Genomic DNA, 167,108 nt, shown 5'->3' with positions numbered 1-167,108 from the left:
CCCAACCCTCCCCACCGCAAGCGGGGGGAGGGCTAGCGCCCCGCCTGCAACCGAAGCCCCCGACGACGACACCTTCCCCACGCGCCCCGATCTCGTCATCGTCGACGGCGGCAAGGGGCAGTTTGAAGCCGCGCGCAAGATCATGGCCGAGCTCGGCGGCGGCGACATCCCGCTCGTCGCCATCGCCAAGGGCGAGGACCGCAACGCCATGCGCGAGACCTTTCACATGGTCGGGCGCGAGCCCTTCAAGCTGCAGCCGCGCGATCCGGCGCTGTATTTCATCCAGCGCCTGCGCGACGAGGCCCATCGCTTTGCCATCGGCACGCATCGGGCGCGGCGCAAGAAGGACACGATGACCAACCCGCTCGACGAGATCCCCGGCATCGGGCCGTCACGCAAGCGGGCGCTGCTTTTGCACTTCGGCACGGTCAAGGCGATCAAGCGCGCCAAGCTCGACGACCTCATGCGGACGCCCGGAGTCAACGCCGCCACAGCCAAGGCAGTGCATGATTATTTTCACGATGGCTGACGATGAATGGCAAAGTCGCCGCATTGCGTGTTGACGCTGTCACGAGCCCGCTGCTTTGGTGATCATCGTGACGATTCTTCCAGATGCCATCAGGCGGCGCGGGCCCTGGTCCCTGCCCAACCTGCTCACCTACGGCCGGATCCTGGCGATCCCGGCCCTTGTCGGGCTATTGTACTGGCCCAAGGATGACTGGGTCCGCTGGATTGCGCTGGCGATCTATGTGCTGGCGGCCGTCACGGATTTCTTCGACGGTTGGATCGCGCGGGCTTGGAGCCAGCAATCGGCGATTGGCCGTATGCTCGATCCGATCGCCGACAAGCTGCTCGTCTGCGCGCTGCTGCTCATGCTGGTCGCCGACGGCACCATCCATGGCTGGTCGCTCTGGGCGGCCATCGTCATCCTCTGCCGCGAGATCCTGGTCTCGGGGCTGCGCGAGTTCCTGGCCGAGCTCAAGGTCAGCGTGCCCGTTAGCCGCATCGCGAAATGGAAGACGACGGCGCAGCTTCTGGCGCTGGGCTTCCTCGTCGCGGGGCCGGCCGGCGACAAGGTGCTGCCGCACAACACGCAGATCGGCATCGTCATGCTGTGGATCGCGGCCGGGCTGACCATCTATACCGGTTGGGATTATTTCAACGCCGGCATCCGCCACATGGTCGAAGAGGATCTTCGCGAACCATGACACAGGCTCTCGCGACATCGGCTCCGGCTGCTCAGGCCCGCAGCGTCAGGCTGGTCTATTTCGCCTGGGTGCGGGAGCGCGTCGGCATGGCGGACGAACAGGTCGAGCTGCCCGAAGGCATTGAGACCGTGCTCGATCTCGTGCGCTGGCTGAAGACCCGTGACGAGGGTTATGCGGCCGCCTTCGAAAACGAGACGCTGGTCCGCGCCGCGATCAACCAGACCCATGTCAAACCGGGCGCCAGTATTGCGGGCGCCCGCGAGATCGCCTTCTTCCCGCCGATGACGGGCGGCTGAGCCCTCCATGATCGTCGCCAAAAAGTGCGTGTCATCCCGGGCGACCGGAGGGAGACCCGGGATCCATTCCGGAACCTCTCCGAGATGGGCTCAGGAATGGATCCCGGATCTCCGCTTTGCTCCGTCCGGGATGACGGCGCGATGGGAGCAAACACGTTGACCCCCGTCATCCGCATCCAGCGCGAGGATTTCGATCTCGCCGCCGAGATCGCCGCGATCTCGGCTGGCCGCCGCGACATCGGCGCCGTCGTCAGCTTCACCGGGCTCTGCCGCGACGAGGGCGCAACGCTGGCGGCGCTGGAACTGGAACACTACCCCGGCATGGCCGAGGCCGAGATCGCACGCGTCGCCGCGCAAGCCGCCGCGCGCTGGCCGCTGATGGGCCTGCTCGCCATCCACCGCTACGGGCTGGTGAAGCCGGGCGACCAGATCGTGCTGGTGATCGCAACCTCCGCCCATCGCCGCGCCGCCTTCGAGGCCGCCGATTTCATGATGGACTACCTCAAGACCCGCGCTCCCTTTTGGAAGCGCGAGCACCTCGCCGACGGCACGGTCGGCGGCTGGGTCGAGGCGAAGCAGGAGGACGACGATGCGGCCGCGCGTTGGACTTGAACGCGCGCTGCTTGCTTGCGCGCTGACGCTGGCCTCCGTGACCGCCGCCCAAGCCCAGATCGGTCCGATCAAGACTTTCCGAGATTGGATCGCGGGCTGCGACAACACGAAATCCTGCACCGCGCTGTCGCTGCCCGGCAGGACCGAGGACGAGATCGCCTTCCTGCGCCTCGACCGTCCGGCCGGCCCCGATGGCGCCCCGACCCTGGCGCTGAAGCTGCGGGCCCAGAAGCTGAAACCGAGCTTCACCATCGCGCTGGCGTTGGATGGCGCGCCCTTCCCCGCAGCCGGGCGGCCGCTTCAGGCGACCAGCATCGACGGCGAGGTCGCGGAGATCGCGATCCCGCTCGCGGAGGCTGAGGCGCTGATCGCGGCCGCACGCAAGGCGACGATTTTGACGGCCGGGATCGAATCGGGGAGCTTCAAGGTTTCCCTCGCCGGCTCGGTCGCGGCGATGCTCTGGATCGACGAGCAGCAGGGCCGGCTGAACACGCCGACCGCCCTGATCCGCAAGGGCGCGACCGGCACCGCGCCGGCTGCCCCGGTCCTGCCCGTGATCGCCAGCAAACCGGCCTCTGGCAAGGCCCTCCCCAAGGCAGAGGCCTCGGCGCTGATCAAGGCCATGCGGGCCGAGATCAAACGGCGCGCGCCCGACAGCTGCGAGGACATGCCCGACAGCTTCGCCGACACCGACGAAGCCTGGGCACTGGACAACACGCTCCGCCTTGTCGCCATCGCCTGCTCGCGTGGCGCCTACAATGTCTCGAGCCAGTTCTGGCTGGTCGATGGGCGCGACGTCGCCAAGGCGAGACCGGCTGCCTTCGAGGGTGCTGGGAGCAAGCCGACCAACGAGCTGGTCAATGCCGATTTCGATTCCCGGACGGGCCGCGTCAGCTTCTACGCCAAGGCAAGGGGCCTCGGCGATTGCGGCAGTTCGGGCTCCTATGGCTGGGACGGCAAGCGCTTCGCCATCCTCCAGCTGAGCGAGATGAGCGAGTGCCGCCTTCTCCCCGGCGACGACTGGATCACGCTGTTTCGCAGCGCTGATAAATAGCGTCTGGCGTGACGATCGATCCCGGGCGACCCTTCGGGCGCCCGGGATGGCGGTGCGTTGCTACTTAACGGCCGCGCCGGCCAAAGGCGCTCACGCCGCCTTCGACTTTGGCCGAACCGCGTCAGAGTAATCCTCCATGATCACCTTGCCCATATTGCCGGTGATGAAGGAATACGGACCGATCTCGGAGACCAGAGTCACCTCGGCGGCCGAGCCGGTGATGAAGCACTCGTTGAAGCCTTCCAGCTCCTCCGGGCGGATGCGGCGCTCGATCACCTCGAAGCCGCGCTTCTTGCACTGCTCGATCACCGACTGGCGCGTCAGCCCGTTGAGGAAGCGGTCGGCCAGGGGGGTGTGGATCACGCCGTCCTTGATGAAGAAGATGTTGGCGCCGGTGCATTCGGCGACATTGCCTTCCCAGTCGAGCATCATCGCATCGGCATAGCCGGCGCGCTCCGCCTTGTGCTTCGACAGCGAGCAGATCATGTAAAGCCCCGCCGCCTTGGCATGAACCGGCGCGCAGGCCGGGTCGGGCCGGCGATAGGCGGCGACGTCGAGGCGCACGCCCTTCAGCTTCTGCGCCATGTCGAACATGCTCGGCCACTCCCAGACCGCGATCGCGGTATGGATCGTGTTGTTGATGCCCGACACCGCCATCATTTCCGAGCCGCGCCAGGCGACCGGGCGGATATAGGCGTCCTTCAGCCCGTTCTCCTTCAGGCAGAGCGCCTTGGCGGCATCGAGCTCGGCGACCGACCACGGAATCGTGAAATCCATGATCTCGGCGGAGGCGTGGAAGCGCTTGGAGTGCTCGGTGCCCTTGTAGATCACGCCGTCATAGGAGCGCTCGCCCTCGAACACGCAGGAGCCGTAATGCAGCCCATGGGTCAGTACGTGGATCTTCGCGTCCTTCCACGGCACGAGCTTGCCGTCGAACCAGATGACGCCGTCGCGCTGGTCGAAAGGAATGACTGACATGGGCGGTGCTCCTCTTGCACGTCCGGCCTGGTGGATCCGTTGGAGCCCCCGCGACCGTCACCATGGCGGGAGGGGCAAAAGGCCAGAATTATACTGCGCTGCAACATCGTCTCGCGACATATTCCGTCGTCCAGCGCGCTTGACCGGTAATCTTCCGTCTGAGATATGTCAACATCACTGACGTAAATTTCAGGACGGATGCGATGCCCCAGACGCAGCCCCGACCCGACGCCGCGAGCGGGCCCGCCTTGTCGGGTGAGGTCGTATCCGGAAGCGTGCCCTACGACCTGATCGAGCTTCTGTTCTTCGCCTACCGCGATTTCGTCGGCGGTCCGGATCTGATCCTGGCCGAGTACGGCTTCGGCCGCGCTCACCACCGCGTCCTGCATTTCGTCCTGAGACGGCCGGGCCTGACCATCGCCGAACTGCTCGACATTCTCAAGATCACCAAGCAGAGCCTGAACCGCGTGCTCAAGGAGCTGGTCGAGACCGGCTTCGTCGAGCAGCGCACCGGAGTCCAGGACAAGCGCCAGCGTCATCTGCACGCCACGGGATCGGGGCAGGATCTGGCGCTGCGCCTCGTCCAGCTTCAGGCGAAGCGGATCAACGAGGCGCTGGGACACCTCGCGCCGGAAGCGGCGCAAACGGTCGCGCTCTACCTGGCAGGGTTGATCGATCCCGCCGAACGCCACAAGGTGCTGGGCTTCCTCGCCGCGCCGCGGTGAGGCGCGAGCCCGGGACGACAGACGTCACGACGACGGACGTCACGGCTTAGGAACATAAGGCGCAAGATCAATGGCCGCACTGCCGGCGCGCAAACCGCTCCCAGACGAGGCGCCCCACATCCTCGTGGTCGATGACGATCGCCGCCTGCGCGACCTCCTGGCGCGCTTTCTCGGCGACAACGGCTATCGCGTCACCACGGCCGCCAATGCGGCGGAGGCGGACCAGCGTCTCGCCCGCCTCGTCTTCGACGCCATGGTCCTCGACATCATGATGCCCGGCGAGAACGGCTTCGACTTCGCCCGCCGCCTGCGCATCGGGTCCACCGTGCCGATCCTGATGCTGACGGCCCGCGCCGACGGCAAGGACCGGATCAACGGCCTCGAGATCGGCGTCGACGATTACCTCAGCAAGCCCTTCGAGCCGCGCGAACTGCTGCTCCGGCTCGGCAACATCCTGAAGCGGACCATCGTCGTCGATACGGCGCAGTCCGGCCCCCGGCCCGATTTCGTCCGCTTCGGGCCGTTCCTCTACGGGCTCTCGCGCGGTGAATTGCGCAAGGGCGAGGAGCCGATCCGCCTGACCGAGCGCGAGCGCGAGATCCTCACCGCGCTCGCCGAGCGCGCCGGCGAGGTCGTCCCGCGCGAGGAACTGGCGGCGCAAGGCACCGCCGCCAATGACCGCACCGTCGACGTGCAGATGAACCGCCTGCGCCGCAAGATCGAACGCGACCCTGCCGATCCGCTCTATCTCCAGACCGTTCGCGGCGTCGGCTACCGCCTCGTGACGGACCGGACGTGACGCAGGTCCAGCCCGGCAGGCGTGGCACGGGCCCGGCCATCGCCTCCGCGATGGGACGCCTGGGCGCGGCCGTCGCCCGCTCGCGATTGCGCCTCAACAATCGCCTGAAACCCCTGCTCAAATGGGCGGGCCGCCCGCTGCACGTCATCGCCCGCTACATGCCCAAGGGCCTGTATCCACGCGCGCTGGTCATCGTCATCGCGCCGGTGGTTCTGCTGCAATCCGTCATCGCCTATGTCTTCATGGAGCGGCACTGGCAGACCGTGACGCAGCGGCTGTCCTCGGCGGTCTCGGCCGACATCGCCATGATGATCGACGTCTATGAGAGCTATCCGCAGGATGCCGATGCCAGCATTCTCGCCCGCATCGCCGCCGACCGCCTCGGCATGGATGTCGACATCATCCCCAATTCCGACCTGCCGCCGCCGGGGCCGCGGCCGTTCTTCTCGCTGCTCGACAGCGCGCTCTCGACTGAACTCGCCAGCCAAGTCGCCCGCCCCTTCTGGCTCGACACCGTCGGCCGCTCCAGCCTGATCGAGATCCGGATCAAGCTGGGCAGCAACGTCATGCGCATCCTGACGCGGCGCAACTCGGCTTACGCTAGCAACAGCCACATCTTCCTGCTCTGGATGCTCGGCACCTCGCTCATCCTCCTGACCATCGCGGTTCTGTTCCTGCGCAACCAGATCCGGCCGATCCTCAAGCTCGCAGACGCTGCCGAGGCCTTCGGCAAGGGCCGCGACGCCGAATTCCGGCCGCGCGGCGCCCGCGAGGTCCGCCGCGCCGGCAACGCCTTCATCGAGATGAAGCGCCGCGTCGAGCGCGCCGTCGGCGAGCGCACGACCATGCTCAACGGCGTCAGCCACGATCTGCGCACCATCCTGACCCGCTTCAAGCTCTCGCTGGCCCTGCTGGAGCGCTCGTCGGAGATCGAGGCGCTCGAAAAGGACGTCGACGAGATGGCCCGCATGCTGGAGGACTATCTCGCCTTCGCCCGCGGCGATGCCGGCGAGGCGGCCGTCGAGACAGACATCCGCGCCCTGATGGAAGAGCTGAAGTCGGATGCCGAGCGTCAGGGCCACCAGACCGAGCTGACCGTGGTCGGCGATCCCTTGGTCGTGGTCAGGCCCGACGCCTTCCGCCGCCTGATGACGAACCTGGTCTCCAACGCCGCCCGCTACGGCGACCGCATCGCCATCCGCGCCACCCATGACGCGCGCTACCTTATCGTGATGATCGACGATGACGGCCCCGGCATCCCCGCCGACCAGCGCGAGGACGTCTTCCGCCCCTTCTTCCGCCTCGACGAGGCGCGCAACGTCGATTCCGGCGGCACGGGCTTAGGGCTCGCCATCGCTCGCGACATCGCCCGTGCCCATGGGGGGGACATCATCCTGGCAGACTCTCCGCTGGGCGGGTTGCGGGCGACAATACGGCTGCCGGTCTGAGGCAGGGCCTGACTCACGCCGGCTTGTGGAACTGCCACGCCCCATTCGGATTGATCTGGCGCTCGGGCGTCGGAAGCCCGAGAATATTTCGCAGATTGCCTTGCGGATACTCTGTGCGGAACAAGCCGCGCCGCTGCAATTCAGGGATCACCAGATCGACGAAGGTGTTCAAGGATCGCGGCAGGACCGGCATGCTCACATTGAAGCCGTCCGCCGCCTTGCTGCGATACCAGTCCTCCATCTGATCGACGACCTGGTCCACGGTGCCCTTGAAGGTGACGTGCCCGGCGGATGGCACGATGAGCTTGTACATCTGCCGGATCGTCAGATTTTGCTGCGTGGCGATCTGATCGATCGACTTGCGGTAGCTCATCATGCCGACCACCTCCTCCGACAGGTCCGGAAGCGGACCGTCGATCGGGAAGCCAGACAGATCCATGCGGCAGAATTTCGAGAGCGACGCCACGCCGACATTCGACGGGATCAGCTCCTGGAGTTCCGCGTAAAGTTCATCTGCTTCCGCCTCGCTGGTCCCGGTGTAGACAGAGATGCCCGGCATGATCCGGACGTGATCGGGATTTCGGCCGTGGCGCACCACGCGCGCCTTCTGATCCTGATAGAAGGCCTGCGCCTCGGCTTTCGTGAGCGCCACCGAGAAGATCACTTCGGCGTGCCTTGCCGCCAGCTCGCGTCCGGCCTCCGATTGCCCTGCGGAGGCCAGCACCGGATAGCCCTGCGGCAGCCGCGCGACATTGAGCGGCCCCTGAACCGTGTAGTGCTTCCCGACATGGTTGAGGCGCTGCACCTTGGCGGGGTCGAGGAAACGCCCGCTCGCCTTGTCCTCGATGAACGCGTCTTCTGCCCAGCTATCCCACAAGCCCTTGCAGATCGTGACGAATTCATCGGCGCGCTCGTAGCGCTCGTCCTTGGGGACGTGCTCGGTATGGCCGAAATTCAGGGCGTCGCCCTCGTAGTTTCCGGTGACGACGTTCCAGCAGGCCCGTCCGTTGCTCAGATGATCCAGCGAACCGAATCGACGCGCCAGGAGATAGGGCTGATCGAAGGTTGTGACGGCGGTGCAGAACAGACCGATATGCGTGGTGTGCTGCGCGAGCACGGCGAGGATCATCAGGGGATCATAGGTCGAGGGCCTGTCGGTGTTCGTGTTGGCGACGAACATGATGGGATCGTCCATCGCGCGGACCGCATTGCCGTCGGCAAGGAACAGCATGTCGAACTTGCCGCGCTCCGCGAGCTTTGCCATCTCGATGAAGACATCGAGGCGCATGTTCGTAAGCGGCCAGGAATCAGGGTGTCGCCATCCCGCCAGGTGGGCGCCGATCGGAAACACGCCCGTCATCAGGTTCATCATGGATCAGGCTCCTGCCGAGCGACCGTTGGGACGGCTCGATCACGCTGCTCGCAAGATGCGCGCCTGCAGCGTCGGCCACATCGGCCGCGAAGACAGGCCTGCCACGACCTTGGGGAATGGCCGGTCAAAACACGCGCCATCTCTATCCGCAGATCGCTGCGGCTGCGGCGTGATGGCAACGGACGCCGGCCGCGATGGACAGCTGAGGACACCAGGACTAGCGTCGCTCCCAACCACAAGAAACGACAGGGGAAGCGTCATTGAAGACCTTGATCCTGGCCTTGCTTATGTCCGTCCCCCTCACAGCGTTCGCCGCGTCGGCGCGCTCGGAGGAGGTCGTTGATCTCGGCGGCGGCTTTTTCGGCGGCGGCAGGGCCCTTCTGAACAAGCCCGTCGGGAAGGCTCGTGCTGGGCTCGTGCTGCTGACGGGCGGCGATGGCAATATCGGCATCGGCGCCGACGGCAGCGTGGCGCGCAGCGGCAACTGGATCGTTCGAACGCGCGCCGCCTATCTGAGCAGCGGCATCGCCAGCATCACGCTCGACGCCGGTGCCGACCCGGCCAAGGCCGTTGAGCTGATGCGCGGCCTTGCGCCACGCGTCGTCGTCGTGGCCATGAGCCGGGGGGCGCTGAAGGTCTCGGGCACGCTGGGCCAGCGTCCGGATGGCATCGTCTTCGTGTCGGCGATGCTCGACGCGGCCTCGCCGTCACTCGGCGACCCCTCGCAATTGCCGCCGATGCTGATCATCCAGCACCGCCAGGACAGTTGTCGCTTCACCTTGCCGGAGTCGGTGCAGGCATTCGCGCAGAGAGCCGGCAGCCGCGCCCGGCTGCTCTGGATCGATGGGGGGTCGTCAACGGGCGATCCCTGCCAGGCCCGCGCCTATCACGGCTTCATTGGCCGCGAGAGCACCGTCGTCCAGGCGATCACCGGCTTCGCCGGGTCGCTGCGCTGATCAGAACAACCGCCCGCCCCTGGGCACCTCGAAGCCCGGGCCGATCAGCACGACCTCGCCGTCGGCATCGGGCACTCCGAGCGTCAGCACCTCGGACATGAACTTGCCGATCTGGCGCGGCGGGAAGTTCACCACCGCCAGAACCTGACGGCCCGGCAACTGCTCGGGGGTGTAGTGCTTGGTGATCTGCGCCGAGGATTTCTTCAGGCCGATCTCGCCGCCAAAGTCGATGACCAGCTTGATCGCGGGCTTGCGGGCTTGCGGATAGGGCGTGGCCTCGACGATGGTGCCGACACGAATGTCGACCTTCAGGAAATCGTCGAAGCCGATCGTGGCGGCGGGCAGGGTCGTCTCGGACGAGGCGCTCAAAACTCTTCCCAACCCTTGTCATGGGCGCTCGGATCGGCCTTGCGGACCGGCGCCGCTCCGGCTGCACGCGCCATCGGCTGGGCTGGGCGCGGCGCGGCCGGGCGAGGAGCCGGCGCGACGGCGGCCTGCATCGTGCGCGCCATCGCCTTCAGCCCGGCGATGTCGCCGCCGAGCTGGAAGCGGGCCACGAGCGCAGACAGCCGGTCGGCTTCCTGCGACAGCGAATGCGCGGCAGCCGTCGACTGCTCGGCCATCGCCGCGTTCTGCTGCGTCGACTGGTCCATTTCGCCGACGGCGGTATTGACCTCCTGAAGCCCAGACGCCTGCTCCTGCGCGGCGCCCGCGATCTCGGCGACGAGCGAGGTCGCCCGCGTGATCTCCTCCGCCATGCGCTGCAGTGCGCTGCCGGTCTGGCCGACCAGCGTGACACCCTTCCCAACCTCGACATTGGAGGCCGTGATCAGTTCCTTGATCTCCTTGGCCGCCGAGGCCGAGCGCTGAGCCAGCGCCCGCACCTCGGAGGCGACGACCGCGAAGCCCTTGCCCGCATCGCCGGCGCGGGCCGCCTCGACGCTGGCGTTGAGCGCCAGCAGATTGGTCTGGAAGGCGATCTCGTCGATCACGCCCACAATTTGCGAGATCTCATCGGCCGACTTCTCGATCCCGCCCATGGCGAGAACGGCGTCGCGAACGATGGTGGTCGACTGCTCCGCCTCCAGCTTGACCTGCGTCGTCGCCTGGTTGGCGAGCCGAGCACTTTCAGCCGTCTGGCGCACCGTCGCCGTCAGTTCGTCGAGCGCGGTCGCCGTTTCCTCGACGGAAGCCGCCTGCTGCTCGGTTCGCCCGGCGAGATCGTCGGCCGCCTGGCTGATCTCGATCGAACCGGCCTTCATGCTCTCGGTGTTTGTCGCGATCAGCCGCATCGTCTCCTGCAGCTTGGCGATCGCCGCATTGAAATCATCCCGCAGCTTGGCGTAGTCGGAGCCGAAGCTGTCCGTGATGCGGTATGTCAGGTCACCCTCGGCGAGATGCTCGAGTCCCCTGCCCAGCGCCGCGACGACACTCTCCTGCATCCGGGAAATCTCGGCCCGCTCGTCCTCGCTGCGACGGCGCTGCCCGTCGGCGGCGTCGCGATGAGCGGCGGCCTCCTGCTCGGCCCGCGCCTTGTCGGCCTGCATCGCATCTTTCGCGAGCGCGGCCTCCCGGAAGACCACAAGCGCCCGCGCCATCGAGCCGATCTCGTCCGGCCGGTCCTGATGCGCGATCACGGTCCGCAGATTGCCGGCGGCGAGCGCGCTCATGGTTCCCGACAGCGACGTCAGCATCGCGGAGGCGCGGCGGCTCAGGACAATGACGAGGCCGAGCATGAGCAGGCCAAGCGGCACCAGCACCTTGGCCACGTCACCCATCAGCCCGAGGAATTTCGCATCGACGTCGTGGACGTGCAGGCCCGTTCCGACAGCCCAGTTCCAATCGGCGATGCCGCTGACATAGGCGATCTTGCGCGTGGGCTCCTTGTCGCCGGGCTTCACCCAGAGAAAGTCGAGATAGCCTCCCTTGCCGCCCGCTTTCGCGATCGACAGCAGTTCCTGCACGATGGGCTTGCCGGTCGGGTCCTTGAGACCCAGCAGGTTCTTGCCGATCATGTCCGCCCGGGGATGGGTGACGCTGACGCCATCGAAGGTGTAGACGAAGAAGTAATTGCCGTCGTCGAAGCGCGCCCCGGCCAAAGCGTCGATGGCGAGCTTCTGCGCCTCGGGCACCGCGATCTCGCCCCTCCTGGCCTTGTCACGATAGAATTCGACGGTGGTGCGGGCGATGTCGGTGGCGTTCTGCACCTCCTGCCGCTTGAGCTCGACCATCTCGTTGCGAGCCTCGGTGAGCGTGTAGCCCACACTGCCGACCGCGATCACGACGGCGAGACCTGCGATCAGCGCGAAGGATCGGCTGATCGATATGGTGGCAAGCTTCTTCGTCCAGGACATGCGCGACCCCTGCGGGATGGAGATTCCGCAAATTCACGCAGAAACGCTAAGACTCGCTTAACGATGTCGGAGTTCGGCCATGGCTCGAGCGGCTCGGGCCTCAGATCGCCGGCGCGAAATCCTCGTTCTCGCCGCTGCGCCCGACTACGTCGCTGCGCTCGCGCCGGCGGACATTCGGACGCTTGCCCGAGCAAAGCGCCCGCGCCAGCCCCCGCAACGGCGCGGTCAGCCGATGCACGTCCTCGACACGGGCCATGATTGCGCCGGCCCTCTTCAGCTCCCGGTCGAGCCGCGCCATCGTCCGCGACAATTCCGGCTCGTCGTCGTCCAGCCAGACCTCGGAGACGCGCGCCATCAGCAGGACGGCACCCTGCACCCGCAGGTTTCCCAGCGCATCCTCGGTCGGGATGCCGGCGGAGGCCAGCATGTAGCGCCAGGAATTGACGGCACCGCGATTGAGCGCCGCCATCGTCAGCGGGTCGCGCCGGATCACAGGCGCGATCCTGCGCAGGCCCGGCTTGTAGGGCGCCAGCGCATCGAGTCGGCGCATCACGAGGTCGAACAGCCGTTCGCGCACAGGCTCGCCGGCCAGATCGTCCGACAGCTCGGCAAGCACCGCATCATCGACGATGCGCGTCAGCCCGCCCAGCATCGCAAGCTTGGACGGAAACAGGCCACGCAACTTGCCCAGCGGCAGGTCAGCCTCGGTGGCGATGTCGCCGAGTTCGATCTCGTCCCAGCGGCGGGTCGCCGCGAGCCGCATCAGAGCCTCGACCACCTGTTTGCGCGGATCGGTCTGTGGGGCGGCGGCGCCTGATTCGGGAGTGGCGGCTTCAGGGGAAAGCGGGTTGCGGGCCATGGGATGTCTCCTTTGCGACGCAGTCGCGAAGAAGCTATGCCTCGATCGCGGCCGGCGAAAGGCCCTTCAGCCCGAAAGCTCGCCGGCGCGACGTTTGGCGGCAGCCACCGTCTTGATGATCAGCGGCTTCAGCGCATCCTCGGCCATCAGCACCTCGAGCCCTGCAGCGGTCGTTCCGGCCGGCGAGGTCACGTTCTGGCGCAAGGTGGCCGGCGAAAGCGGCGACTGGTAGAGCATCTCGCCGGCGCCCTCGATCGTCGCCCGCGCCAGCCGCTCGGCGATGTCGTCGGGCAGGCCCGCAGCCTTGCCTGCCGCAGCCAGACACTCGACCAGGTAGAAGACATAGGCTGGCCCTGAGCCGGACACGCCCGTCACGGCATCGATCAGGCTTTCGCTCTCCAACCATTCGACCTTGCCGATGCTGCCGAGCAGCGCATCGGCCATGGCGCGCTGCGCACCCGTCACGCCCGGCCCCGCCGCTGCCGCGGTGGCGCCGCGCTGCACCGAGGCCGGCAGGTTCGGCATGGCGCGGATGATCGCGGTCGCATTGGGCAGGCGCGCCGACAGATCACGGAGGGTCTTGCCGGCCAGGATCGAGATCAGCAGCGTATTCGGGGTGATGAAGGCCTGGACGGCGGGAGCGGCGGTGTCGAGCGTCTGCGGCTTGGTCGCCAGCACCAGCACCTCGACGGGACCGAGGGAACGCGAATCGGGATTGATCGCCATGCCCTTCTCGGCAGCCAGCGCCACAATCTCGTCGGAAGGCTTCGGGTCGATCAGGCTGATGCCGGCCGGATTCATGCCGATGCGCAGCCAGCCCTCCAGCATGGCGCCACCCATCTTGCCGGCACCGAGGAGCACGAGCGATTGCGGCAGGGGGCTGGACATGGGCGGTCTCTCGATGAACGGGCGGGACGTCATTCTCGGGCTGGCCCCGAGACTCTCATGACCCGAACGTCACTTGCCCGAGATGGCCGGGTCAAGCCCGACCTTGACGGTGACGAGGCTCACGCCTCGCCGACCGTCTCCAGCATGGCGCCCTCCAGACCTTCCTTGGCCGTCTTTCCAGCCCAAACGACGAATTGGAAGGCCTGGAAATAGCGCTCGCAGGCATCGATCGCCGCCTTGATCAGCGCGGCGGCCTGTTCGTCGGTCGGCTCTGCCCCGCCCGACAGCAGCAGGGCATGGCGGTACATCACCACGTTCTCGGAGCTCCACAGGTCGAAATGCCCGAGCCAGAGCTGCTCGTTCACGAGGCTGACCAGTTGCAGCACTTCCCCGCGGCGCCGGTCGGGCACCTTGAGGTCGAAAGCGCAGGCGATATGGATCGCCTCCACCTCCGCCAGCCAGGTGATGGCAACGTGATAGTCGGACCAGCCGCCGGTGACGGCGACCGACAATTCGTCGTCGCTGTCGCGGTCGAAGGTCCAGCTGTTGAGGGCGGCGAGTCGTTCGATCAGGTCGAGAGGGTTGGAAGGCCGCTCAAGCTCGGCGTCCAGGTCGAGATCCATCATGCCCTTGGGTCCAACTGCCGGGCGCCGCAGGACGCGGTCCGGCGCGTTCGAGAATGGGAACACGGCGACGGGAAAGCTGACGGGAACGCAACCCAACAGGTGCCGCACCGGCTGCAAAACCGGGCGCCACGCTCCGCCGATTCCCCCTAAGGGGTTGGACCGACGAATCAATTTCTCCACCGACGTTAGCGCAGGGGTTGTGACACTCCCAACACGAAGTGACGCTCGACGGATTCGGGGACGGGCTCAATCCCTGCGGGGACCTGTCCACAGCACATGGCTGTGGATGCGCGGTCGGGAGAGGAATGCAAAGGCATGCGGTGAGCGCAGCACGCCCACCAGCTGGTTCAGGCCTCGGGCTTGGCCGCCTCCAGCGCGGCAAGCCGTGCCGCGAGCTTGTCGTTCTCCTCGCGCGCCAGCAGCGCCATCTCGCGCACGGCCTCGAATTCCTCGCGCGTGACCACGTCGAGGTCGCGCAGAAGGCGCTCGATCTGGCTCTTCACGACGGTCTCGACCTCGCGGCGCACGCCCTGCGCCGCGCCAGCGGCATCGGTGGCAAGACGGGCGATGTCGTCGAGGATACGGCTGCTGGTCGTGACCATGGAACTCTCCGGGGCGGGCCTCCCGAGCCCGCATGGCGGGATATATGGGCCAGCACGATGCAACCCGCAATCGCGGCGCAAGGAAACCGCCCAAGGAAGCCGGTCCGACGGCGCGCAACCGGCACGATCTGGACCTTCCGATCCGTTACGCCTAGAAAGAGCGCGCAGGGACTACAAAAACACTCCAACCCGTACGCTCAAAGACAAGCGGGAGGCGTCATGATCGATCGTTTGAACGGCCTCGTCCTGGGGTCGGCCGTCGCGCTTGCGCTCGCCGGCTGCCAGGAGACCACGACCGCGGCGCGCCCGCGTGTCGATGCGCCGGGCGTGCCCGTGTCCGTGCAGAGCATTTCAGGTGCCCCCGATGCGGTGACGACGCGCTTTGCCGGCCTGCTCGGCGAGGCCGCGGCCGAGCGGCGCATGGAGATCGTCCCCGGCGACAAGCCCGCCCGCTTCCGGGTCCGCGGCTATCTGACCGCCCAGCCGACCGAGGACGGCCAGACTTCGCTCGCCTTCGTCTGGGACGTCTATGACGAGACCAAGAAACGCGCCCAGCGCGTCCAGGGCGAGAGCCTCGGCCGGCGCGGCGGCACCTCCGACCCGTGGTCGGGCGTGGACCAGACCATCGTCGCCAAGGCGGCGGCCGAATCGATGGATGCGATCGCGAGCTTCCTGGTGACGACCCCGGCCGTCGAGACGGTCCTGCCGTCAGACAAGACCAGGACGGCGGGCAAGACGGCAGCCGACAGCGCCAAGGATGCCAGAACGGCCGCCAAGACGGCCTCGGTGCCGGGAGGCAGGAAGCTCTGAGCGAATGTGCAGCGCCGCGCAGATGCCGCTGCATCTGACGGCTGACATGCATTGTGCCGGGCGCGCGCGTTTTGCACGCGCCTTTCGCAGTGCAGCGGTCGACTCGCCGTCACACGGCTGTTAAGAGCCCTGCGAACCGAGCCGGCTTCGCGCAGGCCCGCCCAGCCCTGCTTCAACGGTGCGCCACGGCATGCCTTCTTCGTTTAAAGTCGTCGCCGGCAATTCCAACCGGCCGCTTGCGGAAGCGATCTGTGCCCATCTCGGCATTCCGCTTGCCAAGGCCTCGGTGCGTCGCTTCGCCGACATGGAGGTCTTCGTCGAGATCCAGGAGAACGTGCGCGGCCAGGATGTCTTCATCATCCAGTCCACCTCCTTCCCGACCAACGACCATTTGATGGAGCTCCTGATCATCACGGATGCGTTGCGCCGCTCCTCGGCGCGCCGCATCACGGCGGTGATCCCCTATTTCGGCTATGCAAGGCAGGACCGGCGCGCCTCGGGCCGCACGCCGATCTCGGCCAAGCTCGTCGCCAACCTGATCACCCATGCCGGCGTCGACCGTGTCCTGACGCTCGATCTCCACGCCGGCCAGATCCAGGGCTTCTTCGACATCCCCACCGACAACCTGTTCGGCGCGCCGCTGATGGCGCGCGATATCCGGGAACGGCTCGACTACAAGAACGCCATGGTCGTCTCGCCCGATGTCGGCGGCGTGGTGCGCGCGCGTGCGCTCGCCAAGCGCATCGACGCCCCGCTCGCCATCGTCGACAAGCGCCGCGACCGGCCCGGCGAATCCGAGGTGATGAACATCATCGGCTCGGTCGAGGGACGCTCCTGCATCCTGCTCGACGACATTGTCGATTCCGGCGGCACGCTGGTCAACGCGGCCGAGGCGCTGCTCGCCCAGGGCGCCCACGAGGTCTACGCCTACATCACCCATGGCGTGCTCTCGGGCGGCGCCGTCGCGCGCATCGCCAACTCCAAGCTGAAGGAATTGGTGATCACCGACTCGATCATGCCGACCGAGGCGGTGAAGGTGGCGCGCAACATCCGGGTCATCTCGATCGCCCAGCTCATGGGCGAGGCGATCGAGCGCACGGCGCAGGAAACCAGCGTCTCCAGCCTGTTCGACTGACGGCCGGGCTGCGCGCCATGACCTCGACATCATGACCTCCCGCGCCCTCGTCCTCTTCTCCGGCGGCCAGGATTCGACGGTCGCGCTGGCTTGGGCGCTCGCGCGCTTCGAGCAGGTCGAGACGATCGGCTTCGACTATGGCCAGCGCCATCGCGTCGAATTGGAGTGCCGAAAAGTCATCCGCGACAGGCTGCCGGCGCTGTCGCCGCTCTACGCGCAAAGACTCGGCCCCGACCACCTGATCGATCTGGCGGCGCTCGGCGCGATCTCGGAGACCGCCCTCACCCGCGACAGCGAGATCGCCTTCGCGGAAACCGGCCTGCCGACGACCTTCGTGCCCGGGCGAAACCTGATCTTCCTGACCTTCGCCGCCGCGCTGGCCTATCGCCGCGATGCCAGGCACATCGTGCTGGGCGTCTGCGAGACCGACTATTCCGGCTATCCCGACTGCCGCGACGACACGATCAAGGCGATGCAGGTTGCGCTGGGCCTGGGCCTCGATCGTCGCCTCGTGCTCCACACGCCACTGATGTGGCGCGACAAGGCCCAGACCTTCGCGCTGGCGACGGCGCTGGGCGGCCAGGCGCTGCTCGATCTGGTGGTCGAGGACAGCCATAGCTGCTATCTCGGCGATCGCTCGACGCGCCACGCCTGGGGCTATGGCTGCGGCCACTGCCCGGCTTGCGATCTGCGTGGCCGGGGTTACGCCGCCTACCTGACATCTCCCGACGACAGCGGACCATCCCATGACTGAGCACCCCATCGCTCTCGCCCGTCAGCGCCGGACCGAGGGCCTCGTCGCGCTCGTTCTGTTCGCCCTGACGATTCCCGCCGCGAACTGGCTGATCGGCAATGCCGGCACGCTCTGCGTGCCCAATGGCCCCTGCCTCGTGCCAGTCTGGCCCGGCATCAAGGCGCCGAGCGGCGTGCTGATGATCGGGCTGGCGCTGGTGCTGCGCGACATCGTTCAGCGCAGGCTGGGTGCGGTCGCTGGGCTCGGCGCGATCGCCGTTGGCGCAGCGATCTCGGGCTTCCTCGCGCCGTCGGCGATCGTCGTCGCATCGGTTGCCGCCTTCCTGCTCTCCGAGCTGGCGGATTTCGCCGTCTACACCCCGCTGCAGAAGCGCCGCTTCGTCACCGCCGTCGTCGCGTCCAGCCTGGTCGGACTGGTCATCGACAGCATCGTCTTTCTGCAGCTCGCCTTCGGCAGCCTCGATTTCCTGAGCGGCCAGATCATCGGCAAGGCCTGGATGGTGCTGTTGGCGCTGCCGCTGATGCATCTCCTGCGCCGCCGCGACGAACGGCTCGGGCTGGCAGCGGCCTGAGACCGGCACGCAAACCTGCCACCCTGCCCGGGCGCAACGCCGTCGTTACGCTCGCGTTCAGGACATGGCGTGAACGCAATTCACGATAGGGTTGCACCCACATTCCTCCCCCGCAGCGCCGCTTGCGAACAATTTGAACCAAATCCGAAACTGCGATTTCACGCTCCGCTGACATAGGTTGCCGCACGGTCAACCGGGGTACCCAAATGCGTGAAATCGGCTCAGCCGAAGGCCTGCAAGCCCTTCAGAACGAGATTCTGGAGGCGGTCGCACGCGGCGAGTCTCTCCGCACGATCATGGAGCGCCTGTGCCTGCGGGCGGAGGCGATCACGCAGGGCGTGATCTGTTCGGTCGTCACCGTCGATGACGAGAACAGGCTCGTGGCGCTGGCCGCCCCCAGCCTCCCAGAGAGCTACGCGGCAGCCGTGACGGGTATCGCCACCGGCCCTCGCGTCGGCTCCTGCGGCACGGCGATCCATCGCGGCGAGCCCGTCTGCGTCACCGACATCGCGACCGATCCGCTCTGGCAGGGGTTCGAGTCTCTGGTCCTGCCGCTTGGACTGCGCGCCTGCTGGTCGAGCCCGATCAAGGCCCGGGACGGGCGCGTGGTCGGCAGCTTCGCCTTCTACTACGACCGAAAGCGTGGTCCCGACGAGCTCGAACGCCAGATCGTCGCGACCTGCGTCCATCTCTGCGCCATCGCGATCGAGCACGAGGAGGTGCGCTCCCGCAACCACCGTCTTGCGTACTACGACACGCTGACGGGCCTTCCCAACCGCGTCCATTTCAACGACGCGATCACGCGCATGAGCGCCGTGCCGCCATTCGATTTCGGCCTGATGCTGATCGATATCGACCATCTCAAGGCGATCAACGACACCATGGGGCATGGCGCCGGAGACGCCCTGATCGCCACCGTCGGTGCCAGGCTCCAGGCCGTGATCGGCGACGGAATGGCCTGCCGGATCGGCGGAGACGAGTTTGCTGTCCTGCTGCCGGACTGCACGCAGGCGGCGCAGATGCGCTCCGTCGCCTGCGCCATCTTGGCGGCCATGTCGGCCGCGCTCGATCATGACGGCCACGGCATCATTCCCAGCGTCACCATTGGTGCGGCGCTTGCGGGAGAGGATGGCGAGGACGCGGTGACGCTCCGCCAGAACGCCGATTTCGCGCTGTATCACGCCAAGGAGACGCGACGCGGCGGTTATGTCCGCTTCAAGGACGGCCTTCGCACCTCGATGACGCGCCGTCTCCAGGTCAGGCGCGACGTCGACCAGGCGCTCACCGACGGACGCATCGCCGCCCACTACCAGCCCATCATCCGCATCGATACCGACGAAATCGTCGGCCTCGAGGCGCTGTGCCGCATGCGCATGCCGGATGGGCGCATCGCCTCGGCCGGCGAGTTCCAGGAGGCCATGCTCGATCCGAAGGTCGCCCACCGCATCTCCGGGCAGATGCTGGCTGCGATCGCGGCCGACATGGCCGCGTGGCGGCGTGCCGGCATCAACTTCCAGCATGTCGGCCTGAACGTCACTTCGGCCGACTTCCAGAAGGGTGATCTGGTCCAGCGCGTCGTCAAGGCGCTCGAGCGCGTGCAGGTGCCGCCTGCGCACCTGGTCATCGAGATCACCGAGCAGGTCTTCATGGGCGGACGCAAGGACAGCGTCGCCCGGACGATCGAGTCCCTGCGCCAGCATGGCATCCCGGTGGCGCTGGACGATTTCGGCACCGGTTTCGCCTCGCTGACCCATCTGCTGGATTTCCCGGTCGACATCATCAAGATCGACCGCTCCTTCATCGCGGCGGCCCAGAGCAGCGCGAAGAGCAGCGTCATCGTCGAGGCCATGGTCGGCATCGCCAACCGGCTCGGCATGAAGATCATCGCCGAGGGCATCGAAACGCAAGCACAGGCGGAGTGGCTGCAAGCCATGGGCTGCCGGCTCGGCCAGGGCTTTCTCTACGCGCAGGCCATGCCGGCGGGCATCGTCGCGGAGCTGCTGCAGCGCTTCGGCCAGAAGCCCGACGGGCCCCCCCGCGCGCTGGCAGGCCTCGTCGCCACGGCCGCGTAGGCGCCAGATGCCCTCCCGGACTTGAGATCGCCACGTATTTCGCTTATGAGCCTGCCAGCGCCCGACTGACACCCTTGGAGGCACGGGCGCTGAACCGCAAAGAGGCCGCCTTGAGGCGGCCTTGTCATTTCAAGCAAGGACTAAAACCATGACCGCCGTGAAGCAAATCGAGGCTTCGGCGCGCGCACAGGTCGGCAAGGGGGCCGCCCGTGCAGTTCGTCGTCAAGGCCTGACACCCGCCGTGATCTACGGGGGCGGCGCCGCTCCCGAGGCGATCGCGCTCGACGCCAACAAGACCCGCCTGATGATCTATGGCGGCCATTTCCTGACCACGCTGTTCGAAATCAGCGTCGACGGCAAGAAGCAGCGGGTCATTCCGCGCGACTACCAGCTCGACCCGGTCAAGGATTTCCCGATCCATGTCGATTTCCTGCGCGTCGCCGCCGGCCAGACCGTGACGGTCGAGATTCCCGTCCATGTCGTCGGCCAGGATGCCTCGCCGGGCGTCAAGAACGGCGGCGCGGTGCAGATCGTCGAGCATGCGCTTGAGATCACCGTCGAGCCCGAGTTCATCCCTGAATTCTTCGAGGTCTCGGTTGCGGGCCTGGAGATCGGCGATGCGCTCGAAGCCAGCGCGATCAAGCTGCCCAAGGGCGCCAAGCTGACGGTCGGCTCCGACGCCACGATCGTCACCATCGTCCCGCCGATGGCCGAGGAGGCCGAGGAGGCCACGGCCGAGGCGGCTGCCCCCGCCGCCGAGGCCAAGCCGAAGGCTTGATGGCCCCGACAGGGACTATGCAAGAATGCGAACGGCCGGGGTTTCCCGGCCGTTTTGCTATCTAGCGGAATACAATCATCATGCTGATCTTCGCAGGCCTGGGAAACCCGGGCTCCCGCTATGCCGGGAACCGCCACAATATCGGCTTCATGGCGCTCGACGAGATCGCGCGGCGCCATCGCGCCTCGCCCTGGCGCGCACGTTTCCAGGCGCAGGCAAGCGAGGCGACGATCGGCAGCGAAAAGATCGTCCTGCTCAAGCCGCAGACCTACATGAACGAATCCGGCCGCTCGATCAGCGAGGCCGCCCGCTTCTTCAAGGTCGAGCCCGCCGACGTCATCGTCTTCCATGACGAACTCGACCTCGCCCCGGCCAAGCTCCGGATCAAGCTCGGTGGCGGCAATGCCGGGCATAACGGCCTGCGCTCGACGACCGCCGCGATCGGCAACGAGTATCGCCGGGTCCGGATGGGCATCGGCCATCCCGGCCTGAAGGAACTCGTCCACGCCTATGTGCTGAACGATTTCGGCAAGGCCGAACTGCCTTGGGTCGAGGATCTCTGCACCGCCTGCACCGACAACGCCGAGCTTCTGGCCAGGCACGACGACGCCGGCTTCCAGAACAAGGTTCACCTGTTCATGGAGGCGCGCGGCCACGGCGCGGTGAAACGACTGGGCGAGAAGGCGGCCGACTGAGGCCAGGGGCCTCGATCAGTAGGGCAGCTGCGCACTCGACTTTGCGATGGTGACTCGGTTCGCGCTGAAGCTGCCATCGGCCTGCTTGGTGGCGGTCATCGCGACCTGCGCGCCTGCGACCAGCTCGGAAGGCTGGGCGGGCGCCGCCATGATGATGTTGGCGTCGGGCGTGATCGCCACCTTCTGCTCGCCGCCGGGATAGGTGAGCACGACATTGGCGCCATCGACGCGCGAGACGGTCTCCGAGACGGTGGCGTTCGTCATCGTCGAATCCGGCAGCACGCCCCAGGGACGGTGCCCCTCGCCCGTGCCACGCATCGCCTCGGGGAAGATAAAGACCTGCACCGCCAGCAGCGATCCATCCGGCTGGGGCCGCGCGCCGACGCCGATAAAGCCGCCCTTCTTGATGTCGGCCGTCGTCGCCTTGACGACCCCGCCGACCGCATAGCCCGACGCCAGCGAGACCTTCGCCGAGGCGCCGTCGACCGTCTTGATCATAAGCGTGTCGCCCTCGGCCTTCTCGACCTCGCCGCGGATGCGCGTGGTGGGGGACTGGGCGGAGGCGGAGACAGTCAGTCCCAGGATGATGCAGGCGGTGGCGAGAGAACGCATGGGCAGATTTCCATTGCTGGGAGAATGTCGCGGGGCAATTCGTGCGCCCCGGCTTTGAACCCTGCCACGCACGTTCGCGTGAGAGCGTTCCCAAGAGCGCCCCGTTGCCGGCAGTCATTGGCTCGGCTTGACACGGAAACACGGAAACACGATATGGGCCTGTATGGAGCATGCGATGAAGAACATCACCATCACCCTGCCCGATGATCTTTACAGCCGGATGCGGGTCGAGGCGGCGCGCGAAGGCAAGAGCATGTCGAAATTCATGGCGGAGTTGGCGGAAAGCCGGGTCGGCCGCGCCTTGACGCAGAGGGCAGCGCTGGATGCTTTCCTCGCCGGCCCCGATCTTCCCGGGATCACGAGCGAACGAGCCAGTCGCGAGGACATCTATGCCGACCGCCTGCTTCATCGACACGAACGTGATGCTGTATCTGAACGACTCCCGCGAACCGCAGAAGCAGGCGATCGCGCGGCATTGGATCAGCGCGCTCGCCGAGCGTGATCTGATCGTCATCAGCCCACAGGTCATGAACGAGTTTGCCCACAACGTCCTGCGCAAGTTCCCCGCGGTGACGCGGGACGAACTGGCGCGCTTTCTGCTCGCGATGACGCCGTGGTGCAAGGCCGCCATGACCGCGCAGACGTCGCTCGACGCATTGTCGCTCCATGCGCGCTACCGCTTCTCGTTCTTCGATTCGACGATGATTGCCGCCGCCCTCGCACATGGCTGCGACATCTTTCTGTCTGAAGACCTTGCGTCCGGGCAGCAGATTGGCGATCTGACGATCATCAATCCTTTCTCGACGGCTATCGACGCCGTGCTCACCATCTGACACTTCGAAAGACCACCATGGGTTTCAAATGCGGTATCGTCGGCTTGCCGAATGTCGGCAAGTCGACCCTCTTCAACGCGCTGACGCAGACGGCGGCGGCCCAGGCGGCGAATTATCCGTTCTGCACCATCGAGCCCAATGTCGGCGACGTCGCGGTGCCCGATCCGCGGCTGGAGAAGCTCGCCGCCATCGCCGGTTCCAAGGAGACCATCCCGACGCGGCTGACCTTCGTCGACATCGCCGGCCTGGTGCGCGGCGCCTCGAAAGGCGAAGGCTTGGGCAACCAGTTCCTCGCCAATATCCGTGAGTGCGACGCCATCGCCCATGTCGTGCGCTGCTTCGAGGATGGCGACATCACCCATGTCGAGGGCAAGGTCGCGCCGATCAACGACATCGAGATCATCGAGACCGAGCTGATGCTGGCCGATCTCGAAAGCCTCGAGAAGCGCGTCGTTCCGCTCGAGAAGAAGGCCAAGACCGGCGACAAGGATGCCAAGGAACTGGCCGATCTGATGAACCGCTGCCTGGTCCTGCTGCGCGACGGCAAGCCGGCCCGTCTCGTCCAGGTCGCCGCCGACGAGCGCAAGATGTTCGAGACGCTCGGCCTGCTCTCCTCCAAGCCCGTGCTCTATGTCTGCAATGTCGAGGAAGCCGCCGCCGACAAGGGCAACGCCTTCTCGGAGGCCGTGAAGGTACGCGCGGCCGAGGAGAACGCCGTCGCGGTCGTCGTCTCCGCCAAGATCGAGAGCGAGATCGCGGTTTTGCCCGCCGCCGACCAGAAGGACTATCTCGAGGCCGTCGGCCTGGAAGAGCCCGGCCTGAACCGCGTCATCCGCGCCGGCTACACCTTGCTCGACCTTGTCACCTATTTCACGGTCGGCCCCAAGGAAGCCCGCGCCTGGACGATCGAGAAGGGCACCAAGGGCCCCGCCGCCGCCGGCGTCATTCATAGCGACTTCGAGAAGGGCTATATTCGCGCCGAGACGATCGCCTTCGACGACTACATCGCCAACAAGGGCGAGTCGGGCGCTCGCGAAGCCGGCAAGTTCCGGCTGGAAGGCAAGGAATACGTCGTCGCCGACGGCGACGTGCTGCATTTCCGCTTCGCCAACTGAGCCGAGACGTCAAATCGAGCAGAGACGCCAACTGAGCAGGGCCCGCGACGCGATGCTGTATTTCGAGGATTTCATCGTCGGCGAGACGGTCGACACCGGCAGCATCGCGGTCTCGGAAGGAGACATCGTCGCCTTCGCCTCGCGCTTCGACGCGCAGGACTTCCATGTCGATCCGGAAGCGGCGAAGACGAGCTTCGTCGGGACACTGATCGCCTCGGGCTGGCACAGCTGCTCGCTGCTGATGCGGCTGATGGCGGAAAGCTTCCTGCTGAACTCGGCCGGAATGGGCGCGCCTGGCATCGAGGAGGTCAAATGGCTGCGCCCGGTGCAGCCCGACGACGTGCTTCATGGCCGTCGCACCGTGACCGAGATCAAGCCCTCGCGCTCGCGCCCGGACATGGGCCTCGTCCGCTTCCGGCTGGAACTCCTCAACCAGCGCGACGAACCGGTGCTGGAGCAGGCGAACTGGATCATGTTCGGCCGCCGCGGGTCGGACGCCGCCCAGGCCCCGGGCGACTGGCTTGCCTATCCGCCGCGCTACATACCGCCGGCCCTCCCCTCCCCGATCGAGCCGCCGCAGGCACCGACCGAGGCCGCCCGCTTTTTCGAGGACATCGCGATCGGCCAGAGCTTCGAGCTCGGCAGCTGCGTCTTCACGGCGCAGGAAATCGTCGCCTTCGCCCGCGCCTTCGATCCCCAGCCTTTCCACATGGACGAGGAGGCGGCCCGCGCCTCCTCCTTCGGCCAGCTCGCGGCCTCCGGCTGGCACACGGCCTCGGTCTGGATGGCGACCATGGTCACGCATCGCCGGCGCCAGCTAGCCGCCTTCGGGGCGGGGCATGCGCCGCGGCTCGGCCCCTCGCCCGGCTTCCGCAACCTGAAATGGTCGAGGCCGGTCTTTGCCGGCGACCGGATTACCTATCGCTCGACGGTGACCGACAAGCGCACCAGCGCCTCGCGCCCGCAATGGGGCCTGTTCTTCCACCACAACACCGGCGTCAACCAGGACGGCAACGAGGTCTTCAGCTTCGACGGCTGCGTCTTCGTCGAGCGCAAGCCCGGCTGAGACCCGGGTCGCCTGGGCCGGCCGCCTTGCTTTTCCTGCCGGTGGCCCGCGCGGTCGCGATGCTTCTGGAATCGGAATCCAGCCTGTAGGCAGGACAGCTCAAAGCTGCGGGAACGGCGGCCGGAGAACAGCCGACAGGGAGGAGTTCGAGCCGTGCCGACCGGACGCGTCTTCACCACGGGCCAGATGGCCGCCAGCGCCCGCAAGCGCCTGCCGCGCGCGATCTTCGACTTCGTCGACGGCGGCGCTGGCTCCGAGGCCGCTGTGCGGCGCAATCGCGAGCGCTTCGAACGGATCGCAATGATGCCGCAGGCGCTGCGCGACTGTTCCGCGGCGCAATCCGGGGTGACGATCTTCGGCCGCCGCTATGCAGCCCCCTTCGGCGTCGCCCCGATGGGTTTCGCCGACCTGATCCGGCCCGGCACCGATCGCGCCCTCGCCAGGGCGGCCAAGGCCCGCAACATTCCCTATTGCCTCTCCACGGCCGCGACGACCTCGATCGAGACCATCGCGGAGATTGCGCAAGAGAATCTCTGGTTCCAGCTCTATCCGGGATCGGATGAGACCATCGCCGCCGGCCTGATGCGGCGCGCGCTCGCTGCCGGCGTCACCACCCTCGTCGTCACCATCGACATCCCCGTTCCCGGCAAGCGCCCGCGCGATCTCGTCAACGGCCTCTCGATCCCGCTCAAGCCTTCGCTCAAGACCATCCTCGACGTCGCGGCCCATCCGCGCTGGCTGTGGCGGGCGGCGCTGGGCGAACGTCCGGGCATGGCGAATTTTGTTGACGTCAGGGGCGCGATGAGCGGCCTCGCCCATGCCGAATTCGTCTCGCGCCAGCTGTCCTGCCCCGGGCTCGACTGGCGGCGGATCGAGGTCATCCGAGAGGCCTGGCCGCATCATCTGGTCATCAAGGGCATCCTCAACCCGCAGGACGCGGTGAGGGCGGAGCGCCTCGGCGCCGACGGCATCGTCGTCTCCAACCATGGCGGGCGCCAGCTCGATTCCGCTCCCGCCTCGATCGAGGTCCTGCCGGCGATCCGGGAGGCCTGCGGCGATCGGCTGAAGCTCATCCTCGACAGCGGCGTCCGCAGCGGCGACGACATCGCCCGCAGCCTGGCTTCTGGGGCGGACTTCGTGCTGCTGGGGCGTCCGTTCCTGTTTGCGGTTGCCGCACTTGGGCTGGAACGCGGCCCGGCCGGCATCATCGACATTCTTCAGGCCGAGTTCCTGAACACGCTGATCCATCTCGGTTGCGCCGAAGCCGCCGAACTCAGCAGCGAGCATCTCTGGCCCAGGCAGGGAGCCAACCGATGAAGATCGCGATCATGGGGGCCGGCGCCGTCGGCTGCTATTACGGCGCCATGTTGGCTCGCGCCGGCCATGCGGTCACGCTGATCACCCGGCCCCAGCACGTTCGGGCGATCGAAGAGCGCGGGCTCGTCTTCGAAACGCGCGCCTTCACGGAAACCCTGTCGGCCGAGGCCACCACGGAGGCTGCGGGCATGACAGCGGCAGACGCCGTGCTGTTCTGCGTCAAATCCGGCGATACCGAGCAGGCCGGCCGGGAGATGGCTCCATATCTCGATGCCGAGGCTGCGGTCCTTTGCCTGCAGAACGGCGTCGACAATGCCGAGCGCCTGCAGGCGGTGCTGGGCCGTCCGGTTCTGCCGACTGCCGTCTATGTCGCCTCGGAAATGGCGGGTCCCGGCCATGTCCGGCATCACGGCCGAGGCGAACTCGTCATCGGGCCAGGCCCATCCAGCGCGACGATCGCCGACGCTTTCAGGCAAGCCGGCATCAAGACGGAGATCTCCGACAACGTCGTCGGCGCTCTCTGGACCAAGCTCATCGTGAACTGTGCCTACAACGCGCTTTCGGCCATCCCCCAGCTCCCTTATGGCCGGATGATCGCGGTCGACGGCGTCCGGGCCTGCATGGCCGACATCGTCGCCGAATGTCTCGCGGTCGCCCGCGGCAGTGGCATCCGTGTCGACGACGATGTTCTCGACGTCGTTATGGGGCTGGCTGCCGGGATGCCCGACCAGTCGTCGTCGACGGCCCAGGACCTCGCACGCGGCAAGACGACCGAGATCGACCATCTCAACGGCTATGTCATGCGCACCGGCGCGGCGCTCGGGATCGCGACGCCAGCCAACCGGCTGCTGACCGCCATCGTTAAGCTGATGGAGGAAAGCGCCCGCACCTGAGGGCAGCGACATGGAGCGATCGCCACGCGGGCATGCGGCAGCGGCGATTGCAGCACGTCAAACCGCCATGCCATGCTGCCTGCGCCGGCAGCGCAAACAACAAGAACAGAGCCGGCAGGAAACGAACCCGGAGACCAAAGTTCCCATGAAGCGCAGATCATTTCTCAGGGGCGCCGGCGTCGGCGCCGCCGCCGGCATCGCCTCGCCCGCGATCGCCCAAAGCCAGCCGACCGTTACCTGGCGCCTGGCCTCGAGCTATCCGAAGTCGCTGGATACGCTCTACGGCTCCTGCACCTATCTGTCGGAGGCCGTCTCGGCGATCACGGACGGCAAGTTCAAGATCCAGGTCTTCGCCACCGGCGAGATCGTGCCCGCCCTGCAGGTTGCCGACGCCGTCACCAACGGCACCGTCGAAATGGGCCATTCCGGTTCGTATTTCTACATCGGCAAGGACACCGCCTTCGCCTTCGGCACGGTCATCCCCTGGGGGCCCAACAGCCGCCAGATGCAGGCCTGGCTCTTCCATGCCGGTGGGCTCGAGCTGCTCAACGAGTTCTACGCCAAGTTCAACATCTACAACCTGCCGGCCGGCAACACCGGCGCCCAGATGGGCGGCTGGTTCCGCAAGGAGATCAAGTCCGTCGCCGATCTCCAGGGCCTGAAGATGCGGATCGGCGGGCTCGGCGGCAATGTCCTGCAGAAGATGGGCGTGGTGCCGCAACAGCTCGGCGCCGGCGACATCTATCCGGCGCTGGAGCGCGGCGTCCTCGACGCGGTCGAATTCGTCGGCCCCTATGACGACGAGAAGCTCGGCTTCGCCAAGGTCGCGCCCTACTACTATTACCCCGGCTTCTGGGACGGCTGCGCCGAACTCAGCTTCTTCATCAATCTGGAGAAGTGGAACAGCCTGCCCCCGACCTACCAGAAGGTGCTGAAGCACTGCGCCATGGCCGCCGGCCACGACATGCAGGCGAAATACGACGCCCTGAACCCGCCGGCCCTGAAGCGGCTGATCGCGGGCGGCGCCCAGTTGCGCCCGCTGCCGAACGACATCCTCAGGCAGAGCTACAAGCACACCAAGGATCTCTACGCCGAGATGTCGGCCGCCAACCCGGCCTTCAAGAAGATCTACGACCACCTCTGGGCCTTCCAGCAGGACAGCACGCGCTACTGGCAGATCTCGGACCTCTCCTTCGACCTGATGTCGGCCACCGCGATTCAGCAGCGCTGGCAGGACGGCTGACGGCGTCTGCACCACGGTTCTCGGGGCGCCACTGACGGCGCCCTGGCTTCGATTGTTCCGCCGACCAGCCCATGATCGCAAAGCCCATGGTCGCCACGGAGTCACGCATCTGCTTGCTCCAACCATGCGCGTGCGTCGCACCGCATGGGTGGGAGACCTCCATCGTCTCGCAACCCATGCGTGACGCGGCGGCGTTTTCAGCAATTCTCGACAGGTGAAGCAGGCAGTTCGCCTCGCACGCGGCCGGGGAGGGCGCGACCAGAGTCGCATGAGGCCGAGACGCCAAAGGCGAACCAGCAGAAGTTAGATATTGTAGATTTTATCCAATTGACAGGCGCGCCGTTTGTCTGGCTCTGTCAGGCCGACCGCGAGAGCGTGTCGAACGGGAAACCTGCATGACCGCGCCGTTGTCCATGCGCTCCAAACTGCCGCAGTTTCGTCAGACGATGACCGGCGCCGCGGTGGTCGAGCTGCGCCGCCGTATCCTTTCGGGCGCGGTCGTGGCCGGCGAAGCGCTGCGGCAGGATGCTCTGGCGAAGGAGTTCGGCATCAGCCGCATCCCCATCCGCGAGGCCTTCCACCAGCTCGCCGCGGAAGGGCTGGTCACGCTCCACGCGCATCGCGGCGCCGTGGTGACCGCGTTGTCGGCGCTCGACATCGCCGAACTCTTCGACCTGCGCGCCATGCTGGAGCCTGACCTGATCCGCCGCGCCGTGCCGCGATTGACCGGGAGCGACTTCGCTCGCGCCGAGGCCCTGCTTGCCGACTATGCGGCGGCGATCGCGGGGAGGGATCTCGAGGCCTATGGCGAACTCAACCGTGAATACCATCTCTCGCTCTACCGGGCCTCGGGCCGCAGCCAGACGCTCGAACTGGTGCGGGTTCTGCTGGCCAACACCGACCGCTACACCCGCGTCCAGCTCGCCATGTCCGACGGCGCGACGACGCGCGCCAAGCGCGAGCACGCCGCCCTGCTGGAGCTCTGCCGTGCGGGCGATGCCGAGGGCGCGGCCAAGCTGACGCTCGATCACGTCATGGCGGTGCGCCACGACCTGCTGCAACTCCTGCACGCCGACGAGGCCAAGCTGGCCGAGCCACACGCACCCGCCGCCTGAAGCGCATCTGTTTGACATCCCACGGCTCTCGAGACTGACCAACCAGGACAAGCGACCATGACGATCGGAGTAGGCGGATCGAGCTTCGAGGCGGAACTCGCCAGGCTGAAGCCGATGACGGACGGCATCGAGCCGATCGCGGTCTCGGAGTTCAAGCAGCGCATCGCCAAGGCGCAGAAGCTTCTGCGCGAACAGAGCCTTCAGGCGCTCTATCTGGATACCTCGACGAGCCTGGCCTATTTCACCGGCATCCAGATCGGCCTGACCGAGCGGCTGCATGGCGCGGTCATCCCCGTCGAGGGCGAGATCGCCTATCTCAGCCCGGCTTTCGAGGAGCCCAAGACGCGCGAATACATGAAGTTCGGTGACGACGTCCGCTGCTGGGAGGAGCATGAAGATCCGACCGAGCTGGTGATCGAGACCATCCGCAGCATGGGCTACGAGAGCGGCCAGGTCGCGCTCGATCCACAGACACCGTTCTACATCGTCGACGGCCTGCGCAAGGCCGGCAACCGCTTCTCCTTCACCCAAGGCAACGCGATCACCGCAGCCTGCCGGCAACTCAAGTCCGCGGCGGAGATCGCGCTGATCCAGCGCGCCATGGACATCACCATGGAGGTTCACCGCGCCGCCGCCCGGACCCTGCAGGTCGGCGTCACCACCGCGCAGGTCAAGCACTTCCTCGACCAGGCCCATCGCAAGCTCGGCATGAGCTGGACCAGCGGCGCCGCCCAGTTCGGCGAGGCGACCGCCTATCCCCATGGCGTGCCCCATGAGCAGACGCTGGCCGATGGCGACATGGTGCTGATCGACATGGGCACCAAGGTCGGCGGCTACCGCTCCGACATCACCCGCACCTATGTCTTCGGCGAGCCGAGCGAGCGCCAGCGCGAGATCTGGAACCTCGAGAAGACGGCCCAGCTCGCCGGCTTCGAGGCCGCCAGCCTCGGCGCCCCTTGCGAGAACGTCGACTTCGGTGCGCGCGGCGTCATCGAGGCGGCCGGCTTCGGCCCCGGCTACAAGGTGCCCGGCCTGCCTCATCGCACCGGCCACGGGCTCGGCCTCGACGTCCACGAGGAGGCCTTCATGGTCAAGGGCAACAAGACCCCGCTCCAGCCCGGCATGTGCTTCTCGATCGAGCCGATGATCTGCATCTACGGCGAGTTCGGCGTGCGCCTCGAGGACATCGCCTACATGACGCAGGACGGCGCGCGCTGGTTCACCCAGCCCGCCCACACCGTCGACGACCCCTTCGCCTACGAAGCCTGAACGACAACCCCGCCACCCGATACCGTCAGAACACAACCCAAAGGAAGAAGCAGATGGCTTCGAACATCTTCTCCGGGACGATCCCGGCCCTTATGACGCCCTGCAGGGCCGACCTCACGCCCGATTTCGATGCCCTCGTGCGCAAGGGCCAGGAACTGATCGCCGCCGGCATGTCCGCGGTGGTCTATTGCGGCTCGATGGGCGACTGGCCGCTGCTGACCGACGAGCAGCGCATGGAGGGCACCGCCCGGCTCACGAAGGCGGGCATCCCCGTCATCGTCGGCACCGGCGCGCAGAACACGCAGCGCGCGGCGGCCTTGGCCAAGCATGCGGCAGAGGTCGGCGCCAAGGGGCTGATGGTCATCCCGCGCGTGCTGTCGCGCGGCCCCTCAGCCTCGGCACAGGCCGCGCATTTCGGCGCGATCCTGCAAGCCGCCAACGGCCTGCCGGCGGTGATCTACAACAGCCCCTATTACGGCTTCGAGACCCGTGCCGAGCTGTTCTTCAAGCTGCGCGAGAGCTATCCGAACCTGATCGGCTTCAAGGAGTTCGGCGGCGCCAAGAGCCTGACCTATGCGGCCGAGAACATCACCGGCCAGTCGGATGACATCACCCTGATGGTCGGCGTCGATACTCAGGTCTTCCACGGCTTCGTCAATTGCGGCGCCTCCGGCGCCATCACCGGCATCGGCAACGTCCTGCCCAAGCCCGTCCTGCATCTGGTCGCACTCTGCGAGCAGGCTGCCAAGGGGGATGTCGCGGCGCGCGCCAAGGCACTCGAACTCGACAGCGCACTCGCCGTCTTGTCGAGCTTCGACGAGGGGCCGGACCTCGTGCTGTTCTACAAATACCTGATGGTTCTCGAAGGAAGCCCGGAATACGAGCTGCACTTCAACGCCTCCGACAGCCTCAGCACCGGCCAGAAGCACTTCGCCCGGACCCAGCTCGCGCTGTTCAAGCGCTGGTACGCGGACTGGGCCGAGGGCTGACACACCAGAGCCAGGCTACCCAGCACCGCAAGCTGTCGGTGAGATCACGCCGTGAGGCGGCTCACCGGCAACCGGCAGGCTTCGATGCGGTCGCGTCCGTTGCGCTTGGCCGCATAGAGCGCTTCGTCTGCGCAGGCATACAGTGCTGCCCCATCGACCGGCCCCGCGCCGGAACAGAGCCCGACCGAGATCGTGGCGGCATCCAGATGGGGATGAAGGCCTCGCCACGGCGCACCGGCCAAAGCCGCGCGGATCGCCAGCGCCGTCCGGCGGGCATCGTCCGGCGATGCCCCGCCGAGCACGACGCCAAACTCCTCGCCACCGATGCGCGCGACCAGCCGTCCGGGCCCGCCCGCCTGCTCCGCCACGGTCAGCCCGATCAGCTTCAGGCAGGCATCGCCGACGAGGTGGCCGAAGCGGTCGTTGATCGCCTTGAAATGATCGACATCGATCGCCAGCAGCGACAGCGGGCGGCCCTTGCGGCCCTCTGTCGCCAGGAACTCCATGAAGGCGCGCCGGTTGGCAAGCCCCGTCAGACCATCGGTATCTGCGAGCTTCGCCAATTCGGCATTGGCTCGCCGCAGCGCCGCCTGCGCCTCGATAAGCTCGATGTGCTGGCGCTTGGCCATCGTGATGTCGGCATGGGTGAAGAATCCGATGCCGCCTGCGCCGTGGCGGGCGATCACCCTGAGCCAGCGCTGGCCCGGCAACTCGATCTCGAAAGGCGCACCATCATAGCGCAGGCCATTGCGGATCGCGGCGCGCCAGGCGCCCGCGGGAGAAGCGTCGCGCCAGCACCAGGCGATGATCTCGTCCAGCGAGCGGCCGACCACGGGATGGTCGCGCGGCAGATCGTAGAGCTGTTCGAACGCCTCGTTCGCCGCGATGATGCGATCCGACGCGTCGAGGATGGTGGCGCCGTCGGGAATGAAGCGCAGCGCATCGATGGCCGGCGGGGCGGGAGCGGCGCTCTCGCTGGCCTGGCTCGGGGCGTCGAGACATTGCCACAGGCGCGCGCGGCCGCCCTCGGGTGCACGCAGCGAGGAGGCGCGAAGCCGGCGGCCGTTATGGATGAATTCGAATGGCTGCGTCTGGTTGACGTGGCGGGCGACGCCCTCGGCGACGTAGCGCTCGATCTCCGGCATCTCCTCCGGAGACAGGCGACCGCGATAGAACCGGACCAGATTGTCCGCATAAGGCTCGCCAGCGTAGATCGCTCCGCCATCCTCGGGAAAGAACTGCAGGAAGGTGTCGTTCCAGCTCACCGCCTCGAGACGCGCATCATACTCGCAGGCGGCGATGCCGAGCATGTCCAGCGAGTCGAGCAGATACCGCGTGAGGATCATGCCACTTGGATGACGCATAGGCATTAACAAGCCGTAAGATGCGTCGCCCCCCCCGGGGCGCCGGGTTCAACCGACCTTGCCGTAGCCCGCGAACTTGGCGCTGACCCGCGCCATCTCCGCCTCGTCGAGAATGACGGGTTCAAGCCCGGTCGCGAGAATGTCGAGATACTGGCCGGCGAGGTTCTCGACCTCCGCCACGATCTGATGCGCGCCGGCCAGAGAGGCTCCGAGCGCGATCACGCCGTGATTGGCGAGCAGCACCGCTTTGCGGCCCTCCAGTGCCCTGACCGCGTTCTCAGCCAGTTCCGGCGTGCCGAAGGTCGCATACTCGGCGCAGCGCACATCGGCGCCACCGCACAGCGCGATCATGTAGTGGAAGGCGGGGATGCCGCGTCGCGTCGCGGACAGGGCGGTGGCACGCGGCGAATGGGTGTGGACGATCGCCTGCGCTTCAGGCCGCGCCTTGTAGATCGCCAGATGGAACGGCCATTCGGACGAAGGTTTGCGCGCGCCTGACAGCACCGCGCCGTCGAGGGACAATTCGATCAGATCCTCCGGTGTCGTCTGCGCATAGGGCAGGCCCGACGGCGTGATCAGGAAGCCGGCTTCCGTCCGCGCCGAGACATTGCCCGATTTCGAGGGGCAGAAACCCGCCTTGTCGATCGCCTGCGCGACCGCGACGATCTCCGCCGCAAGCTCCATCATGCTCATGCCGCAGCTCCCCTCGCCTGTTCCGGAAACAGCCGGGCGAGCCCCTCGGCGCTGGCCGGCGCCACGCCACGCTCGGTGATCAGCCCGGTGACGAGCCGAGCCGGCGTGACGTCGAAGGCGGGATTGGCCGCAGGGCTGCCCGGCGCGACCACGCGGAACGAATGCACCTCGCCATCCTCGCCGAGCCCTGCCAGATGCGTGACCTCGCGCGCCGCGCGCTCCTCGATCGGGATCTGGCGCAGGCCATCCGACATCGACCAGTCGATCGTCGTGGACGGCAGCGCGACATAGAAGGGCACACCATTGTCATGCGCCGCGAGCGCCTTGAGATAGGTGCCGATCTTGTTGGCGACATCGCCCGTCGCCGTCGTCCGGTCCGTGCCGACGATCACCATGTCCACTTCGCCATGCTGCATCAGATGCCCGCCGGCATTGTCGGCGATGACAGTATGCGGCACGCCATGCGCCCCGAGTTCATAGGCCGTCAGCGCCGCGCCCTGGTTGCGCGGCCTGGTCTCGTCGACCCAGACATGGACGGGGATGCCGGCATCATGCGCGAGATAGATCGGCGCCAGCGCCGTGCCCCAATCGACCGTGGCGAGCCAGCCGGCATTGCAATGGGTCAGGATGTTGATGGTCTTGCCCGCCGGCCGCTCCGCAGCGATGGCACGGATCAGCCCAAGCCCATGCTCGCCGATGGCACGGCACAGCGCGACGTCCTCGTCGCAGATCAGCGCCGCATCGGAATAAGCCATCTCGGCGCGCCGGCCAGGCTCGAGCGGCGTCAGGACGCGTCGCATCCGCCCGAGCGCCCAGTGCAGGTTGACCGCCGTTGGTCGCGTCGCGCCGAGCAGGGATAGGGCCGCCTCCAGAGCCGCATCGGAGGCATCCGCGCGCATCGCCAGCGCCAGGCCATAGGCGGCCGTCGCGCCGATCAGCGGCGCGCCGCGCACGACCATGCTGCGGATCGCCTCTGCCGCCGCCTCGCTCGATGACAGCGTCACGGTCTCGAAGCGGAAGGGCAGCCGCGTCTGGTCGATGACGCAGACCCGCCAGCCATCCTGCGCCAGCCAGATCGTCCGATAGGCCTGCCCGTGGATCTTCATGGCGCGCCCTCTTCAATGCCCGCCGAAGGAGACCAGCGTGCGCACCGGAACGCCCAGCCGCCGGATCTTGTCGGCACCGCCCAGATCCGGAAGGTCGACGATGAAGCAGGCCGCGACGACCTCCGCGCCGAGCCGCGACAGAAGATTGACCGCCCCCTCCGCCGTGCCGCCCGTCGCGATCAGATCATCGACCAGCAGGACACGCTCGCCCGGCGCAACCGCATCCTTGTGGACCTCGATCTCGTCGGTGCCGTATTCGAGCGTATAGGTCGCGCTGACCGTCTCATGCGGCAGCTTGCCCTTCTTGCGCACCGGCACGAAACCGGCCGAGAGCTGATGCGCCACGGCTCCGCCCAGGATGAAGCCGCGCGCCTCGATGCCGGCGATCTTGTCGATCTTCAAGCCCGCGAAGGGCTGAACGAGCTCGTCCACGGCGCGGCGGAAGGCGCGCGCATCGCCGAGAAGCGTGGTGATGTCGCGGAAGATGATGCCGGGCTTGGGATAGTCCGGAATCGCGCGGATGGTGTCGGCCAGATTCATGGATGTCGCTTCATCGGGTCAGGCCGCCTTCAGGATGCGCCCTGCCACCGCGTCGAGCTTCGCCAGAACGGCGGCATCGCGGACATCGGGCGCGGTGATGATGGCATTGTCGAGCGCATGGTGGGAGCCCACCGGGCAGGCAATGCGCTGCGCCGGGAAGTCGACGGCGAGCCGGGCCACCAGCCGTTTGGCCTTGTCAGCGTTCTCATGCAGCACCTTGACGACGGCCGCGACGTCGACCGGGCCGTGCTCCTCGTGCCAGCAGTCGTAATCCGTCACCATCGCGACGGTCGCATAGGTGATCTCGGCCTCGCGGGCGAGCTTGGCCTCGGGCATCGCCGTCATGCCGATCAGGTCGTAGCCGAGGGTCTTGTAGGTCATCGATTCCGCATAGGTCGAGAACTGCGGCCCTTCCATCGTCACCAGCGTGCCGCCCTGTACGAAGGGCAGCGCCTCGGCGGTGGCGGCGTCGGCGATCCTGGCCCGCAGTGCCGGGCCGACCGGATGGGCGAGCGAGACATGCGCGACGCAGCCCTTGCCGAAGAACGAGCTCGCACGTCCGCTGGTCCGGTCGACGAACTGATCCACCAGCACGAACAGGCCGGGATAGAGTTCGGCCTTGTAGGAGCCGCAGGCCGACAGCGAAACCAGGTCGGTGACGCCCGCCCGCTTCATCACGTCGATATTGGCGCGGTAGTTGATCTCGGAGGGCGGGATCGCATGACCCCGGCCATGGCGCGGCAGGAAGACGATCTTCGTGCCGCCGATGCGGCCGATCCGCAGCACGTCGGACGGCTCGCCCCAGGGGCTCTCGATGCGCTCCTCGCGCAGATCGGTCAGCCCCGGCAGGTCATAGATGCCCGACCCGCCGATGATTCCGAGAACGGCTTCGCTCATGCGTGATTCTCCGGCCAAAGCAACGACGGGAACAGGGTTGTGTGACGGTCTTATCAAATGATCGCAGCAGCAAGCGCAACCGCCCGCTTGAAACGAAGAGAGCCCCGTCTCCGGGGCTCTCTGCTGATATCCTATGCGATCAGTGGTGCAGAGGCGAGCCGTCCGGCATGCGCGCCCAGACCTTCTTCTTCGTGTAATAAAGCAGCAGGGAGAAGATGAACAGGAACAGCATGACCTGCAGGCCGATGCGCTTGCGCTGCTCGAGATGCGGCTCGGCCGTCCACATCAGATAGGCCGTCACGTCCTTGGCGTACTGCGCCACGGTCTCGGGCACCTGCGGCTGGCCATCGGGTCCCTTCGGGAACTCGACCTGTCCGTCGTTCAGCGGCTTGGGCATCGCGATCAGATGGCCCGGCATATAGGTGTTGTAGTACTGGCCGGGCAGCAGCGTGATGCCCTCGGGCGCCGGGTCCTTGTACCCCGTCAGCAGCGCCGCGATGTAGTCCGGCCCCTGCTCCTGGTACTGCGTGAAGATGTCGAAGATGAAGCGCGGGAAGCCGCGCTCATAGGTGCGCGCCTTGGCGATCACCGAGAGGTCGAGCGGATAGGCGCCGCCATTGGCCGCGCGGGCGGCCTGCTCGTTCGCGAACGGCGACGGGAACGGATCGGCCGCCCGGCCCGGCCGCTCGAACATCTCGCCCGTATCGTTGGGGCCGTCCTTGACCTGGAAGGTCGCGGCCAGCGCCGTGACCTGGCTCGCCGAGAACTCGGGCCCGCCTGGCTGCGCCAGGTTGCGGAATTTCATCAGCGAAGCCGCGTGGCAGCTCGCGCAGACTTCCTTGTAGATCTTGTAGCCGCGCTGCAGCTGAGCCCGGTCGAAATGGCCGAAGGGCCCGGAGAAGGACCAGCTCAGCGCCGGCGGCTCGACGCGCCCCTCGGCTGCGTTGGCGGCAGGACCGGCGAGGGCGAGACCGAGGCCGAGGCTGAGCCCGGTCAGGGCGAGGCGGAACGAAAGCGTGCTCATGTTTCGTCTCAGCCCTTGGCGTTGGGTTCGGCGGCAGCGGCCGTGGCGATGCGCGCGCCGGAGCCGCCCTTGAGCGGGCCCAGCACGGAATCGGCGATCGAGTTCGGCAGAGCCTTCGGACGCTCGAACAGGCCGATCACGAACAGCGCGACGAAGAAACCGAAATACAGAACCGTGAAGATCTGCGAGGCGGTGACGTAGCCACCCTCGGCCGGCATCGCGCCGAGATAGCCAAGCCCGATGCACACAACCACGAAAGCCCAGAAGAACTGACGCGCGATCGGACGGTAGCTCATCGACTTGACCTTGGAGCTGTCGATCCAGGGCAGGAAGGCGAGCACCACGATCGCGGCGCCCATGGCGATGACACCGCCGAGCTTGTCGGGAATGGCGCGCAGGATCGCGTAGAACGGCAGGAAATACCATTCGGGGACGATGTGCGAGGGCGTCACGGCCGGGTTGGCCGGGATGTAGTTGTCCGCATGCCCCATGAAGTTGGGCTGGTAGAACACGAAGTAGGAGAACACGAAGGTGAACACGACCATCGCGAACAGGTCCTTGACGGTCGCGTAAGGCGTGAACGGCAACGTGTCCTTCTCGACGTTCTTCACCTCGACACCGGTCGGGTTGTTCTGACCGACATGGTGCAGCGCCCAGACATGGAGGATGACCACGCCGAAGATCATGAATGGCAGCAGGTAGTGCAGCGAGAAGAAACGGTTCAGCGTTGGGTTGTCGACCGAGAAGCCGCCCCAGAGGAAGGTCACGATCGTCTCGCCCACCACCGGCAGGGCCGAGAACAGGTTGGTGATGACGGTCGCGCCCCAGAACGACATCTGACCCCAGGGCAGGACGTAGCCCATGAAGGCGGTCGCCATCATCAGCAGGAAGATCACGACGCCGAGGATCCAGAGCACTTCGCGGGGCGCCTTGTATGAGCCGTAATAGAGGCCGCGGAAGATGTGGACATAGACGGCGACGAAGAACATCGAGGCGCCGTTGGAGTGCAGGTAGCGCAGCAGCCAGCCATAGTTCACGTCGCGCATGATGTGCTCGACGGAGTTGAACGCCATCGTCGCATGCGGGGTGTAGTGCATCACGAGGATGATGCCGGTGACGATCTGCGCCACCAGCATGAACATCAGGATGCCGCCGAAGGTCCAGAAATAGTTGAGATTGCGCGGGACCGGATAGGACACCGCCGAATCATGCATAAGGCGGACGATCGGCAGGCGCGCATCGAGCCAGCGCTCGAAGCCGGACTTCGGGACGTAGGAGCTATGACCACTCATGCGGAATGCCTCGGGGCTGTCTCATCCAGGCTGAAAAGCGTCGAGCGCATCGCTCAGCCGATCCTGATCTTGGCGTCGGCGTTGAACGCGTAGGGCGGCACCGGCAGATTGAGCGGTGCGGGACCCTTGCGGATTCGGCCGGAGGAATCGTAGTGCGAACCGTGGCAAGGGCAGAACCAGCCGTCAAAGTCGCCCTTCGGGTCGCCCGGCGCATTGCCGAGCGGCACGCAGCCGAGATGGGTGCAGTTGCCATAGACGACGAGGAACTGATCGTGGCCGGCCTTGACGCGCTGCGCGTCGGTCTGCGGATCCTTCAGGGTCGCGACATCGACCGCGCGCGCCTCTTCGATCTCCTTCTTGGTGCGATGCCGCACGAAGATCAGCTTGCCGCGCCAGAACAGCTTGATCGCCTGGCCCTCGGCGATGGGCGTCAGATCGAGGTCGATCGGCGCGCCTGCGGCCACCGTCTGCGCGTCGGGCGCAAGCTGGCTGACCAGCGGCACGACGACGGCGCCGAGTCCCACGACACCGGCAGCTCCGGTCGCCAGCATCAGGAAATCGCGGCGGGTGGTTTCGGTCGATTTCGTATCGGTCGCGTGCGCCACGATCCAACCCTCTAAAACGTCAGTCGAGTCTTGGAACAACTCGAAATTACAGCCCTGCGCCCCTCTTAGGGGGGCGCGGTCACGGCCGCAATGCGGCGGCGCGTCACTGTCGCGCTCTTTGGCATGCAGTTTGGACGAAGTCTACTGTTGCGCGGGCTTGGCGACGCACGGCACGCGCAGTCCGCCGGCCGCGCTCAGGCGGAAAGCTTTTCCAAGTCCGCCGCCGCCAGGAAGCCGCCCGACTGGCGCGACCACAGGCGGGCATAGAGACCGCCGCGCGCCACCAGCTCCGAATGGCTTCCGATATCGACGATCCTGCCCTTGTCGAGCACGATCAGCCGGTCGAGAGCGGCGATGGTCGACAGCCGATGCGCGATCGCGATCACGGTCTTGCCCTGCATCAGCGCGGTCAATTGCTCCTGGATCGCGGCCTCGACCTCCGAATCGAGCGCCGACGTCGCCTCGTCGAGGATCAGGATCGGTGCGTCCTTCAAGAGCACGCGGGCGATCGCGATGCGCTGGCGCTGGCCGCCCGACAATTTCACGCCCCGCTCGCCCACGCGCGAATCGAAACCCTGGCGGCCATCCTGGTCGCTGAGCGAGACCACGAAGTCATGCGCCGAGGCCTGCCGCGCGGCTTGCGCGATCTCGGCCTCCGTCGAGCCGATCCGGCCATAGGCGATGTTGTCGCCAATCGAGCGGTGCAGCAGCGAATTGTCCTGCGTCACCATGCCGATCTGGGCGCGAAGCGAGTCCTGCGTGACATGGGCGATGTCCTGCCCGTCGATCAGGATGCGCCCGCCCTCCAGCGGATAGAGCCGCAACAAGAGGTTCACCAGCGTCGACTTGCCGGCGCCCGACGGCCCCACGAGCCCGATCTTCTCGCCGGGCGCGATATCGAGATCGAGACCCTCGAACAGCCCGCCGCTCTTGCCGTAGTTGAAGCGGACCTTGTCGAAGCGGATGCCGCCCTGCGCGACGACGAGCGGAACGGCATCCGCCGCATCGGTCAGGTCATGCGGCCTGGCGATCGTTTCCATGCTTTCCTGCACGGCGCCGAGATTCTCGAAGACGCCGCGCACGAGATGGATCAACCAGCTCGACATCTGCACCAGCCGCAGCACCAGCCCGATCGAGGCCGCGACCGCGCCCGGCGTCATCTCGCCTTGGCTCCAGAGCCACAGGCAAAGCCAGGCCGTGGCCACGACCAGCAGGCTGTTCATCGTCTGCAGGATGACGCTGACGCCCGTGATCAGCCGCGACAGGTGCAGGAAGGAGGCATTCCAGCGCGTCAGCGAATCGCGCACGGCCGATCGCTCGGCGTCCGCGCGGGCGAAGAGCTTGACGGTGAGGATGTTGGTGTAGGCATCGACGATGCGCCCTGTCGTCGAGGAGCGTCCGAGCGAATTCGCCTCCGAGCGCTTCTTGGCGCGCGGCACGAAATAGATCAGCAGCGCGACATAGGCCGACAGCCAGATCAGCACCGGCAGCGCCAGCCACAGCGAGGTCGAGCCGAAGAAGCCGATCGCGACGGAGGCAAAGATCAGCGCATACCAGAGATCGTCGATGACCTCGATCGTCGCGCCCCGGATCGACTGGCCGGCCTGGAGAACACGCGAGGAGAGCCGGCCGGCGAAGTCGTTCTGGAAATAACCGAGCGCGTGGCCGAGCGTATAGACATGGTTGCGCCAGCGGATCTGGTTGGTGATCTGCGGCACCACGACCTGATCGACGATCGCATGATTGGCGAAATAGACCAGCGGCCGGAACACGACGAGCAGGAACGCAGCCCCCAGTAACATCGCGCCATGGTCGCGGAAGATCGTCGCGGGAGACTGGGTCGAGAGCAGGTCGACGAACCAGCCGACCATCAGATACATCGCCGCCTCGATGCCGCTGAAGCCGAGGCCCGTGAGCATGATCAGGGCCATCCAGCCCTTCACGCCCTTGATATGGTGCCACATGAACGGCCAGACGCCGCGCGGCGGGGTCTCGCGCTCGTCGAAGGGCGCGAAGACGTCGATTCGGCTCTCGAGCCAGCGGAACAGGGCGGTGAACATGTCCGCCCTCCCTTGGACCGGCATGGCGACGAAAACGTGGCCTGATATGGGGCGCTTCGCCCGCGAAGGCCAGCGTCCCCAGCGCATGGCTGGCTCAGGCCAGCGTCCTTGACGCATGTCGGGCCGTCACCCCATGACAGCATCATGCTGCGTCTCGCGCTCTACCAGCCCGACATACCCCAGAACGCCGGCACCATGATCCGCATGGCGGCCTGCCTCGGTATCGCCGTCGATATCGTCGAGCCCGCCGCCTTCGACGTCTCCGACCGGCACTTCCGCCGCTCCGGCATGGACTATCTCGACCGCGCCAGCGTGACGCGCCACGTTTCCTTCACCGCCTTCGAGGCGTGGCGACGTGCCGAGCGCCGGCGGCTGATCCTGGTCGAGACGGATGGAACGACCGCCCATGTCGATTTCCCCTTCGCGGCCGACGACATCCTGATGGTCGGGCGCGAGTCGGCGGGCGTTTTGCCCAATGTCTACGAGGCCGCCGACGCCGTAGTGAACATCCCGATGCGAGCCGGTTTGCGCTCGCTCAATGTCGCGCTCGCCGCGGCGATCGTAATGGGGGAGGCCTTGAGACAGACCGGCGGCTTTGCCGATCGAGACAATGGCTGCCCTGCCGTGGAGAATGCGAATGATCGAATACGAAGCTGAAACGCTGGCGGAATCGATGTCCCTGGCCGAGGCCCTGAAGCCTCGCGCCCAGGCCTGGTTCGAGACGCTGCGGGACCGCATCTGCGACGCCTTCGAGGCGATCGAGGACGAGGCGACCGGCCCCTTCCCGCCTGAGGCCGATGCTGCCGGGCGCTTCGAGCGCACGCCCTGGCAGCGCACGAACCATGACGGCGCGCCCGGAGGCGGCGGCGTCATGTCGATCATGCGCGGCCGTGTCTTCGAGAAGGTCGGCGTCCATGTCTCGACTGTTCACGGCACCTTCCAGCCCGAATTCGCCGGCCAGATTCCCGGCGCAGCCGAGGATCCGCGCTTCCACGCGACCGGCATCTCCCTGATCGGTCATCCCTGGAATCCGAATGCGCCGACCGTGCATATGAACACCCGGCTCGTGATCACCACCAAGCCCTGGTTCGGCGGCGGCGCCGACCTGACGCCGGTGCTCGACGACCGGCGCACCCAGAACGATCCCGACGCGATCACCTTCCATGCCGCCATGCGCGAGCCCTGCGAGGCCTGCGCCCCGATCGCGGATTACGACCGCTTCAAGACCTGGTGCGACGAGTATTTCTTCCTGAAGCACCGCGACGAGCCGCGCGGCATCGGAGGCATCTTTTACGATTATCTCTGGTCGGGCGACGTGGAGGGTGACTTCGCCTTCACCCAGGCTGTCGGCGAGGCCTTCCTGAAGGCTTATCCGCCGATCCTGCGCGCCAATATGGGAACACCCTGGAACGAGGCGCAGCGCCACGAGCAGCAGATTCGCCGTGGCCGCTATGTCGAGTTCAACCTGCTCTACGACCGTGGCACGATCTTCGGGCTGAAGACCGGCGGCAACGTCGATTCGATCCTGTCCTCGATGCCTCCGACGGTGCGCTGGCCGTAAACGGTCAGCGCGCGGCCAGCAGCGCCACCAAGGCGCGCTCGACGAAAGCGGCCTGCGTGGCCGCCTCGGCCGGCGCGCCGGCGTCGATCCAGTCCCGCCGGGCCGTCGCCAGCACGCGCCCGACCAGCGGTCCTGCCTCCGCGCCGAGCGCCAGGGCATCCCTGCCGCTAGGCCGGAACGGCGGCGTGCGCCCAAGTTCGGCGATCATCGCCTGAGCCTGATGCTGTGCCGTCTCATCGGCGCCAGCCGTCAGCAGCACGAGCCCTGCAGCCACCGAGTCGTTGCCGAGGCGGTGGGCAAGGTGGCGCAGAGACGCGATATCAGGAGCCGAAGCTCGCCCCGACAACGCCTCCAGCGCCCCCGCGATACGGTCGATACGGTCGAACTCCTCGTTCGAGAGGCGCAAGCCGTCCCTCAGTCGCAACGCATCCTCGCGCACCCTGACGGCGAGCGCCGCCAGCCGGAACGCCGGGTACACCGGCCCAGCCTCGCGGTCGCAGGCGACGGCTGCGAAGCGCGACAGATGCGGCACGCCGCCGATGATCGGCATCAACAGCCCGGCAGCTGCCATCGTATCGACGACCTCGGCCGCGCCGGGCGCGACCAGCAGCTTCATGAGTTCGGCGCGGACCCGCTCGCGCGACAGCCCGGCAAGCCCCGCCCGCCCCATAATGCAGGCGGCGAGACCGTCCGGGTCGGGCGGGCCTGCGCCATAGCGGGCATGGAAGCGGAAGAAGCGCAGGATGCGCAGATAATCCTCGCAGATGCGGCTGCCGGCATCGCCGATGAAGCGGATGCGCCGGCCCGCCAGGTCGGCAAGTCCGCCGCAATGGTCGTGCACCCTGCCCGCGCCATCCAGCGAGAGCGCGTTGACCGTGAAGTCGCGCCGCAGGGCGTCGGCGACGAAATCGCGCCCGAACAGCACCTTGGCACGGCGCCCATCGGTCTCGACATCCTGCCGAAGCGTCGTGACCTCGAAGCCGACGCCGTCGCGGACCAGCGTCACGGTGCCGTGCTCGATCCCGGTCGGCACCGCCTTGAAACCCGCTCTCTCGCCGCGCCGGATCGTCTCCTGCGGCAAGCCGGTGGTAGCCAGATCGATATCTCCGACGCCCTCCCCCAGCAGCAGGTCGCGAACCGCCCCGCCGACGACGCGGGTCTCTTCACCCTGCCCGTTCAGAGCCGTGAGCACCGCTGCCAACGCCGGCCGGGCCAGGAAGGCGGCGATGGCCTGCGCGGGCGGCAACGTCATTTGAAGCGGCCGGGCACCAGCGTCCCGTTCTCCATATGCGGAGGCTCATAGGCGCCGCTGCTGCGCGGCGCCGTCCAGCCGCCATAGGCCACGAGCGCGATCGCCAGCGTCAGCCCGACGACCGCCAGCCAGAAGACATGCCGGCTCCAGTGCTCGACATCGAGCGGATTGCGGCGATTCACGATGAGATAGCCCGCGAAAACGCAGAAGGGCAGGACGAAGAGAAGAACCTCCTCGATGACAGAGCGCAGCATGGGCGTGGTCGTCCAGTCGGTTCAGCCGGCAAGCCGCTCGTAGAGATTGCGGATCATGCCGGCGGTTGCGCCCCAGATATAGCGATCCCCGAACGGCATCGCATAGTAGGTGCGGTAAAGACCCTGCCATTCCCGGCCCTCGCGCCGGTGGTTGGCCGGATCGAGCAGGAAGGACAGAGGCGTCTCGAAGGCCTCGTCGACCTCGTCGGCATTGATGGTCAGCGAGAACGGCGGCTCGACCAGCGCCACGACGGGCACGATTCGGTACCCCGTTCCGGTGAGGTAGGCGTCGAGGAAGCCGAGCGTGCGGATGCGTTCGCGCGACAGCCCGATCTCCTCTTCCGTCTCGCGCAGCGCTGTCACCACAGGTGAGCCGTCGACGGCATCGACCCGCCCGCCCGGAAACGCCACCTGCGAGGAATGACGTCGCAGCGCTGCCGCGCGCTGTGTCAACAGCACGGTCGGTCCCTCTGCCCGCGGCACGATCCCGATCAGCACGGCGGCGGGGACCGCGGCCTTCTCGTCAGGCAGGGGCACCGGATGGGGCTGCATGTCGTGATCGCCGCGCGGTCGCGCGATCAGGTCACCAATGGAGGGCGGCTCGGGCCGCAAACGCTGCTTCGCCAGCACGGCGAATTCCTCCGCCGTCAGCTTCAAGGGCCGCATCACGCTCTTTCCGTCTCGCCTTCGATATCGCTCGCAGGCACGGCCGGATAGAAAGCGCCGGCGGCCGCAACCCCGAACATGGCGACGCCATCGACATCGCGCACCTCGCCCAACGCCAGCAGATCGTATGTCAGCGCCCGCGTCACCCGCGCCCAGAGCCCGCGCCGAACATGGACATAGGGCTTGAGCCCGTCACCCGCTTCACGCTCGAAACGAATCGCGTGCGCCGGCCCTACCGCGACGAGATCGTCCACCTGCGTCCGAAACGCGATGGAGCGTTCGTTGCCGTCTCCCTCGACCGCCATCTCGACAGCCTGGAAGGGGGCATCCTCGACCACGATCCCGAGTTTTTCCACCGGGGTCACGAGAACGTAATCGTCGCCGTCCCGGCGCAGAACGGAGGAGAAAAGTTTCACCAGGGCCGGCCGGCCGATCGGCGTCCCCATGTAGAACCAGGTTCCGTCGGAGGCGATCCGCATGTCGATATGCCCGCAGAAATCGGGGTTCCAGCGCTCCACAGGCGGCAGACCGCGCCCTTGCCCCCCCTGCAGCGCAGCGACCATCCGTTCCATGGCATTGCCGGAAGAGCTCATCGAAAAACCCGGATTGGCCGCATGCGGCATATTGGTTGCATCTTAGCCTCTGCCTTGAACTCCACATAATCGTGAAGCCGAGTTCTGTGCACCGCGACATGCGGCCCCTTGAGCCGGCATGGCGCCCCGTCCACACTCAACGGTTCAGACCGTTGCAAGGTTGCGAGACGTCCAAAGGCCAGGCGAAAAGAGGCGAGGAGCGTTCAGCGAAAGTTCGAGGACGCGCCGCGCGAAGACGAAGATGCGACCCAGAGGGTGAAGGAGATCGACATGATGGCGCAAGTCCGGGCAGCGGAGGCCAACCCGCCGATCAGCCTCGATACCGGGATCGTCGAGGCTGCGGAAGCGGCGCTGGGCGCGATCAGTGCGGCGCGCACCGAGATCGGCCAGGTCATCTTCGGCCAGCAGAAGGTGGTCGATCTCTCGCTCATCACCCTGCTGGCGGGTGGCCATGGCCTGCTCGTCGGCGTGCCGGGCCTCGCCAAGACCAAGCTCGTCGAGGCCATGGGCACGGTCCTTGGCCTCAACGCCCGCCGCGTCCAGTTCACGCCGGACCTGATGCCCTCCGACATCCTCGGCTCCGAGGTTCTCGACGAGAGCACCGACGGCAAGCGCCATTTCCGCTTCATCAAGGGCCCGGTCTTCGCCCAGTTGCTGATGGCCGACGAGATCAACCGCGCATCGCCCCGCACCCAGTCGGCGCTGCTGCAGGCGATGCAGGAACACCATGTCACGGTCGGCGGCGAGCGTTACGACCTGCCTGCGCCCTTCCATGTGCTGGCGACCCAGAACCCGATCGAGCAGGAGGGAACCTACCCCCTGCCCGAGGCCCAGCTCGACCGCTTCCTGCTCGAGATCGACGTCGCCTACCCCGACCGCGAGGCCGAGCGGCGCATCCTGATGGAGACCACCGGCGCCTCCGAGCACAAGCCCGTCCAGGCGATGACGGCCGAGACGTTGATGTCGACGCAACGGCTGGTGCGCCGCCTGCCGGTCGGTGAGAACGTCGTCGATGCGATCCTCGACCTGGTCCGCTCCGCCCGCCCCGGCGAGGGCAGCGACGGCGCCATCACCGACAAGCTCGCCTGGGGGCCAGGCCCCCGCGCCAGCCAGTCGCTGACGCTGGCCTGCCGCGCCCGCGCGCTGGTCGAAGGCCGTCTCGCGCCCTCCGTCGACGATGTCGTGGCGCTGGCCATCCCCGTGCTGAAGCATCGCGTCGCGCTGACCTTTGCCGCCCGCGCCGATGGCGAGACCGTCGAGGGCATCATCGGCAAGCTCGTCGAGCGGCTAGGGTAGGAGGAGCCAGGCTGATGCTGCGCACGCGCGTTCTCGGGGCTTCCGATCGGCAGCCGGTCAAGCCGGTCGTCACCGCCTCGCTCGATCTCGCGGCGCGCCTGCCCCGGCTGATCCTCGAAGCCCGCCGCGTTTCGGCCAGCGTCCACGGCATCCATGGCCGCAGGCGTGCCGGCCCCGGCGAGACCTTCTGGCAGTACCGCCCGCTCGTCACCGGCGAATCCTCCTCGCGCATCGACTGGCGCCGCTCGGCCCGCGATGGCCATCTCTTCGTCCGCGAACGCGAATGGGAGGCCTCGCACGCGATCTGGCTCTGGATCGACCGCTCGGCCTCGATGGGCTTTTCCTCCTCGCTCGCCCTGGCATCGAAGGTCGATCGCGCCCTGATCGCGGGTTTCGCGCTGGCCGAGACACTGGTCGATGGCGGCGAGCGCGTCGGCCATCTCGGCCTGACCCGGGCGCTGGCCTCGCGCCGCATCGTCGAGACGCTGGCGCAGGCGATTCTGGCCGACGCCAAGGGCGCCGATACCGACCTGCCGCCAAACGGCCCTCTGCCACGCCTCGCCGATGCGATCATCATCACCGATGGCCTCTCGCCGGCGGCATCGCTGGCCAAGCGCATCGCCACGATGGCCTCGTCGGGCGCACGCGGCCATGTCCTGCTGATTGCCGATCCGATCGAGGAAACCTTCCCCTTCACCGGCCAGGCCGAGCTCTTCGACCTCGAGGACGGCCTGTCGCTGCGCGTCGGTGATGCCGGCTCCTGGGGCGTCGAATATCGCCAGCGGCTGGAGGCCCATCGCGACGCGATTCGCGAGGCCTGCCGCAAGGCCGGCTGGACCCTGACGCTCCACCGCACCGACAGGCCCGCCAGCGAAGGCGTTCTGCGCATCGCAAGCCTGGTCGCCGCCGCGCGGGGGGCAGGGCGATGAGGATGAAGCCTTCGCATGGAAACAGGTTCTGTCATTCCGGGGCTTCGCGCAGCGAAGAACCCGGAACCCACGACCGGGTGAGACGAAGCCATGATATCGTTGTCAGGTTGAGCGCAGTCGTGGGTTCCGGGTCCGTCCCTACGGGCCGTCCCGGAATGACAGAGGAAGCTTGCCGATGCTGAGCTCGCTCCCCCTGGCCTTCTCCGCACCGCTCGCTCTCGCGGCGCTGGCTCTGCTGCCGGCGCTCTGGCTGATCTTGCGGGTGACGCCGCCGCGCCCGCGGCGGATTGATTTTCCGCCGCTGAAGATCATGGCCGACCTCGTCGCCAAGCGCGAAATGCCGGCGCACACGCCGTGGTGGCTGCTGGCGCTGCGTATGATCATCGCCGCGCTCGCGATCCTGGCCGTCGCAGGCCCGGTCTGGAACCCGGCGCGCGAGGCGGGACCGCTGCGCGGGCCGATGCTGCTGCTCGTCGACAACGGCTTCGGCGCGGCGACCGATTGGCCCGAGCGCCTGCTGGTCGCGGAATCGCGCGTCGCCGCCGCTGCCCGCGAGGGCCGGCCCGTCGCCATCCTTGGCCTAGCCGAGAACCCCGCCGAGATCACGCTGTCGGAGCCCCGCGCTGCGCTCGACCGCCTGCGTGCCTTCGCGCTCCAGCCCCATGCGCCCGACCGCGCCGCCCATCTGCCCCGCATCGAGGCTTTCCTGCGGACGGCGCCCGATGCCGAAATCGTCTGGGTCGCCGACGGGCTGTCCGTCACGGACGACACAGCCTTCCTCGCCAGGCTGAAGCAGGAGGCCGATGCCGGCCGCCTCTCGATCCATGCCGGCCCGATCGACCAGCTTGCGCTGACCGCGCCCGAGAACCTCGCCGGCGCGCTCGCCGTCAAGGTGCTGCGCCCGACGCCGGCGGCCGCCGCCAGCGGCCAGGTCCGCGCGCTCGACCTCAAGGGCCTGCCGCTCGGCGACGCCCCCTTCGTCTTCAACGGCTCCGAACTCCAGACCACGGCGCGGCTGACCCTGCCGATCGAGGTTCGCAATTCCGTATCGCGGCTGGAGGTGGTGGGCGAGCGCAGCGCGGCGGCCGTCGCCCTGCTCGACGACCGCGCCAAGCGCCGCCGCGTCGGCATCGTCTCGGGCGCGACCACCGACACCGCCCAACCGCTGCTCTCGCCGACCTATTACGTCTCGCGCGCGCTCCAGCCCTTCGCCGAGATCCGCGAGCCACGCCCGGGCTCGACCGACCCCGTCGGCGAATTGCTGGCGCAGAACCTCTCGGTGCTGGTGCTGGCCGATATCGGCGCGCTCGACGGTGACACCGTCGGCAAGATCAACGCCTTCATCCAGCGTGGCGGCGTGCTGCTGCGCTTTGCCGGCGCGCGCCTTGCCGCGGCATCGGACGACCTGACGCCGGTGCGCCTGCGCCGAGGCGGCCGCACGCTCGGTGGCGGCCTGTCCTGGGAGACGCCGCGCAAGCTCGCCCCCTTCACCCGCGAGAGCCCCTTCTTCGGCACAGCCATCAACGACGACGTGCGCGTCTCCCGCCAGATCCTGGCCGAGCCCGAGGCCGATCTGTCGCGCAAGACCTGGGCGGCGCTGGAGGACGGCACGCCCGTCGTCACCGGCGAGCGCCGCGGCGACGGCATGATCGCGATGATGCATGTCACCGCCGACACCACCTGGTCGAACCTGCCGCTCTCGGGGCTGTTCGTCGAGATGCTCCGGAAGATCGTCGGCCTCGCCGGCACTGGCCCTGCCGAACCTCAGGGAGAGGATGCCCGCGTGGAAACCCTGTCGCCGACCCGCGTCCTCGACGGCAGCGGCAGTTTCCGCAGCCCCCCCGCCACCGCACAGCCCGTCGCGCGCAGCTTCGCCGGCCGCGCCACGCTGGCCCATCCGCCCGGCATCTACGGTCCCGCCGACGGCTCACTCGCCGTGAATGCACTCAACCCCACCGACACCCTGCGCGCGATCGACCTCGCTTCGCTCGGCGTCGCCGTGCTGCCGGTCGACAAGCCCGTCGCGCTCGACATCCGCCCGCAACTGCTGGTGCTGGCGCTGCTGCTGCTGGTCGCCGATACGCTGGCGACGCTGTGGCTCGGGGGCAGGCTCTCCATCGCGCGTCAGGCGCGCCGCGCCGCTCCGGCCGCGATCCTGCTCGCCTTGGCGCTGGGCGGCACGACTCTCGTCCCCGAGACGGCACGCGCGCAGGCGGTCCCCCCGGCTCCGGCGGCGCCCGCCGCCCCCGACCAGCGCCCTCCGATTCCGCGCGAGCTCTTTGCCGCCGGCGCCGTGACCCGGCTGGCCTATGTCGTGACCGGCGACAGGGCGGTCGACGAAATGTCGAAGGCGGGCTTGGCCGGTCTCAACGTCGTGCTCGGCGCCCGCACGGCGCTGGAGCCGGGCGAGGCCGTCGGCGTCAACGCCGACCGCGACGAGCTCGCCTTCTTCCCGGTGCTGTACTGGCCGATCGTCGCCGGCCGGCCGATCCCCACGGCCGAGACCCTGCGCAAGCTGGAAGCCTATATGAAGGGCGGCGGGCTCGTGATCTTCGACACCCGCGACGCGATGAGCGCCCGGCCCGGAGGCGGCACCACGCCCGAGGGCGAACAGTTGCGCCGCATGCTTCAGACGCTGGACATTCCCGAGCTGGAGCCGCTGCCGCGTGATCACGTCCTGACCAAGACCTTCTACATCCTCGACGGTTTCGCCGGCCGCTACGATACCGGAACGACCTGGGTCGAGATCCTTCCCCCCGCCGGTGCCGATGGCCGTCGCCCGGCCCGCGCCGGCGACAATGTCTCGCCGATCGTCATCACCTCGAACGACCTGGCCTCGGCCTGGGCCGTGAACCGACGCGGCGAGCCGCTGGTGCCGCTCTCGGGCTCCGATCCGCGTCAGCGCGAAATGGCGCTGCGGGCCGGCGTCAACCTCGTGATGTACGCGCTCACCGGCAACTACAAGGCCGACCAGGTCCACGTCCCCGCCCTGCTGGAAAGGCTGGGGCAGTGAACGCCGTGCAAGGGCGCGACCTGTCCCCTTCCCCCCGCTTGCGGTGGGGAAGGGCTAGGGATGGGGGGGCGAAAAGCCTGAGCGCTGTCCTTTGTCGGCGGCCCCGAGCGGCACTGCCCCCCACCCCAGCCCTCCCCACCGCAAGCGGGGGGAGGGAGTGGCGTCGTGCCTGCCGTGTCCTAACGCGGCTGATGGAGCGCAACGGGCCGAGCTGGAACAGGAACCCGATCTGATGTGGAGCCTTTCCTTCGCGCCGCTCGTCCCGCTGCCGCTGCTGATCGGCCTTGCCGTTCTGGCGGCGCTGGCGGCCGGCGCATGCGTCGTGCTCGCCGGCCGCAGCGCCATCCTGCGCGCGCTTGCGCTGACCGTGCTGACCGTGACGCTGGCCGATCCCTCGCTGGTCTTCGAGGACCGCGAGCCGGTCAAGGACGTCGTCTCCGTCGTCGTCGACCGCTCGGGCTCGAACCGCCTGGCCGACCGCGCTGCGCAGACGCAGGCCGCCCAAACCGAGGTCGAGCGCCAGTTGCGCGGCCTGACCAATGTCGAATCACGCATCGTCGAGGTCCGTGACGCGCAGGGCTCCGGCGACGGTACACGCCTGTTCGAGGCGCTGGCGGCAAGCCTCGCCGATGTCCCCTCCGAGCGCGTCGCCGGCGCCATCGTCATCAGCGACGGCCTCGCCCATGACGCCCCGCCGACGGCCGAGGCACTGGGCCTGCGCGCGCCGCTGCATGTCCTGACCACGGGCCGCAATGCCGAGATCGACCGCCGCATCGTGCTGGTCGATTCACCGCGCTTCGGCATCGTCGGCAAGGACCAGACCGTGCGCCTGCGCGTGCTGGAGAAGGGCGGGCCCGGCCGCGCCGGGCTGACCATCCGTCGCGACGGCGAGATCATCGCGCGCCGCGAGGTCACGGTCGGCCAGACCGTCTCGGTGCCGGTGCGGATCGACCGCGGCGGCCCCAATGTCATCGAGATCGAGGCCGCCCCGCTCGACAACGAACTGACGCTCGCCAACAACCGCGCGGTGATTACAATTGAAGGGGTTAGAGACAAGCTCCGCGTGCTGCTGGTCTCGGGCGAGCCGCATCCGGGCGAGCGCACCTGGCGCAACCTGCTCAAGGCCGACGCCAATATCGACCTCGTACATTTCACCATCCTGCGCCCGCCGGAGAAGCAGGACGGCACGCCGATCAATGAGCTCTCCCTGATCGCCTTCCCGACGCGCGAGCTGTTCCAGGTCAAGATCAAGGAATTCGACCTGATCATCTTCGACCGCTACGCCAACCAGTCGATCCTGCCGCTGGTCTATTTCGACAACATCGTCCGCTATGTCCGCGAAGGCGGCGCGCTGCTGATCGCGGCAGGTCCCGAATATGCCGGCGCGCAATCGCTCTCGCGCACGCCGCTCAGCCAGATCCTGCCGGCGACACCCGACGGCTCGGTGATCGACGAGGCCTATCGCGCCCGCGTCAGCGAACCCGGTAAGCGCCACCCGGTGACCCGCGACCTGCCCGGCTCCGAGGTCGAGCCGCCGCGCTGGGGCGAATGGCTGCGCATGGTCGGCGCCCGCGCCCGCACCGGCTCGCCTGTCATGACCGGCCCCGGCGACCGCCCCCTGCTGATGCTCGCCCGCGAGCAGAAGGGCCGCGTCGCGCTCTTCCTTACCGACCATGCCTGGCTCTGGGCGCGCGGTTTCCGCGATGGCGGCCCCCATCTCGACCTGCTGCGCCGTCTGGGCCACTGGCTGATGAAGGAGCCCGATCTCGAGGAGGAAGCGCTGCGCGCCGTCGCGCGCGGCGGCGTCATCGAGGTCGAGCGCCAGACGCTGGGCGACAACCCCGCCCCCGTCATCGTCACCGGGCCGGACGGCCAGTCCCGCTCCGTGCCGCTCGAACCCGGCCGCCCCGGCCTGTTCACCGCGCGCATCGCCAGCAGCGAATTCGGCCTGCACCGCATCTCCGGCGACAACCTCACCGCCTTCGCCAGCCTTGGCCCTGAGAATCCGCGCGAGTTGATGGAGGTCGTCAGCAACCCGGCGGCCCTCCAGGCGCTGGCCGAGGCGACGGGCGGCTCCTCGCGCCGCATCGGTCAGGAGAGCGGCTCGGCCGTCACGGTGCCACGCATTGTGCCCGTGCGCTCCGGCAGCCAGTTCGCCGGCGCGGACTGGATCGGCCTGCGCATCAGCGATTCCGGCATCGTGCGCGGCGTACAGGTCTCGCCGCTCTTCATCGGCCTGCTCGGCCTGGCGCTGCTCTTCGGCGCGCTCGTCGCCGGCTGGATCGGCGAAAGCGGCCGGCGCTTCAACCGGCGCCCGGACGCAGCCGCCTGACACTGTCATTCCGGGGCGCTGCAAAGCAGCGAACCCGGAACCCACGACCGGGCGAGCGTGTTTGGAGAGGCCGGCGAAGGTATCGTCCAGTCGTGGGTTCCGGGTTCTTCGCGTCGCGAAGCCCCGGAATGACAGGGCTCGTCACCTGATCGCGGTGACAGCCCCGCGCCGCTGCACCAGAACGCCCTCCACCAGTTCCAGCGCGAGAAACCGCGCCGGATCGGCCGGCCCCGGCAGCAGAAGCTGGCCGGGCGGGATCACCTTGAAGCCGAAGCGGGCGTAATAGGGCGCGTCCCCCACCAGCAGGATGAGGTCGTGCCCGGCCTCGCGCGCCGCCGCGATCGAGCGGTTCATCAGGGCGGCCCCGATGCCGCGCCCCTCGAAAGCGGGATCGACCGTCAGCGGCCCCAGCATCAGCGCGGTGTGCCCACCGGCATTGACCGGCGTCACCCGAATCGAGCCGACCAGAAAGGTCCCGACATGCGCCGCGAAAGTCAGCGCCGGATCGGGCGGTACGCCCTCGCGCAGACGGAACGCGGTGCGGGCGAAGCGCCCCGGCCCGAAGGCGCGCTCATGTAACCGCTCGATCGCGGCCGCATCGACGGGAAGCTCATGGCGAATTGTCAAAGGCAAGGAGGTCATGACGGCGGCAAACCTGCGGGCGGGCAGAACAAGGCTGGACGATGTGAACGCAGGGTCCGCGCAAGGCGCAGGCCTGCCGGAAGCGCGTTCAGCGCGCCGGTCGTCGCAGCAGTGAAATGCCGTGCCCGTTGGTCATGATCGCGGCGATGTAGCAGAGCGATGGGCCATCGTCCATCGCCGCTTGGAACTCACCAGTCCGTGCCGGACATGGCACCTTCGGCGATCTCCGCCAGCCTACGCCGCGTCGCTGGCGTCAGCCCTTGCGGCAGCGCATCGAGCGGAAAGAAGCGCGCTTCCGCGATCTCCATGTCGGCCTTCTTGACCGCGTCGACGACGAAATCCCTGACGACATAGAGCACGACATGATCGCGGCGCGAGATCTTGCGGTTGAAATAGATGCCGAAGAGTTGCGCCGGAGCCGTCAACCGGATGCAGCCCTCCTCGCGCAACTCCTTCGCCAGCGCCTCGCCCACCGTCTCTCCGGTCTCGACGCCACCGCCCGGCAGTTGCCAGCCGGGCGTATAGGTGTGGCGGATCAGGAAGACCTCGCCGGCCTCGTTCAGCACGGCGGCGCGCACCCCCAGCGTCATGCCGCGCGCGAAGCGGAAATAGCTGTGCAGGACCCTGACCTGCAGCCGCTGGAGCCGCGTCAACCCCGCCTCGGGTTCTCTGCCGCCTTTGTCGCCTGTGCTGCCCGCCATGACGGCACCTCCCGATGGTTACTGATTTGTCTATGCAAATGACGCATGTCGGACACCCGTTCCGGGTTCCGCTACGTCACAAACGCGCCGCAAAGCAGGCAGATATCACCGCCTCATCGCTGGGGATTTCCGTCATGCTGCTCTCTTTCATCATCGCTCGCCTGCGGGCCAAGCCTGCCTTCGACTGGCAGCCTGCCCTGACTCTGACCGATTCGCGCGTCGTCTCCGAACTGACCGGCGCGGCCAACTGATCGACCGTCGCGCGCAGGCATCGGGTTCGATGCATCTGCGCGCTTGACGGCCGGTGGTCGCGAGGGCAAGCGCTGAGGCTGTGTTCAAGCTCGCGCACCTGTCCGACCCGCATCTCGGCCCGCTCGTGGGCTTCTCGCTGCATCAGCTGCTCGGCAAGCGCGCGACGGGCTACGTCAACTGGCGCCGCAAGCGCCGGCACGCCCATGACATGGACATCCTGGCGCTGATCGTCGCCGATATCCAGGCGCAGCACCCAGATCATATCGCCTGCACCGGCGATGTCGCCCATATCGGGCTGCCCAACGAGTTCAAGACGGCCGTCGCCTTCCTCGACACGCTCGGCCCGCGCGAGGCGGTCTCCTTCGTGCCAGGCAATCACGACGCCTATGCCCGCTCCTCGCTGAAGGCGCTCGCGAGCCATCTCGGCCCCTGGGTCGCCAGCGACGACGGCAGCATCGGCTATCCCTGGTATCGCAGGCAGGGCAATGTCGCGCTGATCGGCCTCAACAGCGGTATCCCGACCATGCCGCTGATGGCAACCGGGCGCATCGGTTCACGCCAGATGGCCGCCACGGAAGCATTGCTCGATCGCGCCCGCGACGAGGGCCTGATCCGCGTCGTCCTGATCCACCATCCGCCTTATGTCGGCGGCGCCCGGCGCTCGCGCGAACTGGTCGATGCTGCGGCTTTCGAAGCGATGCTGGCGCGCAAGGGCGCCGACCTCGTGCTGCACGGGCACAATCACAAATTCTCGCTGGCCTGGCGGCCGGGCTTCGGCCGCGACGTGCCGATCGTCGGCGTGCCCTCCTGCTCGATCGGCCCACTCGGCCATGGCGAGATGGCGACCTGGCACCTGTTCCGGATCGAGGGCGACGCGACATCGCCTCACATCACGCTGGAGCAGCGCGGCTTCGAGCTCGACGGCACGGTGATGAGGCGCCAGGAGATCACACTGCACACCAAGCCAGTGTGATCGCCTACGGCGTCATTCTCGGGCGGCGCAAAGCGCCGACCCGGGAATCTCAGGACGCGAAGATACTGGTTTCCGAGATGCTCGGGTCTGCGCTGCGCTTCGCCCGAGCATGACGAGGAATCCTCAGATGCAGCGGCCGCCATCCACGGCCAGATCTGTCCGTGAGCACCGGAAGCGCAGAACGCTGCGTCAGACGGCCGCGCTGGCGGATTGGCAGGCGCTCTCAGATGCAGCGGCCGCCATCCACCGCCAGAACCGTCCCCGTCACCATTTCCGCCTCGTCCGAGCACAGGAACAGCGCCGCATTGGCCATGTCCTGCGGCGTCGAGAGCCGGCCCCACGGAATCGAGGCGCGGAACTGGGCGCGCTTCTCGGGTGTGTCCTCGCCCATGAAGGTCGCCAGCAGCGGCGTCTCTCCCGCGACCGGCGCGATCGCATTAACCCGGATGTGGTCCGGCGCCAGCTCCACCGCCATCGACTTCGAAAGCAGGTTCACCGCGCCCTTCGAGGCATTGTACCAGGTGAGGCCGGGACGCGGGCGCACGCCCGCGGTCGAGCCGATGTTCAGGATCACGCCGCCGCCATGCTCGCGAAAATGCGGCACCGTCGCGAGCGCCATCAGATAGATCGACTTGACGTTCACCGCGAAGACACGGTCGAACAGCTCTTCGGGAACCTCGGTCATCGGCATGTTGCGATGGGTCGTGCCGGCATTGTTGACGACGATGTCGAGCCGCCCGAAGGCAGCCAGCACCTGCGCGACGGCCTCATTGACGCTATCGGCCTTGGCGACATCGCAGGTCAAGGCGATGGTCCCGCCGCCGATCGCCTGGGCTGCCTCCTTCGCCTTGTCGCCATTGAGGTCGAGCACCGCGACGCGGGCGCCTTCCCTGACGAAGGTCTCTGCGATTCCGAACCCGAACCCCTGCGCCGCGCCGGTGACCAGCGCCGTCTTGCCCTTCAGTCTCATCGTGTTTCCTCGATAGCGTTTTGGTTGCCTTGGCCGTCATGCTCGGGCTTGACCCGAGAATCTCTGCCCTGAGATGCTCGGGTCAAGCCCGAGCATGACGGCGGAGCCTCAAGCCCCGATCTCTTCCTGCAGCATCTCCAGCGCAAGCCAGCGCTCTTCCGCCTGGCCGATCTCGCGCGTCACCTCTTCCAGCCGCGCGGTCGCCTTGGCGAAGAGCTTCGGGTCGCGGGTGTAGAGATCGCCTGCCATGGCGGTGGTCAGCTTGGCGGCCTCGGCCTGCAGCACTTCGATGCGCTTGGGCAGCGTCTCCAGCGCGTGCTTCTCGTTGAACGAGAGCTTGCGTTTGTTGACGACGACCGGTGCGGCCGGAGCCGCGACCTCAGCCGCCGAGCCCTTGCCCGAGACGACCCGGGCCTTCGCCCCGACGCCGCGTCCGCGCTGCGCCACCATGTCGGTGTAGCCGCCGGCGAACTCGGTCCAGACGCCGTCGCCATCCGAAATCAGCGTCGCCGAGACGACGCGATCGATGAAGTCGCGGTCATGGCTGACCAGCAGGACGGTGCCCTTGTAGTCGGCCAGCAGTTCCTGCAGCAGGTCGAGCGTCTCGAGGTCGAGGTCGTTGGTCGGCTCGTCCAACACCAGCAGGTTGGAGGGCTTCGCCAGCGCACGCGCCAGCATCAGCCGGCCGCGCTCGCCGCCCGACAGCGCGCCGACCGGCGTGCGCCGCTGGAGCGGCTGGAACAGGAAGTCCTTCATATAGGCGATGACATGGCGCGGCGTGTCGCCGACCATGACCTGGTCCGAGCCGCCGCCGGTCAGCACATCGCCGAGCGGCGTCGCCGGATCGAGGCTTTCGCGGCGCTGGTCGAGCGTCACCATGTTCAGGGAGACGCCGAGCTTCACCGTGCCGGAATCGGGCGCGAGCTGCCCGGTCAGCAGGTTGATCAGCGTCGTCTTGCCGGCGCCGTTGGGGCCGACGATGCCGATGCGGTCGCCCCGCGCGACGCGCAGCGACAGATCCTTGACCACGACGTTGCTGCCATAGGCCTTGGCGACGTTGACCGCCTCGATCACCAGCTTGCCCGAGGTCTGCGCCTCGCTGGCCTCGAGCTTGACGTTGCCGACGGCGAAGCGCGCCGTGCGGCGCTGCTCGCGCAGGCCATGCAGTTCGCCCAGCCGCCGCTGGTTGCGGGTGCGCCGCGCGCTGACGCCATAGCGCAGCCAGTCCTCCTCGCGCGCGATCTTGCGGTCGAGCTTGTGGCGGTCGAGCTCTTCCTGCGCGAGAACCTCGTCGCGCCAGGCTTCGAACTCGCCAAAACCCCGGTCCATGCGCCGGGTCAGGCCGCGATCGAGCCAGATCGTGGCACGCGACAGATTGGTCAGGAAGCGACGGTCATGGCTGATGAGCACCATGGCCGAGCGCAGCGATTTCAGCTCCTGCTCCAGCCATTCGATCACCGGCAGGTCGAGATGGTTGGTCGGCTCGTCGAGCAGCAGGATGTCGGGCTCGGGCGCGAGCACGCGCGCCAGCGCGGCGCGGCGCGATTCGCCGCCCGACATGGTGGCGGGGTCTTCCTCGCCGGTCAGGCCGAGCTCGTCGATCAGGTACTGCGCGCGATAGGCGTCGTCGCCAGGTCCGAGCCCCGCTTCGACATAGGCGAGCGAGGTCTTGTAACCGGTGAAGTCCGGCTCCTGCGGCAGATAGCGCACGGTGCAGCCCGGCTGGACGAAGCGCTCGGCGCTGTCGGCCTCGACGAGGCCCGCCACGATCTTCAACAGCGTCGACTTGCCCGAGCCGTTGCGGCCGACGAGGCAGACGCGCTCGCCGGCGGACACGGCGATTTCCGCCGCCTCCAGCAAGGGCTGGCCGCCGAAGGTGAGCGCGACGTCGCGCAGATGGAGCAAGGGGGCCATGATGTGTCCGTGAGGGGGAGCAGGCGGGATAGCCCGGCAGGGCCGCCATGTCACGTCCGCAGGCGATGGCGCGTCGCTTGCCTGCACCGCTCCAGCCCGTATCGTGATGTCACGCACTGCCGAGTGAACGACCCATGCCTCGCCCACGTCCCATCGGAATCGGTCACAATGGCGGCCCGCCGCTCACGGAGCGCAAGCGCCGGTCCATGAGCGGCAGCGGCACGATCGGCCGGATTTTCGACTGGCGCCTCGCTCATCGCAAGGCTTGGAAGAAGCCGCGCGACATTGCGCTGAGCCGCCAGGAGAAGGCGGAGGCGCTGGGCCTGACCTATGAGGAATATTCCCTCGAGATCATGGAGCGCGGCTATCATCCCCAGGCCGAGCATGCCGAGGCGATCAAGGCGAAACGCGCCGAGCGTCGTAAGGCCGGCGGCGTGGTCGGCCAATCGCTCAAGGGCAAGCGCCTGACATAGGCGCAAAGCCTCAGCGATCGAGCCGCCGCCGCACCCAGGGGGCCGCGGGCCCCCCGAACGGGGGGGGGGCCGCGGGCGCGGCGCCCCCCGCCCCTGCCAGCGCCACGACGATGAACAGCACCGGCTCAAGCAGGCCGGCCCGCATGAAGACCTCGCGCAGCCCCCTGATCACGAAGGGGTGGACGAGATAAAGCGCATAGGATGCATCGCCCACCTGCGCCAGCGCGCGCATCGTCGGAGACGGCGTGCCCTGGTCGAGGCCCGAGACGGCGGCCAGCACCAGCAGCGTCGCCGCAGAACCATGGATGATGACATCACGCCACGGCCCGACCGGCAGCGGCAGGTGTCTGCCCAACAGCAGGATCGCCACGCCGCCGGCCGCCATGCCCCAGCGCAGCGGCGAGGCGAGCTGCAATCCCCCCCGTTTCAGCAGCGCCAGCGCCATGCCGGCCGCGAATTCCAGCACGATCGGCTGGCCCCAGAAGCTGAAGGGCAAGGGCAGCGGACCGGCTAGAACCTCGCCGCCCACCACAACCACAAGCGCGAGCGTCACGGCCGGAACGACCAGGCCACGCGGCAGCACGAGGGCAGCCGCGAACAGGACGTAGAACAGCATCTCGTAGTTCAGCGTCCAGCCCAGCGAATAAACCGGCTGGACGAGCCCCTGCGTCGAGAGCGCCGGCCAGAACAGGTAGGAGGCCGCGATCTGGCCGATGCCCGGCGCGCCTGAGTTGAGCACAGCGGGAACAGCCACCCCGATCAGCAGGAACAGCGTCGTCGCGGCCCAGTAGAGCGGCACGATCCGCGCGATCCGACGCTGCAGGAACAGCCGCGACGCGCCCGGCCGCCCGAAAAGCGCGCCCGAGGCATGGACCATGATGAAGCCCGAGACGACGAAGAAGATGTCGACGCCCGCCATCCAAGGCAGGATGTCGCTGCGGGCAAAGCTCGCGCCTCCTCGCAGCGCGAGCACAGCCGCGTCGGGCTGGACATGGTGCACCGCGACCATGAAGGCCGCGAGCGCGCGCAACACCTGGATGGGAAGAATGGCGGACAAGGGAGCTGGCAAACGCTCGGTCAAAGCCCGCCGGCCGGCGCGCCGGCCTCAGCCAAACCACAACCGGGCGGGATCGTCGAGGCCGAAGCGCGCAGGCGCAGCTGCAATCGCGGCCATCCCCTGCTCTGCACCGTCATGAGCGGTGACGACATGAAGCGCGAAACGCGCCGCGAGATCCTCCATCGGCGGCTTGCCGCAGAAAACCGCGTGAATCGTCGGCTTGTCGGCCAGCGGCAGCAGCCGCGGCACGATGCCGCCGGACACGTAAACGCCGCCCGTCGCCTTGAACGCCAGCGCGAGATCGCCGGCCACCCGGGCCAGCAAGCGCCAGAAACAGACAACCGCCATCAGCGCGGCGGGATCGCCGTCGAGCGCCAGCGTCGTCACGTCGGCGGCGCTGACATCGGCCTCCAGCATGCCGGCTTCGCTGGCGACCGCGCGGTGGAATCGCACCAGCCCGTTGCCGCTCAACAGGTCCTCAACCGTGACGCGGGCGTGCCCGCCCTTGAGCGCAGGCCAGATCTTCTCCTCGGCGGGGTCCTCCGGCCCAATGCCGATATGACCGCATTCTGTCGGCACCAGCACGCCGCGCGAACCCCGCGTGACCAGCGCCGCGGCACCGAAGCCGGTGCCTGGCCCGAGCGCGAGCCGCACGCCGCCGGGCTCCGGCGCACCCGTGACCAGCGTCGCCAGGTCGGCTTCGCCCAGCACCGCAAGCGAGGCCGCCTGCGCCTCGAAATCATTGACGAGCAGCCCCTGCTCCAGCCCGAGAGCCCGCCCGATCTGCGGCCCGTCGAAATGCCAGTTGGCATTGGTGAGCTGTGCGCTGCGGCCTTCCAGCGGACCCGCGACGGCAAGGACCGCCGAGCGCGGCCGCTGCGTCAGCGTCGTCAGCACCGACTCCAGCGCCGCCTCCGGGGTCGGGTGGCTGCCGGTGCCGATCCGTGCCAGCGGCCGATGCGGCGCGCCGGCATCCTCGACCAGCGACAAACGGCAATTCGTGCCGCCGATATCGGCGACCAGGACCGGATAGGAGAAGTCCGTCATCACGCAAGGTCCAGCGGATCGGACTTGCCTTCGGGCTTGCGATACTCCGAAAACCAGCCGAGCCCTTCAAGCGTGCCCGCCTTCGGCCGGTACTCGCAGCCGACGAAGCCGTCATAGCCGAGCTCGTCGAGCAGGGCGAACAGGCTCGGATAATCGGGACCGGCGCTGTCGGGCTCATGACGGCCATTGGCGCTGGCGATCTGGACATGGCCCACCAGCGGGTACAGCGCCCGCAGCTTGCCGGCGACGTCGCCATGGATCAGCTCGCAGTGATACATGTCGAACTGAAGCCTGACATTGTCCCGCCCGGCCTCGCGGACATAATCGGCCGCCCGGTCGAAATCATTGAGGAAATAGCCCGGCATGTCCCGGCCGTTGATCGGCTCCAGCAGCAGATCGATGCCATGAGGCGCCAGCGCATCGGCCGCGTAGGCGAGAGAGGCGCGGTAGGTTGCCTGCGCTTTTTCGTCTTCGGGATCGGCGAGGCCTGCCATCATATGCAGGCGCTTCACGCCGGTCTCATGGGCATAGCGCAACGCCGTCTCGACGCCCGCCTTGAACTCGTCCTCGCGCCCGGCCAGCGCAGCGATGCCCCGCTCGCCATTGGCGAAATCGCCCGGCGGCAGGTTGAATAGCGCCTGCTGCAATTCGCCGCCGGCAAGCGCCAGCCCGACCTGTTCGCAGGCGTAGTCATAGGGAAACAGGAATTCGACGGCCTCGAATCCGGCATCGGACGCCGCTTTGAAACGGTCGAGGAATGCCCATTCGGTGAACATCATCGAGAGATTGGCGGCAAAGCGTGGCATGGCGGGTCTCGAGGCTGGTGACAACGGGCCAAGGCTAGCGCGATGCGGGGCCCGCGTCATGGGAAACGCGCCAGGGTCGCGATGCGTTCCGGCAGCTCACGTCATTGCTAACGGAGCGAAGCAATCCAGGGCAGCCGCGTGCTACGCTGATCTGGATTGCTTCACTGTGCTCGCGGTGACGGAATTTCCTATTTCTTCACTGGCGGGTTCGGGTCAGCGGAGAAATGCCGGAAAACCATATCCGGCGAGGAGGTGTTGTGCCGCGAATGGGTGGTGCGCCCCATCCAGATGTCGGTCGCCTTGCCACCGGTGAACGGCATGAGCAACTCCTCGCGCCATCCCTTGGCGCCGGGCTCGCGCAGTGCGATGCGGGCGACATCGTTGTTGCCCTCGGTGACATACATCGAGCGCAGCGCCACGAACGCCTTGCCACCCATCACCGGCTTGTCGAGCACGGCGTCGAGGACCATGCGGTTTTCATCGACGGAATCGAGCTTGAGCGTGCCGGCCGAGCCGTCCTTGAAATCGAGCTTGAACGACAGCGTCGCGGGATCGAACGCGATCTCCTTGATGTTCACCACCGGGCGGCCGGCGTCCTGCTCGATCGGCCCGAACAGGAAGGACGAGCCATAGGCCGCGGCCGAGAGCTGCGGCGGCGGCAGCGGCCGGGTGCGCCAGTAGCCGTCCTGCGGATAGACGACGAGAACCTCATAGGAGCCGGTCTTGCCGAGCTTCCAGAGCTGCACCAGATGCAGCCCCTTCTCGACGCGGTCGCCGACCCGGAAGGTCGTATCGGCCGGACGCCAGAAGGTCGGGAAGGTGTAGCCGACCAGCCAGTATTCGATGCTCTCGTAGAAGGTGACGCGGCGCGGCGGAACCGGCGCCTTGAAGGCCGGATCGCCGGTCATGTCGCAGGCCGTCCAGTCGGCTTCCCAATTGTCGCGCAGAAGGCCTGCGATATAGGCGGGATGAGCGGCCTCGATCTGGAAGCGGCGCACCTCCGGCGAGATCGCCTTGATCGTGACGTTGTCCTTCTCGGCGCAAAGCACCGGCTCGGATTCATTGCGGACCTCGACCGCAATGTCCCCTGCCGCGAAGGCGGGGGATGCAACCCCAGTCAGGGCGAGCAATGCAATGCGAAGGCAGGCGGCGATTTTGGTCATAGCGGCTCAGCTCTGGAGAATGGCATACACGTCGCCCGAATTGGCGGCGTGGGGAAGCGCACGTAGATAGCTTCCGATCGCCTCGGCACTGGCGGGCTCGTCCAGTTCCAGCCGCTGGCTTTCGCCGAGTGCGACATTGAAGCGATAGGGCCCGAGCGTTTCCAGAAGTGCGAGGCAGGCTTCGGCGACGTCGCGCTGGATTGTGGTGAATTCGAAGGAGATGGCCGGCACCGGCCGGGTCAGCCCCGCCAGCACATGCGCCTCGAAGCCCTCGACATCGATCTTGAGCAGGGCCGGCAGCCCGTGCCGCGCGATCAGCGCATCGAGCGTAGTGCAGCGAACCGCGATCTCGTGGTCCCAGACCTGCCCTTCCCAGCCGCCGGCCTCGTTTGCGGCCCCGATGAAGGCGTCGGACGCAGTCGAGACGGTCGGGTTGGCGCTGTTGATCTTGAGCGTGACGATGCCCTCGTGGTCGCCGCAGGCCGCCTGTATCAGTGTTACCTCGCCGTCGCGGCCATGGATCAGCCGCAAGACGCGAGCCGGGCCCGGCTGCGGCTCCAGCGCCACGACGCGCGCGCCCAGCCGGCGGAAGGACGAGATTCGGTCGCCGACATGGGAGCCGATATCGAAGGCGAGATCACCGGGGCGCAGGAAGCGACGGTAGAGCGCATCCATCGCGGCATTGCGCGTCGGATCGCCATGATAGACGCGCAGGGAGCGCGACAGCGCCTTGGCAGTGCCTGTGGGATAAATCGGAGCATTCATGACCGTGATAGCTCCGCTATGGTGACGAGTTCGGCCGGCGGATCGAAATCCTCGGGTATACCGCAAAGGCCCCGGCGCGCGAACCATTCGCCGAGGCCCGGCAGCGCGGTCGCCATGGCAAACGGGATCGCCAGCAGATAGCCGGCGGTCAGAGGCAGCGACCACAGCAGAACCGTGGGCGAGAGCAGGAGCAGCGCGCCAAACAGATAACTCGCAAACAGCAGGTGCGGCCACAAGCCCGCAAAGGCCGTCGCGAGCGACAGCGCATGGGCATCACGCGCCTGCCCGTTCCAGCCGATCCTGGCGCGCCCGAACGGGAGCCCGAGCATGAACAGCGTGGTCCTGAAGCTCGACACCGCGCCCTGCAGGAAGGCGAAGACGACCTCGATCGCGGCAGAGCCGATGAAACGCAGCGTGCCGCCATAGCGCTTCGCGCCGTCGCGGCTGAGCAGGATATCGGCGAAGCCTGCGAGCTTGGGCGAGAGATACATCGCCAGGAACAGCAGATAGAGCCCGGCGGCGAGACCCGACGGATAGCCCTCGAGGCCCCGGTCCTCGACGACCTTGAGCGGCAGGAGCGCGATCATCAGCGTCCAGGCCGGCAGGCCGAGGAACATCAGGATCGCCCAGACCAGCTGGAAGCGGCTCATCGGCCGCAGGCCGGGAATGTCGAGCAGTTTCAGATATTGCAGATTGCCGAGGCACCAGCGCAGGTCGCGCTTGGCGAAATCGAGCATGGTCGGCGGGTTCTCCTCCCAGCTTCCCATCTCCTCGGGCAGCACGCGGACCTCGTAGCCGGCGCGGCGCATCAGCGTCGCCTCGACCTGGTCGTGGCTCATCACGGCGCCGCCGAGCGGCGGCCCCCCGGGCAGCACCGGCAGATGGCAGCCATCGCGGAAGGGGGCGATCCGCACCATGGCGTTATGGCCCCAGAACGGGCCGCAATCGCCAATCCACCAGGCCGAGCCCATCGTGTAGGGCCGCATGCCCTGGCGCATGCCGAACTGGAAGACGCGGGCAAACGCGGACTTGCTCGGCATGCCCACAACCAAGCTCTGCAGGATGCCGAGCTTCGGATAGGCCTGCATCATCCGGGTCAGCCGCACGATCGCCTCGCCCGACATCACGCTGTCGGCGTCGAGCGGCAGCATCAGTTCGTAAGCCGCACCCCAGCGCTCGCAGAAGTCGCGGACATTACCGGCCTTGAAGCCGGCATTGTCGCTTCGGCGGCGATAGGTGATGCGCCCATCCTCGCCGACCTCCCCTTGCCACGCGGCAGCGAGCCCCTCCTCGGCCGCTGCGACGCTCGGATCATCGCTGTCCGAGAGGATGAAGAAATCGAACCTGCTGCCCTCGCCGGTGGCATCGAGGCTGTCCTTGACGACCCGCAACCGCTGAAACGCCCGGGCCGGGTCCTCATTGCGCAGGGTCATCAGGATGGCGGTGCGGATGACCACCGGCGTGGGCGCATCGCCGGCGGCCGCGAACGGCGCGACGCGCTCCATCCCGTCCTTGACGCCATGAAGCAGCCAGAACCCGATCACCGCATTCCAGAAGCCGAGGACCGTCCAGGGCGCTCCGAACAAAAGGGCGACGAAGATCGCTATATCGGCCATCGTCCAGCCGCCGGCACCGAGAATCTGCGCGAGCCCGTAAAGCAGCGCCGCCAGCGTGGCGAGGTTGAGGGCCAGAACGAGCCGGCGACGCAGGGCCAATTCAGCTTGCGACTGCAACCCCGCCGGGGTCAGGCCCGGCGCCTGCTGCTGCGTCTCGGACGCCGCAGGCTCTTGCGCCGCCGGCTGGAACGTGGTCGGAGCGGGGCGCGGGTTCATGGCTGTCTCTGTCATGCAATCGATCTGGGCGAGGCGGTCAAGGCAGAGCTGACGGGAGACGGCGACATGCCGCGAAACGACACGGCGCAAGAGCTAAAGCCGGCATTTTCCTCAGGTGCAAGTTCGTTGGGCACGAGCCCTCTGGAACAGCACACCCCGCCGACGGCTCTTTGGTATGAAGCGCCGGGTGAATGCGCGCTGAACGTCGAAGCGCTGCCGGAGCCCCGAGCCGAGGATTGCGTGGTGCGCGCCCTGTGGAGCGGTGTCAGCCGCGGCACCGAGCGCCTCGTCTGCGAGGGGCGCGTGCCGGTTGGCGAATACGAGCGCATGCGGGCCCCCTTCCAGCAGGGCTCGTTCCCCTTCCCGGTGAAATACGGCTACTGCGCGGTCGGCATCGTGGATGCGGGACCGGAAGCCTGGCTCGGCGAGACCGTGTTCTGCCTGCATCCGCATCAGAACCGCTTCGTTGCCCCCGCAGACAGGCTGACCCGCGTGCCGGCGAACATCCCGGCCCGCCGCGCCATCCTCGCTGCCAACATGGAAACCGCCCTCAACGCCCATTGGGATGCAGGCTCCGGCCCGGCAGACCGCATCGTCGTGGTCGGCGGCGGCGTGCTTGGGCTGCTCGTGGCATGGCTCGCCGCGAGGCTTCCGGGCGCCGAGGTCACGCTGGTCGATGTCGAGCCCCGCCGCGCCGCCCTGGCGCAGGCCCTCGGCGTCGGCTTCGCCCTGCCGGCCGATGCCCCGGCCGAGGCCGATTTCGTCTTCCACGCCAGCGCCTCGGCGGCGGGGCTGGCCACCGCGATCGCCGCCGCGGGTTTCGAGGCGCGCATCGTCGAGCTGAGCTGGTATGGCGAGGGCATGGTTCAAGCGCCTCTCGGCGGAGCGTTCCACGCCAAGCGGCTGCAGCTCGTCTCCACCCAGGTCGGCGGCATCGCTCCCTCGCGCCGGCCGCGCTGGGATTATGCCCGCCGCGCAGCGGCCGCCATGGCGCTCCTCGGCGACGACCGCTTGGACGCGCTGATCACCGAAGACATCCCGTTCCATCAGGCGGCCGCGCGCCTGCCGATCGTGCTGTCACCCTCATGGCATGGCCTGACAGCGGCGATCTGCTATTGAGCATCGACATGATCGTCTCCCTCACGCATCCCCGCCCGGCCCTCGTGCCGTAGCTCGGCTTGATTGTTCCGCTCCCCGTCCAGACCAAGGAACGCTGATGTACTCCGTCGAAGTTCGCGACCGCATCATGATCGGCCACTCCCTGCCCGATCCCTTTTTCGGCCCCGCGCAGAACATGCATGGCGCGACCTTTGTGGTCGACGTCGCCTTCTTCAGGGAGACGCTGACGAGGCAGAACGTCGTCGTCGACATCGGTGCGGCGCTCGATGTGCTGAACAAGACGCTGAAGCCCCTGAACTACCAGAACCTCGATGCGCTGCCGCAGTTCGCGGGCGTGCTGACCACCACCGAATTCCTCTGCAAGCACATCTTCAACGCCATGGCCTCTGCTGCGAAGGCCGGCGCGCTCGGCGAGGACGGCAACGGCCTTTCCCGCATCCGCGTGACCCTGCACGAGACGGACCTGGCCCGAGCCAGCTTCGAGGGCGCGCTCGCGTGAGCGCGATCGCCTTCGCCATCCCCGGCGATATCGACCTGCCGACGGGCGGTTACGCCTATGATCGCAGGCTGCTGGCGGAATGGCGCGGGATGGGTGTCGCGGCAAGGCACATCGCCTTGCCCGACTCCTTCCCCTTCCCGACTGACGCCGACCTCGCGCTGACAGGCCAGGCGATCCTGTCGCAGACGTCCTGGGACGACACGCTGCTGATCGACGGGCTGGCCTATGGCGCCTTCCCGGAGGGCATCGCCGCGGGGCTAGCCGGGCGCGTCGTCGCGCTGGTCCATCATCCGCTCGGCCTGGAGACGGGGCTTGCACCCGAGCAGTCGCGCCACCTGCTGGCGCGCGAGACCGCGGCCCTGCGCCACGCCCGCGCCGTCGTGACGCCGAGCCCCGCGATGAAGCGGATCCTCGCAGCGGATTTCGGCGTCGACGAAGCCCGTATCACCATAGCCCCACCCGGCGTCGATCCCGCCCCGCGCGCCAAGGGGGGAGCGGCTGAAGGGCCGTTGCAGCTGCTTGCCGTCGGCTCCGTCGTCCCGCGCAAGGGCTATCATGTGCTGGTCGAGGCCCTTGCGACTCTGCGCGACAGGGACTGGCATCTGACAATCGTCGGCGCGAACGACCGCGCGCCGCAGACCCTGCGCGATTTGACCGAACAGATCGACGCTGCTGGGCTAAAGGACCGGATCTTGCTTGCCGGGGCTGTGGACGACACGACGCTCGCAGCCGCCTATGACGGCGCCGACCTCTTCGTCATGCCCTCGCTGTTCGAGGGCTATGGCATGGTGCTGACGGAGGCACTGGCGCGCGGTCTGCCGATCGTCTGCACCACCGGCGGCGCTGCGGCGGATACCGCGCCCGACGCCGCGGCGATGAAAGTCTCTCCCGGCGACGCCGTCGCGCTTGCCAAGGCCATCGCAAGCCTGATTGATGCCCCGGCTCGGCGCGATGCGCTGGCCGATGCGGCCTGGACGGCAGCGGCCAGCTTGCCGCGCTGGCGCGAGACGGCGGCGATCGTCGCCGGAGTTTGTCTGCCCGATGCCGGGCGAAAGGTAGGCTGATGGGTGGCTTCTCCCCCGAATGGCTGGCGTTGCGGGAGCCCGTCGATCACGCGGCCCGCAATCCGCAGGTGCTGGCGGCCGTCGGCGCGCATTTCGCCGCAAAGGCCTCGCTGACCGTCGTCGATCTCGGCTGCGGCACGGGCTCGAACCTGCGTGGCACCTATGCCGCGCTGCCGGCGCGCCAGCACTGGACGCTGGTCGATCTCGATGCCGGCCTGCTCGCGGCGACCCGCGAAAGGCTGGTGGACTGGGCCGACGAGGCCCGCGAACAGGGCGAGGAGCTCGTCCTGTTGAAGGGCGACCACACCATCACCGTGGACACGCGCCAAGCCGACCTGAACAAGGACCTCGAATGGGTGCTCGGCTGGCAGCCCGATCTTGTCACCGCCGCCGCCCTGTTCGACCTGACCTCGAAGCGCTGGATCGAGCGCTTCGTCGCGGCGCTGACCAGCCAGCGCCTGCCGCTCTACACCGTGCTGACCTATGACGGCCGCGAGAGCTGGAAGCCGCCTCACGTTGCCGACGCCCGGATTCTGTCCGCCTTCAAGCATCACCAGCACGGCGACAAGGGCTTCGGTCCCGCCGCCGGTCCCGAGGCCACCGACGTCATGGCTGAGGCCTTCCGCAAATCAGGCTTCGCCGTCTCGATCGGCGACAGCGCATGGCGGATCGACGAACGGCATGGCGAGCTGGCGCGGATGCTGACAAGAGGCATCGCCGATGCCGTGCTGGAAACCGGCCAGGTCGATCCCGCGACGATCTCCGACTGGTTGGTCGCAAGGACGCAATCCGCCTCGGCCCTGGTCGGCCATTGCGACCTCTGGGCGCGGCCGGTCTGAACGCGCCGGTAGCCTATCTCAGTCCAGGCAGCATGCGGCGCAGCACGCCGTCCCTGCGGATGAGATGATGGTAGAGCGCAGCCCCGGCATGGGCACAGGCGAGGAGCGCCATCACGATGGCGAGCTTGCCATGGACCGTCAGGACGGAGGTCGCGAGATCCTGGTTCGGCCTGGCGAGCGCCGGCAGGTCGAACAGCCCGAACACCGTCAACGACGGATAGAGCGAGACGCCGACCCAGCCAAGCACAGGCACAACCAGTAGCAGGCCGTAAAGCAGCCAGTGCAGAAGATGCGAGCCTGCCTTGTGCCACCAGAGCAGTGTCGGTTCGTCGGGTGGCGCACCCCTGAGCAGCCGGTAGGTCAATCGTCCCGCGACGAGCCAGAGCACGAGGAAGCCGAGAAGCTTGTGCGATGAGTAGAGCGCGTCGGTCAGCCCGTCCCAGATGTTGAGCGTACCGCCGCGATAGGTCATGGCGAGGCCGAGCGGCACCATGATCAGGATCGCGCCTGCCGTCACCCAGTGCATGTGGCGGGCAGCCGCGCTGTAGGCGGACGAGGCCTGCTGGGGTCCTGTGCCGCTGTCATACTCCTGCATCATCTCCGCTGCCTTTCCATAGGCCTGCCGGCTCCCAGCGCCGGTGTCCCTATTCATCCCGCGTTCAATGTCGAGAAGCTAGACACGTCGCCGGAGGATTGGATGACATTGTCGATGGTTCGTCGGAAATGTTCGGGCGGTGGAACTGCCCTCACCTCAAGCACGTTTGATGGAAAACCGGGCAGCGCTGATCTATAACGACGCAACACCCGTACAGGAATAACCTCCCGCCGGCCGAGGCCCACTCTGAGCCAAGCCTAATCTGACGGACACCCCGATGCCTCAGTCGCGTACGCTGTTTGGACGCCCGCTCGAGACGAGCCTCGTTGCGGTCGATCGGGCCATCTCCGAATTTCGCTCCGGCCGTCCGGTGCTGTTGCGCTCAGGCGCGACCCTGGCGCTGGCCCTCTCGGCTGAACTGGCTGAGGGCGAGCTGGTCGGCCGCCTGGAAAGCCTGGCCGGCGGCATGGCTCATCTCGCGCTGAGCGCGGCGCGTTTGCGGCGGCTGGGAGCCAAAAACCGGGCTGAGACCGGCATTCTCGCGATGCCGGCGCTGGATCTGGCGCGTATCGAGATGCTGGCACTCAAGACCGACGGCAAGGTTGATGCGCCGGTGGCGCCGGCCTGCGCCATCGACGAGTCAGCCCTCGAACTGGCGCGGCTTTCGCTGGTTCTTCCGGCCGTCCTGGTCGTACCGGTCTCGGCCCAGGCCATCGTCGGCGAACCTCTGGTCGAAGTCGAGATTGCCGCCGTGGACGGCTACCGTGCCGCCCAGGCTGCGACGCTGACCATCGTCGGCCGCGCTCCCGTTCCGCTCGAAGGCGCACCGGAGACGGAATTCGTCGTGTTTCGCGGGGGCGAGGGCCTGCGCGACCAGGTCGCCATCATCGTCGGCAGCCCCGATCTCGCCTCGGCGGTTCCAGTGCGCCTGCATTCGGCCTGCCTGACCGGCGATCTCTTCGGCTCGCTGAAATGTGATTGCGGCGACCAGCTGCGCGAGACGGTGCAGTGGATGGCTGAGAACCAGGGTGGAATTCTGCTCTATCTCGACCAGGAAGGCCGCGGCAACGGCATCTCCAATAAGATGCGCGCCTACAAGCTGCAGAGCCAGGGCTGGGATACCTACGATGCCGACGAGGTCCTCGGCTTCGATCTCGACCAGCGCCATTTTGACTTCGCCGCGACGATGCTGAAACAGCTCGGCGTGAGCAGCGTCACAGCGCTGACCAACAATCCGCTCAAGGTCGGCGCGATCAAGGCGGCGGGCGTCGAGGTTGCAGCCACACAGGCCGTTCTCGGGAGGCCGAACGTCCACAATGTCCGCTATCTCGCCTCCAAGCGCGACCGCGCCGGCCATTCCATCGACATGGACGCGCTGATGGCGCGCGCTGCGCCGAAGGATTGAGCTAGGGCGGGGTGGCCCGCCATGGACCGCGAGGGCTTGATCGCGATGACGACTTCGGGCACCGCAGCCTGATGTCGCAACCGCCAGCCTCCGAACCCGCTTCGCCTGCCGCGCGCTGGCCGTTCGCCAGCGTGGTCGCCATCGTCCTCCTGTGCTGGATCGCGCTGTCCTGGCCCTGGCTGTCGGGCGTCGTCACCATTCCCTGGGACGCAAAGGCGCATTTCCAGCCGCAGCTTCAGTTCCTGGCGCAGGCCTGGCATAGCGGCCACTCTCCGTTCTGGACGCCTTACGTCTTCGCGGGTTCCCCGCAGGTGGCCGATCCGCAATCCCTGATCTTCTCGCCTCCCTTCGCACTGATCGCGGCGCTCGAACCTGTTCCGGGGTTCCGACTGGGCGACTTCGCGGTTCTGGGCACGCTGCTTGCGGGCGCGCTCGCCTTCGTCGTCATCTTCCGCGACCGTGACTGGCACCCGGCCGGCGCCGTCGTCGCGGCTCTCGCCTTCGCTTTTGGAGCCGCCGCAGCCTGGCGGATCCAGCATATCGGGCAGGTGCTGAGCCTGGGCTATTTCGCCATCACGCTCGCCTTGATCTCACGCGCGCTGGAGCGCGGCTCGATCGCCTATGGCTTCGCGGCCGGCATCGTCGCGGGCTTCATGGTGCTCGGCCGCGACCAGGTCGCGTTGCTCGGCGTTTATGTCCTGGCCGGGCTGGTGATTGCGGCCATCGCGATGGCGCGAAATCCCTGGCAGGCGCTGCGCACGAGCCTCCTTCCCCTGTTGGCAGGCGGGCTCGGCGCGGTCCTGGTCGCGACCGTGCCGATCCTGCTGACCGCAGTGCTCGCCGAGGAATCCAATCGCCCGGCGATCGATCTGATCGGGGCCGGCAAGGGCTCGCTGCATCCAGCCGCGCTGCTGACCGGCCTCTTCGCCAATCTCTATGGCGCGGCCGGCCCGCTCGAGAATTTCTGGGGAGCGCCGAGCCCGGCCTTCGAGGCCCGCTTCGGGCCGCAGGACCTCTACCTCGCCCGCAATATGAGCCAGCTCTATCTCGGCCTGATCCCAATGGGGCTGGTCCTGACCATCGGCATCGTCAGAGGCGCGCTTCTGCGCCGCGAGATCGTCGCGCTGAGCGTCGCGACACTGCTTGTGCTGATCTTCGCGCTCGGGCGCTTCACGCCGGGCTTCCGGCTGCTGTTCGAGCTTCCCGGCATCGCCTTCTATCGCCGTCCGGCGGACGCGCTCTTCATCCTGGGTGCGCTGCTGGCGCTGCTCGGCGGCTATCTCACCCATCTCGTCATGACCGGCACGGAGCCCCGCGCCCGGCGCTGGCAGCGCATCCTAGAGGTCGCGATCTTCGCGGTTGCGCTTGCTCTGGCACTCCGGCTCGCCTGGGCGGTCGGTCGCCTATCACTGGCCATCGTGCCGCTGGTGACCGCGCTGCTCTGCGGGATCTTGTGCATTGGGGCGCTCGTCGCCGCGCGAGGCTTTGCGCTGCGCGGCGCCGGTCTTGCTGCGGCCATCGTGATCGCCGTCACGCTGACCGTCGATCTCTCCGTCAATAACGGCCCCAGCGAATCCACCGCCCTGCCCTCGCAGGACTATGACGTGCTGCGCGCCGACAGCACGAACGAGACCATCGCCCTGCTCAAGCGCGAGACCGCCCGCACAGCCGGCCCCGACCGCCGCGACCGGATCGAGCTGGCCGGCATCGGCTTCCACTGGCCCAATGCCAGCCTCGTCCACCAGCTCGACAACACGCTGGGCTACAACCCGCTGCGGCTCGGCCTCTACAGCAAGGCGACCGGCGCCGGCGACCATGTCGCCCTGCCCGACCAGCGCACATTCTCTCCGCTGATGCCGGGCTACCGCTCGCTGCTCGCCGACATGCTGGGCCTGCGCTTCATCGCCACCGGCGTCCCTGTCGAACAGATCGACAAGGCGCTGAAGCCCGGCGATCTCACCCAGATCGCGCGCACGCCCGACGCCTATGTCTACGAGAACCCGCGCGCCCTGCCGCGCGTGCTTTTGGTGACGAAAACCGCCAAGGCCGATTTCGACGCGATCCTGGCGAGCGGACAGTGGCCTGCGGGTTTCGATCCGCGCCAGACTGTGCTGCTAGACCGCGACACCCCTCCGCTGCCGCCCGGGCCGATCGTGACAGGCCGGAGCCTACCCGGCCCGGCCCTGCCAAGCTCGGTCCGCATCGCCGATTACGGCACCACCGAGGTGACGTTGAAGGTCGATGCGCCGCAGGGCGGCTATGTCGTGCTCAACGATGTCTGGCATCATTGGTGGCAAGCGGAGATCGACGGCGCGCCCGCGGAATTGCTGCGGGCCAATGTGCTGTTCCGGGCCGTCGCCGTGCCGCCGGGGCGTTCGACCGTGCGCTTCGTGTTCAGGCCGTTCCGGGGGCTGTTCGAGGATATCGGGACGCGGTTGAAGGCGGAGCAACGCCCTCAGGGGTGATTGCGAGAGGCCGCGCGGCAGATCACCGGAGTGCTGACTATGGACAGCCGGACGGAACGGCGGCGATCACAGTTTCCCAGGCTGAAGAGTTGGCGTCGCAACACGGCCGGCAACTGGCAGATCGAGCTGCGGAATTTCCGTTTGACGGTTTTCCACAAGCCCCGGGGCTGGAGCGCCGTCATCAGCCACCCAGCCATGCCCGCCCCGGCATTCACGCGCGACAATTGCGGCAGCTTTGCCGAGGCGCAGATGGCCGCGTTCGATCTGCTGACATCGCTGGAACGAAGGGGGCCTACCGCAACGCCCCCATCGCCGCGATCGGCTTGACCGAACTTCCCGCCAACACAGCCTCGAGTCCCGCCGGATCGAGCACCCCGTCGCGCATCGTCTCGTCGCGGTGGATGCCGCCGGCGATGAACAGGCTGTCGAAGCCCATCAGCCGCGCGCCAGCGAGATCGGTGCGCACCGCGTCGCCGATCACCAGCACCTTCGCCGGATCGACCGGATGCCCGCCGCGCGCCGAGCGCGCCGCCTCCAGCGCGAGGTCATAGGCCGGGCGATAGGGCTTGCCGGCATAGGCGACGCTGCCGCCGAGTTCCTCGTAGATCAGAGCCAGCGAGCCGGCGCAGGGCAGCAGGTCGTGCCCGACATGGACGACCAGATCGGGATTGCCGCAGATGAAGGGCAGCCCGCGCGCCGCGAAGCGCTCCAGCAGCGGGCGGTACTGCTCCGGCTGCTCGGTGCGGTAATCGTTGAGTTCGGTGGCCACGACGAGGTCGGCCTCGTCTTCGAAGACCAGCTCGACATCGGCATGGTCGAAGACGGCACGGTCGCTCTGCCAGCCGATATGGAAGATCTTGCGGTGGTGGCTCTCGGCGATGAGGGCGCGAGTGACGTCGCCCGAGGTGATCAGCCGGTCCCAGGCTTCGCGCGGTACGCGCTTCTTGTCGAGAAGGTCGGCGACCTGCTCGGACGGCGACGGCGCATTGGAGAGCAGCACCACCGCCCCGCCCTGCTCGCGATAGCGCGTCAGCGCCTCGCAGGCCGGCGGCAGAGCCCAGACGCCGTCATGCACCACGCCCCAGACATCGCTGATCAGCACGTCGTAACGGGCGAGCAGCTTGCCCGCCGAATCCAGAACCGGAACGGCCATCAGTTTGCTTTCTTCGCCTCGAGCGCCATACGGGCCTCGACATCGGCGCGGCGCGGCAGTGGCGCAACCGCCCCGAACCCCTGCGTCGAAAGGGCGGCCGCGACATTGGCGTACGCAGCCGCCGCGAAGGCATCGCCCGTGCGGATGTATTGCGCCAGGAAGGCGCCGTCATAGCAGTCGCCGGCGCCAGTGGCATCGATGGCGTCGACCTTGATCGGCACCAGCCGCTCGCGCCGCGTCGGCGTCGCCACCAGCGAGCCTTCATGGCCGAGCGTCAGCGCGACAATCTTTGCGCCGAGACCCAGATAGAAATCGACGATCGCGTCGGCATCGCTCAAGCCGGTGAGCTGGGTCGCGTCGTCAAAGCCCGGCAGCACGATGTCGGCCATGGCGCAGGCGGCGTTGATGATCGCCTTGGCCCGCGTCAGCGGCCAAAGCTTCAACCGCAGATTGGTGTCATAGGCGGTGAGCACGCCTGCTTCGCGCGCCATCGCGAAGGCCTCGAACACGGCATCGCAAGCGGACGCCGAGATCGCCTGGCTGATGCCGGACGCCTGAACGATCCGGGCGGAGGCGATCAGGTCTCGCGGCATGTCGCGCGGGCCGACGAGGCTCGCGGCCGAGCCGGCCCGCAGATAGGAAAAGACATGGCCGGACGGGCCGTGATCGACGAAATAAAGCCCGGTCGGCGCGCTTTGATGGGTCGAGACATGGCCATCGTCGACACCCTCGCGCTGCCAGAGCTCGCGGATCGAGCGGCCCGCCATGTCGTCGCCGAGCGCGCCGAGATAGGCCGCCTTCGCGCCCTGCCGGGAAGCCGCGATGGCGCAGTTCGAGGTGTCGCCGCCATGGCCGAACTGGAAGGCGCCGGTCTCGGCCCGGGTCGCGTTGAACTCGCCCAGCGGCTCGCCGATGCAGAGAAGGTCGAAGCGGGGTTCTGTCACGGGGCGGGGACCATCGGGCAAAGCGGGACGCGAATTCTGCGCGTCTTCCTAGAGCATCGGCCCGAAAAACGGAAAGCGGTTTTCGGGGCGCCTGCGCGCTATTCCGCCGCTTCCTGCTTAGGCGGCAGTGCCATCAGGCGCTCGGCGACCGCCAGAATCTCCTGTCGCAGCGCCGCATGCGCCGCCGGATCCTGCACGGTCACGGCCCCGGCGTTGCGCGCCTGGGCCGCCTCGCGCTTCAGTCTGGCGCGCTCGGCGCGGGATTGTTCGAGTGCCCCGTGCAGCGTCTGCACCTCGGCATGGACGGTTTCGAGCTGCGCGTCGCGTGCCCGGAGATCCTCGCGCAGGCCCGACAGCTCCTGCGAAACGCGCTCCCGTTCGGCGGCAAGTGCAACCTTGGCCCGCTCCAGATCCTGCTCCATGGTCTGCCTCGCCTCGCTTTCGTCAGCCCGCGCCTGGATCTCCTGGGCCAGCAGAGCCTCGATCCTCAGCGCGTCGGACGCAGCCGCGCCAGCGCGGGAATCGGCTGCGGCGAGCCCGGCCTCGGCCTGCTCGGCACGCGCAGCCAAGGCGTCGGCTCGCAGCCGTTCGCTGTCGCGATCGACTGTCATCGCCTTCAACGCAGTCTGGCTTGCACTCAGCGCGTTCGCGCTCGCCGTGAGCCGATCGGCAAGGTCGCGGCCGGAGCCTTCGAGCACCATGATCTTCGTGCGATCCTCGACCTGTGCGACCCGCGACTGGTCGTAGTCCTGACTCAGGCTCGCAAGCGCCGTCTCGCGCTCGCTCAGCAACGCCTGCGTCCGGCCAAGCGTGTCGCGCGCCTGCGCAAGCTCTCTGTCGCGCGCCGAGAGATCCGCGCTGGTGCCGTTCAGGGATGTGCGCGTCTCGGCGAGGGTATGCTCGACGCTGGCCAGATCGGCGACGCGCTTGTCGAGCGTGGCCGTCGTCTCGGCCAATGTCGCGGTCTCGCGCGCCAGCGCGTCACGGGTCTGCGCGAGCGCCGCACGCGTCGTCTCAAGCTCATGCTCAAGCTCGGCGATGCGCCCGTCACGGTCGCGCAATGCGAGGTCGAGTTCACCGATCTTCATGTCGCGCCGGCCCAGATCCAGCATCGCGGCGGCCTTGGCCGCGAAGCCGCGCTGGGCGTCCTGCTCGAGCGTGCGCGCACGCAGCGCGAGCTCGGCGCGCAGATGGTCGCGGTCGGCCGCGATCTCGGCGAGAGACAGTGGAAAAGCCGCCTCTGCCCGCTTGCGCGCGAGCCTGTCGGCGCGTCGGGACAAGGCGGGCACCGCCGCCAGCGCCAGCAGGCTTGCGCACAGGAAGCCGAGCGCGACGAGCATGACAGCTTCGATCAAGACCTGCGGCTCCAATTCGGGGCAGACAGATTAGAACACAGCGCCGAAAAGCGGAAATCCTTCGGCGTGCTGCCCCGTCCTCAGCTATTGTCGCTTTCCGGCTTCCGCAATCCCCGCGACGACTCAAGGCCTCGGCACTGCGGCATGACCGGACGCTGCGGCATGCGGCTGCGTCATGCCGTTGGCAGAGACGGTCAGAATGGGTTCCAGGTCGCCTGTGGCGTGAACTTGAGATAGCCGAGGTTGACGCCCAGCCGCCAGCCGACGCCGGTGCGAATCGGCACCACCGTCACGCCTTCGGCCGCGAGCGCCGTGAAGCCGAAACCACCGATGAAATAGGCCGAGCCATCGACCCCCACGAAGCGCTGGTAAAGCGCCTCGACCGTCGGCAGCCCATAGACCAGCATCATCGTGCGAGCGCCCTCACCGCCGAAATCGAAGCCGACGGATGGGCCCTGCCAGAACACTTTGCGGTCCCCCGCATTGCGGGTAAACAACGTGCCCTCGCCATAGCGCAGGCCGCCGACGAAGGCGCCGGACGCCTCCTGGCCGAGCACATAGCCGTTCGGCTCGCCCCAGCGCCTGACAGCCTCCTCGACAGCCAGGGCAAGCCCGCGCGAGACATTGCCGAAGAACTGGTGGCCGGAGCCGACGAGTTCGTTCTGCGAGAAGGACCGGCTCTCGCCATAGGATTGCTGGGCCAGGACCGGCGCCGGCAGATTGACGAGACCGGCACCGGCGAGCGCGAGACCACCTGTGATGAGGCTGCGGCGGGTTTGAGTCATCAGGCGGGATCTCCGAATGGGGCGCGGGTCGGCGTCGTCGATCCGCTCCGGCGCCTCGACCCCAGGGCTGCCGGCAGCCCGGCGAGGTCTCCGCCAGAACGGTGGAAGGGTGATGCCGGACCCGGGTGATCCGGCGAAATCCGAACGTCAGGCATGATGCCGCGCAAATGCGAACCTATTCCGTAACCAGTTTGATACCCCCGAAAGTGTATCCAAGCCGTGAAGATCGCAGGGCGGCTCAGTTACGCCAGGCGGCACACAAATCAGGATTTGCCCGCGATGAAGGCTGGAACATGGCGGCGGCGGGTTTCGACCGCTGCATGCGCGCTGACGATGGCTGCCATGGTGAGCGGGGCGCTCGCCGATCCCGTCTTCGCCGACACTGCCGGCCTGCCCGCGGGCCTGCCGGAACTCCCCTCATTGGGGGAAGTCATGCAACCCAGTTCCATTTCCGGCGTGGCTTTGCACGGCTATGATCCCGTCGCTTATCAGGTCGAGAGGCGCGCCGTCGCCGGGAACCCGGCTTATGAGATCGTTCATAACGGCGCCGTCTGGCGCTTCGTCTCGGCCGCCAACCGCGAGGCCTTCCGCGACGCGCCGGACGTCTACGAGCCCGCCTTCGCCGGCTTCGACGCCTCGGCGGTGGCGCAGGGACGCGCCGTCGACATCGACCCAAGCCAGTTCGCGATCGTCGGCTCGCGGCTGTTCCTGTTCCGGACGCAGGAGAACCGCCGCAGATTCGTCGAAAATACGGCCCTGATGACGATGGCCGACACGCTCTGGAGCGACGTCTCGCGCAGCATCGCTCGCTGACGATCCAACCGCTCAGGCGGCCCCGGCTGCAGCGACCGCGCGTCTCGCCAGGGTCTCGCTCGATGCCGCGATGAACGGTGGATTGCGAAAACCGCGGTCCATCCGGCCATAGCGGGGCACGGCTCCTTCCAGCGTCAGGATCATGCCGCCCGCAGCGCAGAGGATGGCGTCGCCTGCCGCGATATCCCACTCCATGGTCTGGCCACCGCGGACATGCAGATCGGCCTCGCCGGAGGCGATCAGACCAAACTTGATGGCCGACGACATCGGCATCGTCGTGGTCGAGCCCAACGCGGCCGAGACCTCCTCGCTCAGTGCGTCGCAGTGAAAGCGGCTGACCAGCGTCTCGGGGCCGGCGGCCGGCAGCTTGCGCACGATGATAGGGCTCGCCTCGCCCACGGGGGAACCGTCCGGCAGAAGCGCCTGCTCGAACGCCTCCGTTCCCGCAAACCACAACCGGCCGCTGGCCGGGGCGGCGATCGCCCCCGCGACCGGCCTGTCCCCGCAGATCACGGCGATGGCGACGCAGTAGTTCTCGCCGCCTGCGAGGAATTCGCGCGTACCGTCGAGCGGATCGAGCAGGATGAAGACGGGCGCCGTCGCAACTGCCTCGGCGCTTTCCTCGCTGATCACAGGAATACCCGGCAAAAGCCGCGCCAGCGCCCGCTTGGCCGTGTGATCGGCAGCGATGTCGGCGGAGCAGACGGGAGAGCCGTCCGCCTTGATCGTGACGTCGCGCGCCGCGCGCATGGCGAGAAGGACCGCGCCGCTGAGCCTCGCCGCCTCCGCGAGCCGCCGGCCCAGATCGTTCCGGTCGGCCAGACGCGGATCTGACATGCGCGGATCCGAGATAGCTGGATTGTCCTGGACGGTTGTCACCGTTGCGCGTCCTTCGCCCCACGCTGCTGGAAATCGGGGCTTAACCACATGAAAACCAAGATACCACCATATCTCATCACAACGGTGTTCAGTCGGCCCCGAGCGCCACGCAGCAATGACCCCAGGACATACCCATGACCGCCATCTCGCTTGAGCCGCTCGATCTGGCCGCGCTCCTCTGCAGCCGTGTCTGCCATGACGTGATCAGCCCGGTCGGGGCCATTGTCAACGCGCTGGAGGTCCTGGAGGAGGACGACCCGTCGATGCGCGATTTCGCGCTCGAACTCATCAAGAAGAGTGCCCGCAACGCCTCCTCGCGGCTGCAATTCGCCAGGCTCGCCTTTGGCGCGGCAGGCTCCGCCGGCGCGATGATCGACCTCGGCGATGCCGGCAACGTCGCCAACGGCTTCCTCAACGACGAGAAACTCTCGCTCGACTGGGAGGCGCCGCGCGCATTGCTGCCGAAGAATCAGGTCAAGCTGCTGCTCAACCTGCTGGTCCTGGCGGCCCAGGCCGTGCCCCGCGGTGGCAAGTTGGTCTCCCGGGCAACCGTCGAAGGCGAGCAAGGCAGCTTCACGATCACCGCGACCGGCTCGCATGCGCGCATCCCGGCCCATGTCGAGGAGTTGATCGCCGGGCGCTCCGAAACGGGAACCATCGACGCGCACGCGGTCCAGCCGCTTTACACCGGAATGGTCGCCCGCGCCGCCGGCATGGCCATCGCCTTCTCGATCGAGGGCGATACCGTGACGATCACCGCCCACAAAGAGGCCTGAAGCGAGAAGCCAGCGAATAAGACCGGTTTTCGCCCTGATCGAAACCGATCATAAACCCTTCTGCTGCTTAGTCTGTTGCAGTGTGTTGTCGCGTTGAGTGGTGGTCCCCTGCATGGACGACTTGCTGCAAGAGTTCCTGACGGAGACCGGCGAGAATCTCGACACGGTCGATCGGGAACTCGTGCGCTTCGAGCAGGAGCCGAACAACGCAGATATCCTGCGCAACATCTTCCGTCTGGTCCACACCGTCAAAGGCACTTGCGGCTTCATCGGCTTGCCGCGCCTGGAAGCGCTGACCCATGCGGCGGAGTCGCTCATCGGCCAGTTCCGGGACGGCGCGAGCGTCAGCGCCATCGCCGTCACCGCGATTCTCGAGACGATCGATCGCGTCAAGGATATCCTGTCGGAGCTCGCCGAGAAGAGCGAGGAACCTGCCGGCAACGACGAGAATCTGATCCGTGAACTCGGCATTCTCGCCGATCATGCCAAGGCCGAGCTGCAGCAGAAGCCGCAGCGGGACGTCGACGGCACGGATGGGGCCGATCCCGTCGCGGCCTATCTCGCCCGACACGGGGGCCCTGTCCCCACAACGTCCGCAGAGGATGCGCTAGACCTGGTCTTCCGCAGCGCACCCGGCCCGCAGAGGGGGCGCGACGGCCGGATCGAACACACCGCGGCATCCGAACCGGGCGACGAGCCCGTCTCCCGCGAGCAACGCCAGGTCGGCCCCGCCACGCTGCGCGTGAATGTCGACACCATCGAGCATCTGATGACGATGGTGTCCGAGCTGGTTTTGACCCGCAATCAGCTCCTCGAAATCTCGCGCAAGCAGGGCGATCATGGGCTGAAGGCGCCATTGCAGCGCCTCTCGCTGATTACGGCCGAGTTGCAGGACGGCGTCATGAAGACGCGGATGCAGCCGATCGGCAACGCATGGTCGAAGCTGCCCCGCATCATTCGTGATCTCGGCGCCGAACTCGGCAAGCGGATCGATCTGGTCACGGAAGGCGCCGACACCGAACTCGACCGGCAGATCCTCGACATGATCAAGGACCCGCTGATGCACATGGTCCGCAATTGCGCCGACCACGCGATCGAAGCCCCCGCCGAACGTCTGGCCGCCGGCAAGCCCGAGCACGGTATGATCCGCGTCGCCGCCTATCACGAGGGCGGCTCGGTCACCATCGCCGTGACCGACGACGGTCGCGGCCTGGACATCGAGCGCATCCGGCGCAAGGCCATCCAGCAGGGCCTTGCCACCGAAGCGGAAATCGGGCGCATGAGTGACGCCCAGGCCAGCCGCTTCATCTTCCACCCCGGCTTCTCGACCGCCGACAGCATCACCGCCATTTCCGGGCGCGGCGTCGGCATGGATGTGGTCAAAGCCAATGTCGATGCGATAGGCGGCCTGATCGACATTGTCAGCAAGCGGGGCCTCGGCACGACGATCACGATCAAGATCCCCCTGACGCTCGCGATCGTCGCCGCCCTGATCGTCGTCGCAGGCGAGCAGCGCTTCGCGATCCCCCAGATCGTCGTTCGCGAACTGGTCCGGGTGAAGGCGGGCGCCGAGCATCGCATCGAGGAGATCAACGGAGCGCCGATCCTGCGGCTGCGCGGTCGGCTGCTGCCGATCATCGCGCTGGCGGGCCTGATGGGTGCGGATGATTCACCGCATGAGGACGGCTTCATCGTCGTCACGCAGATTGGCGAACGGCAATTCGGCATCCTGGTGGACGGCGTCTTCCACACCGAGGAAATCGTCGTCAAGCCGATGTCGAGCAAGCTTCGGCACATCCCGATTTTCTCGGGCAACACGATCCTGGGGGATGGCGCGGTCGTGCTGATCGTCGATCCCAACGGCGTGGCAGGCCTTGTCGGCGCCGCAACCTCTGGCGAAGCCTTCCTGAGCGAGGCGGCAGCGGTGGCCGCGACCGCTGCCGAGAAAACCACCGTGCTGGTGTTCAAATCAGGCCCGGACGGCGTCAGGGCCGTGCCGCTTTCACTGGTCACGCGCCTCGAGGAGATCGATGCAGGGGAGTTCCAGACCGGCAGCGGCCGGATTCTCCTGCATTACCGCAACCGCCTCGTTCCGGTCGTGCCTGTCGGCGAGACGCAGATCCGGGCGGACGGGCTTCAGCCGCTCGTCATCATCTCCGAGGGCGAACTGACGGTCGCGCTGGCCGTCGATGCGATCGTCGACATCGTCGACGAGGTCCTCGACATCGAGATGGCGCCCGGGCAGGACAGGGGGATCATCGGCTCGGCCATGATCCGGGGCCGGGCCACGGACATCATCGACCTCGCCTACTACCTGCCGATGCAGGAACGCGGCTGGCGCCACGCGGGCTACGAGCGTGCCGACGCGTCGGCGCCGGCGCAGATCCTTCTGGTCGAACCCTCCGACTTCCTGCGCGACATGCTCACGCCGGTGCTCAAGGCCTCGGGCCATCGCATCGCCGTCGCATCCAGCTTCGAGCCCGCCCGCCACCGCATGGCCGATGGCGCCATCACGACCGTCCTGATCGATATCGACGGCGACATTGAGAGCGCCTTCGCCTTCGCGGCCGATTTGCGCGACGGCCCCAACGGCGGTCGCTTGCGTCTGATCGGCATGACGACGCTGGTGACGCCGGACCTCCACATGCGTGCCAGCCAGGCCCGACTGGACGAGGTCGTCGCCAAATTCGACCGGCGCGCCCTGCTCAGCGAACTCGCGGAGCGTCGCCCGGGTCTGAAGGAGGCAGCATGAGGCTCGACCAGACAGATCGTGGCCTCGCCGCCGCCGCTCCGGTCGGCGCCTTCGATTCGCTCGACTACGTGACCGTGATGATCGGCGACCAGACTCTGGGACTGCCGATCGGGCGCGTTCACGACGTCTTCATCACCAACCGCATCACCCTCGTGCCGCGTGCGCCCTCGGAGATCGTCGGCCTGCTCAACCTGCGGGGCCGCGTCGTCACCGCGATCTGCCTGCGCCGGCGGCTCGGACGCCCGGCAACCGCCAGGCAGGACAGGGAAGGCAAGACGGAACTGGTGGCCGTCGGCATCGACCATGAGGGTGAGGCCTATGCGCTGATCGTGGATGCCGTCGGCGAGGTGATGCGACTGGATCAATCCACATTTGAAACGACGCCGGTCCATCTCGACCGGAATTGGGCGGCACTGACGACCGGGGTGCATCGCCTCGATGACCGTCTGCTCGTCATTCTCGACGTCGACGCCATTCTGAGACTCGACCTGCAAGCCGCGGCCTGACGCGACGCCATACGGATCTGGAGATTGATGATGAAATATTGCCTCGTCGTGGACGACTCCGCCGTGATCCGGAAGGTCGCCCGCCGGATCCTGGAGGGCTTGCAGTTCCGCATCGCGGAGGCCGAGGACGGCGCGCGCGCCATCGATGCCTGCAAGGGCGAGATGCCGGATGCGGTGCTGCTCGACTGGAACATGCCGATCATGGACGGCTACGACTTCCTGCGCACGCTGCGCCAGATGCCCGGCGGCAAGCGCCCCAAGGTCGTCTTCTGCACCACCGAGAACGACATCGCCCATATCGCCCGGGCCATGCATGCCGGCGCCGACGAGTACATCATGAAGCCGTTCGACAAGGAAATCGTCGCCTCGAAGTTCCACCAGGTCGGGTTGCTGTGAACGGGGCTGCGAGGCGCTCCGACGGCGCGCCTCACCAGCGCGGCCGGTTGCAGGGTTGAGATGGCAAGGCGGCGCAGTGGAATGAGTGACGCATGAGCAGATCCTTTCCGGCCAGCGCCGCGGGCGCCCAGAGGCACAAGACGGTCGTGATCGCCGACGATTCCGTCGTCGTGCGCGGCCTCTTCGCGCGCTGGCTCGGTGAAAGCGGACAGTTCCACGTCGTCGCGGTCGCCGGCGACGGCGAAACCGCAGTCGCCCATGCCGGTCGCTTCAAACCGGATGTGATGGTGCTCGATCTCGACATGCCCGGTGTCGATGGTGCGACGGCCCTGCCCCAGATCCTCAAGGAAAGCCCCCATACCGGCGTGCTGCTGGCGACGACATTGACCGAGCGCAACACCCGCATCGCACTGGAATGCATGACCAAGGGCGCGATGGGCGTGGTCTCCAAGCCCGACAGCCGCAGCGGCCTGACGCTGTCGCTGGATTTCCGCAGCGAGTTCCTGCTCAAGCTTGGTCATATCGCGGAGACCCGCATTCGCCCCGGCACCTTGCCGCCCGACATGGATCTCGATTTCGCACCGGCCGGCCCCACGAGCCTGCGCCAGCTCGTCTCGGTGGTTCCGCGCTATCTCGTCATCGGCGCGTCGACCGGCGGCCCCCGCGCCGTGGCCAAGGTGCTCTTCGACATCGGCGACGGCCTGCAGGACCTGACGACGATCGTGGTCCAGCACATGCCCCCGGTTTTCACCGCCTCTTTCGCCGAGCAGATCGCGAGCTATATCGGCGTGCCCGCGCGCGAACCCTTCGATGGCGAACGCCTCGGCCGCGGCACGATTTACGTCGCGCCCGGCGGCCGGCATCTGGGCATCGACCGGCGGCTCGGCCATATCGTGGCGCGGATCAGCGATTCTCCACCGGTACGGTTTTGCCGCCCGGCCGTCGATGTGCTGTTCAACGACGCCGCACGCCATCTCGGACCCGCCGCACTCGGCCTGGTGCTGACCGGCATGGGGACGGACGGCACGGAAGGCGCGGGCGCGCTGCGTCGCGCCGGTGCGGCCGTGATTGCCCAGGACGAGCAGTCGAGCACGATCTGGGGCATGCCCGGCTCGGTCGTTCGCGCACAGCACGCCAGTTCGATCATCGCGCTCGACGACATCGGCGCCGCCATCGGCGGCCTTGTCCGGTCATGGCCGCAGTGATGACTGACGCCGATTTCAACTTCCTGCGGCTGCTGCTGCATCTGCGCTCGGGCCTCGCGCTCAGCTTGGAAAAGCGCTACCTCGCGGAAAGCCGGCTCGGCATCCTGTGTCGGCGGCGCGGCATCGATAAGATCGGGCTGCTGGTCCAGCGACTGCGGCATGGCAACGAAATCGAGCTGGAGAATGCCGTCATCGAGGCGATGACGACGAACGAGACGCTGTTCTTCCGCGACCAGAGCCCCTTCGAACTTTTCCGCAATGTGATTCTGCCGGAAAAGCTGGCGTCAAATGCGGCTACCCGCACGCTGCGCATCTGGTGCGCCGCCGTCTCGACCGGCCAGGAGGCCTATTCGCTGGCGATGGTGCTCGACGAGATGGCAGCCCGGCTGTCGGGCTGGAAGGTCCAGATCATCGGCACCGACATCTCGACCGAGGTGCTCGAGCGGGCGCGGGCGGGCATCTACAACCAGTTCGAAATCCAGCGCGGGTTGCCGATCCAGATGCTGCTGCGGCATTTCCAGCAGAATGGCGACAAGTGGCAGGTCTCGGAGCGGCTGCGCGCCATGGTCGAGCTCCAGCAGCACAATCTGCTGGATCCGAGCAGCCATCTCGGCCAGTTCGACGTGATCTTCTGCCGCAACGTGCTGATCTATTTCGACGTACCGACCAAGACCAAGGTTCTGGCGGCCCTTGCCCCGCGACTGGCGCCGGATGGCGCGGTCGTTCTCGGTGCGGCCGAGACGGTCATCGGGATTTCCGCCGCCATCGTGCCCGACAAGCAGCATCGCGGCCTCTATCGCGATCACCGCTCCAGCCACGCCCAGGCGGCCAGCATATCCCTGCCGGTCCTGCCTCCCGCGGCCGTGGCACCGCTCCTGGCGAAGGTCAGCTCGCGGATTCGGGCCTGACGCAGGGCGCCCTGCATCGCTCCGGTCCTTTGGCCTCGGCTTGGCCCCCGTCACAAACAAAAACCCCGCCTCGCGGCGGGGTCCCCGTCAGCCTGTCGTGTACATCCGACGATCAGGCCGCTAGCTTTATCTCATCGGGACATGACCGCCTCGTGACGGTCGCCCGTGTCGTCTCAGGCGGGGATGCGTTGCTCTACCTCGGAGGGCTCGCGCAGCACATAGCCGCGGCCCCAGACCGTTTCGATGTAGTTCTTGCCGTCGGACGCATTCGCCAGCTTCTTGCGCAGCTTGCAGATGAACACGTCGATGATCTTGAGTTCGGGCTCGTCCATGCCGCCATAGAGGTGGTTGAGGAACATTTCTTTGGTCAGCGTCGTGCCCTTGCGGAGCGAGAGCAGCTCCAGCATCTGGTATTCCTTGCCGGTGAGGTGGACGCGGGCGGCATCGACTTCCACGGTCTTGGTGTCGAGGTTGACGACGAGATCGCCCGTCGTGATGACCGACTGGGCATGGCCCTTCGAGCGGCGCACGATGGCGTGGATGCGGGCGACGAGTTCGTCTTTGTGGAACGGCTTGGTCAGGTAGTCGTCGGCGCCGAAGCCCAGGCCCTTGACCTTGTCTTCGATGCCGGCGAGGCCCGACAGGATCAGGATCGGCGTCTTGACCTTGGCGACGCGGAGCGAGCGCAGCACCTCGTAGCCGGACATGTCGGGCAGGTTCAGGTCGAGCAGGATAATGTCGTAATCGTAGAGCTTGCCGAGATCGACGCCCTCTTCGCCGAGATCCGTCGTGTAGACGTTGAAGCTCTCGGATTTGAGCATCAGCTCGATCGACTGAGCGGTTGCGCTATCGTCCTCGATCAGCAGAACCCGCATGTCCACGTCCCCAATTTCGCCCGCAGGCAAGCCGACCTAAGCGATTCGCTCGAACCCGGACGGTCCTGAGCGATAAGGCGCTTGCCCTATGAAACCTCACGCGACACGCTACGGGCACAATGGTTAACAAACCGTGATTCCGGTGCGCAAGCGCTTCCTGGGAGAAAGACGACGATCCTTGTCGAGGTGAGTCGAATTTGACACGGATCGTTGAACTGTTCGCCCGCGAAATCGCCTTTTCGCGAAGACCACCCGCAAACCGGGCCCAAACGACCCGGCCTCGCAACGCAGCCTCAGAACACAGTGTTAATCACCCGTCTTAATGAACGGTAAACGAACCCAATCTGTTAGGATTGATTACGAAGCCGTTCATCAGTTTTCGCTTCGGACCTCGCATCCGCCATCAGGATCGAAAACGAGCGCCTTCACTGGGTTTTGCGGTGTTGACGCCGGCGGGTGCGGCGAAGCCGGCCCCGGCCTTGCCGTTGTGAGGCAAATCAGTGAGACGATGGCGGTGACGGGACGACGGAAGCATCGATGAACAGCGCCGCGCACGCCCAGGACAACCTCTCCAAGCTCGCCGCCACGATCGCCGGGCTCGACTCCACGACCGTCTACGGCCGCGTGATCGCCGTGCGCGGACTCCTGGTCGAGATCGCCGGCCCGATCGGCGCGATGAGCCTGGGCGGCCGCATCGAGATCGAGATCGCCCCGGGCAGCCGCGTTCCCTGCGAGGTCATCGGTTTTTCCGGCGAGAAGGCGCTGGTCATGCCCTATGGCGGGCTCGATGGCGTGCGTCGCGGCTGTCCGGCCTATGTCGACAAGGCGCAGCCCGGCATCAAGCCGACCTCGGCCTGGCTCGGCCGCGTCGTCGATGCGCTCGGCCGCCCCGTCGATGGCGGCCCGCCCTTGCCCCAGGGCGAGGCCCTCTTCACCTTTCGCAACGACCCGCCGCCGGCCCATTCGCGCCGCCGTGTCGGCCGGCCGCTCGATCTCGGCGTGCGCTCGCTCAACGCCTTCCTGACCTGCTGCCTCGGCCAGCGCATGGGCATCTTCGCAGGCTCCGGCGTCGGCAAGTCGGTGCTGCTCTCGATGCTGGCGCGCTACGCCCGCGCCGACGTCAACGTCATCGGCCTCGTCGGCGAGCGCGGCCGTGAGGTCCAGGAATTCCTCCAGGACGACCTCGGCCCCGAGGGCCTTGCGCGTTCCGTCGTCGTGGTCGCGACCTCCGACGAGCCGGCGCTGATGCGCAAGCAGGCCGCCATGACCACGCTGACGATCGCCGAGTATTTCCGCGACCAGGGGCTGCAGGTCATGTGCCTGATGGATTCGGTGACGCGCTTTGCCATGGCGATGCGCGAGATCGGCCTGGCGGCCGGCGAACCTCCGACGACCAAGGGCTATACCCCCACGGTCTTCGCCGAACTGCCGCGCCTGCTCGAGCGCGCCGGCCCCGGCGTCGGCGATGGCGCGATCACCGGCATCTTCACGGTGCTGGTCGATGGCGGCGATCATGACGAGCCCGTCGCCGACGCCGTGCGCGGCATCCTCGACGGCCATATCGTGATGGAGCGCTCCATCGCCGAGCGCGGCCGCTACCCCGCCATCAACATTCTCAAATCGGTCTCGCGCACCATGCCGCGCTCCTGCGACCCGAATTTCTACCCGGTCGTCCAGAAGGCCCGCGCGACGCTCGCGACCTATGCCGACATGGAGGAGCTGATTCGGCTTGGCGCCTACCGCCAGGGCGCCTCTGCCGAAGTCGACGAGGCCATCCGTCTCAATCCAGCCCTCGAAGGCTTCCTGAAGCAGGCCAAGGACGACGCGACCCCCCTGGCCGAATGCTATGCCAGGCTGGCCGCGATCATGGCGAGCTGATCCTCAAGGCCTTGCCAGAAGACGCATCAAGGCCAGCATGGCGAGAAGCGCGAAAACCTGGATCGCCGCTGAGCCGATCAGCGTCAGGTCGCGCCCGAAATGCTCGATCATCACCGCGAAGAGCAGAGGCGCGGCGGCGAAAGCGAGGTTCTGCGGCACGGTCAGCCTGCCCATCAGGGCACCGAAGCTGCCGCGGCCGAACAACGCCAGCGGCAGTGTCGCGCGCGCCACCGAAATGACGCCCATCGCCGCGCTGAAACAGATGACGAACCCGATGGCCGCGATCGGCGACCCCGGCGCCATCACCAGCAGGACACAGGACAGCGGCCCCAGCACCAGTCCGGCGAGCGCGGTCTGCTCGACCGGCAGCCGATCGCCGATCGTCGCATCGACCAGCCGCGCCAGCAGCGTCGCCGGCCCGCTGAGCGTGGCGATTCCGACAGCCTCGGCCTCGGCCATGCCGGAGGCCCTGAGCATGTCGATCAGATGCAGCGGCAAGCCCCAGGACACCAGACCGCTTGCCGAGAAGATCAGCGCGACGAGCCAGAATCCGACGCGCTGATGCGCGGGCGGCAGACGCGTGACCTCGGTCGCGGGAACGGGCGTCGCAGCGGCTGCGGCGGCAGGGAACCGACGGCGCGGGATCGCCGCATAGATCGGCAGGACGATGACGATCTGCATCGCGCCGAACAAGAACCAGGTCGCCCGCCAGCCCAGGGTGTCCGACAAAACGGCGGCCAGCGGCCAGAACACGGCCGAGGACAGCCCGGTGGCGAGCATCATCAGCCCGATGACGCGCCGCGTGCGCGGCCCCATCAGATGCGCGACGGTGACGCTGCCGACATTCGCCAGCGAGAAGGCGTGCCCGATGCCGATGACCACCCAGCTCGCGAGATAGCTGACCGGACCTTGCGCGCAGCCCAGAAGCGCCAGCCCCAGCGCGCAGGCGACAGCTCCGATGCACATCGAGGCACGTGTCCCCTCGCGGTCGAGATGGCGCCCGATCGCGGGCGCGAACGCGGCGCCCGTCACCAGCAGGACGGTGATGCCCGCAAAGACCGTCGTGACGTCGAGGCCGAGATCGCGCCGGATGTCGCGGGCCAGCACGGACAAGGCATAGAACGTCGAGCCCCAGCCGATGATGCGGGTGACGACGAGACCGCAGATCAGCAGCGCGTGTTCTGGCAGTCCATGGTCGGGGAGGCGCGGAAAGGCTGGCAAGGACGGGCTTCCACGGGGCAGGACGGCGCCGCCACCGCTAATAGCCACCTCCGTCGGCCTGCGTCAGCAGTCCGGGCGCGGGCGCGCCATGCGTCGAATGCGGCGGTTTTCGGTAAGGAACGGTCAACCTCCTTGCGCCATTGTGCTTTTTGTCTCGCGGTATGGAGTTGCGGGCGCGCGCCGAGGGGTCGGTGCATGCCCGATGCGTAATCAGGAGTTGGAAAACGACATGAAGTCGCGAGACACACTACTGCGTCTCAAGCGCTTCCAGGTGGACGAAAAGCGTCGCCGGGTAAGCCAGATCGAGATGATGATCGCGGATTTTCACCGCATGGCGACCGATCTGGACCGCGAGATCCAGAGCGAGGAATCCCGGGCCGGCATTTCCGACCCCGCCCATTTCGCCTATCCGACCTATGCCAAGGCGGCGCTCGGCCGCCGCGACAACCTGCGCCAGTCTGCCGACAATCTCAAAGGCCAGCTCGACGAGGCCAAGGCCGAATTGCAGGAAGCCTTCGAGGACATGAAGAAGGTCGAGATCCTCGACGACCGCGAAAAGGCGACCGAGCGCGCCGCCGAAGCCGCCCGCGACCAGGCAATGATGGACTCGATTGGCCTGCGCCCCAGGGCGTGAATGGCGTTTGAGGTTGTGATTTTGAAAGGCCCGCCGGGATGTCCGGCGGGCTTTTTTATGCGCTGCGGGTGTCAATCATCGATTTTTCGGACTCGGCTCTCGTCTTGGAGCGGTGGCATCGCGCGTCGTTCGGTTCGCGGTTGGCGAACAGGCGAGAAGAGCCAGACAAGGCAGCTCACAAGGGCGACAGCCAACGCGAGCAATACCAGGCTCAACCACCAGAATTCTGGATACTGACGGGCCAAGTTTGCGAGAGTGATGCCCGACACAACGCTCACGGCGAGAGCGGCACGGGGGTATCGCCTGATAAGATTATTCATGGTGCGTAAATCCCGCGCGCGTCACAGCTTCCGCCCCCTACCCGATCACCGGATGATGCGGGACACAGTCGTGCGCCATCTTCCCACCCAACCGTGGATCGTCATCGACCTCCACACCCCGCTTGAACACCGTGAACCCCGAGCGCTGGTAGAACTCCGGCGCGCCCTGATGGTCGAGCGTGCAGGTGTGGACCCAGAAGCGCGCGATCGGCTTCGCCCAGGCCAGCGCCAGCGCCCGGTTCATCAGCCAGCGCCCGGCGCCCTGCCCCACCACCGCCTCGTCGAGCCCGAAGAAGGCGAGCTCCGCCTCGCCTGCCACGCGGAAATCCAGTTCCAGCAGGCCCATATCGGCGCCCTCGCGGCGCACCATGTAGGTCTCGACGCCCCTGTCGGCCAGGATCGCCGCGACCTCCGCCGCCGGCTTCACCAACCGGCTGAACCACATCCAGCGCTCTCCCAGCCGCCTGTACATGGCGAGATAGCGGTCGAGCTGGTCTCCGCCGATCCGCTCTAGCGAGAACGCCTCCAGCCCCGGCGGATCGGGCCGCACCGGAGGCCGCGCCAGCATCTCCAGCGAGGTGACGATGGCCGCGATCTTGCCGGGCGGGAGGTCAGTGGTGCCGGTGAGGCTGATGGTCAGGGTCTGGGTCATGTCGGCCTGGGCAGTGGAACGTGGATCGGGGTCCAGCCGGATTCAGCTGGCGCCCTGCCGCGATCATGACATGATCGGGGCGGAGACATCACCTCATGACGACGCGGCATCATCGGGCGGGATCAAGCTGGCGCGGCCTCGCGCTGGCGCGGCTCGTCCTGGCGCTCGGCGTCATGCTGCTCGCGGTGCTGCCGCATGCGACGCTCGCCGCTTCGGCATGGCACACCCCGCTCACGAACCCGGCTGTCGCCGCGTCGCCCGCGCACCACACCCATGGCGAGGCGGCCCCCTGCCACGAACAATCCGCGCCGTCCGGCGAGGCGCAGGCGTCGGGCCCCTCCTGCTGCATTCTCGGTTGCGGGCTGCTTGGCCAGGCGCCCGCACTCCCCGTCCACGCCCTGGCGACGGTGTGGCGGACCCTGACGCCGAGCCCGGTCGCATCACGCGCCGCATTGAGCCCCGAGCCGGCAGAGCGTCCGCCGCGCCCCGCAGCGGCCTGACCGACGCCTTTTTCCGATTTTGCTTCGAGAGGTCGGCGCCGCCCGGCGTGATGCCGGCCGCCATCTCCAGCCATCACAAGGACAACCCATGACACGTTTCGTTTCCGCAGGCTTCGCGCTCGGCCTCTTCAGTGCCCTCGCGCTGGCTGGCCCCACCCTCGCCCAGCAGCATCAGGGCCACGGCGCGCCGGCTGCCAAGACCGCCGACAGCGCCGCGACCACCGCCTACAAGGCCGCGAACATGAAGATGCACAAGGACATGGACATCGCCTTTACCGGCGATGCCGATGCCGATTTCGTGCGCGGCATGATCCCGCATCACCAGGGCGCCATCGACATGGCCAGGGTCATGCTCGCCCATGGCAAGGACCCGGAGCTGAAGAAGCTGGCGACGGGCATCATCGCCGACCAGGAGAAGGAAATCGCAATAATGCGCGACTGGCTGAAAAAGAACGGCAAATAGCCGGGCGACCCCGGGCAGGCGGCGGCGACGCCGCTTGCCCTTGTGTCGGCCCGCTGGCACACAGGCGGCGGCACACGCCGCGCCGTCCTTACCCCAAGCCTCCTCGCAGCCAGCGGGTTTCATGAAACGCTATCTCGATTATCTCTGGCCGATCATCGGACTCGTCGCGGTCGTCTGGTCGGTCGACCTGCTCTGGGACAAGCTCAAGGCGGAGGCCGGCACCGACGCCGCCATTGAGGCTCTGCTCGAACAGGGCAGCTTCTGGGACAATCTGCGCATCGTCGCCACGCGCATCGGCCAGAAGATCGCGGTCATCCCGACGGAGGCCTTCTTCCATGCCGCGCTTGCGACCCTCGTCGCCTATGCCGCGCTGGCCTGGTACGACCGCATCGCCCTGATCCATATCGGCAAGGAGAAGGGCATCTCCTGGTTCTACATCGCGGTCTGCTCCTTCGTGACCTATGCGCTGTCGCACAATATCGGCGCCTCGGTGTTCTCCGGCGGCATGGTGCGCTACCGCGCCTATACGGCGAAGGGGCTGACGGCGGCCGATGTCGCTGTGCTCGTGGCGCTCTGCTCCTTCACCTTCGCCTTCGGCACCATTCTGCTGATGGGCCTGGTGCTGCTCTACGAACCCGAGATCCTGCGCCCGCTCGGGCGGCTGTCGAGCCGTTTCACGATCGGCGACGGCGCGGCACGGCTCATCGGCGTCGGCATGCTCGCGTTCGTGGCGCTCTACACGATCGGCTCCTGGCTCAAGTTCAAGCCGTTCAGGATCGGCAAGTTCGAGGTCATCTATCCGCGCCTGCCGATCGTCGCCCGGCAATATCTCGCCGCTCCGCTGGAGCTCGCGGGCGCCGCCGGCATCATCTATTTCGCCCTGCCCGAGCAGGGAAACCCCGGCTTCATGATCGTGCTTGGCGCCTTCCTCCTGTCGTTCTCGGCCGGGCTTCTCAGCCAGGTTCCGGGCGGCGTCGGCGTCATGGAGGCGGTTTTTCTGGCGGTGATGCCGGGCATGCCGGCGCCGGCCGTCTTCGCCGCGCTGCTGATCTGGCGGCTGTTCTACCTGATCCTGCCGCTGGTGATTTCGCTGCCGGTGGTGCTGGCCTTCGAACGCGCCCAGCTCAAGCGCAACACCCGCATCGCGCCGCCGCCCTGAGCGGTTTCAGCGCCTGAGCGCGATCGCCGCCGCTCCGAACATCAGCAGCGCTCCGAACCCTTCGGCCCAGCCGAACGGCTCCCCCAGCACGACGACGCCGGCAGCGACCGCGATCACTGGGCTGACGAAGGCATAGAGCCCCGCTCGGAACGCGCCCCAGTCGCGCAGCAGCCGCAGATAGACCGTGTACCCCACCAGCGATCCGGCCGCGACGATGAAGGCGAGAGCCTGCCCCGTGGGCCAGGAGACCAGCGCCGCGAGATGGCCCGGCGTCACAGGCTCGATCATCAGCGACAGCGCTACGAGCCCGATCGCCCCTATGGTCGACTGCCAGCCGGCCAGCGTCAGTGTCGGGATCGCGGGTGCGATCGCGCGGGTCAGCACGGCGCCGGTGCAGTAGGACAGCGTCCCCAACGCCACGGAAGCGAGACCCCAGAGTTCGAGCGGGTCGCGGCCTCCCACACCCAGTCCACCGCCGGCCCGCGTCCAGAACAGGAAGCACAAGCCCAGCAGACCGAGCGCGACCGCAGCGATCTTCCGGCGTGTGATGGCGGTCCCTTCGACCAGCCGGCTTGCCAGCAGTGACCAGATCGGGATCGACGAGAGATTGACGATGGCAGCCAGCCCCGTCGGCGCATGGGCCGTTCCCCAGAACACCAGGGCGTAGCAGGCGGTGTTCACCAGCATCGCAGTGCCCAGAAGACGCCACCGAGCGGCAGCCGGCACGCGCAGGGCGTCACGCCCGGCCCAGGCCAGCAGCAGCGGGCCGGCGATGACGAAACGGGCGGCGGCGAAGAAGATCGGGGGCACATGCTCCGCCGCGATCTTCACCGGCAGGAAGGTGAGCCCCCAGACGAGGCACATGGCGGCGAAGAAGAGGGCGTTTGTCGACATGCGGCCGGCTTAGCGGCCTTCCGAATAGCTGACCATTGCGCGACCGTCATTGCTCACCCGTGGAAAAGGGCGGCGGCTAGCGTCACACCGTCCCGACCGTCTTCAACCGCGCGCGGGGATGGATCTCGGCCTGCGACAGAACCGGTGTCTCGCGGCGGAAGCGCTCGATGATCTGGCGCACGAAGGGCCGTGCCATGCCTGACGTCACGAGCGCCGGCATTTCGCCGATGCGGGCCGCATCCTCGAACTTGTCGCGAACCTGATGCACGAACTCCTGCAGTCGCGAGGGCTGCATGGCGAGATGACGCTCCTCGCCCTGGCCGACGATCGATTCGGCGAAGACGCTCTCCCAGGCCGGCGAGAGGGTGATGATCGGCAGCAGGCCATTCCCGTTCGAGAACTGGGCGCAGATCTGGCGGGCGAGCCGCATGCGGACATGCTCGGCGATGTCGCGCGGATTCTTGATGCCGCCCGCAACCTCCGCGATGCCTTCGATGATGGTGGCGAGATCGCGGATCGAAACGCGCTCGGAGAGCAGGAGTTGCAGCACGCGCTGGATGCCGGTCGTCGAGATCTGGCTCGGCACGATCTCCTTGACCAGATCGGCATGGTCCTTGGGCAGTTCGCGCAGCAGCTTCTGAACCTCGCCATGCGAGAGCAGCTCCGGCATGTGCGATTTCAGCACCTCGGTGAGATGCGTCGAGATCACGGTCGCCGCATCGACCACGGTGAAGCCGCGCAGCTGCGCCTCGTCCTGCAGCGCGGCGTCGATCCAGGTGGCGGGCAGGCCGAAGGTTGGCTCCAGCACATTGTGCCCGGGCAGGTTCACGCTGCCGCCCATCGGATCCATCGCCATGTACTGGCCGGCATAGACGATGCCGTGGCCCGCATCGATCTCCTTGATCTTGATGTAGTAATGGTTCGCCTCGAGCTGGACGTTGTCGACGATGCGGACGGCCGGCATGACGAAGCCGAGTTCGGCGGCAAGCTGACGCCGCAGCGCCCGGACCTGGTCGGTCAGGCGATCCTGCCCTCCGGTCGAATTCACCAGCGGCAGCAGGCCATAGCCGATCTCGATCTTGAGCTCGTCGAGCTTGAGCAGGTCGTTGAGCGTCTCTTCCTTGGGCGTGCCGTCCGCCGCCAGTGGCGAGGCCGCCTGGGCGGCATCCGCGACCGCGATCTCCTTCGCCTTGGCAAGCCGCCCGAAATGCCGCGCCAGCCACGCCGAACCGCCCGCCAGGATCAGGAAGGGCAGCATCGGGATGCCCGGCAGGATCGCGATCAGCAGCATCACCGCCGCCGACATGCCCAGCGCCTTCGGATAGCCCGAGAGCTGCTTGCCGAGCGCCTTGTCGGCGGCGCCGCGCACGCCGGATTTCGAGACGAGCAGGCCCGCCGCCGTCGAGACGATGAGCGCCGGGATCTGGCTGACGAGACCGTCGCCGACAGTCAGCGTCGTATAGTTATGCGCCGCCGCGCCGAAGCTCATGCCCTGCTGGGCGACGCCGATGATGATGCCGCCGAGCACATTGATGAAGGTGATCAGCAAGGCAGCGATCGCGTCGCCGCGCACGAACTTGGACGCGCCGTCCATCGAACCGAAGAAGTTCGCCTCGTCCTCCAGCGCCTTGCGCCGGACCTTGGCGACGTCCTGGTCGATCAGCCCCGCCCCGAGATCGGCATCGATCGCCATCTGCTTGCCTGGCATCGCGTCGAGCGCAAACCGCGCGGCGACTTCGGCGATACGGCCCGAACCCTTGGTGATGACGACGAAATTCACGATGATCAGGATGGTGAAGACGATCACCCCGATCACGAAATTGCCGCCCATCACGAAATTGGCGAAGGCCTCGATGACATGGCCGGCCGCCGCGCCGCCCTCATGCCCATGCGCCAGGATCAGGCGCGTCGACGCCATGTTGAGCGCCAGCCGGAACATCGTGACGATCAGCAGCACGGTGGGGAAGGCCGAGAACTCCAGCGGCTCCTCGATGAAGAGCGCGGTCATCAGCACGAGCACCGACAGGATGATCGAGAGCGCCAGAAGCAGGTCGAGCAGCAGCGCCGGCAGCGGGAAGATGAGCACCACGAGGATGCCCATGACGCCGATCGCCAGGAACAGATCGGGGCGATTGAGGAGCTTCCCCATCGCCCCGCGGCTCATGTCGAAGCCGCCGCCCGTCCCTGCCGTCACATCGGTCATCGACCAGCCCGCTCCCTGCGCGACAAACCATGCGCAACCCGGCAATTCTTGCCGGGCTCATGGTGAACGAGTGGTTAAGATCATCGGAAAATCCGACGCGGGAACCCTTTCCTGAACAGGCCGTTATTGAATGGCCGTCCTACCGCCGCATTCGGCCTGTCCCCTGGCCGCGTGGGGATCATCGGTTCCAAGAACCGGAAATACTGGAGAATGACTTTGGATAGACGTTCCTTCGTGATGAGCATCTTTGGTGGCATGGCCGCCGCGAGCCTGGGCGGCATCGCCCTGTCCCAGGCGGCCGAGCCGCAGGGTCCGGCCCACCTCCCGGTCAAGGCCGGGGATATCGACGCGGCCACCAAGGCCGGCCTCGACAAGGCCGATGCCGAATTCAACCAGGTCGTGGTGCGCGAGCGCGTCATTCGCAGGCGCGGTCCCTATGGCCGCCCGGTCGTTCGCGAACGCGTCATCGTGCGTCGTCGCCCGCGCGCCTATTACCGCCGTCGTGGCCCGGTCGTGCGTCGGCGCGTGATCATCCGCTGATCGACGATGGCGGAGGCGGCTGAGGCCGCCTCCGCTTTTCCCCGCAACAGGCAATTCTCTGGCGGCTGACGATCGGCGCCAACGGTGTATCCGGCATGGCAGAGCCCGCTCCCACGATCGCCGACCCCCCAGCCGTCATCGCGACAGATGTGCCTGCCCGGCTGGATCGCCTGCGCTGGTCGCGTTTTCATACGCTCGTGGTGGTCGCTCTCGGCGTCACCTGGATCCTCGACGGGCTCGAGGTCACGCTCGCGGGCTCGCTCTCGGGTGCGCTGAAGGACAGCCCCTCGCTGCGCTTCACCAACACGCAGATCGGCATGGCTGGCGCCGCCTATATCGCTGGGGCCGTCCTCGGGGCCTTGTTCTTCGGCTGGCTGACGGATCGCCTCGGCCGCAAGAAGCTCTTCACCATCACCGTTCTGGTCTATCTCGCCGCGACCGCCGGCACGGCGTTCTCCTGGAATTTCTGGAGCTTCGTGGCTTTCCGATTCCTGACCGGCATGGGCATCGGTGGCGAATACACCGCGATCAACGCGACGATCCAGGAACTGGTCCCGGCCCGCGTGCGTGGTTGGGTCGATCTTGTGATCAACGGCTCGTTCTGGATCGGTGCCGCCATCGGCGCGGTCGGCGCGATCGTCCTGCTTGATCCGGCCGTAATAGACCCCGAACTGGGCTGGCGGCTTGCCTTCTTCATCGGCGCGGCCCTGGGGCTCGTCGTCCTGATCCTGCGGCAATGGATCCCCGAGAGCCCGCGCTGGCTGATCAGCCATGGTCGCGCGGACGAGGCCATGGCCATCGTCGCCGCGATCGAGGCCCGTGCCGGCGTGACCTGGAGCGCCGACGAGAACCTGCCCCTGACACATCTGCGCCCGCGCGCGGTCACGCCTCTCGGCGAGGTCTTCCGTGCCCTCTTCGTCACGCATCGGCAGCGCGCGCTCGTCGGCCTCTCGCTGATGGTGGCGCAGGCCTTCTTCTACAACGCGATCTTCTTCACCTACGCGCTGATCCTGACGGATTTCTACCATGTCCCGTCACAGGCCATCGGCTGGTTCATCCTGCCCTTCGCGGCGGGCAATTTTCTGGGTCCGCTCATCCTCGGCCGGTTCTTCGACACGCTCGGGCGTCGCACCATGATCGCGGCAACCTACGCACTGTCGGGACTGCTGCTGACGGGAACGGGCTATCTCTTCTGGCGCGACGTGCTGACCGCCCAGCAGCTCACTCTCTGCTGGAGCGTGGTGTTCTTTTTCGCCTCGGCGGCGGCGAGCTCCGCCTATCTGACGGTCAGCGAGACCTTTCCTGTCGAGATGCGGGCGTTGGCGATCGCGGCCTTCTATGCGGTCGGGACGGGAGCCGGCGGCGTCGCCGGACCCTGGCTCTTCGGCATGCTGATCGATACCGGCTCACGCGGCAGCGTCTTCGCCGGTTATCTGTTGGGTGCCGTGCTGATGCTGGCCGCCGCGGTGATCGCAGCCCGCTACGCCGTCCGCGCCGAGCGCCAGCCGCTTGAAAGCGTCGCCCGCCCCCTCAATGCTGCCGATGCGCATTCGGGCCAGTAGCCTTGCGGCCCGGACGGACAGGACCGCGCCGCCCATCGGTCGTCATGAGCAGACAGGACTCGCGCCTTAGCCATAAACCGACGAAAGCACCGATGGAACAAAGCATCATTTAAATGCATTACCCCTCACCCGCATTTTCCCCGTATGAAGGCATTGGAAGATGCGGATGATAACAGCCTCGGAGGATGCCGTGGATAGACGCTCATTCATCATGACACTGATCGGCGGCATGGCCGCCGCCAGCCTGGGCGGCGTAGCTGCCGTTGAGGCAGCCCAGCCCAAGGCGGTTCCCGGGCCCGCTCCGGCGCCCGTGCCGGCTCGCGAAGAAGAGGCGGTGACCGCAGAGGTCAAGGACGCGCTCGACAAGACCGACACGGAGTTCAGCCAGTATTATTATTACCGTCGGCGCCCCCGCTATTACGCCCGGCCGCGCTACTATGCGCGTCCGCGCTATTATGCCCGGCCGCGGTACTATGCCCGGCCGCGCTACCGTCGGCGCTTCTACTACTGAGGTGCCCTGCCCGGTCAGAGCGCGTTGATGCGCGCCTGACCCGGCTCAGCCACAACGATCCCGGCGGACGTGTACTCGCTGAGCTTATTGCGCAGCGTGCGGATCGAGATGCCGAGGATCTTGGCCGCATGCGTGCGGTTGCCCAGGCAGTGGTCGAGCGTGTCGAGGATCAGCTCGCGCTCGACATCGGCCACGGTATGGCCGACGAGCGAACGCGTGACAGCCTCGGCGGTCTGGACCGCCCGCGCGGCTGTGTCACGCGAGCCGGCGGGACCCAGCGTCTCGCCTTCCGGCGTCATCACCGCTTCGGCACCGATCTCGGCGCCCTTGGCGAGCAGGACGGCGCGGTGGATCGTGTTTTCGAGCTCGCGCACATTGCCGCGCCAGGCATTGCCTAGCAGAATCCTGCGTGCGTCCGCCGCGATCGGACGCAGCGGCATGCCGTTGATCTCGGCATATTTGCGCGCGAAGTGGTCTGCCAGCGCGACGATGTCGCCGGGACGCTCGCGTAGCGCCGGCAGCCGCAGATGCACCACGTTGAGCCGGTAGAACAAATCCTCGCGGAACGAGCCTTCGCGGACGGCATCGCCGAGATTGCGGTTCGAGGTCGCGATGATCCGCAGATCGACCTTGACCGGCTGAGTGCCCCCGACGCGGTCGATCATCCGCTCCTGCAACGCGCGCAGCAGCTTGGCCTGGAGGCGGACGTCCATCTCCGAGATTTCGTCGAGCAGCAGCGTGCCGCCATTGGCCTCCTCGAACTTGCCGATTCGGCGTGCGATGGCGCCTGTGAACGCGCCCTTCTCATGGCCGAACAGCTCGGATTCGAGCAGGTTGTCGGGTATGGCCGCACAGTTGACGGCCACGAACGGCTTGTCCTTGCGCAGCGACTTTTGATGCAGGTGACGCGCGATGACCTCCTTGCCGGTGCCGCTTTCGCCGGTCACCAGCACCGGCGCATCCGACCGGGCGATCTGCGAGGCGAGAAGCACCACCCGCTCCATGGCGGGGTCCTTCCAGATCAGGCTCGACTGGTCGGCCGCGACCGCTTCCAGAACGGCCGCGATCAGCTCAGGGTCGGGTGGCAGTGGCACATATTCCCGCGCGCCTGCCTGGATGGCGGCAACGGCGGCGCGCGCATCCGTCGAGGTGCCGCATGCGACGATCGGCGTGCGGATGCGCTCGGCCTCGAGTGCAGCGACGAATTGCCCGACCGGAAGCGTCACCTCGACCATCAACAGGTCTGCGCCCTTGGCCCGCAGCACGGCGAGCGTCTGTTCCAGGCTCTCGGTATGGGTCACGTTGGCGCCATGGGCGATCGCGATCTTCGCGGCCGCGATGAGCTGTCCCTTGAGACCACCGGCAATAATGAGGCGCATGGCTCAGGCCTTTCTGCGTGAATGCGTGACGGGGCGGCCGGAGATCACCGGTCGGCCTTGATAATTTCTGTCATGGTGACACCGAGCCGGTCCTCGACCACGACGACCTCGCCACGCGCCACCAGACGCTCGTTGACGAAGATGTCGATCGCCTCGCCGACGCGTCGGTCGAGCTCGATCACGGCGCCGGGCACGATCTGGAGCAGGTCGCCGATCGCGATCTTGGAGGAGCCGAGCACCGCCGAGACGTTGACGGGAACGTCGAAGACCTGCTCGAGATCCTCTGCCGTCTTGACAGGGATTGGCCCGGACCGTGCGACCGACGAGTTGTCATGGTCGAAGGACAGGTCGGCCGGGTTCAGCGGCGGCAGGTTGAGGTCGGTGTCCGCGCTCATCGGTCGTCCTTACTCTTTCGGGGCGCGGAAGCCGGGGAAGGCGGTTGCGACCGCCTGCTCCACCAGCCGCGACAGCCGTTCCGACTCGATGACGAAACCGCCATCGGCCCATTCGATTCGTCCGTCGCCAGGCGCGATGTCGGGTTCACCCAGCACGACCAGGCGTCCGGCGAAGCCGGTTTCCTGCGCCAGCCGCTTGACCAGGGCTTCCGCCGCCTCCACGGCGCCGTCATTGACCCGCATGACGAGGTGCGGCGCCATGCGCGCATGGGCGAGACATTCGCGCAAGCCCTGCTCCAATGCCGCCATCGGCCGCTCCGCCAGCGCCACGCCCGCGAATGCCCTGGCCGCGACGAGGGCGACATAAGCGGCCTGCGCCTCGACCTCGGCGGCATGCGCCGCTTCCTGACCCACCAGACGTTCGGCGGCGCGCGCCAGTTGCGCGACCAGACCGTTGAGCTGGCTCTCGGCCTCCATGCGGCCTTGTTCGCGGCCCGCGCTGAAGCCTTCGGCTCGTGCGGCCGCGACATCGGCCTCGCCCGCAGCCCGTCGCCCACCCTCGCGGAAATCGGTGCCGAACGTGAATTTCGTGGCGCCGCTCATCATCAGTAGACCAACTCGTCTTCCGCATTGCCCTTGGATAGGACGATTTCGCCCTTGTCGGCCAGCTCCTTGGTGAGGGTGACCAGCTTGGTCTGCGCCTCGTCGACTTCCTTGAGACGCAGCGGCCCGAGGCCCTGAATGTCGTCCTGCATGTTCTTGACGGCGCGCTGCGACATGGCGGTGAAGAAGAACTCCCGCATCGGCTCGCTGGCCCCCTTCAGCGCCCGCGTCAGCGTGTCCTTGTCGGCCTGGCGCATCAGCGTCTGCAGCCCGGCAGGGTCGAGTTTGCCCAGATCCTCGAAGGTGAACATCAGGGCCCGGATGCGCGAGGCCGATTCCTGGTTGGACGCGTCGAGCGCGGAGAGGAAGCGCATCTCGGTCTGGCGATCGAAGCCGTTGAAGATTTCGGCCATCATCTCGTGCGGGTCGCGGCGGCGGGTCTGGGTCAGGGTCGCCACGAATTCGGTGCGCAACGTGTTCTCGATGTGGTCGAGGGCTTCCTTCTGCACCGATTCCAGCCGCAGCATCCGGCCGACAACCTCGATCGAGAGGTCGTTGGGCAGATTGCGCAGCACATTGGCCGCATGCTCGGGCCGGATCTTCGAGAGGATGACCGCGATCGTCTGCGGATATTCGTTCTTGAGGAAGTTGGCGAGCACGACGGCGTCGATATTGCCGAGCTTCTGCCACATGTTGCGGCCTGCCGGGCCGCGGATTTCCTCCATGATCATGGCGACCTGATCGGTCGGCAGGATCTTTTCGAGCAGCGAGATGGTGCGGTCGAAGGAGCCGGTCACGGCACCCGCGCTCGACAGCTTGCCGACGAAGTCCAGCATCAGGCGCTCGACTTCGTCGGCGTCGACCGTGCCGAGCTCCGCCATCGCCCGGGTGATGATCCGGATTTCCTCGTCGTCGAACTCCGACCAGATCGTCTTGCCGTGCTCCTCGCCGAGCACGAGCAGGATCACCGCCGCCCGCTGCGGGCCCGTCATGTCCGCAACGGTGGTGACGCCGATGCCGCCGCCCTCGATAGCGCCGTCGTCGCTGAGGCCCCCGTTTCGCGTCGCGAGGGATCGTGCTTCAGCCATGGCTCAATGACCCCTCATGCCAGGGACTTCTCATGAATCCAGGTCCGCAGCACCGCGACGCTGTCGGCCGGGTTCTGCGAAACCATGTTGCCGATCTTCTCGACCGACTGGGCCTTGAGCTGGCCCTTGATCTGGGCCACGGCCAGCATGCGGTCTGAATGGGGAGACTCGACGTCGATGGGCATGCCGCCGGCGGCCGTCAGCGATCGCTGACCGGCCGGATCGCCGGTCGTCTCGACCGGGACCATCGCGCCGCCGCGCATGAAGGCCGGCAAGGCCCTCGCGACGCCGGCTTCGGGCGCGAGAACCTGTTTGAGCAGCGGCCGCACCACGACCATCAGCACGATCAGCGTCAGCAGCGAAATGACGCCGAGCTCGGCGAAGCGGACCAGATCCTCCTTGGTGAAGGAGAGGAGCTGCTGCACCAGGCTCTGCTCGACAAGATCGGTCACCGCCGGAGGAGCTTCGGCGAAGCGCAGATTGACGACTTCGATCTTGTCGCCGCGGCCGTCGTCGAAACCGACCGCCGAGCGGACCAGCTGGCCGATGCGCTCGAGGTCCTCGTTGCTGCGGGGCTGATAGCTGACATCGCCATTGGGGCTGCGCGTGTAAGTGCCGTCGACCAGCACGGCGACCGAGAGCTTCTTGACCCGGCCGCCTTCCAGAACTTCGGTGCGGGTCGTGCGCGAAATCTCGTAGTTGACGACCTCCTCGTTCTTCTGCGTGGCGTCCTTCGGAGCCGCGCCGCCCTGGCCCTGCTGGGCGCCCGGCAGCTCATTGCCCACGGTCACGGCGCCCCCGCCTTCCGAGGTCGTCGAGGCTTCGGTGCGGTTCTGGCTGGAACGGACGACCCGGCTTTCGGGATCGAAGGTTTCAGAGCGGCTCTCGATGCGGTTGCTGTCGAGCGCCGCCGACACCTGCACCCTCGCCCGGCCGTGGCCGACGATGCTGGCGACGATGTCCTCGATCTGGTTCTTGAGCCGTTTCTCGATTCCGACCTGCCGTTCCTCGATGCCGAGGCCGGCAATGCCATTATCGCCCTGCGCGCCGTCGGCCAGCAGCCGCCCACGCTCGTCGACAATTGAGACGCGCTCCGGCTTGAGGCCGTCGACGGCCGAGGCGACGAGATGGCGCACGGCCCGGACCTGGGCTGCATCGAGCTCGCCCGCCAGCTTCAGCGCGATCGAGGCCCGCGGCGGCTCGCGGTCACGCTCGAACAGGCGCTTCTCCGGGATGACGAGGTGCACCCGCGCCGCCTGGACCCGGCTGATCGACCTGATGGTGCGCGACAACTCGCCTTCCAGCGCGCGCAGATGATTGATGTTCTGGACGAAGCTCGTCGAGGAGAAGGCGTCGCCCTTGTCGAAGATCTCGTAGCCGACACCGCCGCCGGCAGGGATGCCCTTGCTTGCGAGGTCGAGCCTCAGGCGCGGGACGTCGGCCTTGGCGACGAGCACGGTCTGACCGTCGCCGCGCAGCTCATACTTCACATTGCGGGTGTCGAGGTCCTTGAGGATCGCGCTGACGTCTTGCTGCGAAAGATCGGAGAACAGCACGCCCATGGCAGGCTGGGACACCTTCAGCATGACGAAGCCGAAGAAGCCGACGAGCCCGAGCGTCACCGCGAGCATGGCCGCCAGGCGTGCCGCTCCGAATCTCGAGAACTGTTCGACGATGCCGCTCACGCCGCTATCCGTTCACAAAGCCATCGTGGCCGCGCCTGGAAGCGGGCTCACTAGGCAAGTTTTTCCCGGTGCGTGGTTAGCGCCCGGTTAATTTTTGCCGGATCGATCGAAGATTGTCGGCGGAGGATGCCCGCGACGGGCGCTGGGCGTGACCCAAAGCGGCCGCCCACGCAATCTCGCATCTGCGAATGAAAATTCGCAATGCAGCAATGAAAACAGATGGTTATGCGGCTTGGGGAATCTGTCCATAATGCGGAAGAGTGATGCGGAGTTGTGTTGCGTGCGGCAACATGGGGGCGCAACCTGGGAGGACAGGATGCTGATCTGGACTGCAATCTTCTGGCTTGGCTGCGCGGCGGTGTTTCTCGATTTGGTCGAGCGCGCGCCGGCCGTGGAATGAAAACGAGCAGCCGGCGTCTGGCGACAGGGAGGTCCGCCAGGCTGTTCGTGCTGCAAGCCTGCGCAAGATGCGGGGACAACACGCATCGAGACAGGTCCTGATGGACCGACTGGACGGGCCCGCTTCGGCGGGCTTTTTTTCTGTCCGCAGCCAGCGCACCGGCAATGCCGCAGCCGAAACGACGAAGGCGCCGCTCCCGAGGGAGCGACGCCTTGAACAGGAAAGTGACGCGCGCTTACTGGCGGTAGTGCTGGATGCGGGTGGTGCGAAGACCGGCCAGCCCGTGTTGATCGATCGACATCTGCCAGCTCAGGAATTCATCGACCGTCAGCGTGTAGCGCTGGCAGGCCTCCTCGAGGCTGAGCAGACCGCCGCGCACGGCGGCGACGACCTCCGCCTTGCGCCGGATCACCCAGCGGCGGGGATTCATCGGCGGGAGATCGGCGATCGTCAGCGGACTGCCGTCCGGCCCGATCACATACTTCACCCGCGGTCGCAAAGGCTCGGTCATGGTACACTCACACAACTCAACAGAGCTACTTGTGCTGAGCATAGGCCTGCCGCTTTAAGAATTGCCTAAGGCGAAGATGGTGGCTTTCCGCATCTTTGATTCGCGGGTCAGCTCTTGCGGACGACGCTCTTGACCTGGTCGATCGGTACGCTGATGGAGCCGATCTTGAGGGTTGGGATCGAGCCGGAGAAGTCGACTCCATCGACGACGCCGCTGATCTTCGTCGTGGCCGTTATCGCCGCACCGGCCGTGTCCTTGGCATCGATCGTGATCGTGTATTCGCCGGCCGGCGCTTTTTGTGCGGTCGACGTCGTGCCGTCCCATTGATAGGTCTGGTCGCCGGCCACGAGGCTCTTGGTCTGCGTCTGCACGACGCTTCCCTTGGAATCCTTGATCGTGATCGTCGCGGTACCGCCGCGGGGAACGTTGACCTGCCACTCGGCCTTGTCGTTTTCCAGGCGCGTCGTCGCGCCATCTGCGGTGATGGTCGAGCCGATGAAGCCCACCGCGCTGGTCGCCGTGCCGGCCGAATTCAGGCTGAGCAGCGATGTCAGCGTCTCATTGGTCTTGAGCTGCTGCTCGACGCCGGCGAACTGCACGAGCTGCGAGGTGAACTGGTTGGTGTCGAGCGGATCGAGCGGTGACTGGTTCCTGAGCTGCGTCGTCAGCAGCGTCAGGAACTGATCGAAGTTGTTGGCGATCGCGGCGCCGCCAGAGGCCGTGCTCGTGCTGCTCGTCGACGAGCTGCTGCTGCTCGTCGATGCGGTGCTGCTGCTGGTGCTGGAGACGGCCATGGCGCTCCTCCTTCGGTCAGATGCTGAGATCCACGCCGCCCAGCCGCACGAAGCGGCGGGCAGGCGCGGGCTGTGTTGCAATCGAGGCGGCGTCGCCGGTCTCGGAACCATTGGCGAAGACGCGCGCGCGCTGCGGCGCCTCATCCTGCTGCCGGTTCTGGCGGAAGCCCGACTGGTCGGATGGATCGCGAAGGGTGATGTCGACGCCGGCATCGGACGGTTTCAGGCCCGCCTGCTCGAAAGCACGCTCGAGCGTACGTGCATCCCGCTGCAGCAGATGCAGCGTCTCGACGCGGTCGACGACGAGGCGCGCCGTGACCTCTCCCGTGTCGGAAATCGAGAGATTGACATCGACCCGGCCAAGTTCTCCCGGGTCAAGCCGGATGTCGAACTGGCGCGCGCCGGCGAGCGCCCTGAGACCGATCTCGATCGGCAGCACATGCAGCGGGGTCGGCGGGCTGGCGCTCGCGTCCTCGGCCTGTGGGGCAGCTGAGGCCTGTGGGGCGAGTTGCTCAGGGCCCGTGAGAATCCGAAGCGGCTCGACCCTGTTGCCACCCTGCTGGCCCAAGGCCGACAGGTCGATCAAATTTGGAGCCTGCTGGAGGGAATCGGCCGGTCTGGGATCGGCGGGGCCGGATGCTTGTGCCGCCGCAGGGCCCTGCGCCTGTGTAAGAGCCTGTAACTCCGCGAGCTTGTCGCCAACCTCGGGCGCAGCGTCGGATTTTGCAGCTTGGTCGGCGCCGACGGGCAATGGCAGCGTCTGGGCAGGGCTGGAGACGCCAGCCTTGGATGCCCGCGGGCTGCCCGCCACCGCCACCGCGGATGCATCAGCAGCAGCGGCGGATGGGTTTGCGCCAGCGGCCAGCGCTGCCGCGGCCTCGCGCCTCGCCAGCAGCGGCTGCGCGGTGGTGGACCCGGCCTTGCCGGACAAGAGATCCTCCTCCCCGGCTGTCTCGCTGGGGGCCCCGGCGGCAAGCTCGGTCGGCAGGGTCGGAACGGGAACAGGCGGCGCCAGCACGACCGCCGGCGTGACGAGCGTGTTGGCAACGGCAACGCCATCGGCCTTCGGTTCCGTGGCAGCGCCGGCCTCGGCCGGTTCGCCTTCGGGCTTCTCAACCTTGGCTTCTCCGGTCTTGGCTTCGCCGGCCTCACCCCCCTTCGCGGGCTGGTTGTCGGCCTGCGCGGCAATCGCGATGCTGACCAGCGCCGCAATATCGAGGTTCGGCGCTGCCGCCTGCGCGACCGGCACGGCTTCGGCAGCCTTGCCCGCCTCGGCTGCCGGTGCCTTCGCGCCGGTCTCGGCGGCTGCCGCCTGGACGGCAGGCTTGGCAGCGGAATCGGATGGTGTCTCGGAGGCGGTGGCAGCCGCCTCGTCGGTGGCGCGGCGTGCGTCCCCTGCCTCGCGGCGCACATCCCCCGAAGCCCGGCGTGCGTCACCAGCGTCCCGGCGTGCGTCTGCAGCATCGCGGCGCGTCTCGCTGGCGTCGCTCACCGTCTCGCTGCGGCTGTCGCGGGCAGACGCGGCGGCCTGCTGCGAGGGCTCCTCCCGCGGCAGGACGAAGCTCTCCCGCTGGCCCCCGACGTCCCGTTCGGGCGCAGGCCTGCGCTGAACCAAGGGCTCGGCAAACGAGGAACTCGACACTGACTGAATCGACATCGGTTGATCCGCAACAGGGGCACAGAACGCCCCAACCGCTGTTCAGCAAATGCCAAGCCACAGGCCTGCCCAAGGATTCCAATAGCTTAGGATGGCTCCTCAATAGGAACAGCGGCAAGAACCGCCATCTCGCTGCCGCCAGCCGGCAGGATTTGCCCATCGCCGCTGGCAGCGGCGCCCCAAAGCCGGTATAGAGCCGGCAATCGCCTGCCTTGCCGCCGGACATCCGCACCCTTCCATGACGACGCCCCGCAACTCCCTCGATATCGCCAAGCCGCCAGCGGCGACGCGCGTCGTCGCGGCGATGTCGGGCGGCGTCGATTCCTCCGTCGTCGCGGCGCTGCTGCAGCGCGAGGGCTACGAGGTCATCGGCGTCACGCTCCAGCTCTACGACCATGGCGCGGCCGTCCACCGGGCCGGCTCCTGCTGCGCCGGCCAGGACATCCACGACGCCCGCCGCGTCGCCGAGCAGATCGGCATTCCTCACTACGTGCTGGATTATGAGAGCCGCTTCCGCGACGCGGTGATCGAGCGCTTCGCCGAGAGCTATCTCGCCGGCGAGACGCCGATCCCCTGCGTCGAGTGCAACCGCACGGTGAAGTTCAACGATCTGCTCGGGCTCGCCCGCGAGCTCGGGGCCGACGCGCTTGCGACCGGCCATTACGTCGTCGGCCGCGAGCTCGACAACGGCCATCGCGGCCTGTTTCGCGCCGCCGACGCCAACCGCGATCAGAGCTATTTCCTCTATGCGACGACGCAGGAACAGCTCGACCTGCTGCGCTTCCCGCTGGGCGGCATCGACAAGGCGCAGACCCGCGCGCTGGCGGCCGAGCTTGGCCTCGGCATCGCCGACAAGCCCGACAGCCAGGACATCTGCTTCGTCCCCAATGGCCGCTATGCCGATGTGATCGAGAGGCTGAAGCCAGGCGCTGCGCGTCCTGGCCACATCGTGCATCTCGACGGCCGAGTCCTCGGGCGCCATGACGGCGTGCTGCGCTACACGGTTGGCCAGCGCAAGGGGCTGGGCCTCAGCACGCCCGAGCCGCTCTATGTGCTGCGCCTCGACGCCGATTCAGCCCGCGTCATCGTCGGCCCGCGCGAGGCTCTCAACGTTCGCGAGATCAGGCTGCGCGACGTGAACTGGCTCGGCGAGATCTCGCTGGATGCGCTGCCGCCGGGGGGGCTCGACATCGCCGTGCGCGTGCGCTCGACACGCCCCCCGCGCGAGGCGCGGCTGACACGCGACGACGCCGGCTTACGGATCGAGCTCGCCACCGACGAGGAAGGCGTTTCTCCCGGCCAGGCCTGCGTCATCTATGCCGATGCCGGCCCCGGTGCCCGCGTGCTGGGCGGCGGTACCATCCTGCGGCCGGAACTGCCGCATCCCGCACCGCGACCCAGCCTCGCTCTCGCCCTGACCTGACGCCGGCACCGCCTTCGCTTCCAAATCCCCTTAGAATCCACGAGCCGCTCCATGCCGGTGCCCGATCATCTCGAAACCCAGAAGCGTGTCTACGCAGCCTGGGCGCGCATCTACGACAAGATCTACCAGCGGCTCCTGGCGACGCCCCAGCGCGAGGCGGTGGACGCGGCCTGCGCCTGCGGCCCCGACATTCTCGAGATCGGTGTCGGCACCGGCCTGACGCTCACCTATTTCCGCCCCGATTCACGCGTGCTTGGCGTCGACCTTTCGCTCGACATGCTCAAGGTCGCGAACCGGAAGGTCTCGAGCCAGGGCCTGAAGCATGTCAGGGGGCTGATGGTGATGGATGCCGGCCGGCTCGGCTTCGCGGCAGAGAGGTTCGATGCCGTGACCGCACAGTTCGTCATCACCCTTGTCCCCGATGCCGAGCAGGCGCTGCGCGAGATGGACCGCGTGCTGAAGCCGGGCGGCGAGATCATCATTTCGAGCCGGCTCGTCGATGATGATGCCCGGTTCGCAGCGCTCTGGACGGCGCTGGCCCCGCTCGCCCGGGCCATCGGCTGGAGCTCGGACTTCAAGATCAGCCGCCTGACGGACTGGGCGGCGAAGACCGGCCGCTACGACACCGTCCATGTCGGCTCCGGCTATTTCAAGGTGGTGCGCCTGCACAAGCGCTCCTCCGCGACGCTCTCCTCCGTCGAGCCGTCTTTCGCAAAGGCTTGACGCACCCACCCCCCGCCGCCTATATCGCGCCCTCACGACGGAACGCCGCACAGCGACGTGTCCGAACTGTGGGGCGGGGTAGCTCAGCCGGTTAGAGCAGCGGAATCATAATCCGCGTGTCGGGGGTTCGAGTCCCTCTCCCGCTACCATTCGACCCCCCACAGCTTTGCTGGTGGGGAAATGGTCGCCTCCGATCAAATTCGTCAGGGGTCCTGTGACTTCGATGTCCGGCGTGCCCCCTGCCGGCGCGTTGTAATCCGTGACCGTACTGATCAAATCGCGAAGGGCCTTTTTCGACTCCGCTCTATGGGGCTCGCCCTCGCGCACGGTCGTGGCCAGGCTCTCGATCGAGGCGAGGTAAGCGAGACGATGTTGGGCGGTTCGTCGCATAGGGCAAGTTCGGCACGAATGGCTTCGCATTCTGCCTTCCGAGGAGGCAGCTCGCGCTTGACCTGGTCTTCCTTGATGAGCCCCATGACCTAGGCCTTGTATATACGATCCTGTTCGCGCTCGGCCTGCTGGAGCCGCTTCTCAATCTGGGCGCGTCGATTTACGCTGTACGCAGCGAGAGCCTGCCGCTCCTCATTGTAGACGCGCACATAAAGCGCGATGCCGTCGCGATCGACCATTCGGTCGCGCAATCCGCCCGCCACGGCAGCCTCGATGACGTCGAGCTGGTAGGACCGGGTATTGTCGCAGCTCGCCGCCTCGGTCGCCTTCGTGCAGCGAATTCGCGTGCGTCCTCGGTGATGATCCTCGACCGACATGCCGGCACCGCAGGAACCGCACCGGAGCAGCCCAGACAGCAGGTGCCGTGGCGTCGTTCGGTCGCGCGGCGCCATCGCCGCTCGTCCTCCGCGCTTCGCGAGCGCTGCAGCGAATATTTCAGGGTCCACGATCGCCAGTGCCGGGACGGCCTGTTCTTGCCGATCCGTCTCGGGATTGAGACGCGATAGGCGGTTTCCGGTCTTAGTATCCTTGACCATCCGTACTCGATTCCACACGAGGCGGCCCACATAGAGAGGATTGAGTAAAATCCCGTGACCTCGCTTTCGATTGCCGTTCAGCGTGACCGCGCTCCAGTAGTCCCCTCGGGTGGAGGAACACCTTCGGCGTTGAGATCACCAGCTATTGCCCGTGGCGACCTGCCTGCGACCTAGTCGGCAAAGATGCGTGGAACGATAGCGGCCTCAGAATCGACAATCATCCGTTTGGCAGGGGCTCCTGGAACGGGTGTGTAGCCGGATGAACGCTTCGGGCTCGTTGAGCATCGCAAGATTGCCCGCCCCCGGAATGTCCCAAAGCATCAAATGGGAAATCGCTTCAGCGAGACCAGGGGCAACCGCCGGAGGCGCGCGCCCACGTTTTCCGTGCCGACCAGTACCAAAGTGGAACCGCGATGTCTGACAGCAGGGAAAGATATCCGCCGTCAGGATGGCTTCGAGCGCCAGCAGATAGTTCTCGCGCGTCATCCATCCGATGGCGTTCGCGACCAGCGCCCTTGCGCCGATGTCCGCCGAGATCACCATATCGTCGGCATAACGGCGCCCGAACTTGGCCATCGGCATCGTCGTCAGAGTTTCCCGCGGCGCCGCGATCCGAGGCGGACCGGCGGTGCCGACCGTGGCATAGGCCCCCGTCAGGGTCAGCGACAGACAGCGAAGTGGTGCGAGAGCGTGAAGCGTGACGGCATTGAAGCCCTCGTCGATCACGTCGACGAGCCGGTCGGTGAAGTCGAGATCGATTTCGGGATAGGCCCGCATGAAGGCCATCACGGCGGGCATCATCAGCATGCCGATCAGCGGCAGGCTCACGCGCAGCTTGCCGTGCGGGGCTTCGCCGGTCTGCGAGAGTTCGAGCTCTGCCGCTTCGATCTCGCAGGCGATCCTACGGCAGCGGTCGCGAAACAGGCTGCCTTCTGGCGTCAGCGTGATCGAGCGGGTTGAACGGTGGAACAGCCGGACGCCGAGACGCTCCTCCAGCCGCGCCACCGCCTTGCCAATGGGCCGACGCCGAAACGCCGGAATGATCCTTCCCACCAAGCCTCTCCGACAGCCTGGAGGCCATGGCGCCTTCCAGCGCGTGTCGAACCCGCGTCTTCGCGGCATGGTCTTCACCCCGCTTGGGAGCCTTGCGGACGCCGTCCGGCGTGTGGTCGTCCTGCTCAGCCTCGATCGCGGTAGCTTCAGGTTTGGCTGGCCCGCATCGTTGCTTTCAGTCGGCACTGTCGGCGATGGCCGTGCCGATGCCGGCTTCAACTGAGCGCAGCGACCGTTCGCGCGTCGCTGCGATGTTTCTGTGCACTCAACTGGGAGCGCGCATTGGCGTCCGACCGCTCGACCTTGCGATCTTTCTCGCGTTCACGAGGGCTGGAAGACCGGCAAGCTCAGGGTGAAGCGCGCCCCGCCGGTTGGAGCGTCCCCGATCGCGATCGTCCCGCCATGTCCTTCGACGAGGCTACGGACGATGGCGAGGCCGAGGCCCGCGCCGCCCGTGCGGCGATTGCGCGAGGCCTCCAGGCGAACGAAGGGTTCAAGCAGAATCTCGCGCAGGTCAGGCGGAATGCCAGTGCCCTCATCGTCAATGGTCAACACAATCGTCTGCGCATCGATCTCGACGGCCAGATGCGCGGCGTGGCCGTATGCCAGGGCGTTGTCCGCAAGATTGGAGACAATGCGCCTGAGAGCCAGGCGATCGCCGAGGATGGTCGCGCCGACGGCGCTCTGGCTCATGCGGAGCTCGATCGCTGCCCCGGCAGCCAGCCTGTCCTCGACCTCGATCCGGACAATCTGGTCGAACTCCACCAGTTCTTCGATGAGTTCGCCAGCCCCCGCGCGACTGGCGAGAAGCGCATCGTCAAGGAGGCGGATCATATCGGAGATGTCGCTGATCGCCCGATCGCGTTGCGGGCCCTGCGGAATGTGATCGACCCGCAGGCGCAGCCGCGTGGCGAAGGTGCGGACATCGTGCGAGATTCCGCCGAGCATCGCCATGCGGGCGCGCAGCAGTTGGGACAGGCGGGTCTGAAGCCTGTTGAAGGCTGTGATCAGTGCCTGGATTTCAGAGGCACTTGTCCGCGCCTGGGGCAAGAGCGCGGGAGGCCCGGCGAGATCCATACGATCGACGGCAGCGGCAAGCCGGGCGAGCGGCCGGGTCTCGCGATGCATGATGATGAGGGCGACGAGGGCGATCAGTGTCCCCAGCAGCCCGGCACCGAAGCCGATCGGCAAGCCCAGTCTCGTGAGGACCAGAGAACCCTTCATCTCGATGACGAGCGTCTCGCTGGTGTGCAGGCCGATGCGCAACCGGAGCGCGTCCGCGGCTGTCGCGACGAGGCGCGGAAAGCGCCATCGCCAGGGTGACGCCGGCGGCACCGCGATCGCAACGGGGCGATCGCCCAGCTCGGCCGCATAGGCCAGCCGCACCTGCTCGTCGAGCCGGCGGGTCTGGGGCGGCGCAACCGCGGGATTATCGGGCGGCTCCAATCTCGCATCGAGGACGCCGGAGCTCACGGCGGCCAAAGCGAGCGATCTCTGCTCGCGCGGCGTTCGCTCGATCAGCTCGGCCAAAGCGGCGATCTGGCGCGGCGGCGGCCGCAGCGCATCGCCGTCCCAGTCCTGCGACCGGTAGTAAAGCGCGATCGTCCCGATCCAGACCGCCAACAGCGCAATGAACACTATCAGGGTGATGCGGGCGGCGAGGCTCATGCGCACGGTCACGGCGCGCCCTTCACGGGAGCGGTGAAGAGGTAGCCGCCATTGCGGACCGTACTGATTAGGTTGGAGCCGGGGCTTGCCGCGTCGAGCTTTCGGCGCAATCGGGAAACCAGCATGTCGATGGTGCGGTCGAAGGGGTCCGCGGCCCGGCCGCGGGTCCAGTCGAGGATCTGGTCGCGCGTCAGCACCCGGCGCGGCCGCTGCACGAAGCAGGCGAGAAGATCGAACTCGGCGCTGGTCAGCGTCAGTCCATTACCGGCATCGTCGTGGAGCTGCCGTGCATCGAAATCGATGAAGAAGCGGTCGAAGCCGAAGCGCCGCGACGGCGCCGCGAGAGGTCGGGCGTTCCCGCGCCGCAGGACGGCGCGCACTCGGGCCAGAAGCTCGCGCGGACCGAACGGCTTCACCAGGTAGTCGTCGGCGCCCATTTCGAGCCCAACCACCCGATCGATCTCGTCGCTCTTCGCCGTCAGCATCAGGATCGGCAGACTATCCTGCGTCCTGATCCTGCGGCAGATCGAAAGCCCGTCCTCGCCCGGCAGCATCAGGTCAAGGATGACGAGATCCGGCCGCGTGTGCGCAAGCACAGCGTCCATGGCGGCGGCGCCATCGGCCTCCTCGGTGCCAAAGCCCTCCTTTCGCATCAGCTCGGCAACGAGCTGGCGGATGTCGGGATCGTCCTCAACGATCAGGATGGTGGCCGTGTTCGCGCTCATCCCTGATTTGTCGAGTATCCCCGCCGCGCCCGCAAGGGATTCCTCCCGATTTTACATCCTGTTACAGGCCGTTGACGAAACGCGAAAAAACGATGCGCCACGATCAAACGGCGCTGACAAGCCCCCCGCATTCTCCTCTCCACGGCTTGCCATCGGGCATGACCGCAGATGATTTCAAAGGAGACTGCTGCCATGAAGAACCTCCTGACCTTGTCCGCCCTCGCCAGCGTGTTGTCGCTGACTGCGGCCAGCGACGCCAGCGCCTGGAGCCGAAGCGGTTCGGCGTCGGGCTGGCGCGGCACGGCGAGCGTTGGCGCATCGGGAAGCTGCGCAGGCGGCTCCTGCTCGCGCTCGATCAGCCGCACCGGCCCCTATGGCTACAGCACGAGCCGCCAGGGTTCCGCGTCCTGCGCGGGCGGCACCTGCAGCGGCAGCCGCACAACGACCGGGCCGGCAGGGAATACGGCTACCCGTCAAGGAACGGTGTCCCGGTACTGAGTGCGGGCCGACCGGGCAAGGCGCGGCACGCCTTGCCCGGTCCTCTGGCCATGCGCAGCGCGAGAGCAAACCATGATCGACCAGTCCAACCTCCTGACCAACCCAACCATACGCGTCACGATCCTGATGGTCGCGTTCGGTTTCATGGTGCTCGAGTATTTTCTGAGCCGCCTGGCATATCACGACGAGGAGACCCACGATCTCACCGAGAGCGCCGCATCCTTCGGTGTCGCGCTCGGCCAAAACCTTGTTCGGGCGATCGAGGCCGGCATCGTCGCCGTACCCTTCGCCTACGCTTACGGCCATAGGCTGTTCGACTTCGATCAGCGGACACCTGTTACGATCGGCGCGCTCTTTCTCGCCACTGAGTTCGTCTATTACTGGCATCACCGCGCCTCGCACCGCATCCGCTGGATGTGGGCGACGCATGCGGTCCATCACTCGCCGACGAAGCTCAATCTGACAGCGGCGATCCGACTAGGTTGGACGGGCACCATCTCCGGCAACTTTCTGTTCTTCCTGCCGCTCGCCTGGATCGGCTTCCACCCGGTCGCCATCGTCGGCATGCTGGGCGCGAACCTGCTCTATCAGTTCTTCATCCACACCGAGCTCGCGCCCCGGCTCGGACCGCTCGAATGGGTGCTGAACACGCCGGCGCACCATCGCGTGCACCACGCCTCCAATCACTCCTGCCTCGACAAGAACTATGGCGGTGTCCTGATCGTCTTCGACCGCCTGTTCGGCTCCTTTGCACAGGCCCCGAGAGGCGAAAGGCTGCGCTACGGCCTCGTCAGCGGCACGCCCACCCTGAATCCGTTGCGCATCGCGCTTGGCGAGTGGCTCGCCATGATCCGGGATGTTCGGAATGCCTCGTCCCTCCCCGCGAAGCTCCGCGCCCTGTTCGCGCCGCCGGGCTCGGCCCGACCGCGCGAGCCCTCCGCGCCCGGTGTACCGCACCGGCGCCCGAACGCCCTACGACCAGCCTTTCCGGCCCAGGAGACCAGACCATGACACGGATGCCTTATCATCTGCGCCTCGCCCTTGCTGCAGCCACGTCGCTCGGCTTCGTCACCGCCGGCCCCGGAGCAGCCTGGGCGCAGCAGCAGTTGCCGCCAGGAATGCAGGCCGAGGCGAACGCCCTGGCCCAGGCCTGCCGCCCCGATTTCACCCGGCTCTGCTCGGGTGTGCAGCCCGGGGGCGGCCGCGTCCTCGCCTGCCTGCAGCAGCAACAGCCGAACAAGCTGTCGCCTGCCTGCCGCGAAGCCCTGCCGAAGGCCGCAGCCCTCCAGTCGAGGGCTGCGGAATCCGGCCTCCCACCGCGGTAGGGCGCGGACGGACGCGGCCACCCCGCCCCTTCTGGTCGCGTCCGTCCGAACGCCGCATCGCGCAACCATCCCATCCCTTCAAGGAGTTCGATCATGACTAGAATCCTCGTGACCACGCTTGCCCTTGCTGCGGCCGCGCTCTTCCCGGTCGCAGCCCGAGCCGCCAACCCGGCGGTCGCGATCCAAACCGTCAACCTGCGCGCCGGCCCTAGCACGGCCTATCCAGTCATCGTCACGGTGCCGGCCGGCGCGCCGATCACGACGTTCGGCTGCAATGCGAGCTATTCCTGGTGCGATGTCGCCTGGGGGGCGAGCCGCGGCTGGATGGCCGCACCCTCGATTCAGATCATCTATGCCGGCCGGCCGGTCGTCGTCACGCCAGCGGTCGCGGCCAGTGCCAGCCTCGCCGTGATCGCTTTCAACCAAGCCTATTGGCAGACGCATTATGTTGGCCGTCCCTGGTACGGCCGTTGGAACGGCTACTATCGCCGGCCCTATGCCGCCGCTCCAGTCCATCGCGCCGGCGGAGTCGCCTGCGGGCCGGAGGCTTGCCGCTACGGCGCCGTCCGGCACGGCCCCAACGGCGCCACCGTGAGATACGGCCGGATCGAGCGGCCCTGATCATCCTTGCCGCCTCCGTTGCCGCCTTCCCCAGAGGCGAAAACGCAGCCGGCACAAGCCCGGCCGACATCCCATGAATGTCCAAACCAACCCCGGCGCTCTCCTCGCCATGAAGCGGCCACAGCCCCGCCAGCGTGGCCGGTCGCACACCCTTTGGCTGCTGGCCATCGCCCTCATGCTAGCCTTGGGGTTCCTCGCCGTCCGCTATGCCCTTCCGCGACCCGTGGCCGCCTTCGCGGTCGCGCCAGCGGCCTTGACAGTCGATATCCGCAGTACCGGCACGCTTGGCGCGACCAACAAGATCACGCTCAGCACCCGCATCCCCGGCCGCCTCGTAGATATCACGGTCGATCGCAATGACAGGGTCGTCAAGGGCCAGATATTGGCGCGGCTCGACCCGGCCGAACTCACGAGCCAGCTTACTGCGGCAGAAGCCAGCGGTCGCGCAGCCGAGCGGGCCGTCGGAGTGGCGGATGCCGAACGGCAGCGGGCGATGGCAACTCTCGCCAACGCCAGCGCTGCCCATGACCGGCAAGTCTCACTGGCCGAGAAAGGCGTCGCCAGCCAGGCGGGCGTCGATGCGGCGATCGCGTCCTTCCGACAGGCCGAGGCCGATCTGACGCGCATCGAGCGGACGATCGAACAGGCCCGCGCGGAGGCGCAGTCGGCGACGGCCAGGATACGTGTCGCGGAGGCGCAGTTCGAAGACACCGTGGTGCGCGCGCCTTTCGACGGCATCGTCATCACGCGCGATCGCCATGTCGGCGACATCCTGACAGTGGGCGCTTCCATCCTGCAACTGATCGATCCGGCCACCGTCGTGCTGACGGCGCGCTTCGACGAGAGCGCCATTGCCACCATCAACCCGGGGCAGTCGGCACGAATGGTCTTCGTATCGCAGCCGGGCCGCGAGGTGACCGGGCATGTCCTGCGGCTTGGGCGGCTTGTCGACGAGGAAACGCGCGAGTTCAGCGTCGATATCGCGCTCGACCGCCTGCCCGCGAACTGGGCGCTCGGCCAGAGAGGCACGGCCCACGTCTCGGTCGCGGCCATGGCCGATGTGTTAACCATCCCGAAATCCTTCATCGCGCGCCGCAACGGGAAGGCTGGGATCTGGGTCGCCGATGGAGGGCGGGCCCGTTGGCGCGAAATCGAATTGGGGACGAGCGGACAGGACCAGGTCGAGGTTCGTAACGGCTTGCGGACGGGAGAAATCGTGCTGAAGTCCGAGGGGCTCTATCCCCTGATGAAGGCGCGGCTGCCGCGCAGGCTGTCATGAACCTCGCCTGGAAGGACATCCGCTTCAACCCCGGGCGTTTCCTGCTGACGGCGCTGGGCGTCGCCTTCCTGATGACGGCGGTGATTGGCATGACCGGGCTCTATCGGGGCATCGTCGAGGATGCGCTGCTGATCGTCGACCGGATCGAGGCCGATCTCTGGGTCGTCCAGGGCGATCGCGCCGGCCCCTTTGCCGAGGGATCGGCGATCGCCTCCACCATGGACCGACGCGTCGAGGGCGTGCCTGGCGTCGCCGGCGTCCGCCGCTTCACCCAATTCAGCCAGCAATTCAGCTTCGAGGGTCGTTCCGGCCGCGCGACAGTCACCGGGCTCGACGTTCCCAAGGATGATGGAAGCTGGATCCCGCTCATTGCCGGCCGGCATCTCGGCGCGAGCCGCTATGAAGCGCTCGCCGATCTCAGCACGGGGCTTACGCTCGGCGATCAGGTGCGGCTGGGGCTCGATCACTACACGATCGTCGGCGTCACAAGGCAGATGGTCGATATGGGCGGCGACGGCCTGCTCTTCGTCAGCATCAACGACGCAATGTCCATCGCAAGGCGGCGGACGAGCGAGGAGGTTCTGCTTGCCCGCGCGGCGAATCAGACGGTGGCCGCGCAGGTTGGCGAGCGCAGTTCCGTCGCCCAGGACAGCAAGATCGCCGCCGTGCTGGTCACGCTCGACCCGGCCGCCGATCCTGCGAAAGTCGCGGAGGCCATCGGGCGCTGGGGCGATGCTCGCGTCCTGAGCGGCGCCGACCAACGCGATCTCCTGCTCAATGCCCGCCTCTGGAAACTGCGGATCCAGATCCTCGCCTTCACGATCCTACTGCTGGCGATCACCTGCATCGTCGTCTCCCTGATCATCTACACGATGACCATCGAGAAGCTGCACCAGATCGCGATGCTGAAGCTGATCGGCGCGCGCAACTCCGTCATCGCGGCCATGATCGGTCAACAGGCTGGCGCAATCGGCCTGACCGGCTTCCTGCTGGCGCTGGTGGTGTCCTCGGTCCTGTTCCGCTTCTTTCCGCGCCGGATCGTCTTGAACCCGACCGACCTTGCCCTGCTGGGCCTCGTCCTGGCGCTGATCTGCGCCGTCGCGAGCGGGGTCGGCATTGCCCGCACCCTGAAGGTCAACGCGCGCGAGGTATTGTCATGAACGGCGACATCGTCCTGTCCGTCCGCAATGCCAGCAAACACTACCGCAGCGGCGACACAGTCGTGCGCGCACTCGACGGCGTCTCGCTTGACGTCTTGGCCGGCGAACTCGTCGGCATCATGGGCCCGAGCGGTTCGGGCAAGAGCACCTTCCTGATGGTTGCTGGCCTGCTGGAGCCGCCAACAGAGGGCGAGGTCATCCTGGCAGGACGGCGCGTCTCGCATCCGAGCGCCGATCTCAACCGGCTACGCGACTTCCGGCGCGGGCATATCGGCTTCATCTTCCAGAAGGCCAATCTGATCCCGTTCCTGACCGCGGCCGAGAATGTCGCACTGGCGCTTGAGATCGACGACGTGCCGGCCCGCGAGGCGCATGCCTACGCGGTCGAACTGCTGCGCGCGCTCGATCTCGCGCATCGCTGCGACAATGATCCGGCGCGGCTCTCGGGCGGGGAACAGCAGCGGATCGCCGTGGCGCGGGCGCTCGCCAACGATCCGCCCCTGATCCTCGCCGACGAGCCGACCGCAGCACTAGACAGTGTCCGTAGCGGCCAGGTGATGCAGTTGCTGCGGCGGATCGCGACAGAGCGCGGCGCGGGGGTGGCCGTCGTCACGCATGACCCCAGATCCCTTCACCTGTTCGACCGCATTATCGAATTCGAAGACGGGCGGGCGACGGCAAAGCCTCGGCCCGCCGATGATCTGTTTTACTCACTCATCCCACAGACCTCCCTTGGAAAGGCAAGACCATGAGCCGAACGGTGACTGTGACATTGCGTGAGCAGGGCAACCTTCAAGCCATTGTCAGACCCGAGGCACCAGTTCCGCGGCAAAAGCGTCCCCGGCCGCTGACGGTGATTTGGGCCTTGCGAGACAATCCGATCACGGCCTTCTCACAGGAGGGCTACGAGGCACCTTTCCTCAAGTTCGGCCGGCGGCGACCTCGGCACAAGCCAGCGCTCAATGCGAGCCTCCTCGCGCGCGACCTGCCTGCGGAACGGACTTCGCTAGTCGCATTGGGACACCTGCATCGACGCCGCAGGCTGCGGGGCGCGTCTCTTTCGAGTGCGAGGACGGATTATCCCCTCGCGCGTCACGCTGGGGCATCGGTACCAGTCCAGAGGCGCGCCCAATCGTGCTGGCTGCGACGTGGGCCGGCAAGGTAAGAGCCTGCGCCTTTGGTCTCTCTGCGATCCTGCCTGCCCGACATGGGAACTGCGGGACCATTGAGGCGCAACCCTAATGCTCGATCCTCCGCCCGCCAACGTTGCGTGAGCGGGGTGGCATGCCAGACGGCCCGAGACCGAGCCCCGACGTCGTGAGGCATTGGTTTTCAGTTTCGATTGTTTTACCTCCATATTCCAGTGAAACGATCGGGATCGGGAGGTCACATGGCCAGGCCCTCGGACGGCAGAAAAGATCAGGAACTGATCAACATCCTGACGGCCAACGCCCGAATGCCTTTGGCGGAAGTGGCCAAATCGCTCGGCGTGTCGCGCGCGACGGTGCAAGGGCGACTGTCTCGGCTCGAACGCGAAGGTGTCATCGTCGGATATACGACCGTATTGGGAAAAGATGAGGTTCACGCGACGACTTTATCGGCGGTGATCATGATCGAGCTTGAAGTCAAGCAGCAGGCCAACGTCGTCGCTCAGCTTCGGAAGCGTCCCGAGATCATTCAATGTTATACCGTCAGCGGGCATTTCGACCTATTTGTAAAGATCAGATGCACGACGTCGACGCATCTCGATGAGGTTATCGACTCGATCGCGGCGATGGAAGGAGTCCGCCGGACGACGTCTTCAATTCTTCTGGCGAGAAAGTTCGAAAGGTGATGCGTCCGCAGGCAGGCGCCGCTTCATGCGCAGGCAGCACGCTCCATTTATAAGCGTTTTTGATCGTTTTGCTGCTGATAGCATCATTTCCCATCGAAAGTGCTTTATATTCCTTTTGCGGCCGTCGATCTGAAACTTTATGTCACCTCCGGGCCCCCGGATAACCGAAAGGAACCGGGAGCTACTGGAATGAACGGCGCGTCCGCCCTTGTGAACATGCTGGCCGAGTATGGCGTCGACGTCATCTTCGGCGTGCCCGGCGACACCAATGTCGCCCTCTACGAAGCGCTCAGGACGGCGGCGAACGGCCCACGGCACATCATGTGCCGCGACGAGCGCTCGGCGGTGTTCATGGCCGATTGCTATGCCCGGCTGTCGGGCAAGCCAGGCGTCGCCGAGGTGCCCAGCGGTGCCGGCGCCCTGTACGGCCTACCGGGTGTCGCGGAGGCCAACAAATCGTCGGTCCCGCTGATTTTGCTGGTCAACGACATCCCCCAGCCCGGTGTCGGGCGGGGCACGCTGACAGAGCTTGCCGTCGATGATCTGTTCCGGCCGATCGCGAAGCGCACGGAGACGCTCAGGCATATCGCAAAGCTGCCGGAACTGGTCCGGCGCGCGTTTCGCGAGGCCACCGCAGGCCGGCCCGGCGCCGTCGTTCTGACCCTGCCGGAAGACATCCTCTACCAGGCGCTGCCGGAGACCGGGGTTTCCCTGCATGTCGAGGCGCAGTGCCGGCGCGCGCCGTCATCGCGGACCCGGCCGCCTGAAGCCGATCTGACGCATGCGCTGGACGAGATGCTCGCAGCCAGGCGCCCCCTGATCGTGGCTGGCGGCGGGGCCAACCGGTCGGGCGCAGCCGAAGCCGTGACGGCGTTTGCCGAGCGGCTGCAGATTCCGGTCGTGACGACCATCACCGGGCAGGGGATCATCCGCGACGACCACAAGCTCGGAACCGGCATCATCGGCGACAATGGCTTCCATCCCCATGCGCTCTGGGCGCTGGGGCGGGCCGATCTCGTGATCTATGTCGGTTGTCGCATGGGCTCGGTCGCGACGATGAACTGGCAATGGCCGGTTCCGAGCGGCGGCACAAAGATCGTGCAGATCGATCTCGATCCGGAGACGATCGGCAACACCTACCCGATCGACCTGCCGCTCGTCGGCGACGCGCAGGCGGTCATCGAGGCCCTCCTGGCCAAGGTGCCTGCCGGGTTCGTGACCCGAACCGACGAATGGGTCGGCGAGATCAACGGTCGTCGCGCCGATTTCTGGGATGCGATGACGCCCTATCTGCAGGACGACACCGTGCCGCTGCGGCCGGAACGGGTGATCGAGGGACTCAACCGCCACCTGCCGACGCCCTGCCATGTCGTCTCGGATGCGGGCACCGCGACGCCTTACGCGACGCGCTTCCTGCGGCTGCGCGATCCTGATTCGAAGCTCGTGATCCCGCGCTTCTTCGGCGGGCTGGGCTATGCCATCCCCGCCGTGGTCGGCGCCTATTTCGCCGCGCCGCACCTGCGTCCCGTGGCGCTGTTCGGCGATGGCTCGCTCGGCATGTCGGCTGGCGAACTGGAGACATTGGCGCGGCTGCAGATCCCCGCCGTGCTGATCCATTTCAACAATGCCTGCTTCGGCTGGATCAAGGCGCTGCAACGCGTCACCGAGCGGGTCCATGCCTCCCAGGCCGGGGCGCCGCATGACGCCCGCACGAACGATCCGAGCTTCGCGGTCGATTTCGGCGCCTATGACATGAGCAAGCTGGCGGCGGTCTACGGCATCCGCAGCTACCGGATCAAAACCCCGGCCCAGCTCGAGACGGCCCTGACCGAAGCCTTCGCGCTGAACGAGCCGGTCTTCCTCGACATCGCCGTCGAATCCATCGCCGACAGGCTGCCCCCGGTGTTCTCCTGGCTGAAAAAGGCCGGGGTCGATCCCGAGGCGGTCGGTGTCCAGGCGGCACTCTGAACAGACGTGACAGGAGAGTCATGATGACGATCGAACGCAAGCGGATCGCAGTGCTGGGCGCCGGGCAGATTGGCGCGATCATCGCCGGGATGCTGGCGCAGCAGGGTCACCATGTCACGCTGGCCGATGCATCGCCGGCGCAGCTCGCCCAGGCCGCCGACGGGCGCTTTGCGACCGATGTCGTCGATGCCGCGGATCTGGAGCGGCTGCGTGTGTTCCTGACCGCGCGGGACATCGTCGTCAGCGCCTGCCCCTATTTTCTCAACAAGGGCATTGCGCGCATCGCGGTCGAAACCGGCACGCATTATTTCGATCTGACCGAGGATGTCGAGACGACCGCCTACATCAAGCAGATCGGCGCCGGAACCGATGTGGCGCTGGTGCCGCAATGCGGCCTGGCGCCGGGCTTCATCTGCATCCTCGGCGCCGACATGGCCGCGCGCTTCGACAGCGTGAAGACGATCAAGATGCGGGTCGGCGCGCTGCCGCTCTACCCGACCAACGCCCTGCGCTACAACGTCACCTGGTCAGTCGACGGGTTGATCAACGAGTACTGCAACCCTTGCGAGATCGTCTTCGACGGCAAGCCGATCCTGGTGCCGGCGCTCGAAGGGCTAGAGAGCGTGATGATCGACGGCGTCGCCTATGAGGCCTTCAACACCTCGGGCGGGCTGGGAACGCTGACCGAGACGCTGGCCGGCAAGGTCCGCGACATGAGCTACAAGACGCTGCGCTATCCCGGCCACGCCGAGATCATGAAGCTGCTGCTGCGCGGCCTCGAGCTCGCCGACGACAAGGAGACGATGCGGCGCATCTTGAGCCACGCGGCGCCCTTCACCCGCAAGGACGTGGTCGTCGTCTTCGTCACCGGCATCGGCGAGAAGGCCGGGCGCCTGGAGGAGGACAGCATGGTGCTGCGCTATGACGGCACGCCGACGATGAGCGCGATCCAGCTCACCACCGCTGCCGGCTGCGTCGCCATGGTCGAGCTGTTCCTTGGCGGGAAGCTCCCGCAGCAGGGTTTCGTGCGCCAGGAAGACGCTTCGCTCACCGATTTTCTCGCCACCCGTGCCGGTTCGCGGCTCACGAGCGAATCCCGTGGCGCTGACGCCGCCCGGAGCGCATATCAGGACACCCGAAATGCCGCTTGATTGCCAAGGGCTTCCAATCGAGTAAGGCAGGCGAGGCCGCAGGCACGCCGTAGACGACCGAAGCACCGATAAAAAGGGGATGATCACCATGATTTCGCGCAGGAACATCGCTACCGCCATCGGCGCCACGGCTGCCGGCCTCGCCGCCGCCGGTCTCGTTTCGTCGGCCCAGGCCCAGACTCCGGCCGCGGAGACGACCTTCGACCGCATCCGCCGCACCAAGAAGCTCCGCATCGGCGCGGTTGCCGGCGCCGCGCCCTATTACAACAAGGACATCGCCACGGGTCAGTGGGGCGGCTTCTACATCGACCTCTCCAAGGCGCTGGCCGAGGAGCTCGAGGTCGAGCTCGAGATCATCGAGACGACCTGGGGCAATTCGGTGCTCGACCTGCAGGCCAACAAGACCGACATCTTCTTCGGCCTCAACCCGACGCCCAAGCGTGCGCTGGTGATCGATTTCTCGGTGCCGGTGTTCAACAACGCCTTCACGATGATCGCCAAGAAGGGGCTGGGCAAGAAGACCTGGGACGAGTTCAACAACCCCGCCGTCAAGATCACCGTCGATGCCGGTTCCTCGCAGGACCAGGTCGCGACGCGGCTCTGCCCGAAGGCGCAGATTTCGCGCTTCAAGGCCGTGGATGAAGCCGCCACCGCCGTGATGACCGGCCGCGCCGACGCACAGTGCATCGTGATGATGCTCTCGCTGACCATGCTCAAGAAGAACCCGCAGCTCGGTGAACTCGTCGTGCCGACCCCGGTCTTCGCGACGACCTCGAATGCCGGCTTCCGCCGCGAGGCCGACAAGACCTGGCGCGACTACGTCAACACCTGGCTCGAGTTCAATCGCGGGCTCGGCCTGATCCGCAGCGTCATCATCAAGAACATGGAGGCCGTCGGCATCACCGAGGCCGACATGCCGGCCGGCGTCACGCTCTGATCGCTCTGGCTTCAGTCCGAACCGGGCCGTCATCCCGGGCGTAGCGAAGCGAAGACCCGGGATCCATTCCGGAGCCCTTCTGACAGAGGTTCTGAATGGATTCCGGGCCGACTTGCAGTCGCCCGGAACGACGGCGCGGTTTTTCCGGATAGCCCGACGCTCTTGTCACGGCATGTCATCCCTCGACCGGACCCCGCCTCATGTACCAATGGGATTTCAACTTCCTCTGGAGCTATCGCTGGCTGTTCCTGAACGGGCTCGGCATCACGGTCGGCTTCACCATCGCGATCGTCGTGCTAGGGCTGGTCGTCGGGCTCGCGGCGGCTCTGGCGAAGCTCTCGGCCTTCGCCCCGTTGCGCTGGTTGGCGCACGCCTATATCGAGGTCTTCCGCTGCACGCCGGTTCTGGTGCAGCTGGTCTGGTTCTACTACGCGCTGCCGATCCTGAGCGGCATCGAGATATCCGCCGTCACCGCCTCGATCCTGGCGCTCTCGCTCTATGGCGGGTCGTTCTATGCCGAGATCATCCGGGGCGGCATCGTCTCGATCGATCCCGGCCAGCCGGAGGCTGCGGCTGCGCTCGGGATGACGCCCTTCCAGGCGATGCGGCGGATCATCCTGCCGCAGGCGCTCAAGCGCATGGTGCCGCCGCTGATGAACCAGTCGATCATCCAGTTCAAGAACACTTCGCTGGTGTCGGTGCTGGCGGTGCCGGACCTGCTCTATCAGGGCCAGATCGCGGCCCATGACAGCTATCGGCCGCTGGAGGTCTACAGCGCCGTCGCGGTCGCCTATTTCCTGCTTCTCTACCCGCTGACGATCATCGTACGGCAGGGCGAGAAGAAGCTGTCCACGAGCGATTGAGGCTTTGGCGATGGACACGCAATCGAAGATCGAGATCGTTGGCTTGCGCAAGCAGTTCGGGGATCTCGTCGTCCTCAAGGACATCAACCTCAGCGTCGATCAGGGCCAGGTCGTCGCGCTGATCGGCCCGTCGGGATCGGGCAAATCGACCCTCCTGCGCTGCATCAACCTGCTGGTGACGCCCAATGGCGGGCAGGTACGCGTCGGCGCCGACAGCTTCGCCTTCGGGTCGGGCACGAAGCTGCCGGGCACGCGCGAACTCGCCCGCTTTCGCGCCGGAACGGGCATGGTCTTCCAGCATTTCAACCTGTTCCCGCACATGACGGCGCTCGGCAACGTCATGGAGGCGCCCGTCACCGTGCGGGGCACGCCGAAGGCCCAGGCGCGCGAGAAGGCGATGGCCCTGCTGGCCAAGGTCGGCCTGACCGACAAGGCAGACGAATATCCCAGCCGCCTTTCGGGCGGACAGAAGCAGCGCGTCGCGATCGCGCGCGCGCTCGCCATGGAGCCCGACGTGATGCTGTTCGACGAGGCGACCTCGGCGCTCGACCCCGAACTCGTCGGCGAGGTTCTGGCCGTGATGCAGAAGCTGGCATCCGAGGGCATGACCATGGTCATCGTCACCCATGAGATCGCTTTCGCCCGCGAGGTCGCCGACAGGGTGATCTTCATGCGCGACGGTGTCGTCGTCGAGGAGGGGCCGGCCCGGCAGGTCATCGACGCGCCGCGCGAGGCGGCGACGCAGGCCTTCCTCGGCCATTTCCACCGCGGCGGGGCAGCCCAGCCCGTCGCCGGAGCTGTATCCTGATGGCCGCGCCTCAGCGCGTCCATCTCGTCACTGGGGCGGCGAGTGGCATCGGGCGGGCGACGGCGCTCGTGCTTGCGGGCCCGGGCATTGGCCTCGTCTTGCACACCGGTTCCAATCAGGCCGGCCTCGAGGCCGTCGCCGAGCGTGCCCGGTCAGCGGGAGCCACCGTCGCGACCGTCCTCGGCGATGTCACCGCGAAGGAAACCGCCCAACGCGCCGTGGCTCTCGCCGGCGAGCGGTTCGGCCGTCTCGATGGGGTGATCGCTGTCGCCGGCCATGCCCGCAAGGGTGGCATCATGGACCTTCCGGAGGCCGAACTCCACCAGGCCTTCGAGGAATCGGCGGTCGCACTGTTGCACATGGCGCGGCTGGCACGGCCGCTCCTGAAGACGGGCGGCAGCGGCCGCATCGTCGCGACCTCGTCCTTCGTCGCGCATGCGCTGCGCACCGACATGCAGCCCTTCGCGGCCACGGCGGCAAGCCGCTCGGCGCTGGAGACGACGGTCCGCCTGATGGCGCATGAACTGGCGATCGACGCGATCACCGTGAACGCCGTCGCCCCTGGTCTCATCCGCAAGGACGACAGCAAGGGCAGCAAGCTTTCGCCCGAGGCCATCGCGCGGATGGAGGCGATCATTCCACTGGGCCGCCGCGGGTTGCCCGAGGAGGTCGCCGCCGTGATCGGCTTCCTCGCCTCGCCGGCGGCGTCCTACGTCACAGGCCAGACGATCCACGTCAACGGGGGGCTCGTATGAGCCTGCAGATCATGACCACGGCCACCGTCGAGCGCATCCGGCTGTTCTTCATCGAGAGCCCGATCAAGATGGCGCGGCTCCAGGGGGTCGGCAACGTCAAGGGCACGGTCAAGCGCGTGCTGGTCGAACTGACCGCGAGTGACGGCGTCGTCGGCTGGGGCGAGGCTGCGCCCTGGGAGGTCTTCACCGGCACGGCGGAGGCGGCGCTTGCCGCCATCGACGTCTATCTCCGGCCTGTCCTGATGGGCCGGCCGGTGCGACGCATCCGCGAGACGATGGCGCTGCTCGACCGGGCCCTGATCGGGCATGCCGAGGCCAAGGTCGCCATCGAGATGGCGCTGTTCGACATCGTTGGCAAACAGTCTGGCCTGTCGGTGGCCGATCTCCTGGGTGGGCGGGTGCGCGATACGATCCCGCTCTCCTTTTCGATCGCCGACCCGGATTTCGCTGCCGATCTGGAGCGGATGCGGGTCATGGTTCCGGCCGGCAACGTCATCTACAAGGCCAAGACCGGCGTGAAGCCGCACGCGGAAGACCTCGCCCATCTCGAGGCGATGCGCTCCGAGTTCGGCGACGCGATCGACCTGCGGCTCGACTATAATCAGGCACTGCAGCCCTTCGGGGCGATCAAGATCCTGCGCGATGTCGACCAGTTCAAGCCGACCTTCATCGAGCAGCCCGTGCCGCGCAACCATCTCGATGCGATGGCGTCCTTCGTCGCGGCGCTCGACACGCCGATCCTGGCCGATGAGAGCTGCTTCGACGCGCGCGACCTGATGGAGATCGTCAGGCTCAAGGCGGCGGACGCGATCTCGGTCAAGCTGATGAAGGCGGGCGGCCTGCTCAAGGCGCAAGGCATCATGGCGATCGCCGACACCGCCGGGCTGCCGGGCTATGGCGGCACGCTCTGGGAGGGCGGCATCGGGCTCGCCGCCGGCACGCAGTTCATTGCCGCGACGCCGGGCATCTCGCTTGGCTGCGAGTTCTACATGCCACACCATGTCCTGACCGAGGACGTGCTCGAAGAGCGCGTCGCCAATCGCGACGGCCATGTCGTCGTGCCGGACGGACCCGGCCTCGGCATCCGCGTCAGCGAACGCTCGGTGCGCGCCAATGCGCGCGTGCTGGCGGAGCGATGAACGGCGCGATGTATCCACAGGACATACAGGACGACGTTCTGCGGGCGTCGTCACAGGGTCGGGCATGGCCGGTGCCGCAGCCATGCTGTGGTTGCTGAAGGGCTGTCTGCACCTTTGCGCGATCCTCCCTAGCCGTCGCTCTTACCCCACCACTGGGACATTGACGTTGCCCCTTGGGCTTGATCCGGTTTGAAGTTCGTTCTGGCCCAATGAGAGGACCAGAACATGAAGCGCAGCCGCTTCTCGGAAGAGCAGATCATCGCGATCCTGAAGGAACAGGAATCGGGTGTCTCGGTCGCCGATCTCTGCCGCAAGCACGGTGTGAGCGACGCCAGCATCTACAAATGGAAGGCGAAGTTCGGCGGGATGGACGTGTCGGAGGCCAGGCGCCTTCGAACGCTGGAAGACGAAAACGCGAAGCTGAAGCGGATGCTGGCCGATGCGATGCTCGACGATGTCGCGCTGAAGGATCTGCTGGGAAAGAAATGGTGACGCCCGCTGCCGAGCGGAAAGCCGTCGCGCATCTCGTGGAGCATCACGCGATGAGCGAACGGCGGGCGTGTAAAGCCATCGGCTGCTGCCGCATGACCGTGCGATATCGATCCACGCGCCCTGACGATCGCGCTCTGCGGGAGCGGATGATCGCGATTGCCCGCGAGCGCCGACGCTTCGGGTACCCCCTGGCCGACAGGCAATTGCCTTCAATTGCCGTAAGGCGGCGTCTGCATGTCCTGCTCAAACGCGAAGGCCATGTCGTGGATCACAAGCGGCTCTTTCGGCTCTATCGCGAGGAGAAGCTGGCGGTGCGTCGGCGTGGCGGGCGTAAAAGGGCCATCGGCACCAGAGCGCCGATGCTGGTTCCGCTCAGGCCCAACGAGCGCTGGTCTCTCGACTTTGTCTCCGATCAGTTCACCGATGGCCGCCGCTTCCGGATCCTGGCCATCGTGGATGACTGCACGCGCGAGAACCTGGCGCTGGTCGCCGACACCTCATTGTCTGGCCTTCGGGTCGCACGCGAACTCGATCGTGTGATCGCCGAGCGTGGCAGGCCCAAGATGATCGTCAGCGACAATGGCAGCGAGTTCACCAGCAATGCGATCCTGGCATGGGCGGATCAGGCCCGCGTCGAATGGCACTACATCGCGCCCGGCAAGCCGATGCAGAACGGCTTCATCGAGAGGTTCAACGGCCGCCTGCGAGACGAACTGTTGAACGAGACGCTGTTCTCGTCCCTGGTACAGGCCCGGACCGCCTTGGCCAACTGGCGCTCAGACTACAACACCAAACGCCCTCACTCCCAGCTCGGGTGGCAGACGCCGTCTGTCTTCGCCTCGACCTTCACCCCGCGACGGGCCCTGGCGCCGCGCTATGCGACAAGCACAGCGCCAGAGCCCTTCGCTTCACCAGCCCCAACGGGCTCCGTAACCGCCGGAAACGAACTCAGCGCAGGATAGAAACTGGGGGCAACGTCAGCTCCTCTCCCGCTACCAAGATCATCCCGTGAACCTTGCGGTCACGGTTGGCCTGAGGCCATTCCGGCGTCTTTCAGAACGTCGTCATGCATGTGCCGGAGAACGTTTTGTGGACGTTTCGCAGCAACGCTGGTTGCCCTGACGTCGTGGCAACCATGCGCAGCGATCCCGTCCCGGCCGATCGCAGGGATCACGATCTCCCTCTTTGACAGCTCGCAGTTTTTGCGGCCCGATAGCCTCAGGAATTCGATCCAAGAAACCTGTCGAGGACATGCCTGCCATGAAGATCCGCGCCGCCGTGCTGAAGGCCAGCCCCGTCTCCGCTCCCTATGCGAAGAGCCGGCCGCTCTCGATCGAGGAGGTCGATCTGGCGCCGCCGGGGCCCGGCGAAGTGCTGGTCAGGGTCCGGGCTGCCGGCCTGTGCCACTCCGATCTCTCGGTCATCGACGGCAATCGGCTTCGGCCCGTCCCGATGGTGCTCGGCCATGAGGCGGCGGGCGAGATCGTCGAACCCGGCCCTGGCGTGCAGGATCTCAAGGCCGGCGACCGCGTCATCATGGTCTTCGTGCCATCCTGCGGGCATTGCTCGCCCTGCAGCGAGGGCCGCCCGGCGCTCTGCGAGCCCGGAAATGCGGCCAATGGCGTCGGCGAGTTGCTCGCCGGCGGGCGGAGGCTCTCGCTCAGTGGGCAGCCTGTCCACCACCATGTCGGTGTCTCCGCCTTTGCCGAATATGCGGTGATTTCGCGCCATTCGCTGGTGAAGCTCGAAGCCGACATTCCCCATGAGATTGCGGCCCTGTTCGGCTGTGCCGTGCTGACCGGCGTCGGCGCGGCGGTGAACACGGCGAAGGTCAGGGCCGGCGAGACAGTCGCCGTCGTCGGCCTTGGCGGCGTCGGCTTGAGCGCGCTGATGGGCGCGGCGGCCTGCGGCGCCTCGCGGGTCATCGCGGTCGATCTGTCGGAAGAGAAACTCGCCATCGCCCGCGATCTCGGCGCGACCGACACCTTCAACGCGGGCGACCCTGGCGTGGTCGACGCGATCCGCGCCGCGACCAAGGGTGGCGTCGATCACGGGCTGGAGATGGCCGGCTCGGTCAAGGCGCTCGACCTCGCCTACCAGATCACGCGGCGCGGCGGCACGACCACGACCGCGGGCCTCGCCAACCCCGCCCACACGCTCTCGCTGGCGCCCGTCCGCCTCGTCGGCGAGGAGCGCACGCTGAAGGGCTCTTACGTGGGCTCCTGCATCCCGATGCGCGACATCCCCCGCTTCGTCGATCTCTATCTGCGCGGCAAGCTGCCGGTCGACAAGCTGATGACCAGCCAGAGCGGGCTCGACGGCATCAACGAGGGCTTCGACGCATTGAATGAAGGCCGCACGATCCGCCACGTCATCATGATGTGATCAATGCACCAGCCAAGCAGAAGAGCCCTTGGCAAATCTTTGGGCTCAACCGTCCTTATCGTCTCGGCGACACTTCTGGCTTCCTGCTCCGATGAGGGAATAACTCAATGCAATCCGATTGATATAAGCACCGCACTTCGGATCGGAAAGAATTATGCTTCTCGAGAGCCGTATTTCTTCCGAAAACACGGCTACGAGGACAGCAGTGCGGTAGCAGCCGAATTGGATTCGGAATCATGCTGCCAAATCAGTGACCGCGACGCTTCTTCTGTCGGACCGTACTTCAAAGGAGATAAGTGGACGGTAGAGGTCCGGCTAAAGAAATCGCTGCTCAAGCCGATTTTTATAACCATGGACAGGTGCGGGAGATTTATTCGCGCGGAGTTCGAATAGCGCTCCCCTCGTCGGCTTGTTCCAACGACGACGAAGGCCCGCAACGTCGTCGCTATCGCCAACCGATCTTACCCGTGCTTGTGCACGATCGTCTTGGTCACCGCGAACTCCTCCAGCGCGGCGAAGCCCTTTTCGCGGCCATGGCCGGATTTGCCGGTGCCGCCGAAGGGCAGCTCGATGCCACCGCCCGCGCCATAGCCGTTGATGAAGACCTGACCGGCGCGCACCTTCTTGGCGACGCGCTGCTGGCGCCCGCCATCCCTGGTCCACACCGCCGCGACGAGGCCGTACTCGGTGGAGTTCGCCAGCTTGATGGCATCCGCCTCGTCGCTGAAGGGGAAGGCGGCGAGCACCGGCCCGAACACCTCCTCCTGCTCCAGCCGGTTGCCGCGCGGCACTTTTCCAAACAGCGTCGGCGTCACGTAGAAGCCGCCATTCGGCACGCCCTGCGCGATCGCGCCCTCGGCGATCACCGGAATGCCGGCCTCGCGCGCCTGGTCGACGAAGCTCTGCACGCGGCCGCGTTGCCTGGCATTGATCACCGGGCCGCAATCGAGATCCATCTCCGGCGTGCCGGCGCGCAGTTTGGTGAACTCCTTGGCGACCGCGCCCATGAACTCGTCATAGACGTGGCTTTGCACCAGCACGCGCGAGCCAGCCGAGCAGGTCTGCCCGGTGTTCTGGACGATCGCCTTGCAGACGATCGGCACGGCCACGTCGAAATCGGCGTCGTCGAAGACGATCTGCGGCGACTTGCCACCGAGTTCGAGCGTACAGGGGATCAGGTGCTCGGCGCAGGCGTGCTGCACCATCCGGCCGACCTCGGGCGAGCCGGTGAAGGACATGAAGTCGACACCGTGATGGGCCGAGAGCGCCGCGCCCGCCTCATGGCCACGACCCGTGACGATGTTGATGGCGCCATCGGGAAAGCCGACCTCGGAGGCCAGAACCGCCAGCCGCAGCGCCGTCTGGCAGGCCTCCTCGGCCGGCTTCAGCACCACGGCATTGCCCATGGCGAGCGCCGCCGTCAGCGACCGGCCGAACATCTGCGCCGGGTAGTTCCAGGGCAGGATATGGCCGGTGACGCCATGCGGCTCATGGATGACGTTGACGTTGTAGCCGTTCAGGAACGGGATGATGTGGCCATGCACCTTGTCGGCCGCGCCGCCATAGAACTCGAAATAGCGCGCGGTGGCGTCGATATCGGCGCGCGCCTGCGCCATCGGCTTGCCGGTGTCCTGCGCCTCGATCTTCGCCAACTCGTCGAAATGGTCGAGAACCTTGAGCCCGAGCTTGGCGATCAGCCGGCCGCGCTCGGCCGCCGTCAGCCTGCCCCAGGCGCCCTCATAGGCCGCGCGCGCGGCCTTGACTGCGTCGTCGATATCCTCAGCCGTGCCGCAGGCGATGCGGGTGAACTCCTCGCCGGTCGCGGGCGCCAGCACGGCCATGGTCTCGCCGCTGCGGCCCGCGACATGGCGGCCGTTGATGAAGTGCTGGGTCATGCATGTCTCCGACAACTGATGTTGGGTCTCGACGAAGCGGGCCGTCATCGTCGCGCAAGCGAAGCCGATGCCGGGATCTATCCAAGGGCGCCGAGCCCCGATGGACAGTGGAACTGCGCGGCGTTCCGCTTACCGTGGACTGGCGGTGTATGTCCTCGATGAACTTGTTGCAGCCCCACAGCCACGAGCGAGCTCACGGGGCATGGTCGCGACCTGGCCGCGCGCGCAAACTGGACGTGGACCGCGCGATGAGCAACGCGATCTCGGGATGGCTGTCGCGCAACGCACGCAGGACGAGGCGCGCAAACCCCGACGGCCATAGCGACGACCGATGGCAGGCGAGGATGTGCTCATGCCCCCCTCGCAAAAAACTCTATTTGACTTCACACGCCGTTGCCTGCCCGATCCGCCACCATTGCCACGGGATGCGGATCGCCTTCGACGATGACTGACGCGCTGGAAGGCATTCTGGTGATCGCGCTCGAGCAGGCCGTGGCGGTCCCGAGCGCGACCTGCAAGCTGGCAGATGCAGGCGCGCGCGTGATCAAGCTCGAGCGCCTCGAGGGTGATTTCGCCCGCGGCTACGATGATTATGCCAAAGGCCTGTCCTCCTATTTCGTCTGGCTGAACCGGGGCAAGGAATCCTGCCGCGTCGATCTCAAGCAGGACGACGATCGCGCCATGGTCGAGGCCATGCTGGGCGAGGCCGACATCTTCATCCAGAATCTCGCACCGGGCGCCACGACGCGGCTGGGACTCGGCGCCGCCGAACTGCGCGCCCGCTATCCCCGGCTGATCACCTGCGACGTTTCGGGCTATGCACCGGGCACCCCCCACCACACCCGCAAGGCCTATGACCTGCTGGTGCAGGCGGAATCGGGTTTGGCCGCCATCACCGGCACGCAAGACTCCGGCCCATCGCGCATCGGCATCTCGATCGCCGACATCGCCACCGGCCAGGCCGCCTATGCCGCAATCCTGGAGGCGCTGCTGCGGCGAGCGAAGACCGGCGAGGGCTCGGCTATCCAGCTCTCGCTGTTCGACACGCTGGGCGAGCTGATGAACGTGCCCTATCTGACCCGCCGCTACGGCGGCATCGAGCCGCCCAGGCTAGGGCTAGCCCACCCCTCCATCGCGCCCTATGGCGTCTTCGCCACGGCCGACGGCAACCTGCTGGTCTCGATCCAGAGCGAGCGCGAATGGCAGATTTTCGCCCGCGAGGTTCTCGGCAGCACGGCCCTGGCAGAGGATGCGCGCTTCGCCACCAATGTGCTGCGCGTGCGGCAGCGCGAGGTCGTCGATGCGCAGGTGCAGGCTTTGCTGGCGCAGAGGCCCTTCGCCGACGTCACCGCCGCGCTCGACCGCTATGCAATCGCCTATGGCACGGTGTCCAGCGTCGGCGATCTCATCACCCACCCGGCGGCGACGACGCTTCCGGTTGATACGCCCTCCGGCCCGGTCGAGGTGCTCGCCCCGCCCGTGATCGTCGATGGGCAGCGGGTTCGGATGCGCCCCGTGCCGACGCTCGGCCAGCATGACGACGCGCTCCGGGCTGAATTCGGCATCGGCAGGTAGATCGAAAAAGCGACAGGCTCGGCATGCATCAGTCTTCCGACCATGCGGATATCCGCGACGCCGTCGCCCGCCTCTGCGCCGGCTACCCCGGCGAATACTGGCGCAGGCTCGACCGCGAGATGGCCTACCCGGCCGAGTTCGTCACGGCTTTGACCGAGAGCGGCTTCCTCTCTGCGCTGATCCCGGAGGAGTATGGCGGCGCTGGGCTGACGCTCTCGGCGGCGGCGGTGATCATGGAGGAGATCCAGCGCCAGGGCTGCAACGGCGCCGCCTGCCATGCGCAGATGTATGTGATGGGCACGGTGCTGCGCCATGGCTCGCCGGAGCAGAAGCAGCGCTACTTGCCCCGCATCGCCTCGGGAGAGCTGCGCCTTCAAGCCTTCGGCGTGACTGAGCCGACCAGCGGCACCGACACGACGGCCCTGCGCACGACCGCGCGGCGCGAGGGCGACACTTATGTCGTCAACGGCCAGAAGATCTGGACGAGCCGCGCCGCGCAATCGGACCTGATGCTGCTGCTGGCCCGCACCACCCCGCGCGAACAGGTCGCCAAGCGCACGGACGGGCTCTCGGTCTTCATCCTCGACATGCGCGAGGCGCTCAAAAGCGGGCTCACCATCCGGCCGATCCGGACGATGATGAACCACGCCACCACCGAGGTCTTTTTCGACAATGTCCGCATCCCCGCCGAGAACCTCGTCGGCGAGGAGGGCAAGGGCTTCCGCTACATCCTCTCGGGCATGAACGCCGAGCGCATCCTGATCGCGGCCGAATGCGTCGGCGACGCCAAATGGTTCATCGAGAAGGCCTCGGCCTATGCCAAAGAGCGGCAGGTTTTTGGCCGCCCAATCGGCCAGAACCAGGGCATCCAGTTCCCGATCGCGAGGGCCTACGCCAATATGCGCGCCGCCGAACTGATGGTGCGCGAGGCGATCAGGCTCTACGAGGCGGGCGAGAATCCGGGCGCCGAGGCCAACATGGCCAAGATGCTCGCGGCCGACGCCTCCTTCGAGGCGGCCAATGCCTGCATCCAGACCCATGGCGGCTTCGGATTCGCCGAGGAATACGACATCGAGCGCAAGTTCCGCGAGACCCGTTTGTACCAGGTCGCGCCGATCTCGACGAACCTGATCCTGTCCTATCTCGCCGAGCATGTGCTGGGCATGCCGCGCTCCTATTGAAGACGATCGCCGCTATGGACATCGACCACCTCAGGACCTGGATCGGCCGCACCGAGGAAGCCTCGGACCTGGTCACGCCGCGCCTGATCGCAAGCTTCGCCGCCACCTTCGCGCCGCATCTGGCGCCCTGCCCGGCCGGCGACGCGCCGCTCGCCCTGCACTGGTGCCTCGCGCCGCCGATCGCGCCGATGAGCGCGCTCGGTCCCGACGGGCACCCGGCCAAGGGTGGATTCCTGCCGCCGGTTCCCCTGCCGCGCCGGATGTGGGCCGGCGGCTCGATCGAGACGCTGGCACCGCTGCGCGACGGCGATCTCGTGACGCGCCGCTCGCGTATCGGCGACGTCACCGCCAAGGACGGCCGCAGCGGTGCGCTCTGTTTCGTCGCCGTCCACCACGAGGTCGAAACCTCGCGCGGACTGGCACTGCGCGAGCGTCACGACATCGTCTATCGGGAGGCGTCGAGCGCCGCAGCCGCCCCGCCGGCACCCGCCAAGCAGCAGCCCGCCGATCTGGAATGGCAGGTCGAGGCCAGCCCGGTCCTGCTGTTCCGCTACTCGGCGCTCACCTTCAACGGCCATCGCATCCACTACGATCAGCCCTATGTCACCGGCGAAGAGGGTTATGACGGGTTGGTCGTCCACGGCCCGATCCAGGCAACGTTGATGCTCAACATCGCCGCGACGCTGGCTGGCAGCCTGAGGCTGAAGCTCGACTATCGCGGCCTCAGCCCGCTGACGTCGGGCGGAGCGTTCCTCGTGAAGGCCAGGCGTCAGGATGACGGCACGATCCGGACCTGGACCGAAGGCGCCGACGGCCGCCTGCGGATGGAGGGGACGGCGCGTCCGCTTTAGCCGACGGGGTTCGCAGCGGCGGACCGGCAGGGAGCCGCGGTCATTCCGGGGCTTCGCGACGCGAAGAGCCCGGAACCCATATCCGCTGCGGTCGCCGAACGGAGATCTCGGCCGAGGGAACTGGATGCCACCGTGTACATGGCTTCAGGGCTCAGGCCTGGTCCGGGCACCATCGCCGGTGCATCGTCCCGCCCGGGCGGATGGCTGGCATAAACCGGCCATCCGTGATCGACTGCACGAAGCCGGCCGCCAAGGGCCGGAGCCCACAGCACGGGAGGATATGTCATGTCGAACGAGACGTTCAGTCTGCCATCCGCCAGCCGTCGCGGTTTCCTCGGCTCGGCGGCGGCATTGGCCGCCGGAGCCGCATGTCCGCTCGGGGCTCCGGCCCTGGCGAAGGCCCCCTTGTCCAGGACCCAGCCGGGCTATTTCTACCGCTTCATGCTCGGCACCGCCGAGGTCACGGTGGTCTCCGATGGGCCGTTGCCGCTCGGCGACCCCGGCGCGAGCTTCCTCGGCGTGCCCAAGGAGACGGTCTACGGCATGCTCGATGCCAGCTTCCTGCCCAAGGACAACGTCGTTCTCGAGCAGAACATTCCGATCGTGAACTTCGGCGACAGGCTGGTGATGTTCGACACCGGCATGGGCTTCTCGAAAGCCTTCGGCCCGACCACCGGCCGCCTGCAGAAGAGCCTGGACGAAGCCGGCATCAAGCCCAGCGATATCGACGACATCGTCTGCAGCCATGCCCATATCGACCATATCGGCGGCATCTGCACGGCTGATGGCAAGGCGCTGTTTCCGAATGCCCGCATCCATATCAGCCAGATCGATTTCGACTTCTGGACGGATGAGAGCAAGCTGGGTTCGCCGCTGAAGGCCTTCATCGAGCACGCCCGCGCCAACCTGCTGCCGGTGCGCGACCGCATCGTCTTCTTCAAGGATCAGCAGGAGTTCCTGCCCGGCATCCAGGCCATCGCGGCGCCCGGCCATACCGCGGGCCACCACATCTTCAAGGTCGCCTCGGGGCCCAGCTCTTTCGCCTTTCTCGGCGACCTCACCCATCACGCCGTTCTCCTGACGGAGAATCCGCGCCTCGAATTCGCCTATGACAGCGATCCGAAACAGGCGGTCCAGTCGCGTGTCAGGCTGCTGACGAGGCTCGCCGAGGAAAGGACGCCGGTGATGTCCTATCATTTCGCCTGGCCCGGCTTCGGCAACCTCGCCAAGGCGGGCGACGGCTTCCGCTACCTCCCGGCACCGATGCAGATGCTGCCGGGCTGACGCGCGATACGGCTATCGATCGGGCGGCGTCGCGCATAGCACGACGCCGTTTCGGGCTGTCGGCCATCGCGTGGCCTATTCGTTGACGCGGTCGAGGCCGATGGTCAGCGAGATCGCCAGCAGGGCCAGCATCGCCAGCATGATCTGGACGCTGGAGACGGCGGCGACGAGCGGCGAGTTGGTGTTCTGCACGATGGCGAGCAGTTCGATCGGCAGCGGCCGGTCGCGATAGCCATGGGTGAAGATCGTCACCGAGAGATTGTCGACGCCTTCGATGAAGGTGAAGACCGCACCGGCCAGGATCGCCGGCAGCAGTAGCGGCAGCGTGATCGTGCGGAAGGTCTGCCAGCGCGTCGCGCCGAGATTCGCCGAGGCCTGCTCCAGCAGCGGATCGAGCCGCTGCAGCCGCGCCATGACGGTGCGAACCATCACCGCCATGACATAGACCGAAAGCGAGATCGATTGCAGCCAGATCGACGGCCCGATGCCCAGCAGCGCGCCCGAGAACAGCACGGCGACACCGAGCACGATGCCCGGCACCATATGCGGCACCAAAACGAAGACCGAGAGCGCGGTCGCGCCCCGGAAATCGCCGCGCGCGCAGGCCAGAGCGGTCGGCACGCCGAGCGCGACGCAGAGCGCGGTGACGTAGAGCCCGACCTTGATGCTGGTCCACATCGCATTGACCAGAACCGGCTGGTTGAAAACCTTGTAGTACCAGTCGAGCGTGAAGCCGGCCGGCGGGAAGCTGATATAGCCGCGCGTGTCGAAGGACATCACCACCACGATCACCGCCGGCAGCAGCAGCAAGGCGAGCGCCAGCACGGCGAGGCCAATGACGAGGCCGATGCCCAGCCGGTCGAGGAGCTCCCTGCCGTCGATCCGCTTCATCGCTGCGCCACCCGCGTCCAGCGCGTACCGATATGCGTGAGCCAGGCGAAGAGCAGCAGAACCGCCAGGCAGCTCGCCATCAGGATCATGGCCGTCACCGCGCCCTTGCTCCATTCGAGCGAATAGACCACCTGCTCGTAGATCATCGTCGCGGCGTTGAGATAATTGCCGCCGCCGAGCAGTTGCGGCACCACGAAGGTCGTGTAGCTCAGGGTGAAGACCAGCGAGGCGCCGGTGCCAAGCCCCGGCACGCTCAGCGGCAGGATGATCGTGCGCAGCGTGTCCAACCGGCTCGCACCGAGATTGGCCGAGGCCTCCTCCAGCCGTGAATCATGGCGGCTCATCACCGCGATCAACGGCAGGATCATGATCGGCAAGTGGATCTGCACCATGCCGATCAGCACCGCCCAATGCGTGTTGATGATCCGCAGCGGCTGCGAGATCAGCCCCATATCCATCAGCGTCGCATTCACCACGCCGCGCCCGCCGAGGATGACAAGCCAGGCATAGGTCCGCACGATGCCGCTGGTCAGGATCGGCGCGATCGTCAGCACCAGGATGATCCGCCGGACCCAGGGTCCGCCGATCAGGAAGAGATAAGCGACGGGAAAGCCGAGCAGGCTGCAAAAGAAGGTCGTGGTCAGCGCCAGCGTCAGCGAGCGCTGGAAGGGCACCTGCCCGATTTCGGCAAGATGCGCGACAAGAGCATGGCCTGGCTCGAGGATTACGTGGCCACGAATGCGCGGGTCTTCGCGCAGGCCGGCGTGCCCTATATCAAGTTGCAGGACTAGAGCCGCGAGGCTGGCCCGATGCAGCCGATCTCGCTGGCGATGACGGCGGCGCTCGGACGCTTCCTCAAGGCGGAAGTGCCGGAAATTGGACTGGGCATCATCGTCGAGGCTCATGATCCCGTCGCCTCGCTCTCGATCGCTCACGCCACGGGAGCCGATTTCGTTCGCCTCAAGGTCTTCGTCGGACAGGCCATGACGGCGCAGGGCCCGAAGACCGGCATGGGCGCGCAGGCCCTCGCCTTCCGCAATGCGCTTGGCCGCGACGACATCGCCATTCTCGCCGACGTCCATGACCGCACCGCCGTGCCGATGTCCGCGGAAACGCCGGAATTCGCGGCCGAATGGGCGCAGAAGACCGGCGCCGACGGCCTGATCCTGACCGGCGCCGACTGGGCGGATTCGCTCGCCCGCATCCGCCGTGCCCGCGAGACCGGCATCAAGCGCCCGATCCTGCTCGGCGGCAGCGTGACATCAGGGAATGTCGGCGAGGCGCTCTCGGCCGCCGACGGCGTCATCGTCAGCACGGCCCTGATGCGCAAGGACGCCCCAGCCGGCGACGTGCTGCGCTGGGACATCGACCTCTGCCGGCGCTTCATGGACGCTGCCCGCGCCGGCCGAGGCTGAGGCCTCAGCCGATACGCGTGCCCCGTCTCAGGCGAGATGGCAGGAGACGAACTCGCCCTCGATCGGCCGCAGCACCGGCGGCTCGACGCGGCAGCGCTCGATCGCGATCGGGCAGCGTGGATGGAAGCTGCAGCCCGGTGGCGGCGCGATCGGGCTCGGGACCTCGCCCGACATCGGCTGGCGGCTGCGGTTGGGCTTCTCGACATCGGGAATCGTGTCGAGCAGCAGCCGCGTATAGGGGTGGCGCGCCCGGCCGAAGACCTCCTCCGCCGCGCCCGTCTCGACGAAACGCCCGAGATACATGATCGCGAGATGGTCCGACATGTGCCGGACGACCGAGAGATTGTGGCTGATGAAGAGATAGGTCAGCCCGAGTTCCTTCTGCAACCTTACCATCAGGTTGAGCACCTGCGCCTGCACGGAGACGTCGAGCGCCGAAGTCGGTTCGTCGCAGACGAGGAAATCGGCTTCGGTGGCGAGTGCGCGCGCGATCGAGATGCGCTGGCGCTGCCCGCCCGAGAAGGCATGCGGATAGCGCTGCGCATCGCTGCGCGACAGGCCGACGATTTCGAGCAGGTCGCCGACGCGCGCCTGCGTCGAGGCCGCATCGGGACAAAGCTTCAATTCGCGGATCGGCTCGGCGATGATGTCGCCGACGCGCCAGCGCGGGTTGAGGCTGGCATAGGGGTCCTGGAAGATCATCTGCACCCGCGGCGGACCGACCGTGCCGTCGGCCCGACGGATATCGAGGAAGCGCAGGGCCCCCTCCGTCGGCTTCTGCAGGCCGACGACCATCCGCGCCAGCGTCGACTTCCCGCAGCCGGACTCGCCGACGATGCTGAAGGTCGTGCCGCGCTTGACCGTGAAGGAGACCTCATCGACAGCCCGCAGAATGCGCCGCGGCTCGCGCGACAGCAGCCGGGTCAGGGCGGGAGCCGAAACATCGAAGCGGCAGGAGGCGGCCGAGACGGTGAGGATCGGCTCGCTTTCGCCTCGCGAGCCCTCATCCTGAGGAGCGCCGTCAGGCGCGTCTCGAAGGATGCTCGCCGAGGCTCCGGAATCTCCTGGAGCATCCTTCGAGACGCCGCTGCGCGGCTCCTCAGGATGAGGGCTGAGAGCGGAAGCGGCCATCTGTTCACGCATGCACCGGCTCCATCAGCGGGACATGGCAGGCGGCGCCGTGCAGGCCGGGAGGCAGACCGGGTTTGTTCTCGCGGCAGAATGTCTGCACCCGCCCGCAGCGCGGGTTGAAGGCGCAACCGTCCGGAATGGCGTTCAATCGCGGCATCGCGCCGTCGATCTGGTTGAGCTGCGCATGGCGGGCATGGACGCTGGGAATCGAGGCCATCAGCCCGGCCGTATAGGGATGGCGCGGACGCCGCGTCACCTCTTCGACCGGGCCGATCTCGACGATGCGCCCGGCATACATCACCGCGACCCGGTCGGCCGTCTCGGCGATCACGCCCATGTCGTGCGTCACCAGCATGATCGCAGTGCCGTGCTCGCGGCAGAGACGCTTCAGCAGTGTCGTGATCTGCGCCTGGATCGAGACGTCGAGCGCCGTCGTCGGTTCGTCGGCGATGATCAGCTTGGGCTCGGCACAGAGCGCGAGCGCGATGACGACGCGCTGGCGCATGCCACCGGAGAACTGGTGCGGATACTGGTCGATCCGCGTCTCGGCCGCGGGGATGCCGACCTCGCGCAGCAGCGACAGCGCCCGCGTCCGCGCCACGCTCGCCGACACCGGCAGATGCGTCGTGATCGTCTCGACGAGTTGCTCGCCCACCGTCAGCAGCGGGTGCAGCGAGGTGAGAGGGTCCTGGAAGATCGCCCCGATCCGGCGCCCGCGCAGCTTGCGCATCGCCTCCGGCGGCAGATTGTCGATGCGCTGTCCGTCGAGCCGAATCTCGCCTCCGCTGATCCGGCCGGGCGGATCGAGCAGGCCGATCACGGCCGTGCCGGTCAGCGACTTGCCGGCGCCGGATTCGCCGACGACGCCGAGGATTTCGCCGGGCGCGATCGCGAAGGACACACCGTCGAGTGCCGTCAGCGGGCCATGGCGGCCGTCGAAGACGATGCGCAGATCCGATACGGACAGAAGCGGTGCGGTCATGCCCCCGCCCTTTCGACGCGATAGCTCGACGAGAAGATCTCGCTCGCCGGCGGATGGCCATGGGTGCGCTGGGGATAGCGCGCCATCAAGCCCTCGAACTGCGCCTGCGCGCGTTTCGTATCGGCCGCCTCGTCGATGCCGGGAATGACGCGCTCTTCCATGACGAAACGCCCATCGATGACGACCGTCGAAAAGTCGCGGCCATGGCCGGCGAGCAGCATGGTCTGGATCGGGTCGATGACCTGGCCGAGATGCGGCCGGTCGAGGTCGAACACGCTGATGTCGGCACGCGCGCCCGGCTGCAGCCGGCCGAGGTCGGGACGCCCGAGCGCATCGGCCCCACCGACGGTTGCGGCGTCGTAATAGTCCTCCGAGCGCACCGCGCCGGCGCTGCCGGCCATGGTGCGCGCCAGGATCATCCCGACCTGCAGGTTCATGATCATGTCGGGCGGGCTCGTATCGGTGCCCATCCCGATCTTCAGCCCCATCTCGCGATAGCGCCCGAAATGGTCGATCGCATTGCCGTGACGCCCCGAGACCAGCGGACAATGCACGATCGCAGCACCCGCATCGCGGATGATCTCGAGGTCGCGGCCGGGCCGGTCGATCTGGCGGCTGCCCGAGACGAAGGTGCCGTGCGGCAGCAGGCAGCGCTCGTTCAGGAAGCCGAGGCTATCGAGCCATTCCGGCGGGCTCATCCCGTGCTGGGCGAGAACCAGGTCGTATTCGATCTTCGACTGGCAGCAATGCAGCCGCACCGGCACGTCGAGATCGGCAACGGCGGCAGCCGTCCGGCGCAGCAGTTCAGCCGTCGAGGTTTCGATCCGGTCCGGCGCAAGCATGGTGCGGATCAAGCCGCCCGCCGCGCCCTCGAAGTCCCGGCAGAAGCCGATCGCGCCATCGAGTTCGGCCAGACCGCGCTCTTCGTCATAATGGGTGACGATGCGGCCATCAGCTTCGACCAGCTGATTGCCGGTGCGGTAGGCCGGACCCAGATAGGTCCGCAGCCCAAGCTCCGCAGCGGCCTCCGCCGCATCCTCGAACTCTTCCGGCGTCTCGCCCCAGGCCCGGTAGAACAGCGAGGCGATCGGCAATGCGGTCGTGATCCCGTTGCGGATCAGCGTCGCGAAGGCGTGCTTCTTCTGGAAAGCCAGTTCCTCGCGCGAATACATCTCGTAGGGACCAGCCTCGAGATAGGAGCGCGGCCAGACCCGGCCCTTCTTCCAGGCCGGCTGGTTGTCATAGGCGAGGATCGTGGTGTCGAGGTCGGAGAGCGCGTCGAGATCGACGAAACCCGGTCCGATCAGCGCATGACCATAGTCGATCCGCCGGGCGACCTCGCCGTCGAAGCCATGCCCGACGAAGATCACGGTACCATCCTCGAACACGATCTCGCCGTTCTCGTAGAGACGATGCCGCCCTTGCGCGTGGCCGACGAGCCAGCGCGCGGTCAGCAGGATGCGACCCTTTGGACGTGGAGCTGGGCGCAAGGTCACGGCGCGGTCCTGATCGAGACGCCGTCGCGGGCGACGACCTTTCCTCGCTTGAGCACACGGCGCTTGGGCGAGCGGGTGACGATCGCCTCCGCCACGGTCTCTCCGGGCAGGATCACGAGATCGGCGTTGCTGCCCTCGCTGACGCCATAGCCGTCGACCTCCATCACCCTGGCGCCCTCACTGGTGCAGACATCGAGCGCCAGCCTGAGTTCGTCGTCCCGGCGCAGATTGTTGCGCAGGCCGACGAACATGGCGCGCTCCAGCATGTCGGCATTGCCATAGGGCCCCCAGGTGTCGCGGATGCCGTCCGAGCCCGAGCAGACCCGGACTCCGGCCGCGAGCAGCTTCTTCACCGGCGGCGCAGGGCGGCTCGCAGGCCCCGTCGTCATGATCGCGATGTCGAGTTCGGCAAGTTGCTCGATCACAGGATCGACCAGAGCGGGGTCGGCGCCGAGCGAGAACGCATGGCTGATCGTGACCTTGCCCTTCATGCCAAGCGCCCGCGTGCGCTCGACGATCAGATCCGTCGAGAACAGGCCCATTTCGCCGGGCTCGTGCAGATGGATGTCGAGCGGCTTGCCGTATCTCTGACAGAGGGCGAAGACGGCATCGAGATGCCCCTTCGGGTCGCGGTCGATGGCGCAGGGGTCGAGACCGCCGACGACCTCGCATCCGGCCTTCATCGCCTGGTCCATCAGCTCCAGCGTCCCCGGCCGGCGCAGCAGCCCCGATTGCGGGAAGGCGACGAGCTCGATGTCGATGATGTCGCGATAGCCCTCGCGCGTCGCCATCACGCCCTCGACGCCCCAGAGCCCATGCTCGGTATCGACGTCGACATGGCTGCGGATATGCGTCGAGCCCATCAGCGAGGACTGGATCGATTGCCGCGCCGACTGGCGCGCCGGGTCGATGTTCAGCCGCTTCTTGTTCTCGCGCTCGTTGTCGATCTTGTCGAGCAGCTTCGGGCCGACCTCGTTTGTGTACCAGGGCAGGCCCCACAGGCTCTTGTCGAGATGGGCATGCGCCTCGACCAGGCCGGGGATGACGATCTCACCGCGCCCATCCTCGACCGTGACGCCGGCCGGCGCCTGGATGCCGGCGCCGATGCGCGTGATCCTGCCGTTCTCGATCAGCATGTCGACGGCCGGGCCGGCATAGGGACGGACATTGCGGAGAAGGAGAGAGGCGGTCATTGCAAGCATATCCTCTTGTTATCTTCGTTCGTCATGGTCCGGCTTGCCGCTCCGTCATTGCGAGCGAAGCGAAGCAATCCAGGGCCGCACGCTCTACGTCCCCTGGATTGCTTCGCTTCGCTCGCAATGACGGCAGAGGGCGTGGCCGCATCACTCTCACCGCAGCTTCGGGTTCAGCGCGTCGCGCAGCCAGTCTCCGAGCAGGTTCACGCTCAGCACGATCAGCCCAAGCTGCAGCGACGGGAACATCACCAGCCACCAGGAGCCGGAGAACAGGTACTGGTTGCCGATACGGATCAGCGTGCCGAGCGATGGCTGCGTGATCGGCATGCCGACCCCCAGGAACGACAACGTCGCCTCCGACAGGATGGCCAGTCCGAGATTGAGCGTCGCAGCCACCATCACCGGCGTCAGCGTGTTCGGCAGGATGTGGCGCGCCATGATCCGGATCGCCGGCACCTTGATGATGCGCGCCGCCAGCACATACTCCTTGCGCCGCTCGACCATGGTCGAGGCCCGCACGGTGCGGGCATATTGCACCCAGTTGGTCAGCGAGATCGACATCACCAGCACGACGGCGGCAAAAGGCTCCCGCAGGTTCGGCGGCAGCAATTCCCGGAAGATCGCCGACACCAGGATCGCCATCAGCAGTGTCGGGATCGACAGCACGGTGTCGCCCAGCCGCATCAGAAGGTTGTCGATGCGTCCGCCATGGTAGCCGGCGACGAGCCCGATCGTGACGCCGAGCGTCATCGAGACCACCACCGCCGCAAAGCCGATGATCAGCGAGACCCGCGTCCCGTAGAGGATGGCCGACAGCACATCACGCCCCTGCGGATCGGTGCCGAGCAGGAACGGCCATTCTCCGTCGGCGGCCCAGATCGGCGGGATCTCGGCCTTGTCGATGAAGATCTGCGCGAGATCATGCGGGTTCTGCGGCGCGATCAGCGGGCAGAGCAGCGCCGTCAGGATCAGCAGCGCCAGCATCAGCGCCGAGAGCCAGGCGGCCGGCGTCCTGCGGAAGCTCCAGCCGATGTCGCTGTCGAGGAAGCGGGCGGTCAACGAGGGTTTGCGAACCTTCTCAGCGAGCATTCGCGGCTCCCGAAAGCGCATCCTCGCGCAGGCGCGGATCAACCCAGGCATAGGTCAGGTCGACCAGCGTGTTCAGCGAGACGAAGATGAAGGAGACAACGATCAGATAGGCCGCCATCACCGGGATATCGACGAAGGTCACGGCCTGGACGAAGAGCAGCCCCATGCCCGGCCACTGGAAGACCGTCTCGGTCACCAGCGCGAAGGCGATCAGATTGCCGATCTGCAGGCCGGTGACGGTGATCACCGGCATCAGGCAGTTGCGCAGCGCGTGGCGGAAATGGACGGAGCGCATCGTCAGGCCGCGTGCGCGAGCGAAGCGGATGAATTCGGTCCGCATCGTCTCCATCATCTCGGCCCGCACCAGCCGCATCACCAGCGTGATCTGGAACAGCGACAACGTCACGCCGGGCAGGATCAGCGCCTTGCGGCCGGATGTCGTGAGCAGGCCCGTGCTCCACCAGCCGAGCTGCACGGTCTCGCCGCGCCCGAAGGCCGGCAGCCATTGCAGCGTCACCGAAAACACCAGGATGAACAGGATGCCGAGCGCGAAGCTCGGCAGCGAGACACCGAGCACGGAGATGAATTGCAGCGCCTTGGCGAGCAGGCTGTCACGCCGGATTGCGGTGTAGACACCCAGCGGAATGCCGATGGCGAGCGACAGGAAGGTCGCGACCAGCACCAGCTCGAAAGTCGCTGGGAAGCGTTCCGCGATCAGCGTGAACACCTCCTGCTGGTTGCGGTAGGAAATGCCGAAATCGCCGCGCAGAGCATTGCCGACGAAGGTCGCAAATTGCAGGACGAAGCCCTTGTCGAGGCCGAGCCGGGCACGCAGTTCGTCGCGCTGGGCCTGGCTCGCCTGCTCGTTCAGCATCAGCTCGACGGGATCGCCGACGAAGCGGAAGATCAGGAAGGCGATGAACGCCACCGCGAGCATCACGCCGGCCGCGTTCAGGAGACGCTTGAGGAGGAAGGCCGGCATCGTCGTTGGGTCTCCTAAGCCGCGCGAACCGCCCTGTCATTCCGGGCTTCGCGCAGCGAAGAACCCGGAACCCACGACTGGGTGCAGCGAGGGCAAGCGGTCATTGCGGCCGCTCGCCCGGTCATGGGTTCCGGGTTCGCGCCTGCGGCGCGCCCCGGAATGACACTGAACTCACTTCAGCGTCGTCAGCCACAGCCGCGGCTTGTTGTCCGAGGCCTGCACCGTGTTTGCGACCGTCGAACGCATTGCCCAAGCCATCGGCTGCTGGTGCATCGGGATGAACAGGTGATCCGTCTTGGCGACCTTCAACGCCTCCTGCATCATCGCGATGCGCTTGGGCGTGTCGAGCTCGACGCCGGCCTTGTCGATCAGCGCGTCGATGCGCGGATCGCCCCAATTGCCCCAGTTGAACACGCCGCCCGAGCCGCTCTTCGAGCGCATCACCTGGATCAGGATCGAATAGGCGTCGATCATCGGCTCATTGGCCCAGCCGAAGGAGATCACGTCGAACTCGCCCTTGACGCGCTTGGGCGTCTGCTGGCTGCGCGGCGCGAGGCTGAGATTGGGCTTGAAGCCCGCGCGCGACCACATCGCCGCGACCGCCTGGCAGAACTCCTCCTCGTTGACGAGGCCGTCGCTCTGGCAGTTCATCTGGAAATTGAAGCCGCCGGGATAGCCGGCCGCCGTGAGCAGCTTCTTGGCGCCGTCGAGATCGAAGGGCAGCCGCACATCCTGCGAGGGCTCGTAGCCGGGTATCGCGGGCGCGATCAGCGCGCCGGTATTGCGCGACAGGCCGCGCATGGCCCGCTTCTGCACCGCGTCGATGTCGATGGCGCGGTAGAGCGCCTCGCGGACGCGGATGTCCTTGAGCGGGTTTTTATCCTTCACATCGCTCTCGAACAGCTTGTCGGAGAGATTGAAGGCGAAGATCACCGTGCGCAGCTCGTTGGTCTGCAGCACCTTGACGTCGGGCGAGGCCGAGAGCCGCGGCAGATCCTGCAGCGGCGCGACATTGGTGAAGTCGATCTCCCCCGAAAGCAGCGCAGCGACCCGGGTCGAGGCGGAGGCGATCGGCAGGAACTCGATCGTGTCGATGTTGTGCTGCGGCTTGTCCCACCAGCTCGGGTTTTTGACATAGACCGTCTTGGAATCGGCCCGGCGGCTCTCGACGATGAAGGGGCCGGTGCCGTTGGCGTTGTCGGTGGCGTAGCCCTTCACGCCCTTGCCGGAATCGGTCGGCAGCAGCGAGTTGTTGGCGACCAGCCACTCCTTGTCGAAGACGAAGATGTTGGTCAGGTCGTTCAGCAGCAGCGGATAGGGGCCGTTGACCTCGATCTCGACGGTGAAGTCGTCGATCTTCTTTGAGGATTTGTAGGCCGGCAGATTGCCCTTCAGCGGCGAATCCGCATGCGTCACGCGCTCCAGCGAGGCTACGACGTCATCGGCGGTGAACTGGTTGCCGTTGTGGAACTTGACGCCCTGACGCAGCTTGAAGCGCCAGACGGTCGGCGAGACCGTCTCCCAGCTCTGCGCCAGCGCCGGCTCGATCTTGAGATCGCCGGTGTAGCGCACCAGCCCCTCATAGACATGGTTCAGTACCGAGAGCGTGAAGGTGTCGCCATAGGAATAGGGGTCGAGCGAGGCGATCTCGCGGGCAGCGCCCCATTTCAGGGTCTTCGCCTCCGCCACCCCGGTCAATGCGACCGCAGCGAGCGCCGCCATCAGCCATCTGTTGCGTGTCGGGCGGCACTTGCGCATCGGGCCATTCATCGTCGCTCTCCCCTGCGAGACAGGAGGCGGCCCCCAGCGGCGCCTCCGGCTTGTCCTAGAAAATGCCGAAATTTCCGCCGTTCTGGCGATTCTCGCGGCAGCTGGTGTGCGATAAATAATCAAACCTGCATGCGATTGATTGATGCTATTGTATACGATAATTGAAGACAAGCGTAAAACTGGAGCGGAGCCGAATCCCGTGACATGGAGTGAGCCCCGAAGGGCCAAACCAGAGACAAAACGGGCGAAAATGTCGGAAACCCGCCAACCCGGCCAGCGCGCGCAGTCGGTCTACAAGGCTCTGCGCCGCGCCATCATCGAGCAGGCGCTCAAGCCCGGCATGAAGCTGCCGGAGGATTCGATCGGCGAGCAGCTCGGCGTCAGCCGCACCCTGGTACGCGAGGCCTTCGGCCGCCTGGCCGTCGAGGGTCTGGTCGAGCTCAAGCCCAATCGCGGCGCGTCAGTCGCCTATCCGACGCTGGAAGAGGCGCGCGACGTCTTCGATGTCCGCCGCGGCCTCGAGCGCATGGTCGCCGAGACGCTGGCCGGAAACCTCACCGCAGCGCAGGCCGCCGAACTCGAGGCCCATGTCGCCCTCGAGGAAAAGGCGCATGGCCGCGACGGGCCGGAATCGATCCGGCTTGCCGGCGAATTCCACATCAGGCTCGCGCAGATGACCGGCAATGCCCTGCTGCTGCGCTATGTTCAGGAGGTCTCGTCGCGCTGTTCGCTGATCCTGGCGATCTACGGCCGGCCGCATTCCTCCGAATGTGCAGTCTCCGAACACCGGCAGCTGATCGAGGCGTTGCGCGCCGGTGACGCCGCCCGCGCGGCCCATCTCATGGACCATCATCTCCAGGCCGTGGTGACGCGGGCCCTGCTGACGCCGCGCGGTGAGCGCGACATCCGAGAGGTGCTCGCGCCCTATGCGCTCAGCGAAGGATTGACACAGCCGTGACCGATGCGCCGCCCATGACCGCCCCAGCAGGCGCAGCCGCGGAGATCGTGACCTTCGATTTCGCCAGGCTTACCCCGCGCGAGCGCTACAAGCTCCTGATCGGCGCGGTCGTGCCGCGCCCGATCGCCTTGGTGACGACGGTCGATGCCGCGGGCATCGTCAACGCCGCTCCGTTCAGCTTCTTCAACTGCCTGTCGGCAGACCCGGCCATCCTCGCGCTGGGCGTCGAATATCGCCCGACCGGCGCGCAGAAGGACACCGGCCGGAATGTCCGGGAAACCCTGTCCTTCACGGTCAACATCGTCTCGGATGCGCTGGTCGAGGGCATGAACATCTGCGCGACGCCGTTCGAGCCGGGCGTCGACGAACTGGCGGCCGCGGGCCTCACCGCGATGCCCGGCGTCAAGGTGCCCTGCCCCTGGATCGGCCAGGCGCCGGCCGCCTTCGAATGCCGCCACCACACCACGCTCGGCATCGGCAATTCGCGCGAGATCATCCTCGGCGAGGTCGTTTACGCGCATTTCAGGGCCGATACGATCGACCCCGGCAATCTCCATGTCGATCCCGCCGCGCTCGACGCGATCGGCCGCATGGGCGGCCACGGCTATGCGACGACGCGCGACTATTTCGACCTGCCGACCATGTCGGTCGCGACCTTCGCAGCCGATCCCGAAGCGGCCAATCGGAGGCGCTAGAGCGCTTCGAGGCGGAACGGGCACACCGCACAGAGACTTCCAGACCAGCAAGGACGGGGCCCATGGCTGCCAAGACCGATCCACTCGTCCATATGGGCACGATCACTGCGGGCGAGGCACGCGAACTCTACAAGGAGAACCCGATCATCCTGCTGCCGATGGGCAGCCAGGAGGACCAGGGTCCTCATGCCCCGATGGGCGACTATCTCCTCGCCGAGAAGATGGCCGAGTTGGCAGCGATCCGCGCCAGCAAGGCCGGCACGCGCACGCTGGTCGCACCCGTCCTGCCCTTCGGCGGGGCCGACTGGTTCGGCTCGATGATCGGCGGCATCGCCATCTCGCAGGCGACGCTCACCACCGTCATCGCCGAGATGGTCGACTCGCTGCATCGCAACGGGCTCACCCGGATCATCGTGATCAATGGCCATGGCGGCAATGTCGGGCCGATCGCAGAGGTCGCGCGCGAACTCTACCAGCGCGAGCAGGTCGTGCTGCCGAGCCTCTATCTCTGGCGCATCGCCTCCGCTCTTCTGCCGGGCATCCTCGGCGGAGCCGACAAGGCCGCCGCCGCCGATGGGCACGGCGCCGACCCGCTGACCTCAATCGGGCTGCATCTCTTACCCGAGTTGATCCGCAAGGATCTGATCCCTGCGGCTAAGCCGCTGAAGCGAGACCCGGTGCTCGACCTGCCCTTCACCGGGCTGGGCCTTGCGAGTTTCGATGGGCACGAGGTCGCGATGCCCAACGAATATGACGAGACGTTCAATCTCGGCGTCGCCAAGGGCGATCCGCGCCTCTGCTCAGCCGAGACCGGCGCCGCGCTGACCGAGACGCTGACCGACATCTGCGCCCGCTTCATCGTCCATTTCGCAGGCAAGGTCGCAGCCTGACCCCGACGCCGCCTCGCCATGCCGCGGCGGCTCTCCCATCCCGCGCAGGAACGGGCGATGATGGCGCGTCCCGCCGTCGCCTCGGAAACAGTCCCGCCATGCATGCCAGCCCGCCAGCCCCCCGCATCACGACCTTCGCTTGCGAGAAGCGCCCCGCCACCGGCTCGCGCGGCATGGTCGTGACCAACCATCCGCTCGCCTCGGCGGCCGGTTCGCAGATGCTGCTCGCGGGCGGTAACGCCGTCGATGCGGCAGTGGCGTCGCTGTTTGCGCTCACGGTCGTCGAGCCGATGATGGTCGGCATCCTCGGCGGCGGCCTGAGCCATATCCGCATGGCCGACGGCCGCCATGTCGTGCTCGACGGCCTCTCGACAGCCCCGTTGCAGGCCGGAGCGGACATGTATGACTGCCTCTCCGACGAGATAGGCAAGCAGCGCGATGTCCGCGACCGCGAGAACGTCGTCGGGCCGAAGGCGGTGGCCGTGCCCGGCGCGCTCGCCGGCTGGTGCGAGGCGCTGGCTCGCTTCGGCACGCTGCCGCTGGTTGATGTGCTCCAGCCGGCGATCGCACTCACCGAGCGCGGCTTCGTGGTCACGCCCTATCTGTCGAACTGCATCGCCGACAACGTCGCAGACCTCGCCCGCGACCCCGGCCTCACGGCCTTGCTGCTCAGGGACGGGCAGGCCATCCCTGCCGGCACGCGGCTGATTCAGACCGACTATGCCGCGAGCCTGCGCCTGATTGCGCAACAGGGAGCGGCCGCGCTTTATGACGGGCCGCTCGGCAAGGCACTGACCGCCTTCATGGCGGCGAATGGTGGCCTGATCGGCCAGGACGACCTCGCCGCCTACACGGTCGAGACCCGCGAGCCGATCCGGGGCCGCTATCGCGGCTACGAGATCGTCGGCCCGCCGCCGCCGTCGTCATCCGGCGTCCACATCGCGCAGATGCTCAACATCCTCGAGGGCTACGATATCGGCGCGCTCGGCTTCGGCTCGCCCGATGGCGTCCATCTGCTGGCGGAAGCGCTCAAGATCGCCTTCGCCGATCGCGCGGTGGCAACCGCCGACCCCGCCTTCGTCAAGGTCCCGGTCGCCAGGCTGATCGACAAGGCCTATGCGGACGAGCGCCGCGCGCTCATCGCGATGGGAGAGGCCAAGAGCTGGACGGCCGGCCTATCCGGCGGCGAATCCAACGACACCACCCATGTCACGGTCGCCGATGCCGAGGGCAACGTCGTCACCGCGACGCAGACGATCAATGGCCTGTTCGGCGCCTGCACGCAGATCCCCGGCACCGGGATGCTGACCAACAACTACATGTTCAACTTCGATCCCCATCCCGGCCGCGCGCTGTCGATCGCGCCGGGCAAGCGCGTCTTCACCTCGATGGCGCCGATGATCGTGCTGAAGGACGGAAAGCTCGCCTTCGCGCTCGGATTGCCCGGCGCCCTGCGGATTTTCCCCTCGGCGATGCAAGCGATCGTCAACCTGATCGACCATGGCATGACCCTTCAGGAGGCCGTCGAGGCGCCGCGCATCTGGACGGAAGGCGGCGTGCTCGAGCTCGAGGAAGCCTTTCCCGAGGCGGTCGCCGAGGCGCTGCGGGCGCGCGGCCATCGCATCGTCCGCATGCCCCGCATCGCCGGCGGCATGAACGCGATCCGCTTCGACGAGGACGGCACGCTGACCGGCGCCGCCTGCTGGCGCGCCGACGGCACGCCTGTTGCGATCTCGGGCGGACTGGCTCGCGCTGGGGCCCGCTTCACGATCTGAGACGACCGGCAGAGGCCCACCATCGCCTTTCCCACGCGAGACCATGCCAGAGACGCCCCCCATGACCGAGACCATCGTCCTCCTCGACCTCACCACCCCTGAGCGCGCCGACAGGCTGCGCGCCCTGCTGCCGCCGGGCTTCGTGCTGACGCACGGCACCGCGCGCGGCGACGAGCACATGAAGCAGATCATCGCCGACGCGGACTACGCCATCGCCGGCCAGGTCGCGGTCTCCGGCGATGTGCTGCGCGCCGCCAGGAAGCTGAAGCTGCTCCATAAATGGGGCGTCGGCGTCGATAACATCGATACGGCCACGGCCAGGGAGCTCGGCATCGGCGTGGCGCGAACCACCGGCAGCAATGCGCTGGCGGTCGCCGAATTCTCGATCGGGCTGATGCTCTCGGCGCTGCGCTTCATCGGTTATGGCCATGCTGAAATGAAGAAGGGGCACTGGGCGACGGGCCACATGCCGGGCGAGACCTTCCTGCTCTCGGGCAAGACGGTCGGCATCGTCGGCTTCGGCGCGATCGGCCAGAATGTCGCCAAGCTGCTCAAGGGCTTCGGCTGCACCATCCTCTATGCCAAGCGCCAGCCCTTGAGCGTCGCCGAGGAAGCCGCGCTTGGCGTCCGCTATGCCGCGATCGACGAAATCCTGGCCCAGTCCGATATCGTCTCGCTGCATTGCCCGCTGACGCCGGAGACGACCAACCTGATCGACACCAAGGCCCTGGCCGCGATGAAGAAGACGGCGGTGCTGGTCAATGTCGCGCGCGGCGGCGTCGTCAACGAGGCCGAACTGGTCATCGCGCTGCGCAATCGCGTGATCGCGGGCGCCGCGATGGATGTCTACTCGGTCGAGCCGCTGCCCGCAGACAGCGAGCTGCTGACGCTCGACAACCTCGTCGTCACGCCCCATCTCGCCGCCATGGCGTCCGATACATTCGCGCCCACCGTGTCGCGGATGTTCGCCAACATGGCCCATGTCTCGCGCGGCGAGCCGGTCCCGGAAAAGGACTTCGTGGTCTGAGGAAGGCACCGCCTGAAGATGCAGCGGGGAGCAGCCTGAGGCCAACGCCACCCCGCTTCATTTGACACGCGCCGCGATCTGAAACATTGGATTTGGCCTTGCGGGAGTTGAATTTCGGCACGCTCCCGCCCTCTTTCCCCTGACAGGGCGGCGCGGGCCTCATGACCAGTGTTTCACCGCAACGCGTGCTGCTGACGGGCGCCGCCGGCTTCGTCGGCTTCCATGTCACCCAGGCGCTGCTGGCTCGGGGGACGACCGTGCTGGGCATCGACAATCTCACGCCCTATTACGACCCGGCGCTGAAACAGGCCCGCCTCGACCTGCTGATGCCCCGCAACGGCTTCAGCTTCGAGCCCATCGACATCGCCGATTACAATGCGTTGCAAGCCGCCTTCGCCGCCTTCAAGCCGGATGTCGTGATCCATCTCGCAGCGCAGGCCGGCGTGCGCTACTCGCTCGACAATCCCCGCGCCTATGCCCATTCCAACCTCGACGGCTTTCTCTCGGTGCTGGAAGCCTGTCGGCACCATCCGGTCGCCCATCTGGTCTATGCCTCGTCGAGCTCGGTCTATGGCGCCAACGCCAAGGTGCCGTTCAGCGAACATGACGGCGCCGACCACCCGGTCTCGCTCTATGCCGCGACCAAGCGCGCCAACGAGGTGATGGCGCACAGCTACGCGCATCTCTACGGCATCCCGGCCACCGGCCTGCGCTTCTTCACCGTCTACGGCCCCTGGGGCCGACCGGACATGGCCTATTTCAAGTTCACCAAGGCGATCCTCGAAGGCAAGCCGATCGACGTCTATGCCGAAGGCGAGATGAGCCGCGATTTCACCTATGTCGACGACATCAGCGAAGCGATCGTCAGGCTCGCCGCCCTGCCGCCCGTGGCCGATCCGGCGTTCGACGCCGCATCGCCCGATCCGGCGACGGCAGCCGCTCCCTATCGCGTCTACAATATCGGCAACCACACGCCGGTCCGGCTCGACCGCTTCATCGCCGTGATCGAGCAGGCCTGCGGCAAGGCTGCGATCAAGCGCCATCTGCCGATGCAGCCCGGCGACGTCCGCGCGACCTATGCCGACGTCTCGGATCTGATGGCGCGGGTCGATTTCAGGCCCGACACGCCGATCGAGATTGGCATCGCCCGCTTCGTCGCCTGGTACCGCGACTTCTACGGCGTCGAAACGCCCGGCTGATTCAGCTCCTGACGACGTCGCGCGAGAATCGAGCGACGGATTCGTCGAGGCTTCTGGCGGAGGCGTCCACATCCCCTGCGGCTGCGGAAACCTGCCGACCGTTCACCATGATGCGCGCTGCATCCGCGACGACGAGATCGATCGCGCCAGCCGCTTGCTCCGTTTGGCGCACCGTCCGCGACAGCACCTCCACCATCGTGCGGATCGCATCGGCCTGCTGATCCACCGCCACGACGATGCATCCGGTTGCGCCGACGATCGCTTCCGTCGAGACGCTGATGTTCATGAGGTCGGCCAGGGAGCGCTCGGTCGCTCCGCGGATCTCGGCGATACGCGCGGAAATCTCCTTCGTCGCAGCCTCGGTGCGGACCGCCAAGCCCTTCACCTCCGTTGCGACGACCGCAAAACCGCGCCCGGCCAATCCGGCACGCGCGGCTTCGATCGCCGCGTTCAACGCCAGCAGATTGGTCTGGGCTGCAATTTGCCGGATCAGGTCCGAGACCTCGCCGATATCGTGAACCGCCTGCGAAAGCTGCGCCTTGACAGACACCGAGGCGGCGACATCGGCGGCGGCTGTTCGCACAAGCTGCGTGGTCCTGTCCGCCTCATTGCGGATCAGCGATATCGTGTCCGTCAGTTGATGCGAACAGACCTCGACGGAGACGATGTCGCTCCGCGCATCTCCGACCTTGGTCAGGACGCCGGCCAGCTCATCCTGTGAGCGCTGCGAAATCGCGACCAGTTGCTCGGCCGCGCCGTTCATATGACCCACTGACTGGAAGACCGGCTGCAGGATCGCGCCGATTTCACGTCGGAACGCCTCGGCCTGCCGTTCGACATCCTCGCGCTGAGCTTCTTCACTGCGCGCATGCGCACCGGCCTCGAGACCGAGTCCCTGCGCGCGTCTGATGGCGCAAACCCGATCGACGAAGAGTTGCGCCATGCTGCGCAGCGACACCAGCATGACGGCGCCATAAATCACCTGGAAGGTCAGATTCTCGACCATGTGATCGATCGGCGAGAGCAAGATATGGATGATGCGAGCGACCAGGATGAGGCCGGCAAAAACCAGAGCGGCAGATGGCATGCCGGCCATGGTGAAAGTCCCGGCGCACACCAGCCCCGCCAACAGCGTCGCCGTCAGCACTTCGATCTGAGGCAGGGCGGTCGGGTTGATGACCACCGACATGATGAGCCAGGGCGTCGCCATGATGGCGGAATCGATCAGGATTCGGTTGGTGAATTTTAGCGACGGAGCATCGGCGCGCTTGCGCTGCTTGATCTGCCTGATCCGCGTAAGCGCGAGGACGCCTACGGCAACGACCGAGGCGCTCCACGTTAGGGGAAACCACAACCAGCCGTGAAGTATCAAGACCAGGGCGACCAGCAGCGACGACAGCATGTTGGACAATAGAATGGCGGGGAGGACACGGGCGAACATGTCTGCCTGCGCCATGCGCAAGGCGGCCGCATCGGCCTCGCTCAGCTTTACCATGCCCAACGCCTGATTGACCCAGGCATCGTATCGGATCGGCATCGTCGCGGTGACGCTCATGGCAGCCTGATCAGGGTCGGCACCGGCGCCACACAACTGCAACGCGCATCAATGCCGGAGAACCATCTCAGAGAGGCAACAAGCACACGTTAACGATGACGCTTTCAAACTTGGAGCCCTATAGGCTGATTGTCGCACCCGCTTTGGCCGGATTGACGGCCGCAGCGCCAGCTCCGACAGCGCAGATGGGTTCTTCGACGAACGCGAGCGAACTCAGGACCAGCCCGGCCGCCACGCGGCGAACGCGGCCTTGGTCTCGGCATTGGCCGGATAGAGCCCGAAGATGCCCTGCCCGGCGCGCACGCGCTCGGCGACAAAATCCTCATAGGCCGTCTGCTCGTAGACTTCCGGCGCGATCTCGTTGGCGAGATGCGCCGGGATCACGCAGACGCCCTCGCCGTCGCCGACGATGATGTCGCCCGGATAGACCGCGACATCGCCGCAGGCGATGGGGGCGTTGATGTCGAGCGCGTGGTGGCGGATCAGGTTGGTCGGCGCGCTCGGGCGGTTGTGATACGCCGGGATCGCCATCTGCGCGATCTCAGGGCTGTCGCGGAAGCCGCCATCGGTGACGATGCCGGCGACGCCGCGCTGGGCCAGCCGCTGCACCAGGATACCACCGGCCGAGGCCGCGCGCGGATCCTTGCGGGAATCGATCACCATGACATGGCCGGGCGGGCAGTCCTCGACCGCGCGCCGCTGCGGATGCTGCGTGCCCTCGAAGGCCGACAGCACGTCGATATCCTCGCGCGCCGGGATATAGCGCAGCGTAAACGCCTCCCCCACCATCGTCTCGGCCTTCTGGCCCAGCGGCCGGACATCCTGGATGAACTGGTTGCGGAAGCCGCGCTTGAACAGCGCCGTCGTCAGCGTCGCGGTCGAGACGCGCTTGAGCTTGGCGCGGTTGTCGTCGGTGAGCGTGGTCATGATCTTGGCTAAGGCTCCAGCGAAGGGTCGAGCATATCGTCAGCGTGAGACGGATGGCGTGGCGGTCGAGAACCGGAGCGGACATTAGTCCGTGAGCACCGGAAGCGCAGACCGCCGCGTCAGGCGGCCGCGCTGGCGGCATGATCGGCCCTTCGATCACTCGATGCGAACATTGGCCTTCTGCGCCACATCCGCCCAGCGCTTGGTCTCGGCGGCGATATGGGCGGTGAACTGCTCCTGGGTGGACCCCACCGGATCGACGCCGAGCTTCTTCATCTGGTCGATGACGGCGGGCTCGCGCATGATCGCCTGGACCTCGGTGGAGAGCTTGGCGACGATCTCCTTGGGCACGCCCGACGGCGCGAAGAAGCCATGCCAGGAGGCGGCGGCATAACCGGGGATGAACTCCGCCAGCGCCGGCAGGTCTTTCGCCACCGCCAGCCGCTCGGGCGTCGCGGTCGCCAGCGCCCGGATCTTGCCGGCCTCGACATGCGGCCAGGCGATGGTGATGTTGTCGAAGGTGATCTGGATCTGGCCCGACAGCAGGTCCTGCGTCACCTGCCCGCTGGAGCGATAGGGCACATGCACCATGTCGGTGCCGGTCGAGACCTTAAAGAGCTCGGCCGCCATATGGGTCGAAGTGCCGGCGCCCGAAGAGCCGAAGGAATACTTGTTCGGGTTCTTCTTGAGAAGGTCGATCAGCTCCGGCACCGTCTTCACCGGCAGATCGATATTGACCATCAGGATGTTGGGCACGCTCGCCACCTGCGAGATCGGCGCGAAATCCTTGATGTGGTCGAAGGGCATCTTGGCATAGACGGCCGGGTTGATCGCATGGGTCGAGACCGTGCCCATGGTCAGGGTGTAGCCATCTGGCGCAGCCCGCGCGACCGCCGCCACCCCAGTGTTGCCGCCGGCACCGGCCCGGTTCTCGACAATGAATTTGCCGCCGAGCCGGGCGCCGAGCCTGTCGGCGAGCACCCGCCCGAGTAGGTCGGTCGTCCCGCCCGCGGCAAAGGGCACCACGATCGTCACCACCTGGCTGCCAGGATAGGGCGCCTGGGCCTGCGCGGCTGAACTCAAGGATGTGGCCGCGGTCAGTGCGGCGGCGATCATCGCCCTGCGCGTCATCGTCATGGTGTTCCCTCCGTTTCGTTTCCCTGAAGCCGGCGCTTTGCTGCCGGCGCGGTCCGTTCGCAGACCCTTGGCTGACGGCATAGCACAGGATTCCAGATTTGAAATCTGAAATTTCAGACTTGTCGCAGCTTGCCCTTTGTGGTGTCTGGTGCGGTGATGGCGTCAGCGTCGCGCGGCCCGACAGCGGATTCGCGGCCGATGCCTGGCGCCACAACCGGAACCATGATGCCCGAGCCGCTCGCCATCGAACCTGTCGCCCCGCATCTGCTGCGCTCCTTGCGCGAGCATGTGCATGAACGTCTACGCCGGGCGATCGTCGCCGGCCGGTTCCGCGATGGCGAGCGCCTGAACGAGCGCCATTTGGCGGAAATGCTCGGCGTCAGCACGACGCCGGTCAAGGACGCCATGCGACGGCTCGAAAGCGAGGGGTTGGTTCGCACCGAGGCGCGGCGCGGCGTCTTCGTCGAGTTCTCGGCGCGGCAGGCGCTGGAGATGGCGCTGGGACGCGCCGCGCTCGAAAGCGTCATGACCCATATCGCCGCCAACCGGGTTACCGACACCGACATCGCCGAAATCGGACGGCTGATCGAGGAGATGGCGCATGCGACGCAGCACAGCGCGCTGGAAGATCTCGTCACGCTGAACGAGGCCTATCACGGCGCAATCCACCGGATTTCGGGCTGCACCTATCTGGAGCGAAGGCTCGACGGGCAGCGCATGTATGATCATGCCCAGCGCATCGCGCTGTTGTCCGAACCGTCCGAGCGGGGCCAGGGGTTCGAGGAACATCGCGCGGTCTTCGAGGCGCTGAAAGCCCATGAGCCCGCGCTCGCGGAACAACGGATGCGCGCCCACATCGTCCGCTCGGCAAAAGCCCATGTGCGACAAGTGTTCGGCGCCGATGCGGAAGGGTTGGACTATGACGAGTGACCAAGGCAACCAAGGCAAGGTTCGCAGCGCATTGCGCGGCATCTCCGGCGTGCATGTCACGGCCTGGAACGCCGATGGCGAGGCCGACTGGGCGGTGACGGCTAAGATCGTCGCCCGCATCGCGCAGGCTGGCATCCACAACATCGTTTCGGCCGGCAACACCGGCGAGTTCTATCCGATGACGACGGACGAGGTCGTTCGCAGCCATGCGGTCGCGGCACAAGCCGCCGCCGGCAAGGCGCTGGTCACCGCCGGCATCGGAAGGTCTCTGCGAGAAGCCGTATCGACCGGCAAGCTCGCCGCCAAAGCCGGATGCGACGCGGTGATGGTCCACCACCCGCTCGACCCCTTCGCCGCGCCGCAGTCCCAGGCCGATTACATCATCGCCATCGCCGAGGCGCTGACGATCCCGCTGGTCGCCTATATCCGCTCCGACGCGATCGGCGTGAAGGATCTGGTCCGCGTCGCGACGCATCAGAATGTCGCCGGGGTGAAATTCGCCTCCAACAACATGATGCTGCTGGCCGAATGCGTGCGTGCCACGCAAGGCACGTCCGCGAACTGGATCTGCGGCCTCGCCGAAGGCTGGGCCGCGCCCTTCTATGCGCTCGGCGCCCGTGGATTCACCTCCGGCCTCATCAATGTCGCGCCGGAACGCTCGCTGGCCGTCTGGCGCGCGCTGGAGAAGGGCGACTACGCCGCCGCCCGCATCGAGGTCGACGCCATCGCCGGCTTCGAGACGCTTCGAACGAAATACGGCAACGGCGCCAACGTCACCGTGGTCAAGGAAGCGCTCGGCCTGCTCGGCACCAATGTCGGCCCCGTCCGCCTGCCCGGACTGCCGGAGCTGAACGCGGCCGAGAAGGCGGAACTGCGCCAGATCGTCTCCGGCTGGGGCGCCCAGCGCGCGGCGGCGGAGTAACACCCGCTGTCATTCCCGGCCATCGCGCAGCGATGAACCCGGAACCCACGGCCGGGGTGAGCCCTCCATAGAACGGAAGTCGTTCCACCCGGTCGTGGGTTCCGGGTTCGGCCCTACGGGCCGCCCCGGAATGACAGACGTATCGCACACACAAGAAACCACCCGAGGAAACGCCGATGTCGTCCCATCCCCGCAAGACGCCCGATACCCTGCGCTCGAAGCGCTGGTTCGGCGCCAGCGATCTGCGCTCCTTCGGGCATCGCTCGCGGGCGCTTCAAATGGGGTTCGCGCATGACGAGTTCATGGGCAAGCCGGTCATCGGCATCATCAACACCTGGTCCGAGATCAACCCCTGCCACACCCATCTGCGTGACCGCGCGGAAGCCGTGAAGCGCGCGGTCTGGGCGTCCGGCGGTTTCCCAGTCGAGATCCCCGTGATGTCGGTCTCGGAGCAGTATCAGAAGCCCACCACCATGCTCTATCGCAACTTCCTGGCGATGGAGACGGAGGAATCGATCCGCTCCCATCCGCTCGACGGCGCGGTGCTGCTCGGCGGCTGCGACAAGTCCACGCCAGCCCTGATCATGGGCGCCTGCAGCGCCGGCCTGCCCTTCATTTTCGTGCCGGCCGGGCCGATGCTGCGCGGCAACTGGGCCGGTAAGATCCTCGGCTCGGGCGCCGATGTCTGGAAATACTGGGCCGAGAAGGAAGCCGGCAACATCACCGACGACCAGTGGAAGGACATGGAAAGCGGCATCGCCCGCTCGCATGGCACCTGCATGGTGATGGGCACGGCAGCGACGATGATGAGCCATGCCGAGGTGCTGGGCCTGACCCTGCCCGGCGCCTCCGCCATCCCTGCCGCCGACGCCGCCCATCCGCGCATGGCGGCAGCCGCCGGCAAGCGCATCGTCGAGATGGTCTGGGAAGACCTGACGCCCGACCGCATCCTCACCCGCAAGAGCTTCGAGAATGCGCTCACCGTGCATATGGCGGTGGCAGGCTCGACCAACGCCATCATCCACCTGATCGCCATGGCCGGCCGCGCCGGCGTTTCGCTGACGCCCGATGATTTCGACGCCTTCTCCCGCACTGTCCCAGTGATCGCCAATCTGCGCCCTTCAGGCGAATTCCTGATGGAGGATTTCTTCTATGCCGGCGGGCTCCCGGCCCTGCTGAAGCAGCTCGAGAGCAAGCTGCACACCGACGCGATGACCGTCACCGGCAAGCCGATCTCGGAGACCATCGCGCTCGCCACCGTCTATGACGACAATGTCATCCGGCCCCTCGACAATGCCGTGACGACAGCCAACGGGCTTGCCGTGCTGAAGGGCAACATCGCGCCCGATGGCTGCGTCATCAAGCCCTCAGCCGCCGAGCCCCGCCTGCTCAGGCATTCCGGTCCTGCGCTGGTCTTCGAGGACTATGATGCGATGATGAAGGCGGTGAACGACGAGAGCCTCGACGTCACGCCCGACCACATCATGGTGCTGAAGAACTGCGGCCCCGTCGGCGGGCCGGGCATGCCGGAATGGGGCATGATGCCGATCCCCCGCAAGCTGCTGAAGCAGGGCGTCCGCGACATGCTGCGCATCTCGGACGCCCGCATGTCCGGCACCAGCTACGGCGCCTGCGTGCTTCATGTCGCCCCCGAAGCCTATATCCGCGGGCCGCTCGCCGCCGTGCAGACCGGCGACATCATCAGCGTCGATGTCGAGGCGCGCACGATCTCCGTCAATCTGTCGGACGCGCAGATCGCGGCACGGCTGAAGACCTGGACGCCACCCGACCGCGACTATCCGCGCGGCTATGGCAAGATGTCGGCGGCCCATATCCGCCAGGCCGACAAGGGCTGCGACTTCGACTACCTCGAAGGCACGGCGAAGATTCCCGAGCCGGAAATTCACTAGGGGCGGTGCCTGCCGCGGAGGCGCGCGTTTACCCTGGTGAAGTCGTGCCGATCGGAGATGACACACGGGTTACCTGTGGCGGTGACTTGCCCTAGGCTGCCATCCCGCCCCTTCGAGACGACAGACCGTGTCAGCCCAGATGTCCTCCACCCGCCTCTCCTGGCAGGCGGCTTTCGAGACGCCGACCAATTCGCAGATCGAGCAGGAGCGCTGGGTTCTGGCGATGTGCCTGGGCCGGCGCGACGGCCGCTTCGCCGAGATCGGAGCCTTCGACGGCGTGCTTCACAGCAACACCTTTTTCCTTGAGCGCGATTACGGCTGGAGCGGCGTGCTGGTGGAGCCGAACCCGATCCTGTTTGCAAAGCTCGCGGCCAGCCGCAGCGCGACCTGCCTGGAGCGGGCGGTGCATCGCGAGGGCGGACAACTCCTGTCCTTCGTCGCCTCGCAGGAAATCGGGACGCTGGCCGAATATGCCGAGGCCGACGGCTATGCCCAGCATCGCCGACAGGCGATCAGCGAGAACGGCCTGATCACCGTCGAGACCATCACCTTCGACGCGATGGACGCAGCCGACGGCAGGGCGGGCACCGGCTACGACTACGTCTCCCTCGACACCGAAGGGTCCGAACTCGACATCCTCAGGACGATCGATCTCGCCCGGCATGAGATCGCGCTTTTCACCATCGAGCATAATTTCGTCGAGCCGCGCCGCGAGACCATGCGCGTTCTGTTGGCCGAAGCAGGCTACCAGCGGCTGAATGTCGGCTTCGACGACTGGTACTGGCATGAGGGCCATCTTAGCGAGCGCAATGGCGGCGCCCTGCCCGAGATCGCCGCCATCAACGCTCATGTGAAGAGCATCTATCAGGATTGAAGCGGGGCGCCCCGCTCGCGTCACAGTTCCGCGTCGAACGCCACGCTCCCGAAAGCCGCCTGCACGCGCCCGGTCGCAGCGGCCGCGACACCGACCCGCGCCTCACGCCGGGAGAGCAGCGTGATCGCCGCGCTGCCGCCCGCGACATTGACCGTCCCCGACACGGCGAAGGCGACGGAGGGCACCGCCCGCATTCGACTTGGCAGCACCAGCGTCTGCTGCACTGCGCCGCCCACGTCCTGATAGGCGTCGAGCGCGAGCGCGCCTTCGTGCCGCCAGTGATAGCGGGCGCACAGCGCCTCCTCCAGCGTCGCCGGCCGCGCGACCCAGCCGCTGGCGACGCTGCCGAATTCGAGCTTGATCCGCCGCAGCGTCACCGGGTCGGATGCAGGCGCGATGGCGACGGCCAGCACGCCGCTGTCGCCGGGTGTGGGCGTCAGGGTCACGCTGCGCCGGCCGCTTCCGGCCGTGAGCGTCCCGGATACGCTGCCGATCGACACCGCGAGATCGTCGCCCGAGAGGTCCTCGACCGACAGTGTCAGCGTCAGACCGGCGAAGGAGGCGACGCCCCACAGCGCCGGCTCGACCGGCTGGATCAGCCCGCCTGCGCTCAAGGTGAGATCATATGCCGAAAGCGACAGTGTCGCCCCAGACGGACCGGCTTTCCAGCGATCGAAGCCATACATCCCCGCAACCAGCACGCCGCCGGCAAAGCCGCGCTGGTTGATCTGCATGTCGCCATTGACCAGCAGATTGGGCGCGCAGGCCCAGCGCGTCGCCGGCAGGGAGACGCCGCCCGTCGTCCGGTCCACCACCATCGCCTCGGCCCAGGCCGAGCCATCGGCGCTGACCTTGACGTGCAAATCGTCGTCGCCGGCCAGCCCGATTTCGGCGCGCCCCGAAAAACCATCCTGGAACAGCAGGCTCGCCGTGTCGCCGGCAGCCGCCTTGTTGAGCTTCACCTGATGGCCGGCGCCGGCATGGTTGAACAGGCTGGCCTGCGCCTGGACGACGAAGCGCGTCGTCACATCGGCCGTGCCGTTGACGCCCCAGAGACTGGCGCCCAGGCTGCTGAGCGGGCTGTCGCGGCGCCATTCCGTTCCGGTCCAGAGATTGTGCTCGGCCTCGTCGGAGACCCAGGCCTGCCATCCCGGCCGGGGCGCCAGGAAGGTCCAGCCGCCATCCTCGAACAGCGCGACCTGGTCGGCGCGCCCCGCGAAGACGCCGCTTCCGCCCGTCGGCACGATATAAGCGGACAGCTCGGTCGGCGTGGCCGGCGGCGCCGTCTCCGAGCGGCTGTCGACGACGAGGTGGATCAGCGCGTCGAGCCGCGTCAGGGCGTCGTTATGGGTGACATGCTTCTGCGCCTGCCCGGCGGCGAGCAGGGGCAGCGAAAGCCGCGGCGTTGCGGTCATGGCACCTCGCGAGGATCAGGGTGGCGGTTGCAAGCCACTATCGGCCCTGCCCAGCACGACGGGGATAAGTCGCTGACGTTGTCCCCCCAAGCCGCAGACGCGATGCTCTGTTCTGCCAAGCGGCGAATTTAATCAGGAAACGGCCGCTTGGGGTCGATTTCAGAGGTCCAGCGACCGCCTCCCGCTCGGGCTGTTGCCGGCTGCGCCGCCGACAAGAAGATCGTCGAGCGGAAGCGCCGCGCCCCCGTCGCGGCCGCGGCCCCTTCGTCCATCCTGCCCGCGCGCAGGACCGTGACGGAGCGGCCCCGCCGCTGACCGCCTCGCGCTACCCGTTTCCGTTCATTCCTCCTCCGCCCCATCGCGCGGCGCAAGCGCTATGAGGTCTGGGACGGAATCTCGGAAGGGCAAAAGTTCGGACGAAAGCGGCTCGAGTGAAGCTGTGCGCTTCGCGCGCGTGTAGAAATCCTGCACGCGAAGCGCGGGTTTCAGACCGATGGAGGCGTCCAGGCCATCGCCTTCATCGGCGCGTCGACTTCCGTTTGGGCAAGGGCATTGGTGAAGTTCGAAAGCAGCTTGGTTGAAAGACAGATGAGAACGTCAAGCACCTGCGCCTTGCTATAGCCGGCTGCCAGGAATGTGTTCAGCGCCTCGTCGCCCACGTGACCCTGCTCCTCCAGCAATTTGCGGGTAAAAACACGCAATGCTTCGAGCTTTGTATCGGCAACGGGCTTGCCCTCGCGCAGTGCGGCGATGACGTCCTGCGGCGCCTTCAGCATCGTCATGATCATCGAATGGCCTGCCATGCAGTAATGGCAGCGATTGTGATAATTCGAAGTCATCATGACGACCTGAACCTCGACGGGAG

At 66.9% G+C, this 167,108-nt stretch carries 159 protein-coding genes, 1 tRNA gene and 2 pseudogenes; 90 read left to right on the top strand and 72 right to left on the bottom strand.

Annotation, left to right across the window (positions count from 1 at the left end):
• From AE618_RS14805 to AE618_RS14785, 5 genes are all read left to right on the top strand, one after another.
• Nucleotides 1-529, top strand: a 529-nt coding sequence (locus AE618_RS14805; RefSeq protein ID WP_248310882.1) for a helix-hairpin-helix domain-containing protein, incomplete at its 5' end; no start/stop codon positions are given.
• A 67-nt stretch (nucleotides 530-596) separates the two neighbouring features.
• Complete coding sequence (pgsA, locus tag AE618_RS14800) at nucleotides 597-1,208, top strand: CDP-diacylglycerol--glycerol-3-phosphate 3-phosphatidyltransferase (RefSeq protein ID WP_248310881.1); 612 nt, start codon at nucleotides 597-599, stop codon at nucleotides 1,206-1,208.
• On the top strand, nucleotides 1,205-1,504 hold the full coding sequence (gene moaD / locus AE618_RS14795) for a molybdopterin converting factor subunit 1 (RefSeq protein WP_054209827.1): 300 nt from the start codon (nucleotides 1,205-1,207) through the stop codon (nucleotides 1,502-1,504). The genes pgsA and moaD overlap by 4 nt, the downstream gene beginning before the upstream one ends.
• 156 nt (nucleotides 1,505-1,660) lie before the next feature.
• A complete protein-coding gene (locus AE618_RS14790; protein ID WP_432704505.1) occupies nucleotides 1,661-2,116 on the top strand; it encodes a molybdenum cofactor biosynthesis protein MoaE in 456 nt (151 codons plus the stop codon).
• Nucleotides 2,094-3,170, top strand: coding sequence for a DUF1176 domain-containing protein (locus tag AE618_RS14785; RefSeq protein WP_054209825.1), 1,077 nt, complete (start codon nucleotides 2,094-2,096; stop codon nucleotides 3,168-3,170). The genes AE618_RS14790 and AE618_RS14785 overlap by 23 nt, the downstream gene beginning before the upstream one ends.
• A 90-nt stretch (nucleotides 3,171-3,260) precedes the next feature.
• Here the strand turns inward: AE618_RS14785 and AE618_RS14780 are convergent, their stop codons facing one another.
• Entirely contained in the window at nucleotides 3,261-4,148 is an 888-nt protein-coding gene (locus AE618_RS14780) for a branched-chain amino acid aminotransferase (protein ID WP_054209824.1), read from the bottom strand.
• Between the two features lie 203 nt (nucleotides 4,149-4,351).
• On the opposite strand from AE618_RS14780, the gene AE618_RS14775 reads away from it, so the two are divergent.
• The 3 genes from AE618_RS14775 to AE618_RS14765 all read left to right on the top strand — a co-directional run bounded on the left by AE618_RS14775 (nucleotide 4,352) and on the right by AE618_RS14765 (nucleotide 7,120).
• Complete coding sequence (locus AE618_RS14775; RefSeq protein ID WP_054209823.1) at nucleotides 4,352-4,873, top strand: MarR family winged helix-turn-helix transcriptional regulator; 522 nt, start codon at nucleotides 4,352-4,354, stop codon at nucleotides 4,871-4,873.
• 70 nt (nucleotides 4,874-4,943) lie between these two features.
• A complete protein-coding gene (locus tag AE618_RS14770; protein ID WP_054209822.1) occupies nucleotides 4,944-5,672 on the top strand; it encodes a response regulator in 729 nt (242 codons plus the stop codon).
• Nucleotides 5,673-5,722: 50 nt separating this feature from the next.
• Nucleotides 5,723-7,120, top strand: a complete 1,398-nt coding sequence (locus AE618_RS14765; RefSeq protein ID WP_054209850.1) for an ATP-binding protein — start codon at nucleotides 5,723-5,725, stop codon at nucleotides 7,118-7,120.
• A 13-nt stretch (nucleotides 7,121-7,133) separates the two neighbouring features.
• Here AE618_RS14765 and AE618_RS14760 read toward each other — a convergent pair whose 3' ends face one another.
• Nucleotides 7,134-8,492 carry an LLM class flavin-dependent oxidoreductase gene (locus tag AE618_RS14760; protein ID WP_054209821.1) on the bottom strand — a complete coding sequence of 453 codons (1,359 nt, stop codon included), beginning with the start codon at nucleotides 8,490-8,492 and terminating at the stop codon, nucleotides 7,134-7,136.
• 269 nt (nucleotides 8,493-8,761) lie between these two features.
• Between AE618_RS14760 and AE618_RS14755 the strand changes: the two genes are divergently transcribed.
• The gene (locus AE618_RS14755) at nucleotides 8,762-9,448 is read left to right on the top strand and encodes an alpha/beta hydrolase (protein WP_156330279.1); all 687 of its coding nucleotides are present in this window, start codon (nucleotides 8,762-8,764) and stop codon (nucleotides 9,446-9,448) included.
• Here AE618_RS14755 and AE618_RS14750 read toward each other — a convergent pair whose 3' ends face one another.
• The 6 genes from AE618_RS14750 to AE618_RS14725 form a co-directional block, all read right to left on the bottom strand.
• Complete coding sequence (locus AE618_RS14750; RefSeq protein WP_082365276.1) at nucleotides 9,449-9,817, bottom strand: tRNA-binding protein; 369 nt, start codon at nucleotides 9,815-9,817, stop codon at nucleotides 9,449-9,451.
• Nucleotides 9,814-11,802, bottom strand: a complete 1,989-nt coding sequence (locus AE618_RS14745; protein WP_054209819.1) for a methyl-accepting chemotaxis protein — start codon at nucleotides 11,800-11,802, stop codon at nucleotides 9,814-9,816. The genes AE618_RS14750 and AE618_RS14745 overlap by 4 nt, the downstream gene beginning before the upstream one ends.
• A gap of 100 nt (nucleotides 11,803-11,902) precedes the next feature.
• Entirely contained in the window at nucleotides 11,903-12,661 is a 759-nt protein-coding gene (locus tag AE618_RS14740; RefSeq protein WP_054209818.1) for a hypothetical protein, read from the bottom strand.
• Nucleotides 12,662-12,727: 66 nt separating this feature from the next.
• The gene (gene proC / locus AE618_RS14735; RefSeq protein WP_197280795.1) at nucleotides 12,728-13,549 is read right to left on the bottom strand and encodes a pyrroline-5-carboxylate reductase; all 822 of its coding nucleotides are present in this window, start codon (nucleotides 13,547-13,549) and stop codon (nucleotides 12,728-12,730) included.
• Between the two features lie 119 nt (nucleotides 13,550-13,668).
• A complete protein-coding gene (locus AE618_RS14730; RefSeq protein ID WP_054209817.1) occupies nucleotides 13,669-14,175 on the bottom strand; it encodes a YbjN domain-containing protein in 507 nt (168 codons plus the stop codon).
• Nucleotides 14,176-14,522: 347 nt separating this feature from the next.
• A complete protein-coding gene (locus AE618_RS14725; protein ID WP_054209816.1) occupies nucleotides 14,523-14,777 on the bottom strand; it encodes an accessory factor UbiK family protein in 255 nt (84 codons plus the stop codon).
• A gap of 219 nt (nucleotides 14,778-14,996) precedes the next feature.
• Between AE618_RS14725 and AE618_RS14720 the strand changes: the two genes are divergently transcribed.
• The 7 genes from AE618_RS14720 to pth all read left to right on the top strand — a co-directional run bounded on the left by AE618_RS14720 (nucleotide 14,997) and on the right by pth (nucleotide 21,592).
• Nucleotides 14,997-15,587 carry a hypothetical protein gene (locus AE618_RS14720; protein WP_054209815.1) on the top strand — a complete coding sequence of 197 codons (591 nt, stop codon included), beginning with the start codon at nucleotides 14,997-14,999 and terminating at the stop codon, nucleotides 15,585-15,587.
• 190 nt (nucleotides 15,588-15,777) lie between these two features.
• Nucleotides 15,778-16,722 (top strand): ribose-phosphate pyrophosphokinase, encoded by a 945-nt coding sequence (locus tag AE618_RS14715; protein ID WP_054209814.1) that lies wholly within the window; start codon nucleotides 15,778-15,780, stop codon nucleotides 16,720-16,722.
• Nucleotides 16,723-16,753: 31 nt separating this feature from the next.
• Entirely contained in the window at nucleotides 16,754-17,476 is a 723-nt protein-coding gene (queC, locus tag AE618_RS14710) for a 7-cyano-7-deazaguanine synthase QueC (protein ID WP_054209813.1), read from the top strand.
• Complete coding sequence (locus AE618_RS14705; protein WP_156330278.1) at nucleotides 17,469-18,047, top strand: VUT family protein; 579 nt, start codon at nucleotides 17,469-17,471, stop codon at nucleotides 18,045-18,047. Before queC ends, AE618_RS14705 begins: the two co-directional genes overlap by 8 nt.
• A gap of 206 nt (nucleotides 18,048-18,253) precedes the next feature.
• The gene (locus AE618_RS14700) at nucleotides 18,254-20,119 is read left to right on the top strand and encodes a putative bifunctional diguanylate cyclase/phosphodiesterase (RefSeq protein ID WP_054209812.1); all 1,866 of its coding nucleotides are present in this window, start codon (nucleotides 18,254-18,256) and stop codon (nucleotides 20,117-20,119) included.
• A gap of 148 nt (nucleotides 20,120-20,267) precedes the next feature.
• The gene (locus tag AE618_RS14695) at nucleotides 20,268-20,897 is read left to right on the top strand and encodes a 50S ribosomal protein L25/general stress protein Ctc (RefSeq protein WP_054209811.1); all 630 of its coding nucleotides are present in this window, start codon (nucleotides 20,268-20,270) and stop codon (nucleotides 20,895-20,897) included.
• An 80-nt stretch (nucleotides 20,898-20,977) separates the two neighbouring features.
• On the top strand, nucleotides 20,978-21,592 hold the full coding sequence (gene pth, locus AE618_RS14690; RefSeq protein ID WP_054209810.1) for an aminoacyl-tRNA hydrolase: 615 nt from the start codon (nucleotides 20,978-20,980) through the stop codon (nucleotides 21,590-21,592).
• Nucleotides 21,593-21,607: 15 nt separating this feature from the next.
• Here the strand turns inward: pth and AE618_RS14685 are convergent, their stop codons facing one another.
• Complete coding sequence (locus AE618_RS14685; RefSeq protein WP_054209809.1) at nucleotides 21,608-22,204, bottom strand: hypothetical protein; 597 nt, start codon at nucleotides 22,202-22,204, stop codon at nucleotides 21,608-21,610.
• A gap of 175 nt (nucleotides 22,205-22,379) precedes the next feature.
• Here AE618_RS14685 and AE618_RS27400 point away from each other — a divergent pair, with 175 nt between their 5' ends.
• The 10 genes from AE618_RS27400 (at nucleotide 22,380) to AE618_RS14640 (ending at nucleotide 32,044) form a co-directional block, all read left to right on the top strand.
• Complete coding sequence (locus AE618_RS27400; protein WP_082365284.1) at nucleotides 22,380-22,706, top strand: ribbon-helix-helix domain-containing protein; 327 nt, start codon at nucleotides 22,380-22,382, stop codon at nucleotides 22,704-22,706.
• Entirely contained in the window at nucleotides 22,627-23,037 is a 411-nt protein-coding gene (locus AE618_RS14680) for a PIN domain-containing protein (RefSeq protein WP_197280794.1), read from the top strand. The genes AE618_RS27400 and AE618_RS14680 overlap by 80 nt, the downstream gene beginning before the upstream one ends.
• Nucleotides 23,038-23,054: 17 nt before the next feature.
• Nucleotides 23,055-24,152, top strand: a complete 1,098-nt coding sequence (gene ychF / locus AE618_RS14675) for a redox-regulated ATPase YchF (protein WP_054209807.1) — start codon at nucleotides 23,055-23,057, stop codon at nucleotides 24,150-24,152.
• A 52-nt stretch (nucleotides 24,153-24,204) separates the two neighbouring features.
• A complete protein-coding gene (locus AE618_RS14670; RefSeq protein WP_054209806.1) occupies nucleotides 24,205-25,218 on the top strand; it encodes a MaoC family dehydratase in 1,014 nt (337 codons plus the stop codon).
• Nucleotides 25,219-25,371: 153 nt separating this feature from the next.
• Nucleotides 25,372-26,535, top strand: a complete 1,164-nt coding sequence (locus AE618_RS14665) for an alpha-hydroxy acid oxidase (RefSeq protein WP_082365274.1) — start codon at nucleotides 25,372-25,374, stop codon at nucleotides 26,533-26,535.
• Nucleotides 26,532-27,428 carry a ketopantoate reductase family protein gene (locus tag AE618_RS14660; RefSeq protein WP_054209805.1) on the top strand — a complete coding sequence of 299 codons (897 nt, stop codon included), beginning with the start codon at nucleotides 26,532-26,534 and terminating at the stop codon, nucleotides 27,426-27,428. The genes AE618_RS14665 and AE618_RS14660 overlap by 4 nt, the downstream gene beginning before the upstream one ends.
• Before the next feature lie 145 nt (nucleotides 27,429-27,573).
• On the top strand, nucleotides 27,574-28,671 hold the full coding sequence (locus tag AE618_RS14655) for a TRAP transporter substrate-binding protein (RefSeq protein WP_054209804.1): 1,098 nt from the start codon (nucleotides 27,574-27,576) through the stop codon (nucleotides 28,669-28,671).
• A gap of 395 nt (nucleotides 28,672-29,066) precedes the next feature.
• Nucleotides 29,067-29,786, top strand: a complete 720-nt coding sequence (locus tag AE618_RS14650; RefSeq protein WP_197280793.1) for a GntR family transcriptional regulator — start codon at nucleotides 29,067-29,069, stop codon at nucleotides 29,784-29,786.
• A 57-nt stretch (nucleotides 29,787-29,843) separates the two neighbouring features.
• The gene (locus AE618_RS14645) at nucleotides 29,844-31,055 is read left to right on the top strand and encodes a M24 family metallopeptidase (protein ID WP_054209803.1); all 1,212 of its coding nucleotides are present in this window, start codon (nucleotides 29,844-29,846) and stop codon (nucleotides 31,053-31,055) included.
• A 53-nt stretch (nucleotides 31,056-31,108) separates the two neighbouring features.
• Complete coding sequence (locus tag AE618_RS14640) at nucleotides 31,109-32,044, top strand: dihydrodipicolinate synthase family protein (protein WP_054209802.1); 936 nt, start codon at nucleotides 31,109-31,111, stop codon at nucleotides 32,042-32,044.
• A 44-nt stretch (nucleotides 32,045-32,088) separates the two neighbouring features.
• On the opposite strand, the gene AE618_RS14635 is transcribed toward AE618_RS14640, so the two are convergent.
• The 9 genes from AE618_RS14635 to AE618_RS14595 all read right to left on the bottom strand — a co-directional run bounded on the left by AE618_RS14635 (nucleotide 32,089) and on the right by AE618_RS14595 (nucleotide 41,625).
• The gene (locus AE618_RS14635; RefSeq protein WP_054209801.1) at nucleotides 32,089-33,390 is read right to left on the bottom strand and encodes a GGDEF domain-containing protein; all 1,302 of its coding nucleotides are present in this window, start codon (nucleotides 33,388-33,390) and stop codon (nucleotides 32,089-32,091) included.
• A 66-nt stretch (nucleotides 33,391-33,456) separates the two neighbouring features.
• Nucleotides 33,457-34,101, bottom strand: a complete 645-nt coding sequence (locus AE618_RS14630) for a class II aldolase/adducin family protein (RefSeq protein ID WP_082365272.1) — start codon at nucleotides 34,099-34,101, stop codon at nucleotides 33,457-33,459.
• The gene (gene mtnA / locus AE618_RS14625) at nucleotides 34,098-35,207 is read right to left on the bottom strand and encodes an S-methyl-5-thioribose-1-phosphate isomerase (protein WP_054209799.1); all 1,110 of its coding nucleotides are present in this window, start codon (nucleotides 35,205-35,207) and stop codon (nucleotides 34,098-34,100) included. The genes AE618_RS14630 and mtnA overlap by 4 nt, the downstream gene beginning before the upstream one ends.
• 12 nt (nucleotides 35,208-35,219) lie before the next feature.
• Nucleotides 35,220-35,747, bottom strand: coding sequence for an adenine phosphoribosyltransferase (locus AE618_RS14620; RefSeq protein WP_054209798.1), 528 nt, complete (start codon nucleotides 35,745-35,747; stop codon nucleotides 35,220-35,222).
• Nucleotides 35,748-35,765: 18 nt separating this feature from the next.
• On the bottom strand, nucleotides 35,766-36,644 hold the full coding sequence (locus tag AE618_RS14615) for an S-methyl-5'-thioadenosine phosphorylase (protein ID WP_054209797.1): 879 nt from the start codon (nucleotides 36,642-36,644) through the stop codon (nucleotides 35,766-35,768).
• Nucleotides 36,645-36,783: 139 nt separating this feature from the next.
• On the bottom strand, nucleotides 36,784-37,668 hold the full coding sequence (locus AE618_RS14610; protein WP_054209796.1) for a cytochrome c1: 885 nt from the start codon (nucleotides 37,666-37,668) through the stop codon (nucleotides 36,784-36,786).
• Nucleotides 37,669-37,676: 8 nt separating this feature from the next.
• Nucleotides 37,677-38,960 carry a cytochrome b gene (locus AE618_RS14605; RefSeq protein ID WP_054209795.1) on the bottom strand — a complete coding sequence of 428 codons (1,284 nt, stop codon included), beginning with the start codon at nucleotides 38,958-38,960 and terminating at the stop codon, nucleotides 37,677-37,679.
• A 53-nt stretch (nucleotides 38,961-39,013) separates the two neighbouring features.
• The gene (gene petA, locus AE618_RS14600; RefSeq protein ID WP_282568516.1) at nucleotides 39,014-39,565 is read right to left on the bottom strand and encodes a ubiquinol-cytochrome c reductase iron-sulfur subunit; all 552 of its coding nucleotides are present in this window, start codon (nucleotides 39,563-39,565) and stop codon (nucleotides 39,014-39,016) included.
• A 194-nt stretch (nucleotides 39,566-39,759) separates the two neighbouring features.
• Nucleotides 39,760-41,625 carry an ABC transporter ATP-binding protein gene (locus AE618_RS14595; protein ID WP_054209794.1) on the bottom strand — a complete coding sequence of 622 codons (1,866 nt, stop codon included), beginning with the start codon at nucleotides 41,623-41,625 and terminating at the stop codon, nucleotides 39,760-39,762.
• 144 nt (nucleotides 41,626-41,769) lie between these two features.
• Between AE618_RS14595 and AE618_RS14590 the strand changes: the two genes are divergently transcribed.
• Nucleotides 41,770-42,282 (top strand): tRNA (cytidine(34)-2'-O)-methyltransferase, encoded by a 513-nt coding sequence (locus tag AE618_RS14590; RefSeq protein WP_054209793.1) that lies wholly within the window; start codon nucleotides 41,770-41,772, stop codon nucleotides 42,280-42,282.
• 16 nt (nucleotides 42,283-42,298) lie between these two features.
• The gene (gene hemF, locus AE618_RS14585) at nucleotides 42,299-43,186 is read left to right on the top strand and encodes an oxygen-dependent coproporphyrinogen oxidase (RefSeq protein ID WP_248310886.1); all 888 of its coding nucleotides are present in this window, start codon (nucleotides 42,299-42,301) and stop codon (nucleotides 43,184-43,186) included.
• A 4-nt stretch (nucleotides 43,187-43,190) separates the two neighbouring features.
• Here the strand turns inward: hemF and AE618_RS14580 are convergent, their stop codons facing one another.
• Genes AE618_RS14580 through AE618_RS14565 form a run of 4 tightly spaced genes read right to left on the bottom strand, consistent with a single transcriptional unit; the run spans nucleotide 43,191 to nucleotide 45,951 of the window.
• Nucleotides 43,191-44,438 carry a CCA tRNA nucleotidyltransferase gene (locus AE618_RS14580; protein ID WP_054209791.1) on the bottom strand — a complete coding sequence of 416 codons (1,248 nt, stop codon included), beginning with the start codon at nucleotides 44,436-44,438 and terminating at the stop codon, nucleotides 43,191-43,193.
• Nucleotides 44,435-44,692 carry a DUF6111 family protein gene (locus AE618_RS14575; protein ID WP_054209790.1) on the bottom strand — a complete coding sequence of 86 codons (258 nt, stop codon included), beginning with the start codon at nucleotides 44,690-44,692 and terminating at the stop codon, nucleotides 44,435-44,437. The genes AE618_RS14580 and AE618_RS14575 overlap by 4 nt, the downstream gene beginning before the upstream one ends.
• Before the next feature lie 21 nt (nucleotides 44,693-44,713).
• Nucleotides 44,714-45,358, bottom strand: coding sequence for a CoA pyrophosphatase (locus tag AE618_RS14570; protein ID WP_054209789.1), 645 nt, complete (start codon nucleotides 45,356-45,358; stop codon nucleotides 44,714-44,716).
• Nucleotides 45,358-45,951 (bottom strand): DUF1285 domain-containing protein, encoded by a 594-nt coding sequence (locus tag AE618_RS14565; protein ID WP_082365282.1) that lies wholly within the window; start codon nucleotides 45,949-45,951, stop codon nucleotides 45,358-45,360. Before AE618_RS14565 ends, AE618_RS14570 begins: the two co-directional genes overlap by 1 nt.
• A 273-nt stretch (nucleotides 45,952-46,224) precedes the next feature.
• Here AE618_RS14565 and AE618_RS14560 point away from each other — a divergent pair, with 273 nt between their 5' ends.
• From AE618_RS14560 to AE618_RS14545, 4 genes are all read left to right on the top strand, one after another.
• A complete protein-coding gene (locus AE618_RS14560) occupies nucleotides 46,225-47,247 on the top strand; it encodes an AAA family ATPase (protein WP_054209845.1) in 1,023 nt (340 codons plus the stop codon).
• 14 nt (nucleotides 47,248-47,261) lie between these two features.
• The gene (locus AE618_RS14555; RefSeq protein ID WP_054209787.1) at nucleotides 47,262-48,176 is read left to right on the top strand and encodes a DUF58 domain-containing protein; all 915 of its coding nucleotides are present in this window, start codon (nucleotides 47,262-47,264) and stop codon (nucleotides 48,174-48,176) included.
• A gap of 178 nt (nucleotides 48,177-48,354) precedes the next feature.
• Nucleotides 48,355-51,189 (top strand): DUF4159 domain-containing protein, encoded by a 2,835-nt coding sequence (locus AE618_RS14550; RefSeq protein ID WP_156330285.1) that lies wholly within the window; start codon nucleotides 48,355-48,357, stop codon nucleotides 51,187-51,189.
• Between the two features lie 232 nt (nucleotides 51,190-51,421).
• Nucleotides 51,422-53,521 carry a hypothetical protein gene (locus AE618_RS14545; RefSeq protein ID WP_054209785.1) on the top strand — a complete coding sequence of 700 codons (2,100 nt, stop codon included), beginning with the start codon at nucleotides 51,422-51,424 and terminating at the stop codon, nucleotides 53,519-53,521.
• A 141-nt stretch (nucleotides 53,522-53,662) separates the two neighbouring features.
• On the opposite strand, the gene AE618_RS14540 is transcribed toward AE618_RS14545, so the two are convergent.
• A complete protein-coding gene (locus AE618_RS14540; RefSeq protein ID WP_054209784.1) occupies nucleotides 53,663-54,163 on the bottom strand; it encodes a GNAT family N-acetyltransferase in 501 nt (166 codons plus the stop codon).
• A 188-nt stretch (nucleotides 54,164-54,351) separates the two neighbouring features.
• Nucleotides 54,352-54,864, bottom strand: a complete 513-nt coding sequence (locus AE618_RS14535; protein WP_054209783.1) for an NUDIX domain-containing protein — start codon at nucleotides 54,862-54,864, stop codon at nucleotides 54,352-54,354.
• A gap of 14 nt (nucleotides 54,865-54,878) precedes the next feature.
• Here AE618_RS14535 and AE618_RS28015 point away from each other — a divergent pair, with 14 nt between their 5' ends.
• Together AE618_RS28015 and AE618_RS14530 are read left to right on the top strand one after the other, a co-directional pair.
• A complete protein-coding gene (locus AE618_RS28015; RefSeq protein WP_156330277.1) occupies nucleotides 54,879-55,115 on the top strand; it encodes a hypothetical protein in 237 nt (78 codons plus the stop codon).
• 80 nt (nucleotides 55,116-55,195) lie between these two features.
• A complete protein-coding gene (locus AE618_RS14530; protein WP_054209782.1) occupies nucleotides 55,196-56,089 on the top strand; it encodes a metallophosphoesterase family protein in 894 nt (297 codons plus the stop codon).
• Nucleotides 56,090-56,312: 223 nt separating this feature from the next.
• Here AE618_RS14530 and AE618_RS14525 read toward each other — a convergent pair whose 3' ends face one another.
• The gene (locus AE618_RS14525) at nucleotides 56,313-57,059 is read right to left on the bottom strand and encodes an SDR family oxidoreductase (protein ID WP_054209781.1); all 747 of its coding nucleotides are present in this window, start codon (nucleotides 57,057-57,059) and stop codon (nucleotides 56,313-56,315) included.
• Between the two features lie 108 nt (nucleotides 57,060-57,167).
• Nucleotides 57,168-58,973, bottom strand: a complete 1,806-nt coding sequence (locus AE618_RS14520) for an ABC-F family ATP-binding cassette domain-containing protein (protein WP_054209780.1) — start codon at nucleotides 58,971-58,973, stop codon at nucleotides 57,168-57,170.
• Between the two features lie 206 nt (nucleotides 58,974-59,179).
• Between AE618_RS14520 and AE618_RS14515 the strand changes: the two genes are divergently transcribed.
• Nucleotides 59,180-59,446, top strand: coding sequence for a hypothetical protein (locus tag AE618_RS14515; RefSeq protein WP_248310879.1), 267 nt, complete (start codon nucleotides 59,180-59,182; stop codon nucleotides 59,444-59,446).
• 10 nt (nucleotides 59,447-59,456) lie between these two features.
• On the opposite strand, the gene AE618_RS14510 is transcribed toward AE618_RS14515, so the two are convergent.
• The 6 genes from AE618_RS14510 to mdoH all read right to left on the bottom strand — a co-directional run bounded on the left by AE618_RS14510 (nucleotide 59,457) and on the right by mdoH (nucleotide 66,131).
• Complete coding sequence (locus AE618_RS14510; protein ID WP_054209778.1) at nucleotides 59,457-60,503, bottom strand: acyltransferase family protein; 1,047 nt, start codon at nucleotides 60,501-60,503, stop codon at nucleotides 59,457-59,459.
• A 48-nt stretch (nucleotides 60,504-60,551) separates the two neighbouring features.
• The gene (locus AE618_RS14505) at nucleotides 60,552-61,550 is read right to left on the bottom strand and encodes an ROK family protein (protein ID WP_054209777.1); all 999 of its coding nucleotides are present in this window, start codon (nucleotides 61,548-61,550) and stop codon (nucleotides 60,552-60,554) included.
• Nucleotides 61,550-62,356: a 2-oxo-tetronate isomerase gene (gene otnI / locus AE618_RS14500; RefSeq protein WP_054209776.1), complete on the bottom strand. Its 807-nt coding sequence runs from the start codon at nucleotides 62,354-62,356 to the stop codon at nucleotides 61,550-61,552. The genes AE618_RS14505 and otnI overlap by 1 nt, the downstream gene beginning before the upstream one ends.
• A 188-nt stretch (nucleotides 62,357-62,544) precedes the next feature.
• Nucleotides 62,545-63,519 (bottom strand): hypothetical protein, encoded by a 975-nt coding sequence (locus AE618_RS14495; RefSeq protein ID WP_054209775.1) that lies wholly within the window; start codon nucleotides 63,517-63,519, stop codon nucleotides 62,545-62,547.
• 6 nt (nucleotides 63,520-63,525) lie between these two features.
• Nucleotides 63,526-64,284: an FkbM family methyltransferase gene (locus AE618_RS14490; protein WP_054209774.1), complete on the bottom strand. Its 759-nt coding sequence runs from the start codon at nucleotides 64,282-64,284 to the stop codon at nucleotides 63,526-63,528.
• A complete protein-coding gene (gene mdoH / locus AE618_RS14485; RefSeq protein ID WP_248310878.1) occupies nucleotides 64,281-66,131 on the bottom strand; it encodes a glucans biosynthesis glucosyltransferase MdoH in 1,851 nt (616 codons plus the stop codon). Before mdoH ends, AE618_RS14490 begins: the two co-directional genes overlap by 4 nt.
• Nucleotides 66,132-66,359: 228 nt before the next feature.
• Here mdoH and AE618_RS14480 point away from each other — a divergent pair, with 228 nt between their 5' ends.
• The 4 genes from AE618_RS14480 (at nucleotide 66,360) to AE618_RS14465 (ending at nucleotide 69,637) form a co-directional block, all read left to right on the top strand.
• The gene (locus AE618_RS14480; RefSeq protein WP_349236436.1) at nucleotides 66,360-67,235 is read left to right on the top strand and encodes a zinc-dependent alcohol dehydrogenase; all 876 of its coding nucleotides are present in this window, start codon (nucleotides 66,360-66,362) and stop codon (nucleotides 67,233-67,235) included.
• 97 nt (nucleotides 67,236-67,332) lie between these two features.
• The gene (locus AE618_RS14475) at nucleotides 67,333-67,734 is read left to right on the top strand and encodes a 6-pyruvoyl trahydropterin synthase family protein (RefSeq protein ID WP_054209773.1); all 402 of its coding nucleotides are present in this window, start codon (nucleotides 67,333-67,335) and stop codon (nucleotides 67,732-67,734) included.
• Nucleotides 67,731-68,798, top strand: a complete 1,068-nt coding sequence (locus AE618_RS14470; protein WP_054209772.1) for a glycosyltransferase family 4 protein — start codon at nucleotides 67,731-67,733, stop codon at nucleotides 68,796-68,798. Before AE618_RS14475 ends, AE618_RS14470 begins: the two co-directional genes overlap by 4 nt.
• Nucleotides 68,798-69,637: a class I SAM-dependent methyltransferase gene (locus tag AE618_RS14465; protein WP_054209771.1), complete on the top strand. Its 840-nt coding sequence runs from the start codon at nucleotides 68,798-68,800 to the stop codon at nucleotides 69,635-69,637. Before AE618_RS14470 ends, AE618_RS14465 begins: the two co-directional genes overlap by 1 nt.
• Before the next feature lie 13 nt (nucleotides 69,638-69,650).
• Here AE618_RS14465 and AE618_RS14460 read toward each other — a convergent pair whose 3' ends face one another.
• Nucleotides 69,651-70,289 carry a cytochrome b gene (locus tag AE618_RS14460; protein ID WP_248310877.1) on the bottom strand — a complete coding sequence of 213 codons (639 nt, stop codon included), beginning with the start codon at nucleotides 70,287-70,289 and terminating at the stop codon, nucleotides 69,651-69,653.
• A gap of 220 nt (nucleotides 70,290-70,509) precedes the next feature.
• Between AE618_RS14460 and ribA the strand changes: the two genes are divergently transcribed.
• On the top strand, nucleotides 70,510-71,637 hold the full coding sequence (ribA, locus tag AE618_RS14455; protein WP_054209770.1) for a GTP cyclohydrolase II RibA: 1,128 nt from the start codon (nucleotides 70,510-70,512) through the stop codon (nucleotides 71,635-71,637).
• Nucleotides 71,638-71,708: 71 nt separating this feature from the next.
• Nucleotides 71,709-74,102, top strand: coding sequence for a hypothetical protein (locus tag AE618_RS14450; protein ID WP_054209769.1), 2,394 nt, complete (start codon nucleotides 71,709-71,711; stop codon nucleotides 74,100-74,102).
• 292 nt (nucleotides 74,103-74,394) lie between these two features.
• Here AE618_RS14450 and AE618_RS14445 read toward each other — a convergent pair whose 3' ends face one another.
• From AE618_RS14445 to AE618_RS14430, 4 genes are all read right to left on the bottom strand, one after another.
• Nucleotides 74,395-75,255, bottom strand: coding sequence for a TIGR01459 family HAD-type hydrolase (locus AE618_RS14445; RefSeq protein WP_054209768.1), 861 nt, complete (start codon nucleotides 75,253-75,255; stop codon nucleotides 74,395-74,397).
• On the bottom strand, nucleotides 75,255-76,199 hold the full coding sequence (locus AE618_RS14440) for a sugar kinase (protein WP_054209767.1): 945 nt from the start codon (nucleotides 76,197-76,199) through the stop codon (nucleotides 75,255-75,257). Before AE618_RS14440 ends, AE618_RS14445 begins: the two co-directional genes overlap by 1 nt.
• A 98-nt stretch (nucleotides 76,200-76,297) precedes the next feature.
• The gene (locus AE618_RS14435) at nucleotides 76,298-77,554 is read right to left on the bottom strand and encodes a hypothetical protein (RefSeq protein WP_054209766.1); all 1,257 of its coding nucleotides are present in this window, start codon (nucleotides 77,552-77,554) and stop codon (nucleotides 76,298-76,300) included.
• A gap of 194 nt (nucleotides 77,555-77,748) precedes the next feature.
• Nucleotides 77,749-78,339 (bottom strand): DUF1134 domain-containing protein, encoded by a 591-nt coding sequence (locus tag AE618_RS14430; protein ID WP_054209765.1) that lies wholly within the window; start codon nucleotides 78,337-78,339, stop codon nucleotides 77,749-77,751.
• Nucleotides 78,340-78,672: 333 nt separating this feature from the next.
• Here AE618_RS14430 and AE618_RS14425 point away from each other — a divergent pair, with 333 nt between their 5' ends.
• Entirely contained in the window at nucleotides 78,673-79,152 is a 480-nt protein-coding gene (locus AE618_RS14425; protein WP_156330276.1) for a YHS domain-containing (seleno)protein, read from the top strand.
• A 12-nt stretch (nucleotides 79,153-79,164) separates the two neighbouring features.
• Here the strand turns inward: AE618_RS14425 and AE618_RS14420 are convergent, their stop codons facing one another.
• Nucleotides 79,165-79,989, bottom strand: a complete 825-nt coding sequence (locus tag AE618_RS14420) for a 3'(2'),5'-bisphosphate nucleotidase CysQ family protein (RefSeq protein ID WP_054209763.1) — start codon at nucleotides 79,987-79,989, stop codon at nucleotides 79,165-79,167.
• Between the two features lie 176 nt (nucleotides 79,990-80,165).
• On the opposite strand from AE618_RS14420, the gene chpT reads away from it, so the two are divergent.
• The 6 genes from chpT to AE618_RS14390 all read left to right on the top strand — a co-directional run bounded on the left by chpT (nucleotide 80,166) and on the right by AE618_RS14390 (nucleotide 86,574).
• Nucleotides 80,166-80,807, top strand: a complete 642-nt coding sequence (chpT, locus tag AE618_RS14415) for a histidine phosphotransferase ChpT (RefSeq protein WP_054209762.1) — start codon at nucleotides 80,166-80,168, stop codon at nucleotides 80,805-80,807.
• Nucleotides 80,808-80,919: 112 nt separating this feature from the next.
• Nucleotides 80,920-83,559 (top strand): hybrid sensor histidine kinase/response regulator, encoded by a 2,640-nt coding sequence (locus AE618_RS14410; protein WP_054209761.1) that lies wholly within the window; start codon nucleotides 80,920-80,922, stop codon nucleotides 83,557-83,559.
• The gene (locus AE618_RS14405) at nucleotides 83,556-84,065 is read left to right on the top strand and encodes a chemotaxis protein CheW (RefSeq protein ID WP_054209760.1); all 510 of its coding nucleotides are present in this window, start codon (nucleotides 83,556-83,558) and stop codon (nucleotides 84,063-84,065) included. The genes AE618_RS14410 and AE618_RS14405 overlap by 4 nt, the downstream gene beginning before the upstream one ends.
• A 30-nt stretch (nucleotides 84,066-84,095) precedes the next feature.
• Complete coding sequence (locus AE618_RS14400) at nucleotides 84,096-84,461, top strand: response regulator (protein ID WP_043237911.1); 366 nt, start codon at nucleotides 84,096-84,098, stop codon at nucleotides 84,459-84,461.
• A 92-nt stretch (nucleotides 84,462-84,553) separates the two neighbouring features.
• Nucleotides 84,554-85,666: a chemotaxis-specific protein-glutamate methyltransferase CheB gene (gene cheB / locus AE618_RS14395; RefSeq protein ID WP_054209759.1), complete on the top strand. Its 1,113-nt coding sequence runs from the start codon at nucleotides 84,554-84,556 to the stop codon at nucleotides 85,664-85,666.
• Nucleotides 85,666-86,574 carry a CheR family methyltransferase gene (locus AE618_RS14390; RefSeq protein WP_054209841.1) on the top strand — a complete coding sequence of 303 codons (909 nt, stop codon included), beginning with the start codon at nucleotides 85,666-85,668 and terminating at the stop codon, nucleotides 86,572-86,574. Before cheB ends, AE618_RS14390 begins: the two co-directional genes overlap by 1 nt.
• A 173-nt stretch (nucleotides 86,575-86,747) precedes the next feature.
• On the opposite strand, the gene ctrA is transcribed toward AE618_RS14390, so the two are convergent.
• Nucleotides 86,748-87,449, bottom strand: a complete 702-nt coding sequence (ctrA, locus tag AE618_RS14385; RefSeq protein WP_054209758.1) for a response regulator transcription factor CtrA — start codon at nucleotides 87,447-87,449, stop codon at nucleotides 86,748-86,750.
• Nucleotides 87,450-87,986: 537 nt separating this feature from the next.
• On the opposite strand from ctrA, the gene fliI reads away from it, so the two are divergent.
• The gene (gene fliI / locus AE618_RS14380) at nucleotides 87,987-89,327 is read left to right on the top strand and encodes a flagellar protein export ATPase FliI (protein WP_054209757.1); all 1,341 of its coding nucleotides are present in this window, start codon (nucleotides 87,987-87,989) and stop codon (nucleotides 89,325-89,327) included.
• 3 nt (nucleotides 89,328-89,330) lie between these two features.
• Here the strand turns inward: fliI and AE618_RS14375 are convergent, their stop codons facing one another.
• Nucleotides 89,331-90,548 (bottom strand): MFS transporter, encoded by a 1,218-nt coding sequence (locus AE618_RS14375; RefSeq protein ID WP_054209756.1) that lies wholly within the window; start codon nucleotides 90,546-90,548, stop codon nucleotides 89,331-89,333.
• 229 nt (nucleotides 90,549-90,777) lie between these two features.
• Here AE618_RS14375 and fliJ point away from each other — a divergent pair, with 229 nt between their 5' ends.
• Nucleotides 90,778-91,182: a flagellar export protein FliJ gene (gene fliJ / locus AE618_RS14370; RefSeq protein ID WP_054209755.1), complete on the top strand. Its 405-nt coding sequence runs from the start codon at nucleotides 90,778-90,780 to the stop codon at nucleotides 91,180-91,182.
• Between the two features lie 357 nt (nucleotides 91,183-91,539).
• Here the strand turns inward: fliJ and AE618_RS14360 are convergent, their stop codons facing one another.
• Nucleotides 91,540-92,154 (bottom strand): GNAT family N-acetyltransferase, encoded by a 615-nt coding sequence (locus AE618_RS14360; protein ID WP_054209753.1) that lies wholly within the window; start codon nucleotides 92,152-92,154, stop codon nucleotides 91,540-91,542.
• A gap of 95 nt (nucleotides 92,155-92,249) precedes the next feature.
• On the opposite strand from AE618_RS14360, the gene AE618_RS14355 reads away from it, so the two are divergent.
• The 3 genes from AE618_RS14355 to AE618_RS14345 all read left to right on the top strand — a co-directional run bounded on the left by AE618_RS14355 (nucleotide 92,250) and on the right by AE618_RS14345 (nucleotide 94,276).
• Nucleotides 92,250-92,654, top strand: coding sequence for a hypothetical protein (locus AE618_RS14355; RefSeq protein WP_054209752.1), 405 nt, complete (start codon nucleotides 92,250-92,252; stop codon nucleotides 92,652-92,654).
• Between the two features lie 88 nt (nucleotides 92,655-92,742).
• Nucleotides 92,743-93,117 (top strand): CopM family metallochaperone, encoded by a 375-nt coding sequence (gene copM / locus AE618_RS14350; RefSeq protein ID WP_054209751.1) that lies wholly within the window; start codon nucleotides 92,743-92,745, stop codon nucleotides 93,115-93,117.
• A gap of 121 nt (nucleotides 93,118-93,238) precedes the next feature.
• Nucleotides 93,239-94,276 (top strand): lysylphosphatidylglycerol synthase transmembrane domain-containing protein, encoded by a 1,038-nt coding sequence (locus AE618_RS14345; protein ID WP_054209750.1) that lies wholly within the window; start codon nucleotides 93,239-93,241, stop codon nucleotides 94,274-94,276.
• Nucleotides 94,277-94,282: 6 nt separating this feature from the next.
• Here AE618_RS14345 and AE618_RS14340 read toward each other — a convergent pair whose 3' ends face one another.
• Together AE618_RS14340 and flhA are read right to left on the bottom strand one after the other, a co-directional pair.
• On the bottom strand, nucleotides 94,283-95,170 hold the full coding sequence (locus AE618_RS14340) for a DMT family transporter (protein WP_054209749.1): 888 nt from the start codon (nucleotides 95,168-95,170) through the stop codon (nucleotides 94,283-94,285).
• 82 nt (nucleotides 95,171-95,252) lie between these two features.
• Nucleotides 95,253-97,334 carry a flagellar biosynthesis protein FlhA gene (gene flhA / locus AE618_RS14335; RefSeq protein WP_248310884.1) on the bottom strand — a complete coding sequence of 694 codons (2,082 nt, stop codon included), beginning with the start codon at nucleotides 97,332-97,334 and terminating at the stop codon, nucleotides 95,253-95,255.
• 276 nt (nucleotides 97,335-97,610) lie between these two features.
• Between flhA and AE618_RS14330 the strand changes: the two genes are divergently transcribed.
• The 3 genes from AE618_RS14330 to AE618_RS14320 all read left to right on the top strand — a co-directional run bounded on the left by AE618_RS14330 (nucleotide 97,611) and on the right by AE618_RS14320 (nucleotide 99,986).
• The gene (locus tag AE618_RS14330) at nucleotides 97,611-97,913 is read left to right on the top strand and encodes a hypothetical protein (protein ID WP_054209747.1); all 303 of its coding nucleotides are present in this window, start codon (nucleotides 97,611-97,613) and stop codon (nucleotides 97,911-97,913) included.
• A gap of 95 nt (nucleotides 97,914-98,008) precedes the next feature.
• A complete protein-coding gene (locus AE618_RS14325) occupies nucleotides 98,009-99,475 on the top strand; it encodes an MFS transporter (RefSeq protein ID WP_054209746.1) in 1,467 nt (488 codons plus the stop codon).
• Between the two features lie 190 nt (nucleotides 99,476-99,665).
• Nucleotides 99,666-99,986 carry a hypothetical protein gene (locus tag AE618_RS14320; protein WP_156330275.1) on the top strand — a complete coding sequence of 107 codons (321 nt, stop codon included), beginning with the start codon at nucleotides 99,666-99,668 and terminating at the stop codon, nucleotides 99,984-99,986.
• A 14-nt stretch (nucleotides 99,987-100,000) separates the two neighbouring features.
• Here AE618_RS14320 and flbD read toward each other — a convergent pair whose 3' ends face one another.
• From flbD to AE618_RS14280, 8 genes are all read right to left on the bottom strand, one after another.
• Nucleotides 100,001-101,365: a sigma-54-dependent transcriptional regulator FlbD gene (flbD, locus tag AE618_RS14315; RefSeq protein WP_054209744.1), complete on the bottom strand. Its 1,365-nt coding sequence runs from the start codon at nucleotides 101,363-101,365 to the stop codon at nucleotides 100,001-100,003.
• Nucleotides 101,366-101,409: 44 nt separating this feature from the next.
• Nucleotides 101,410-101,760: a flagellar motor switch protein FliN gene (fliN, locus tag AE618_RS14310; RefSeq protein ID WP_054209743.1), complete on the bottom strand. Its 351-nt coding sequence runs from the start codon at nucleotides 101,758-101,760 to the stop codon at nucleotides 101,410-101,412.
• Between the two features lie 9 nt (nucleotides 101,761-101,769).
• Nucleotides 101,770-102,366 (bottom strand): FliH/SctL family protein, encoded by a 597-nt coding sequence (locus tag AE618_RS14305; RefSeq protein WP_054209742.1) that lies wholly within the window; start codon nucleotides 102,364-102,366, stop codon nucleotides 101,770-101,772.
• Complete coding sequence (gene fliG, locus AE618_RS14300) at nucleotides 102,366-103,451, bottom strand: flagellar motor switch protein FliG (protein ID WP_082365269.1); 1,086 nt, start codon at nucleotides 103,449-103,451, stop codon at nucleotides 102,366-102,368. Before fliG ends, AE618_RS14305 begins: the two co-directional genes overlap by 1 nt.
• 14 nt (nucleotides 103,452-103,465) lie before the next feature.
• The gene (gene fliF / locus AE618_RS14295; protein WP_082365268.1) at nucleotides 103,466-105,136 is read right to left on the bottom strand and encodes a flagellar basal-body MS-ring/collar protein FliF; all 1,671 of its coding nucleotides are present in this window, start codon (nucleotides 105,134-105,136) and stop codon (nucleotides 103,466-103,468) included.
• Nucleotides 105,137-105,771: 635 nt separating this feature from the next.
• Nucleotides 105,772-106,047 (bottom strand): DUF1153 domain-containing protein, encoded by a 276-nt coding sequence (locus AE618_RS14290; RefSeq protein ID WP_054209741.1) that lies wholly within the window; start codon nucleotides 106,045-106,047, stop codon nucleotides 105,772-105,774.
• A gap of 107 nt (nucleotides 106,048-106,154) precedes the next feature.
• Nucleotides 106,155-106,841 carry a flagellar hook assembly protein FlgD gene (locus AE618_RS14285; RefSeq protein ID WP_054209740.1) on the bottom strand — a complete coding sequence of 229 codons (687 nt, stop codon included), beginning with the start codon at nucleotides 106,839-106,841 and terminating at the stop codon, nucleotides 106,155-106,157.
• A 16-nt stretch (nucleotides 106,842-106,857) separates the two neighbouring features.
• Nucleotides 106,858-108,498 (bottom strand): flagellar hook-length control protein FliK, encoded by a 1,641-nt coding sequence (locus tag AE618_RS14280; RefSeq protein WP_054209739.1) that lies wholly within the window; start codon nucleotides 108,496-108,498, stop codon nucleotides 106,858-106,860.
• A 238-nt stretch (nucleotides 108,499-108,736) separates the two neighbouring features.
• On the opposite strand from AE618_RS14280, the gene mnmA reads away from it, so the two are divergent.
• The 3 genes from mnmA (at nucleotide 108,737) to AE618_RS14265 (ending at nucleotide 110,793) form a co-directional block, all read left to right on the top strand.
• Nucleotides 108,737-109,921 carry a tRNA 2-thiouridine(34) synthase MnmA gene (mnmA, locus tag AE618_RS14275; protein WP_054209738.1) on the top strand — a complete coding sequence of 395 codons (1,185 nt, stop codon included), beginning with the start codon at nucleotides 108,737-108,739 and terminating at the stop codon, nucleotides 109,919-109,921.
• 51 nt (nucleotides 109,922-109,972) lie between these two features.
• Nucleotides 109,973-110,644 (top strand): class I SAM-dependent methyltransferase, encoded by a 672-nt coding sequence (locus AE618_RS14270; RefSeq protein WP_054209737.1) that lies wholly within the window; start codon nucleotides 109,973-109,975, stop codon nucleotides 110,642-110,644.
• Between the two features lie 72 nt (nucleotides 110,645-110,716).
• Nucleotides 110,717-110,793 (top strand) — tRNA-Met (locus AE618_RS14265).
• Nucleotides 110,794-111,123: 330 nt separating this feature from the next.
• Here AE618_RS14265 and AE618_RS14260 read toward each other — a convergent pair.
• The 6 genes and pseudogenes from AE618_RS14260 to AE618_RS29155 all read right to left on the bottom strand — a co-directional run bounded on the left by AE618_RS14260 (nucleotide 111,124) and on the right by AE618_RS29155 (nucleotide 115,441).
• Nucleotides 111,124-111,486 (bottom strand): zinc ribbon domain-containing protein, encoded by a 363-nt coding sequence (locus AE618_RS14260; RefSeq protein WP_156330274.1) that lies wholly within the window; start codon nucleotides 111,484-111,486, stop codon nucleotides 111,124-111,126.
• A 27-nt stretch (nucleotides 111,487-111,513) separates the two neighbouring features.
• A pseudogene (locus AE618_RS29270) lies at nucleotides 111,514-111,726 on the bottom strand (recombinase family protein); the annotation flags it as partial.
• Between the two features lie 602 nt (nucleotides 111,727-112,328).
• A pseudogene (locus AE618_RS14255) lies at nucleotides 112,329-112,711 on the bottom strand (LysR family transcriptional regulator); the annotation flags it as partial.
• 293 nt (nucleotides 112,712-113,004) lie between these two features.
• A complete protein-coding gene (locus AE618_RS14250) occupies nucleotides 113,005-114,351 on the bottom strand; it encodes a sensor histidine kinase (protein ID WP_054209838.1) in 1,347 nt (448 codons plus the stop codon).
• 8 nt (nucleotides 114,352-114,359) lie between these two features.
• Nucleotides 114,360-115,076 (bottom strand): response regulator, encoded by a 717-nt coding sequence (locus AE618_RS14245; protein ID WP_054209735.1) that lies wholly within the window; start codon nucleotides 115,074-115,076, stop codon nucleotides 114,360-114,362.
• Nucleotides 115,073-115,441: a hypothetical protein gene (locus AE618_RS29155; RefSeq protein ID WP_156330273.1), complete on the bottom strand. Its 369-nt coding sequence runs from the start codon at nucleotides 115,439-115,441 to the stop codon at nucleotides 115,073-115,075. Before AE618_RS29155 ends, AE618_RS14245 begins: the two co-directional genes overlap by 4 nt.
• A 205-nt stretch (nucleotides 115,442-115,646) precedes the next feature.
• Here AE618_RS29155 and AE618_RS14240 point away from each other — a divergent pair, with 205 nt between their 5' ends.
• From AE618_RS14240 to AE618_RS14160, 16 genes are all read left to right on the top strand, one after another.
• The gene (locus tag AE618_RS14240; RefSeq protein WP_054209734.1) at nucleotides 115,647-116,585 is read left to right on the top strand and encodes a sterol desaturase family protein; all 939 of its coding nucleotides are present in this window, start codon (nucleotides 115,647-115,649) and stop codon (nucleotides 116,583-116,585) included.
• Complete coding sequence (locus AE618_RS14235) at nucleotides 116,582-116,899, top strand: cysteine rich repeat-containing protein (protein WP_054209733.1); 318 nt, start codon at nucleotides 116,582-116,584, stop codon at nucleotides 116,897-116,899. Before AE618_RS14240 ends, AE618_RS14235 begins: the two co-directional genes overlap by 4 nt.
• A 93-nt stretch (nucleotides 116,900-116,992) precedes the next feature.
• The gene (locus AE618_RS14230; protein ID WP_082365265.1) at nucleotides 116,993-117,520 is read left to right on the top strand and encodes an SH3 domain-containing protein; all 528 of its coding nucleotides are present in this window, start codon (nucleotides 116,993-116,995) and stop codon (nucleotides 117,518-117,520) included.
• 175 nt (nucleotides 117,521-117,695) lie between these two features.
• Entirely contained in the window at nucleotides 117,696-118,799 is a 1,104-nt protein-coding gene (locus AE618_RS14225) for an efflux RND transporter periplasmic adaptor subunit (RefSeq protein ID WP_197280791.1), read from the top strand.
• Nucleotides 118,796-119,959, top strand: coding sequence for an ABC transporter permease (locus AE618_RS14220; RefSeq protein ID WP_054209730.1), 1,164 nt, complete (start codon nucleotides 118,796-118,798; stop codon nucleotides 119,957-119,959). Before AE618_RS14225 ends, AE618_RS14220 begins: the two co-directional genes overlap by 4 nt.
• The gene (locus AE618_RS14215) at nucleotides 119,956-120,711 is read left to right on the top strand and encodes an ABC transporter ATP-binding protein (RefSeq protein ID WP_054209729.1); all 756 of its coding nucleotides are present in this window, start codon (nucleotides 119,956-119,958) and stop codon (nucleotides 120,709-120,711) included. The genes AE618_RS14220 and AE618_RS14215 overlap by 4 nt, the downstream gene beginning before the upstream one ends.
• A 638-nt stretch (nucleotides 120,712-121,349) precedes the next feature.
• Complete coding sequence (locus AE618_RS14210; protein WP_054209728.1) at nucleotides 121,350-121,793, top strand: Lrp/AsnC family transcriptional regulator; 444 nt, start codon at nucleotides 121,350-121,352, stop codon at nucleotides 121,791-121,793.
• A 189-nt stretch (nucleotides 121,794-121,982) separates the two neighbouring features.
• A complete protein-coding gene (locus AE618_RS14205) occupies nucleotides 121,983-123,761 on the top strand; it encodes a thiamine pyrophosphate-binding protein (protein ID WP_054209727.1) in 1,779 nt (592 codons plus the stop codon).
• 20 nt (nucleotides 123,762-123,781) lie between these two features.
• Nucleotides 123,782-124,912: a saccharopine dehydrogenase C-terminal domain-containing protein gene (locus AE618_RS14200; RefSeq protein WP_432704504.1), complete on the top strand. Its 1,131-nt coding sequence runs from the start codon at nucleotides 123,782-123,784 to the stop codon at nucleotides 124,910-124,912.
• A gap of 88 nt (nucleotides 124,913-125,000) precedes the next feature.
• A complete protein-coding gene (locus tag AE618_RS14195) occupies nucleotides 125,001-125,849 on the top strand; it encodes a transporter substrate-binding domain-containing protein (protein ID WP_054209836.1) in 849 nt (282 codons plus the stop codon).
• Between the two features lie 200 nt (nucleotides 125,850-126,049).
• Nucleotides 126,050-126,712 carry an amino acid ABC transporter permease gene (locus tag AE618_RS14190; RefSeq protein ID WP_054209726.1) on the top strand — a complete coding sequence of 221 codons (663 nt, stop codon included), beginning with the start codon at nucleotides 126,050-126,052 and terminating at the stop codon, nucleotides 126,710-126,712.
• A 10-nt stretch (nucleotides 126,713-126,722) separates the two neighbouring features.
• Nucleotides 126,723-127,520 (top strand): amino acid ABC transporter ATP-binding protein, encoded by a 798-nt coding sequence (locus AE618_RS14185; protein ID WP_054209725.1) that lies wholly within the window; start codon nucleotides 126,723-126,725, stop codon nucleotides 127,518-127,520.
• Nucleotides 127,520-128,275, top strand: a complete 756-nt coding sequence (locus AE618_RS14180) for an SDR family NAD(P)-dependent oxidoreductase (protein ID WP_054209724.1) — start codon at nucleotides 127,520-127,522, stop codon at nucleotides 128,273-128,275. The genes AE618_RS14185 and AE618_RS14180 overlap by 1 nt, the downstream gene beginning before the upstream one ends.
• Before the next feature lie 11 nt (nucleotides 128,276-128,286).
• A complete protein-coding gene (locus tag AE618_RS14175) occupies nucleotides 128,287-129,414 on the top strand; it encodes an enolase C-terminal domain-like protein (protein WP_054209835.1) in 1,128 nt (375 codons plus the stop codon).
• 225 nt (nucleotides 129,415-129,639) lie between these two features.
• Nucleotides 129,640-130,868, top strand: a protein-coding gene (locus tag AE618_RS14165) for an IS3 family transposase (RefSeq protein ID WP_432704503.1) whose coding sequence is annotated in 2 segments (ribosomal slippage) — nucleotides 129,640-129,889 and nucleotides 129,889-130,868 — 1,230 coding nt in all. Because the reading frame shifts where the segments join, the coding sequence is not laid out codon by codon here.
• Nucleotides 130,869-131,166: 298 nt separating this feature from the next.
• The gene (locus AE618_RS14160) at nucleotides 131,167-132,291 is read left to right on the top strand and encodes a zinc-dependent alcohol dehydrogenase family protein (protein ID WP_054209721.1); all 1,125 of its coding nucleotides are present in this window, start codon (nucleotides 131,167-131,169) and stop codon (nucleotides 132,289-132,291) included.
• Between the two features lie 461 nt (nucleotides 132,292-132,752).
• Here the strand turns inward: AE618_RS14160 and AE618_RS14155 are convergent, their stop codons facing one another.
• Complete coding sequence (locus AE618_RS14155; RefSeq protein ID WP_054209834.1) at nucleotides 132,753-134,186, bottom strand: aldehyde dehydrogenase family protein; 1,434 nt, start codon at nucleotides 134,184-134,186, stop codon at nucleotides 132,753-132,755.
• A 444-nt stretch (nucleotides 134,187-134,630) separates the two neighbouring features.
• On the opposite strand from AE618_RS14155, the gene AE618_RS14150 reads away from it, so the two are divergent.
• From AE618_RS14150 to AE618_RS14135, 4 genes are all read left to right on the top strand, one after another.
• Complete coding sequence (locus AE618_RS14150; protein ID WP_054209720.1) at nucleotides 134,631-135,761, top strand: CaiB/BaiF CoA transferase family protein; 1,131 nt, start codon at nucleotides 134,631-134,633, stop codon at nucleotides 135,759-135,761.
• Nucleotides 135,762-135,784: 23 nt separating this feature from the next.
• On the top strand, nucleotides 135,785-136,942 hold the full coding sequence (locus tag AE618_RS14145) for an acyl-CoA dehydrogenase family protein (protein WP_054209719.1): 1,158 nt from the start codon (nucleotides 135,785-135,787) through the stop codon (nucleotides 136,940-136,942).
• A gap of 14 nt (nucleotides 136,943-136,956) precedes the next feature.
• Nucleotides 136,957-137,793, top strand: coding sequence for an FAS1-like dehydratase domain-containing protein (locus AE618_RS14140; protein ID WP_054209718.1), 837 nt, complete (start codon nucleotides 136,957-136,959; stop codon nucleotides 137,791-137,793).
• Between the two features lie 285 nt (nucleotides 137,794-138,078).
• Nucleotides 138,079-139,077, top strand: coding sequence for an MBL fold metallo-hydrolase (locus tag AE618_RS14135; protein ID WP_054209717.1), 999 nt, complete (start codon nucleotides 138,079-138,081; stop codon nucleotides 139,075-139,077).
• A 75-nt stretch (nucleotides 139,078-139,152) separates the two neighbouring features.
• Here AE618_RS14135 and AE618_RS14130 read toward each other — a convergent pair whose 3' ends face one another.
• Complete coding sequence (locus AE618_RS14130) at nucleotides 139,153-139,968, bottom strand: ABC transporter permease (protein ID WP_054209716.1); 816 nt, start codon at nucleotides 139,966-139,968, stop codon at nucleotides 139,153-139,155.
• Nucleotides 139,965-140,642 (bottom strand): ABC transporter permease, encoded by a 678-nt coding sequence (locus AE618_RS14125; RefSeq protein WP_197280790.1) that lies wholly within the window; start codon nucleotides 140,640-140,642, stop codon nucleotides 139,965-139,967. Before AE618_RS14125 ends, AE618_RS14130 begins: the two co-directional genes overlap by 4 nt.
• Nucleotides 140,643-140,777: 135 nt before the next feature.
• On the opposite strand from AE618_RS14125, the gene AE618_RS14120 reads away from it, so the two are divergent.
• Nucleotides 140,778-141,383, top strand: coding sequence for a BtpA/SgcQ family protein (locus tag AE618_RS14120; protein WP_197280789.1), 606 nt, complete (start codon nucleotides 140,778-140,780; stop codon nucleotides 141,381-141,383).
• Between the two features lie 27 nt (nucleotides 141,384-141,410).
• Here the strand turns inward: AE618_RS14120 and AE618_RS14115 are convergent, their stop codons facing one another.
• From AE618_RS14115 to AE618_RS14085, 7 genes are all read right to left on the bottom strand, one after another.
• Complete coding sequence (locus AE618_RS14115; protein WP_156330271.1) at nucleotides 141,411-142,526, bottom strand: ABC transporter ATP-binding protein; 1,116 nt, start codon at nucleotides 142,524-142,526, stop codon at nucleotides 141,411-141,413.
• Nucleotides 142,519-143,496 (bottom strand): ABC transporter ATP-binding protein, encoded by a 978-nt coding sequence (locus AE618_RS14110; protein WP_054209715.1) that lies wholly within the window; start codon nucleotides 143,494-143,496, stop codon nucleotides 142,519-142,521. Before AE618_RS14110 ends, AE618_RS14115 begins: the two co-directional genes overlap by 8 nt.
• Nucleotides 143,493-144,992 carry an amidohydrolase family protein gene (locus AE618_RS14105; protein WP_248310876.1) on the bottom strand — a complete coding sequence of 500 codons (1,500 nt, stop codon included), beginning with the start codon at nucleotides 144,990-144,992 and terminating at the stop codon, nucleotides 143,493-143,495. Before AE618_RS14105 ends, AE618_RS14110 begins: the two co-directional genes overlap by 4 nt.
• Entirely contained in the window at nucleotides 144,989-146,185 is a 1,197-nt protein-coding gene (locus tag AE618_RS14100) for an amidohydrolase family protein (protein ID WP_054209714.1), read from the bottom strand. Before AE618_RS14100 ends, AE618_RS14105 begins: the two co-directional genes overlap by 4 nt.
• 156 nt (nucleotides 146,186-146,341) lie before the next feature.
• Entirely contained in the window at nucleotides 146,342-147,277 is a 936-nt protein-coding gene (locus AE618_RS14095) for an ABC transporter permease (protein WP_156330270.1), read from the bottom strand.
• The gene (locus AE618_RS14090) at nucleotides 147,267-148,259 is read right to left on the bottom strand and encodes an ABC transporter permease (protein ID WP_054209712.1); all 993 of its coding nucleotides are present in this window, start codon (nucleotides 148,257-148,259) and stop codon (nucleotides 147,267-147,269) included. Before AE618_RS14090 ends, AE618_RS14095 begins: the two co-directional genes overlap by 11 nt.
• Before the next feature lie 171 nt (nucleotides 148,260-148,430).
• Nucleotides 148,431-150,029, bottom strand: a complete 1,599-nt coding sequence (locus AE618_RS14085; RefSeq protein ID WP_432704502.1) for an ABC transporter substrate-binding protein — start codon at nucleotides 150,027-150,029, stop codon at nucleotides 148,431-148,433.
• A 250-nt stretch (nucleotides 150,030-150,279) separates the two neighbouring features.
• On the opposite strand from AE618_RS14085, the gene AE618_RS14080 reads away from it, so the two are divergent.
• From AE618_RS14080 to AE618_RS14055, 6 genes are all read left to right on the top strand, one after another.
• A complete protein-coding gene (locus AE618_RS14080; RefSeq protein ID WP_054209711.1) occupies nucleotides 150,280-150,987 on the top strand; it encodes a GntR family transcriptional regulator in 708 nt (235 codons plus the stop codon).
• Nucleotides 150,988-151,001: 14 nt separating this feature from the next.
• Nucleotides 151,002-151,682: a flavin reductase family protein gene (locus AE618_RS14075; RefSeq protein WP_197280788.1), complete on the top strand. Its 681-nt coding sequence runs from the start codon at nucleotides 151,002-151,004 to the stop codon at nucleotides 151,680-151,682.
• Between the two features lie 62 nt (nucleotides 151,683-151,744).
• A complete protein-coding gene (locus AE618_RS14070) occupies nucleotides 151,745-152,572 on the top strand; it encodes a creatininase family protein (RefSeq protein WP_054209710.1) in 828 nt (275 codons plus the stop codon).
• 98 nt (nucleotides 152,573-152,670) lie between these two features.
• Nucleotides 152,671-154,347, top strand: coding sequence for a gamma-glutamyltransferase (gene ggt, locus AE618_RS14065; protein WP_054209709.1), 1,677 nt, complete (start codon nucleotides 152,671-152,673; stop codon nucleotides 154,345-154,347).
• Nucleotides 154,348-154,408: 61 nt separating this feature from the next.
• Nucleotides 154,409-155,374, top strand: a complete 966-nt coding sequence (locus AE618_RS14060) for a 2-hydroxyacid dehydrogenase (RefSeq protein ID WP_054209708.1) — start codon at nucleotides 154,409-154,411, stop codon at nucleotides 155,372-155,374.
• Nucleotides 155,375-155,535: 161 nt separating this feature from the next.
• Nucleotides 155,536-156,573 (top strand): NAD-dependent epimerase, encoded by a 1,038-nt coding sequence (locus AE618_RS14055; protein ID WP_054209707.1) that lies wholly within the window; start codon nucleotides 155,536-155,538, stop codon nucleotides 156,571-156,573.
• Nucleotide 156,574: 1 nt separating this feature from the next.
• On the opposite strand, the gene AE618_RS14050 is transcribed toward AE618_RS14055, so the two are convergent.
• From AE618_RS14050 to AE618_RS14040, 3 genes are all read right to left on the bottom strand, one after another.
• Entirely contained in the window at nucleotides 156,575-158,128 is a 1,554-nt protein-coding gene (locus tag AE618_RS14050) for a methyl-accepting chemotaxis protein (protein WP_054209706.1), read from the bottom strand.
• Nucleotides 158,129-158,341: 213 nt separating this feature from the next.
• On the bottom strand, nucleotides 158,342-159,055 hold the full coding sequence (locus AE618_RS14045) for a ribonuclease activity regulator RraA (RefSeq protein WP_054209705.1): 714 nt from the start codon (nucleotides 159,053-159,055) through the stop codon (nucleotides 158,342-158,344).
• Between the two features lie 156 nt (nucleotides 159,056-159,211).
• The gene (locus tag AE618_RS14040) at nucleotides 159,212-160,192 is read right to left on the bottom strand and encodes a Bug family tripartite tricarboxylate transporter substrate binding protein (RefSeq protein WP_054209704.1); all 981 of its coding nucleotides are present in this window, start codon (nucleotides 160,190-160,192) and stop codon (nucleotides 159,212-159,214) included.
• 198 nt (nucleotides 160,193-160,390) lie between these two features.
• Here AE618_RS14040 and AE618_RS14035 point away from each other — a divergent pair, with 198 nt between their 5' ends.
• From AE618_RS14035 to AE618_RS14020, 4 genes are all read left to right on the top strand, one after another.
• The gene (locus AE618_RS14035) at nucleotides 160,391-161,122 is read left to right on the top strand and encodes a GntR family transcriptional regulator (protein WP_248310875.1); all 732 of its coding nucleotides are present in this window, start codon (nucleotides 160,391-160,393) and stop codon (nucleotides 161,120-161,122) included.
• Complete coding sequence (locus tag AE618_RS14030) at nucleotides 161,112-162,044, top strand: dihydrodipicolinate synthase family protein (RefSeq protein ID WP_054209703.1); 933 nt, start codon at nucleotides 161,112-161,114, stop codon at nucleotides 162,042-162,044. The genes AE618_RS14035 and AE618_RS14030 overlap by 11 nt, the downstream gene beginning before the upstream one ends.
• Before the next feature lie 176 nt (nucleotides 162,045-162,220).
• Nucleotides 162,221-163,954: an L-arabinonate dehydratase gene (gene araD, locus AE618_RS14025; RefSeq protein ID WP_054209702.1), complete on the top strand. Its 1,734-nt coding sequence runs from the start codon at nucleotides 162,221-162,223 to the stop codon at nucleotides 163,952-163,954.
• 139 nt (nucleotides 163,955-164,093) lie between these two features.
• On the top strand, nucleotides 164,094-164,828 hold the full coding sequence (locus AE618_RS14020; RefSeq protein ID WP_054209701.1) for an FkbM family methyltransferase: 735 nt from the start codon (nucleotides 164,094-164,096) through the stop codon (nucleotides 164,826-164,828).
• A 20-nt stretch (nucleotides 164,829-164,848) separates the two neighbouring features.
• Here AE618_RS14020 and AE618_RS14015 read toward each other — a convergent pair whose 3' ends face one another.
• Together AE618_RS14015 and AE618_RS14010 are read right to left on the bottom strand one after the other, a co-directional pair.
• Nucleotides 164,849-166,243, bottom strand: coding sequence for a DUF2793 domain-containing protein (locus AE618_RS14015; protein WP_054209700.1), 1,395 nt, complete (start codon nucleotides 166,241-166,243; stop codon nucleotides 164,849-164,851).
• Nucleotides 166,244-166,728: 485 nt separating this feature from the next.
• On the bottom strand, nucleotides 166,729-167,108 hold a 380-nt coding region (locus tag AE618_RS14010), incomplete at its 5' end, for a carboxymuconolactone decarboxylase family protein (RefSeq protein ID WP_054209699.1).

This window comes from Allobosea vaviloviae (assembly GCF_001298265.1).
In the GTDB taxonomy this organism is placed as follows: Bacteria; Pseudomonadota; Alphaproteobacteria; order Rhizobiales; family Beijerinckiaceae; genus Allobosea; species Allobosea vaviloviae_B.
Note: the sequence above shows the minus strand (reverse complement) of the source record. Positions and strands in the feature narration are given on the sequence as shown.

Coding starts and splice junctions, on each gene's coding strand:
- moaD (WP_054209827.1), top strand. CDS start 1,205: ATGACACAGGCTCTCGCGACATCGGCTCCGGCTGCTCAGGCCCGCAGC.
- AE618_RS14785 (WP_054209825.1), top strand. CDS start 2,094: ATGCGGCCGCGCGTTGGACTTGAACGCGCGCTGCTTGCTTGCGCGCTG.
- AE618_RS14780 (WP_054209824.1), bottom strand. CDS start 4,148: ATGTCAGTCATTCCTTTCGACCAGCGCGACGGCGTCATCTGGTTCGAC.
- AE618_RS14775 (WP_054209823.1), top strand. CDS start 4,352: ATGCCCCAGACGCAGCCCCGACCCGACGCCGCGAGCGGGCCCGCCTTG.
- AE618_RS14770 (WP_054209822.1), top strand. CDS start 4,944: ATGGCCGCACTGCCGGCGCGCAAACCGCTCCCAGACGAGGCGCCCCAC.
- AE618_RS14765 (WP_054209850.1), top strand. CDS start 5,723: ATGGGACGCCTGGGCGCGGCCGTCGCCCGCTCGCGATTGCGCCTCAAC.
- AE618_RS14760 (WP_054209821.1), bottom strand. CDS start 8,492: ATGATGAACCTGATGACGGGCGTGTTTCCGATCGGCGCCCACCTGGCG.
- AE618_RS14745 (WP_054209819.1), bottom strand. CDS start 11,802: ATGTCCTGGACGAAGAAGCTTGCCACCATATCGATCAGCCGATCCTTC.
- AE618_RS14740 (WP_054209818.1), bottom strand. CDS start 12,661: ATGGCCCGCAACCCGCTTTCCCCTGAAGCCGCCACTCCCGAATCAGGC.
- proC (WP_197280795.1), bottom strand. CDS start 13,549: ATGTCCAGCCCCCTGCCGCAATCGCTCGTGCTCCTCGGTGCCGGCAAG.
- AE618_RS14730 (WP_054209817.1), bottom strand. CDS start 14,175: ATGATGGATCTCGACCTGGACGCCGAGCTTGAGCGGCCTTCCAACCCT.
- AE618_RS14725 (WP_054209816.1), bottom strand. CDS start 14,777: ATGGTCACGACCAGCAGCCGTATCCTCGACGACATCGCCCGTCTTGCC.
- AE618_RS14720 (WP_054209815.1), top strand. CDS start 14,997: ATGATCGATCGTTTGAACGGCCTCGTCCTGGGGTCGGCCGTCGCGCTT.
- AE618_RS14715 (WP_054209814.1), top strand. CDS start 15,778: ATGCCTTCTTCGTTTAAAGTCGTCGCCGGCAATTCCAACCGGCCGCTT.
- queC (WP_054209813.1), top strand. CDS start 16,754: ATGACCTCCCGCGCCCTCGTCCTCTTCTCCGGCGGCCAGGATTCGACG.
- AE618_RS14705 (WP_156330278.1), top strand. CDS start 17,469: ATGACTGAGCACCCCATCGCTCTCGCCCGTCAGCGCCGGACCGAGGGC.
- AE618_RS14700 (WP_054209812.1), top strand. CDS start 18,254: ATGCGTGAAATCGGCTCAGCCGAAGGCCTGCAAGCCCTTCAGAACGAG.
- AE618_RS14695 (WP_054209811.1), top strand. CDS start 20,268: ATGACCGCCGTGAAGCAAATCGAGGCTTCGGCGCGCGCACAGGTCGGC.
- pth (WP_054209810.1), top strand. CDS start 20,978: ATGCTGATCTTCGCAGGCCTGGGAAACCCGGGCTCCCGCTATGCCGGG.
- AE618_RS14685 (WP_054209809.1), bottom strand. CDS start 22,204: ATGCGTTCTCTCGCCACCGCCTGCATCATCCTGGGACTGACTGTCTCC.
- AE618_RS27400 (WP_082365284.1), top strand. CDS start 22,380: ATGAAGAACATCACCATCACCCTGCCCGATGATCTTTACAGCCGGATG.
- AE618_RS14680 (WP_197280794.1), top strand. CDS start 22,627: ATGCTGTATCTGAACGACTCCCGCGAACCGCAGAAGCAGGCGATCGCG.
- ychF (WP_054209807.1), top strand. CDS start 23,055: ATGGGTTTCAAATGCGGTATCGTCGGCTTGCCGAATGTCGGCAAGTCG.
- AE618_RS14670 (WP_054209806.1), top strand. CDS start 24,205: ATGCTGTATTTCGAGGATTTCATCGTCGGCGAGACGGTCGACACCGGC.
- AE618_RS14660 (WP_054209805.1), top strand. CDS start 26,532: ATGAAGATCGCGATCATGGGGGCCGGCGCCGTCGGCTGCTATTACGGC.
- AE618_RS14655 (WP_054209804.1), top strand. CDS start 27,574: ATGAAGCGCAGATCATTTCTCAGGGGCGCCGGCGTCGGCGCCGCCGCC.
- AE618_RS14650 (WP_197280793.1), top strand. CDS start 29,067: ATGACCGCGCCGTTGTCCATGCGCTCCAAACTGCCGCAGTTTCGTCAG.
- AE618_RS14645 (WP_054209803.1), top strand. CDS start 29,844: ATGACGATCGGAGTAGGCGGATCGAGCTTCGAGGCGGAACTCGCCAGG.
- AE618_RS14640 (WP_054209802.1), top strand. CDS start 31,109: ATGGCTTCGAACATCTTCTCCGGGACGATCCCGGCCCTTATGACGCCC.
- AE618_RS14635 (WP_054209801.1), bottom strand. CDS start 33,390: ATGATCCTCACGCGGTATCTGCTCGACTCGCTGGACATGCTCGGCATC.
- AE618_RS14630 (WP_082365272.1), bottom strand. CDS start 34,101: ATGAGCATGATGGAGCTTGCGGCGGAGATCGTCGCGGTCGCGCAGGCG.
- mtnA (WP_054209799.1), bottom strand. CDS start 35,207: ATGAAGATCCACGGGCAGGCCTATCGGACGATCTGGCTGGCGCAGGAT.
- AE618_RS14620 (WP_054209798.1), bottom strand. CDS start 35,747: ATGAATCTGGCCGACACCATCCGCGCGATTCCGGACTATCCCAAGCCC.
- AE618_RS14615 (WP_054209797.1), bottom strand. CDS start 36,644: ATGAGCGAAGCCGTTCTCGGAATCATCGGCGGGTCGGGCATCTATGAC.
- AE618_RS14610 (WP_054209796.1), bottom strand. CDS start 37,668: ATGAGCACGCTTTCGTTCCGCCTCGCCCTGACCGGGCTCAGCCTCGGC.
- AE618_RS14605 (WP_054209795.1), bottom strand. CDS start 38,960: ATGAGTGGTCATAGCTCCTACGTCCCGAAGTCCGGCTTCGAGCGCTGG.
- AE618_RS14595 (WP_054209794.1), bottom strand. CDS start 41,625: ATGTTCACCGCCCTGTTCCGCTGGCTCGAGAGCCGAATCGACGTCTTC.
- AE618_RS14590 (WP_054209793.1), top strand. CDS start 41,770: ATGCTGCGTCTCGCGCTCTACCAGCCCGACATACCCCAGAACGCCGGC.
- hemF (WP_248310886.1), top strand. CDS start 42,299: ATGTCCCTGGCCGAGGCCCTGAAGCCTCGCGCCCAGGCCTGGTTCGAG.
- AE618_RS14580 (WP_054209791.1), bottom strand. CDS start 44,438: ATGACGTTGCCGCCCGCGCAGGCCATCGCCGCCTTCCTGGCCCGGCCG.
- AE618_RS14575 (WP_054209790.1), bottom strand. CDS start 44,692: ATGCTGCGCTCTGTCATCGAGGAGGTTCTTCTCTTCGTCCTGCCCTTC.
- AE618_RS14570 (WP_054209789.1), bottom strand. CDS start 45,358: ATGCGGCCCTTGAAGCTGACGGCGGAGGAATTCGCCGTGCTGGCGAAG.
- AE618_RS14565 (WP_082365282.1), bottom strand. CDS start 45,951: ATGAGCTCTTCCGGCAATGCCATGGAACGGATGGTCGCTGCGCTGCAG.
- AE618_RS14560 (WP_054209845.1), top strand. CDS start 46,225: ATGGCGCAAGTCCGGGCAGCGGAGGCCAACCCGCCGATCAGCCTCGAT.
- AE618_RS14555 (WP_054209787.1), top strand. CDS start 47,262: ATGCTGCGCACGCGCGTTCTCGGGGCTTCCGATCGGCAGCCGGTCAAG.
- AE618_RS14545 (WP_054209785.1), top strand. CDS start 51,422: ATGTGGAGCCTTTCCTTCGCGCCGCTCGTCCCGCTGCCGCTGCTGATC.
- AE618_RS14540 (WP_054209784.1), bottom strand. CDS start 54,163: ATGACCTCCTTGCCTTTGACAATTCGCCATGAGCTTCCCGTCGATGCG.
- AE618_RS14535 (WP_054209783.1), bottom strand. CDS start 54,864: ATGGCGGGCAGCACAGGCGACAAAGGCGGCAGAGAACCCGAGGCGGGG.
- AE618_RS28015 (WP_156330277.1), top strand. CDS start 54,879: ATGGTTACTGATTTGTCTATGCAAATGACGCATGTCGGACACCCGTTC.
- AE618_RS14525 (WP_054209781.1), bottom strand. CDS start 57,059: ATGAGACTGAAGGGCAAGACGGCGCTGGTCACCGGCGCGGCGCAGGGG.
- AE618_RS14520 (WP_054209780.1), bottom strand. CDS start 58,973: ATGGCCCCCTTGCTCCATCTGCGCGACGTCGCGCTCACCTTCGGCGGC.
- AE618_RS14515 (WP_248310879.1), top strand. CDS start 59,180: ATGAGCGGCAGCGGCACGATCGGCCGGATTTTCGACTGGCGCCTCGCT.
- AE618_RS14505 (WP_054209777.1), bottom strand. CDS start 61,550: ATGACGGACTTCTCCTATCCGGTCCTGGTCGCCGATATCGGCGGCACG.
- otnI (WP_054209776.1), bottom strand. CDS start 62,356: ATGCCACGCTTTGCCGCCAATCTCTCGATGATGTTCACCGAATGGGCA.
- AE618_RS14495 (WP_054209775.1), bottom strand. CDS start 63,519: ATGACCAAAATCGCCGCCTGCCTTCGCATTGCATTGCTCGCCCTGACT.
- AE618_RS14490 (WP_054209774.1), bottom strand. CDS start 64,284: ATGAATGCTCCGATTTATCCCACAGGCACTGCCAAGGCGCTGTCGCGC.
- mdoH (WP_248310878.1), bottom strand. CDS start 66,131: ATGACAGAGACAGCCATGAACCCGCGCCCCGCTCCGACCACGTTCCAG.
- AE618_RS14475 (WP_054209773.1), top strand. CDS start 67,333: ATGTACTCCGTCGAAGTTCGCGACCGCATCATGATCGGCCACTCCCTG.
- AE618_RS14465 (WP_054209771.1), top strand. CDS start 68,798: ATGGGTGGCTTCTCCCCCGAATGGCTGGCGTTGCGGGAGCCCGTCGAT.
- AE618_RS14460 (WP_248310877.1), bottom strand. CDS start 70,289: ATGAATAGGGACACCGGCGCTGGGAGCCGGCAGGCCTATGGAAAGGCA.
- ribA (WP_054209770.1), top strand. CDS start 70,510: ATGCCTCAGTCGCGTACGCTGTTTGGACGCCCGCTCGAGACGAGCCTC.
- AE618_RS14450 (WP_054209769.1), top strand. CDS start 71,709: ATGTCGCAACCGCCAGCCTCCGAACCCGCTTCGCCTGCCGCGCGCTGG.
- AE618_RS14445 (WP_054209768.1), bottom strand. CDS start 75,255: ATGGCCGTTCCGGTTCTGGATTCGGCGGGCAAGCTGCTCGCCCGTTAC.
- AE618_RS14430 (WP_054209765.1), bottom strand. CDS start 78,339: ATGACTCAAACCCGCCGCAGCCTCATCACAGGTGGTCTCGCGCTCGCC.
- AE618_RS14425 (WP_156330276.1), top strand. CDS start 78,673: ATGGCTGCCATGGTGAGCGGGGCGCTCGCCGATCCCGTCTTCGCCGAC.
- AE618_RS14420 (WP_054209763.1), bottom strand. CDS start 79,989: ATGTCAGATCCGCGTCTGGCCGACCGGAACGATCTGGGCCGGCGGCTC.
- chpT (WP_054209762.1), top strand. CDS start 80,166: ATGACCGCCATCTCGCTTGAGCCGCTCGATCTGGCCGCGCTCCTCTGC.
- AE618_RS14410 (WP_054209761.1), top strand. CDS start 80,920: ATGGACGACTTGCTGCAAGAGTTCCTGACGGAGACCGGCGAGAATCTC.
- AE618_RS14405 (WP_054209760.1), top strand. CDS start 83,556: ATGAGGCTCGACCAGACAGATCGTGGCCTCGCCGCCGCCGCTCCGGTC.
- AE618_RS14400 (WP_043237911.1), top strand. CDS start 84,096: ATGAAATATTGCCTCGTCGTGGACGACTCCGCCGTGATCCGGAAGGTC.
- cheB (WP_054209759.1), top strand. CDS start 84,554: ATGAGCAGATCCTTTCCGGCCAGCGCCGCGGGCGCCCAGAGGCACAAG.
- AE618_RS14390 (WP_054209841.1), top strand. CDS start 85,666: ATGACTGACGCCGATTTCAACTTCCTGCGGCTGCTGCTGCATCTGCGC.
- ctrA (WP_054209758.1), bottom strand. CDS start 87,449: ATGCGGGTTCTGCTGATCGAGGACGATAGCGCAACCGCTCAGTCGATC.
- fliI (WP_054209757.1), top strand. CDS start 87,987: ATGAACAGCGCCGCGCACGCCCAGGACAACCTCTCCAAGCTCGCCGCC.
- fliJ (WP_054209755.1), top strand. CDS start 90,778: ATGAAGTCGCGAGACACACTACTGCGTCTCAAGCGCTTCCAGGTGGAC.
- AE618_RS14360 (WP_054209753.1), bottom strand. CDS start 92,154: ATGACCCAGACCCTGACCATCAGCCTCACCGGCACCACTGACCTCCCG.
- AE618_RS14355 (WP_054209752.1), top strand. CDS start 92,250: ATGACGACGCGGCATCATCGGGCGGGATCAAGCTGGCGCGGCCTCGCG.
- copM (WP_054209751.1), top strand. CDS start 92,743: ATGACACGTTTCGTTTCCGCAGGCTTCGCGCTCGGCCTCTTCAGTGCC.
- AE618_RS14345 (WP_054209750.1), top strand. CDS start 93,239: ATGAAACGCTATCTCGATTATCTCTGGCCGATCATCGGACTCGTCGCG.
- AE618_RS14340 (WP_054209749.1), bottom strand. CDS start 95,170: ATGTCGACAAACGCCCTCTTCTTCGCCGCCATGTGCCTCGTCTGGGGG.
- flhA (WP_248310884.1), bottom strand. CDS start 97,334: ATGAGCCGCGGGGCGATGGGGAAGCTCCTCAATCGCCCCGATCTGTTC.
- AE618_RS14330 (WP_054209747.1), top strand. CDS start 97,611: ATGAGCATCTTTGGTGGCATGGCCGCCGCGAGCCTGGGCGGCATCGCC.
- AE618_RS14325 (WP_054209746.1), top strand. CDS start 98,009: ATGGCAGAGCCCGCTCCCACGATCGCCGACCCCCCAGCCGTCATCGCG.
- flbD (WP_054209744.1), bottom strand. CDS start 101,365: ATGCGCCTCATTATTGCCGGTGGTCTCAAGGGACAGCTCATCGCGGCC.
- fliN (WP_054209743.1), bottom strand. CDS start 101,760: ATGAGCGCGGACACCGACCTCAACCTGCCGCCGCTGAACCCGGCCGAC.
- AE618_RS14305 (WP_054209742.1), bottom strand. CDS start 102,366: ATGATGAGCGGCGCCACGAAATTCACGTTCGGCACCGATTTCCGCGAG.
- fliG (WP_082365269.1), bottom strand. CDS start 103,451: ATGGCTGAAGCACGATCCCTCGCGACGCGAAACGGGGGCCTCAGCGAC.
- AE618_RS14290 (WP_054209741.1), bottom strand. CDS start 106,047: ATGACCGAGCCTTTGCGACCGCGGGTGAAGTATGTGATCGGGCCGGAC.
- AE618_RS14285 (WP_054209740.1), bottom strand. CDS start 106,841: ATGGCCGTCTCCAGCACCAGCAGCAGCACCGCATCGACGAGCAGCAGC.
- AE618_RS14280 (WP_054209739.1), bottom strand. CDS start 108,498: ATGTCGATTCAGTCAGTGTCGAGTTCCTCGTTTGCCGAGCCCTTGGTT.
- mnmA (WP_054209738.1), top strand. CDS start 108,737: ATGACGACGCCCCGCAACTCCCTCGATATCGCCAAGCCGCCAGCGGCG.
- AE618_RS14270 (WP_054209737.1), top strand. CDS start 109,973: ATGCCGGTGCCCGATCATCTCGAAACCCAGAAGCGTGTCTACGCAGCC.
- AE618_RS14260 (WP_156330274.1), bottom strand. CDS start 111,486: ATGGCGCCGCGCGACCGAACGACGCCACGGCACCTGCTGTCTGGGCTG.
- AE618_RS14250 (WP_054209838.1), bottom strand. CDS start 114,351: ATGAGCCTCGCCGCCCGCATCACCCTGATAGTGTTCATTGCGCTGTTG.
- AE618_RS14245 (WP_054209735.1), bottom strand. CDS start 115,076: ATGAGCGCGAACACGGCCACCATCCTGATCGTTGAGGACGATCCCGAC.
- AE618_RS14240 (WP_054209734.1), top strand. CDS start 115,647: ATGATCGACCAGTCCAACCTCCTGACCAACCCAACCATACGCGTCACG.
- AE618_RS14235 (WP_054209733.1), top strand. CDS start 116,582: ATGACACGGATGCCTTATCATCTGCGCCTCGCCCTTGCTGCAGCCACG.
- AE618_RS14230 (WP_082365265.1), top strand. CDS start 116,993: ATGACTAGAATCCTCGTGACCACGCTTGCCCTTGCTGCGGCCGCGCTC.
- AE618_RS14225 (WP_197280791.1), top strand. CDS start 117,696: ATGCTAGCCTTGGGGTTCCTCGCCGTCCGCTATGCCCTTCCGCGACCC.
- AE618_RS14220 (WP_054209730.1), top strand. CDS start 118,796: ATGAACCTCGCCTGGAAGGACATCCGCTTCAACCCCGGGCGTTTCCTG.
- AE618_RS14215 (WP_054209729.1), top strand. CDS start 119,956: ATGAACGGCGACATCGTCCTGTCCGTCCGCAATGCCAGCAAACACTAC.
- AE618_RS14210 (WP_054209728.1), top strand. CDS start 121,350: ATGGCCAGGCCCTCGGACGGCAGAAAAGATCAGGAACTGATCAACATC.
- AE618_RS14205 (WP_054209727.1), top strand. CDS start 121,983: ATGAACGGCGCGTCCGCCCTTGTGAACATGCTGGCCGAGTATGGCGTC.
- AE618_RS14200 (WP_432704504.1), top strand. CDS start 123,782: ATGATGACGATCGAACGCAAGCGGATCGCAGTGCTGGGCGCCGGGCAG.
- AE618_RS14195 (WP_054209836.1), top strand. CDS start 125,001: ATGATTTCGCGCAGGAACATCGCTACCGCCATCGGCGCCACGGCTGCC.
- AE618_RS14190 (WP_054209726.1), top strand. CDS start 126,050: ATGTACCAATGGGATTTCAACTTCCTCTGGAGCTATCGCTGGCTGTTC.
- AE618_RS14185 (WP_054209725.1), top strand. CDS start 126,723: ATGGACACGCAATCGAAGATCGAGATCGTTGGCTTGCGCAAGCAGTTC.
- AE618_RS14180 (WP_054209724.1), top strand. CDS start 127,520: ATGGCCGCGCCTCAGCGCGTCCATCTCGTCACTGGGGCGGCGAGTGGC.
- AE618_RS14175 (WP_054209835.1), top strand. CDS start 128,287: ATGACCACGGCCACCGTCGAGCGCATCCGGCTGTTCTTCATCGAGAGC.
- AE618_RS14160 (WP_054209721.1), top strand. CDS start 131,167: ATGAAGATCCGCGCCGCCGTGCTGAAGGCCAGCCCCGTCTCCGCTCCC.
- AE618_RS14155 (WP_054209834.1), bottom strand. CDS start 134,186: ATGACCCAGCACTTCATCAACGGCCGCCATGTCGCGGGCCGCAGCGGC.
- AE618_RS14150 (WP_054209720.1), top strand. CDS start 134,631: ATGACTGACGCGCTGGAAGGCATTCTGGTGATCGCGCTCGAGCAGGCC.
- AE618_RS14145 (WP_054209719.1), top strand. CDS start 135,785: ATGCATCAGTCTTCCGACCATGCGGATATCCGCGACGCCGTCGCCCGC.
- AE618_RS14140 (WP_054209718.1), top strand. CDS start 136,957: ATGGACATCGACCACCTCAGGACCTGGATCGGCCGCACCGAGGAAGCC.
- AE618_RS14135 (WP_054209717.1), top strand. CDS start 138,079: ATGTCGAACGAGACGTTCAGTCTGCCATCCGCCAGCCGTCGCGGTTTC.
- AE618_RS14130 (WP_054209716.1), bottom strand. CDS start 139,968: ATGAAGCGGATCGACGGCAGGGAGCTCCTCGACCGGCTGGGCATCGGC.
- AE618_RS14120 (WP_197280789.1), top strand. CDS start 140,778: ATGCAGCCGATCTCGCTGGCGATGACGGCGGCGCTCGGACGCTTCCTC.
- AE618_RS14115 (WP_156330271.1), bottom strand. CDS start 142,526: ATGCGTGAACAGATGGCCGCTTCCGCTCTCAGCCCTCATCCTGAGGAG.
- AE618_RS14110 (WP_054209715.1), bottom strand. CDS start 143,496: ATGACCGCACCGCTTCTGTCCGTATCGGATCTGCGCATCGTCTTCGAC.
- AE618_RS14100 (WP_054209714.1), bottom strand. CDS start 146,185: ATGACCGCCTCTCTCCTTCTCCGCAATGTCCGTCCCTATGCCGGCCCG.
- AE618_RS14095 (WP_156330270.1), bottom strand. CDS start 147,277: ATGCTCGCTGAGAAGGTTCGCAAACCCTCGTTGACCGCCCGCTTCCTC.
- AE618_RS14090 (WP_054209712.1), bottom strand. CDS start 148,259: ATGCCGGCCTTCCTCCTCAAGCGTCTCCTGAACGCGGCCGGCGTGATG.
- AE618_RS14085 (WP_432704502.1), bottom strand. CDS start 150,029: ATGAATGGCCCGATGCGCAAGTGCCGCCCGACACGCAACAGATGGCTG.
- AE618_RS14080 (WP_054209711.1), top strand. CDS start 150,280: ATGTCGGAAACCCGCCAACCCGGCCAGCGCGCGCAGTCGGTCTACAAG.
- AE618_RS14075 (WP_197280788.1), top strand. CDS start 151,002: ATGACCGCCCCAGCAGGCGCAGCCGCGGAGATCGTGACCTTCGATTTC.
- AE618_RS14070 (WP_054209710.1), top strand. CDS start 151,745: ATGGCTGCCAAGACCGATCCACTCGTCCATATGGGCACGATCACTGCG.
- ggt (WP_054209709.1), top strand. CDS start 152,671: ATGCATGCCAGCCCGCCAGCCCCCCGCATCACGACCTTCGCTTGCGAG.
- AE618_RS14060 (WP_054209708.1), top strand. CDS start 154,409: ATGACCGAGACCATCGTCCTCCTCGACCTCACCACCCCTGAGCGCGCC.
- AE618_RS14055 (WP_054209707.1), top strand. CDS start 155,536: ATGACCAGTGTTTCACCGCAACGCGTGCTGCTGACGGGCGCCGCCGGC.
- AE618_RS14050 (WP_054209706.1), bottom strand. CDS start 158,128: ATGAGCGTCACCGCGACGATGCCGATCCGATACGATGCCTGGGTCAAT.
- AE618_RS14045 (WP_054209705.1), bottom strand. CDS start 159,055: ATGACCACGCTCACCGACGACAACCGCGCCAAGCTCAAGCGCGTCTCG.
- AE618_RS14040 (WP_054209704.1), bottom strand. CDS start 160,192: ATGACGATGACGCGCAGGGCGATGATCGCCGCCGCACTGACCGCGGCC.
- AE618_RS14035 (WP_248310875.1), top strand. CDS start 160,391: ATGCCTGGCGCCACAACCGGAACCATGATGCCCGAGCCGCTCGCCATC.
- AE618_RS14030 (WP_054209703.1), top strand. CDS start 161,112: ATGACGAGTGACCAAGGCAACCAAGGCAAGGTTCGCAGCGCATTGCGC.
- araD (WP_054209702.1), top strand. CDS start 162,221: ATGTCGTCCCATCCCCGCAAGACGCCCGATACCCTGCGCTCGAAGCGC.
- AE618_RS14020 (WP_054209701.1), top strand. CDS start 164,094: ATGTCCTCCACCCGCCTCTCCTGGCAGGCGGCTTTCGAGACGCCGACC.
- AE618_RS14015 (WP_054209700.1), bottom strand. CDS start 166,243: ATGACCGCAACGCCGCGGCTTTCGCTGCCCCTGCTCGCCGCCGGGCAG.